201 protein-coding genes, 3 tRNA genes and 7 pseudogenes (1 of these 211 cut by a window edge) are annotated in these 230,686 nt (G+C 59.0%); 116 read left to right on the top strand and 95 right to left on the bottom strand.

Annotated elements, in window-relative coordinates:
- From AACY36_RS17835 to AACY36_RS17825, 3 genes are all read left to right on the top strand, one after another.
- A protein-coding gene (locus AACY36_RS17835) for a YobI family P-loop NTPase (protein WP_339497385.1) crosses the window boundary here: on the top strand, window positions 1-682 show its final stretch. 3,008 nt of this gene lie to the left of the window's left edge; the window shows 682 of its 3,690 coding nt (coding positions 3,009-3,690); the start codon falls outside the window, past its left edge; it ends in the stop codon at window positions 680-682.
- Between the two features lie 400 nt (window positions 683-1,082).
- Window positions 1,083-2,162, top strand: a complete 1,080-nt coding sequence (locus tag AACY36_RS17830) for a metallophosphoesterase (protein ID WP_339497384.1) — start codon at window positions 1,083-1,085, stop codon at window positions 2,160-2,162.
- Window positions 2,163-2,299: 137 nt separating this feature from the next.
- Window positions 2,300-4,393 (top strand): hypothetical protein, encoded by a 2,094-nt coding sequence (locus AACY36_RS17825; protein WP_339497383.1) that lies wholly within the window; start codon window positions 2,300-2,302, stop codon window positions 4,391-4,393.
- 390 nt (window positions 4,394-4,783) lie between these two features.
- On the opposite strand, the gene AACY36_RS17820 is transcribed toward AACY36_RS17825, so the two are convergent.
- From AACY36_RS17820 to AACY36_RS17775, 10 genes are all read right to left on the bottom strand, one after another.
- Window positions 4,784-4,993 carry a hypothetical protein gene (locus AACY36_RS17820; RefSeq protein ID WP_339497382.1) on the bottom strand — a complete coding sequence of 70 codons (210 nt, stop codon included), beginning with the start codon at window positions 4,991-4,993 and terminating at the stop codon, window positions 4,784-4,786.
- Window positions 4,994-5,056: 63 nt separating this feature from the next.
- On the bottom strand, window positions 5,057-5,899 hold the full coding sequence (locus tag AACY36_RS17815; RefSeq protein WP_339497381.1) for a chromosome segregation protein SMC: 843 nt from the start codon (window positions 5,897-5,899) through the stop codon (window positions 5,057-5,059).
- Window positions 5,900-5,997: 98 nt separating this feature from the next.
- Window positions 5,998-8,886, bottom strand: coding sequence for a DUF927 domain-containing protein (locus AACY36_RS17810; protein ID WP_339497380.1), 2,889 nt, complete (start codon window positions 8,884-8,886; stop codon window positions 5,998-6,000).
- A complete protein-coding gene (locus AACY36_RS17805; RefSeq protein WP_003187533.1) occupies window positions 8,883-9,155 on the bottom strand; it encodes a DUF3077 domain-containing protein in 273 nt (90 codons plus the stop codon). The genes AACY36_RS17810 and AACY36_RS17805 overlap by 4 nt, the downstream gene beginning before the upstream one ends.
- Window positions 9,152-9,436 (bottom strand): hypothetical protein, encoded by a 285-nt coding sequence (locus tag AACY36_RS17800; RefSeq protein WP_339497378.1) that lies wholly within the window; start codon window positions 9,434-9,436, stop codon window positions 9,152-9,154. The genes AACY36_RS17805 and AACY36_RS17800 overlap by 4 nt, the downstream gene beginning before the upstream one ends.
- A gap of 530 nt (window positions 9,437-9,966) precedes the next feature.
- Window positions 9,967-10,272, bottom strand: coding sequence for a hypothetical protein (locus AACY36_RS17795; RefSeq protein ID WP_339497377.1), 306 nt, complete (start codon window positions 10,270-10,272; stop codon window positions 9,967-9,969).
- Window positions 10,269-10,502 carry a helix-turn-helix transcriptional regulator gene (locus tag AACY36_RS17790; protein ID WP_047279826.1) on the bottom strand — a complete coding sequence of 78 codons (234 nt, stop codon included), beginning with the start codon at window positions 10,500-10,502 and terminating at the stop codon, window positions 10,269-10,271. Before AACY36_RS17790 ends, AACY36_RS17795 begins: the two co-directional genes overlap by 4 nt.
- Window positions 10,503-10,621: 119 nt before the next feature.
- Window positions 10,622-10,870, bottom strand: coding sequence for a helix-turn-helix domain-containing protein (locus tag AACY36_RS17785; protein ID WP_083207084.1), 249 nt, complete (start codon window positions 10,868-10,870; stop codon window positions 10,622-10,624).
- 490 nt (window positions 10,871-11,360) lie between these two features.
- A complete protein-coding gene (locus AACY36_RS17780) occupies window positions 11,361-12,596 on the bottom strand; it encodes a tyrosine-type recombinase/integrase (protein WP_339497376.1) in 1,236 nt (411 codons plus the stop codon).
- A gap of 167 nt (window positions 12,597-12,763) precedes the next feature.
- Window positions 12,764-12,840: transfer RNA gene (locus tag AACY36_RS17775), tRNA-Arg, on the bottom strand.
- Between the two features lie 371 nt (window positions 12,841-13,211).
- Between AACY36_RS17775 and gabD the strand changes: the two genes are divergently transcribed.
- The 3 genes and pseudogenes from gabD to AACY36_RS17760 all read left to right on the top strand — a co-directional run.
- The gene (gene gabD, locus AACY36_RS17770) at window positions 13,212-14,654 is read left to right on the top strand and encodes an NADP-dependent succinate-semialdehyde dehydrogenase (protein ID WP_339419866.1); all 1,443 of its coding nucleotides are present in this window, start codon (window positions 13,212-13,214) and stop codon (window positions 14,652-14,654) included.
- 185 nt (window positions 14,655-14,839) lie between these two features.
- Window positions 14,840-16,117 (top strand): 4-aminobutyrate--2-oxoglutarate transaminase, encoded by a 1,278-nt coding sequence (gene gabT / locus AACY36_RS17765; RefSeq protein ID WP_049710644.1) that lies wholly within the window; start codon window positions 14,840-14,842, stop codon window positions 16,115-16,117.
- Between the two features lie 140 nt (window positions 16,118-16,257).
- Window positions 16,258-16,383: pseudogene (locus tag AACY36_RS17760) on the top strand (histidine kinase); the annotation flags it as partial.
- Between the two features lie 119 nt (window positions 16,384-16,502).
- On the opposite strand, the gene AACY36_RS17755 reads toward AACY36_RS17760, so the two are convergent.
- Window positions 16,503-17,504 carry a GGDEF domain-containing protein gene (locus AACY36_RS17755; RefSeq protein WP_339419867.1) on the bottom strand — a complete coding sequence of 334 codons (1,002 nt, stop codon included), beginning with the start codon at window positions 17,502-17,504 and terminating at the stop codon, window positions 16,503-16,505.
- A 187-nt stretch (window positions 17,505-17,691) separates the two neighbouring features.
- The gene (desA, locus tag AACY36_RS17750; protein WP_065872791.1) at window positions 17,692-18,876 is read right to left on the bottom strand and encodes a delta-9 fatty acid desaturase DesA; all 1,185 of its coding nucleotides are present in this window, start codon (window positions 18,874-18,876) and stop codon (window positions 17,692-17,694) included.
- A gap of 166 nt (window positions 18,877-19,042) precedes the next feature.
- On the opposite strand from desA, the gene dibA reads away from it, so the two are divergent.
- The 6 genes from dibA to AACY36_RS17720 all read left to right on the top strand — a co-directional run bounded on the left by dibA (window position 19,043) and on the right by AACY36_RS17720 (window position 25,323).
- Entirely contained in the window at window positions 19,043-20,956 is a 1,914-nt protein-coding gene (dibA, locus tag AACY36_RS17745) for a phosphodiesterase DibA (protein WP_339497374.1), read from the top strand.
- A gap of 255 nt (window positions 20,957-21,211) precedes the next feature.
- Window positions 21,212-21,394 (top strand): sulfur starvation response protein OscA, encoded by a 183-nt coding sequence (gene oscA, locus AACY36_RS17740; RefSeq protein WP_003170956.1) that lies wholly within the window; start codon window positions 21,212-21,214, stop codon window positions 21,392-21,394.
- Window positions 21,395-21,459: 65 nt separating this feature from the next.
- Window positions 21,460-22,470 carry a sulfate ABC transporter substrate-binding protein gene (locus AACY36_RS17735; protein WP_339419869.1) on the top strand — a complete coding sequence of 337 codons (1,011 nt, stop codon included), beginning with the start codon at window positions 21,460-21,462 and terminating at the stop codon, window positions 22,468-22,470.
- A gap of 164 nt (window positions 22,471-22,634) precedes the next feature.
- Window positions 22,635-23,453 carry a sulfate ABC transporter permease subunit CysT gene (cysT, locus tag AACY36_RS17730; protein WP_339419870.1) on the top strand — a complete coding sequence of 273 codons (819 nt, stop codon included), beginning with the start codon at window positions 22,635-22,637 and terminating at the stop codon, window positions 23,451-23,453.
- Between the two features lie 13 nt (window positions 23,454-23,466).
- Window positions 23,467-24,339: a sulfate ABC transporter permease subunit CysW gene (gene cysW, locus AACY36_RS17725; RefSeq protein WP_049710637.1), complete on the top strand. Its 873-nt coding sequence runs from the start codon at window positions 23,467-23,469 to the stop codon at window positions 24,337-24,339.
- 3 nt (window positions 24,340-24,342) lie between these two features.
- Window positions 24,343-25,323, top strand: a complete 981-nt coding sequence (locus AACY36_RS17720; RefSeq protein ID WP_339497371.1) for a sulfate/molybdate ABC transporter ATP-binding protein — start codon at window positions 24,343-24,345, stop codon at window positions 25,321-25,323.
- A 107-nt stretch (window positions 25,324-25,430) separates the two neighbouring features.
- On the opposite strand, the gene AACY36_RS17715 is transcribed toward AACY36_RS17720, so the two are convergent.
- Window positions 25,431-25,943: an Mpo1 family 2-hydroxy fatty acid dioxygenase gene (locus tag AACY36_RS17715; RefSeq protein WP_339419877.1), complete on the bottom strand. Its 513-nt coding sequence runs from the start codon at window positions 25,941-25,943 to the stop codon at window positions 25,431-25,433.
- Between the two features lie 83 nt (window positions 25,944-26,026).
- Here AACY36_RS17715 and AACY36_RS17710 point away from each other — a divergent pair, with 83 nt between their 5' ends.
- Window positions 26,027-26,716, top strand: a complete 690-nt coding sequence (locus AACY36_RS17710; RefSeq protein WP_339419879.1) for a Crp/Fnr family transcriptional regulator — start codon at window positions 26,027-26,029, stop codon at window positions 26,714-26,716.
- On the opposite strand, the gene uraH is transcribed toward AACY36_RS17710, so the two are convergent.
- On the bottom strand, window positions 26,713-27,123 hold the full coding sequence (uraH, locus tag AACY36_RS17705) for a hydroxyisourate hydrolase (protein ID WP_339419881.1): 411 nt from the start codon (window positions 27,121-27,123) through the stop codon (window positions 26,713-26,715). The genes AACY36_RS17710 and uraH overlap by 4 nt on opposite strands.
- Window positions 27,124-27,133: 10 nt before the next feature.
- A complete protein-coding gene (locus tag AACY36_RS17700) occupies window positions 27,134-27,607 on the bottom strand; it encodes a GlcG/HbpS family heme-binding protein (protein ID WP_339497370.1) in 474 nt (157 codons plus the stop codon).
- A 98-nt stretch (window positions 27,608-27,705) separates the two neighbouring features.
- Here AACY36_RS17700 and AACY36_RS17695 point away from each other — a divergent pair, with 98 nt between their 5' ends.
- Complete coding sequence (locus AACY36_RS17695; RefSeq protein ID WP_339419883.1) at window positions 27,706-28,071, top strand: response regulator; 366 nt, start codon at window positions 27,706-27,708, stop codon at window positions 28,069-28,071.
- A gap of 64 nt (window positions 28,072-28,135) precedes the next feature.
- Here the strand turns inward: AACY36_RS17695 and AACY36_RS17690 are convergent, their stop codons facing one another.
- Window positions 28,136-29,140: an AraC family transcriptional regulator gene (locus AACY36_RS17690; RefSeq protein WP_339419884.1), complete on the bottom strand. Its 1,005-nt coding sequence runs from the start codon at window positions 29,138-29,140 to the stop codon at window positions 28,136-28,138.
- Between the two features lie 100 nt (window positions 29,141-29,240).
- Here AACY36_RS17690 and AACY36_RS17685 point away from each other — a divergent pair, with 100 nt between their 5' ends.
- Window positions 29,241-30,335: a fatty acid desaturase gene (locus AACY36_RS17685; protein ID WP_339456697.1), complete on the top strand. Its 1,095-nt coding sequence runs from the start codon at window positions 29,241-29,243 to the stop codon at window positions 30,333-30,335.
- A gap of 94 nt (window positions 30,336-30,429) precedes the next feature.
- On the opposite strand, the gene AACY36_RS17680 is transcribed toward AACY36_RS17685, so the two are convergent.
- Entirely contained in the window at window positions 30,430-31,611 is a 1,182-nt protein-coding gene (locus tag AACY36_RS17680) for a CynX/NimT family MFS transporter (RefSeq protein ID WP_339419886.1), read from the bottom strand.
- A gap of 111 nt (window positions 31,612-31,722) precedes the next feature.
- Here AACY36_RS17680 and AACY36_RS17675 point away from each other — a divergent pair, with 111 nt between their 5' ends.
- From AACY36_RS17675 to AACY36_RS28335, 10 genes and pseudogenes are all read left to right on the top strand, one after another.
- Complete coding sequence (locus AACY36_RS17675) at window positions 31,723-32,574, top strand: LysR family transcriptional regulator (RefSeq protein WP_339419887.1); 852 nt, start codon at window positions 31,723-31,725, stop codon at window positions 32,572-32,574.
- Between the two features lie 225 nt (window positions 32,575-32,799).
- Window positions 32,800-32,945 (top strand): annotated as a pseudogene (locus AACY36_RS17670) (energy transducer TonB); the annotation flags it as partial.
- Window positions 32,936-33,010 (top strand): annotated as a pseudogene (locus AACY36_RS28345) (MotA/TolQ/ExbB proton channel family protein); the annotation flags it as partial. The pseudogenes AACY36_RS17670 and AACY36_RS28345, both read left to right, overlap by 10 nt.
- A gap of 161 nt (window positions 33,011-33,171) precedes the next feature.
- Window positions 33,172-33,753, top strand: coding sequence for an alpha/beta hydrolase (locus tag AACY36_RS17665; protein WP_339419889.1), 582 nt, complete (start codon window positions 33,172-33,174; stop codon window positions 33,751-33,753).
- 49 nt (window positions 33,754-33,802) lie between these two features.
- Window positions 33,803-34,729 carry a sigma 54-interacting transcriptional regulator gene (locus tag AACY36_RS17660; RefSeq protein WP_339469093.1) on the top strand — a complete coding sequence of 309 codons (927 nt, stop codon included), beginning with the start codon at window positions 33,803-33,805 and terminating at the stop codon, window positions 34,727-34,729.
- A gap of 126 nt (window positions 34,730-34,855) precedes the next feature.
- The gene (locus AACY36_RS17655; protein ID WP_339419893.1) at window positions 34,856-35,638 is read left to right on the top strand and encodes a MetQ/NlpA family ABC transporter substrate-binding protein; all 783 of its coding nucleotides are present in this window, start codon (window positions 34,856-34,858) and stop codon (window positions 35,636-35,638) included.
- Window positions 35,639-35,940: 302 nt separating this feature from the next.
- The gene (locus AACY36_RS17650; RefSeq protein WP_339497368.1) at window positions 35,941-37,311 is read left to right on the top strand and encodes a TcdA/TcdB catalytic glycosyltransferase domain-containing protein; all 1,371 of its coding nucleotides are present in this window, start codon (window positions 35,941-35,943) and stop codon (window positions 37,309-37,311) included.
- Between the two features lie 355 nt (window positions 37,312-37,666).
- Window positions 37,667-37,867: pseudogene (locus AACY36_RS17645) on the top strand (amino acid ABC transporter permease); the annotation flags it as partial.
- Window positions 37,848-38,078, top strand: a pseudogene (locus AACY36_RS28340) (amino acid ABC transporter permease); the annotation flags it as partial. The pseudogenes AACY36_RS17645 and AACY36_RS28340, both read left to right, overlap by 20 nt.
- A gap of 26 nt (window positions 38,079-38,104) precedes the next feature.
- The gene (locus AACY36_RS28335) at window positions 38,105-38,293 is read left to right on the top strand and encodes a hypothetical protein (protein WP_445261131.1); all 189 of its coding nucleotides are present in this window, start codon (window positions 38,105-38,107) and stop codon (window positions 38,291-38,293) included.
- A gap of 37 nt (window positions 38,294-38,330) precedes the next feature.
- Here AACY36_RS28335 and AACY36_RS17635 read toward each other — a convergent pair whose 3' ends face one another.
- Window positions 38,331-39,491: an AAA family ATPase gene (locus AACY36_RS17635; RefSeq protein WP_339419896.1), complete on the bottom strand. Its 1,161-nt coding sequence runs from the start codon at window positions 39,489-39,491 to the stop codon at window positions 38,331-38,333.
- Window positions 39,492-39,612: 121 nt separating this feature from the next.
- On the opposite strand from AACY36_RS17635, the gene AACY36_RS17630 reads away from it, so the two are divergent.
- From AACY36_RS17630 to AACY36_RS17615, 4 genes are all read left to right on the top strand, one after another.
- On the top strand, window positions 39,613-40,695 hold the full coding sequence (locus tag AACY36_RS17630) for an efflux RND transporter periplasmic adaptor subunit (protein WP_339497366.1): 1,083 nt from the start codon (window positions 39,613-39,615) through the stop codon (window positions 40,693-40,695).
- Window positions 40,692-41,762, top strand: a complete 1,071-nt coding sequence (locus AACY36_RS17625) for an efflux RND transporter periplasmic adaptor subunit (RefSeq protein WP_339419899.1) — start codon at window positions 40,692-40,694, stop codon at window positions 41,760-41,762. Before AACY36_RS17630 ends, AACY36_RS17625 begins: the two co-directional genes overlap by 4 nt.
- Window positions 41,759-44,812, top strand: a complete 3,054-nt coding sequence (locus AACY36_RS17620; RefSeq protein WP_339419901.1) for an efflux RND transporter permease subunit — start codon at window positions 41,759-41,761, stop codon at window positions 44,810-44,812. Before AACY36_RS17625 ends, AACY36_RS17620 begins: the two co-directional genes overlap by 4 nt.
- A gap of 115 nt (window positions 44,813-44,927) precedes the next feature.
- A complete protein-coding gene (locus AACY36_RS17615; RefSeq protein ID WP_339497364.1) occupies window positions 44,928-47,099 on the top strand; it encodes a glycoside hydrolase in 2,172 nt (723 codons plus the stop codon).
- Between the two features lie 104 nt (window positions 47,100-47,203).
- Here the strand turns inward: AACY36_RS17615 and AACY36_RS17610 are convergent, their stop codons facing one another.
- From AACY36_RS17610 to AACY36_RS17555, 12 genes are all read right to left on the bottom strand, one after another.
- Entirely contained in the window at window positions 47,204-47,830 is a 627-nt protein-coding gene (locus tag AACY36_RS17610; protein WP_339497362.1) for a class I SAM-dependent methyltransferase, read from the bottom strand.
- Between the two features lie 39 nt (window positions 47,831-47,869).
- Window positions 47,870-48,514: a methionine ABC transporter permease gene (locus AACY36_RS17605; RefSeq protein ID WP_339419905.1), complete on the bottom strand. Its 645-nt coding sequence runs from the start codon at window positions 48,512-48,514 to the stop codon at window positions 47,870-47,872.
- Entirely contained in the window at window positions 48,504-49,619 is a 1,116-nt protein-coding gene (locus tag AACY36_RS17600; RefSeq protein ID WP_339497360.1) for a methionine ABC transporter ATP-binding protein, read from the bottom strand. The genes AACY36_RS17605 and AACY36_RS17600 overlap by 11 nt, the downstream gene beginning before the upstream one ends.
- Window positions 49,616-50,431 (bottom strand): MetQ/NlpA family ABC transporter substrate-binding protein, encoded by an 816-nt coding sequence (locus tag AACY36_RS17595; RefSeq protein WP_339497358.1) that lies wholly within the window; start codon window positions 50,429-50,431, stop codon window positions 49,616-49,618. The genes AACY36_RS17600 and AACY36_RS17595 overlap by 4 nt, the downstream gene beginning before the upstream one ends.
- Before the next feature lie 143 nt (window positions 50,432-50,574).
- Window positions 50,575-51,927 carry an LLM class flavin-dependent oxidoreductase gene (locus AACY36_RS17590; protein WP_339497357.1) on the bottom strand — a complete coding sequence of 451 codons (1,353 nt, stop codon included), beginning with the start codon at window positions 51,925-51,927 and terminating at the stop codon, window positions 50,575-50,577.
- The gene (locus AACY36_RS17585) at window positions 51,927-53,120 is read right to left on the bottom strand and encodes an SfnB family sulfur acquisition oxidoreductase (protein WP_339419909.1); all 1,194 of its coding nucleotides are present in this window, start codon (window positions 53,118-53,120) and stop codon (window positions 51,927-51,929) included. The genes AACY36_RS17590 and AACY36_RS17585 overlap by 1 nt, the downstream gene beginning before the upstream one ends.
- Window positions 53,121-53,159: 39 nt before the next feature.
- Window positions 53,160-54,401 (bottom strand): SfnB family sulfur acquisition oxidoreductase, encoded by a 1,242-nt coding sequence (locus tag AACY36_RS17580; RefSeq protein WP_339419910.1) that lies wholly within the window; start codon window positions 54,399-54,401, stop codon window positions 53,160-53,162.
- A gap of 187 nt (window positions 54,402-54,588) precedes the next feature.
- Window positions 54,589-55,353, bottom strand: a complete 765-nt coding sequence (locus tag AACY36_RS17575) for a hypothetical protein (RefSeq protein WP_339419912.1) — start codon at window positions 55,351-55,353, stop codon at window positions 54,589-54,591.
- A gap of 312 nt (window positions 55,354-55,665) precedes the next feature.
- Window positions 55,666-56,412 (bottom strand): L-cystine ABC transporter ATP-binding protein TcyN, encoded by a 747-nt coding sequence (tcyN, locus tag AACY36_RS17570; protein WP_339419914.1) that lies wholly within the window; start codon window positions 56,410-56,412, stop codon window positions 55,666-55,668.
- A 3-nt stretch (window positions 56,413-56,415) separates the two neighbouring features.
- Entirely contained in the window at window positions 56,416-57,081 is a 666-nt protein-coding gene (tcyL, locus tag AACY36_RS17565; RefSeq protein ID WP_339419916.1) for a cystine ABC transporter permease, read from the bottom strand.
- Window positions 57,081-57,881 carry a cystine ABC transporter substrate-binding protein gene (gene tcyJ, locus AACY36_RS17560; RefSeq protein ID WP_339419918.1) on the bottom strand — a complete coding sequence of 267 codons (801 nt, stop codon included), beginning with the start codon at window positions 57,879-57,881 and terminating at the stop codon, window positions 57,081-57,083. Before tcyJ ends, tcyL begins: the two co-directional genes overlap by 1 nt.
- Before the next feature lie 279 nt (window positions 57,882-58,160).
- Complete coding sequence (locus AACY36_RS17555; protein WP_339497355.1) at window positions 58,161-59,156, bottom strand: D-cysteine desulfhydrase; 996 nt, start codon at window positions 59,154-59,156, stop codon at window positions 58,161-58,163.
- Window positions 59,157-59,391: 235 nt separating this feature from the next.
- Here AACY36_RS17555 and AACY36_RS17550 point away from each other — a divergent pair.
- From AACY36_RS17550 to mgrA, 3 genes and pseudogenes are all read left to right on the top strand, one after another.
- A pseudogene (locus AACY36_RS17550) lies at window positions 59,392-59,654 on the top strand (hypothetical protein); the annotation flags it as partial.
- 459 nt (window positions 59,655-60,113) lie between these two features.
- Window positions 60,114-62,075 (top strand): choline transporter BetT, encoded by a 1,962-nt coding sequence (betT, locus tag AACY36_RS17545; RefSeq protein ID WP_339427384.1) that lies wholly within the window; start codon window positions 60,114-60,116, stop codon window positions 62,073-62,075.
- 155 nt (window positions 62,076-62,230) lie between these two features.
- Window positions 62,231-63,268, top strand: a complete 1,038-nt coding sequence (gene mgrA / locus AACY36_RS17540; protein ID WP_314566791.1) for an L-glyceraldehyde 3-phosphate reductase — start codon at window positions 62,231-62,233, stop codon at window positions 63,266-63,268.
- Window positions 63,269-63,395: 127 nt separating this feature from the next.
- Here mgrA and gshA read toward each other — a convergent pair whose 3' ends face one another.
- The 3 genes from gshA to AACY36_RS17525 all read right to left on the bottom strand — a co-directional run bounded on the left by gshA (window position 63,396) and on the right by AACY36_RS17525 (window position 67,901).
- Window positions 63,396-64,979 carry a glutamate--cysteine ligase gene (gshA, locus tag AACY36_RS17535; protein ID WP_339419923.1) on the bottom strand — a complete coding sequence of 528 codons (1,584 nt, stop codon included), beginning with the start codon at window positions 64,977-64,979 and terminating at the stop codon, window positions 63,396-63,398.
- Window positions 64,980-65,193: 214 nt separating this feature from the next.
- A complete protein-coding gene (locus tag AACY36_RS17530) occupies window positions 65,194-65,577 on the bottom strand; it encodes a PaaI family thioesterase (protein WP_339419924.1) in 384 nt (127 codons plus the stop codon).
- Window positions 65,577-67,901: a Tex family protein gene (locus AACY36_RS17525; RefSeq protein ID WP_339438765.1), complete on the bottom strand. Its 2,325-nt coding sequence runs from the start codon at window positions 67,899-67,901 to the stop codon at window positions 65,577-65,579. The genes AACY36_RS17530 and AACY36_RS17525 overlap by 1 nt, the downstream gene beginning before the upstream one ends.
- 356 nt (window positions 67,902-68,257) lie before the next feature.
- Here AACY36_RS17525 and ompR point away from each other — a divergent pair, with 356 nt between their 5' ends.
- Window positions 68,258-68,998, top strand: coding sequence for an osmolarity response regulator transcription factor OmpR (gene ompR, locus AACY36_RS17520; RefSeq protein ID WP_010214095.1), 741 nt, complete (start codon window positions 68,258-68,260; stop codon window positions 68,996-68,998).
- 116 nt (window positions 68,999-69,114) lie between these two features.
- Window positions 69,115-70,428, top strand: coding sequence for an ATP-binding protein (locus tag AACY36_RS17515; RefSeq protein ID WP_339419926.1), 1,314 nt, complete (start codon window positions 69,115-69,117; stop codon window positions 70,426-70,428).
- 92 nt (window positions 70,429-70,520) lie between these two features.
- Here AACY36_RS17515 and rimK read toward each other — a convergent pair whose 3' ends face one another.
- The 3 genes from rimK to rimA are packed head-to-tail and all read right to left on the bottom strand — an operon-like array spanning window position 70,521 to window position 72,698.
- Window positions 70,521-71,426, bottom strand: a complete 906-nt coding sequence (rimK, locus tag AACY36_RS17510) for a 30S ribosomal protein S6--L-glutamate ligase (protein ID WP_049710586.1) — start codon at window positions 71,424-71,426, stop codon at window positions 70,521-70,523.
- Entirely contained in the window at window positions 71,423-71,905 is a 483-nt protein-coding gene (gene rimB, locus AACY36_RS17505) for a retropepsin-like aspartic endopeptidase RimB (protein ID WP_445261722.1), read from the bottom strand. The genes rimK and rimB overlap by 4 nt, the downstream gene beginning before the upstream one ends.
- Window positions 71,892-72,698 (bottom strand): S6 modification regulatory phosphodiesterase RimA, encoded by an 807-nt coding sequence (rimA, locus tag AACY36_RS17500; RefSeq protein WP_339419927.1) that lies wholly within the window; start codon window positions 72,696-72,698, stop codon window positions 71,892-71,894. Before rimA ends, rimB begins: the two co-directional genes overlap by 14 nt.
- Window positions 72,699-72,814: 116 nt before the next feature.
- On the opposite strand from rimA, the gene AACY36_RS17495 reads away from it, so the two are divergent.
- Entirely contained in the window at window positions 72,815-73,222 is a 408-nt protein-coding gene (locus AACY36_RS17495) for an RNA-binding S4 domain-containing protein (RefSeq protein ID WP_339497354.1), read from the top strand.
- Between the two features lie 24 nt (window positions 73,223-73,246).
- Here the strand turns inward: AACY36_RS17495 and AACY36_RS17490 are convergent, their stop codons facing one another.
- A complete protein-coding gene (locus AACY36_RS17490) occupies window positions 73,247-74,044 on the bottom strand; it encodes a phosphatase PAP2 family protein (RefSeq protein ID WP_339419928.1) in 798 nt (265 codons plus the stop codon).
- 104 nt (window positions 74,045-74,148) lie between these two features.
- On the opposite strand from AACY36_RS17490, the gene hslO reads away from it, so the two are divergent.
- Complete coding sequence (gene hslO / locus AACY36_RS17485; RefSeq protein WP_339419930.1) at window positions 74,149-75,051, top strand: Hsp33 family molecular chaperone HslO; 903 nt, start codon at window positions 74,149-74,151, stop codon at window positions 75,049-75,051.
- A gap of 179 nt (window positions 75,052-75,230) precedes the next feature.
- On the top strand, window positions 75,231-76,772 hold the full coding sequence (locus AACY36_RS17480) for a phosphoenolpyruvate carboxykinase (RefSeq protein WP_339419932.1): 1,542 nt from the start codon (window positions 75,231-75,233) through the stop codon (window positions 76,770-76,772).
- A gap of 57 nt (window positions 76,773-76,829) precedes the next feature.
- On the opposite strand, the gene AACY36_RS17475 is transcribed toward AACY36_RS17480, so the two are convergent.
- A complete protein-coding gene (locus tag AACY36_RS17475) occupies window positions 76,830-77,693 on the bottom strand; it encodes a DMT family transporter (protein WP_339419933.1) in 864 nt (287 codons plus the stop codon).
- A gap of 175 nt (window positions 77,694-77,868) precedes the next feature.
- On the bottom strand, window positions 77,869-78,225 hold the full coding sequence (locus tag AACY36_RS17470) for a DUF1493 family protein (RefSeq protein WP_065875831.1): 357 nt from the start codon (window positions 78,223-78,225) through the stop codon (window positions 77,869-77,871).
- 734 nt (window positions 78,226-78,959) lie between these two features.
- On the opposite strand from AACY36_RS17470, the gene AACY36_RS17465 reads away from it, so the two are divergent.
- Both AACY36_RS17465 and AACY36_RS17460 read left to right on the top strand, forming a co-directional pair.
- A complete protein-coding gene (locus tag AACY36_RS17465; protein WP_339419935.1) occupies window positions 78,960-80,897 on the top strand; it encodes a RecQ family ATP-dependent DNA helicase in 1,938 nt (645 codons plus the stop codon).
- A gap of 23 nt (window positions 80,898-80,920) precedes the next feature.
- Complete coding sequence (locus AACY36_RS17460) at window positions 80,921-81,352, top strand: acyl-CoA thioesterase (RefSeq protein WP_339419937.1); 432 nt, start codon at window positions 80,921-80,923, stop codon at window positions 81,350-81,352.
- A gap of 141 nt (window positions 81,353-81,493) precedes the next feature.
- Here the strand turns inward: AACY36_RS17460 and AACY36_RS17455 are convergent, their stop codons facing one another.
- The 4 genes from AACY36_RS17455 to AACY36_RS17440 all read right to left on the bottom strand — a co-directional run bounded on the left by AACY36_RS17455 (window position 81,494) and on the right by AACY36_RS17440 (window position 86,350).
- Entirely contained in the window at window positions 81,494-81,973 is a 480-nt protein-coding gene (locus AACY36_RS17455; protein WP_339419938.1) for a YMGG-like glycine zipper-containing protein, read from the bottom strand.
- A gap of 207 nt (window positions 81,974-82,180) precedes the next feature.
- Window positions 82,181-84,529 (bottom strand): FdhF/YdeP family oxidoreductase, encoded by a 2,349-nt coding sequence (locus AACY36_RS17450; RefSeq protein WP_339419940.1) that lies wholly within the window; start codon window positions 84,527-84,529, stop codon window positions 82,181-82,183.
- Window positions 84,526-85,365, bottom strand: coding sequence for a formate dehydrogenase accessory sulfurtransferase FdhD (gene fdhD / locus AACY36_RS17445; protein WP_339497352.1), 840 nt, complete (start codon window positions 85,363-85,365; stop codon window positions 84,526-84,528). The genes AACY36_RS17450 and fdhD overlap by 4 nt, the downstream gene beginning before the upstream one ends.
- A 103-nt stretch (window positions 85,366-85,468) precedes the next feature.
- A complete protein-coding gene (locus AACY36_RS17440; protein WP_339419944.1) occupies window positions 85,469-86,350 on the bottom strand; it encodes a LysR family transcriptional regulator in 882 nt (293 codons plus the stop codon).
- A 132-nt stretch (window positions 86,351-86,482) separates the two neighbouring features.
- On the opposite strand from AACY36_RS17440, the gene lysM reads away from it, so the two are divergent.
- Complete coding sequence (gene lysM, locus AACY36_RS17435; protein ID WP_339419946.1) at window positions 86,483-86,923, top strand: peptidoglycan-binding protein LysM; 441 nt, start codon at window positions 86,483-86,485, stop codon at window positions 86,921-86,923.
- A 109-nt stretch (window positions 86,924-87,032) separates the two neighbouring features.
- Here lysM and yrfG read toward each other — a convergent pair whose 3' ends face one another.
- Window positions 87,033-87,695, bottom strand: a complete 663-nt coding sequence (gene yrfG / locus AACY36_RS17430) for a GMP/IMP nucleotidase (protein ID WP_339427349.1) — start codon at window positions 87,693-87,695, stop codon at window positions 87,033-87,035.
- Between the two features lie 87 nt (window positions 87,696-87,782).
- Between yrfG and nudE the strand changes: the two genes are divergently transcribed.
- The gene (gene nudE / locus AACY36_RS17425) at window positions 87,783-88,349 is read left to right on the top strand and encodes an ADP compounds hydrolase NudE (RefSeq protein ID WP_065875823.1); all 567 of its coding nucleotides are present in this window, start codon (window positions 87,783-87,785) and stop codon (window positions 88,347-88,349) included.
- Window positions 88,346-89,182 (top strand): 3'(2'),5'-bisphosphate nucleotidase CysQ, encoded by an 837-nt coding sequence (gene cysQ, locus AACY36_RS17420; protein WP_339419951.1) that lies wholly within the window; start codon window positions 88,346-88,348, stop codon window positions 89,180-89,182. The genes nudE and cysQ overlap by 4 nt, the downstream gene beginning before the upstream one ends.
- A 63-nt stretch (window positions 89,183-89,245) precedes the next feature.
- On the opposite strand, the gene AACY36_RS17415 is transcribed toward cysQ, so the two are convergent.
- From AACY36_RS17415 to rfbB, 7 genes are read right to left on the bottom strand one after another with little or no spacing between them, the layout of a single operon-like run.
- Window positions 89,246-89,701 carry a YiiD C-terminal domain-containing protein gene (locus AACY36_RS17415; RefSeq protein WP_339419953.1) on the bottom strand — a complete coding sequence of 152 codons (456 nt, stop codon included), beginning with the start codon at window positions 89,699-89,701 and terminating at the stop codon, window positions 89,246-89,248.
- A 26-nt stretch (window positions 89,702-89,727) separates the two neighbouring features.
- Window positions 89,728-91,104 (bottom strand): sigma-54-dependent transcriptional regulator, encoded by a 1,377-nt coding sequence (locus AACY36_RS17410; RefSeq protein ID WP_339419955.1) that lies wholly within the window; start codon window positions 91,102-91,104, stop codon window positions 89,728-89,730.
- Window positions 91,101-92,909, bottom strand: a complete 1,809-nt coding sequence (locus tag AACY36_RS17405) for a sensor histidine kinase (RefSeq protein ID WP_339419957.1) — start codon at window positions 92,907-92,909, stop codon at window positions 91,101-91,103. The genes AACY36_RS17410 and AACY36_RS17405 overlap by 4 nt, the downstream gene beginning before the upstream one ends.
- 36 nt (window positions 92,910-92,945) lie before the next feature.
- A complete protein-coding gene (rfbD, locus tag AACY36_RS17400) occupies window positions 92,946-93,815 on the bottom strand; it encodes a dTDP-4-dehydrorhamnose reductase (protein WP_339419959.1) in 870 nt (289 codons plus the stop codon).
- Window positions 93,812-94,357, bottom strand: a complete 546-nt coding sequence (gene rfbC / locus AACY36_RS17395; protein ID WP_339419961.1) for a dTDP-4-dehydrorhamnose 3,5-epimerase — start codon at window positions 94,355-94,357, stop codon at window positions 93,812-93,814. The genes rfbD and rfbC overlap by 4 nt, the downstream gene beginning before the upstream one ends.
- Complete coding sequence (gene rfbA / locus AACY36_RS17390; RefSeq protein WP_339419963.1) at window positions 94,354-95,229, bottom strand: glucose-1-phosphate thymidylyltransferase RfbA; 876 nt, start codon at window positions 95,227-95,229, stop codon at window positions 94,354-94,356. The genes rfbC and rfbA overlap by 4 nt, the downstream gene beginning before the upstream one ends.
- The gene (gene rfbB / locus AACY36_RS17385; RefSeq protein WP_339497350.1) at window positions 95,226-96,308 is read right to left on the bottom strand and encodes a dTDP-glucose 4,6-dehydratase; all 1,083 of its coding nucleotides are present in this window, start codon (window positions 96,306-96,308) and stop codon (window positions 95,226-95,228) included. Before rfbB ends, rfbA begins: the two co-directional genes overlap by 4 nt.
- A gap of 151 nt (window positions 96,309-96,459) precedes the next feature.
- Between rfbB and AACY36_RS17380 the strand changes: the two genes are divergently transcribed.
- The 3 genes from AACY36_RS17380 to AACY36_RS17370 all read left to right on the top strand — a co-directional run bounded on the left by AACY36_RS17380 (window position 96,460) and on the right by AACY36_RS17370 (window position 101,047).
- Complete coding sequence (locus tag AACY36_RS17380) at window positions 96,460-99,372, top strand: aminotransferase (protein ID WP_339497348.1); 2,913 nt, start codon at window positions 96,460-96,462, stop codon at window positions 99,370-99,372.
- Window positions 99,373-99,490: 118 nt separating this feature from the next.
- A complete protein-coding gene (gene aguA / locus AACY36_RS17375) occupies window positions 99,491-100,597 on the top strand; it encodes an agmatine deiminase (RefSeq protein ID WP_339427345.1) in 1,107 nt (368 codons plus the stop codon).
- Window positions 100,598-100,831: 234 nt separating this feature from the next.
- On the top strand, window positions 100,832-101,047 hold the full coding sequence (locus tag AACY36_RS17370) for a hypothetical protein (protein WP_339427344.1): 216 nt from the start codon (window positions 100,832-100,834) through the stop codon (window positions 101,045-101,047).
- A gap of 61 nt (window positions 101,048-101,108) precedes the next feature.
- On the opposite strand, the gene AACY36_RS17365 is transcribed toward AACY36_RS17370, so the two are convergent.
- Window positions 101,109-103,196 carry a TonB-dependent receptor gene (locus tag AACY36_RS17365; RefSeq protein ID WP_339497347.1) on the bottom strand — a complete coding sequence of 696 codons (2,088 nt, stop codon included), beginning with the start codon at window positions 103,194-103,196 and terminating at the stop codon, window positions 101,109-101,111.
- A 411-nt stretch (window positions 103,197-103,607) separates the two neighbouring features.
- Between AACY36_RS17365 and AACY36_RS17360 the strand changes: the two genes are divergently transcribed.
- From AACY36_RS17360 to pelG, 9 genes are all read left to right on the top strand, one after another.
- Window positions 103,608-104,924 carry an OprD family porin gene (locus AACY36_RS17360; RefSeq protein WP_339456718.1) on the top strand — a complete coding sequence of 439 codons (1,317 nt, stop codon included), beginning with the start codon at window positions 103,608-103,610 and terminating at the stop codon, window positions 104,922-104,924.
- 500 nt (window positions 104,925-105,424) lie between these two features.
- Window positions 105,425-106,357: an NAD-dependent epimerase/dehydratase family protein gene (locus tag AACY36_RS17355; RefSeq protein ID WP_339497345.1), complete on the top strand. Its 933-nt coding sequence runs from the start codon at window positions 105,425-105,427 to the stop codon at window positions 106,355-106,357.
- Window positions 106,358-106,419: 62 nt separating this feature from the next.
- Complete coding sequence (locus tag AACY36_RS17350; RefSeq protein ID WP_339497344.1) at window positions 106,420-109,233, top strand: bifunctional glycoside hydrolase 114/ polysaccharide deacetylase family protein; 2,814 nt, start codon at window positions 106,420-106,422, stop codon at window positions 109,231-109,233.
- Window positions 109,211-112,819, top strand: a complete 3,609-nt coding sequence (locus AACY36_RS17345) for a tetratricopeptide repeat protein (RefSeq protein ID WP_339497342.1) — start codon at window positions 109,211-109,213, stop codon at window positions 112,817-112,819. The genes AACY36_RS17350 and AACY36_RS17345 overlap by 23 nt, the downstream gene beginning before the upstream one ends.
- Window positions 112,820-112,846: 27 nt before the next feature.
- A complete protein-coding gene (locus tag AACY36_RS17340) occupies window positions 112,847-113,365 on the top strand; it encodes a hypothetical protein (RefSeq protein ID WP_049710551.1) in 519 nt (172 codons plus the stop codon).
- A gap of 5 nt (window positions 113,366-113,370) precedes the next feature.
- Window positions 113,371-114,738, top strand: coding sequence for a PelD GGDEF domain-containing protein (locus AACY36_RS17335; protein ID WP_339497340.1), 1,368 nt, complete (start codon window positions 113,371-113,373; stop codon window positions 114,736-114,738).
- Entirely contained in the window at window positions 114,716-115,708 is a 993-nt protein-coding gene (locus AACY36_RS17330) for a HEAT repeat domain-containing protein (RefSeq protein WP_339427338.1), read from the top strand. Before AACY36_RS17335 ends, AACY36_RS17330 begins: the two co-directional genes overlap by 23 nt.
- Window positions 115,701-117,215, top strand: coding sequence for a GT4 family glycosyltransferase PelF (gene pelF / locus AACY36_RS17325; protein WP_339421210.1), 1,515 nt, complete (start codon window positions 115,701-115,703; stop codon window positions 117,213-117,215). The genes AACY36_RS17330 and pelF overlap by 8 nt, the downstream gene beginning before the upstream one ends.
- A complete protein-coding gene (gene pelG / locus AACY36_RS17320) occupies window positions 117,216-118,586 on the top strand; it encodes an exopolysaccharide Pel transporter PelG (RefSeq protein ID WP_339456725.1) in 1,371 nt (456 codons plus the stop codon).
- A gap of 66 nt (window positions 118,587-118,652) precedes the next feature.
- Here pelG and AACY36_RS17315 read toward each other — a convergent pair whose 3' ends face one another.
- Window positions 118,653-118,937 carry a DUF3077 domain-containing protein gene (locus AACY36_RS17315; protein WP_339421214.1) on the bottom strand — a complete coding sequence of 95 codons (285 nt, stop codon included), beginning with the start codon at window positions 118,935-118,937 and terminating at the stop codon, window positions 118,653-118,655.
- Window positions 118,938-119,761: 824 nt separating this feature from the next.
- Between AACY36_RS17315 and AACY36_RS17310 the strand changes: the two genes are divergently transcribed.
- From AACY36_RS17310 to AACY36_RS17290, 5 genes are all read left to right on the top strand, one after another.
- Complete coding sequence (locus tag AACY36_RS17310; RefSeq protein WP_339497339.1) at window positions 119,762-122,842, top strand: TrlF family AAA-like ATPase; 3,081 nt, start codon at window positions 119,762-119,764, stop codon at window positions 122,840-122,842.
- 110 nt (window positions 122,843-122,952) lie between these two features.
- Complete coding sequence (locus AACY36_RS17305) at window positions 122,953-123,612, top strand: hypothetical protein (RefSeq protein ID WP_339497338.1); 660 nt, start codon at window positions 122,953-122,955, stop codon at window positions 123,610-123,612.
- Window positions 123,613-123,693: 81 nt separating this feature from the next.
- Window positions 123,694-124,455, top strand: coding sequence for a hypothetical protein (locus AACY36_RS17300; protein WP_233893356.1), 762 nt, complete (start codon window positions 123,694-123,696; stop codon window positions 124,453-124,455).
- Window positions 124,427-124,993 (top strand): hypothetical protein, encoded by a 567-nt coding sequence (locus tag AACY36_RS17295; RefSeq protein ID WP_339497335.1) that lies wholly within the window; start codon window positions 124,427-124,429, stop codon window positions 124,991-124,993. The genes AACY36_RS17300 and AACY36_RS17295 overlap by 29 nt, the downstream gene beginning before the upstream one ends.
- Window positions 124,994-125,364: 371 nt before the next feature.
- Entirely contained in the window at window positions 125,365-126,216 is an 852-nt protein-coding gene (locus AACY36_RS17290; protein WP_223018042.1) for a hypothetical protein, read from the top strand.
- 262 nt (window positions 126,217-126,478) lie between these two features.
- Here AACY36_RS17290 and AACY36_RS17285 read toward each other — a convergent pair whose 3' ends face one another.
- A complete protein-coding gene (locus tag AACY36_RS17285) occupies window positions 126,479-127,084 on the bottom strand; it encodes a hypothetical protein (protein WP_339497333.1) in 606 nt (201 codons plus the stop codon).
- 450 nt (window positions 127,085-127,534) lie between these two features.
- Here AACY36_RS17285 and AACY36_RS17280 point away from each other — a divergent pair, with 450 nt between their 5' ends.
- The 6 genes from AACY36_RS17280 to AACY36_RS17255 all read left to right on the top strand — a co-directional run bounded on the left by AACY36_RS17280 (window position 127,535) and on the right by AACY36_RS17255 (window position 133,723).
- On the top strand, window positions 127,535-128,146 hold the full coding sequence (locus tag AACY36_RS17280) for a hypothetical protein (protein WP_223018044.1): 612 nt from the start codon (window positions 127,535-127,537) through the stop codon (window positions 128,144-128,146).
- A gap of 187 nt (window positions 128,147-128,333) precedes the next feature.
- Window positions 128,334-128,831 (top strand): hypothetical protein, encoded by a 498-nt coding sequence (locus AACY36_RS17275; RefSeq protein ID WP_223018045.1) that lies wholly within the window; start codon window positions 128,334-128,336, stop codon window positions 128,829-128,831.
- A 577-nt stretch (window positions 128,832-129,408) separates the two neighbouring features.
- The gene (locus AACY36_RS17270; protein WP_223018046.1) at window positions 129,409-130,398 is read left to right on the top strand and encodes a hypothetical protein; all 990 of its coding nucleotides are present in this window, start codon (window positions 129,409-129,411) and stop codon (window positions 130,396-130,398) included.
- The gene (locus AACY36_RS17265) at window positions 130,395-131,075 is read left to right on the top strand and encodes a hypothetical protein (protein WP_223018047.1); all 681 of its coding nucleotides are present in this window, start codon (window positions 130,395-130,397) and stop codon (window positions 131,073-131,075) included. The genes AACY36_RS17270 and AACY36_RS17265 overlap by 4 nt, the downstream gene beginning before the upstream one ends.
- 814 nt (window positions 131,076-131,889) lie before the next feature.
- Entirely contained in the window at window positions 131,890-132,540 is a 651-nt protein-coding gene (locus tag AACY36_RS17260) for a hypothetical protein (protein WP_223018048.1), read from the top strand.
- A 982-nt stretch (window positions 132,541-133,522) separates the two neighbouring features.
- Window positions 133,523-133,723, top strand: a complete 201-nt coding sequence (locus AACY36_RS17255; RefSeq protein ID WP_339497330.1) for a hypothetical protein — start codon at window positions 133,523-133,525, stop codon at window positions 133,721-133,723.
- 305 nt (window positions 133,724-134,028) lie between these two features.
- Here AACY36_RS17255 and AACY36_RS17250 read toward each other — a convergent pair.
- Window positions 134,029-134,104: transfer RNA gene (locus tag AACY36_RS17250), tRNA-Thr, on the bottom strand.
- 199 nt (window positions 134,105-134,303) lie between these two features.
- Between AACY36_RS17250 and AACY36_RS17245 the strand changes: the two genes are divergently transcribed.
- The gene (locus AACY36_RS17245) at window positions 134,304-134,714 is read left to right on the top strand and encodes a hypothetical protein (protein ID WP_339438089.1); all 411 of its coding nucleotides are present in this window, start codon (window positions 134,304-134,306) and stop codon (window positions 134,712-134,714) included.
- 264 nt (window positions 134,715-134,978) lie between these two features.
- On the top strand, window positions 134,979-135,914 hold the full coding sequence (gene bcsQ / locus AACY36_RS17240; protein ID WP_339438088.1) for a cellulose biosynthesis protein BcsQ: 936 nt from the start codon (window positions 134,979-134,981) through the stop codon (window positions 135,912-135,914).
- A 241-nt stretch (window positions 135,915-136,155) separates the two neighbouring features.
- On the opposite strand, the gene AACY36_RS17235 is transcribed toward bcsQ, so the two are convergent.
- The 5 genes from AACY36_RS17235 to AACY36_RS17215 all read right to left on the bottom strand — a co-directional run bounded on the left by AACY36_RS17235 (window position 136,156) and on the right by AACY36_RS17215 (window position 140,320).
- Window positions 136,156-137,343 (bottom strand): methyltransferase, encoded by a 1,188-nt coding sequence (locus tag AACY36_RS17235; RefSeq protein WP_339427311.1) that lies wholly within the window; start codon window positions 137,341-137,343, stop codon window positions 136,156-136,158.
- Entirely contained in the window at window positions 137,324-138,013 is a 690-nt protein-coding gene (locus AACY36_RS17230) for an ABC transporter permease (protein WP_339415471.1), read from the bottom strand. Before AACY36_RS17230 ends, AACY36_RS17235 begins: the two co-directional genes overlap by 20 nt.
- A complete protein-coding gene (locus tag AACY36_RS17225) occupies window positions 138,013-138,705 on the bottom strand; it encodes an ABC transporter permease (RefSeq protein ID WP_339415472.1) in 693 nt (230 codons plus the stop codon). The genes AACY36_RS17230 and AACY36_RS17225 overlap by 1 nt, the downstream gene beginning before the upstream one ends.
- A 75-nt stretch (window positions 138,706-138,780) precedes the next feature.
- A complete protein-coding gene (locus AACY36_RS17220) occupies window positions 138,781-139,533 on the bottom strand; it encodes an ABC transporter substrate-binding protein (protein ID WP_339415473.1) in 753 nt (250 codons plus the stop codon).
- A 13-nt stretch (window positions 139,534-139,546) separates the two neighbouring features.
- The gene (locus AACY36_RS17215) at window positions 139,547-140,320 is read right to left on the bottom strand and encodes an ABC transporter ATP-binding protein (protein WP_339415474.1); all 774 of its coding nucleotides are present in this window, start codon (window positions 140,318-140,320) and stop codon (window positions 139,547-139,549) included.
- A 555-nt stretch (window positions 140,321-140,875) separates the two neighbouring features.
- Here AACY36_RS17215 and gabP point away from each other — a divergent pair.
- Window positions 140,876-142,267, top strand: a complete 1,392-nt coding sequence (gene gabP / locus AACY36_RS17210) for a GABA permease (protein WP_339415475.1) — start codon at window positions 140,876-140,878, stop codon at window positions 142,265-142,267.
- Window positions 142,268-142,322: 55 nt separating this feature from the next.
- Here gabP and AACY36_RS17205 read toward each other — a convergent pair whose 3' ends face one another.
- Window positions 142,323-142,736, bottom strand: coding sequence for a hypothetical protein (locus tag AACY36_RS17205; protein WP_339427310.1), 414 nt, complete (start codon window positions 142,734-142,736; stop codon window positions 142,323-142,325).
- A 4-nt stretch (window positions 142,737-142,740) separates the two neighbouring features.
- Window positions 142,741-143,317, bottom strand: a pseudogene (locus AACY36_RS17200) (hypothetical protein).
- Window positions 143,318-143,499: 182 nt separating this feature from the next.
- Between AACY36_RS17200 and relB the strand changes: the two are divergent.
- The 4 genes from relB to AACY36_RS17180 all read left to right on the top strand — a co-directional run bounded on the left by relB (window position 143,500) and on the right by AACY36_RS17180 (window position 146,676).
- Window positions 143,500-143,691, top strand: a complete 192-nt coding sequence (relB, locus tag AACY36_RS17195) for a type II toxin-antitoxin system RelB family antitoxin (RefSeq protein WP_339415477.1) — start codon at window positions 143,500-143,502, stop codon at window positions 143,689-143,691.
- Window positions 143,681-143,950, top strand: a complete 270-nt coding sequence (locus AACY36_RS17190) for a type II toxin-antitoxin system RelE/ParE family toxin (RefSeq protein ID WP_339415478.1) — start codon at window positions 143,681-143,683, stop codon at window positions 143,948-143,950. Before relB ends, AACY36_RS17190 begins: the two co-directional genes overlap by 11 nt.
- An 80-nt stretch (window positions 143,951-144,030) precedes the next feature.
- Window positions 144,031-144,996 carry an arsenic resistance protein gene (locus AACY36_RS17185; protein ID WP_339497329.1) on the top strand — a complete coding sequence of 322 codons (966 nt, stop codon included), beginning with the start codon at window positions 144,031-144,033 and terminating at the stop codon, window positions 144,994-144,996.
- 87 nt (window positions 144,997-145,083) lie between these two features.
- Window positions 145,084-146,676, top strand: coding sequence for an ArnT family glycosyltransferase (locus AACY36_RS17180; RefSeq protein WP_339415480.1), 1,593 nt, complete (start codon window positions 145,084-145,086; stop codon window positions 146,674-146,676).
- 120 nt (window positions 146,677-146,796) lie between these two features.
- Here AACY36_RS17180 and AACY36_RS17175 read toward each other — a convergent pair.
- From AACY36_RS17175 to AACY36_RS17160, 4 genes are all read right to left on the bottom strand, one after another.
- Window positions 146,797-146,872, bottom strand: a tRNA-Phe gene (locus tag AACY36_RS17175).
- Window positions 146,873-146,975: 103 nt separating this feature from the next.
- A complete protein-coding gene (locus tag AACY36_RS17170; protein ID WP_339415481.1) occupies window positions 146,976-147,248 on the bottom strand; it encodes an oxidative damage protection protein in 273 nt (90 codons plus the stop codon).
- On the bottom strand, window positions 147,245-148,312 hold the full coding sequence (mutY, locus tag AACY36_RS17165; protein ID WP_339415482.1) for an A/G-specific adenine glycosylase: 1,068 nt from the start codon (window positions 148,310-148,312) through the stop codon (window positions 147,245-147,247). Before mutY ends, AACY36_RS17170 begins: the two co-directional genes overlap by 4 nt.
- A complete protein-coding gene (locus AACY36_RS17160) occupies window positions 148,309-150,519 on the bottom strand; it encodes an AsmA family protein (RefSeq protein ID WP_339415483.1) in 2,211 nt (736 codons plus the stop codon). The genes mutY and AACY36_RS17160 overlap by 4 nt, the downstream gene beginning before the upstream one ends.
- 324 nt (window positions 150,520-150,843) lie before the next feature.
- Between AACY36_RS17160 and AACY36_RS17155 the strand changes: the two genes are divergently transcribed.
- From AACY36_RS17155 to AACY36_RS17125, 7 genes are all read left to right on the top strand, one after another.
- On the top strand, window positions 150,844-152,505 hold the full coding sequence (locus AACY36_RS17155; protein ID WP_339415484.1) for an OFA family MFS transporter: 1,662 nt from the start codon (window positions 150,844-150,846) through the stop codon (window positions 152,503-152,505).
- 184 nt (window positions 152,506-152,689) lie between these two features.
- The gene (gene hisB, locus AACY36_RS17150; RefSeq protein ID WP_003218037.1) at window positions 152,690-153,283 is read left to right on the top strand and encodes an imidazoleglycerol-phosphate dehydratase HisB; all 594 of its coding nucleotides are present in this window, start codon (window positions 152,690-152,692) and stop codon (window positions 153,281-153,283) included.
- Window positions 153,283-153,921 (top strand): imidazole glycerol phosphate synthase subunit HisH, encoded by a 639-nt coding sequence (hisH, locus tag AACY36_RS17145; RefSeq protein WP_339415485.1) that lies wholly within the window; start codon window positions 153,283-153,285, stop codon window positions 153,919-153,921. Before hisB ends, hisH begins: the two co-directional genes overlap by 1 nt.
- Window positions 153,921-154,181, top strand: a complete 261-nt coding sequence (locus AACY36_RS17140; RefSeq protein WP_339415487.1) for a DUF2164 domain-containing protein — start codon at window positions 153,921-153,923, stop codon at window positions 154,179-154,181. The genes hisH and AACY36_RS17140 overlap by 1 nt, the downstream gene beginning before the upstream one ends.
- 90 nt (window positions 154,182-154,271) lie before the next feature.
- Entirely contained in the window at window positions 154,272-155,021 is a 750-nt protein-coding gene (hisA, locus tag AACY36_RS17135) for a 1-(5-phosphoribosyl)-5-[(5-phosphoribosylamino)methylideneamino]imidazole-4-carboxamide isomerase (protein ID WP_339497328.1), read from the top strand.
- Window positions 155,022-155,100: 79 nt separating this feature from the next.
- Window positions 155,101-155,871, top strand: a complete 771-nt coding sequence (hisF, locus tag AACY36_RS17130) for an imidazole glycerol phosphate synthase subunit HisF (RefSeq protein WP_065950077.1) — start codon at window positions 155,101-155,103, stop codon at window positions 155,869-155,871.
- A gap of 66 nt (window positions 155,872-155,937) precedes the next feature.
- Window positions 155,938-156,693: a substrate-binding periplasmic protein gene (locus AACY36_RS17125; RefSeq protein WP_339415490.1), complete on the top strand. Its 756-nt coding sequence runs from the start codon at window positions 155,938-155,940 to the stop codon at window positions 156,691-156,693.
- A 176-nt stretch (window positions 156,694-156,869) separates the two neighbouring features.
- On the opposite strand, the gene AACY36_RS17120 is transcribed toward AACY36_RS17125, so the two are convergent.
- The 3 genes from AACY36_RS17120 to AACY36_RS17110 are packed head-to-tail and all read right to left on the bottom strand — an operon-like array spanning window position 156,870 to window position 160,288.
- On the bottom strand, window positions 156,870-157,643 hold the full coding sequence (locus tag AACY36_RS17120; RefSeq protein ID WP_339415491.1) for a divergent polysaccharide deacetylase family protein: 774 nt from the start codon (window positions 157,641-157,643) through the stop codon (window positions 156,870-156,872).
- Between the two features lies 1 nt (window position 157,644).
- A complete protein-coding gene (locus AACY36_RS17115) occupies window positions 157,645-158,961 on the bottom strand; it encodes a S41 family peptidase (RefSeq protein WP_339497327.1) in 1,317 nt (438 codons plus the stop codon).
- A 31-nt stretch (window positions 158,962-158,992) separates the two neighbouring features.
- The gene (locus AACY36_RS17110; protein WP_339415493.1) at window positions 158,993-160,288 is read right to left on the bottom strand and encodes a murein hydrolase activator EnvC family protein; all 1,296 of its coding nucleotides are present in this window, start codon (window positions 160,286-160,288) and stop codon (window positions 158,993-158,995) included.
- A 36-nt stretch (window positions 160,289-160,324) separates the two neighbouring features.
- Between AACY36_RS17110 and AACY36_RS17105 the strand changes: the two genes are divergently transcribed.
- The gene (locus tag AACY36_RS17105; RefSeq protein WP_339415494.1) at window positions 160,325-160,477 is read left to right on the top strand and encodes a hypothetical protein; all 153 of its coding nucleotides are present in this window, start codon (window positions 160,325-160,327) and stop codon (window positions 160,475-160,477) included.
- An 8-nt stretch (window positions 160,478-160,485) separates the two neighbouring features.
- Here AACY36_RS17105 and gpmI read toward each other — a convergent pair whose 3' ends face one another.
- Entirely contained in the window at window positions 160,486-162,012 is a 1,527-nt protein-coding gene (gpmI, locus tag AACY36_RS17100) for a 2,3-bisphosphoglycerate-independent phosphoglycerate mutase (protein WP_339415495.1), read from the bottom strand.
- Window positions 162,013-162,163: 151 nt separating this feature from the next.
- Between gpmI and AACY36_RS17095 the strand changes: the two genes are divergently transcribed.
- From AACY36_RS17095 to secB, 3 genes are read left to right on the top strand one after another with little or no spacing between them, the layout of a single operon-like run.
- Window positions 162,164-162,577, top strand: a complete 414-nt coding sequence (locus AACY36_RS17095; protein ID WP_049710466.1) for a rhodanese-like domain-containing protein — start codon at window positions 162,164-162,166, stop codon at window positions 162,575-162,577.
- Between the two features lies 1 nt (window position 162,578).
- Complete coding sequence (grxC, locus tag AACY36_RS17090; RefSeq protein ID WP_010213876.1) at window positions 162,579-162,833, top strand: glutaredoxin 3; 255 nt, start codon at window positions 162,579-162,581, stop codon at window positions 162,831-162,833.
- A gap of 42 nt (window positions 162,834-162,875) precedes the next feature.
- The gene (gene secB / locus AACY36_RS17085; protein ID WP_024072893.1) at window positions 162,876-163,355 is read left to right on the top strand and encodes a protein-export chaperone SecB; all 480 of its coding nucleotides are present in this window, start codon (window positions 162,876-162,878) and stop codon (window positions 163,353-163,355) included.
- A 124-nt stretch (window positions 163,356-163,479) separates the two neighbouring features.
- Here the strand turns inward: secB and AACY36_RS17080 are convergent, their stop codons facing one another.
- Window positions 163,480-163,935, bottom strand: a complete 456-nt coding sequence (locus tag AACY36_RS17080; protein ID WP_339415497.1) for a tRNA (cytidine(34)-2'-O)-methyltransferase — start codon at window positions 163,933-163,935, stop codon at window positions 163,480-163,482.
- Here AACY36_RS17080 and AACY36_RS17075 point away from each other — a divergent pair.
- Entirely contained in the window at window positions 163,934-164,374 is a 441-nt protein-coding gene (locus AACY36_RS17075; RefSeq protein ID WP_339415498.1) for a hypothetical protein, read from the top strand. The two genes, AACY36_RS17080 and AACY36_RS17075, sit on opposite strands and share 2 nt — an antisense overlap.
- A 472-nt stretch (window positions 164,375-164,846) precedes the next feature.
- Here AACY36_RS17075 and ntrC read toward each other — a convergent pair whose 3' ends face one another.
- The 4 genes from ntrC to glnA form a co-directional block, all read right to left on the bottom strand.
- Window positions 164,847-166,283 carry a nitrogen regulation protein NR(I) gene (gene ntrC / locus AACY36_RS17070; RefSeq protein WP_339415499.1) on the bottom strand — a complete coding sequence of 479 codons (1,437 nt, stop codon included), beginning with the start codon at window positions 166,281-166,283 and terminating at the stop codon, window positions 164,847-164,849.
- Entirely contained in the window at window positions 166,280-167,365 is a 1,086-nt protein-coding gene (gene glnL, locus AACY36_RS17065; RefSeq protein WP_339427302.1) for a nitrogen regulation protein NR(II), read from the bottom strand. The genes ntrC and glnL overlap by 4 nt, the downstream gene beginning before the upstream one ends.
- Before the next feature lie 325 nt (window positions 167,366-167,690).
- Window positions 167,691-168,227, bottom strand: coding sequence for a chorismate mutase (locus tag AACY36_RS17060; RefSeq protein ID WP_339427301.1), 537 nt, complete (start codon window positions 168,225-168,227; stop codon window positions 167,691-167,693).
- Between the two features lie 182 nt (window positions 168,228-168,409).
- The gene (glnA, locus tag AACY36_RS17055; protein WP_339415502.1) at window positions 168,410-169,816 is read right to left on the bottom strand and encodes a type I glutamate--ammonia ligase; all 1,407 of its coding nucleotides are present in this window, start codon (window positions 169,814-169,816) and stop codon (window positions 168,410-168,412) included.
- 332 nt (window positions 169,817-170,148) lie between these two features.
- Between glnA and thiI the strand changes: the two genes are divergently transcribed.
- A complete protein-coding gene (thiI, locus tag AACY36_RS17050; protein WP_339497325.1) occupies window positions 170,149-171,603 on the top strand; it encodes a tRNA uracil 4-sulfurtransferase ThiI in 1,455 nt (484 codons plus the stop codon).
- Between the two features lie 139 nt (window positions 171,604-171,742).
- On the top strand, window positions 171,743-173,563 hold the full coding sequence (gene typA / locus AACY36_RS17045; protein WP_307420828.1) for a translational GTPase TypA: 1,821 nt from the start codon (window positions 171,743-171,745) through the stop codon (window positions 173,561-173,563).
- 200 nt (window positions 173,564-173,763) lie between these two features.
- On the opposite strand, the gene AACY36_RS17040 is transcribed toward typA, so the two are convergent.
- On the bottom strand, window positions 173,764-174,198 hold the full coding sequence (locus AACY36_RS17040; protein WP_049710458.1) for a YkgJ family cysteine cluster protein: 435 nt from the start codon (window positions 174,196-174,198) through the stop codon (window positions 173,764-173,766).
- A 240-nt stretch (window positions 174,199-174,438) separates the two neighbouring features.
- Here AACY36_RS17040 and AACY36_RS17035 point away from each other — a divergent pair, with 240 nt between their 5' ends.
- The 6 genes from AACY36_RS17035 to AACY36_RS17010 all read left to right on the top strand — a co-directional run bounded on the left by AACY36_RS17035 (window position 174,439) and on the right by AACY36_RS17010 (window position 184,083).
- Window positions 174,439-176,889: a glycogen/starch/alpha-glucan phosphorylase gene (locus tag AACY36_RS17035; RefSeq protein WP_339457309.1), complete on the top strand. Its 2,451-nt coding sequence runs from the start codon at window positions 174,439-174,441 to the stop codon at window positions 176,887-176,889.
- 169 nt (window positions 176,890-177,058) lie between these two features.
- A complete protein-coding gene (locus tag AACY36_RS17030) occupies window positions 177,059-180,577 on the top strand; it encodes a DUF2339 domain-containing protein (RefSeq protein ID WP_339497324.1) in 3,519 nt (1,172 codons plus the stop codon).
- On the top strand, window positions 180,577-181,932 hold the full coding sequence (locus AACY36_RS17025; protein ID WP_339415506.1) for a DUF3999 domain-containing protein: 1,356 nt from the start codon (window positions 180,577-180,579) through the stop codon (window positions 181,930-181,932). Before AACY36_RS17030 ends, AACY36_RS17025 begins: the two co-directional genes overlap by 1 nt.
- 109 nt (window positions 181,933-182,041) lie before the next feature.
- Window positions 182,042-183,052: a class 1 fructose-bisphosphatase gene (locus tag AACY36_RS17020; protein WP_057008551.1), complete on the top strand. Its 1,011-nt coding sequence runs from the start codon at window positions 182,042-182,044 to the stop codon at window positions 183,050-183,052.
- A 176-nt stretch (window positions 183,053-183,228) separates the two neighbouring features.
- Complete coding sequence (locus AACY36_RS17015; protein WP_049710452.1) at window positions 183,229-183,483, top strand: lipoprotein; 255 nt, start codon at window positions 183,229-183,231, stop codon at window positions 183,481-183,483.
- Window positions 183,484-183,513: 30 nt separating this feature from the next.
- A complete protein-coding gene (locus AACY36_RS17010) occupies window positions 183,514-184,083 on the top strand; it encodes a lipocalin family protein (protein WP_339427297.1) in 570 nt (189 codons plus the stop codon).
- Between the two features lie 67 nt (window positions 184,084-184,150).
- On the opposite strand, the gene AACY36_RS17005 is transcribed toward AACY36_RS17010, so the two are convergent.
- Entirely contained in the window at window positions 184,151-185,515 is a 1,365-nt protein-coding gene (locus AACY36_RS17005; RefSeq protein ID WP_339415509.1) for a formimidoylglutamate deiminase, read from the bottom strand.
- 147 nt (window positions 185,516-185,662) lie between these two features.
- On the opposite strand from AACY36_RS17005, the gene hutC reads away from it, so the two are divergent.
- The 21 genes from hutC (at window position 185,663) to AACY36_RS16900 (ending at window position 210,693) form a co-directional block, all read left to right on the top strand.
- Window positions 185,663-186,373: a histidine utilization repressor gene (gene hutC / locus AACY36_RS17000; RefSeq protein ID WP_339427383.1), complete on the top strand. Its 711-nt coding sequence runs from the start codon at window positions 185,663-185,665 to the stop codon at window positions 186,371-186,373.
- Window positions 186,370-186,930, top strand: a complete 561-nt coding sequence (locus AACY36_RS16995) for a HutD/Ves family protein (protein WP_339415511.1) — start codon at window positions 186,370-186,372, stop codon at window positions 186,928-186,930. The genes hutC and AACY36_RS16995 overlap by 4 nt, the downstream gene beginning before the upstream one ends.
- A gap of 342 nt (window positions 186,931-187,272) precedes the next feature.
- Window positions 187,273-188,943, top strand: coding sequence for a urocanate hydratase (gene hutU, locus AACY36_RS16990; protein WP_339427295.1), 1,671 nt, complete (start codon window positions 187,273-187,275; stop codon window positions 188,941-188,943).
- A gap of 85 nt (window positions 188,944-189,028) precedes the next feature.
- Complete coding sequence (locus AACY36_RS16985; RefSeq protein WP_339427294.1) at window positions 189,029-190,486, top strand: purine-cytosine permease family protein; 1,458 nt, start codon at window positions 189,029-189,031, stop codon at window positions 190,484-190,486.
- A 69-nt stretch (window positions 190,487-190,555) separates the two neighbouring features.
- The gene (locus AACY36_RS16980; protein ID WP_339427293.1) at window positions 190,556-191,521 is read left to right on the top strand and encodes an ABC transporter substrate-binding protein; all 966 of its coding nucleotides are present in this window, start codon (window positions 190,556-190,558) and stop codon (window positions 191,519-191,521) included.
- Window positions 191,522-191,593: 72 nt separating this feature from the next.
- A complete protein-coding gene (locus AACY36_RS16975; RefSeq protein ID WP_339415515.1) occupies window positions 191,594-192,445 on the top strand; it encodes an ABC transporter permease in 852 nt (283 codons plus the stop codon).
- Window positions 192,442-193,266 (top strand): quaternary amine ABC transporter ATP-binding protein, encoded by an 825-nt coding sequence (locus AACY36_RS16970; RefSeq protein ID WP_339415516.1) that lies wholly within the window; start codon window positions 192,442-192,444, stop codon window positions 193,264-193,266. Before AACY36_RS16975 ends, AACY36_RS16970 begins: the two co-directional genes overlap by 4 nt.
- A 136-nt stretch (window positions 193,267-193,402) precedes the next feature.
- Entirely contained in the window at window positions 193,403-194,911 is a 1,509-nt protein-coding gene (locus tag AACY36_RS16965; protein ID WP_339427382.1) for an HAL/PAL/TAL family ammonia-lyase, read from the top strand.
- Between the two features lie 33 nt (window positions 194,912-194,944).
- A complete protein-coding gene (gene hutH / locus AACY36_RS16960) occupies window positions 194,945-196,483 on the top strand; it encodes a histidine ammonia-lyase (RefSeq protein WP_339415517.1) in 1,539 nt (512 codons plus the stop codon).
- Window positions 196,484-196,633: 150 nt separating this feature from the next.
- Window positions 196,634-197,839 carry an imidazolonepropionase gene (gene hutI, locus AACY36_RS16955; RefSeq protein WP_339438077.1) on the top strand — a complete coding sequence of 402 codons (1,206 nt, stop codon included), beginning with the start codon at window positions 196,634-196,636 and terminating at the stop codon, window positions 197,837-197,839.
- 11 nt (window positions 197,840-197,850) lie between these two features.
- A complete protein-coding gene (hutG, locus tag AACY36_RS16950; protein WP_339497323.1) occupies window positions 197,851-198,651 on the top strand; it encodes an N-formylglutamate deformylase in 801 nt (266 codons plus the stop codon).
- 211 nt (window positions 198,652-198,862) lie between these two features.
- Complete coding sequence (choX, locus tag AACY36_RS16945) at window positions 198,863-199,798, top strand: choline ABC transporter substrate-binding protein (protein ID WP_339415520.1); 936 nt, start codon at window positions 198,863-198,865, stop codon at window positions 199,796-199,798.
- 38 nt (window positions 199,799-199,836) lie between these two features.
- Window positions 199,837-200,766, top strand: coding sequence for an alpha/beta hydrolase (locus tag AACY36_RS16940; RefSeq protein WP_339497321.1), 930 nt, complete (start codon window positions 199,837-199,839; stop codon window positions 200,764-200,766).
- A gap of 103 nt (window positions 200,767-200,869) precedes the next feature.
- Entirely contained in the window at window positions 200,870-201,841 is a 972-nt protein-coding gene (gene pip / locus AACY36_RS16935; protein WP_339415522.1) for a prolyl aminopeptidase, read from the top strand.
- A complete protein-coding gene (gene dtd / locus AACY36_RS16930; protein ID WP_339415523.1) occupies window positions 201,838-202,275 on the top strand; it encodes a D-aminoacyl-tRNA deacylase in 438 nt (145 codons plus the stop codon). The genes pip and dtd overlap by 4 nt, the downstream gene beginning before the upstream one ends.
- Window positions 202,276-202,542: 267 nt before the next feature.
- Window positions 202,543-204,279: a glucan biosynthesis protein G gene (locus tag AACY36_RS16925; RefSeq protein WP_339415524.1), complete on the top strand. Its 1,737-nt coding sequence runs from the start codon at window positions 202,543-202,545 to the stop codon at window positions 204,277-204,279.
- Window positions 204,272-206,842 carry a glucans biosynthesis glucosyltransferase MdoH gene (mdoH, locus tag AACY36_RS16920; protein WP_339435780.1) on the top strand — a complete coding sequence of 857 codons (2,571 nt, stop codon included), beginning with the start codon at window positions 204,272-204,274 and terminating at the stop codon, window positions 206,840-206,842. Before AACY36_RS16925 ends, mdoH begins: the two co-directional genes overlap by 8 nt.
- Window positions 206,843-207,028: 186 nt before the next feature.
- Window positions 207,029-207,829: a transporter substrate-binding domain-containing protein gene (locus AACY36_RS16915; protein ID WP_339497319.1), complete on the top strand. Its 801-nt coding sequence runs from the start codon at window positions 207,029-207,031 to the stop codon at window positions 207,827-207,829.
- Window positions 207,830-208,048: 219 nt separating this feature from the next.
- Window positions 208,049-208,846: a transporter substrate-binding domain-containing protein gene (locus tag AACY36_RS16910; RefSeq protein WP_339415527.1), complete on the top strand. Its 798-nt coding sequence runs from the start codon at window positions 208,049-208,051 to the stop codon at window positions 208,844-208,846.
- A gap of 160 nt (window positions 208,847-209,006) precedes the next feature.
- Complete coding sequence (locus tag AACY36_RS16905; RefSeq protein ID WP_339435781.1) at window positions 209,007-209,966, top strand: amino acid ABC transporter permease; 960 nt, start codon at window positions 209,007-209,009, stop codon at window positions 209,964-209,966.
- The gene (locus AACY36_RS16900; RefSeq protein WP_339457297.1) at window positions 209,959-210,693 is read left to right on the top strand and encodes an amino acid ABC transporter ATP-binding protein; all 735 of its coding nucleotides are present in this window, start codon (window positions 209,959-209,961) and stop codon (window positions 210,691-210,693) included. Before AACY36_RS16905 ends, AACY36_RS16900 begins: the two co-directional genes overlap by 8 nt.
- A 16-nt stretch (window positions 210,694-210,709) precedes the next feature.
- Here the strand turns inward: AACY36_RS16900 and AACY36_RS16895 are convergent, their stop codons facing one another.
- The 11 genes from AACY36_RS16895 to ubiE all read right to left on the bottom strand — a co-directional run bounded on the left by AACY36_RS16895 (window position 210,710) and on the right by ubiE (window position 220,748).
- Window positions 210,710-212,617, bottom strand: coding sequence for a methyl-accepting chemotaxis protein (locus tag AACY36_RS16895; protein WP_339415530.1), 1,908 nt, complete (start codon window positions 212,615-212,617; stop codon window positions 210,710-210,712).
- 128 nt (window positions 212,618-212,745) lie between these two features.
- Complete coding sequence (locus tag AACY36_RS16890; RefSeq protein ID WP_339427290.1) at window positions 212,746-214,662, bottom strand: methyl-accepting chemotaxis protein; 1,917 nt, start codon at window positions 214,660-214,662, stop codon at window positions 212,746-212,748.
- A gap of 111 nt (window positions 214,663-214,773) precedes the next feature.
- Window positions 214,774-215,481 carry a 16S rRNA (uracil(1498)-N(3))-methyltransferase gene (locus AACY36_RS16885; protein ID WP_339415532.1) on the bottom strand — a complete coding sequence of 236 codons (708 nt, stop codon included), beginning with the start codon at window positions 215,479-215,481 and terminating at the stop codon, window positions 214,774-214,776.
- Window positions 215,478-216,269 carry a twin-arginine translocase subunit TatC gene (gene tatC, locus AACY36_RS16880; protein ID WP_339415533.1) on the bottom strand — a complete coding sequence of 264 codons (792 nt, stop codon included), beginning with the start codon at window positions 216,267-216,269 and terminating at the stop codon, window positions 215,478-215,480. Before tatC ends, AACY36_RS16885 begins: the two co-directional genes overlap by 4 nt.
- Window positions 216,266-216,670 carry a Sec-independent protein translocase protein TatB gene (gene tatB, locus AACY36_RS16875; protein WP_339415534.1) on the bottom strand — a complete coding sequence of 135 codons (405 nt, stop codon included), beginning with the start codon at window positions 216,668-216,670 and terminating at the stop codon, window positions 216,266-216,268. The genes tatC and tatB overlap by 4 nt, the downstream gene beginning before the upstream one ends.
- A gap of 10 nt (window positions 216,671-216,680) precedes the next feature.
- Window positions 216,681-216,959: a twin-arginine translocase TatA/TatE family subunit gene (locus AACY36_RS16870; protein ID WP_105695034.1), complete on the bottom strand. Its 279-nt coding sequence runs from the start codon at window positions 216,957-216,959 to the stop codon at window positions 216,681-216,683.
- Window positions 216,960-216,984: 25 nt separating this feature from the next.
- Entirely contained in the window at window positions 216,985-217,317 is a 333-nt protein-coding gene (locus AACY36_RS16865) for a phosphoribosyl-ATP diphosphatase (protein ID WP_049710425.1), read from the bottom strand.
- Window positions 217,318-217,319: 2 nt separating this feature from the next.
- Window positions 217,320-217,712 (bottom strand): phosphoribosyl-AMP cyclohydrolase, encoded by a 393-nt coding sequence (gene hisI / locus AACY36_RS16860; RefSeq protein ID WP_314561632.1) that lies wholly within the window; start codon window positions 217,710-217,712, stop codon window positions 217,320-217,322.
- A gap of 41 nt (window positions 217,713-217,753) precedes the next feature.
- Window positions 217,754-219,358, bottom strand: coding sequence for a ubiquinone biosynthesis regulatory protein kinase UbiB (gene ubiB / locus AACY36_RS16855; protein WP_339493316.1), 1,605 nt, complete (start codon window positions 219,356-219,358; stop codon window positions 217,754-217,756).
- Window positions 219,355-219,978, bottom strand: a complete 624-nt coding sequence (locus tag AACY36_RS16850; RefSeq protein ID WP_339415536.1) for a ubiquinone biosynthesis accessory factor UbiJ — start codon at window positions 219,976-219,978, stop codon at window positions 219,355-219,357. Before AACY36_RS16850 ends, ubiB begins: the two co-directional genes overlap by 4 nt.
- Window positions 219,978-220,748: a bifunctional demethylmenaquinone methyltransferase/2-methoxy-6-polyprenyl-1,4-benzoquinol methylase UbiE gene (gene ubiE / locus AACY36_RS16845; protein ID WP_339415537.1), complete on the bottom strand. Its 771-nt coding sequence runs from the start codon at window positions 220,746-220,748 to the stop codon at window positions 219,978-219,980. The genes AACY36_RS16850 and ubiE overlap by 1 nt, the downstream gene beginning before the upstream one ends.
- A gap of 145 nt (window positions 220,749-220,893) precedes the next feature.
- Here ubiE and AACY36_RS16840 point away from each other — a divergent pair, with 145 nt between their 5' ends.
- The 3 genes from AACY36_RS16840 (at window position 220,894) to AACY36_RS16830 (ending at window position 222,561) form a co-directional block, all read left to right on the top strand.
- A complete protein-coding gene (locus tag AACY36_RS16840) occupies window positions 220,894-221,169 on the top strand; it encodes a polyhydroxyalkanoic acid system family protein (protein WP_339415538.1) in 276 nt (91 codons plus the stop codon).
- A 105-nt stretch (window positions 221,170-221,274) separates the two neighbouring features.
- Window positions 221,275-221,697, top strand: coding sequence for a phasin family protein (locus AACY36_RS16835; RefSeq protein WP_065875741.1), 423 nt, complete (start codon window positions 221,275-221,277; stop codon window positions 221,695-221,697).
- Between the two features lie 12 nt (window positions 221,698-221,709).
- Window positions 221,710-222,561, top strand: a complete 852-nt coding sequence (locus tag AACY36_RS16830; RefSeq protein WP_339497317.1) for a phasin family protein — start codon at window positions 221,710-221,712, stop codon at window positions 222,559-222,561.
- A gap of 146 nt (window positions 222,562-222,707) precedes the next feature.
- Here AACY36_RS16830 and AACY36_RS16825 read toward each other — a convergent pair whose 3' ends face one another.
- From AACY36_RS16825 to hslV, 7 genes are all read right to left on the bottom strand, one after another.
- Window positions 222,708-223,328, bottom strand: coding sequence for a TetR/AcrR family transcriptional regulator (locus tag AACY36_RS16825; protein WP_339415540.1), 621 nt, complete (start codon window positions 223,326-223,328; stop codon window positions 222,708-222,710).
- A gap of 27 nt (window positions 223,329-223,355) precedes the next feature.
- Complete coding sequence (gene phaC, locus AACY36_RS16820) at window positions 223,356-225,038, bottom strand: class II poly(R)-hydroxyalkanoic acid synthase (protein ID WP_339497315.1); 1,683 nt, start codon at window positions 225,036-225,038, stop codon at window positions 223,356-223,358.
- An 88-nt stretch (window positions 225,039-225,126) separates the two neighbouring features.
- On the bottom strand, window positions 225,127-225,972 hold the full coding sequence (gene phaZ / locus AACY36_RS16815; protein WP_016979176.1) for a poly(3-hydroxyalkanoate) depolymerase: 846 nt from the start codon (window positions 225,970-225,972) through the stop codon (window positions 225,127-225,129).
- A gap of 85 nt (window positions 225,973-226,057) precedes the next feature.
- Complete coding sequence (gene phaC, locus AACY36_RS16810) at window positions 226,058-227,737, bottom strand: class II poly(R)-hydroxyalkanoic acid synthase (protein WP_339415542.1); 1,680 nt, start codon at window positions 227,735-227,737, stop codon at window positions 226,058-226,060.
- Between the two features lie 252 nt (window positions 227,738-227,989).
- Window positions 227,990-228,367: a DUF971 domain-containing protein gene (locus AACY36_RS16805; RefSeq protein ID WP_314561598.1), complete on the bottom strand. Its 378-nt coding sequence runs from the start codon at window positions 228,365-228,367 to the stop codon at window positions 227,990-227,992.
- Window positions 228,368-228,449: 82 nt separating this feature from the next.
- A complete protein-coding gene (gene hslU, locus AACY36_RS16800) occupies window positions 228,450-229,787 on the bottom strand; it encodes an ATP-dependent protease ATPase subunit HslU (protein ID WP_339427284.1) in 1,338 nt (445 codons plus the stop codon).
- Window positions 229,788-229,824: 37 nt separating this feature from the next.
- Complete coding sequence (gene hslV, locus AACY36_RS16795; protein ID WP_339427283.1) at window positions 229,825-230,355, bottom strand: ATP-dependent protease subunit HslV; 531 nt, start codon at window positions 230,353-230,355, stop codon at window positions 229,825-229,827.
- Between the last annotated feature and the right edge of the window lie 331 nt (window positions 230,356-230,686).

The following is a 230,686-nucleotide window of genomic DNA, read 5'->3' as shown; positions in this document are numbered from 1 at the left end:
AGATCAGCTCCCATCCGCAGTGCTCCGCACTAAGCTGGTCGCGAGCTTGAGCCTGCGCTATTACCTCGGGGTCGGCGAAGTCGCGCCGGAAGTTGGCGACCTCTTCGCGCAGTTGCTCAAGTACGAAATCATTGCGGATGACGCAGCGTCCTATGAGCACCTTGCAGCAACTGATTGGTCGACGCGCAAAGGGTTTATCCGAGAGTCGCGTGAGTTTTCGAGCTACATGACCCCGGTATTGGTAGGCGCGGATCTGGCAGAGCTTCTGAAAAGCGATGAGATCAATTCGGCAATCAAGGATGTTGTTGTCAAGCAAGCGTCGGAATATGCGGAGATGGCGGACCGTCGAGGGCTGGATGCCCTTGCACAATTCGCTATCCGATTTGGATACGAACTATCGCCCAATGTTGTTCAGAAGATGGCGCAAGAAGATGTCTCAGCGCAGCAGATAGTACTGCTGCTAAAGCCAAAACTAGGTGTGATTAGTCGTGACCAGCTCTTCACCATCCTGCAATCACTTGACGGTGATTATCCTAACCTCACTGAGGTGGGCCGCAGTAAATTGCGAGTGCCGGATACTCTTGCTGACCGTGAGCTCTTGGAACGTCTTCAGCGGGAAAAGACTGTAAGTAGCTACGACGGTAATAATGGAAAGATTGAGGTAAATAGGAAGCGTAAGTGAGATTGTTCTATCTGAATTACCCAAGTTCGAAGATGGCTAGCGCTGGAGCCGTTCGCCCCGGCTATGTCAATGGCAATGACTATCATTGGATGGGACGTCTTAGTTCGATCATGGATTGTGCACTCTTGGCTTGGAGTCCTAGGTCCGGAAAGGCAGCAGTCAGCCAATGTATAAAAAATCGGGTGCTTCAGTCAGATATGAAGGCGACCCTTGACAAGCGAAAATGATGAAAAAGCAGAGTCCCGTGAGCTAGTTAGCAGCTAAAACCGACCGGCAAGGCCCACATGTACCAAATTCAAAGGCCACTGTCGGGAGATTTTCAGAAGTGCACCACACTATGAACAAGGTTCTGTTAATATCATGATCATAAGATTATTACCTACACGGCGAACCGCGCACGATGAATAGGTCAAATACATTACATTGGATGCACATAAGTGATTTGCACAAAGGGCAGGATGGCACAAGTCAGTCATGGCCGTTAGTTCGTCAACAAATTGTGCAGGACATCACTAGCCAAATCAGTCGCAATGGACCTCTTGACCTCGTCATTTTCTCTGGCGACCTTGCTTTTAAAGGCTCGACCACCGAGTTTAATGAAGTAAAAGCAGACTTGGTAAGGCTTTGGGATACATTTGGTACGCTGGGGAGTAAGCCGGTTCTTTTTGCGGTACCAGGCAATCATGATCTTGTTCGCCCAGGTGAGGACTCGGTTTTCTTACATGTGGCAAACGACCTTCGAAACAACGACGGTGCCCGTCGGGCACTTTTAGAAAAGCCAAACTTTATTTATCGAACAGAACTGAATGCGTGTTTTGAAAATTATACTAGTTTTATGGCTTCTCTTACTGACGCAGACATTCCGACTGCTAATGTTCAGGCAGGTCTATTTCCGGGTGACACTTCTACGATTTTAGAGGTCAATGGGTTGAGCGTGGGGCTGATAGGTCTCAACTCGTCATGGACGCATCTATCCAACAAGATTCCAAAGTCGCACTTAGATATTGCCATTGAACAACTTAGCTCCGTAACTAGAGATGATTTTCCCGCATGGGCTATGCAGAATGATGTAAATTTTCTAGTTACGCACCATCCAGAAGATTGGTTCAGTCCCGATGCGCGGGAGGAATTTCAGAGCTCCGTGTTTGTTTCAGAGTATTTTGATGCGCATTTTTTTGGCCACATGCACGACAATTTACCCAGTGAACAAACTATTGGTGCCCATAAAAGTCGAATTTTTCAAGCTGCATCATTATTTGGCCTAGAAAAAATTCGAGGGGAGACTGACCGGAGGCATGGGTATACATTTGCTAAGTTAGATGCCGGTAACGAAATTTGCGAGGTCTGGCCTCGTCGTATCGTTCAAAAGGTAAGTAGAGTTTGGGAAGTAGAAGCTGATGGGCGTGTACTCAAAGGTGATGAGAGATCATTCACTTTTCACTGGCCATTGAGGTCTCTTGCACCTATAAAAAAGCATTAACCCCACGCCTGATTGATGCACCAACAAGCGATGGGGCGATTCGACCGACTGAGAAGCTGGCGCGTTTGCGGTATGAGCTACCCCGCCTTCAGCCCTATATGGATTGCCGTCCTCTGGAGGTGTTAAAGGCTTTTGAAATGCTGACCCGTGAAAGAGTTGTATGGGTCCTCTCTGAATTCGACATGGGCGGAGATGATTTTTTTTCTTCACTCAAGCATCGAGATGGCGGTGATGAGCTTCCCGTTTTTCGCCTCGATTTATGTGATTTCAATGGATTGGATGAGATAGCCGCACTTCAGAGTATTGCTATTGATGGCGACATCAATAGCCTTTGTGAAAGTTTAAGCGCTATCGGTAATTCATATTTGATCCTCGACAATGTTAACTTGCACTCTAACTCCGCAAAGTCCTTGGCTGTGTTACAAGGGGTCAAAGAGTTGGTCAGTGTATTAACTGAGTATTGCAGAGGAATAAAGATTTTTGTTCGACTGCATATCCGGCCTGATATCGTTGGGATAAACCCATTGGTGTTACGCCCGCTGGATGAGGCTGAATGCAGAACCTACGTTGAACTTCATCCCGACGGCCAGAATGTTTCTGAAATTGATCTAAACTTCGGAGCTTTTTATAGTCATACATTTGGAGTGCCTGGCCGGATAGATCGAGCTTTAAAGCTGCTTAGCTACGATACGTTTGAAAATGTGGTCAACGGCAGTTCACGCCAATCTATCGACGATTGTCTGATCTTATCTCCGATGCTAACCAGCGCGATTGAAATGCTTCAGCAAGAGGAAGGTCTGGAAGCACGTACCTACGACTTGTTGACTGCGCTAACGTTTTTCCCCCATGGAGAACGAATTAAAACTGTTAGATACTTCAAGGGGAATCAAAGAATTAGGCCGGGCATGGCGGATCGACTGGTATCGTTGGGTCTGGCAGATACAGCTGAAAGCTTCGAGCTCGGTACATTGAGAGGTGAGCAAGAGCGATTTGTTGTTTTGAAGCCTGCCGTTTTACAATTTATGTATCGCAAACTCGAAAGCGAACTACCTGCACTTTATGAGGAGGCTGCAGATGTTTATTTTGGGCGAGATTGGCGCTTGGATAAACCAAAGTTCACCATTGTGCCTCGAAATACCGAAACAAAAATAGGCGCAATCGTTGAGCAAAATGCCAGCGTCATTTTGTTACGCTTATTCTCTGATGCATTGGAAGACAAGGACTGCACGCGCAAAGAGCTGCATAATAGAATTAGTGTGCTCAACCGTTACGTTGCCAGACTGGATAAAGATGACAAATACCTCTTTATCGTAAAGCTCTGCCGGTCTGTGCTGCAGAAGCTAGATGGCGAAGATTACTATCATTTAGTGAAAGACATGCGCTACAAGTATGCGCGTGCTATCCGTATGCTTGGCAGATACACAGAATCAATAAGCGAATTTGAATCATTATTGCTTGATCAAAACACAGCAGAGAGGGTCGCTTCAATTTATGTGAATTTAGCATTTTCGCACGAACGCTTACACGATATTCCAGCTGCAAAAAAATGCGCAGAAAATGCTATAGCTACGAGAGTTAAAGGAGAGCAACTTTATAGTGCTCGTAGTATTTTGCTTGATATTTCAAGTGAGGCCGATAAATACAAAAGGCTTCAGCGACTTGCTGATCAGGCAAGAAGACAGCATTGTTTCGTTGCCGCTCATAGTATGCAGCTAACTTTGATAAGCCAGATTTCTGATCCAATCCATAGGATGCACGCATACAGAAAGGTCAGTGAAACAGCTAGTAGAGAGTCGGATACTTATAATGGTTATAGAGCGTTGATTAGCTTCGCTGAGCTGGCGGTCAACACTGATGAAGGCCTCTCGGAAAGCCAGTTCCGCCAATTGCTGAATGCCTACAAATTCGCGTGCAGTCAGCGCCAAGGGCCGCTTTTCACTCGCGCCCATAAAGCACTCTGGATTTGGCTTAGCCGCCTCAAACAACTCACAGCGTTGCATCAGCTATTCCGGCATAGCTCTTTAGTCCAACGCCTGACTAACAAGTTGGCAGATGAAAAAAAGTATCTTATTGAGCTCACCGATTACTGCCGAGCCGAGGGTTTTTCTAACGTGCGTGGGAGCACACCAGAGGAGCTCTATCGGTACTTCATCGTACGTGCAATGAGCTACAGGCTAGTGAGTGTTCAGGAGTTGGACCGTCAAGATGCAGCGCTCCCTGCCATATCCTAAGCAGAGTCGTAGCTGATGCGCCGGAAAAGGCAAATCCAGTCAGGTCAAAGGTGAAACTTCTCCAGGCTCGTACACATCTGAGCCTGACCGGCATTGCTGATTCTGATGAACAAGTCGGCTCTGAATTCCATGCCAAAACAGCACGTGCCTGAAATTGAAAACTTTACTTTTTCGGAAGATTCCGAGCTCAGATTTTCGCATAGCTGGGCGAAAAAGACGTCTTAGCAGCCAGTATACGTGTGGTCTGGAAGGATCGACTTTTTAAACACAATCGGCCGAAAGCGCTAATATGCCTTCGGTTGAATAGACAAAAAGCCGAGAAGATCTAAGCCCTAGGCGCGAGGATAGACCCTAGTGAAAGCGGCAGTTGCTCAGTCTTCAGCGCCCTCATCACCCGCTCTTTCTTTTGAGCTGGAGGTCAATGAAATCAAGCTCTGCCTTGATTGCATCAATTGTGAGAGTCTCGACTGTCTTGTCTTTGATTGCTCTAGCATTGAGCTTTTTCATGCCAGCCATGCAGACAATTATCCCGTTCAAATGGAGCTTTCGGGTTCTAAGGTAATCAGGCATCTGGGCGCTGTTCTGTGGTGGTTTGTTCATGATCGGACCTATGGTAGACCCGAAGCAATTTGCCTTCGTCGGTTGCTTCGGGGCAGGTTTGGGTTAGGCTGCCAATAAATCAAACAGGCTGTGTTGGCGAGAGCGATCTGCGAGTTCTTGCCAGGTCCAGCTTCCGAAACGCTCGCCCTGTTCCGGTATATCCAGTTTCATCAAGGCTACCGGATCCCTGTTAATCAGATTACGTGCGGCCCAAAGCTGACCGCCCGTCTCTAGCAGCGCTTTGGCGGCCTCGTTCCACTTTTCTTCTAACACTGTGTTCGCCAGATGAGCCGCTTTGTTCTCGATCTTGGCGCGTTCTTTTTGTGCCTCTGCGATGTGCAGATCAATCGTCACCAGCTCCTGCTCTAGCGCCGTGATGAGCAAGTGTTGGCGGCGGTGATGCTCAACCGCAGCCGTAAGGTTTTTTGCAGCCTTTTGGGCTTCTGCGTTAGCGGCTTTCTCGCCCTCTACATCGCCCCAGGCGACAGCCTGCGCATAAGCTGTGGCTGCGTCTGTCTCAGCTTGTCGAGCTTTTGCCATGTCTTCCTGATCGCTCTGGCGGACCTGCTGCAACCGGGTCTCGATGCTGCTGCGCTTTTCGTTGAGTTCCACCTCGTCGGCTTTCCAGGTCGCCATAGCGCTGATGTAGCCCGCAGCCAAGGTCTCACGGTTCGCCAGTGCCTCAAGGCGATCGATCTTTTGATTCATACGGTGGATCTCAAAACTTCGCGAGTCGATGCGTCTTTTGTGATCGTTGATTTCATCCTGCACAGCCCGTTGACGGCCTTGCTGGATAACCTCTGGGGTTTCCAGCGCTGCTTCGAAGGGTGCCAGGTCACGCTGAATGCTCTCCATTTCGAGGGTCAGTGTGTCGCGGCGGTCTTTCAGTTCTTGGATAGTGTTCATCTGTATTGTCTCTGTGCGTTGCGGTTGATAAGGATGGTTGTCGAACGGCTGGCGAGGCCGAGAATGAGCCGGCGTTACCTGTATCAGCAGGCATGCCCTCAGGCGGCCCTAGCCTCGCTCTCATCCGTTCCTGGAACGGTCTTCACCACATAGCAGCGTTGAGGTCCTAACCCGGGCAGACGAATCAAGCTGTACGCCTTACCGTCACTTCCCGGCTCAAGCACGCCCCGTTGCAGCAACTCCTTGTTCACCGCACTGATGTTCATGCCCTTGAAAATCTCGGCCCTCCAGGCTTCAGGCAGCACGTAGTAGGTGTTGGTGGTGTGCAGGGCATCGCCCATGCCGTGTTCCAACGTCTTGCGAAAGCCAAGCCGATCAATCGTGCGTGGGCCGTGTTCATCGATCTTGGCGGCGGCAGATTCCCAGCGGGTGAAGCGGCTTTCTCCGAATCGCTCGATGACCTGGCGCAGTCGCGCCAAGATCGCATCGCCCTCGAAGTTACCGGCGCCGCCGCGTTCGGCGAGCCATGCATGCAGACACACCCGTGCGGCGATCGTGGCCGTGCCATCCGGCCAGCCGGTTACGCCAAAGGCGGTGGCCAACTCTCCGGCCGCTGCCGCGAGGCCGAAGCGAAGGGCGGCACGTTGCGCCTGACCACTGGCCGACGCGGGCAGGTTTTGGGTGATGAACTGCTCCACCGTGCGGCGAACGATCACCGACCATCTGAGCATTTCTCCAGGCGCGCACAGCGCGTGGAGGAAGGCGGTGAGGGGTGTGCCGTAGTATTTGGCGACACGGGCCTTGAGCGCATCAGAGAGGGCGGCAGCATCCTCAAAACCATTCAGCACATCGAACATGCCGAGGCCTTTGCTGGCATCCGCAGGTACGGCGAGCATGCGGACTTCCATACCCGCTTTCAGCTCCTTGTTGGCATCCGCCATGTGCTGCGCCAACGTCTTCTCGCCGGTCGAGAGAAACAGCAAGCGCCACTCCTGCACCTGCCGGCCCGCTTGTCCTCGATCATTCGCCCGGGCCTTGCCAGTGCCATTGCCGAGCATGTACACCGTCTCGCCAATGATGCGTGGGTCACACATTCCGATTTCATCTAGCACCAGGAGGCCGTCTGAGTGAGCGGCTGCGATGGACTCCAGGGCGTTGTCTGTCGAGCGCCAGGAACGCACTAGGCGCGGCCCGCCATAAACCGAGGCGGCGACTTGTAGGTGAGTGGTCTTGCCACCGGAGCTGTCGCCATACAGGTGGAAACCGCCCGACTCATGCCCGAGCAGGTTGAGCAAAGGGCCTGCAAACGCCACAGAGACGACAAATGCTAAGCGGTGGTTGCCAACGCACAGTGCGCCGATTTGCTGCTGCCATTGCTCCAGAGAGCCCGCCTCGCTGATCGGTGGCAGCTGGGCACCTGCCTCATAAAAATGCAGATGTTCGGCGTGTGAGCCGATTTGCTGTTCGGGCAAAAGGAACGCGTTGTCGTGCCAACCCAGGCGCGTCACCAAACGTGCGCGCTGGGCGCTGTCGAAGCCGCCGAGATAGCTTTGTAGGTCGTTGCGGGCATTGCGTCCTGATCGGCTTCCAGCAAGGCGCAGGCCCATGTCTACCAGTGGACCGAGAACATCCTTGCCGAAGTCGCCGGTCATGGTTCGTGCCGGAATGTTCCAGCGTTTTTTAGCGCCGTCCGGGTCATCGAACTCGACCAGCAAGCCCCAGTTGTGGCCCTTGTCGTCGCGAGTGCGGGCGATGATTTCGAGAGGCGAACACACAGGACGCGCTTCGCCATCATCGCCGGAATAAAACACCCCTTCAGGCGTCAGGCGAAAGCCGCCCGGTAACAGATCATTTTTCGATTTCGCGGGGCGTTTGGCGGGCGCCTTGGCCATCTGTTTTTGGGGATCAGTTGACTCAGCGGCACCGAGGAAAAAATCACCGCTGCGCACCAGTTCGGCTACGTGGCCAGCGGTCCAGCCTTTGGCTACTGCATCCGCTGCATCGTCGCCGTCTGCACATTTTCCACCTTTGACGAATGTCGGCTTTCTGCCTTTGCTGCTGGGCTTGAGCTTGAACACGTCGAGCGAGATTCGTTGCACTGAATCGGCGCCCAGCTCAATCAGCTTGAGCTCGATGGAGTCCATGCAAGTCTTGCCGCTGGCATCGTTATCCGGCCACAGCACCACTGTGCGCCCTTTGAGTGGCGTCAGGTCGGCCTTGTGCCAAGAATTGGAGCCGTTCGGCCAGCAGGTGGCAACGTAGTCGGGCATCAGTTCAGCGGCAGCGTCAGCTGCTTTCTCGCCCTCACACAGCACCACGGGTGCGTCGGCGCGCTGTGCCAGTTCATCCAGGCGTAGCAGAGGCCGAGGCTCCGGCAATCCTTGCCAACGCCATTGGTTGGTTTGCCCATCGGAACGCTTGCACCAGGTAAGCGGTGCAAAGACCTTCCTCGGTTTGCCGTCTTCATCTGGGCCCAGGTCGAAGCGATACAGCGCCATGACTGGCTGGCCCTGCGCGTCGCGATAGATCCACACCTTTGACGGAACACCGTGTTGCCGGTGTTTAGCTGGGCACTTGTTCATGGCCTCGGCCGGGATCGGTCGAATCGCGATCCACTCCGGCGTTGCGTTCTTGGCCGGTGCGCTTTTGGTTGTCGCTGAACCAGCGGAAACGCTGAGAAAATCCGCCAGTTTTTTGTAGGCCTCAACGTCCGTGCCGCCGTCGATGTAGCGGACCAGGTCGATCAGGTCTCCGCCCTTATCGCCGGTGGCAAAATCCGCCCAGGTGCCTTTGCTCAAATTGATCTTGAGTGAGCCAGCGCGTTTGTCTGTACGCGTGGGGTTCGGTGCGGTGTATTCCTTGCCGCCGTCGACGCGTTTGCCGTTTGGCAGCCAGTGAGCAAGCACACGGTCTATGTTCTTCAGGGCAACACTTTTTACGTCGGCAAAGCTCGGGCGTTTTGAGGTGTTGCCGGTGCGCTGAGTCATGGTGCGATCCTCGACTCAAGCAACGCCTCGTTCACGTCGTCGATCAGCGCTTTGGCCATCTCGCCGAGATAGAACGCAGGCCAACTAAAACGCTCGCCCGCATCGCTGATGGCTGCGTCGAGGATCAGTTGATTGGCGTGGTGCAGAATCTGGGAGACGGCTTCAAGTGCGTCCTCTAGTGGGATACCGGCATTCACCCGAAACAGGTTTTGGCCGTTACCGTTGGCAGGGGAAAACTCAGAGCGTCCACGAGTGCTGGAGTGGGTCACAGTGCACCGCCTTTCTGGCTCATCGGCACAGAAGAAGCATCACCGTACATGGTGAGTGTTTTGATCAGGCCTAAGGTGCCGCGAACATCCCAAATAACTGACGACAGCACGCGGTTGGAAAGCAGGGGTTTATCTCCCTCTAAGTGATCTTCCAACAGCATGAGAACGGAGTCGGCACGGTCGAGCGCACAGGTGATGGCGTCGATAGGCAGACCGGCTTCGGCGTTTTGGCTGACGCAGAGCAGATCCTCGGGAAGTGCAAAGCCTGGGAGCATGCTCATTGGGCACCCCCTGCGGCTTCCAGGGCTCGCGCTTTGGACATATGGGCGTTGTAACGGGAAAGGCGTGTAGCGAGGCTGGAGTTGGCGTGTAAAGCGGCGAGAGCCATTGCTCGATGAGCGGCGGCGCGAATTTTGGACGGATTGAGGGCGTGCATCTGGTGAAGCTCCTGTATGTGAGGAGCTGCCACGGTTCGCCGCTAAACGAATTAGGGTGGCAGCTGTGCGCGGGTTAGCGGACCGGGCATACAGGACCCCGGCAGACCCGAAGGTCTCCCACGCACAGCCACCATAAACGAGAGTCGCAGGCACAAAAAAAGCGCATGCAATCGAGTCGGAAGCGCTTGTGCGCCTGTATGTGCTCGGGCCGCTAAACCCGGTCGCTGAATTTGCAGCGACGGCCAGAGAGTAACGTCCGTTTTTTGAAAGCGCAACTGTGTGGATCGCTTGCGGATTTTTTCGGTGGGGAATAAATTGCTCAGGCATGTAGATTTACCTCAACGCCTCCGGTTGCCGCCGGGGGCGTTTTCGTTTCAGGCATTTGCTTCCCAGCGCAGGGAGAGCAGTGGGAGAAAGTCGCCGTCGAGGCAAGATCGTGCATCTTCGTAAGCGTCGATTTGCTGCCCTTCATCCAAGACCACTGCGCGCGGGGCTCCGCTGGGTAATGACAATGCACACCAGGTGCCGTCTGCCCATCGCATGACGACAACTACTCGGTTCAGGCGTTTTTGCTCTGAGCGGTGACGTTCAAAACGTTGCATCCCTCGTGACGAGAAACCGACTTTTCTGAGTACAGAGAAGGGCTGCAAAATGGCCTTATCAGCGACACGGTTCCTCATGCAGCCACCCGGTCGCGGGCCGCGATACGCGCGCGCGTCCAATTCAAAATTTCGGCTAATACCCAAGCGACCGGAGCCCCACGCGCATTGCTGTCGGTGAGCTTCACCGCTTGCGGAAAGCCGCTCTCGGGCTGGCTCATAAGTTTGTAAACCGTTGCGCGGCCGATACCTGTTAGGGCTATGACTTGATTGATGCGTATCAGCGTGGCGGCCGGATCGAACTGTCCCATTTCCGTATGAGGCGCGCTGATCGGCAAGCATGCGGATCCGCTAGGGGCCTTTTGGTGACTTTCTCGTGGAGTGGAGGGGGCGAGCCCCACAACTTTTGCAGATTGCTTTGGGGCGCTCATCAGGTCCTGTCTCCAGCGGTTTTTGCAGGTGAGCGCAGTTGGGTTTCAAGCCACGCGACCACGTCTTGGGAGCGATAACGAACCCGAGACCCGGTTTTGATATAGGGAAGTGAGTTGCTGCGAGAACTTCTCCAGGCGGCAAGCGTTCGGCTGGACAGACCTAGTGCATTAGCGACTTGGTCGGTAGTGAGCAAACAAGCAGGGGTGAGAGAGGTAGTGGAGTGGTCTGAAGTGTCGTGAGGCTGCATGGCGCGTTACCTGTCGTAGTTCGTACAGGCCCCAGCTATGTAAACGATTTTCTATTTTTTAAAAGTTTTATTTTTATAATTTTCGGCGCAGGTTTTATGGATAAGACAATTTAATTGAGCAAGATCGCAGCAAGGTTTCAGTTTTTTCCGGGGCTGTCCTACCTTGCCCTACTGGTTTTCTATACAGTTGAAAATCGGAAAGTGAGAAATGAAACCCGGTAAAGTCCCGACGAACGGTAGTCCCCTGCGCCCCTTCTGGTAGTCCGATAACAGCGGCCCCTCCTCAGCGTGGGGCGCCCAATAAGAGATGGCCGCCAGAGGTTTTGGGCGCCTTAGGCGTAACACGCTTTTGACGCGTAACACATGGTGTACGGATCTCTTTTAATACGTGTTACGCAAGAAATATTCAATAAAATCAATTGGTTGGTCTGATGCGTAACGTGCGTAACACCAGTAACATCGAGTTTTGATGGGTATGGGGTTGGCGTATTCAACCCGCCTTTCCAAACTGTCCCTGAATAATGTTGCCATCTACTAGCTCATCCAGATGATCTGCGTACCACTGCATCATCACTCTGCGCTGAGGCAGGTAAACCGCCTTGTTGTACACCCCTGCAATTCCTTCCTTTGCGTGAGAGAGCTGGGCCTCAATGTGATTCTCATCGAAACCCTGCTCATTGAGTATGGTGCTCGCGATATGACGAAAGCCGTGGCCTGTTTGCCGACCGGCATATCCCAGTCTGCGGAGCGCCATTAGAAAGACGGTGTTGCTACGGGGTATTGTCCTGTCTTTCCTGCCTGGAAATAGGAGAGGGTACGCACCTGTCAGTGTTCGTAACTCTGTGAGCGCTTCGATTGCCTGTCGAGAGAGAGGCACGACATGTTCGCGACGACGTTTCATTCGCTCGGCTGGGATCGTCCATAGCTTTTTGGAGAGGTCGATTTCTGACCAGCGTGCTTCTCGGATCTCGCTCGGGCGCGATGCTAATAAGGAAAGCAAGCGAAGCCCTATACGAACGTCCTTTGCGTGAGGGTAGGAATTGATTGCTCGAAGTAGCGCAGGCAGTTCTTCAATCGACACGTGTGCATAGTTTTCAGCGCTACGTGATTGCAGGAATTTGCTTAGACCTTCAAGTGGGTTGTGGACAGCTCGTCCTGTTACGCGAGCCAGGTCATAGATCTCTTTGCAAAAGGCACGAACTCGGCCCATTTGTTCAATGATCCCCTTCTGCTCCATGCCGCGTAGAAACTCCATCCATTCCAGGGGCAATATTTCTGTGTACACGCGTTTGCCGAAGATGGGGAACACGTGAAGCTCGAGTGCGCCAAGTACTCGTCGAGACGTACCTGATTCCCAGCTTGTGCGTCTGGCCTCAAACCACTCGCGGCCTAACGATTCAAAGGTGTTGTTGGCAGCAACCTGGTCTGCAACCTTGCGAGCTTGCTTGCTCACCAATGGATTTTTGCCGGTCGATGCGTCTTCCCGCAGTTGAGTTGCTTTCTGTCTCGCCAAAGAGCCACTGATTTCCGGGTAGCCGCCGAGACCCAGCCAAGACCATTTCCCGTCTGGCTTTTTGTAGCGCAGCTCCCACGATTTTTGACCGTTAGGTTTCACCCGGAAGTACAGGCCATTCCCGTCCTGCTCCCGATATGTAGCGTGCTCAGGCTCCAGGCCTGCAAGCGTGGTGTCTGCTAAGGGGCGGCGTTTGATTTCAGAGCGCTTCACTTCCTGTATGCCTCCAGTTCTAGGAATCTCAAAGCATACACGTGGGCATACACGGCGGGAAGTTATAGGGGTGGACAGGGATGGATAGCCAGAAACAAGAAAGCCCGCACAGGGCGGGCTTCTTGGGGTGTTTCGTAGACTGTCAGAGACAGCCCGAGACTGCTATATGGTGCACCCGGCGGGATTCGAACCCACGACCCCTGCCTTCGGAGGGCAGTACTCTATCCAGCTGAGCTACGGATGCTTGTGCGGGCGACATCATACCCATGTCGACCTTGGGCGTCCATGCTGGTCTTTGGGCGTTTGAGTGTAGGACTCTGCGGTATAGAGGCCCTGCGCTGGGCGCCACCGAACGATGCAATGAAATCTGGCCCAGCTACGCTGATCAGAAAAAACCGGCAAATGCGCCGTTTTCGTTCTTTTTTTCGAACATCCTATTGCCCTGTACCCCCATTGATCCTAGGATTCGTTTGAGATTTCAAACGCTCTGTCTCCCGTGCGCTCTTTAACTTCTTCCGCGCGCTGGGGCTGATTTCCCTGACGGCAGCCCACAAGGCGCCTTTCAACAACTCTAATTCGCTCCGCGTGCGCGCGGTGCTGTTAAGGAAAGCCGACATGCAGCTCAAAGATACCCAGTTGTTCCGCCAGCAAGCCTTTATCGATGGCGCTTGGGTCGATGCGGACAACGGTCAAACCATCAAGGTCAACAACCCTGCCACGGGCGAGATTCTCGGTACCGTGCCAAAGATGGGCGCCGCTGAAACCCGCCGCGCCATCGAAGCCGCCGACAAGGCGCTACCGGCCTGGCGTGCACTGACCGCCAAGGACCGCGCGAACAAGCTGCGTCGCTGGTTCGAACTGATCATCGAGAACCAGGAAGACCTGGCCCGCCTGATGACCCTGGAGCAAGGCAAGCCATTGGCCGAAGCCAAGGGCGAAATCGTCTACGCCGCCTCGTTTATCGAATGGTTCGCCGAAGAAGCCAAGCGCGTCTACGGTGACGTGATTCCTGGCCACCAGCCCGACAAGCGCCTGATCGTTATCAAGCAGCCGATTGGCGTGACCGCCGCCATCACTCCTTGGAACTTCCCGGCCGCGATGATCACCCGCAAAGCCGGCCCGGCGCTGGCCGCCGGTTGCACAATGGTCCTCAAGCCGGCGTCGCAAACCCCGTTTTCCGCATTCGCCCTGGCTGAGCTGGCGCAGCGTGCCGGTATCCCAAAGGGTGTTTTCAGCGTGGTGTCGGGCAGTGCGGGTGACATCGGCAGCGAGCTGACCAGCAACCCGATCGTGCGTAAATTGTCCTTCACCGGCTCGACCGAAATCGGTCGCCAGTTGATGGCCGAATGCGCCAAGGACATCAAGAAAGTCTCCCTGGAATTGGGTGGCAATGCGCCGTTCATCGTGTTCGACGATGCGGACTTGGATAAGGCCGTCGAAGGCGCGATCATCTCCAAGTACCGCAACAACGGCCAGACCTGCGTTTGTGCCAACCGCCTGTACATTCAGGATTCGGTGTACGACGCGTTCGCCGAAAAACTGAAAGCGGCCGTGGCCAAGTTGAAGATCGGCAACGGGCTGGAAGAAGGCACCACCACTGGCCCGTTGATCGACGAAAAGGCCGTGGCCAAGGTTCAGGAACACATTGCTGATGCCTTGAGCAAAGGCGCCACATTGCTGGCTGGCGGCAAGGTGATGGAAGGCAACTTCTTCGAGCCGACTATCCTTACCAATGTGCCGAAAAACGCTGCGGTCGCGAAGGAAGAAACCTTCGGCCCACTGGCGCCGCTGTTCCGTTTCAAAGACGAGGCCGAAGTGATCGCGATGTCCAACGACACCGAATTTGGCCTGGCTTCCTACTTCTATGCCCGTGACCTGGGCCGCGTTTTCCGTGTGGCTGAAGCTCTGGAATATGGCATGGTCGGCGTCAACACTGGGTTGATCTCCAATGAAGTGGCGCCGTTCGGCGGCATCAAGGCTTCGGGCCTGGGCCGTGAAGGTTCCAAGTACGGGATCGAGGATTACCTGGAAATCAAATACCTCTGCCTGGGCATCTAACGAGCCCGGCATGGCATTGCTGTAAACGCAGAGGGCACGAGAGCGCTGACCCTTTGCGTGTTTCATACCGTACTTCGTAGTGGCCGGGAAAGCTGTGGCAGTCGATCATCGCATGCTGCCGTAGTTGCCTCCCCGCCACGTATTCCTTGGACCACGCCACCCGATGAGTGGCGAATGAGGACTTTATGAGCAAGACCAACGCATCCCTGATGAAACGCCGCGAAGCCGCTGTACCCCGCGGTGTGGGCCAGATTCACCCGATCTTCGCCGAATCCGCGAAGAACGCCACCGTGACCGACGTTGAAGGTCGCGAGTTCATTGACTTCGCCGGCGGCATCGCCGTGCTGAACACCGGCCATGTGCACCCGAAAATCATCGCCGCTGTGACCGCGCAACTGAACAAGCTGACGCACACCTGTTTCCAGGTGCTGGCCTACGAGCCTTACGTGGAACTGTGCGAAAAAATCAACGCCAAGGTCCCAGGTGATTTCGCCAAGAAAACCCTGCTGGTCACCACCGGTTCCGAAGCCGTCGAAAACGCCGTGAAAATCGCCCGCGCCGCCACTGGCCGTGCTGGTGTGATTGCTTTTACTGGCGCTTACCACGGTCGCACCATGATGACCCTGGGCCTCACCGGTAAAGTCGTGCCTTATTCGGCCGGCATGGGCCTGATGCCAGGCGGTGTGTTCCGTGCGCTGTTCCCGAATGAACTGCACGGTGTGAGCGACGACGATTCGATCGCCAGCATCGAGCGCATTTTCAAGAACGATGCCGAGCCGCGTGATATCGCTGCAATCATCATCGAGCCGGTGCAGGGCGAAGGCGGTTTCTACGTCGCGCCAAAATCCTTCATGAAGCGCCTGCGCGAACTGTGCGACAAGCACGGCATCCTGCTGATCGCCGACGAAGTGCAGACCGGCGCCGGTCGTACCGGTACCTTCTTCGCCATGGAACAGATGGGCGTTGCTGCCGACCTGACCACCTTCGCCAAATCCATCGCCGGCGGCTTCCCGCTGGCGGGTGTGTGCGGCAAGGCCGAGTACATGGACGCCATCGCGCCAGGCGGCCTGGGCGGTACTTACGCCGGTAGCCCGATCGCGTGCGCTGCGGCGCTGGCGGTGATGGAAGTGTTTGAAGAAGAGCACCTGCTGGACCGCTGCAAAGCGGTTGGCGAGCGCTTGGTCACGGGCCTCAAGGCCATCCAGGCCAAGTACCCGGTGATCGGTGAAGTGCGGGCCTTGGGCGCTATGATCGCGGTCGAGCTGTTTGAAGGTGGCGATAGCCACAAACCAAACGCCGCTGCCGTTGCTTCCGTGGTAGCCAAGGCGCGTGACAAGGGCCTGATCCTGCTGTCTTGCGGCACCTATGGCAACGTGTTGCGCGTACTGGTCCCGCTGACCTCGCCGGACGAGCAGTTGGACAAAGGCCTGGCGATCATTGAAGAGTGCTTCTCCGAGCTGTAAGCGGACGCTGACCTGATCGACAGAAAAAAACCCGCTTCGGCGGGTTTTTTTATGCACACTCCAGCGCATTCAGGCCGTGTTCATTGTCAGTGGGCCGCGGCATTGTCTAAGGTCGCAGCATTACCGAGTGAGCGTGCTGGATGAATGTGGCCGCGCAGATGGCGCGATTGACCGAGCATGAAGGGTTGGAAGCGCTTGCCAAGGGCAAGACGGCGTGGCTGCTCAAAGTTGGCTTGTCTGAGCTGATGCGGGTGCGCAAGGCCTAGCGGGCGACACATATCAATGTGGCAGCTGGCTTGCCTGCGATGCAGGTGGCGTGGTGCTTCAGGCAGTTCGAAGTGATGCTATCGCAGGTAAGCCAGCTCCCACAGGGGGATGCGATTGCTTAACCCGCTATTACGCGGTTCTTGCCCAGGCGCTTGGCTTCGTACATGGCGGCGTCGGCGCGGGCGAACAGGCTGTCCAGGGTCGAGTCTGCCTCGGTGAGGCTGGCCAGGCCCTGGCTGATGGTTACCTTGAACGCCTGGCCTTCGTAGCTGAAACTCAGCGCTTGAATCTCCTTGCCCAGGCGTTCGGCCACTTGCAGCGCCATCTCCGGCGCGCAGCCCGGCAGCACGGCGGCGAACTCTTCACCACCAATGCGTCCGAACAGATCGCCACGGCGCAATACCCCTCGACCGCTCTCGGCGATGCGCCGCAGTACCTGGTCGCCCTCCAGATGCCCGTAGGTGTCGTTAACGTCCTTGAAGTCATCGATGTCCAGCAGCAGGAACGCCAGCGGCGCGCCTTGCGCGCAGGCACTGTCGAAGGCTTGATTGGCGCATTCGAAGAAGTGCCGACGGTTGCTGCTTTGAGTCAGCACGTCGGTGGTGGCGAGACGGTGCAGCTCCAGCGCCATCTGTTTCTTTTCGGTGATGTCTTCGGCTATGCCTACCACGATCAAGGGCTCACCAGGTTCGATTTGCTGGTTGATGTAACACTTGTCGCTCAACCAGCGGATTTGCCCGTCGGCGGTGATGATGCGGTACTCGCGGTCTTCCACGGCGCCTTGTCCCAGCACGCGGGCCAGGCTGTGTTCGGCGTAGTCGAGGTCTTCGGGGTGAATGCTGTTGCGCCACTCCCTATGGTCTGCCAGTAGCAGGCCGGCGGAGCGCCCGAACACCCGCTCATAGGCCGGGCTCACATAAAGTACGCGGCGCGTTTCCCAGTCCATGGCCCACAGCACGGCGTTCACGCTCACCAGCATTGAGCTGAGCAACTGCTCGCGCTCACTCAGCCGTTCGACTTCACCCTGGGCGTGCACCAGCGCCAAGAGGGTCGCCGCCGCAGCCGGACGCGGATGTTCAGCGGTGGGCGGATCGGACAAGTAGGGTTTTTCGTGAACCATCGGCACAACTCTCTCTGGGCGCGCCGCACATTGAAACAGCGGTCACTACAAGGGCCACCATGATGGCGAAGTGTTCATTGAGAGAGGCGAATTGCAGTGAAGTTCCGTCAACAGGATCGATTGCCGGTGTCCGAGAAATGACGCCAAAAAGCCGTAAGGTGGGAGGGGAAGCCCTCCCACCTTACGGTCAGACCGCCGCAGGACGCAGCGAATAGGTCTTCAATTGGTGGGCGAAATCCCGCAGGGACTGGATGCCGCTGGCCTCAGCTTCATGCACCCATTCCTTTATAGCTGCCAGCATATCGTGGCCATTTGAACTGGTCTTCAGCCAGATCTGCTGCAGTGCCAGGCGCTTTTCGTAGATCACTTTAAGTGCCTGGCTGTGTTCCAGCATGCTCTGGATACGCAGGTGGTGGCGGTCATCCAACAAGCTGGTTTCTCGCGACAGCAGACGCTTGGCGCGGTGGAATTGGTGGCGAACCGAGTGATCGACTTTTTCCAGCTCCTGCTTGACGAGCGGGGCGATCACCAACTTGCGGTACTGGGCCATGATCTGGAAACGGTTGTTGAGGATCGCCATGGCGGTGTCCATGTCCAGGTGGCCCTTGCCTTCGACGCGGTGGGCGATGGGCGCAACGCGTTGCACCTTCGCCAGGCGCAGGAAACTGAACACTTTGATCCAGGCCCAGCCCATGTCGAATTCCCACTTCTTCACCGACAACTTGGCGGAGTTGGGGTAGGTGTGGTGGTTGTTATGCAGCTCTTCACCACCGACGATGATGCCCCACGGCACCAGGTTGGTCGCCGCGTCACGGCATTCGAAATTGCGATAGCCCACGGCATGGCCCAGGCCGTTGATCACCCCGGCGGCCCAGAACGGAATCCACATCATCTGGATCGCCCAGATGGTGATACCGATCGTGCCAAACAACAGCAGGTCGATCACGCCCATGATCGCCACGCCCAACAATGGGTAAGGGGTGTAGACCTTGCGTTCGATCCAGTCGTCCGGGCAGTTCTTGCCGTAGATGCGCAGGGTCTCAGGGTTTTCGGCCTCGGCGCGGTACAGCTCGGCACCTTTGCGCATAACGGTGGACAAACCCTTGATGACCGGGCTGTGCGGGTCATCGACGGTTTCGCACTTGGCGTGGTGTTTGCGGTGGATGGCAGTCCACTCGCGGGTGTTCTGCGCCGTGGTGAGCCACAGCCAGAAGCGGAAGAAGTGTTTCAGGCCGGCATTGAGCTCCAGGGAGCGATGGGCTGAATAGCGGTGCAGATAGACCGTGACCCCAACGATGGTCACGTGGGTCATCAACAGGGTGACTGCAACCAGTTGCCAGGCTGACAAGTCAAGAAAACCGTTGTACCACATAGGCTGTATGGCCCTCAGATAAAGAAAAGAACAGCTTACGCATTATCACTAAGCCTACACAGAAAACCAGCCGCTCTTTCAGATAGGAGTGACTGGATGTTTCTTATTCTATAATCCCCAGCCTTTGCAGGACGATTCTGTTTTTTGGGTAAGGATTGATGAGCGTATGCTGTTTTCATGCCGAGGTGCTCTGCGTGCGGGGCTGTTTTACCTGCTGGTTTCCACTCTGTGGATAGGCCTCACTCGGCAGGTATTGATCGAGTTTCTCGATGACCCCAGCGAGCTGAACCACTGGTTGCAAGTAAGTGGCTATGTGTGGGTGGCCTTCAGCGCCTTGGCGATTTACCTGATCTACGCCCGGTTTGCCCGTGCCCACGAATTGCAACAACCCCTGAAGGAAAACCGCGAGCGCCTGCGCCAAGCCGCCGCCGTGTTCGATTGTACCCGTGAGGGCGTGCTGGTCACCGACGCCCAGGGGCTGATCGTCCACGTCAATCGCGCCTTTATGGCGATCACTGGTTATCAAGGCGAAGACGTCATGGGCCAGCGTCCCAGCCTGTTCAAGTCCGGTCGCCATTCGTCGAATTTCTACCAGCAGATGTTCCAGAGCCTGGAGAGCACCGGCGAATGGAGCGGAGAAATCTGGAACCGGCGCAAGAGCGGTGAAATTTATCCACAGTGGCAAACCATTCGTGTGATTCACGATGACCAAGGCCACGCCAGTCATTACGTCGCAGTGTTCTCCGATATCAGCGCCATCAAGGATTCCGAGCACGAACTGGCCCACCTCGCGCACCACGACCCCCTGACTGATCTGCCCAACCGCCTGCTGTTCACCGACCGCGCCGAGCAGGCGCTGGCCTCGGCGCAAGTCCACAAGCGCGGTTGCGGCCTGCTGTTGCTGGACCTGGATCACTTCAAAATCATCAACGACAGCCTGGGCCACAATGTTGGAGACCAGTTGCTCAAGCAGGTGGGCGAACGGCTGCAGGGGTTGTTCGGCCCCGGCATGACCCTGGCGCGCCTGGGTGGAGATGAGTTCGCGGTGCTCGCGGAAAGTTGTCCACAGGTGGTTCAGGCTGCCGCCTTGGCGCAACGCATCCTCGATGCGATGAAGCAGCCGTTCATCTTCGACGGCCATCAGCTGTTTATCAGCGCCAGCGTTGGCATCAGCCTCTTTCCCAGCGATGCCCTGAGCGCCGAACAGTTGTTGCGCAACGCCGACTCTGCGCTGTTCAAGGCCAAGAGCGCCGGCCGCGAAGGCTACGCGTTGTACACCGAAGAACTCACCGCCCTTGCGCAGAACCGCGTGGAAATTGCCAATGAGCTGCGTCGTGCCCTCGAGCAGCAAGAGTTGCGCGTTTATTACCAGCCGGTGCATGAGCTGCACGGTAGTCGCCTGATAGGCGTCGAGGCACTGGTGCGCTGGCAGCACCCGGAGCGTGGCCTGGTGCCGCCGGGGGAATTTATCCCGATTGCCGAGCGCACCGGGTTGATTGCCGATATCGACGCTTGGGTCATGGACCAGGCTTGCCGGCAGATGTGCCAATGGCTGGCCGATGGGGTGCCGTTGAGCTTTATCGCCGTCAACGTTTCCAGCCGGTTGTTTGCGCGGCGCGAACTGTACGAGCAGGTCGCCCAAGTGCTGCACGACACGGGCCTCGACCCCGGTTTCCTTGAGCTTGAAGTGACCGAAAGCGCAGTGATGGACGACCCCGAAGTCGCCCTGGAACAACTACACCGCCTGCGCGAACTGGGCTTGCGCCTGGCCATCGATGATTTTGGTACCGGTTACTCGTCGCTTCTGCGGCTCAAGCGCCTGCCTGTGCAGAAGCTCAAGATCGACCAAGGGTTTGTCGCTGGGTTGCCGTGGGATGAGGACGATGCAGCGATTGTGCGGGTGGTGATTGCGCTGGCGAAAAGCATGGGCATGCAGGTGCAGGCCGAAGGGATCGAGCAGGTGGAGCAGGCGCGGTTTTTGTTGGAGCAGGAATGCGATCTGGGGCAGGGGTATTGGTTTGGCAGGCCGATGCCGGCGCAGGAAATTTATTGGTCGAAAGCACCCACCATCCGTGCTTGAAGTACGGTCAAAAGGTGGGAGCGGCGGTGCGACGATTCGACTTGCTCGCTCCCATATTTGACTCTGCTTGCGACTTGATTTCGGCGTTGATCAATGAAATCAACGCGCAACCCCACGCCCCACCAGAAAATTATTTCTGGTTATATAAACATTCTCAAATAGTATTTTTAAGAATATCCGCGCTTATCTACTATCGCCCTCATGCCGCAAGCAGTGCCGCCACTGCGAGGCACTATTCATTTCAGGAGCGAGACCATGAGCGCATCTCTACGTAGCGTCGACGGCCAGGACGAAGCAGCCATTTTGCGTGAGATCCAGAGCGCCCTGCGCGATCTGCGGTTTGGCGCGGTGGAAATCACTGTGCACAACGCGCAAGTGGTACAGATCGAACGCAAAGAAAAATTCCGTCTGCAGAATCCGGGTAACAAACCGAGCTAAGCAAGAACGGCGATAGACCCGCAATTATAAGAAAAAGCCAACACCCCAGAATTTCAGGAGCTTCTATGTCGTCGATTCGCCGTCATGTCCTGGCCGCCCTGGCCAGTGCCGTGTTTGCAGGTTCCGCGGTTGCCAAGGACTACGAGTTGCTCAACGTCTCGTACGACCCTACCCGTGAGCTGTACCAGGACTACAACGCTGAGTTCACCCGTTTCTGGAAACAGTCCCACCCCGGCGACAACGTCAAGATCCAGCAATCCCACGGTGGTTCGGGCAAACAAGGGCGTGCCGTGATCGACGGCCTGCGCGCCGACGTAGTGACCCTGGCCCTGGCCGGTGACATCGACGAAATCGCAAAACTGGGCAAGAGCCTCCCGGAAAACTGGCAGACCCGCCTGCCGGACGCCAGCACCCCGTACACCTCGACCATCGTGTTCCTGGTGCGCAAGGGCAACCCTAAAGGCATCAAGGATTGGGGCGACCTGATCAAGAAAGAGGTGTCCGTGATCACCCCAAACCCGAAAACCTCCGGCGGCGCACGCTGGAACTTCCTCGCCGCCTGGGCCTACGGTCTGAAAACCGGCGGCAGCGAAGCCAAGGCCCAGGAGTACGTGAAAGAGCTGTTCAAACACGTGCCTGTGCTGGACACCGGCGCGCGTGGTTCGACCATCACCTTCGTCAACAACGGTCAGGGTGACGTGTTGCTGGCCTGGGAAAACGAGGCGTTCCTGGCCCTTAAAGAAAACGGCGGCGCTGACACGTTCGATATCGTCGTGCCTTCGCTGTCGATTCTCGCGGAGCCGCCAGTGGCCGTGGTTGACAAGAACACCGAGAAAAAGGGCAACACCGAAATCGCCACTGAATACCTCAAACACCTGTACAGCCCGGCTGGCCAGGAGATTGCGGCCAAGAACTTCTACCGCCCACGCGATGCAAAAGTGGCCGCCAAATACGCCCAGCAGTTCCCGAAACTGGACCTGGTGACGATCGACAAAGACTTCGGTGGCTGGAAAACTGCCCAACCGAAATTCTTTAACGACGGTGGCGTGTTCGACCAGATCTACACGGCGCAGTAAACAAGTCATGTAGAAGCGATCTTGTGTGGGCGCTGGCTTGTAGGACCGCTGCGATAGCGTCACTGCGGCGTCACTGACACACCGAGGTGCCTGCATCGCGGGCAAGCCCGGCTCCCACATAAGCTCGCTTTCTGCTCGATACTACTCGTTAACCAAGGACTCTTATGTCGCGTCGTATCTCCCCCGTCATACCCGGCTTCGGGCTGACGCTGGGCTACACCGTGGTGTACCTCAGCCTGATCGTACTCATTCCCCTCGGGGCGATGTTTGTACACGCTGCACAACTCACCTGGGATCAGTTCTGGGCCATCATCTCCGCACCGCGCGTGCTGGCGGCGTTGCAGCTGAGCTTCAGCACCGCGCTCTACGCTGCGCTGATCAATGGCGTGATCGGCACGCTGCTGGCCTGGGTGCTGGTGCGCTACACCTTCCCGGGCCGCAAGATCATCGATGCGATGATCGACCTGCCGTTCGCCTTGCCCACCGCTGTAGCCGGTATCGCGCTGACCGCGTTGTACACGCCGAACGGCTTCGTCGGCCAGTTCGCCGCCGACCTGGGCTTCAAGATCGCCTATACCCCGTTGGGCATCACCCTGGCGCTGACCTTTGTCACCTTGCCGTTCGTAGTACGCACGGTGCAGCCGGTGCTCGCCGATATCCCCCGGGAAATCGAAGAGGCCGCCGCCTGCCTGGGCGCCAAACCGTTGCAGGTGTTCCGCTACATCCTCGTGCCGGCATTGCTGCCGGCCTGGCTGACCGGTTTTGCCCTGGCGTTCGCGCGTGGCGTGGGTGAGTACGGTTCGGTGATTTTCATCGCTGGCAACATGCCGATGAAAACCGAGATCCTGCCGCTGCTGATCATGGTCAAGCTCGACCAATATGACTACCGCGGCGCCACGTCCATCGGCGTGCTGATGCTGGTGGTTTCCTTTGTATTGCTGCTGCTGATCAACTTGTTGCAGCGGCGCATCGAACGTCCATAAGGAGGCGCCGAACATGTCCCAATCGTCTATTTCCGCGGCGTCCTCGGCCAATGCAGCCCGCCGTGGCAGCGCAACGTCGCGACGTATCTTGATCGGCCTTGGCTGGCTGGTGTTCGTGTTGTTCCTGTTGTTGCCGCTGTTGATCGTGGTGACCCAGGGTTTGAAGAACGGCCTCGGTGCGTTTTTCACCGCGATCCTTGAGCCAGACGCGCTGTCGGCACTGAAGCTCACGGTGATCGCCGTGGCGATCTCGGTGCCGCTCAACCTGGTGTTCGGCGTCAGCGCGGCGTGGTGCGTGAGCAAATACTCGTTCCGTGGCAAGAGCATCCTGGTCACGCTGATCGACTTACCGTTCTCGGTGTCGCCGGTGATCGCGGGTCTGGTCTACGTGCTGATGTTCGGCGCGCAGGGTTTCTTTGGCCCGTGGCTGCAAGAGCATGACATCCAGATCGTGTTCGCCTTGCCCGGCATCGTGCTGGCAACCATCTTTGTCACCGTACCCTTCGTGGCCCGTGAACTGATCCCGCTGATGCAGGAGCAGGGCACCCAGGAAGAAGAGGCCGCGCGCCTGCTGGGCGCCAATGGCTGGCAGATGTTCTGGCATGTGACCGTGCCAAACATCAAATGGGGCCTGATCTACGGCGTGGTGCTGTGTACTGCGCGGGCCATGGGTGAGTTCGGCGCGGTGTCGGTGGTGTCCGGCCACATTCGCGGCGTTACCAACACCCTGCCATTGCATGTCGAGATCCTCTACAACGAATACAACCATGTCGCCGCGTTTGCCGTCGCGAGCCTGTTGCTGATCCTGGCGCTCTTCATCCTGCTGCTCAAGCAGTGGAGCGAGAACCGTATCAACCGCCTGCGCAACAGCGCCGGTGAGGAATAAGTCATGTCGATCAAAGTCCGTAATGTCAGCAAGAACTTCAACGCCTTCAAGGCCCTGAGCCGCATCAATCTGGACATCCAGAGTGGCGAGCTGGTGGCGTTGCTCGGCCCGTCCGGCTGCGGCAAGACCACCTTGCTGCGCATCATCGCAGGGCTCGAAACACCGGATGACGGCAGCATTGTGTTCCACGGTGAAGACGTGTCCGGCCACGACGTACGCGATCGCAACGTCGGCTTTGTGTTCCAGCACTACGCGCTGTTCCGCCACATGACCGTGTTCGACAACGTGGCTTTCGGCCTGCGCATGAAGCCAAAGAACCAGCGCCCGAATGAAAGCCAGATCGCGGTCAAGGTGCATGAACTGCTGAACATGGTGCAGCTGGACTGGCTATCGGATCGCTACCCGGAACAGCTCTCCGGCGGCCAACGCCAGCGTATCGCCCTGGCCCGCGCCCTGGCGGTCGAACCCAAAGTGCTGTTGCTCGACGAACCCTTCGGCGCCCTCGACGCCAAAGTGCGTAAAGAGCTGCGCCGCTGGCTGGCGCGCCTGCACGAAGACATCAACTTGACGTCCGTGTTTGTGACCCACGACCAGGAGGAGGCCATGGAAGTCGCCGACCGCATCGTAGTGATGAACAAGGGTGTGATCGAGCAGATCGGTTCACCGGGGGAAGTCTACGAAAACCCGGCCAGCGATTTCGTCTATCACTTCCTCGGGGATTCCAACCGTCTGCACCTGGGTGAAGACAAGCACGTGCTGTTCCGCCCTCACGAAGTGTCGCTGTCGCGGCATGAGCTGGAAGATCACCATGCGGCTCAAGTGCGCGACATTCGTCCATTGGGCGCCACCACGCGGGTAACCCTGAAGGTCGAAGGCCAGAGCGAACTGATTGAGGCAGAAGTGGTGAAAGACCACGACAGCCTGACCGGGCTGGCGCGGGGTGAGACGCTTTTCTTCAAACCCAAGGTCTGGCAAAAAGCCTGACAACACCGCAATACCAATGTGTGAGCGGGCTTGCTCGCGAATGCAGTCTGTCAGTTGATGATGTATTGACTGACACTGCGCCTTCGCGAGCAAGCCCGCTCACACATTTAGACCGTGCGCAGCAGGACCGGCCCCGAGCGCTGCTCTATCTGTTGCTTGAGGTCATCTCGCAACCCCAGCAAAAACGCCAACTCCGCCACCACAAACAACGGCCCCACGATCAGCCCCGACACATCATCCACAAACGCCGGCTTCTTGCCTTCGTAGTAATGCCCGACGAACTGAATCACCCAGCCCACCACAAACATCCCGATGCCGCCGCTGAGCCACACCATCGTGCTCTGTGCCGCCAGCACATGCCCGGCCCACACCGACAGGCCCATCAGCAGCGTCATCAACACACCCAGCGCCAGTTCCAGGCGCAGGTAAAACCACGCTGACAGCAGTGCGACGATCACTGCCGGCGAAATCCACACCCCACCGATCGCCCATTCCGGGCGTGACAGCAGCACGGCCACCGCGACGACAATCAGTGGAATGCCGATAAAGTGGCTGGCGATATTGCGCGGGTCGCGGTGGTAGGCAGCGTATTGACTGAGGTGGTCGACGAGGCTTTTCATTGTTATTCCTCCTGTAGGATGTTTGATCATCTCCCGTCAGCCGGCGACTGACTGTCAACTGGGCGACAATCTCTGGAGTTCTCATGATTGCGGCAACCTGGCATGCCCGATTGGCCACCGGTCAGTGGTTCAGCCACCTGCCTGTGCAGCTACAGGATAGTGTGCTGGCGGCGGCTCGGCTGCGTCAGCTGACGGCGGGGCAATACCTGTTCAGGCGCGGTGATCCGCCCTGTGGGGTGTATGCGGTATTGGAGGGGGCCGTGCGTGTCAGTGCGGTCAATGCACAGGGCAAGGAAGCGGTGTTGAGCCTGATTGAAACACCTTTCTGGTTTGGCGAGATCTGCCTGTTCGACGGTTTGCCGCGTACCCACGACGCCTTGTCGGTTGGGCCGTGCACGCTGTTGCAGGTGCCGCAATCGGCGATGCTCGAGATGCTTGACCAAAACCCGACGTACTGGCGCGACATGGCGTTGTTGATGAGCCAGAAGTTGCGCCTGTCGCTGATCAATATCGAACAGATGAGCCTGATGCCGGCGTCGACGCGGATCGCTCACCGGCTGCTGATGATTGCCGGCGGGTACGGCGAGATAGAGCACTCCCGTCGCGTCTTGCAGCTGCCTCAGGAAGATTTGGCCGCGATGTTGAGCCTGTCGCGCCAGACCACCAACAGTTTGCTCAAGGCCTTAGAGCAGCAAGGGATCATCAAGCTGAGTTACGGCGCGATTGAAGTCCTCGACCTGCCGCGCTTGCGGCAGGCCGCTGGGGCCGACTAGGAACCGCGATACGTCGAAAAGCCGTAAGGGCTCAGCAGCAGCGGGATGTGGTAGTGCTGGTCGGCCTGCTTGACCTCGAATATCACCGGGACTTGCGGGAAAAACGTCTCGCGATTGGCTTTCTTGTAGTAGTCGCCGGTCTTGAATACCACGCGATACTCGCCCGGTTTCATGGCTTGGTTGGCCGGGAACAGTTCGGCGATGCGCCCCTGCTGGTTGGTGACACCTTCGGACAGCGATTGCCAGTGATCGCCTACGTGCTGCTCCAGGGTGACGCTGACACCGGCAGACGGCAGGCCGTTTTCCAGGTTCAGGACATGCACGCTCAGGGGGTTGCCGGCCGCCAGGGCCAGGCTGCTCAGGCCGCTCAGGCTGAGGGCGGCGAGGGTCTTAGTCAGGGTTTTCATCGAGGTTTCCTCAAGGGGTGATTGTCAGGCCAAGTTGAGTGGCTGCCTTTACCGCGCACGCTTCGTCCTGCTCGGCACCGCCGGCACCGGCAATGCCCAACGCGCCCACCAGTTCAGCGTCGGCAAACAGCGGGATGCCGCCCCCGAGCAACAGCAATTCGGGCAAGCTGTTAAGGTTGGCGGCCTCGGGGTTGTTGCGCGCACGCTCGGCAAACAGGCGGGTGGGGGTTTTCGTCGACAGCGCCGTGTACGCTTTGCGTTGGCTGGCGATGCTGTTGTGCGGACCTACGCCGTCGGCCCGCACGCTGAGCAATGGATTGCCGCCCCGGTCGAGTACGGTAAGTGCCGCCGTGCACTGCGCCAGGCCGGCGTCTGCCAGTTGGCGTGCGGTGTGCAAATCCAGGTCGGCGTGGCGCGGCAGCGGTGGTGCTGCCAGGGCGGTGGCGCTGATGGCGAAGCTCAAGAACAAGGCATTGCGATACATGGGAACGGCTCCAGAAAGCAGGCCGCTACCTTAGCCAGTGATCTCGGTCAAAAGCCGAACAATTCGATTACAGGTTTGTAATGAACCAAGAGGTAGGCATGCAGGTATTGTTAGTGGAAGACCAGCCGAAATTAGCCCAACTCATGGCCCAGGGCTTGAGTGAGGCCGGCTTCGCAGTGGAAGTCGCCGCCAATGGCATGGCGGCTCAGCGGTTCGTGGAAAGCGCTGAATATGACTTGGTGATCCTGGATGTGATGTTGCCGGGTTTGAATGCCTGGAAGTTGCAGCAGGCGATTCGCAAGAAGGGCGAGACGCCGGTGTTGTTCTTGACGACCCCGGAAGGGATTGAGGACCGCCTGCGCGGGTTGGAGCTGCATGAGGATGATTACTTGCTCAAGCCGTTTGAGGCCAAGGCTTTGGTGGCGCGGGTGAAGAAGCTGTTGCGGCGTGATCGCGGGCGTTGATTGATCCGGCATGTCTAGCGCCTGAGCCATCGCGAAGAGGCCTTCAAAAACATAACACACTCACCTACTGCAAGCCGTCCCTGAACTGCCCCGGCGTCATCCCCGTCCAGCGCTTGAACGCCCGGTTGAAGCTGCTGGTATCGGCAAACCCCAGCAAATGGCTGATCTCTGCCAATGAGCACTGCGGATCCCGTAGATGCAGCAACGCCAAATTCTCCCGGCATTCATTGAGCAACGCATCAAACCGACACCCTTCATCCGCCAGGTGCCGCTGCAAACTGCGCAAGCTCAGGTGCAGGGCCTGGGCAATGCGCTCAGCACTTGGCTCGCCGTCCGGCAATTGCGCTTCAATAGCCGCACGCACCTTACGTTCCCAGGTCAGCGGTTGCAGCTGGGCGAGAGTGCGCTTGAGCACGGTTTCGTTGTGCTCGGCCAGTTCAGGGTTGGCGTCGTCCAAGTGGCTGTCGAAGTCGTGGGCGGCAAACTCCAGGCAGTCTTCTTCGGCGCCGAAGAACACGGGCGCACGAAACACGGTGTGCCACGGATTGGGATCGGCAGGCTCTGGCCGTCGCAGGTGCACCGCCAGCGGTGCATACGCACGGCCCAGGCGATTGCGGCAGGTGCGCACATAAATCGCCGCAAACGCATCAATGGCCTCGAATGCCGGCGCCGGGCTGCCCGGGGGTTGCAGCAGGCGAAAGCGGTAGCGCTCGCCGTCTCTGCTAAGCGCCAGCGTCAGCGCATCACTGACCACCTGGTGATAACGCACGATGCGCTCGAACACCTCCCGCAGGCTGCCGCTGGCCACCAGCGCATACCCCAGCGCATGGAAGGTAGTGGGGCTGACAAACCGCGACACCCGCAAGCCAATCGCCGGATCACCGCTGGCTTGCACCGCCAATTCCCATAACCGCGTCGTGGCTGACAGCGGATAACGCGCATTGGGATCGTCCATCTGCTGCGGGTCGAGCCCGGCCTTCAGGCAAAGCGTGGCGCTGTCCAGGCCCAAGGCATCGAGCTGCTTGCGCAGGGCGCGGGTCCAACTGGCGAGGGAGGTGGGCTCGGTCATGACGATTGGCGCTTGCGGTCAACAGGTTGGCGTCCAGGGCTAGCGTCCTGCCAGATCGCGTGGGGCAGGATGAACGCATCGATAACCAGAGGATGTGATCATGGACGGTACTTCTGCAAGCCCCCAGCAGATGAATGCACAACAGCGCGCGGCGCATATCCGTGATGTGGTGCTGGCCGAAGGCGTGCGCTTGCGCCGGCAGCACCCCTGGTTGCTGCATCAAGACGCATTGGGCGCGGGCATTCTGGCGTTTGCGCTGGTCGGCATGCTTGGCTCGGCAGCGCTCTACGTCGCCGGGTATATAGCCTGGTGGGTGTGCCTGCTGCTCAACGCCTTCCTCGCTTCATTGACCCATGAGCTGGAACACGACCTGATCCACAGCATGTATTTTCGCAAGCAGCGCCTGCCCCACAACCTGATGATGGGCCTGGTGTGGCTGGCGCGTCCGAGCACGATCAACCCGTGGATACGCCGCCACTTGCACCTCAACCATCACAAGGTCTCCGGCACTGAGACCGATATGGAAGAGCGCGCCATCACCAACGGTGAGCCTTGGGGTTTTGCGCGGTTGCTGATGGTCGGTGATAACGTCATGTCGGCGTTTATCCGCATGCTGCGGGCCAAGACCTGGAAGCACAAACTGTCGATCCTCAAGCGCTCGCTGCTGGTGTACGCACCGCTGGCGCTGCTGCATTGGGGCGCGTGGTACGTGTTCCTGGGTTTCCATGCCGCCAACGGCCTCGCCAGCCTGGTGGGCGCACCCATCGAATGGTCTGCCGGCACCTTGCAGGTGATGCAGGTGATCGACATCGCCGCCGTGGTGATCATTGGCCCCAACGTACTGCGTACCTTTTGCCTGCACTTCGTCAGCTCCAACATGCACTACTACGGTGATGTGGAACTGGGCAATGTGATCCAGCAAACCCAGGTGTTGAACCCTTGGTGGATGTGGCCGTTGCAGGCGTTCTGCTTCAACTTCGGCAGCACCCACGGCATCCACCATTTTGTGGTGAAAGAGCCGTTTTACATCCGCCAGATGACCGCGAAGGTGGCGCACGAGGTCATGGCGCAAATGGGTGTGCGCTTCAATGATTTCGGGACGTTTGCGCGGGCCAATCGGCTTGGTTTTCCACCGCCTGCAGGGTTTCGATCAGCACCTTCGCCACAGGCGACAAGCGAACCCCAGCGCGGCTGATCACCCCGCTACGGTTGTTCAGGCTGTCCAGGGCATGGGGCTGATTATTCCGTCAATGAAGCATGTTTTTTTTATATAGACCTTAAAGGCATAGCTATAGAGCGGGTGCCGTTCGGTAGGTGGCGGGGCTGAACACGCGGGTCACCACCAGCATTGCCACGGCCGTTACGGTCAGCACCGCCCAGGCGCTGACAAAGCTGCCGGTGAGTTCGCGCAGCCAGCCGGTCAGCCATGGCGAAATCGCATTGATCAAAAAGCCCACGCCCTGCACGAAGGCAGCCAGTTGACCGGCCTGTCGCGGGTCGCGGTGGTGGTCGAGGGTCAGCAACAGGCTCAGGGCAAAACACGCGCCCAGGCCGAAACCGCACAAGGCAACCCACAGGTGGGGACATTGCAGCGGCGCGAGCAACAGGCCGAGGTAGCCGATGGTCTGGGCCAGCAGGCTGACCCACAGCAGTGGCCGACGGTCTATCCCGCGTTGCGCCAGCACCGGCATCAACAGCGCGGCGATCACCTGGAAGATGGTCATGAATGCCAGCAGCGAACCACTGGGCAATACGCCCCAGCCCAGTTGCTGATAATAGGCGGGCAGCCAAGCCACCATGCTCATGTAACCGCAGTTCACCAAGCCGAAATACAGCGCCAGCAGCCACGCGCGACGGTTGCGCAGGCCCTGGAATGCAGGCGTTGCCTGTGGGTTTTTGGCTGTGCCGAGCGGCAACCAGGCCCACAGCAGCAGCGCCGCCAATGCGGGCAACAGCCACACGCCAAGCCCGGCCTGCCAGTGCTGGAAGTAGCTGGCCACCACCGGGCTAAGCAGCGCTGCCAGGCCGCCACCGGCCATCAGCGACGCCGAATACACGCCCATCGCCACCGGCACACGGTGATGAAATTCACGCTTGATCATCGCCGGCACCAACGCCTGGATCAGCGCCACACCGGCACCGCCGAGCAAGGCCGTGACCAGCAGCGCCGAACCCTGGCCCATCAGCCAACGGGCCAGGCACGCCAGCAGGATCATCATCAGGCCCAGGGCAATGCCGCGCCGCTCACCCAACTGCGCTTGAACGCGCACGCCCACCAGCGCCACCAGGCCCATGCACACCACCGGTAGGCTGGTGAGCAAGGCGCTGCTCTGGAAACTCAAGCCGGTGGCCAGGCGTATTTCGCCGAGCAAAGGGCTGATGGAACTGAGGATGGGTCGCAGATTGAGACCCAGGACTACCAACAGTCCCCAGCCGGCGAATTTGCCGGCAGATGAAGGGTTGAGCGTCATGCAGCAGGCGTCCGAAGGGTCAAAAATGAAGCGTGAGTATGGGCAGCACCACGGGTATTCTGAAATTAAATATAACCATGCCAACCAGTGGCAAATGGAATGGTGAGCGCCATGTTTGATCCCGTGTTATTGCGCAGCTTTGTCGCCGTGGTGGATTGCGGCAATTTCACCCGCGCCGCCGAGCGCCTGCACCTGACCCAATCCACCGTGAGCCAGCAGATCCGCCGCCTGGAAGAGGGGGTGGCGTGCCAGTTGCTGGATCGTGACCAACGCCGTGTGGTGGCGACGGCGGAGGGGGAACGCCTGCTCGCTTATGCGCGGCGCATCCTCGCGCTGAATGAGGAAGCCGCTGACGTATTGATCAGCCAGCAAAGCGACGGCGTGCTCCGCCTCGGTGTACCTGAAGACTTTGCCGCCGAACGCCTTATGCCTCTGCTCTCGGCCTTTGTGCAGGCCTATCCTCGAGTGCGTCTGGAGGTCACCAGTGGCCTCGGCCCCGAATTGCAGCGTCAGTACCGCGGCGGTGAGTTCGATGTGTTGTTGGTCAAGCAGATGGGCGACAGCGACGACTGCCTGGCCTCATGGCCAGAGCCTTTGTGCTGGGTGGACAGTCGTCACACACCGTCACTGGGTCGCGATCCCCTGCCGTTGGTGGCATTCCCGGTGGGCGGCCTGTACCGCAATGAAATGCTGCAACACCTGGAAGTGGGCGGCTGGCGCTGGCGTATTGGCTATTCCAGCGCGAGCCTGGCCAGCGTGTGTTCTGCGGTCGTGGCGGGGTTGGGGATCAGTTTGTTGCCCCGTCGAGTGGTGGAGGCCGGGCATGTCGTACTGGGCGCAGACAGCGGTTTGCCCAGGGTGCAGGGCGTTCGGCTTGCGCTGTATGGGCGCGCTGGCCTGGGTGCGGCAGGGCAGAGCTTGCAGCGCCAATTGCTTGATTTGTGCATGAACAACCCTGCCTGACCGATGCCTTTGCTGAATATTTTTATGCCTCAAATGCATTGAAAAGCAGCGACTCGACGCCAGCCCGCGCAGGACGTGGATATCCAGTTTCTGGGTGCTTCGCTTATTCATTTTTTGATCTATTTATAACGTTAAGAGATAAGCGTCTGGCCCCGATGATTCAGCCATCGACGGCCTTCCATGCAGGCCCGTCGGTTTTTGTTCAAGACCGTAGGGAGTGAATCAATGGGCAATGTCCAGACCGCCGCCAGTGCACACGAGGCGCAAGGGCGCCAGGCACCGGCTGGCGATTTGGTCGCCCTTGGCCGGCCGCACCGCGCGCCGTTGGGCACCTGCGAACGCAGAAAACGCCAAAGCGTTTCTCCAGCCGTCACTTGAATCCACTGAAAGCGTGGTGATCTGGCTGCTGGTGGTCTTTTCGGTCGCCACCTGGGGCAGGCCACGACACTGACCCACCGCCTTAGCGAGCAAGCTCCCACATTTTGATTTGTGGGGTTGAGGTTTTGGTTATTAATAAATAGCTTCTTATTCCTTAACGGATATAACCACCGTCCCTATACTGTTCAGCAACGTTAAACGCCGCAGGAGGGCACACCCATGCACAGCGAGTCGACTCGTTATCTGATCGTGCCGGGCTGGCAAGGATCGCCAGTAGATCATTGGCAAAGTCACTGGCAGACCCACCTGCCCAACAGTGCACGGGTGGAACAGGCCGATTGGCTCACCCCGCGTCGCGAAGACTGGGTAGCCGCGCTGGCCGAAGCCATCGCCGCCGACAGCACGCCGGTGATCCTGATCGCGCATAGCCTGGGCTGCATCACCGTAGCGCATTGGGCGGCCACGGCCCCTGTGCAGTTTCTACGGCACGTGCGCGGCGCCTTGCTGGTGGCCCCGGCCGATGTCGAACGTCCTGCCTGCTCGCCTGCCTTGCGCAACTTTGCGCCGATCCCCACCCACCTGCTGCCGTTTCCCAGCCAGGTGGTCAGTTCCGATAACGACAGTGCCGTCAGTGCTCCACGAGCCTTGGCGCTCGCGCGTAACTGGGGGGCCGAAGCCGGGATCTTGTCCGGTGCCGGGCATATCAATGTGAAATCCGGCCACCAACGCTGGGAGCAGGGTTTCGCTTACCTCTATCGCCTGCAGAGCCGCCTAGAGCAACACGCCCGGCGTACCGCCTGAACATTTTTCAACGTCCCGTCCCTGAGTGGATTGGGGGCGGGAGCCTGCCATGAGTCTGCATGAAACCTACGGCCAGCCTTTGCTGACCTTTCCCGATGCCGAGAAAAGCCCGCTGAGTATCCGCGCCAAGGCGTTGGTGTTTGTTGATCCCCGTTCGCGGCAACTGCGCGAAGAGCTGGAAAGCCTCGCACCCCGCGCCTTGCCCGTGTTGATCCGCGGCGAGACCGGTAGCGGTAAAGAGCTGCTGGCGCGGCATATCCACCGTGGCAGCGACCGCACCGGCTTGTTTGTCTGCGTCAACTGCGGCGCCATCAGCCCGACTTACGCCGATGCCGAATTGTTCGGCTATGCCGCTGGAGCCCACAGTGGCGCGGCCAGCAGCCGGGCCGGTTGGTTTGGATCGGCGAATGGCGGCACGTTGTATTTGGATGAGATCGGCGACTTGCCGCTGCCGATCCAGGTGAAACTGCTGGCCGCCCTGGAAAACCACGAAGTCACCCGCGTCGGTGCCCATCAGCCTAGCCCGGTCGATGTGCGCCTGGTCGCCGCCACCAGCATCGACCTGGCCCAGGCCGTGGCTGCCGGCAAGTTCCATGAGCGCTTGTTCCATTACTTGAGCGAAGGCCGGTTGGACTTGCCGGCGTTGCGCGAGCGCGTCGGCGATATCCTGTCCCTGGCCGAGTACTTCCTCGGGATCTACAGTCAGCGCTTGGACCTGCCGGCGCCGCTGATCAGTGATGCCGCCCAGCGTGTGCTGGAACACCACAGCTGGCCGGGAAACACCCGTGAGCTGGAAAACGTTATTCACTTTGCGTTGCTGGTCAGCAGCGGCGACGAGATTTTGCCCGAGCATTTGAACCTGCCAGTGGCGGGCTCGCCGCTGGAGCAAGTACAGCGAATTTTCAACAGTGCCAGCCTTGCCGAGCAGGAAACGCTGCGCAAATTCCTGTATGAACAAAATGGAATATCAACGTGAATAAAAGATATTGTTCGGGAATAAAAAATCTAGGTATTGTCCATCCCATGCCTCGATAGCACTTCGCTGGCACACCATATAAGAACGGTCGTCAGAGACGCCCCGGAATTTCGATAAGGACACTGCATGAAAAAGGTTCTGTTGTTTACTGCACTGGCGGCTGCCCTGACTGCAAGCTTGGCCCAGGCCAACGAGAAGCTGGTGGTTGCTGCCACTCCGATCCCGCACGCTGAGATCCTCGAGCTGATCAAGCCGACCCTGGCCAAAGAAGGCGTGGACCTGGAAATCAAAGTCTTCACCGACTACGTGCAACCCAACACGCAGGTTGCCGAGAAACGCTTGGATGCCAACTACTTCCAGACCCTGCCGTACCTGGAAAACTTCAACAAGGGCAAGGGCACCAACCTCGTCACCGTCGTCGGTGTACACGTTGAACCGATCGGCGGTTACTCGAAAAAGATCAAGAACATTTCTGAACTCAAAGATGGCGCGACCGTTGCCATCCCGAACGAAGGCTCCAACAGCGGCCGTGCCCTGTTGCTGCTGCAAAAGAACGGTCTGATCACGCTGAAAGACCCGACCAATGCCCTGTCCACGCCGAAAGACATCAAGGACAACCCCAAGCACCTGAAATTCAAGGAGCTGGAATCGGCCCTGCTGCCACGCGTGCTGGATCAGGTTGACCTCGACGTCATCAACACCAACTACGCCCTGGAAGCTGGCCTCAACCCAGCGAAAGACGCGCTGATCATTGAAGACGCCAAGTCGCCCTACGTGAACTTCCTGGTGGCGCGCCCGGACAACAAGGACAGCGATGCTATCCAGAAACTGTCCAAGGCCCTGACCAGCCCGGAAGTCAAAGCCTTCATTGAGAAGAAGTACAACGGCGCTGTAGTGCCGGCGTTCTGATGTAAGCCAAAACCCCCTTCAAGGTTTCAACGCCGACGGCTTGTACAGCGTCGGCGTTTTTTTATGCGGTCTTTTTGAGAAAACAGGGTTAGAAAATATAGGCGTATCAACTACTTTATTGGCTTAACCGAATTGTTTGGTTCATTTATTAATTTGAATAATTAATTCTGGGTGTGTTTATAAATTATCTTACAGTTTTAGTTTTGCCCGATTGAATGTGTGAGAGCAACCTTGCACAGGTTGTAGGAGTCATCGCATGGAGGCGCCAGTGAGTTATATAATTTTTTGGAGCCGTTATTATTATGTTGAAAGCCATTTCCCCCAATCATGTGCCGACCTTTATGGCAGCTCCTGCCATTGGAGTTCACCCGCCAGAAAGTGCTGCCGGCTTCGAAACCCAATACCCCAAAGACCAGTGCAAGCCGGTACCCAATAATATCCACATGGTCTGGGTCGGCTCCAAGCCCGGCTCAAACCAGGACGCCTACTTACGCCAGTGGGCCAAGATGAACCCCAACCATAAAATTATGTTGTGGGTGGACGCTACTCAATTCGATGCTTATACAACGAATAAAACTGCACAGGCTAAAGCTGAAAGTATCTATCCAAACTATCAGTCGGAAAGGCCTGTTCGTGGCGTGTTCAGTCAACTTAAAACGGTGATGAGCAGCCCAGGGAACGAGCAGCGTAATAAGGGTGAGCAAGAACAGGTGATCTCAGAACTTAATAAAGAACTGTCGTCCTCAGGTAACAAAGCATTGAGGGCTTCTCTGCTGCCTGAGGGTGGGAAAGTGACGCCGGAGAATGCTTCGCAAGTGCTAAGTGCATTTGCGCGTCATGCTTCACGTACCGATGATAAGTTTAATCAAGCAGAAGCCACCATTCTCGACCAGACCACCAAGTCGTGGGACCGCTATGTCAGCAACCCGCCCCGTGATACGACTGCGCTAGCTGCTTTGCAAGAGCGATTCTCAGACCTGAAAAACGTACAGATACGTGATTTGAGCAATCCGGCCGATATACGTTTGAAAAACCAGGACGTTTATCAACATGAAATCATCGGGCGCAATGGCGGTTATGCCGCAGCCTCTGACGTCGCCCGTTATGAAATCGTCAATCGACATGGCGGCACCTACACAGACATCGATCTGGAAAGCGTACGCCCGCTTGATGGCGCATTGAATGCCCATCCGGACCTGATGCTGGTCGGCATGGCGGCAGGCAAGAGTGAAGCGAGTGGCAACGCCACACCTTATTTTGCCAACGCGTTGTTCGCCAGCCATCCCCAGAGCGCGATGCTGACGACCATGATTGATGACATCGGGGATAAATACCGCTCGATGAAAGGTAATGAGTACGCCGGCGACCGTTATTTCAGCCGCCCGAACAAAAGCACGATCGAAACCACCGGGCCCAACGCATTACGCGGGCATGTCGACAGGGTGATACAAGAGGCCAAGGGGCGACCGGACCTGATACGCAACGACGCCGCATCCTCAGCTGAACGTATATGGGACATGGCAAAACCACAGAATAAGGAATATTGGAACCTGGTGGATTCGCACTTCAAGTTCCCGGACAACTACGTCAATTTTGAAACGGAAGAGCAGCAAAAAAGTGCCACCAAAGCCATGGCAGGGGGGGCTGATTGGCGGCCGTCGACGCAAGGTTGAAAGTCTGAAAAACAGCCTCACCATGGTGAGGCTGTTTTTTGTCACAGTGCCTGGCTATTGATCGCCCTGCGCAACGCCATCAACCATTTCACCAACTCCTGCGGGTCAATCGGTTTCCCTTCGTTCATTGTTCAGTCCCTCGAGTCTCAGACCCCCCAACCATAGCCGTCACCCGGCAAACCCGCGAATCCGTCAGTTATCTTTTTGATCGATATCAATGTGCCGTCCGGGTATTTAAATTTTTGCTTTTATACCTTTAAAGTTCGCGCTACCCGGCGTTACCCACGAAGGATCGTATGGCGCTCGCTGCAGTCATGGACTGAAAATGACCTTCGGTTCCGCTTTTATCCTCAGCACCCTGCCGGCGCTGTTCGCCAATTTCATCTTCCTGCTCAAGGAAACCCCGGTGGTCTCCGCCGTGGCGGTGCCGGAGATTCTCTACACCCCCAAGAGCTACATCGTCCTGTACTACAAGACTTACGAGATGCTCGCCGTGCTGTCGCTGCTGCTCAGCCGTCTGGAAAGGAGGCTCCAGCATGGCCAGTTCGGGTCTTGAGTTGTTGTGCGGGGCGTTGCCGCAACTGAGCAAGGGCGCTGCGCAAACCCTGTCGATTTCATTCTTGAGCATCGCCTTCAGCACCGTCGGAGGCGTGCTGCATGGCGTGCTGCGGGTTTACCTGGGGCTGTTCCGTGCGATCCCGGTGCTGGTGTGGTTGTACCTGCTGTTTTTCGGCCTGCCGATTTTCTTTGGCCTGAGCGTGCAAAGCGACAAGGTCGATCTGATCCTGCCAACATGACGGTGACCCCGGAGCGCAAGGAGGCGGTGGACTTCACCAACCCCAACCTGAAAGTCGCGGTACAGGCCCTGGTGCCGAACAACAGCGCCGTGAAAAGCCTGGATGACCTGGCCACCCGCACCACCATCGTGACCACCGGCAGCCAGCTCCCACATTTGAAGGTATTCACAAATCAAAATGTGTGAGCGGGCTTGCCCGCGATGAGGCCAGTACAGACACCCCCTATTCCGGCCAATGCCAAGCCGGCGCATCCAGGATCCCCTGCCCAACTATCCGCGTCTCCCCCAACACCTTCTCCAGCACAATCGAATTACACCCCTCATCCTGCTGCAACGCCGCAATCAAGCGGCTGGCATGGGACACCACCCACACCTGGCAATGCTGCGAAGCCTGGATAATCAAGCGCGCCAACGCCGGTAACAAATCCGGGTGCAGGCTGGTCTCCGGCTCGTTCAGCACCATCATGGTCGGTGGCCTAGGTGTCAGCAGCGCCGCGATCAGCAGCAAGTATCGCAAGGTGCCGTCGGATAACTCTGCCGCCGACAGTGGCCGCAGCAACCCTTCCTGATAAAACTCAATCGCAAAACGCCCGCCCTGCAGCGGCTCGATATTCAAGCGCGCACCGGGGAACGCATCGCTTACCGCCCGCTGCAAAGCCTCGGGGTCACCGATCTCGCGAATCGTCTGCAACGCCGCCGCCAGATCGCGCCCATCGTGGTGCAAAACCGGTGTGCGCGTACCCAGTTGCGGTTGGCGTACCGGTGCATCCACATCGCTGCGAAAGTGATCATAAAAGCGCCAGCCACGGATGTTTTCCCTTAGCAACAACACCTCCGGCGAGCCGCGCAGGCTGCCGACCTGGTCAAACAAACTGTGGTAGTTGGGTGTGTGCTGGGCGAGGACATCCCAGTTTCGACCGTCGCGTGCGCGCACCATGGGCCCGGACCGTTGCACCAGCAGGCTGGCCGGGCGGTAGAGGTGGCCGGCCCAGATGCATTCCTTCTTTACTTCCGGGTCCAGGGAGAAGTACGACAGAGTCTTTTCCGGCAGCCCCAGGGAAATCGCGTAGCTGAAGTCGTCCCCGGCAAAGCCCAGGCGCAAGCGTTTGACGCCCTGGCGCACGGTGGACTCAATCGGCACCTCACCGTTGCGCATGCGCCGGCTGATGGTTTCCGGCCCGGCCCAGAATGTGGAGTCCAAACCGCCTTCACGGGCCAGCGCATTGATCACCCCGCCTTGGGCGGTTTCCGCCAGCAGGCGCAGGGCGCGGTACAAGTTGGACTTGCCGCTGCCATTGGGCCCGGTGACCAGGTTCAGGCGGTCCAGGGGCACCACCAATGTGTTGATCGAGCGGTAATTGGCCACCGCGAGGGTCTTGAGCATGGGCATTCAGTCGGCTTGGGAACCCTCGGAGTATGAGAGCCTCCATGCAGATAAGGAACCCTGATCTAAGCTCACAGTCGCATACACACTGGCAAGTCGGCATCACGCAAAAGGAGCCTGCATGGGCGCTCGCGTTTCCACCTGTATTTTTGGTCTCTGCCTACTGACGCTGTTGAGCGGCTGTGGCGAGGATAAGGCTGAACCCAAGCCGCATTCACGGGTGTTTGTGCAGACCGTACAGTCGGCGGGCTTCGCCGCGGCTGTCACGCTGACCGGCGACATTCAGGCCCGTGTGCAAACCGACCTGTCGTTCCGCGTCGGCGGCAAGATCATCCAGCGCATGGTGGATGTGGGTGACCGCGTAACCGCCAAGCAAGTGCTGGCCAAGCTCGACCCGAAGGATTTGCAGACCAACGTCGATTCCGCCCAGGCCCAAGTCGTGGCCGAGCAGGCGCGGGTCAAGCAAACCGCCGCCGCCTTTGTCCGCCAGGAAAAACTCTTGCCCAAGGGTTACACCAGCCGCAGCGAATACGATTCCGCCCAGGCCGCGCTGCGCAGCAGCCAAAGCGCACTGGCGGCCGCCCAAGCCCAGTTGGCCAATGCCCGCGAACAACTCAGTTATACCGCGCTGATCGCCGAAGCGCCGGGTGTGATTACGGCGCGTCAGGCCGAGGTCGGCCAGGTGGTACAGGCCACTGTGCCGATTTTCAGCCTGGCCCGCGATGGCGAGCGTGATGCCGTATTCAATGTGTACGAGTCGCTGCTGGTAGAGTCGCCGCCAGATGCGCCGATCACCGTCAGCCTGTTGGATAACCCGAGCATCAAGGCCGTGGGCAAGGTCCGTGAAGTCACACCCGCCGTGGCGGCCAATACCGGCACCGTGCAGGTGAAAATCGCCTTGCAAGCCCTGCCCAAAGGCATGCAACTGGGCTCGGTGGTGAGCGCTACCACCAATGGCCCGGCCAAGGCCAGTATCGAACTACCCTGGTCCGCGCTGACCAAAGATCTCAGCGAACCCGCCGTTTGGTTGATCGACGGCGACGGCAAGGCGCAATTGCATAAAGTCACCGTGGCGCGTTACCTCACTGGCAAAGTCATCATTGGCGACGGCCTCAAAGGCGGCGAAAAAGTGGTGGTGGCCGGTGGGCAATTGCTGCACCCCGGCATGCTGGTCGAGATCGCCCAGCAAGGAGTGCAGCCATGAAGCGCCTGACGGGGATACTCGCCGCCAGCCTGTTGCTGGTTGCCTGTTCGAAAGAAGAGCCGCCGCCGGAGCCCCTGCGGCCGGTGCTGTCCATGGAAGTAAAATCGGAAGATCAGGAAAACCTCGGTCGTTTCGCCGGCACCATCCAGGCCCGCTACGAAACTAACCTGGGCTTCCGCGTGCCTGGCCGTATTGCCCGGCGCGCCGTGGATGTGGGGGCCGAAGTGGAGAAGGGCGCCTTGCTCGCCGTACTCGACCCCACTGACCAACAGAACCAATTGCGTTCCGCCCAGGGCGATCTGGCGCGCGTACAGGCGCAATTCATCAACGCCCAGGCCAACGCCCGCCGTCAGCAGGCGTTGTTCAACCGTGGCGTCGGTGCCCAGGCGCAACTGGATATCGCCCAGACCGACCTGAAAACCACCCAGGCTTCCCTCGACCAAGCGCAGGCCTCAGTCAATCAAGCCAAAGACCAACTTAACTACGCCGAACTGCGCACTGACCACGCCGGCATCGTCACCGCCTGGAATGCCGAGGCCGGCCAGGTGGTCAGCGCTGGCCAGCAAGTGGTGACCCTGGCCCGTCCGGATATCAAGGAAGCAGTGATCGACCTGCCCGCCGGCCTGGCCGAGCGCCTGCCGCAGGACGTGGTGTTCCTGGTCGCCGGGCAACTCGACCCGAGCGTCAACACCACGGCCATCGTGCGCCAGGTTGAGCCCCAGGCGCAAAGCGCCACACGCACCCGTCGCGCGCGGCTGACGCTGGCCGAAACACCACCGGCATTCCGCCTCGGCACGGCGATCAGCGTGACGCTGAGCACCGCCATCGAGCCGCGCATCGAAGTGCCCCTGAGCGCCCTGCAGGATGTCGACGGCAAGACCCGCATCTGGCTGCTCGACACCCAAAGCCAGACCGTGCAACCGCGCGACATCAACGTGATCAGCCGTGATGCCAACAGCGCCTTGCTCAATGGCGGCGTCAAACCCGGCGAGCGCATTGTCACCGCTGGCGTGAACAGCCTGAAGCCTGGGCAGAAGGTCAAAATCGACGAGGACAGCCCGCGATGAAAGGGAGTTTCAACTTATCCGACTGGGCCCTTAAGCATCAGTCTTTCGTCTGGTACTTGATGTTCGTCGCGCTGCTGATGGGTGTGTTCTCCTACATGAACCTGGGCCGCGAGGAAGACCCCTCGTTCACCATCAAGACCATGGTGATCCAGACCCGCTGGCCGGGCGCGACCCAGGAAGAAACCCTTAAGCAGGTCACTGACCGCATCGAGAAAAAACTCGAAGAACTGGACTCACTCGACTACGTGAAAAGCTACACGCGGCCGGGCGAGTCCACGGTGTTCGTGTTCCTCAAGGACACCACCAGCGCCAAGGACATCCCGGGCATCTGGTACCAGGTTCGCAAGAAGATCGACGATATTCGCGGCAACTTCCCTCAAGGTTTGCAGGGGCCGTCATTCAACGATGAGTTCGGTGATGTGTTCGGCTCGGTGTACGCCTTTACCGGCGATGGCCTTTCGATGCGCCAGTTGCGCGACTACGTGGAACAGGTGCGCGCTGAGATTCGTTCGGTGCCGGGGTTGGGCAAGGTCGAGATGATCGGCCAGCAGGACGAAGTGATTTACCTGAATTTTTCCACGCGCAAGCTGGCGGCCCTGGGGATTGATCAGCGCCAGGTCGTGCAGAGCCTGCAATCGCAAAATGCGGTGACGCCGGCCGGAGTGATCGAGGCCGGGCCAGAGCGGATTTCCGTGCGCACGTCGGGGCAATTTTCCTCGGAGAAAGACCTGGCCAACGTCAACCTGCGGCTCAATGACCGCTTCTACCGCCTGGCAGATATCGCAGAGATCACGCGTGGCTACGTCGACCCGGCGCGGCCGATGTTCCGTTTCAACGGGAGGGCGGCGATTGGCTTGGCCATCGCCATGCAGAAGGGCGGCAATATCCAGTCGTTCGGCAAGGCCTTGCATGAACGCATGGACGAATTGACCGCCGACCTGCCGGTGGGCGTCGGCGTGCACAAGGTCTCCGACCAGGCGGAAGTGGTGGAGGAAGCCGTCGGCGGCTTTACCAGCGCCCTGTTTGAAGCGGTGATCATCGTGCTGGTGGTGAGTTTTATCAGCCTGGGCATGCGCGCCGGGCTGGTGGTGGCGTGCTCGATTCCGTTAGTGCTGGCGCTGGTGTTCGTGTTCATGGAGTACAGCGGCATCACCATGCAGCGGGTCTCGCTGGGCGCGTTGATTATCGCCTTAGGCCTGTTGGTGGATGACGCGATGATCACCGTCGAGATGATGATCACGCGCCTGGAAAAAGGCGAAACCAAGGAGCAGGCGGCGACCTACGCCTACACCTCGACGGCGTTTCCGATGCTCACCGGTACTTTGGTGACGGTCGCCGGCTTCGTGCCAATTGGCCTTAACGCCAGCTCGGCGGGCGAGTACACCTTCACCCTGTTCGCGGTCATTGCCGTGGCGATGCTGGTGTCGTGGGTGGTGGCGGTGCTGTTTGCGCCGGTGATCGGCGTGCATATCCTCAGCGCCAACGTGAAGCCGCACAATGGCGAGCCGGGGCGGATTGGCCGCGCTTTCAATGGCGGCATGCTGTGGGCCATGCGTAACCGCTGGTGGGCGATCGGCATCACCGTGGCGCTGTTTGTAGCGTCGGTGTTCTCCATGCAGTTTGTGCAGAACCAGTTCTTCCCCTCGTCGGACCGCCCGGAAATCCTCGTCGACCTCAACCTGCCGCAGAACGCCTCGATCAACGAGACGCGTAAAACCGTCGACCGTCTGGAAGCGATCATCAAGGACGATCCGGACATTTCGCGCTGGAGCACCTACATCGGCCAAGGCGCGATCCGGTTCTACCTGCCGCTCGACCAGCAGTTGGAGAACCCCTACTACGCGCAATTGGTCATCGTGAGTAAGGGCCTGGAGGAGCGCGGCGAGTTGATCCAGCGTCTGCAAAAGCGCCTGCGCGATGACTTTGTCGGCATTGGCAGCTATGTGCAGCCGCTGGAAATGGGCCCGCCGGTGGGGCGCCCGATTCAGTATCGTGTGTCGGGCAAAGACACCGACCAAGTGCGCAAACACGCCATCGAACTGGCGACGTTGTTGGATAAGAACACCCACCTGGGCGAGATCATCTACGACTGGAACGAGCCGGGCAAAGTGCTGCGCATCGACATTGCCCAGGACAAGGCGCGGCAACTGGGGCTGTCGTCGGAAGACGTGGCGCAATTGATGAACAGCGTGGTCAGCGGCGCCTCGGTGACCCAGGTGCACGATGATATCTACCTGATCAACGTGGTTGGCCGCGCCGAAGACGCCGAGCGCGGCACGCCGGAAACCTTGCAGAACCTGCAGATCGTCACGCCCAACGGCACCTCGATTCCGCTGCTGGCCTTTGCCACCGTACGCTATGAGTTGGAGCAGCCGCTGGTGTGGCGTCGCGACCGTAAGCCGACCATCACCATCAAGGCCTCGGTGCGCGATGAGATGCAGCCGACGGACCTGGTGAAGCAGCTCAAGCCGGAAATCGACACGTTCAGCGCCGGTTTGCCGGCGGGTTACAAGGTCGCCACCGGCGGCACCGTGGAGGAAAGCGGCAAGGCCCAGGGCCCGATTGCCAGCGTGGTGCCGCTGATGTTGTTCCTTATGGCGACCTTCCTGATGATCCAGCTGCACAGTGTGCAGAAGATGTTTCTGGTGGCGAGTGTTGCGCCGCTGGGGCTGATCGGCGTGGTGCTGGCGCTGATTCCCACAGGCACGCCCATGGGCTTTGTGGCAATCCTGGGTATTTTGGCGTTGATCGGCATCATCATCCGCAACTCGGTGATCCTGGTGACGCAAATCCATGAATACGAGGTGGCCGGCTATACGCCGTGGGATGCGGTAGTGGAAGCCACCGAGCACCGGCGTCGGCCGATCCTGCTCACGGCGGCGGCGGCGAGCCTGGGCATGATCCCGATTGCGCGGGAAGTATTCTGGGGGCCGATGGCGTACGCGATGATTGGTGGGATTATCATCGCCACGTTGCTGACGCTGTTGTTCCTGCCGGCGCTGTATGTGGCCTGGTACAAGATTCGCGAGCCGAAACAGGAGAACGGCTGACTTTCGTTGCCTTCCTGCATAGGTGTGGGAAGGTTCCTGGAAACACTTTCGAGACATTTGCCTGGCGGTAATTGCATTACTCTCCGGGCCTGGTTTCGATTGGACGGTCTGTGTCATGCGCTGTTTTCTGCTGGTTTGTACCCTCCTGCTTTCGCCCCTGACGCTTGCGGGCACCGTACTGGAAAATAGCCTGTGGCGGGTCGAAATCGACCCCGCCACGCTGGCGTTGCGCGTCACCCCGGTGGGTGAAACCTCGGTGCAGGCCTCCAGCGGCACTCCAGCGCACACCGTCAGCGATGTGCAGGGCAATGCTAAGCAAGCCAGCTGGCAATGGGACGGCGGCGCGTATCGCCTGGTTGCGCGCCTTGAACAGCGTGACCTGACCCTGACCGTCACCGCTCGCGAACCAGGTGAGCTGGCGCTGCTGAACCAACCCGCCGAAGCGATTGGCCAAGGCCTGATCTGGCCCTTGGCCGAAGGGCATTACGTGCCTGCCGGCAACGCCGTTTGGAAGGCCTTTCTACTCGAGCAGGGCGTCATCAACACCACCCAGGATCTGAGCCTGCCGTTGTGGGGTGTCGATCACGGCACGTTTACCCTCAACTGGTTGCTGACCAACCCCTATAACAACCGCCTGCGCTGGCAGGAAGGCATGGCCCTCTCATTGGCCCATGAATTCACTTCGCTCGAGCCGTCTAAGCCGATGACCCTGCTGTTGCACCTAGGCGCTGCCGACCCATTGGCCGGGGCCAAGCGTTATCGCCAATGGCTGGTGGAGCAGGGCCGGTATGAGCCGTTGGCGGACAAACTGCGGCAGACGCCTGAGGCCGACAAGTTGCTGGGCGCCAGCCACGTCTACCTGTGGGGCAACGATCTGCTGGCCCCGGAGGATGTACGCCACTGGCCTTTATTGCTCAAGCGCTTGCGCGGTCATGAACTCAAGGGCTTGTTGGACAAGGAAGCCACGAAGGTCCTGGCCCAGGGCACGGCGTTGAATCGTTACGAGCAGACAGTGCTGCTTCGGGGGCTGAACGCGGCGATCAACAAAAAGGCCCGACAGAGTTGGCAGATTGCAGAGCCCGATATGACACGGCTCGCGGCGCGCTACGGCGAGCTGCGCAGCGAGTTGGCGGTGGACTTTGCCGGGGCCTTGAGTGATACCCCTGCAACCTGGGGCAGCACAGCGATCCAGTCGCTGCGCGACTCAGGGCTCCCACGCTTGCTGCTGACCCTGGGCGAAGGCTGGGAAGGCGGCCTGTGGCACCCTGAGTCGATCCGCGCCGGTGTCGACGCCGGCTACCTGATGGCGCCCTATGACTCCTATGAAACGGCCCTGGCCGCCACGGAAAACCCCGATTGGACCACCGCCCACCTGGGCAGCAAGGCCTATCGCGACTGCGCAATTGTGTTGAAGGGCGGCAAGCTCAAGACCGGCTTCCAGCAATCCGGTCACTACACCGACCCGCGCTGCGTGCGGTCCTTATTGGAAGCACGAGTAAAGGCCGTTCAAACCAAGGCGGGCTTCAACGCATGGTTCCTCGATGCCTACGCTACCAGCATGGTCTTCGACAGCTACCGTGACGGCGCTCCAATGACCCAGGCGCAAAACGCGCAAGGCAACATCGACGCCTCCCGTTGGCTGAATACTGCACTCAAGTTGCCCGCCGGTTCTGAAGACGGCAATGCCATCACCGCCCAGGGCATCCTGTTCGCCCATGGCATGCAGACGCCTGTGATCGGTTGGGGCGACCAGGCCATGACCAAAGACAAGCAATCGCCCTACTACGTGGGCAACTGGTACCCGCCGGAACAACCGACAGTGTTTTTCAAATCGGTGCCGTTGAAAGAACCCTTTCGCACGGTGTATTTCGAGCCGGACATGCGCCTGCCGCTGTACCAGGCGGTGTTCCACGGCTCGGTGATCACCACCCATCATTGGCTGTTTGACAGCCTGAAGCTGAGCAATGTGCGGGCCGAGAATGAGTTGACCCAACTGCTCTACAACGTGCCGCCGCTGTATCACTTGAGCGCTTCGACGGTCAGCCAGCGATTGCCGTTGATCCAGCGCCAGGATCGTTTTTTCCGGCCGCTGCATCAGCGCCTGGCGACCCAGGCAATGACCGGGTTTCGGTGGCTGACAGCGGATCGTTTGGTGCAGGAGACCACGTTTGCCGATGGGACGCGGTTGGTGGCGAATTTTGCTGCTGAACCGAGAGAGGGATATCCGGGGCGTAGTGTGACTGCGCTGGTTGTGGGTGAGAAATCGGTGGTGTATCAGGTCGATTAGCTCACCCTGCCAAACCGCTATCGCGGGCAAGCCCGGCTCCCACAGGGAAATGCATTCCAACTGTGTAGCTTGCCTGCGATGAGGCCAGCGCAGGCAACACAGACCTAGTTCTTTCTCCACACACTCGCCAACCAAGGCTGCTGCTCCCTCGGTAAACCAGCAGGCCGGTAGTAATGCTCCAGCTCCATAAACCCCGCCCCCGCCAACAGCGCCTGCCACGCCGCCAGGTCGTGATAAGACCCATACCGCGGCCCATTCCAGCCTTCCAGGTTCTCACCGCGTGGATTGGAGCTGAACAAGACGCCACCTGGTTTCAACGCCCCATGCAGCTGCTCCAGCACACGCGGCAATTCCTGCTTGGGAATATGAAACAGCACGGCATTGGCAAAAATCCCGTCAAAGCGCTCGGCAGGTAGGTCCAGTTTCAGGAAGTCCTGCTGCAACACTTCACAACCACTGTCTTCGCGCGCCATCTGCGCAAACCGCTCCGAACCATCGAGCCCCACGGCGATATGCCCCATGCGCGTAAACGTCTGCAAATCGCGCCCCGGCCCACAGCCGAAATCCAGCACGGTAAACGGCGCGCAGCCCTGGATATGCCGCAGCAGCGCGTCGATGTTCTGGCTCACATCGTGATCGCGGGTGCCTTCGCGGAAGTCCTCGGCCACTGTGTTGTAGTGGCCGAGGGTGGTGGCGGTGATCTGGTCGAGGTCGTCGGGCTTGAGGGTCATGACGGGGAATACCGGGTACTGAGAGGGCCCGACTATACCTCACCGCTTGTTCAACACCCGCGCCAACCGATCCCCACCCAACTGGATCACTGCCACCAGAATCACCAGCAGCACGATCACCGTCAGCATGATCTGCGTATCAAAGCGCTGATAACCGTAGCGGTAGGCGATGTCACCCAAACCGCCGGCGCCAATCGCCCCGGCCATGGCGGACGAGTTGATCATGGTCACCAAGGTGATGGTGAACCCGCCGACAATCCCCGGCAACGCTTCCGGCAACAGCACGTGCCAGATGATGTGCCAGCGTCGGCAGCCCATGGCTTGCGCGGCTTCGACCAAGCCGTGGTCGACTTCGCGCAAGCTCACCTCGGCAATCCGTGCAAAAAACGGCGTGGCGGCGATGGTCAATGGCACGACCGCCGCCCAGACGCCATAGGTGGTGCCGACGATCAGCCGGGTGAATGGGATCAGCGCCACCATCAGGATTAGAAAGGGTATGGAGCGGAACAGATTGACGAACGCCCCCAGCATGCGGTTGAGCGCAGGCGCCTGGTAAATGCCGCCTTTGTCGCTGGTGACCAGGAACACCGCCAGTGGAATTCCCACCAGCAAGGCGATCAGCGACGACACGCCGACCATCAACAAGGTGTCGATGGCACCCTGTACTAAACGTTCAAACCACATAGCCCAGCACCTCCACCTGTTGTGCCCAATTCCCGGCGCGTTTACGCAGCTCTTCGGCACTGTGGGCCGAGCCACTCACCGCCAGCAGCAGTTGCCCCAGGGCGTGGCCCTGGATACGTTCCACGCCGCCTTGTAGCAGGCGTACACGCGCGCCAAGCGCGCTGAACAACGCGGCTAGGTCCGGCGCGTCGCTATCGCTGCCGGTAAACTGCAAGCGCAGCACCACAGCGGCATCGGTGGATTGCGGTGTGGCCTGCAAACGGCTTTGCAACTCGTCCGGCAGCCCATGTTGCAGCGGTGCCAGCAGGGTTGTGCTGACGTCATGTTGCGGGTTGCCAAACACTTGCCACACCGGGCCTTGTTCGACGATTCGTCCGTGTTCCAACACCACCACGCGGTCGCAGATTTCGCGGATCACTGCCATCTCGTGGGTAATCAACACAATGGTCAGGCCCAGGCGCCGATTGATCTCGCGCAGCAGGCCGAGGATCGACTGGGTGGTCTCCGGGTCGAGGGCCGAGGTGGCTTCGTCGCAGAGCAAAATCTCTGGGTCGTGTACCAGCGAACGAGCGATGCCCACGCGCTGTTTTTGCCCGCCGGAAAGCTGCGCCGGGTAGGCTTTGTGCTTGTCCTGCAAGCCGACCAATTCCAACAGCTCGCACACCTTCTGCTCACGCTGGGGCTTGGGCACTCCGGCGACTTTCAGTGGCAATTCGACGTTTTGCCACACGGTCTTGGCCGACATCAAATTGAAGTGCTGGAAGATCATGCCAATACGCCGACGCAGCGCCACCATGCGGTCTTCGTCAAATTCGCCAATGTCCACCTGATCGATCAGCACCCGTCCGCTGCTCGGTTGCTCCAGGCGGTTGATAGTGCGGATCAGCGACGACTTGCCGGCGCCGCTGCGGCCGATAATGCCGAACACTTCACCACGCTGTATCGCCAGGTCGATGCCTTGCAAGGCGTGCACAGTGCCGTCATAGGTCTTGCCCAGGTTGATAAAACGCACATGAGCGCGGTTCAGGTCCGCATGCAGTTCTGTCTGTTCGGCGTCCCTGGGCGCTGAGCTGAGGTCGCGCAGTTGCGCATCGGCGGCGGTCATTTTTTATCTTCCCAGCCGACTTGGTAGAGCTTGCCGAGGGATTTATCCAACGCAGCGCGCACCACGGGCGAGTGCTGGTAGATATCGACGAACTTGATCACCCGTGGGTCGGCTTTGCTTTTCGGCTGGATCACGAACTGGATCACGTATTCCGGGTGGTCGAGGCCGTCGAACAGCAGCGCCGACTCAGCATCGAAGGTTTTGGACAGGCGGATATAGGCCGGGTAGCCCTGCACCAAGTCTGCATCGTCATAAGCGCGCACCAGTTGTACGGCCTCGACTTGCAGGATCTTGATCTTTTTTGGGTTGGTCACAATGTCTTCTTCGGTGGCCTTGTAGCCCAAGCCCGGCTTGAGGGTGATCAGGCCAGCCTTGGCCAGCAATTGCAGGCCGCGACCGCTGTTGATCGGGTCGTTGGCAATCGCCACGCTGGCGCCCTGGGGCAAGTCGTTGATGCTTTTGTATTTTTTCGAATACAGCCCGACGTTGTTGATGATGCCCGGCGCGTACGGCACGAGGTCAAAGCCGGCGGCGGCCTTGGCGTTTTCCAGGAACGGGATGTGCTGGAAGTAGTTCACGTCGATATCACCGGCGGCCAGGCTGACGTTGGGCGCGATCCAGTCGGTGAACTCCACCAGCTTGACCTTCAGGCCTTGTTTGTCGGCTTCGGCGACCGCGGCTTCCAGGGGAATGGCGAAGGCGGCGGTGGTGCCGATTTTCAACGGCGCATCGGCAGCGAACACTGCAGAGCTGAACAAACCGAAGGCCAGGGCCAGTGCTTTGACTGGGTGGGAGAGCAGTGTTTTTTTCATGGTCGATTTCCAGTCATCAGGTGTATTCATTAACAACTCGGTCAACTGTGGGAGCTGGCTTGCCTGCGATGGCGGTCTTTCAGCCACATTTGTATTCGCTGACCTACCGCTATCGCAGGCAAGCCAGCTCCCACAGTTTTGGTTCAGTGTCGGTAGGTGGAGCCGGCGTGCTGTTCGGGTAACCGGGCGCTGCCATGGAAGATCTTTTCGCGCAGCGTTCCGGTGCCATAAGCAGTCTTGTACGAGCCACGGCGTTGCAACTGCGGCACCACCAGATCAATGAAGTCCACATAGCTTTCCGGCGTAACAATGCGCGTCAGGTTGAAGCCATCCAGGCCGGTCTCGCTGATCCACGACTCCAGCTCATCAGCAACTTGCTCAGACGAGCCCACCAACGTGATATAGCGCCCGCCCAGGGCGTGTTGCTCGAGCAATTTGCGCCGGGTCCAGTCGTTGTTCTGCAGGTTCTTGGTGGCCGATTGGATCGCGTTGCTCTTCACGTACTGGATAGGCTCGTCCAGTTCGTACTGAGCGAAGTCGATCGCGGTGGACGCCGAGAAATGCGCCACGCCGGCCTCCGCGCTGGCGTAGCTCAGGTATTCGGCGTGCTTGGCCCAGGCCAGCGCTTCAGTGGCGCCAACGATCACGTTGAGGCCCATGAACACCTTGATGTCATCCGGGTTGCGCCCGGCTTCCACGGCGCTGGCGCGCACCTTGTCCACCTGGATTTTGGTCGCGGTCTTGTTCTGCCCGCTGATGAACACGCATTCGGCATGACGCCCGGCGAACAGCAGGCCCCGGTCCGAACTGCCCGCCTGAAACAGCACCGGCGTACGTTGCGGCGACGGTTCGCACAGGTGATAACCCTCCACCTGATAGAACTCACCGTGATACTCGACCTTGTGCACCTTGCCCGGCTGCGCATAAACCCGCGCTTGTGGATCGTTGATCACTGCGTCGTCTTCCCAACTGCCTTCCCAGAGTTTGTAGAGCACCTCCAGGTATTCATCGGCTTGGTCATAACGGCGGTCATGCTCGACCTGCTCGGTAAGCCCCATGGCCTTGGCGGCGCTGTCGAGGTAGCCGGTGACGATGTTCCAACCGACCCGGCCACGGCTCAGGTGGTCGAGCGTGGACATGCGCCGCGCAAACAGATACGGCGGCTCATAGGTGAGATTGGCGGTGAGGCCGAAGCCGAGGTTTTTTGTGACGGCGGCCATGGCCGAGACCAGCAGCAACGGGTCATTCACCGGCAGTTGGATCGACTCCTTGAGCGGCACGTCAATCGAGTGCTGGTACACGTCGTACACGCCGACGATATCGGCAATGAACAGGCCGTCGAACAGCCCACGCTCCAGGGTTTGCGCCAGGTCGGTCCAGTACTCGATGGTTTTGTATTGGGTGGACGTGTCCCGTGGATGGGTCCACAGGCCGTGGTTGATGTGCCCGATGCAGTTCATGTTGAAGGCATTGAGCAGGATTTTCTTCTTCGCCATCAAAGGGTCCCCCGCAGTGGCGGGTTTTCATTGTTGAGGTAGTAATTGCCCACCGCGTGGTACTTCCAGCGCACCGGGTCGTGCAGGGTGTGCACGCGGGCGTTGCGCCAGTGGCGGTCAAGGCCGTGCTCGGCCAGGGTGGCCTGGCTGCCGGCCAGTTCAAACAGCGTGCTGGCGGCGGCGAGGGCAATTTCGGTGCTCAAGGCACGCACTTCGGCGATGGCAATCGAGGCGGCAGCAACGGTCTCGGCGTTGCCGTCGGCCTGGGCGCGGTCGAGAAATTCCCCTGCGCGTTCCAACAGCGCCTCGGTGGCGTGCAGGCGGATGCTCAGGTGGCCGAAGCTTTTCAGGGTCAGCGGGTCTTCAGTCGCCTTGTCGCTGCCGGAATCGATCCACGGGCGGGTCTTGGTGCGCACGAAGTGCAGCGCATCTTCAAAGGCTGCGCGGGCAATGCCGGTGTCGATGGCCGCATGGAGGATCTGCGCCAGCGGGCCGACGGTGGTCGGGCGTTCGAAGGCGCTTTGAAACGCGATCACGTCATGAGCGGCAACCCACACCTTGTCGAACACCACCGAACCGCTGCCGGTGGTGCGTTGGCCGAAGCCGCTCCAGTCGTCGATGACCGTCAGGCCGTCGCTGTCGCGCGGGACAAAGGCGAGTTGCTGCACGCCCTGTTCATCCACCACTGACGTGGGGATGCGCTGGGCGTAGATCGCACCGGTGGAATAGAACTTGCGGCCGCTGATACGCAAGCCGTCGCCGTCGCGGGTGATGGCCGTGACGCGGTCATGGGCGGTCTTGGTGCCCAGTTCCGCCAGGGCGTTGCCGAAGCGCTGACCGCAAAGGACTTCGGCGTACAGACGCTTTTGCTGCGCAGGGCTGCCGTTTACGCGCAGCACTTCCAGTGCGTAGAAATGGTTCTGCGGGATCTGGCCCAGCGAGGCGTCAGCCTGGGCGATCAGCCCAATCACCTTGGCCAGGGTGACGTTGGACACGCCTGCGCCGCCGTATGCCTTCGGCACGCTGATACCCCACAGGCCGGAGCGGGAAAACACGTCCAGCTCGGGCAGGGGCAGGCGACGCTCGCGGTCGCGCTGGGCGCTGTCGCGGCGCAAGTCTTCAGCCAGGTCGCTGGCGACAATCAGGGCGTGTTCGTCGCTGGTAATGACCGCGACGTTAGGGGGAAAAGTCATGGGTTTCTCCAGACGCTCGTAAAAAAGTGTTCTGGTCAGTCAGATCCAGGAATGTCGAGCCGGCAACGTGCCGTTCAGTCTATAAGCGCCCACCGCGTGGTACTTCCAGCGCACCGGGTCGTGCAGGGTGTGCACCCGCGCGTTGCGCCAGTGGCGGTCGAGGTTGAACTCGGCAAGGGTGGCGCGGCTGCCGGCCAGTTCGAAGAGCTTTTCGCTGACCAGCAACGACACTTCGGTGGTCAGCACTTTCGCCTCGGCCACGGCAATCGACGCACGCGCGGCTGACTGAGCGGTGATCGGCGCAGCGCTGACCTGGTCCAGCACCTGACCGGCCTTGCGCAGCAGGGCTTCGGCGGCGTGCAGTTCGATCTTGAGCTTGCCGATCTCGGCGATCACATACAGGTCATCACTGGCGCGTTCGACCTTGGCATCGATCCAGGGACGCGAGCGTTCACGAACGAAGGCGATGGTGTCCTCAAGCGCGCCGCGCGCAATGCCGGCGTCGATGGCGGCCTGAATCAGTTGGGAGACGGCGCCCTGGATATTCGGGGTTTCGCCGATGCGCCAGTTTTCCACGACCCGTTCGGCGTCCACCGGCACTTGGTCCAGCAGCACCGTGCCACTGGCGGTAGTGCGTTGGCCGAAGCCCGACCAGTCATCGACAATGCGTAGCCCTTCAGTGCCACGGCGCACGAACGCCATGACCTGCCTGCCGTCATCGTTCAGCGCTTTGACCGCAACCCAATGCGCAAACAGCGCGCCGGTGGAATAGAACTTCTGGCCGCTGATCACGTAACCGTCACCCTTGGCGGTGATGCGCGTCTTGAGCTCCAGGGTGTTCTTGGTCCCGCGTTCCGGGCCGCCATTGCCGATGCGCCAACCGTCGAGAACGCTTTGGAACAGCTGCTTTTTCTGGCGCTCGGTGGCCGCACCCTGTAACAGGTGCAGGATGCCGAAATGGTTCTGCGGGATCTGCCCGAGGGCCGGGTCTGCCGCGCTGATGATCGCGAACACGTCGGCCAGGGTGACAAAAGACACCTGCGGGCCGCCGTATTCACGGGGAATGGAAATACTGCCCAGCCCACTGCGGGTGAACTGCTCAATCTGCGCCCACGGCAGCTGGCGTTGCCTGTCGCGCTTGGCGGCTTGCGGGCGCGCAGCCTGAGCCAGCTCCTGTGCAGCGTTCAACGCCTCTGCATCGTTGCGCAGCACAGCGGCCGGCAACAGCAGGGGAGCTACGTCCAGATCACTCTGGGGAGTTGTTAGAGCCAAGTTAGACATCAGCGCCGCTCCTTGGCTGCACGTAATGCCCTGACGTTGCGCACCGGGGTAAACCTGACCATACCGACCTCGCATTCAATGAAATAAAAACAGAAAATTCAGAGATGTCCGGTGGTCCGGTGCATATACCCTAAGCGCATTAAATATTTAAATAAACTAACGTTTGGGAATATGTATAGAAGGTCTTTCACCCTGGTTCGCAGGGCGACCCGAGAGGGCGGGGACGATAGATCAGCGCAGTCCCGACCGGGTGGGTTGGCGCCTCGGCGGCAATGCGTAAAGTGCGGGCGGGTGCCCAGCGTGAGTTGTTGCCGACGCGATCCAGAATGCAATAGGTCACCTCCAGCCGGCAGTCGTCGCCGGCTTCGACAATCACCGTCGAAGGCACCCACACCTGCACCGCCTGGCCGATTTCCCTGGCCTGGATCTTCGGCAGGTCCAGGCGCACATCGCCCCAGCGCAGGGTGATGGCATCGCCGGTGGTCATGTTCAGGTACGGCTCGATGGTCAGAGGGATACCGCGCCGTACCTGGCTGGCGTTGACGCCGCAGCGGCGGATGGTCTCGGGCAGGCCCACGGGGGCGAGGTTGTGGTTTTCGTCGTGGTACAGGGGCGAGGGTTCGCCGCCAGGGTAGTGGGTCTTTACGCGCACCCGCGTTTCGGCGGAGCGCGCAGGGCCATGGCCGATCTGCATGACCTGGTAATGGACCTGCGCCGGTCCATCCAGCACGAAACTTTCCGGCACCCGCAGGTGGATGAATGCGCCGACCTTGCACGCGGTCACCCGCCGTGACGCGGCAAAGCAGTTGTTCCAGAACAGCTCGATCAGGTCGCCTTCATCCATGCCGGGATACGGCGCAATGTCGACCTGCAGGTGTGTGGCGGCGAGGGCATTGATGCCATTGCCGATGGCCTGGGGCAGTGTCGGTGCAGTGAGCAGTGGGGGCGTCATAAATAATCTCCTTGATACAGCCAGCAGCAATCGTTCCGGACCTTTGGCGCGGGTGCGCGGGATGACCGAAATGAACGATTCAGAAAACAGCCGGGATAGGATCCAATCCTCTGAGCGCTAGATAAGAGGGTTGGCCAAGGGGCGTCAATGGCGGCAAAAGGCTAAACGGTGGGTTTTGTGATATTCAGAAGGGTCTGACTGGGAGGGGGATTTATAGTCCCGTGTGGCGGGGTGTTTTACGGCGTGGAATGGCGATTTCCTGTAGGAGCGCGCTTATGTGGGAGCTGGCAAGCCAGCACCCACATAAGTGTGTCAGTGAGCCAGGAATTTGCTCAAAAACTGCCGGGTGCGTTCTTCCTTGGGGTTGGCAAACAGTGCCTTGGATTCGCCTTGTTCCACGATCACGCCCTTGTCGAAGAAGATCACCCGGTTGGCCACGTCACGGGCAAAGCTCATCTCGTGGGTGACGATAACCATGGTGCGGTTTTCTTCGGCAAGGCTGCGAATGGTCGCCAGCACTTCGCCCACCAGCTCCGGGTCCAGCGCCGAGGTGGGTTCGTCAAACAGAATCACCTCCGGCTCCATGGCCAGTGCACGGGCAATCGCCACGCGCTGTTGCTGGCCACCGGACAAGCGCCGTGGGTAGACATCTTCCTTACCTGCCAGGCCCACCTTGGCCAGCAGTTTGCGCCCCAGGGCGTCAGCGGCTTCGCGCGGCATCTTCTTGACCACGGTGGGGCCTTCGATGACGTTTTCCAGCGCAGTGCGGTGCGGGAACAGGTTGAAGCTCTGGAATACAAACCCCACGTGCTGGCGCAGGCGCCGCACCAGGCTTTGTTGCTGGTTGATCGGCCTGCTGGTGTCGATTTCGATGTCGCCTACCTTGATGCGGCCACTGGTGGGCTGCTCGAGGAAGTTCAGGCAGCGCAGGAAGGTGGTCTTGCCGGAACCGCTGGGGCCGATAATGGCGATGACTTCGCCTTCCTTGACCTCAAGGTCGATGCCGTTGAGCACCACCTGACTGTTGAATTGTTTGGTCAGTTTTTCAACCACGATCATGCTTCAGGACTCCAGGTCATGCCGGTTGACCCGGGCTTCCAGACGATTTTGGAAATACGCCAGGATGCTGACCAGCACCCAGTAGATCAGGGCGGCCGACAGGTACATCGCGAAAATCTCGAACGTGCGCGCGGACACCAACTGCGCCTGGCGCAGCAGCTCGGGCACTTGGATGGTCGCTGCCAGCGAGGTGTCCTTCACCAGCGATGTAAAGCTGTTACCCAGCGGTGGCAATGCCGTACGCATCGCCTGCGGCAGGATCGCCCGACGCAGGGTTTGCACACGGGTCATGCCGATACTGGCAGCGGCTTCCCACTGGCCACGCTCGATAGAGCTGATGGCGGCGCGCAAGGTTTCACAGATATACGCTGCCATGTTCAATGAGAGGCCGATCAGCGCGGCGGGAATCGGGTCGAGTTCGATACCCACTTGCGGCAAGCCGTAATACATCATGAACAGCTGCACCAGCAACGGCGTACCGCGAAAGAACGACACGTAGATGCGGGCGATCCAACTCAGCGTCTTGAAGCGCGACAAACGCATCAAGGCCAGGCCGAAGCCCAGCACAAAGCCGAAAAACAAACCGCCCAGGCTCAAGATCACGGTGAAGTACACGCCCTGCATCAAGAAGGGCGTGGAATTCAGGATCAATTGAAACTTTTCTTCCATTATTGGGTAACGTCAGCGTTGAAGTACTTCTCGGAGAGTTTTTTCAACGTGCCGTCTGCGCGCAGTTTTTCGATGGCCTTGTTGACCGCGGCCAGCAACTCAGGCTCGCCTTTACGCAGGGCTACGCCTGCTTCTTGACGAGAAAATGCGTCACCGGCAGCGGCGGTGTCCGGGGCTTTTTTGGCGTATTCCAGTGCCGCCAGGCGGTCGATCAGGATGGCGTCGATACGGCCGATGCGCAGGTCCTGGAACTTGGTTGGGTCATCTTCGTAGGTGCGGATATCAGCGTTCTTGACGTTGGCTTTCACCCACTCCTCGTAGTTGGTGCCCAGGCCCACCCCGACCTTTTTACCGGCCAGGTCGGCAGCAGATTTGATATTGAGTTTGTCTTCGTTCTTCTTCAGTACCAACGCCTGAATCCCGGAAACGGTGTAGGGCTCAGAAAAGTCGTACTTCTTTTTGCGCTCTTCGGAAATGGTGACTTGGTTGATCACCGCGTCCAGTCGCTTGGATTCCAGTGCGGCCAGGATACCGTCCCACTTGGTGGCCTGCAGTTTGACCTTCACGCCCAGCTCCTTGGCCAGCGCTTCGGAAAACTCGACTTCAAAACCCGCGAGCTTGCCGTCTTCCCCGACAAAGCTGAAGGGTGGGTAAGTGCCTTCCAGACCGACGTTGATGACGCCGGCTTTCTTGATGTTGTCCAACTGCTCGCCGGCAATTGCCTGGCCCATCAGGCCAGCCCCGAGTGCCAGGCCCAAAGTGCCGACCAGCAACGTGCGACGGAATACAGAAATAGTCATGAAGAGCCCCTGTGTTTTTATGTTGAGCGAAGCAGGTGACGCGGTAGTCGTATCCTGCCTTAAAGCGCGTAGCGCGTCTTCGCCTACGGCGCGACTATAAAGCGGGTTTTTAAGACTTGAAAATAATATTAATTAAATTTTATATGCGTTTTTCGAATACGCCGTAGATCCAATGTGGGAGCGGGCTTGTTCGCGAATGCGGCCTATCTTTCACCAATCCGGTGACTGACACACCGCTTTCGCGAGCAAGCCCGCTCCCCTATTTTGATCCGTGTGCATTCAATTAAATGCGCCACCATAGGCGAACAATGCCGGTGCCCCGCCGGTATGCAGGAAAATGATCGGCCCGTCCTCAAAGCGCTGACGCCCGATGCCATCCAGCAAACCGGCCATGGCCTTGCCAGTGTAGACCGGGTCCAGCAACAGGCCTTCCTGACTCGCCAATAGCTTGACCGCAGAAAGGGTGCCGGCGTTCGGTTCGCCATAGCGCGGCCCGAAGTATTCGTCCCACAGGATCACCTTGAACGCTTGCGGGATATCCACACCCAGCAACTGCGCGGTACGTTCGGCCAGGTCCTGCACTTTCGGGCGCTGGGCTTCGTCGGTACGCGACACGGTGACGCCAATTACGGGCAGGTCTGGCAGCACTTCGCTCAAGGCCAGGGCGAGGCCGCTGTGGGTCCCCGCACTGCCGGAGGCCAGCACCACGGCGGCAAATTCGATGCCGCTGTCTTCGATCTGCGCGGCCAGCTCAAGCCCGGCGCGTACATAACCCAGGGCGCCCAGGGCATTGGAGCCGCCGATAGGCACCAGGTACGGCTTCTTGCCGCTGCTGCGCAGGCGGTCGGCGAGGGCATTGAGCTGGTCGTCGACGTTGTCGAGGTTTTCCACCAACTCTACTTTGGTGTCGAACAGGTCCAGCAGCAGGCGGTTGCCGTTGCCCAGGTAGTTGGGGTCGTCGTTACCGGTAGGGTTTTCCAGCAAGGCCACGCAGCCCAGGCCCAGCTTGGCGGCCAGCGCAGCGGTCTGGCGTACGTGGTTGGACTGGATAGCGCCGGCGGTCACCAGGGTATCGGCGCCTTGGGCGATGGCATCGGCGGCCAGGTATTCAAGTTTGCGCAGCTTGTTGCCGCCCATGGCCAGCGGCGTGGTGTCGTCGCGCTTGACGTACACATCCCTGCCCAGCCAGGCCGACAGCCGCTCGAGTTTTTCCAGGGCAGTGGCGCCGCCCAGCAATTCCAGGCGGTTAAAACGGTCGAGCTGTTGTTTGATCATGGCTACGCACGGTTGATGAGTATGGGGCGACTATAGGCAGGCACTTTTCATCGGGCAACCGGTTTGGTTATTTGCTCGGCATAATTGGTTATTAAGGTGCTGCTCCGCATGACGTAGAGTGGTGGCCCCTTCAGCGGCAAGTCATCAGCGACAAGCTGCAAGTTGATCGCGCTCAACTTGCAGCTTGTCGCTTGAAGCTTGTTACTTCGCCTCCCCATTTTCAGGCGTGACGACGTTGAGCGAGCGCGCCAGTCATTGGCAATTACAGACCATCGTCAGTCAACTGCGCGGCGCCCGTGACCAGTGGCGAACCCGCAATGGCCGCTTGAGTGGCAAACATGGCGGGGCGAATTGCCGTCCCTGCGCAGCCTGTTGGACACTAATGTGCTCGCCGCCTACCACGTCTACCCGGCCGCCCGCAGCGTCGATGAAGTGCTGCTGTGCTACCCCGGCATCCTGGCGGTGATTCACCATCGTCTGGCCCACCACCTGTACCGCAACCAGGCAGTTGGTGTTTGACGAGGTCAAAATGGGTCGGCGTGTGTTCGGTGATCGCCAGTAATCGGCTTGTCGGCGTTGCAGGCATAGTTGAATGACCTTTCGGGGGCGTCAGGAATCATTCGATTGTGTTGAGCTTGCGCGCTGACAGGCGGCACATATTGCTTGGAGTTTTCTGTTTTTTCCTCGGGCTATGTGCTGAACGTTTTGTCATCTCAGCCCGTCATACCTTTCCCTGAGCTAGTGTAGGAGTTGTCTGCCGCTCGGCCCTGCAATTAGTCCCAGACCGCCTATCCATGTTTAACTTGAATGCTCGTTCAAGTTAAACCCGGTGGTTCGCTGCCCGCTCACAACAGGAGGCTTACCTTTGCTGAGTCCGTTATTTACAGCCACATCGCTCATCGTCGGGGTGCATCGTTCATGAGTGCATCGTCCACCCCCGCAAGCGGCCTGGTGCGCATGAATGCGCCGGTCTTCTACTTTGCCGCCAGCTTCATCCTGCTGTTTGGCATCACGGTCATTGCTATCCCGCAACAGGCCGGCGCTTGGCTGCTGGCCGCGCAAAACTGGGCGGCCAACACGGTCGGCTGGTACTACATGCTGGCGATGACCCTGTATCTGCTCTTCGTGGTGGTCACCGCATTATCGGGCTACGGCAAGATAAAACTCGGTGCCGACCACGACGAGCCCGAATTCAGTTACCTGTCCTGGGCCGGCATGCTGTTCGCCGCCGGGATCAGCATCACGTTGTTTTTCTTCTGCGTGTCCGAGCCGCTGACGCACTTGGTGCAACCGCCCCAGGGCGAGCCGATGAGCGCCGATGCCGCGCGCCAGGCCATGCAGGTGCTGTTTCTGCACTGGGGCCTGCACGGCTGGGGCGTGTTCGCCTTTGTTGGTATGGCCTTGGCGTATTTCGCCTACCGGCATAACTTGCCGCTGGCGTTGCGTTCGGCGTTGTATCCGCTGATAGGCAAGCGCATCAACGGCCCTATCGGTTACGCGGTGGATGGTTTTGGCATCATCGCCACGGTGTTTGGTCTCGGTGCTGACATGGGCTTTGGGGTGTTGCACCTCAATTCCGGGCTCGATTACTTGTTTGGCCTTGCCCATACCCAGTGGATCCAGGTTGGTTTGATCACCCTGATGATGGGCGCCGCGATCTTGGTCGCCGTAGCCGGCGTCGACAAGGGCGTGCGAGTGATGTCCGACATCAACATGCTGCTGGCCTGTGCGCTGCTGCTGTTCGTGTTGTTCGCCGGGCCCACCCAGCATTTGCTCAATACCTTGATCCAGAACATCGGTGACTATTTGGGCGCCTTGCCGAGCAAGAGTTTCGACGTGTATGCCTACGACAAACCCAGCGACTGGCTGGGCGGTTGGACGGTGTTCTACTGGGCTTGGTGGATTGCATGGTCGCCGTTCGTGGGCCTGTTTATCGCGCGGATTTCCCGTGGCCGGACCATTCGTGAGTTCGTATTCGGCGTGCTGCTGATCCCGCTGGGGTTCACCCTGGCGTGGATGTCGATCTTTGGCAACAGCGCCATTGACCAGGTGCTCAACCACGGCATGGCCGCGCTCGGTCAGTCGGCCATCGATGATCCGTCGATGAGCCTCTACCTGCTGCTGGAAACCTACCCGTGGAGCAAAACGGTTATTGCGGTCACGGTGTTTATCAGCTTTGTGTTCTTCGTCACCTCGGCCGACTCCGGCACTGTGGTGCTGTCCACACTGTCGTCCAAGGGCGGCAACGCTGACGAAGACGGGCCGAAATGGCTGCGGGTGTTCTGGGGCGTGATGACCGGGCTGGTCACCAGTGCCTTGCTGTTTGCCGGCAGCATCGACTCGCTTAAATCCGCGGTGGTGCTGACCTCGTTACCGTTCTCGATGATTCTGCTGCTGATGATGTGGGGGCTGCACAAGGCGTTCTACCTGGAGTCGCAAAAGCAGATCGCCCAATTGCATTCGTTGGCGCCGGTGTCGGGTTCACGCAAGGGCACAGGCGGCTGGCGCCAGCGCTTGAGTCAGGCCGTGCATTTCCCGTCAAGGGATGAGGTGTATCGGTTCCTTGAGACCACGGTGCGCCCGGCGATTGAAGAGGTGACGGCGGTGTTCGTCGAAAAAGGCCTCAGGATCGTCACCCAGCCTGATCCATCCAACGACAGCGTCAGCCTGGAAATCGGCCACGGCGAGGAGCATCCGTTCGTTTATCAGGTGCAGATGCGTGGCTATTTCACGCCGTCATTTGCACGCGGTGGAATGGGTTCCAAGCAGCTCAACAACCGTCGCTACTACCGGGCGGAAGTGCACTTGAGCGAGGGCAGCCAGGACTACGATCTGGTCGGCTACACCAAGGAGCAGATCATCAACGACATTCTCGACCAGTACGAGCGGCACCTGCAGTTCCTGCATTTGGTGCGCTGAGGCGACAGACCGCGCATTTACGCCATTGGAACGTACCCCTCTCACAGGACTTTGCTGTAAAACGAAAGGGCAGACTTAAGCGATTCAGCTGGTTAAAAGACCTGGGAATATCGTTATTCCCAGGCCTTATTTGCCTACGTCCAAGAGAGGATTCGATGACTTACATTGCTGCCGAAAACCGCTATGAATCTATTCCGTACCGCCGCGTAGGCCGCAGTGGATTGGTGCTGCCTGCACTGTCCCTGGGGCTGTGGCACAACTTTGGCGACAGCACCCCGATCGATACCCAGCGCGCCCTGCTGCGCACCGCGTTCGACCTGGGGATCAACCACTTCGACCTGGCCAACAACTATGGCCCGCCCTACGGCAGCGCCGAGATCAACTTCGGCCGTTTGCTGCGCGAAGACTTTAAGCACTACCGCGATGAACTGATCATTTCCAGCAAAGCCGGCTGGGACATGTGGCCTGGCCCCTACGGCCAGGGCGGCGGTTCGCGCAAATACGTGCTGGCCAGCCTCGACCAGAGCCTGCAACGTCTGGGCGTCGACTACGTGGATATCTTCTACTCCCACCGTTTTGACGCCGACACCCCATTGGAAGAAACCGCCAGCGCCCTCGCCACCGCCGTGCAACAAGGCAAGGCGTTGTACATCGGTATTTCCTCCTACTCCGGGGTAAAAACCCGCGAAATGGCGGCCCTGCTCAAAGAGTGGAAAGTGCCGCTGCTGATCCACCAGCCAGCCTACAACCTGCTTAACCGCTGGGTCGAAAAAGACCTGCTGGACACCACCGAAGAACTCGGCGCCGGGGTGATCGCGTTCACGCCGTTGGCCCAGGGTTTGCTGACTGACAAGTACCTCAACGGCGTGCCGGCCGATGCGCGGGTCAATCGCCCGGGCGGTGGTTCGTTGCAGGCCAAGCACCTGTCCGAAGAAAACATCGCTCATGTGCGGGCGCTTAATGAAATCGCCCAGCGTCGTGGTCAGAGCCTTGCGCAATTGGCGTTGGCTTGGACGTTGCGTGATCCACGGGTGACTAGCGCGCTGATCGGTGCGAGCCGGCCGGAGCAGATCATTGAAAACGTCGGTGCGTTGAAGAACTTGAGCTTCAGTGCGCAGGAGCTGGCGGAGATAGATCGGTTTGCGCAGGAAGGTGGGATTAACCTGTGGGAAAAGCCATCTACTGCTGAGTAACCGGACACACCTCGGTAAAATTGTGGCAGCGGGCTTGCGCGCGAAGGCGGGGTGTCAGTCGATACATGTTTGACTGATACACCGCCTTCGCGAGCAAGCCCGTTCCCACAGGGGGCTGCGTAAGGATTTAGTTGCTGATGGCCAGAATGCTCGCCTGGTACGACCCGACAAACACATCAAAGTCGCCCACTTCGTTCTGCTCCAGCTCTGCCTGTTGCGCCAGCGATGTACGTGCCAGCTGTTCAAAGCGCGCCTGCTCGTCCGCCGGCAACGGCTCTTTGCGAAAGTGCTCAGCGTGCAACTGGCTCTGGTGCAGGGAGAACTGCGCAAAACTCTCTTTACGCTCGGCCATCGCCGCCAGCACCTGGGCCGACGGCGTCAGGGACGGGTCCTTGACCTTGGCCAACTGAGCATCCAGCGCCTGGCTGTGCTCGGTGATGCCGTGGCTCTCATCCAGCAACGCGGCCAACGGTGCAATCTGCTCCAGCAGCTCGGCAGCCCATTCCTTCATGTCCACCGGTTGCCCCTGACGTTGCAATTGCAGGCCCGGACGGCGACCTTCCTTGACCACGCTGAGGAAGTTGGAGGTTGCGTTGCCACATTCGTTGTTGGCGAACAGCGGGCTGTCGTTCAGCGCGCAATACAGCAGGAATGCGTCGAGGAAACGCGACTCCGGCAGGTCGATGCCCATCGGCAGGAACGGGTTGATGTCCAGGCAGCGCACTTCGATGTATTGGATGCCACGTGCCATCAGCGCCTGGATCGGCCGCTCGCCGGTGTAGGTCACACGCTTGGGGCGGATGTTGGAGTAGTACTCGTTTTCGATTTGCAGGATGTTGGTGTTGAGCTGTACCCATTCACCGTCCTTGTGCGTGCCGACTTCTACGTACGGCGCGTAGGGCGTTGCCACCGCTTCACGCAGGCTGTCGGTGTAGCTGACCAGGTCGTTGTAGCACGGCGTGAGGCCGGCCTGGGCGTTGCTCTGGTAACCCAGGTCGCTCATGCGCAGGCTGGTGGCGTAGGGCAGGTACAGGGTGTCAGCGTCGAGCACTTCCAACTGGTGCGAGCGACCGCGCAGGAAGCCCGCGTCCAGCGCCGGCGAGGCCCCGAACAGGTACATCAGCAGCCAGCTGTAGCGACGGAAATTGCGGATCAGCGCGATATAGGCGTTGGACTGATAGTCGCGGTCAGTGCCGACAAATCCTTCAGTTTCCTTGAGCAACGGCCATAGCTGTTCCGGCAGGGAAAAGTTGTAGTGGATGCCCGCGATGCATTGCATGGTCTTGCCGTAACGCAGGGCCAGCCCCTTGCGGTACACGTACTTGAGCTGTCCGATATTGGACGTGCCGTAGTAGGCAATCGGAATGTCTTCCTCGGCCGGCAACGGGCACGGCATCGAGGGGCTCCACAGGTATTCGCTGCCGAGCTTGGTGTAGGCAAACCGGTGGATCTTGTCCAGGCTGCTCAGGGTATCGGCCGGGTTGGGCAGGGCGGGAGTGATGAACTCAAGCAGCGATTCCGAGTAGTCAGTGGTGATCAGTTCGTTGGTCAACGCGGCGCCCAGGGCTTCGGGGTGCGGCGTGTGTGCCAGGCGGCCATCACCCGTAACGCGCAGGCATTCGCGCTCGATGCCGTGCAAGCACTGCTCTAGCAGGGAGAGGTGTTCGCGCTTGCCGAGCAAAGCCAGGCGGCGGTTGAGAAGTTCGCTCAAGTTGGATTCCTTCACGCGTCAGTCGCCCCAATATGGGGGTGGGCAGGACGGTCTACAAGGGTGAAGTTAAAACTGGCGTGATCGCCTGGTTCAGAGTCGATTTGACCCGCTGTGAAAAAGCCTACTTCACTCCATGAATTTGGCTACAGCACGGCAAGAAAATTCCGACGCTGTGATTGCAGCGCCGAAATTAACTCAAATCGGGGGTAGGGGGCTATAGGACAGCGAAGGTACCCTGCGCTTTTGCGATAAGTCTTTCGTCTTGGTACACATCCGCCTCGACCACCAGCGTGCGGCGCCCGGCATGAATCACCCGGCTGGTGCACAGCACGTCACCGCCTTCCACCGCACGGATATAGTTGATTTTGCACTCGATGGTCGCGCTCTGCTGGTCGAAACCATGTGAGCTGGAACAGGCCAGCCCCATCGTAATGTCCACCAGGCTGAAAATCGCCCCGCCATGGAGCTTGCCCGCGCGGTTGCGCAAGTGCGGCTCCAGGGTCAGGGCCACCTCGGCAACGCCTTCCTCAAGGCGTTGCAGACGGCAGCCGATCAGTTCGCTGAACGCGCTCTGGGTCAAGCCGGCCGGAATTTCCATCAACGCTTCTTCAACTGTTTAGCGTTGGCGAACAGCGAGGCCATGGCGTTGTTGCTCGGCGCTGCGGTGGCGGTGTCCTTGCGCGGAGCGCTGTTTTGCGACTGGCGCGGTGCGGAGCCTGGACGTGCGCCACGGGCACCGTCGATTTTCTCACCGGGGGTGTCGCTCATGCGCATCGACAGGCCGACACGTTTGCGCGGGATGTCAATTTCCATGACCTTGACCTTGACCACGTCACCGGCTTTCACCGCTTCGCGTGGATCCTTGATGAATTTCTCCGAAAGCGCGGAGATATGTACCAAACCGTCCTGATGCACGCCGATATCCACAAAGGCGCCGAAGTTGGTCACGTTGGTGACGACGCCTTCGAGGATCATGCCCAGTTGCAGGTCCTTGAGGTCTTCGACACCGTCCTGGAACTCGGCGGTCTTGAACTCGGGGCGGGGGTCGCGGCCCGGCTTTTCCAGCTCTTGCAGGATGTCGGTGATGGTCGGCACACCGAATGTTTCGTCGGTGTACTTCTTTGGATCCAGACGCTTGAGGAATGCAGCGTCACCGATCAGCGAACGGATGTCGCGGTCGGTTTCGGCGGCGATGCGTTGCACCAGCGGGTAGGCTTCCGGGTGAACCGCGGAAGAATCCAACGGGTTATCGCCGTTCATTACGCGTAGGAAACCGGCGGCCTGTTCGAAGGTTTTTTCACCCAGGCGTGCGACTTTTTTCAGCGCTGCACGGGTTTTGAACGCGCCGTTTTCGTCACGGTGAGTCACGATGTTTTGCGCCAACGTGGCGTTGAGGCCGGAAATACGTGCAAGCAGCGCGACGGAAGCGGTGTTCACGTCTACGCCGACGGCGTTTACGCAATCTTCCACCACTGCATCCAGGCCGCGCGCCAGTTTCAGCTGCGACACGTCATGCTGATACTGGCCCACGCCGATGGATTTAGGGTCGATTTTCACCAGTTCGGCCAGTGGATCCTGCAGGCGACGAGCAATCGACACCGCGCCACGGATCGACACGTCGAGGTCCGGGAATTCCTTGGATGCCAACTCCGACGCCGAATACACCGAGGCGCCAGCCTCGGAGACCATGACTTTGGTCATCTTCATGGCTGGGTATTTCTTGATCAGTTCGGCGGCCAGCTTGTCGGTCTCACGGCTGGCAGTGCCGTTGCCGATAGCGATCAAGTCGACCGAGTGTTTGGCGCACAAGGCGGCCAGGATCGCGAGGGTCTGGTCCCATTTGTTGTGCGGTACATGCGGATACACAGTCGCGTGGTCCAGCAGCTTGCCGGTGGAATCGACCACGGCCACTTTGCAGCCAGTGCGCAGGCCTGGGTCGAGGCCCAAAGTGGCACGTGGCCCGGCCGGGGCAGCCAGTAGCAGGTCGTGCAGGTTGTGGGCGAACACGTTGATCGCCTCGGTTTCGGCGCCGTCGCGCAGTTCGCCCAGCAGGTCGGTTTCCAGGTGGGTGTAGAGCTTGACCTTCCAGGTCCAGCGCACCACTTCACCGAGCCACTTGTCCGCAGGACGGTTCTGATTCTGGATGCCGAATTGTTGACCGATCATGCCTTCGCACGGGTGCATGGTGCCCGGCAACTCGTCGCCGACCTTCAGTGCGGAGCTGAGAATGCCTTCGTTGCGGCCACGGAAAATGGCGAGTGCACGGTGGGACGGCATGCTCTTGAGCGGCTCGTCGTGTTCGAAGTAATCGCGGAACTTGGCGCCTTCTTCCTCTTTGCCGGCGATGACGCGGGCACTGAGGATGGCTTCCTGCTTAAGGTAGGTACGCAGTTTTTCCAGCAGGCTGGCGTCTTCGGCGAAGCGCTCCATGAGGATGTACTTGGCGCCTTCGAGGGCGGCCTTGACATCGGCGACGCCTTTTTCGGCGTCGATGAAGCGCGCGGCTTCGGTTTCCGGGGTCAGCGACGGGTCGTTGAACAGGCCGTCGGCCAACTCGCCCAGGCCCGCTTCCAGGGCGATCTGGCCCTTGGTGCGGCGCTTTTGCTTGTACGGCAGGTAAAGGTCTTCGAGGCGGGTCTTGGTGTCGGCGAGCTTGATGTCGCGCTCGAGTTGGGGGGTCAACTTGCCTTGTTCCTCGATGCTGGCGAGGATGCTGATGCGCCGTTCGTCGAGTTCTCGCAGGTAGCGCAGGCGCTCTTCCAGGTGACGTAGTTGGATGTCGTCGAGGCTGCCGGTCACTTCTTTACGGTAACGGGCGATGAAGGGCACCGTGGAGCCTTCATCCAGTAGAGCGACGGCCGCTTCGACCTGTTGTGGGCGTACACCGAGTTCCTCGGCGATGCGGCTGTTGATGCTGTCCATAAAACCACCTGAAATTCTTAAAAGCAGCTCGCAAGCCCGGAAAACAAGGCGTTGGGAGGCTGGTTGAGCGGCCCGACTGGCGCCGCTGCCTGGGTCAAGAGGCAGCCTATTGACCCTCGAAATCGAAAAAATCACGACAAGCGGTGAAAAAAGCCTCGGCATCAAACGGTAACTATCTGACGTTGCCCTGCACGACGGCGCCGCATTATAACCAGCGTTCTGCCCTTGGGGGGGATTGCGCCAACGGTTGTAGGGCGCGGGTTCGCTGGCAGTAGAGGAAAAATCTGCTAACAATGCACACGGTGCGTATAACGGCAGCTAGGCCATAATGCGCGCCGAGATAAGAGGAGCATCTAATGAGCAGCACTGCACAAACTGCTGAAGGCGAGAAAATTCTCATCGTTGACGACGATCCGGGGCTGAGCAGCCTGCTGGAGCGTTTCTTCAACTCCAAGGGCTACCGCGCCCGCGCGGTGCCGAACACTGAGCAGATGGACCGCCTGTTGGGGCGTGAAGTGTTCAACTTGGTCGTGCTCGACCTGATGCTGCCCGGCGAAGACGGCCTCACCGCCTGCAAACGCCTGCGCGGCGCGAACAACCAGATTCCAATCATCATGCTTACCGCCAAGGGCGATGAGCTGAGCCGCATCAAGGGCCTGGAGCTGGGCGCGGATGACTATTTGGCCAAGCCGTTCAACCCGGATGAGCTGATGGCTCGAGTCAAGGCCGTGTTGCGTCGCCAGGCAGCCCCGGTACCGGGCGCACCCGGCAGCGAAGACGAAAGCGTCACTTTTGGCGACTACGAACTATCGCTGGCGACCCGTGAGCTCAAGCGTGGCGATGAAGTGCACATGCTGACCACTGGCGAATTCGCCGTGCTCAAGGCCCTGGTGATGAACGCTCGCCAGCCGCTGACCCGCGACAAACTGATGAACCTGGCCCGTGGCCGGGAATGGGACGCCCTGGAGCGCTCCATTGACGTGCAAATTTCCCGTCTGCGCCGGATGATCGAGCCGGACCCCTCCAAGCCTAGGTATATCCAGACGGTGTGGGGTGTGGGTTATGTGTTTGTGCCGGATGGCAATAAAACCAGTTGACCGATGATTTGCAGGGCGGGCCTCCCGGCGTTTGATTCCATGAGGGTCGACGGGAGGTCCGGCGTCTGCAATTCTGCGAGCGCCGCTCGTTTCTGCAAGGTATCTAGCTGTCTTCTATGAAAACCCCGCTGTGGTTCCCCCAAAGCTTCTTCTCTCGCACCCTTTGGCTGGTGCTGATCGTCGTTCTGTTTTCCAAAGCACTCACGCTGGTTTATCTGTTGATGAACGAGGACGTGCTGGTGGATCGACAATACAGCCACGGTGTCGCCTTGACGCTGCGCGCCTATTGGGCGGCTGACCCCGAGAACCGCGAGAAAATTGCCAAGGCCGCCACGCTGGTCCGTGTCGCGGGCGCGGGGGTGCCTGAGGGTGAGCAACATTGGCCCTACAGTGAAATTTACCAGCGCCAGATGCAGGCTGAACTCGGTGAAGACACTGAGGTGCGGCTGCGCATGCATGTATCGCCGGCGTTGTGGGTGCGCGCGCCAAGCCTGGGTGAGGATTGGCTGAAAGTGCCGCTGTACCCGCATCCGCTGCGTGGGCAGAAGATCTGGAACGTGCTGGGCTGGTTCCTGGCGATCGGGCTGCTTTCAACGGCTTCGGCGTGGATCTTTGTCCGGCAGCTCAACCAACCACTCAAACGTCTGGTGTTTGCTGCCCGTCAATTGGGCCAGGGGCGCAGCGTGCGCCTGCCGGTCAGCGATACGCCCAGCGAGATGACTGAGGTGTACGGCGCGTTCAACCAGATGGCGGAAGACGTCGAGCAGGCCGGGCGCGAACGCGAGTTGATGCTGGCGGGAGTTTCCCACGACTTGCGCACACCCTTGACGCGGCTGCGCCTGTCTCTGGAGTTGATGGGCAGCCATAGCGATCTGACCGATGACATGGTCCGTGACATTGAGGACATGGACGCTATTCTCGACCAGTTCCTCGCGTTCATCCGCGATGGCCGGGATGAGGTGGTGGAAGAGGTCGACCTGACTGACCTGGTGCGTGAGGTGGTCGCGCCCTACAACCAGAACGGTGAGCAAGTGCGCATGCGCCTTGAGCCGATCCAGCCTTTTGCGTTACGGCGGGTCTCGATGAAGCGCCTGTTGAACAACCTGATCGGTAACGCTTTGCATCACGCCGGTTCCGATGTGGAAGTGGCCGCGTATGTATCCGGCGACAGTGCTGCGCCTTATGTGGTGCTGAGCGTCATGGACCGGGGCGCGGGCATCGACCCGGACGAGCTGGAGGGTATCTTCAACCCTTTCACCCGCGGCGACCGTGCTCGGGGTGGTAAGGGTACTGGTCTGGGGTTGGCAATTGTGCGGCGGATTGCCTCGATGCATGGCGGCAATGTTGAGTTGCGTAACCGCGAAGAGGGAGGGTTAGAGGCGCGAGTGCGTTTGCCGCTGGGCTTGATGTTGCCCAGAGATGCGGTATAGGAGCAGCGACAAGCTTCAAGCTATCAGCTGCAAGAAAGAGCAAAAGCATCTGTCTTCTCTTGCAGCTTTTAGCTTGAAGCTTGTCGCTGCTCTTACCCTTTACCCTTGGTCCGAGTCATATTCGCCCCGCCACTCTTCTCCAAATGCTGAATGATGATCCCTGCCACATCCTTGCCCGTGGTGGTCTCGATCCCTTCCAGCCCCGGCGATGAATTCACCTCCATCACCAGTGGTCCATGGTTGGAGCGCAAGATATCTACACCCGCCACGCTCAAACCCATCACCTTCGCCGCCCGCAGCGCGGTCATGCGTTCCTCGGGGGTGATCTTGATCAGGCTGGCACTACCACCGCGGTGCAAATTGGAGCGGAACTCTCCCGGCTTGGCCTGACGCTTCATCGCCGCAATCACCTTGTCGCCCACCACGAAGCAGCGGATATCGGCGCCGCCGGCTTCCTTGATGTATTCCTGCACCATGATGTTCTGCTTGAGGCCCATGAATGCCTCGATCACGGATTCCGCTGCCGTCGCGGTTTCACACAGCACCACACCTATGCCCTGGGTGCCTTCCAGTACCTTGATCACCAGCGGCGCGCCATTGACCATCTCGATCAGGTCGGGAATGTCGTCGGGAGAGTGGGCAAAACCGGTCACTGGCAGGCCGATGCCCCGGCGTGAAAGCAGCTGCAGCGAGCGCAACTTGTCCCGAGAGCGGGCAATGGCGACCGATTCGTTGAGGGGCGATACCCCCATCATTTCAAACTGGCGCAATACCGCGCAGCCATAAAACGTCACCGAAGCTCCGATGCGAGGGATCACTGCATCAAACCCCTCCAGCGGTTTACCCCGGTAATGGATCTGCGGCTTATGGCTGGCAATGTTCATATAGGCACGCAACGTGTCGATCACCACCATTTCGTGGCCACGTTCAGTGCCGGCCTCAACCAGGCGGCGGGTGGAATACAGACGCGGGTTTCGCGACAGCACAGCAATCTTCATGCAGCACCTGGGGCAGAAATAGTAGAGACCGGGAACACCGGCTTGTCTTGAACGTACTTGACGCCTGGATTGACCACCAATTGGCCGTCAATCAGCGCCTTGGAACCCAGTAACAGGCGATAACGCATGGCCTTGCGGCACGCGAGGGTGAATTCCACCCGCCATACCCGATCACCCAGCGCGAGGGTTGTGCTGATTACGTAGCGCACCTGCGCGTGGCCGTTGGAGCTTTTGATGGTTTTCATCGTCACCAGCAGCGCCTCGCAGCGGCGGTGGCGCAGTTGCACAATGCTGCCCAGATGCGCGGTGAAGCGCACCCATTTCTCGCCGTCGCGCTCAAAAGGCTCGATATCGGTGGCGTGCAGGCTGGAGGTACTGGCACCGGTGTCGATCTTCGCGCGCAGGCCTGCCACTCCCAGGTCGGGAAGTGCCACCCACTCACGCAGACCCACAACGGTCAAATGGTCAAATGTCTTCAATATGGGTAACCGATCGATTTGCCCAGGCCTGGGGTGAAATCTCAGCCAGGGCTTTGAATGCAGGCTTGGCGAACCAATAACCCTGCATCAGGAATATTCCGCAGTCGGAAAGGAAGTTACGCTCACCAGCACTTTCGATGCCTTCGGCGATGACACTAACCCCTAACTGCTCACAGATTGTGACAATCCCCCGGACGATGATCTGTCGGACACGATCCTGATCGACATCGCGAATCAGCGACATGTCGAGTTTGATCAAGTCAGGTTGAAAATCGGCCAGCAAACTCAGCCCTGAATAACCCGCACCGAAATCGTCGATGGCGGTCTTGAAGCCGAATTCGCGGTATTCACGCAGAATATTCGTCAAATGGCGATTGTTATCTACGTGCTCGCTTTCGATTGTCTCGAAAATCAGCCGGTCCAGCGGAAAATCATGCGCGCGGGCTGCCTCCAGGGTGCTGCGGATACACAACTCCGGGCGGTACACGGCGTTAGGCATAAAGTTGATAGAGAGATGGGTTTGCATACCCAGGGCCGCCGCCCCGGCGATCGCTTGGGTTCGGCAGCGTTGGTCGAAACGGTAGCGGTTGCTTTCGTCGACCTGGTCCAGCACAGACAGCGCCCCTTCGCCTTGTGTACCACGGACCAGGGCTTCGTGGGCGAAGATCGAATGGTCCCGAAGGTCTACGATAGGCTGATAGGCGAACGCAAAATCGAACCCCAAGGGTTCGCTTTGCTGGCAGCCCACGCAGCGCTGGTCAGGCGAGGTGAGTGAAGTGGGAAAGTCGGTCACAGCGTATCCTCGCGAAAACAGAGTGCTACCTGGCGTATCTTAGGTGAGCCTTAGGGTTTATGCGTCGAAGGGTTTCAACGTTAAAGTTGCGACATTTTTCAGAGCGAGGAATTCAAGTGGCTCAAAAGCAGGAAGAGGAAGAAAAAGTCCGTCTGGACAAGTGGCTGTGGGCTGCGCGCTTCTATAAAACCCGTGCCCTGGCGAAGGCTGCCATCGAGACTGGCAAGGTGCATCATCGTGGCGAGCGCTGCAAGCCAGGCAAGGAACCGCGCGTCGGGGATGAATTTCAGATTCGTACCGGGTTTGATGAAAAAACGGTCGTGGTCCAGGCGCTTTCCATCGTGCGCCGTGGGGCGCCTGAAGCGCAGGCGCTGTACACCGAGACCGAAGCCAGTATTGCTAAGCGTGAAAATGCGGCGGCGATGCGAAAGGCCGGCGGTATCGGCATGACCACCGATGGCAAGCCGAGCAAGAAGCAGCGCCGCGACTTGTTCAAGTTTCGCGGCAGTGGCAATGATGGCTGACCCTGCGCGGGGCAAGCCCGCTCACTACAAGCGTATGACGCTTAGCCGACTAATCAGTGGCACTCGTTGAAACAGCCGGAAGACGGGTGCCGTCACCCGCAACAACCCACCCGACACCTTCGCCGCAAACGGTGTGTAATATCCCCACCCCAGCGCCAACAGTGCCAGCAACACACCACCGATGTAGTCGTCCTGCCCCCAGTGCGCCCCCGCCACCAGGCGCGGCATCATGAACAACAGTGCCAGGCCCCAAATCACCAGCACCTGGCCGGTGCGCTTGGCGAACACCGTCATGAACATCCCCCAGATCAACAGCACCGAAGCGTGATCCCCCGGGAAACTCTGGCTCGAACGGTCCTTCAGTTCCCACGTCTTTTCCAGCCCAGGGAAATAGTCGCTCATCCGGATCGCCCCGCTGATGACCATCGACGGGCTACTGTGTTGCCAGCCCATGTGTGCCGCGAATTTGGAAAACAGCATGCGAATAAACAGCAACAGCAGCAGAATTCCGACAAAACCGAACAGTGCCTGGCGCACCTGCACGGCCTTGAATACCCAATCACCGCGAATCAACAGCAGCAGCAGAATCACGCCGACCACTGCGTCGAACGGTCGCAAACTGGCCACGGCCCACACGTGCAGCCATGTGGAGTTGCTCGCGAGCGGTTCATTGAGCAGATGAAACAGCCACTCGTCGAAAACCACACACAGCATCTGGCCCGTGGGCCACAGCCAAAAACACAGCAGCCCGATCGCGAGTAGATTGCACCAGGCCCACCCCCCGAGGCTCCACTTGGCTTGGAACAAACTCGGATTGTTCATAAACTGTCCCCCACGGCTCTAGAAAACAGCACCAAAACGGTGCTAAAGCGTTTAATTCTATAAACTTTGTAATCAATTTGTCATCAATTCAGATACCCAGACCTATGACTGATCTACCGGATACCGACTTCACCCAACGCTTCATCTTCGACGAGAACGATGCCCGCGGCGAACTGGTCTCGCTGGAGCGCAGCTATGCTGAAGTCCTTGCCAAGCACCCTTATCCGGAGCCGGTTGCGCAACTGCTCGGCGAGCTGATGGCGGCCGCCTCGCTGCTGGTGGGCACGATGAAATTCGACGGTCTGCTTATTTTGCAGGCGCGGTCTGAAGGTCCGGTTCCGATGCTGATGATCGAGTGTTCCAGCGAACGCGAAATCCGTGGCCTGGCCCGTTACGACGCCGACCAGATTGCCCCGGACGCCACTTTGTCCGACCTGATGGCCAACGGCGTGCTGGCGATCACCGTCGACCCAACCGAAGGCCAACGCTACCAAGGCATCGTCGACCTCGACGGCGAAACCCTGTCGGACTGCTTCACCAACTACTTCGTGATGTCCCAGCAAGTCGGCACCAAGTTCTGGCTCAACGCCGACGGCAAGCGTGCTCGCGGCCTGTTGTTGCAACAGTTGCCGGCTGACCGCATCAAGGACGACGATGAGCGCACCGATAGCTGGCGCAAGCTGACCGCCCTTGCCGGTACGCTGACGGCTGAAGAGCTGCTGGGCTTGGACAACGAAACCATCCTGCATCGCCTGTACCACGAAGAGGCCGTGCGCTTGTTTGACGCACAGGGCCTGCGCTTCCGTTGCAGCTGCTCCCGTGAACGCTCAGCCAATGCCTTGGTCAGCCTGGGCCTGGAAGATGCCCAGGATCTGGTGGTCGAGCACGGTGGCAACATCGAGATCGACTGCCAGTTCTGCAACCAGCGCTACCTGTTCGATGCGGCCGATGTCGCCCAATTGTTCGCCGGCGCAGGCATCGATACCCCTTCCAACACCCGCCACTAAAACGTTTAAGCACAGGTGAATCACCTGACAATTGCCGGTTTAGCGCTGTTCTGACGGGAGGGCCCTACTTTTTTTGGGCTTTTCTGGCATAATCCGGCCCACTTTTTTCGCGGTAGTAGTGCGCAACTTTCTACTACAAAACGTTTGGAGCACTCGGCCATAGGCCGACGGGGAACCTCATGACGCAAGCCAACAACGCCGTATACACCGATCTGAGTGTTGATGATCTGGTTAAAGAAGCCCTGCAGCGCGGTGAAGGCGTGCTTGCCGATACTGGCGCACTGGTCGTAGAAACGGGTCACCGTACCGGTCGTTCGCCGGTCGACCGTTTCATCGTTGAAGAGCCTTCCACCCAGGACGCCATTGCCTGGGGCCCGATCAACCGCAAGTTCCCGGCCGACAAGTTCGATGCCCTGTGGGCTCGTGTCGAGGCATTCAACAACGCGCAAGAACATTTCGTTTCCCACGTCCATGTAGGTGCTTCCGAAGACCACTACCTGGCCGTGAAGATGACCACCCAGACTGCCTGGCAGAACCTGTTCGGTCGTTGCCTGTTCATCAACCCGGCCCAGTACAACCCGGCCGGTCGTGACGAGTGGCAGGTGCTCAACGTGGCCAACTTTGAATGCGTGCCTGAGCGTGACGGCACTAACTCCGACGGTTGCGTGATCCTCAACTTCGCCCAGAAGAAAGTGCTGATCGCCGGTATGCGTTACGCCGGTGAAATGAAGAAAGCCATGTTCTCGGTACAGAACTTCCTGCTGCCGGCTTGCGACGTACTGCCGATGCACTGCGCCGCCAACATTGGCGAAGCAGGCGACGTGACCTTGTTCTTCGGCCTGTCGGGCACCGGTAAAACCACCCTGTCGGCCGACGAAAGCCGTTACCTGATCGGTGACGACGAACACGGCTGGGGCGAAGGCGTGGTGTTCAACATCGAAGGCGGTTGCTATGCCAAGTGCATCGACCTCTCCGAGAAGAACGAGCCAGTCATCTGGAAAGCCATCAAGCATGGCGCTGTGTTGGAAAACGTGGTTATCGACGATGCCAGGCACGCCGACTACACCAACGTCAGCCTGACCCAGAACAGCCGCGCCGCTTACCCGCTGGAGCACGTTGCCAAGCGTTCCGAGAAGAACCTGGGCGGCGAGCCAAACGCGGTGATCTTCCTGACCTGCGACCTGACTGGCGTGCTGCCACCCGTGTCGATCCTCAGCGAAGAACAAGCGGCCTACCACTTCCTGTCCGGCTACACCGCACTGGTGGGCTCGACCGAAATGGGTTCCGGCAGCGGCATCAAGTCGACCTTCTCCACGTGCTTCGGCGCGCCGTTCTTCCCGCGTCCGGCCGGCGAATATGCTGAGTTGCTGATCAAACGCATCCGCGGCTTCGGCTCCAAGGTCTACCTGGTCAACACCGGCTGGACCGGCGGCGGCTACGGCGTCGGCAACCGCTTCAACATCCCGACTACTCGCGGCGTCATCGCAGCGATCCAGAGCGGCGCGTTGATCGGTGCTGAAACCGAACACCTGGACACCATCAACCTCGACGTGCCATTGGCCGTACCGGGCGTTGAGACTGGCCTGTTGAACCCACGTAACACCTGGGCTGACAAGGCTGCTTATGATGACGCGGCGAAGGCGCTGGCTGCGTTGTTCATCGAGAACTTCAAGAAGTTTGAAGTGAGCGATGCGATCAAGGCTGCGGGTCCTAAGTTGTAAGATTCGATCGGTGTGAAAAAGCCGCCTCTCGTAGGCGGCTTTTTTGTGTGCGAGAGTTTAATCGGCGATGTGCAGAACCACTGCGCCGACCAGTACCAGCACAACCCCCAGCACCTGCACCGCCGACAACCGCTCCTTGAAAAACACAAACCCCAACATCGCCGCAATCCCGCCCGACAACGTACTGATCACCGTCACCACCGAAACCGACCCCGCCATCGCCCCCCACGAAAACGCCGAGAACCCACCGAGGTTCATCAGGCTAGCCCCGGTCAAGGTCGCGCAGTTTTTCAGTGGCGGGATCTTCAGGCCGTCCTTGATCTTCAGCACCATCACCACCAGCACGCACAGGCCTACCAGGTAACCCAGCCACAACATCGAGACCGGCCCCAGCGCCGGTAAGGTGTACCGGCCTTGCAGCCAGAAACTGGTGCCGTACAGCAACGCGGCAAGCATGGCGTAGGCAATGGACAGGCGTGGGTTGTTGTGGGGTACACCGTTGTCCTTGTGGATGCTGGAGAGGATCACGCCGATCACGCACAGGGCGATGCAGCCCAGCTGGATCAGGCTGATGTGCTCACCGCTGGCCCAGGACAGCAATGTGGTGACCACGCCGTAGGACGTCACCAGTGGCGCGACGATGGCCGCTTTACCCAGGGCAAAAGCCTTGGACAGCGCAAGGGCGCCGGAGACGGTAAGCAGTGCAGCAGCGATGCCCAGCAGCCAGACGCTCAGCGGCGCATCGAGAGATTTGGACAAGAAGGTGGGGAAGATGACCAGCAGCAGCGTCATGATCAGGAAACCGAGCGCTTGGCCGAAATAGACCGCGCGTTTAACGCCCACGGCTCTGGCGTTGAGGCCCACGAGAAAGTCCGTACCACCCCAGAGCACGGCGGCCAGCAGGCCCATTATTACGTCCATGTAAAGTCCTTGTTGTTCAGTGCGCGGTTGAGCAGATTAGTGCAGATCCAGTGTGGGAGCGGGCTTGCTCGCGAAAGCGATGTATCAGTCAACATATTCGGCGACTGACCCTCCGCTTTCGCGAGCAAGCCCGCTCCCACATTTGACTTTCAGTGTGTTCGAAATCTGTATTCGCTCAGCTCAGATTCTCCAGCGTCTGCGTATCCCAGCTATGGGTCTTGATAGCCAGGTAGAGCATGCCGATGGTCAACGGCACCTTCTCGCCTCGCCCTTTGGCCCGGCGCTTGAGAAACACATCAAACACCGGTGGGTTGAAGTAACGATAAGTGTCGTAGTCGCCGAGGTCGAGCGCGAATTCCTGCTCCAGTGCTTCCATAAGTTGCTTGGCCTCACTGCCGTCACAGCCCAGGTCGAAGTTGAGTGAGGTTTGCAGGCGGATCGTCTTGTGTTTCGGCAGGCCGATTTCTTCGTGCAGCAGTTGCAGGAGTTGCTGCATCACGGGGTCTTCGGGGAGGTCAGGGGCCAGGTTCATGGTGGGGGCACGCAGGAGTGGGTGAGGGGGATGGTTGTGTGGGTGTCGGTATTTAGTTTGGCGGATCAGCAAAGCAACGCCCGTAACAAAAGCAATGACAAGCAGGCTCTCGATCTGTGACGCCCTTATCCAAGAGGTCGCGCAGAATAGAAGTGTAGGACCGATTACCACAAGGATCAGCCCACACCATTTTCTAAGGGCAGGACGCTTGAGTGTTTTTTCAACTAAGGCGGCAACGGCAAAGAGTAGGGTCAGGCTGATCCAGTCGAGGTAGTCGGTCATTGTATTAGCCACCCTGGCGATTGGCAGCCAAGAGGACAAGGCGAATCACCGTCAAGATGACGCCGCAGTGAACTATGGGTTGAGTCCTTTCCATATTCACGGGTCTTAGCCGAAACGGTTGAGAGGACGCTATTTTCCGTCAGCGGTGGGTAACATCTACAGAGGGGCGAGCGACTGTTTGAAGCAGTTTGGGAAAAGTACAGCGCGAGGGCTAGAGGTTTCTTACAGCAGTTTCCGGCATTTGTAGCTTGAAAGTGATTTAACAGAAAGCGCTCCCACATTTGGTTTGAGGTGTTCCTACAATCGCTATCGAATCTGTCTGATTTGGCCCAAGGCCATCGCCGCACCCTGTGTATCATCCTGTCTCTTTTTTCCTTGCGACCTTTCTCGATTCGCTGAGATTCCCAGGCTATGTTTTTAAGCCAACTCAGCGGTCAATGGAGTGACAGCCTATGCACGACACCCTCCAGCAGGTCTTTGGTTATCCACAGTTTCGTTTGGGCCAGGAGCAAACGGTCAACGCCGTACTGGCCGGTCGTTCTGCAGCGGCAATTTTTCCTACCGGGTCGGGCAAGTCCCTGTGTTACCAGCTGTCGGCGGTGTTGCTGCCGCACCTGACGCTGGTGGTGTCGCCGCTGTTGGCGTTGATGCAGGACCAGCTTGGCTTTTTGCAGCGTCACGGTATTTCGGCAGGCAGTATCGATTCGGCCCAGAGCCGCGATGAGGCCAATGACGTGATGGCCCGTGCGCGCTCGGGTGAGTTGAAAATCCTGATGGTTTCGGTGGAGCGCTTGAAGAACGAGCGCTTCCGTAACTTCCTGCAAAGCGTGCAAATCTCGCTGCTGGTGGTGGACGAGGCGCACTGTATTTCCGAGTGGGGCCACAACTTCCGGCCGGATTATCTGAAGCTGCCGGACTACCAGCGCCAGTTCAATATCCCACAAGCGCTGTTGCTGACAGCTACAGCGACGCCCAAGGTGATTGCCGACATGCAGGCGAAGTTCGCCATTGCGCCGGACGATGTGGTCACCACGGGCTTCTACCGGCCCAACCTCAATCTGTTGGTGGAACCCGTCAGCGGTGCGGACAAGCGTCGTCGTTTGGTCCAGTGGATGAGTGAGCGCGCCAATCAACCCAGCATCGTCTACGTCACACTGCAGAAAACCGCCGAGCAGATTGCCGAGCACTTGAACCGCAACGGTATCCAGGCCGAGGCGTATCACGCTGGTCTGCCCCACGATAAGCGCGAGGGCATCCAGCGCCGCTTCATGGGCGGGCGCTCCAATTGCATCGTCGCCACCATCGCGTTTGGCATGGGCATCGACAAGAGTGACATCCGCAACGTGGTGCACTTCGACCTGCCCAAGTCCATCGAGAACTACAGTCAGGAAATCGGTCGCGCGGGGCGTGATGGGCAGCCGTCTGACTGCCTGGTGTTGGCCAACCGTGACAGCCTCAACGTGCTGGAAAACTTCGTGTACGGCGATACGCCGGAGCAGGACGGTATCCGTCGGGTGTTGGAAGAGTTGCAGGCCGCGCGGGGCGATGGGCAGTGGGAGTTTTTGCTCAGGTCTTTGTCGGACCACAGCAATATCCGCGAACTGCCGTTGAAGACCCTGCTGGTGCAGCTGGAGCTCAAGGGCGTGATTGCGCCGCGCTACGCGTTTTATGCCGAGTACCGCTTCAAGTACCTGATCGAGCCAGAGGCTTTGCTGGCGCGATTCTCCGGCGAGCGGCAGCAGTTCGTGGCGGCGATCATCCAGGTATGTAAACGAGCGAAAACCTGGGCGACGGTGGATTTCGACGCGCTTTATCAACAGCACAATGCCGAACGCAGCCGGGTGGTGAAGGCGCTGGATTACTTCCAGGAGCAGGGCCTGATCGAGCTGGAAAGCAAGCAGATGACGGAGGTCTACAGCCTGCTGGATACCGATTTTGATCCGCAGGTGCTGAGCGCGGAGTTATACACAGGCTTCAAGCAGCATGAGGTGGGCGAGGTCGCACGCATTCATGCGATGCTCGATCTGTTCGCCACCGAGCGCTGTCTCGGGCAGCGCCTAGCGCAGTACTTTGGCGATGAAAATGCACCGCAGCGTTGTGGGCATTGCTCCGTGTGCCACGGCCACGTTGCGCACCTGCCGCCACCGCCAGGCTTGCCGCCGCTTGTGGATAAAAACTTCATGGGGCTGTGCGGTGATTTTATCCACAGGCATCATGAGCACACCGGGGAACTACCGGGCGCGGAACGACTGACACGGTTCCTCGGCGGGATCAGTGTGCCGTTGTTTACCAAGTTGAAGGCGCGGGGTATTCCAGGTTCCGCTGCGTTGGAAGACTACCCTTACGCTGAAGTACGCGAGTGGGCGCAGGCCCATTTGAATGACCTGTAAACCCACCTTCGCGAGACTTACCGATGCCTGACTCAGTGCCACAACGTGCAGACTACGCTCACTTCCAGCCCATCATCACGCGCTGGCACGACAACGATGTGTATGGCCATGTAAACAACGTGACTTACTACAGCTTCTTCGACACAGCGGTGAATACCTACCTGATCGAACAAGGTGGCCTGGATATTCATGACGGTGAAGTAGTGGGGTTTGTGGTGAGTTCGGCGTGTGATTATTTTGCGTCGATCGCCTTTCCGGAGCGCATCGAAATCGGTCTGCGGGTGGGCAAGTTGGGTAATAGCTCAGTGCAGTACGAATTGGCGGTGTTCAAGGCAGGCGAGGAAGAGGCCTGTGCGGCGGGGCGCTTTGTGCATGTGTTTGTAGATCGAGGGTCGAACCAGCCGGTGACGATTCCGGGTTCGCTGCGCGAGGCGTTGCAGCGGTTGTTGGTCTAGCCCAATCCCACTAACACCACGGAGCCAAATGTGTCAGCGGGCTTGCTCGCGAAAGCGGTGGGTCAGCTTAAAATGCGTTGGCTGACACTCCGCATTCGCGAGCAAGCCCGCTCCCACAGTGGATGCGGTGTTCTTTAGAGCTTACCGGTGACGGTAGTGATGCTTGTTCTTGCGATGCCCATAGGCATGCCCGCGTCCACGGTGATCGTCGCGGTCATACCGACGCTTATCACGGCTACGCGAACGACGGTCGTCGTCATCGCTCTTGTTACCCATGTAGTTACCCAGTGCACCACCCGCACCGCCGCCGGCGGCTGCGCCGATCAGGCTGCCGGTGTTGCCGCCCATGCTACGGCCAACCACGTTGCCGCCCGCTGCACCCAAGGCGCCACCGATGGCGGCTTCGCCACGGCTGCGTTTGTCGGCACCGACCGCACTGCCGCCCGCGCCGCCCAGGGCTGCGCCGATGGCCGAGCCCGTGTTGCCGCCAATCGACTGGCCGACAACCGAACCGAGTACCCCGCCCAATGCGCCGCCCACACCGGCTTCGGTGGTGCCACCGGCCATGGCTGCGCCACTGACCAGGCCAAGGGACAACAAGAGAATCGAGGAGAACTTCATAGAGAGACCTCAAGAGGATGACGGCGCGATCCTGAGGCTGTGTCGACATTGTGACAATAGAAATCCGACCAGTAACACGAGTTGTACACAATTCGCTAAGTTGCTGTTTTAGCTGGGGAACTTAAGTCAAATTAGTGAGTCTTTTGCTACTTGGGAATGGCCGCTTTTATGCAAAAGCGGCCTTTTTTTGCCCGGAATTCATGGCATTTACGCCGAGCGGGCCATGATCAAGCCATTGTCACTTGCCGCTTCCAAGCGGATCGCCACGAACTTCGACGTCGGCGTATGGCTGCCATCCCCGGTGCTTTCCAGCGGCACCAGTGGATTAACTTCCGGGTAATAAGCCGCAGCCTGCCCCGCCGGAATATCAAACGCCAACAAGGTAAAGCCTTTCACGCGGCGCTCACGCCCGTCTTCCCACAGCGACACGATGTCGGCCTTCTGCCCAGGTTTGAAGCCCAGGCGGATGATGTCGGCTTCGTTGACGAACAGTACGTCACGCTGGCCCTTGACCCCGCGATAACGGTCGTCCAGGCCGTAAATAGTGGTGTTGTACTGATCGTGGGAGCGCATCGACTGCATGATCAGGTCCGGCACGCGGCCGGTGGCGTGGGTGCGTTCATGGATCAGGTCTTTGGGCAGGATGTTCGGGCGGAAGTTGGCGCGGCCCGACGGCGTGTTCCAGCGGCGCGCACCTGCGGAATTACCCAAGTAGAAACCGCCCGGATTTTTGATCTTCTCGTTGAAGTCCTTGAAGCCAGGAATGGTGTCGGCGATCAGGTCGCGGATACGCCCGTAGTCCGCCACAAGCCAATTCCAATCCACGGGTTTGCTACCCAAGGTGGCGGCCGCAATGCCCGCGAGGATTGCCGGCTCCGATTTCATCAGCTTCGACAGCGGCTGCAGTTGGCCGTTGGAACCGTGCACCATGCTGAACGAGTCCTCTACCGTTACCGCTTGCGGGCCATCGGCCTGGATATCAATGTCGGTACGGCCCAGGCACGGCAGGATCAGCGCGTCTTTGCCGTGCATCAGATGGCTGCGGTTGAGCTTGGTGCTGATCTGTACGGTCAGGTCGCAATTGCGCAAGGCTTCGAAGGTGCGTGGGCTGTCCGGCGTCGCTTGGGCGAAGTTGCCGCCCAGGCCGATAAACACCTTGGAGCGGCCTTCGAGCATGGCGTGAATCGCCTCGACCACGTTGTGGCCGTTGTCACGCGGCACCTGGAACTGGAAACGTCGCTCCAGGGAATCGAGAAACGCCACCGGTGGGCGTTCGTTGATGCCCATGGTGCGGTCGCCTTGCACGTTACTGTGCCCACGCACCGGGCACAGGCCGGCGCCAGGGCGGCCAATGTTGCCGCGCAGCAGCATCAGGTTGGCGATTTCCTGGATGGTCGGCACCGAGTGGCGGTGCTGGGTGATGCCCATCGCCCAGCACATGATCACGTTCTTGCCTTTGGCGTACATGCGCGCCGCTTGCTCAATCTCGACCAGGGTCAGGCCGGACTGCTCGACGATTTCTTCCCAAGAGGTGTCGTCGATCTTGCCCAGGTAATCCAGCACATTAGCGGTGTGTTCGTTGAGGAAGTTGTGGTCGAACACCGCTTCCTTGCCTTCGGCCTGGGCCTGGCGTTCCCACAGCAGCAGGAACTTGGCCATGCCGCGCAAAATTGCCATGTCACCACCCAGCGCCGGGCGGAAGTACGCGGTATTAGTCGGTTTGTCGCCGTTGGTGAGCATTTCCAGCGGGTGTTGCGGGTGTTGGAAGCGTTCCAGGCCGCGCTCTTTCAGCGGGTTGATGCACACCACCTGGGCGCCGCGTTTAACCGCTTCGCGCAGCGGTTCGAGCATGCGCGGGTGGTTGGTGCCGGGGTTCTGGCCCCAGACAAAAATCGCGTCGGCATGTTCGAAGTCATCAAAGGTCACGGTGCCTTTGCCCACGCCCACGCTCTGCGCCAGGGCCACGCCGCTGGCTTCGTGGCACATGTTCGAGCAATCCGGAAAGTTGTTGGTGCCGTAGGCGCGCACAAACAGCTGGTACAGGTACGCCGCTTCATTGCTGGCGCGGCCCGAGGTGTAAAACTCGGCCATGTCCGGGCTAGGGAGGGCGTTGAGGTGTTTGCCGACCAAGTCGAAGGCCGCTTCCCAACTGATGGGCAGGTAGCGATCGGTTTCGGCGTCGTAGCGCATCGGCTCGGTCAGGCGGCCCTGGTATTCCAGCCAATAGTCGCTCTGTTCAATCAAGGCGCTGACGCTGTGCTTGGCGAAGAACGCAGCATCCACGCGACGTTTGGTGGCTTCCCAGTTCACCGCCTTGGCGCCGTTTTCGCAGAACTTGACCATGCCGCTTTCCGGCGAGTCGCCCCAGGCGCAGCCCGGGCAGTCGAAACCGCCGTTCTGGTTGGTCTTGAGCATCATGCGCAGGTTTTTCAGCGCGTTGTCGCTGGTCAGCCACGCCTGGGCCACGCTGATCAGTGCGCCCCAGCCGCCAGCCGGGCCTTTATAGGGCTTGTAGCGTGGGGTTGGGGTTTGGTCGGCTTGGTGATGATTGCTCATGGCTGGTACTCCATCGCAGGGCTGTAGACCCGCGGCGCGCTTTTCTGCGGCAGGTGGATGAGATTGAGGTTGTGCCGGCGCGCCCATTGCAGGGCCAGGCCGGTGGGTGACGACAGGCTTACCAGGGTCTGGATGCCCGCGCGCAGGACTTTCTGTATCAATTCGAGGCTGCAACGGCTGGTGACAATCGCCAAGCCGCTGTCAGTCGGGATCTTTTGACGGATGAGTGCGCCAATCAACTTGTCCAGGGCGTTATGCCGGCCGATGTCTTCGCGGCCCAGCAGCAATTCTCCCTGGCCGTTCATAAATACCGCCGCATGCACCGCGCCACTGTATTGGCCCAAGGGCTGGAACGCGCTGATGCGCTGGCGCAGGCCGTCGAGCCATTCGGCAGGCGGCAAGGGTGCGCCGCGCAGCACTTGCAGGTCTGGCAAGGCTTGCTCCACCGCCTCCACGCCGCACAGGCCACAGCCGCTGGTGCCGGCCAACTGGCGGCGCTGCTGCTTGAGGTTCCAGAAGGCACGGCTGGAGATCTGCACCTGAGCGTATTGGGTCGAGCCCGAACCGCTGAGTTTAAGATCATATATGTCGCTAACGTCGGTGATAATGCCGCTTCCTAGGCTGAAGCCGATGATGAAGTCTTCCAGGTCGGTGGGCGTTACCAGCATGACCGCCTGGCTGATGTCGTTGTAGGCAATCGCCAACGCCACTTCTTCCGCCAATGCAGTACTGGCGACTTCTGTGTGTTCGAGGTTGCAAAACTGGTAGCTCTGGCTGGCGGCGGGCGCGGGCGTTTCAACAGCGGGCGCCGCGCAGACTGGACGCTTGGCGTTCATGGGGCAGTACCACCGACGGATTGATCAGTGCTCAGACTAGGCGCGACAAAGCGTCACGTCTAATTGCCAGTACTGATCTATCGATAGATGACGTCGATCAAGATTAGATTTGCGATTTCTGATACAGCGCGAAACACGCCTCCGCCAACGCTGAACGCGGCGCGCTGCGGCGCATGATGAACCCCAGGCGGGCCAGTGTATGAGCGTCTTCGATCGGCTGCAGGCGCAGATGTTCGGTGAGCGCATCCAACCCCCCATCCAGCGGCATCACCGCGCAGCAGAGGCCGCCGTGCACAGCTTGTAACAACTGATGGACGGCATCGGTCTGCAGCAAGGGTTGCGGGTTGAGCCCACGGCTGTGGAAGTTGTGGTCAATGGATTGGCGAAAGTGCATGCCACTGGTCAGCATGCCCAGCGGCAGCTCGATCAGCGCTTCCCAGCTCAACGGCGTGTCACCAAAACTAAAGAAGCGCTGGTCGTAAAGCAGGCCCATACGGGTTTCGCCCAACGCCAGCGAGTCGAAGCGTTCGTTGTCCAGGCGTTCGAGGTAAGACACGCCCAGGTCCAGCCGATTGCTCGCCAATTGTTCAAGGATCTGTTCGGAGCTGAGCGCCGACAGCTCGAAGCGCAGGCTCGGATGTTCTCTATGCAGTTGCTGCATCAACGCCAAGGGATCGAAGCTCGACAACGGCACTACGCCCAGGCGCAACGTACCCACCAGGTTACCGCGACAAGCTGCCGCTTCGGCCTGCAAACCGTCATATGCCGCCAGCACCGTGCGAGCCCAGGCCAGCACCCGTTCACCGGGGGCGGTAAAACCTTCGAAGCGCTGGCCACGGTTGACCAACGATAGATCAAGCTCTTCTTCAAGGTTGCGCAGGCGCATCGACAGAGTCGGTTGGGTGATGTGGCAGCGCGCCGCCGCCTGGCCGAAGTGACGGGTTTCGTCGAGGGCGATGAGGAATTTCAGCTGTTTGATGTCCATCTTCGCTCCAGGGCATATTCCAATGGCGGTGGGATTCTAGCGCGTTTGGGTCTTGGGCCGGGCTGGAACCCAAATCCACAGGACTGGTCTAGTCTTGGGCATCTGGAAATCAAAAACCAAGGAGAGCGCACTATGAGCATTTTTAGCTTTATCAAGGAAGCTGGCGAAAAGATTGTGGACCTGTTGACGCCGGGTAATGCAAACGCCAGTGAGCAGTTGAAGGACCACGTGTCCAAAGTGGGTCTGGGTAATCCGAACGTGCAGACCACGGTAGAGGGCGACAAGGTGACGGTGACCGGTGAAGTCGCCACCCAGGAAGAGAAAGAGAAGATTCTGCTGGCGCTGGGCAATATTGCCGGTGTGGCCAGTGTGGATGACCAGATCACTGTCACGGGGCCGGCTGTCGAGGCTGCCACTTTTGTCGTAGTGAAAAAGGGCGACACGCTGAGTGCTATTTCTCTCTCGGTGTACGGTAACGCCAATTTGTATAACAAGATTTTCGAGGCGAACAAGCCGCTGTTGTCCCATCCGGACAAGATCTATCCAGGCCAGACGCTGCGTATTCCCAAGTAATACGAAGGCCTGAATGTGGGAGCGGGCTTGCTCGCGAAAGCGGTGGATCAGTCACCCAATATATTGACTGACACACTGCCTTCGCGAGCAAGCCCGCTCCCACATTGGGTTAGAGTCCGGCAATGAGATCTCGGTAATCACCAACCGCTGCGAATTCAGCGGTGTCCTTGGGCCCTTTCTTACTGTCCGGCTCTTTCACCGCCAGCAAATGCCCCACGCCAAACGCCTGGGCGCTGCGCAGGATCGGCAACGTGTCATCGATAAACAGGCTGCGGGCGGGGTCGAAGTTGATGTCGGCTTGCAGGGCATCCCAGAATTGCGGGTTTTCCTTGGCGAAACCGTAGTCGTGGGAGCTGATCAACCGTTCGAAATACGGCGCCAGTTCAATGCGTTCCAGCTTCAATGACAGTGAATCACGATGCGCGTTGGTGATCAGGATCACACGCTTGCCGGCCATTTTGATTGCCGCCAGGAACGTGTCGGCATCCGGGCGCAGGGCGATCAAGTGGGCAGTCTCCAGCTTGAGTTCGCGCACCGGGATCTTCAGCTCCGCGCTCCAGAAATCCAGGCAATACCATTGCAACTGTCCGGCGTTATGCTCGAACAGGGGCTGCAACTCCATCTCGGCCATGGCACGGCTTACGCCGTGCAACTCGGCGTAACGCTGGGGCAGGTGCTCCATCCAGAAGTGGTTGTCGTAATGCAGGTCGAGCAGGGTGCCGTCCATGTCCAGCAGGACGGTGTCGATGGCGTGCCAGGGCAAAGAGGGCATGGGGCGTTCTCATGTAAGTAAAGATATCCGACACAGACAATCGGAAAAGCCACGGTATAGTAACCCGATCACGCCAAGGAGCCGCTTATGCGCCAGAAACCCACCGTCCTCGCCCGCGAAATAGTCGCCAGTAGCCGTTTGTTCCGCGTGGAGGAAGTGCAATTGCGCTTTTCCAATGGCGTTGAACGAACCTACGAACGCCTTGTGGGCCGCGGTGCCGGCTACGGTGCGGTGATGATCGTGGCGATGATCGATGAGGATCATGCATTGCTGATTGAAGAGTATTGCGGTGGCACCGACGAGTATGAGCTGTCCTTGCCCAAGGGCCTGATCGAACCCGGTGAAGATGTGCTGGCGGCAGCCGATCGCGAACTCAAGGAGGAAGCCGGCTACGGCGCGCGGCAGTTGGAACACATTACCGAGTTGTCGTTGTCGCCCGGTTACATGAGTCAGAAAATCCAGGTGGTGCTGGCCACCGACCTCTACGAAGAACGCCTTGAAGGCGATGAACCTGAGCCGATGCGTGTGGACCGGGTGAACCTGCGCGAGCTGTCGATGCTTGCGCAAAACGAACAATTCAGCGAAGGCCGCGCCCTGGCCGCGCTGTACCTGGTACGAGACCTGTTGACCCAGCGTGGAGCGTTTACTGCATGAGCGAACTGTTTTTAGGCCACGCGTTTATTGCCCCTGTGATCGAACTGGCACGCCAGGCGGGTGAAGTGATAATGCCGTACTGGCGCGCTGATGTGGCGGTGACTTCCAAGGCCGACGATTCGCCGGTGACGGCGGCGGACCTGGCCGCGCACCATCTGATTCTGGCAGGCCTGACCGCGCTGGACCCGAGCATTCCGGTGCTGTCCGAGGAAGACGCCGACATCGACCAGAGCGTGCGTGCCGGCTGGCAGCGCTGGTGGTTGGTTGACCCGTTGGACGGTACCAAGGAGTTTATCGCCGGCACCGAAGAGTTCACCGTCAATATCGCCCTGATTGAACGAGGCCGCGTGGTGTTTGGCGTGGTGTCGATGCCCACCAACGGGCGTTGTTACTTCGGTGGCGCGGGCCTGGGCGCTTGGCGTTCGGACGTCAATGAAGCGCCCAAACAGATTCAGGTGCGCGCCGCGCCGGCGGCGGGTGAGTCATTTACTGTGGTCGCCAGCCGTCGCCATACAAGTCCTGAGCAGGAACGTTTGCTGGACGGTTTGAGCGAAAGCTTGGGTGAGCTGAAACTGGCGAATATCGGCAGTTCGTTGAAGTTTTGCCTGTTGGCCGAAGGCAGCGCCGATTGTTATCCGCGTTTGGCACCCACTTCCCAATGGGACACGGCAGCAGCCCAAGGCGTGCTGGAAGGTGCGGGAGGCGAGGTGCTGGAGTTGAGCGGCGCGCCGTTCAGTTATCCGGCGCGGGAATCATTATTGAATCCATTCTTCTTGGCCTTGCCGGCAAAAGCGGCGTGGCGTGAGCGGTTGCTGACCCTGGCCCGGTCATGAGGCTACAGTAGATCAAACTGTGGGAGCGGGCTTGCTCCCACATGTGGTTTTGCGTGATGGCGGCTAGCGGTGCAAGACGTACTGCCCGGTAAAGGCCACTGCCCTCTGCTCACTGCCCTCATTCACAACCCACGTCTCCAACGCCAACCGCGCACGAGCATAACGCTTATACGTCGCCACAAAGCGTTTCCACACTTTCTCCTCCGGCGCCTGGCACACCACCGTCGCATCCCGCGTAACCGGCAGCGGATAACTGATCTGCCCCTCCTGAATCACGATATGTCCGTCTTCAATCCCTTCTTCGCGCAGCTGCAAGTGCAGCCAGCCCCAGCCCGCCAGGACTGCGCCGCAATACAGGCTGCCGCCGAACATCGTGCTCTTATGGTTGATATTGGCTTGCAAGGGCAGGTGCAGTTCCAACTGCCCGTGCTGCCAATCGAGCACTTTGAGGCCCATTTCCCGCGTGAGGGGGATGTCGTGGTGAAGGATGGATTCCAGGTAACGGCTGTCGCGGCTCATGGGGGCCTCTTGGCAGGTGGGGGCGTTCATTCGTCGTCGCCACTTTGGTTGGCGAAGTTCAGGCCGTGCTTGCGCAGTTTGTCGTGCAAGGTTTTGCGCGGTACGCCCAAGGCTTCGGCCAGGCTTCGCATGGAGCTGTGCGGGCGGGTCAGTTCGGCGGCAATCAGGCTTTTTTCGAACTGCTCGACTTGCTCGCTGAGGCCGCCGGGCGTGGAGGTCAGGGCACCGGCTGATGGATTGTCCGGTGTGTTATCCAGCGCCAGTTCCAGGCCAAGCGCGAAGCGTTCGGCAGCGTTTTGTAGCTCGCGCACGTTGCCCGGCCAGCTATGACGCAGCAGCAGCGCGCGCTGGCCCGGTTGCAGCTCGTGCAGCGGCAGGCCGTGGCGGCTGCTGGCTTCATCGGCAAAATGTTGGAACAGCATCAGCGCATCTTCACCGCGCTCACGCAGCGGTGGAATACGCAGCGGCGCGACGTTGAGGCGGTAATACAAGTCGGCACGGAAACGGCCCTGGTCGGCGGACTGGCGCAGGTCTTCCTTGGTCGCGGCGATGATGCGGATATCCAGCGGTATCAGCTGATTGCCGCCCAGGCGCTCGACTACACGCTCTTGCAACAGGCGCAAGAGTTTGACCTGTACATCCAGGCTCATGCTTTCGATTTCATCGAGGAATAAAGTACCGCCGTTGGCAAATTCGAATTTACCGATCCGGCGTTTCTGCGCGCCGGTAAACGCGCCGGGTTCATGGCCGAACAGTTCGCTTTCCACCACGGACTCGGCCAAAGCGCCTGCGTTGATTGCCACAAACGGACCGCTGCGGCGGCTCGACAGGTCATGCAGCGCGCGCGCCACCACTTCTTTGCCGGCGCCGGTTTCGCCGAGGATCAGCACATCGGCTCTGGTCGCCGCCAGTGCACCGATCTGTTCGCGCAGGCGCAGCATTTGTGGCGAGTGCCCCACCAGGCGTGTGCTTAATTGCTGGCGGTCGCTGAGGGCCAGGCGCAGACTGCGGTTGTCCAGCACCAGGCGGCGCAAGGCCAGGGCGCGGCGCACGCTGTCGAGCAGGGCATCGCTGGCGAAGGGTTTTTCGAGGAAGTCATACGCCCCGGCGCGCATGGCTTGCACCGCCAGCGGCACATCGCCGTGGCCGGTGATCAGCAGCACCGGCAGGTCCGGGTCCTGGCCGTGCAGTTCGGCGAGCAACTCCAGGCCGTCCATGCCGGGCATGCGGATGTCGCTGACCACCACGCCCGGCCAATCCCGCGACAGGCGCGCGGTAAGGCCGGTGGCTTCGCCCAGGGTCAGGACTTTCAGCCCGGCCAGGTCCAGGGTCTGGCACAGGGCCTGACGCAGGTGTGGATCGTCGTCGATCAACACCACCTGAATCTGGTTATCGATACTCATACACTGCGGTCCTCGGACGGTTGCAGACTGACGCCCGGCGAGCCGGCACGCAATTTCAAGGTTAACAGCGCGCCGCCTTCCTTGTGGTTGGCAAACAGCAGTTCACCGCCAAAGGCGCGCATCAGGGTTTCACAGATCGCCAGCCCCAACCCCAGGCCCTGGGTGCGGGTCTTGGTGGTGTAGAACGGCTCGCTGGCGCGGCCCAGGGCCTCCATGCAAAAGCCTGGGCCGTTGTCGCGAATGTAAAGGTTGACGCCCTGTTCGGTGGTTTCGGCACTCAGCCAGAGTTTGCGCGGCGGGCCTTTTTCGGTGAGGGCGTCGAGGGCATTGGCCAGCAGGTTGCCGAGCACCTGGCGTAATCGGGTTTCACCGGCCTGTACCCACAATGTTGCCTCCGGCAAATCGCGGATCAGCTCCACTTCCATTGACCGACGCCGCTTGGCCAGCAAGGCCAGCGCATCGTCCAATGCCGGTTGCAGGGCCACGCTTTCGGGCGCATGCCGGTCGCGACGGGCAAAGGCGCGCAAGTGGGCGATGATCGAGGCCATGCGCCCGGTCAGTTCGCTGATCAGCTTGAGGTTGCCGCGCGCGTCGCTGGTGCGCTCGTGGTCGAGCAAGATTTCGGCATTTTCCGCATAGCTGCGAATCGCTGCCAGAGGCTGGTTGAGTTCGTGGCTGATGCTCGCCGACATGGTGCCCAGCGCCGACAGTTTGCCGGCCTGCACCAGGTCGTCCTGGGCACGCACCAGCTCCTGCTGAGCGTGCTCGCGCTCCAGCACTTCCTGTTTCAGGCGCCGGTTGAGGCCTTCAAGGTCACTGGTCCGTTCGACCACCCGCGCTTCCAGCTCGCGCCGGGCCTTGGCTTCAAAGGCGATGCGTTCCAGGTAATGGCGGCGACGTTGCATCATCAAGCCCAGTAACAGCATCAACACCAACAGCGTGGCGCCGCCCACGGCAACGACTGTGCGTACCGGGCGGTTGATCAACGAACGTGGCGCGAGGATTTCCACGTTCCAGCCGGTCTCGGCGAGGGCTGTGGATTGGCGAAGCCAGGCGGTGCTGCTCAGGCTCAGAGGCTGTGGATCGCGTGTGGGGTAGGGCTGGATGGCGATGATGGCCTGGCGCTCTTCAGCCGTCAGCGGTCGGGTGGCGCGGAATCGCCACTGTGGTCGCGACGTGAGAATCACCACGCCGTTATGGTCGGTGACCAGCAGTTGTTCCGGGGTGTTGCCCCACAGGCTTTCGGTGTGGTCCAGGTCGACCTTGACCACCAGCACACCGGTGATTTTATCGCCATCGCGCACGGCGGCGGCGAAGAAGTAGCCGCGCTTGGCCGACGTGGTGCCCAACCCGAAAAAACGCCCCAGGCGCCCGGCCATGGCTTCGCTGAAGTAGGGGCGGAACGAGAAATTGCGCCCGACAAAGCTGTCTTGCTTATCCCAATTGGAGGCGGCGAGGGTCTTGCCGGTGGCGTCCATCAGGTACATCACCTCCACCCCGGCCTGGGCGGCGACGTCCTTGAGCAGCAGGTTGGCGTTGACCAGGTTGGTGCTGACCTGGGGTGCGCCAAGTGCGGTGCGCAAGGCCGGCAGGTCGCCAAGAATTTGTGGCAGTACTTCGTAGCGGTGCAGGGTGCCCAGCAGGTTGGCCACGTACAGGTCAAGGGTTTGGCGATTCTGGCCGGCCAACTCACTGCGGTAATAACGCTCGGCCAGGCGCTCCAGCGGCCACAGCAGCGGTGCCAGGCACAACGCCAACAGGGCGAGGCTGCGCCAGCGAGGTCTACGCGGGAGGGGTGGAGTCATGGGGTTCGTGCGCCTGTGGGTACAGGCGCATTATGCCTAGTGCTGCTCTGCAAGACACTCGCGCAATGCGTCTTGCCACGGCGGTTGGCTGACGTGCCATTGCTGCTGCAGGCGACTGCAATCGAGACGCGAGTTCAATGGGCGCCTGGCTGGCGTCGGGTAGGCGCTGGCAGGGATCGGCTCCAGTTCAGCGCAGGCGTTGCCTTGCTTGCGCAGATGCTCGCCAATCGCCTCGGCAAACCCGAACCACGACGTTTCGCCTCTGGCAGTCAAGTGATAGACACCCCATTCACCCGGCTCGCCCGCCTGCCAGCGCTCGATCAACCTACGCGTGCTGTGGGCGATGCTGCCGGCCCAGGTTGGCGCGCCGATTTGGTCGGCGACGATGCGCATCTGCGGCTTTTCCTGTAACAGGCGCTGCATGGTCAGCAGGAAGTTCTTGCCGTGGCTGGAGTAGACCCAGCTGGTGCGCAGGATCAAGTATTTGCCGCCAACGGCCGTAATCGCCTGCTCGCCCGCCAGTTTGCTCTGGCCATAGACCCCCAGCGGGTTCGGCGTGTCGGCTTCGGTGTAGGGGGCGGGTTTGCTGCCGTCGAACACGTAGTCGGTGGAGTAGTGGATCAACGGGATGCCCAGGGTTTTGGCTTCCTGCGCGAGAACGCCGGGGGCGATGGCGTTGATCGCGAACGCCACGTCTGGCTCGCTTTCAGCTTGATCGACAGCCGTGTGGGCGGCGGCGTTGATGATCAGGTCAGGGCGATGGGCGCGGACCTGCTGGCGGATCTGGTCTGGGTTGGCCAGGTCGAGGTGGTCGCGGCCGAGAACGATGAGATCGCCGAGGTCCTGGAGCCGAAGTTGCAGTTCGCGGGAGACTTGGCCGTGTTGGCCGGTGATCAGGATTTTCATGGGAATAGATCGGCATCTTTCAGGCTTTTGCCATTTTGATCCTTGGCGGACATATTCGGGATGCCGGCAAACTGCCAATCAATATTGAGATCAGAATCGTTCCAGCGAATGCAGCGTTCAGCAGAGGGTGTGTAGTAATCAGTTGTTTTATAGAGGAATTCAGCATAATCACTGAGCACCACAAAACCATGTGCAAATCCTGGCGGAATCCACAGCTGCCGGCTATTTTCGGCAGACAACCGTACGCCCGCCCATTTGCCAAAGTGAGAAGAGCTGCGGCGGATATCCACAGCTATGTCCAATACTTCCCCAGCTATCACGCGCACCAACTTCCCTTGGGCATGTTCGATCTGGTAGTGCAAGCCGCGCAACACACCTTTTTGCGAGCGCGAGTGGTTGTCCTGCACGAAGTGCTGTTGCAACCCGGTGGCATGGGCAAAGTCCCGGGCGTTGTAGCTCTCATAAAAGAAGCCGCGCTCATCGCCAAAAACCTTCGGCTCGATGATTAGTACACCGGGCAGCTCAGTGGCGGTTACGTTCATGAAGTCTCTCCTGCGAGAGTGAACAGATATTGACCATAACCGGTCTTGCCAAAGTATTTGGCACGCTCCAGCAGATAGTCGCGGTCGATCCAACCATTTTCGTAGGCGATCTCTTCAAGGCAAGCTACCTTCAGGCCTTGGCGGTGCTCAATGGTTTGTACATAGGTGGAGGCTTCGAGCAAGCTGTCATGGGTGCCGGTATCCAACCAGGCAAAACCGCGTCCGAAGCGCTCTACATGGAGTTCACCACGCTTGAGATAGGCGTTGTTTACGTCAGTAATCTCCAATTCGCCGCGAGGTGAAGGCTTGACCGCTTTGGCAATTTTGATTACTTCGTTGTCGTAGAAATACAAACCGGTAACGGCATAGGAAGATTTGGGCTTGGTCGGTTTTTCTTCGATAGAAAGGGCGCGTCCTTCTTTGTCGAAGTCGATCACTCCGAAGCGTTCCGGATCTTTGACCCAGTAGCCGAACACGGTGGCGCCAGAAGGGCGTTCGGCCGCAGTACGCAGCTGATCACCGAAGTGTTGGCCGTGAAAGATATTGTCGCCCAGAATCAGGCAAACCGGATCTTGCCCAATGAACTCTTCGCCAATGATAAACGCCTGGGCCAAACCATCCGGCGAAGGCTGCTCGGCATAGCTTAAACGCACGCCAAATTGACTGCCATCCCCGAGCAAGTTGCGGTACTGAGGTAAGTCCACAGGGGTGGAAATCACCAGGATGTCCTTGATCCCCGCCAGCATCAGCACCGAGATCGGGTAATAGATCATCGGTTTGTCATACACCGGCAGCAGTTGCTTGGACACGCCCAAGGTAATGGGGTGCAAACGGGTACCTGAGCCACCCGCCAATACGATTCCCTTCATCATGCAATCAAATCCTTCATGTCGGTGTTGCCCAAACGTTCGCCTTGATAACTGCCGTCCTGGACCCCGCGGCACCAATCCAGGTTTTCGAGGTACCACTGCACCGTCTTGCGCAGGCCGCTCTCAAACGTTTCTTCGGGAACCCAGCCTAATTCGCGTTCGATCTTGCTCGCATCGATCGCATAACGCTGATCGTGACCAGGGCGATCTTGGACGAATGTGATCAGATCGGTGAATTGCTCTACACCAGAGGGGCGTTGCGGTGCCAGCTCTTCCAGCAGCGCACAGATACCACGCACCACATCGATGTTTTTTTGCTCATTGTGACCTCCAATATTATAGGTCTCGCCCACCACACCTTCGGTTACAACTTTCAACAATGCTCGGGCATGATCATCCACGAACAGCCAATCACGAACTTGTAAACCGTCCCCATAAACCGGCAATGATTTGCCTGCGAGAGCGTTCAGAATCACCAGCGGAATGAGCTTCTCTGGAAAGTGGAAGGGCCCGTAGTTGTTCGAGCAGTTAGTCAACAGTACTGGCAGGCCGTAAGTGCGTTGCCAAGCACGCACCAGATGGTCGGACGCTGCCTTGCTCGCAGAGTACGGTGAGCTTGGCGCGTACGGCGTGGTTTCGGTGAACAGGTCGTCCACGCCGTGCAAGTCGCCGTACACTTCGTCGGTAGAAATGTGGTGAAAACGGAAGGCACTCTTGGCAGGCTCTGCCAGCTTATGCCAATAAGCCCGGGTAGCTTCCAGCAGGCTATAGGTACCCACAATGTTTGTTTGAATAAAATCAGACGGACCATCGATCGAACGGTCGACATGAGACTCGGCCGCCAGGTGCATGATCGCCTGGGGCTCAAAACGTGCCAACACTGCGCTGACAGTAGCCTGGTCGACAATATCGGCCTGGACGAACTCATACCGGCTATTGCCCGCGATGCTGCTCAGCGATTCCAGGTTGCCGGCATAAGTGAGCTTGTCCAGATTGAGCACTTCGTGCTCGGTGTGTTGAATCAGGTGGCGAATCAGGGCGGAGCCGATAAAACCAGCACCGCCGGTGATGAGAATGCGCATGTCGGAGGGCCTTTTTCTTAAACGGACAGTAAGCGAATGGAGCATAGCTTGAGTTGTGCGGCGGGGTGGTGCAAGCGCCGGATGCGTAGGGGGTTGCCTAACCCCCTGAACAATGGCGATATACACCCCTAAAAAACCGAGGCTTCCCTCCATGTTGCTCGCCACCCTGATCCATCGCGCCAGTCTACCCTGCCCGCAAGTTGGCCCCGATCAGGCGGCTCGGCTGCTCGAGGAGCATTACGGCCTGACGGGCTCCCTGTACTCGTTGGGGAGCCAGCAGGACCTCAACTACAGAGTCGACAGCCCGCGCGGCCGGTTTGTTCTGAAAATCTGCCGCGGTGACTACGCTGCCGTTGAGCTGCAGGCCCAGCACGCGGCGCTCAATGCTCTACAGGCCCAAGCCGATGTGCACGTGCCCAAGGTCATCAAAGCCGTGAGCGGTGAAGAATTGCTGACCCTGACCCTCGACAGCCAAACCCTGCACGTGCGGGTGCTGGGCTATATCGATGGCCAGCCGTTGACCCATCAGCCTCACTTGGGCCGTGAGGTCATTGCACGTTTCGGTGATCTGTGTGGGCGGATGAGCCAAGTGCTGGCCTCGTTCGAACACCCGGGCCTGGAACGTACCCTGCAATGGGACCCGCGCCATGCCCCGGAGCTGATCGCCCATCTGCTGGCAACCCTGGAAAACCTGCCCCACCGCGAAGCACTGGAGCACGTGGTCGGGCAGGTCGAAGACCACCTCCGTCCCCTGGCTGATCATCTACCGTGGCAAGCGGTGCACATGGACATCACCGATGACAACGTCGTGTGGCAGCGTGATGCGCAACGTCACTGGCAACTTCAGGGCGTTATCGATTTCGGCGATCTGGTGCACACCTGGCGCATCGCCGATCTGTCAGTGACCTGCGCCGCGTTGCTGCACCACGCCGAGGGCGATCCCTTTGCCATCTTGCCTGCGATCCAGGCCTGTCATGCGGTGACACCGTTGCAACACGAAGAATTGCAGGCGCTGTGGCCGCTGATCGTTGCGCGGGCGGCGGTGCTGGTGTTGAGCAGCGAGCAGCAGCAACGCCTGGATCCAGATAACAGCTACCTGCTGAAAAACGCCGAACATGAGTGGGAAATTTTCCACGTGGCGACGTCAGTGCCGTTTGAGTTGATGGAGGCGGCGATCCTGGATTGTGTCGGGCAGGCGTTGGCGCCGATTGCCGGCCAAGGCTTCGCGCCCTTGCTACCGGGCCTGGTAGGACGTGAGTTTGCGTTGATCGACCTGGGCGTGCTCAGCCCGCATTTCGAGGCAGGCAACTGGGAACAGGCGGGAATTGACCAGCGCTTGTTGCAGGATGCAGCCGCAGTGCACGGCTTGGCCGCCAGTCGATACGGGCAGTACCGCTTGTCGCGTACGCAGCCCGACAGTGCTTATGAACCTGAGACGTTCGCGTTGCACGTCGAGCTGCACGTGCCCAAGGGCACCTCTATCGAGGCGCCGTTTGCGGGCATCGTCCGCCCTGGCGTGAATGGCGAACTGCGTGTGCACTGCAGCGAAGCCAATGTGCGGTTGTGGGGTGCCAACGCGCTGTTGCAGCCTGGCACCGCCGTACTCAAGGGCCAGGTGATCGGTGAGGTCGAAGGCCCGCTGACCGTGCAACTGTGCCGTGTTGGCTTTCCGGCGCCGCTGTTCTGCACGCCGTCCCGGGCGCAGGCGTGGCAGGCGCTGTGCCCCTCGCCGGCGGCACTGCTGGGGCTGGCGTGCGACGCAGAGCCCGAGTTGGACCCTGAGGCCCTGCTCGCTCGCCGCGACGCCAGTTTCGCCCGTTCGCAAAAGCACTATTACGTAGACCCACCGCGCATCGAACGCGGCTGGCGCAACCACCTCATCGACATGCAGGGCCGTTCGTACCTCGACATGCTCAACAACGTGGCAGTGCTGGGCCATGGCCACCCGCGCATGGCGGCAGTGGCGGCGCGCCAGTGGTCGCTGCTCAATACCAACTCACGTTTTCACTACGCGGCGATTGCCGAGTTCTCCGAGCGCTTGCTGGCGCTGGCGCCGCAAGGCATGGACCGCGTGTTCCTGGTCAACAGCGGCACCGAGGCCAATGACCTGGCGATCCGCCTGGCCTGGGCCTACAGCGGCGGCCGCGACATGCTCAGCGTGCTCGAGGCTTACCACGGTTGGTCGGTGGCGGCAGATGCGGTGTCCACCTCGATTGCCGACAACCCCCAGGCGCTGAGCAGTCGCCCGGACTGGGTGCACCCGGTGACCGCACCCAATACTTATCGAGGTGAGTTCCGCGGGCAGGACAGTGCGCCTGATTACGTACGAAGCGTGGAACACAACCTGGCGAAAATCGCCGCGAGCAAACGCCAACTGGCAGGGTTCATCTGCGAGCCGGTGTACGGTAACGCCGGCGGCATCTCCCTGCCGCCGGGCTATTTGCAGCAGGTGTATGCACTTGTCCGCGCCAGGGGCGGCGTGTGCATCGCCGATGAAGTGCAAGTGGGTTACGGCCGTATGGGGCATTTTTTCTGGGGCTTTGAAGAGCAGGGCGTGGTGCCCGATATCATCACCATGGCCAAGGGAATGGGGAACGGCCAGCCGTTGGGGGCGGTGATCACCCGTCGCGAAATCGCCGAGGCGCTGGAGGCTGAGGGGTACTTCTTCTCATCGTCCGGGGGGAGCCCGGTGAGTTGCCGGATCGGCATGGCCGTATTGGATGTGATGGAGGAAGAAAAGCTGTGGGAAAACGCCCAGGTGGTCGGTGGGCATTTCAAGGCGCGGCTGGAAGAATTGATCGATCGACATCCATTAGTGGGCGCTGTCCATGGCTCCGGGTTTTATCTCGGCCTGGAATTGGTGCGCGACCGGCGCACCCTGGATCCGGCCACTGAGGAGACCGCCTTGCTATGCGACCGCCTGCGGGAGCTGGGGATCTTCATGCAGCCCACGGGTGATTATTTGAACATTCTCAAGATCAAGCCGCCGATGGTCACGTCCAAACGCAGCGTGGATTTCTTTGTCGACATGCTGTCGAAGGTGCTGGAGGAACACGCGCAATAATCGATTGTTATCGGCTATGTTCTGTCATGTTCATCTACTATGATCTTATGTTGCTTTTAAAGCCGATTTATATCCGTTATAAAGTCGGCCTTTACCCCCATTCGGAGTCCTGATCGCCATGACCACCCTGCACAGCACCCCCCGCGCCGATGGCTTCCACATGCCTGCCGAATGGGCGCCACAGACTCAAACCTGGATGATCTGGCCAGAGCGCCCGGACAACTGGCGCCTGGGCGCTAAGCCAGCGCAGGCCGCTCACGTGGCGGTGGCCAAGGCCATCGCACGGTTTGAGCCGGTGACCGTAGCGGTTTCCGCCGGCCAGTACGAAAATGCCCGCGCGCGCCTGGATGTGCCGAATATCCGGGTGGTGGAGATGTCCAGCGATGACGCCTGGGTGCGCGACACCGGGCCGACCTTCGTGATCAACAACAGCGGCGAAGTGCGCGGTGTGAACTGGGACTTCAACGCCTGGGGCGGTTTTGATGGCGGCCTGTATTCGCCGTGGAACCGCGATTCGCAGGTCGGCGGCAAGATCCTCGAGATCGAACGGGCCCCGCGCTATCGCACCGAAGGCTTTGTGCTGGAGGGCGGTTCGATCCATGTTGACGGCGAAGGCACCCTGATCACTACCGAAGAATGCCTGCTCAACCGCAATCGCAACCCGCACTTGGGCCGTGCCGAGATTGAAGCGGTGCTGAGTGCCAACCTGGCTGTGGATAAAATTATCTGGTTACCAGACGGCCTGTTCAACGACGAGACCGACGGCCATGTGGATAACTTCTGCTGCTACGTGCGCCCTGGCGAAGTGCTGCTGGCCTGGACCGATGACCCGCAAGACCCGAACTACGCACGCTGCCATGCCGCCATGGACGTGCTGCAAAGCAGCACCGATGCCCAGGGTCGCTCGTTCACAGTGCATAAAATGCCGATCCCGGGACCGCTTTACGCGACGGAGGAAGAATGCGCCGGTGTCGATCCGGTTGACGGGACCCAGGAGCGTAATCCGACCGTGCGGTTGGCCGGTTCCTACGTCAACTTTTTGATCGTCAATGGCGGCATCATTGCGCCGAGCTTCGATGACCCGCTGGACAGCGTGGCCAAGACAATCCTGCAGGACCTGTTCGCGCAGCACGAAGTGGTGATGGTGCCGGGCCGCGAACTGTTACTGGGTGGCGGTAATATCCATTGCCTGACCCAACAACAGCCAGCCCCGCACAAAAACTGAGTGCACTTGTAACAGTGTCATGGCGCTAGCCGGGTGCTCCCCGGTTTCAGCGCCAACAGCAAGCCCGCAGCCCTGCAAGGTTGCGGGCTTTTTTGTGTCGGCATACCTATAAACACGAGACATTGGCATAGCTCTTGTATCGCTGTTGTCACAGTGGCCCAGGGCGATGACTGCGCAGTTCTGTCATAAACCTTGAGTAAGTTAGCCGCTCACGCAGTAGGAGAGAGCGCAGAAATGAACGCCGATATTAACCCGATGTACACGCGCACGTTTCACCCCTTGCGGGTCAATGGTGACGCGATCCATGCGCTGGCGCTCTGGTTGAAGGAAAACGGTTCGCGACAGATCAGGCAACAGCCTGACTTGCACAGTGTGATGCGTGAACGCTACCCGGCGGGGTTGTTCAGTGAGGACGAAGTGCATGCGTTTTGTGACGTGTTGAGTAGCTAAAGCACCACCGAAATCAACTGTGGGAGCAGGCAAGCCAGCTCCCTCACTGACCGCGTTTTCCTCAAAAGCTATAGGTGCCGGTCACGACGAGACTGCGCGGCTCCCCTGGCTGGATCTGCGCCACACTGGTCGCCGACGCGTAGTAGGTTTTATCCGCGATGTTGTTCAGCGCCGCCCTTACATCCCACGCCTTCTGACGGAACCCCGCCAACGCATCCCAGCGGCCATAACCCGGTAACACCACGGTGTTGAGGCTGTCGGCATAACGGTCGCCGACCAGCGTCAGGCCGGTTTCCGCGTACCAGCCCATCTCCGGTTTCCAGGTAATGAACAGGCTGCCATTACGCTTGGCCACATCGCTGACGCGCTTGCCTTCAAAGCCGTTGTTGTCCTTCTCGACCGTGGCATTCTGCAAGCCCACACCACCGCGTACATACCAGTTTCCGACGATTTTTCCGGTGGCGGTCAGCTCCACGCCGCGTGAGCGCTGCAAGCCGCTGAGCAGGGTGATGGTGCGGTCCAGCGGGTCGCTGGTGCGGCGGTTGTAGAGTTCCAGTTCGTACACGGCGAGAGTGGTGCTCAGGCGGTCGTCGAACCAGTTGCTCTTGACCCCGATTTCCTTCTGCTTGGTCAGCTCAGGGCTCAGGTCGTTGACGCTGCCGGCGGCGTTCGGGGTGATGCCGATCAAGCCGCCGCCCGCTGGGGAGAACGTCTTGCTCCATGAGGCATAGAACGAGTGATGTTCCAGCGGCGTCCACACCAGGCCAAAACGCGGGCTGGTGCTGTGGCTTTTGACGGCCTGCTGGGTGTTGAGCAGCTTGTTCTTGGTGTCTACCTCGAAGCGGTCGTAACGCAGGCCGGCCAGGATTTGCCACTGGTCATTCAGGCGCAGTTGATCCTGTACATAGATGGCGCGACTGCCGACTTCGGTGTGGTTGTTGCTTTGCAGGCTCATCCGCCCGGTGTGGCTGAGGTTGCGATTGGGCTGGTTGAGATCCAGGGGCGGCACGACGCGGCCGCCTTGTGCGACGGCAGTGGCGGTATACAGCTTCGGGTCGCGGCGCTGGCTGCCCAGTTCAAGGCCGGTGAGCAAGCGGTGCTCCAGGCCGAAGGTGCTGAAGCCGCCTTCCAGCTCGACGTTGTTGAAGATGTTGAGAGTGGTCAGGTCCTGCTGCCAGCGCTGGCGCGTGACACGGTTGGTCGACGGGGTATAGGCGGTGACGTAGGTATTGTCGAAATCGCTGTCGAGCTTGAACACACCCAGGGTCTGGCGCAGTTGCCAGTTGGCGTTGAGCTCATAGGCCAGCTTGGAGCGCAGCGACTGGGTTTTGTCGTCGATGTAGTCCCGGCTGTCGCCGTAGGTGGTGCTTCGGCTCACGTCAGCCGGGCGCCCGTTCACCCCAGGAATGCCACGGTCGGGCGTGCGGTTGTAGCGACTGTATTCGTATTGCACCAGCCAGTTCAGGTCTGGGGTCAGTTGCCAGCTCAAGGACGGCGCGAAGAGCTGGCGGTTGCCGCTCACACCGTCGCGAAAGCTGTTGTTGTCCTGGTTACCCATGTTCAGGCGCAGGCTCATGTTATCGGTGGGGTCGGTGCTGAGGTCGGCGTACACGCTGCGCAAATCATTGCTGGCGCCTTGGGCCTCAATGCTCGACGTGTGTCCGGCAATAGGCAGCTTGCTCACACGGTTGACGATTCCTCCCTGACCGCCTCGCCCGTAAAGTACTGCCGCAGGCCCCTTGAGCACTTCGATGCGCTCGATGTTATGCAGGTCGCGAATGTATTGGCTGTCGTCACGAATGCCATCAAGGTAGAAGTCATTGCTCGCGTCGAAACCGCGGATGCGCAAACTGTCGAAACGTGTGTCGGCGCCGCTGCTGACGTTCGGGATGCCGCTTAACGCCTGGCCAAGGTCATTGGTGCCGTAGGCGCGCAGGCTTTCGGTCTTCACTGAATCGATGGCCTGGGGCACATAGCGCACGGGTGTGGCGGTGCGGGTGGCCGTGCTGGTTTCCTTGACCCGCGGGTCGTCTTCGTCAGCTTCGGCACTGATCGAGGTTTCAGGCAAGGTGGTGGCCGCACAGGCAAAACCGGCAGACAGCAGAACGCAAAGCCCAAGGGTGATGGGCGTCAGGCGAAGAGCAGGCATGAAGGCATGTATCCGAATTGTTTGGGAGGAAAACTGCGCGTTAATGGTAATGCTTTGCATTTGCGCGCGTTATCTATTACCAAACGTATTGACTTCGAAATATGTTACGAGATGTGTTTCAAAGGCATTTGAAGGGGGTTTTTTGTCGTTTTCAGAACAGCAATAGGCCCTTTTTTAGAATTATTTCGCCTAAATACAGACGATTCACGAAATTGACACATAGTTCAACGCGCGACTAGGATTGCGCCCAACGCCTTTGGCTAACAGCCATGACTCATCCAATAAAAAAGGCCCGCGGCCTGTTAAGTCGTCCGCGGGCCTTCTTTTTTCCGGAAGCAGTCGACACCAGAAAAGCGACACGGGGCCTGGTGTCATCGCGCGTACTCAACCAGAAACAAGGAATACAAAAAAATGTTGAAGCAACGGATGAGTCTGATCGCTCTGGGGATTTTGAGCGCATCGACAGCAATGGCCAACGACCAGGACCAATCCAAGGGTTTTGTTGAAGACAGCCACCTGAATATCGCCGCCCGTAACGCCTACATCAGCCGTGACTACAAAAACGGCAAGCAAGACAAAGCCGAATGGGGCCAAGGCTTCATCGGCAAGTTCGAGTCCGGTTTCACCCAAGGTACCGTGGGTGTGGGTGTGGACGTGATCGGCCAGTACGCTATCCGTCTGGACGGTGGTCAAGGTCGCGCTGGCGCGGGCGGCATCGACTTCTTCAAACAGGGCAATGGCACTACCAACCCTGATGGCTCGAACAACCCTGGCTCGGCACCCCATGACCTGGCCAAGGGCGGCGCTGCCGTGAAGTTCCGCGTTTCCAACACGGTGCTCAAGTACGGTGATCAGTTCCCGGCCGTGCCTGTGCTGCAGTACGACAACTCCCGTCTGTTGTCGGAAACCTACACCGGTACTTCGATTGTTTCCAAAGAGATCGCCGGTCTGCAACTGGACGCGGGTCACTTCACCAAAGAAGCGCGCAAGAGCATGGAAGGCACCGACAGCGGTCGCCTGAAAAGCATCGACTATATCGGTGGTAGCTACAAATTCACCGAAAGCCTGTCGGCCGCGCTGTATGCCTCCCACATGCAGGACGTGCTGAAGAAGCAATACGTCAACGTCAACTACGTGCTGGCCCTGCCAGAGAAGCAGTCGCTGACGTTTGACTTCAACGGCTACAAAACCAAGCTGGACCGCAGCTTCGCCCTGGAAAACCAGAAAGATGCTGACGCCCGTGACAACAAAATCTGGAGCCTGGGCGCCACGTGGGCTGTTGGCCCGCACAGCTTCACCGTCGCTCACCAGCGCAGCACCGGCGACACCGGCTACCTGTATGGCGGCTACCGCAACGCTGGCGGCATCGGCGACGGTGGCAACACCATCCTGCTGGCCAACTCCTACTGGTCTGACTTCAACGGCAAGGACGAGCGTTCGTGGCAACTTGGCTACGGCATCGATTTCGCCACCTTCGGCGTACCGGGCCTGACCTACAACGTGGCCTACGTGCGCGGTACCAACATCGACGACGGCACCAACCGTGGCGATGGCACCGAGCGCGAAATCTGGAACCAGTTCAAGTACGTGGTCCAGAGCGGCCCAGCCAAAGACCTGAGCCTGCGTGCTCGCGCCTCGTGGCTGCGCGTTTCCAACAACGCTGACCAGTACAACGTAGGCGGTAACGAAATCCGTCTGTTCGCCGACTACCCGATCAACGTTTTCTAATTGATCCGGGGTCGCGCCTGATGCCAGGCGATAAAAACCCCGACCCGTTCGGGGTTTTTTATGTGCGCCCGGCAGTCCTTTTGCGCCTCAGCACACGCTTTATGCCCACAAATGTTGCGCGGATCCCTTTTCAGGAGCGCTGTAAAAAATTTTTAAAAAGCACTGACAAGGCGGGATTTCTGAAACAACTTATCACAGATAAGTGGCGAAAATTTCGCCTAATCCAATCGACGTTAACCGCGTTTAAACACCCGATGCGAGTCAATTAAATGGCGATGATTTAAAGTCACCTACCGTCTGGCGGCATAAAAGACGATATGTTGACAGTTTCTCCCGGATCTAACATGATCGGCGGCGTTTTGATGGCTTCAAGCCACTAAACTGACATCATTGCACCAAGCGGGCTGAGGTATTTTTCAGCCTGTGCTGGGCCTTAATCGTGCCACCGTTAGCGGACTGCCTATATGAAATCTCCGCTTGAGTCGTCAGGAAGAACCTCCATGGATGTTAAGCGAGTTTTGATTACCGGTGGTGCAGGCTTTATTGGCTCGCATTTGGTAGATGCCTTGCTGGGCAAGGGCTACAGCATTCGTGTGCTGGATAATCTGTCGACCGGCAAGACGAGCAATTTGCCTATCGGGAATCCGCATCTGGATGTCGCCGTGGGTGATGTTGCAGACACCGCGGTGGTCGAGCAAGCCATGCAGGGGTGTCATGCTGTGGTTCACCTGGCAGCAGTGGCATCGGTGCAGGCGTCGGTGGATGATCCTGTCGCTACCCACCAGAGCAATTTCGTCGGCACGCTCAATGTGTGCCAAGCCATGCTGAAGGCGGGTGTCAAACGTGTGGTATTCGCTTCCAGCGCTGCAGTCTATGGCAACAACGGCGAAGGCACGGCCATTGAAGAAGACACCCCCAAGTCTCCCCTGACGCCTTACGCGTGCGACAAGCTGGCCAGTGAGTATTACCTGGACTTCTATCGTCGCGAACATGGCTTGGAACCTGTGATTTTTCGCTTCTTCAATATCTTTGGCCCACGCCAGGACCCGTCCTCTCCGTACTCGGGTGTGATCAGTATCTTCAGCCAGCGGGCAATCGCCAAGCAGCCGATTACCGTATTCGGTGACGGTGGGCAGACGCGCGATTTTGTCTACGTGCAAGATCTGGTGAGCATTCTCGTGCAGGCCGTGGAGGCCCGCGAGGCTGCCCCTGGTGCGGTCAATGTCGGGTTCAGCCGCGCGACCAGTTTGAACGACCTGATCAGCGAGCTGGGTGGTGCGACCGGTACGGCGCTGACGGTGACGCACCAGGCGCAACGCCAAGGCGATATTCGTCATTCCCGCGCGGACAACACGCGCTTGCTGCAACGCTACGTGCTCTCGGAACCGACGTCCGTGGGCCAGGGTTTAACGCAGCTACTTCGCAGTTTGTAACCCGCCGGTCACCCTGTTCGACCTTAGCGCCGTCTCAGTTTCAATCATTTCAAGAGTGCATTATGGAAATCGTTTTTCGCAGGACGCGTGTCCGCGCAATAGCTGAGCGGCTACTGACCGCTTTTGCGTTGTTCGTTGGCGGGTCTATTGCGCAGGCCGCGACGTCGCCGCAGCCGGCCAGCGTGGCCTTCTGGTACGCCGAGCAGCCGCCCCTGGCGGAGTTGTCGCAGTTTGACTGGGCTGTGGTCGAGCCCGGCCACATGACGGCCGCCGACGTCAAAACCTTGCGTACGCTGGGCAGCGAACCCTTTGCTTATTTGTCCGTGGGCGAATTCGACGGCAATAAGGCGGCGCTCGAAAAAGCCGGCTTGAGCAAAGCGGTTTCCCCGGTGCGTAACGATGCCTGGGACAGCCAGGTCATGGACCTCACTTCGCAAGCCTGGCGTGAGCATTTATTTGCTCGCGCCAAAGCCTTGGAAGCCCAAGGTTATGGCGGTGTATTTCTCGACACCCTCGACAGTTTCCAGTTGCTGCCTCAAGCCCAGCGTGAAGCTCAGCGCGTGGGCCTGGCCAACCTGCTGCGTGAAATGCACAAGCGTCAGCCAAAATTGAAGTTGTTCTTCAATCGCGGTTTCGAAGTATTGCCTGAGCTGGATGGCGTCGCCGCCGCCGTGGCAGTCGAGTCGATTCACGCGGGGTGGGACGCCTCCGCCAAGCGTTATCGCCCGGTCTCGGAGTCCGACCGCGAATGGCTTGAAACGCATTTGAAACCGCTGCGTGCCAAAGGCATCCCGCTGGTAGCGATTGATTACTTGCCGCCTGAGCGCCGTGAAGAAGCGCGCAAACTGGCAAAGCGTCTGCGCGAAGAAGGCTACATCCCGTATATCAGCACGCCTGACCTCAATACCCTGGGCATCAGCAGCATCGAGGTTCAGCCACGCCGAATCGCGCTGATTTTCGACCCGCGCGAAGGTGCGCTGGAAGATGCTGCCGGCCATAGCGACCTCGGCGGCTTGCTGGAATACCTGGGCTATCGCGTCGATTATTTTCCGGCCGACAGCAACCTTCCGCTGTACAGCTTCAGTGGCCTGTACGCCGGCGTTGTTACCTGGATGACCAGCGGCCCGCCGCAGGACCCGGCTGCGTTTAGGCGCTTCATCAATGCGCGCCTGGACGAACAGGTGCCCGTGGCGTTTTTCAGTGGGTTGCCGGTTGAAGACAAGCTGCTGCTCAAGCGCCTTGGCCTCAAGCGTGATGCGCCGCCCGCCACGCAGGTGCTGACCGTTACTCATCAGGACAAGGCCCTGGTGGGCGCATTTGAAGCGCCGGTGGTGCCGCGCTCGCGTGACCTCACCGCCGTTTCCGTGATGCCCAATGGCCCGACAGCTGCGTTGTCGTTGAAGGGTGCCGGCGGTGAGGTGTTCACGCCGGTGGTGGTCGGCAAATGGGGTGGCTTGGCACTTGCGCCCTATCTGCTTGAAACCAACAACGAGCGCAGCCGTTGGATCCTCGATCCCTTTGCGTTTCTCCAGGCCAGCCTGCACCTGCCAAGCCAGCCGCGCCCGGACAGCACCACCGAAAATGGCCGGCGCATTGCGACCGTGCACATTGATGGCGATGGCTTCCCTTCCCGCGCCGAAGTGCGTGGCACACCTTACGCCGGGCGCCACACGCTGGACGACTACATCAAGCCCAACCCGTTTCTGACTTCGGTGTCGATCATCGAAGCCGAGATTTCGCCCCGCGGCGCGTTCCCCTTCCTGGCCCGTGAGCTGGAGCCGATTGCACGCGAGATCTTTGCCAACCCTAAGGTTGAAGTTGCCACGCATACCTACAGCCACCCATTTTTCATGCAGCCGGAAAAAGCCAAGAAACGCGAGAACTTCAATCCGGAATACGGCATGAACATGAAGGTGCCTGGCTACGACAAAATTGATTTTCGCCGCGAAATCTTTGGCTCGCGCGACTACATCAACCAGAACCTGACCACCCCGCAGAAACCGGTGAAATTGGTGTTCTGGCCAGGTGATGCGCTGCCATCGGCGAGCACCATCAAATTGGCGTATGACGCTGGCCTGAAAAACGTCAACGGTGCCGAAACCATCATGACCAAGGCCAATCCGTCGCTGACCGGCCTTAACCCGCTGCTGCGCCCGACCGCAGGCGGCTTGCAGTACTACGCGCCGATCATCAACGAGAACTTGTACACCAACTTGTGGAAGGGCCCGTATTACGGTTTCCGCGAGTTGATCGAGACGTTCCAGCTCACCGACAGCCCTCGCCGTCTGCGTGGCCTGCACCTCTATTACCACTTCTATTCCAGCACCAAGCAGGCGTCGATCAAGGCCATGCACGAGATCTATGGCTACATGCGCGAGCAGCAGCCGATGTCGTTGTGGATGAGCGACTACCTCGACCGTCTGCACGGTTTGTATCAGGCGAGCCTGGCACGCACCGCGGATGGCGCCTGGCAGATTCGCGGGATGGACGCACTGCGTACCGTGCGCCTGGACGCGCAAATGGGCTGGCCGGACCTGTTGAAATCGCAAGGCATCGCCGGCGTGCGCGATTTGCCGCAAGGGCGCTACGTGGCCCTGAGCAGCGACAAGGCGTTGCTGGTGCTGCGCCCGGATCGAGACCCGAGACCGGCGCTGGAAGAGGCCAATTTGCCTCTGCTGGACTGGCGTTACCTGGATGAGCGCCGCGTGAGCTTTGCGTTCGCCGGCCAATTCGACCTGACCTTCTCCGTACGTTCGGCCACTGCCTGCCGCGTGGAAGTGGATGGCCAACGATTTGCGGGCAAGGCTTCGGCCGGCCTGTGGACTTTTCAATTACCTATGAAGCAGGTGAGTAATGGTCAGCTCCTCTGCAACTAAAAACAGCCGCCTGCTCAACCCTTGGGCATTGGCGGTGGTGGCGGTTGCCGTAGGTGGCCTGTTGTGGGCGACCTTCCAGCGCGAAGAAGTGTTCCAGCCCGACGGTCGCCAGCCGGATGCTGTCTCGGCCAACTATGCCGAGCTGCTGCTGACGGCTCACCCGGACGACGATCACCTGCGTCTGCAACTGGTCGATTTGTTGATTCGCCTCGGTGACTACACCAAAGCGCGCCAGCACTTGGATGCCTGGCCCAAGCCACAGCCTGAAATCCAGGCTTACTATCGTCTTGAACTGGACGCGCTGGTCGCCACCAGCAGCAACGACTTGATCGCGCAGCAAGCGCTCGTCGAGCGCCTGGGTAGTTTCGATTACCACAAATTGCCATTGCCCCAGTTGCAAAACCTGGCGGCGCGGGCGTTGACCTTGCAGGCGCCTGAATTCGCGGCGGGTGTGTACGAAGAAATCGCCGCTCGCGATCCCGCACAGCGTGCCGAAGCGCTCAAATCGGCGGCTCAGTGGTACATGGCCAGCGAAAAACCTGAGCGTGCTGCCGATATTTACCTGCAGCTCAGGCGCGACGCCCAGCTACCGGCAGAGCGTCGTGATTACGCGCAGTTGGCGTTCAACAGCTTGCTGTCGGCGGGTCGCGACAAACAGGCTGCGCAGGTGCTGTCCGACGAATTGCCCCAACTGACTAACCCCCAGACCGATGTGGCATGGCTGGAGCAGGGCGTCGACGTCGCCGTGGCAACCAAGCAATTTGACCTGGCGCAGCGCGTGCTCAAGCAGTGGCGCGAAGTGCAGCCGGACAATCCGAAAATTGCGCTGAAAGAATTCCACGTGCGTCTGGCCATTAATGACCTGGCGGGCGCCTGGGAAACCGGTCAGCAATTGACGGTCGATTATCCGGACGACACCGAGCTGCTCAATCAAATGGCGTTGCTCGGGGAGTGGCGCGGTGATAACGCAGCGGCCTTGGGTTATTGGATTCGCTTGCTCAAGCTCAAAGAAGACCCGCAAACCCGCGAACACGCCTGGCGCCTGGCCAGCCAGCAGTTCGATTTCGACCGCTCGATCCCGCTGCTAGCCGAGATCATGCAACAGCGCGCGCTCACCGATATCGAGCTGGACGCGTTGATCTATGGCCACGAATCGCGCGGCACGCCTGCTGAGGCCGAGGCCTGGTTGCGCCCCTATCTGCGCAAATACCCAGGGCACCGCCTGGCGTGGACACGTTTGCTGCAAAACCTGGACAACACCGGGCAGTTCGCCGCAAGAAGCAAGGTTTACAACGACTACGCCAAACGCTTCACCCTGACCTCGGCCGAGCGGGTGGACTGGGTTGGCACCGAGATGAAGCTGTTTGACGAGCAAGCGGCATGGGACGTCGTGAAGGTGGATGACCCTTCGATCGAGGATCCTGAGTATTGGCACGCCCGCGCTAGCCTGGCGTGGGACCTGGAGCGTGATGAAGACCTGCGCGTTTCGTTGGAACGCCTGCTGGCCATCAACGGCAAGCTGATCAGCGGCGACGAGAGCCAGCTCATCACCCTTTATCGCACCCCAGACCCACAGCGCGCCCTGGCCCTGATGGTCGCCAGTTGGAAACGCGCCCAAGACCCGCAACGCTTGGTCGAGGCCTTGCAGCTCGCCCAGGAATTGCAGGAGTGGGACCAAGTGGTCGCGTTGCTCGAAGACGCTAAACAGTACCCAGAGGCCTACGAGCAAGCCCAGGTTCTGGCCGTGCGGGGTGCATTGGCGATTGAGCAGGGCAACAGCGCCGAAGCCGAGCGTTTGTACCTGCTGGGCCTGTCGCGTTATCCCAACGACAACCTGTTCCGCGAACGCATGATCTGGATGTATGTCGACCAGGGCAACACCGAGAAACTCAAGCCATTGCTGGCCAAATGGCGCGTCTATGCGCGTCAGGACCGTCTGCTCTGGCTGCCATTTGCCAGCGCCAGTCAGTTGTTGAATCGTGATACCGACGCCTTGGCCTGGTACCGCATGTACCTCAAGCTCACCCCGAACGACTGGCTGGTGCAGGCGGCATACGCCGATGCACTCGACACCGCCGGTTACCAGGATGCGGCGCAACGGCTGCGTTTGAAACTGCTGCGCAACCCCGAGGCTGAAGGGCTGCAACCTTCGTCCCAGCGCTACGCGATCTGGTTGCGGCTGATGTCCAGCAGCTACTCGCCACGCAAGGCGCAGCAGGAACTGTTGAAGTGGAAAGACGGTTCGCCGTCGATGAAGCAGATGTGGTTCGAGCGCTTGCTGGCACGGCTGGATGCGAGCAATCAGGAGTCGCAGAAAGACCAATGGCTGGAGTGGGCGCGTAGCCAAGGCCTCAAGGTCGACCGTTACGAGCAGATTCAGGAAGCGCTGCGCAGTCGCAACAAGGCCCAGGTTGAAACCCTGTTGGCCAGCAGCGACCTGAACCCGGCGCAACGTGCGCAGGCACTCAGCCGCCTGGGTCGCACTAACGAAGCGCTGGACGTCAGCTTGACCGCATTGGGTGACGACCAGCCGGAGTCGGTGCGCGAACAACTGCGCCGCCAAGCCGTGGAGATCCACGAAAGCACCCCGCAAGGCGCGCTACTGTCCTACCAGAAGCAAGACTTCGGTGGCCTCTCGTTTGATGCGCCGCGCTTGGAAATCGCCCACAACCTGGGTGACAACTGGTACGCCGACCTCGAGATGGAGCACGGCAACTACAAGGGCGACGACGTCATCTCATCGAGGATCGGTGACGAAAGCAACGCGGCCCTGACCTTGATTCGTTCGGTGGAAAACGGCAGCTGGAAGGTGTTCGCTGACACCAGCCAGCGCAAGGACGACGATCGCAACGGCCTGGGCCTGTCGCGCCTGTGGCAGCTGGGTTCCAGCCACCAACTCGAGACCGGCCTGGACTGGCATCGCAAGAGTGACGACAGCGGCTTGATGCGCGCCTTCGGCCAGCAGGACCGAGCCTGGGTCGGCGGGCGTCATGGCCTGACCGCACGGGACCAGCTGAGCTGGGAAGTGGCGCAGCGTTCGTTCTCTACCCGTGCCGGCGACTCGCTGGGTACCGGGCATGCGCTGAAGGTTGAGCTTAACCATACGCTGGAATTCGCCGGGCCTAACTGGACGGTGCGCGGCGGTGCGGATTATCAGAAGAACAGCGTGAAGGACCGGGAGCTGGAATATCTGTCGAGCCGCAACGGCGGCGCCGTCAAGGTTACGCCTCAGTCGATAGATGCCGATACGGGTCTGCCTGATCCTCTTGATGTAGACCCGGTCACCGCCGACAACCTGCTGCAAAGCCGCTACGGCCAACTCTACGTCGGTACCACCTGGCGTCGCGGCATCCCTGGCGCGCTGGTGCGCACCAAGCCCCAATACACCTGGCTGGTGGACGTGACGGCAGGCTGGCAGTGGACGGACCAAACCTTCAACTACGGCATGAACACCGGCATCGGCTTTGAAGTGCTGGGTGACGACGAACTGGCCCTGACCGTCGGTTACCAATCTGCGCCACAAGGCGGGGATGGCAAATCCGGCGGAACACTGGGCATGAGCTACGGCGTGCGTTTCGGGCGCTGATTACAGAATCTCTACGGGAGAAAACCTATGCAAGTAATTCGTAACCTGAGCCTGGCGCTGACAGTCCTGTTCGTTGCCGGCTGCTCAAGCTTCACCAGTGAGACCAGCCCGAACCTGCCACGCAATGCGCAGTGGGGCATCGTGCCGATGGTCAACTATTCGCAGACCCCGCAAGCCGGTGAGCGCAGCGAGCAGATCCTGCTCAGTGTGCTCAGCAGCCATGGTCTGCAACCACGGGTTTACCCTGTCACCACCCAGGGCGAACAAGCCTTGATGGACGACAATGAGCGTCTGGCCGGTGCCCTCGATTGGGCCCGTGAGCAGAAACTCGATTACGTGGTCGCGGGCAGCGTGGAAGAGTGGCAGTACAAGAACGGCCTGGACGGCGAACCGGCGGTGGGCATCAGCCTGCGCGTGCTGGAAGCCAGCAGCGGCCGCGTGCTGTGGAGCAAAAGTGGCGCCCGCGCCGGCTGGTCCCGTGAAAGCCTTGCGGGCAATGCTCAAACAGTCATCGACAAACTTGTTGGCGCCCTTCGGTTCGAGTGAACGCAATGAATTCTCCACACATGGATTACAGCCTGGCGCCTCGCGCCAGCGGGCCGGTGTCTTGGCTGGAAACGATACTGGTGACGGGCCTGGCGATCGGCCTCGGCTTCTGGCTCACGCCTGAAGACCCGTTGCAGATGCATGCCGGTTTCCCCTGGCCGATCCTGGCACCGCTGCTGTTAGGTGTACGTTATGGCTTTGTGCGCGGCTTGTTCAGCGCGGTTCTGGTGGTGGCGGCGCTGTTTGCGCTGCGCAGCAGCGGGCACGAAGGTTATACCCAGATTGATCCGTCGTTTATCGTCGGCGTGCTGGTGTGCGGGATGCTCGTCGGTGAAGTGCGGGACCTGTGGGTGCGTCGCCTTGAGCGTCTGCAGATGGCCAACGAATACCGTCAGTACCGTCTCGACGAATTCACCCGCGCCCACCAGATTCTGCGGGTCTCCCATGACCTGCTCGAGCAGCGTGTGGCGGGCAGCGACCAGAGCCTGCGCAGTTCCTTGCTGGGCTTGCGGGAAAAGCTGCGTGGCATGCCGGTCGAAGGCGATGCCATGATCGCGCTGGCTGAGCCCATCGTAGCGATGCTCGGCCAGTACGGCGCCTTGCGCGTGGCCGGGTTGTACCGCGTCGATGACAGCGAACAAAACATACTGCCTCAAGCCTTGGCGATGATCGGTGTGATGGGCCCGTTGGACGTGGGTGATGACCTGATCAAGCTGTGCCTTGAGCGCGGTGAACTGGTCAGCGTGCGCCAGGAATTGATTGATTCCGGCAAATCCTCGCAGTTTTCGTCGCTGCAAGCGTGCATCCCGCTGATCGACGCCGAAGGCAACCTGTTGGCCATCCTGGCGGTTCGGCAGATGCCGTTCTTTGCGTTCCAGGACCGCACCTTGAGCCTGTTGTCGCTGCTGGCCGGCCACATCGCCGACCTGCTGCGTCGCGACCCGCAAGTGCTGCAACTGCCGGACGCCGGCGCCCAGCAGTTCACGTTGCAACTCAAGCGCTCGCTGGTGGACATAGAGCAGCACACCTTGCCGGCCGGGCTGTTTGCGTTTGAGATGACACGCCCCAACGACGAGCTGACGCGCCTGATGGCGCGCAGCCAGCGCGGCCTGGACCTGCACTTGCCGGTGCGCAACAACCGCGACCACGCGCTGCTGTTGGTGTTATTGCCGTTGACCAGCCCGCAAGGCACCGAGGGCTACCTGGCCCGTATCAGCCTGATGTTGCATGAGCATTTTGGTATCGACAGCGACTTCGAGAGCCTGGGCGTACGGGTGATGCCTTTCAACCTGGAGCCTGGCTGTGACCGCAACGGGCTGCGTAACTTCCTTTACAACGAGTGTGGCTTGAATGATCAGCAAGTGGCTGTTTAGCGGAGCCTTGGTGCTAGAGGCGGGCAGTTGGGCAAGTTTGTGGCTCGACGCGCCTCAAGCGCACCAACTGCTGGTCTTCACCTTCAGCCATGGCTTCGCCTGCCTGATGCTGTGCGCGGCCGTGTGGCTGTTGCTGCCGGCGCGCTACCGCAAGCCGTTGCCCTGGAGCCCGCTGTTCATTTTCAGCCTGGCGTTCTTTGTGCCGGTCATCGGCACCCTGGGTGTGGTGGCTGCGATCTTCCCGGCGCTGTACTTGCCGCGCAAGCGCGACAAACAAGCCTGGCAGGCCGTTGGTATTCCAAGCTTGCCGTACCGCGCGCAAGCGCAGTTGCACAAGCCGGTGTTCGCCGATGGCGGCTTACAGGATGTGCTGCGTCACGCGCCCGATCCGGACCAGCGTTTGTCGGCCTTGTTGGCCACACGACGGATGCCCGGCAAGGAAGCGGTGCCCATTCTCAAGTTGGCGCTGGCAGACCCCAGCGACGACGTGCGCCTGCTCGCCTACTCGATGCTCGACAAGCAGGAAAGCGATATCAACCTGCATATCCAGATGGCCCTTGAGCAACTGGTGGATGTCAGTTCGCGCACCGCAGGCCCGGTCCACAGCATGCTGGCGCGCTGGTACTGGGAACTGGCCTACCTCGGCCTGGCGCAAGGCAGCGTACTGGAGCACGTACTCAACCAGGCCAGCGAGCATGCCGAGCAGGGCTTGGCAGCGGGCGAGGGCGGTGAACTGTTCCTGCTGGCTGGCCGTATCGCCCTGGAGCGCGGCGAGAACGAGCGCGCCGAAGTCCTGCTGCGCCTGGCGGAAGAAAACGGCATGGGCTCGGCCCAGGTCTTGCCGTTTCGCGCAGAGCTGGCGTTCGAGGCCGGTCGTTATCACGAAATTCCCGGGTTGCTCGCCAGCCTTCCCGAGAAAACCCGCCAGCGGCCACCGTTCGCTGAGTTGGTGAGGAGCTGGAATGAGTAACAAGCAAGAGGCACCGATTGCAGACATCTGCCTGCTGCTCGAAGGCACCTGGCCTTACGTGCGCGGCGGCGTTTCGAGCTGGATTCACCAGATGATCCTCGGCCTGCCGGAGTTGACCTTTTCGGTGATGTTCATCGGCGGCCAGCGCTCAGCGTATGAGAAACGCCGTTACGAAGTGCCGGCCAACGTGCTGCACATCGAAGAGATGTTTCTCGAGGACGCGACCCATCCCACGAATCTGCACGGCACACCGCGCGAAGCCAACCCACAGCACCTGGCCGACCTGTATCGCTTTTTGCATCACCCGGACCAACCTGAACGTGAGCTGGGCGAGAAGCTGCTCGACTGCATCGCCAGCGGCGACATGACCCTCGACGACGTCCTGCGCAGCCGCGCCAGTTGGGAGACGCTCAGCGAGGGTTATCGCCTGCATTGCGCCGACCCGTCCTTTGTCAATTATTTCTGGACCCTGCGCTCGCTGCAGTCGCCTTTGCTGATGCTGGCCGAAGCCTCGCGCAAAATGCCGCGCGCGCGCGTGCTGCATTCGATTTCCACCGGTTACGCCGGGCTTTTGGGCTGCATTCTCAAGCAACGCTGGAACTGCGCCTACTTGCTCAGCGAGCACGGCATTTACACCAAAGAACGCAAGATCGACCTGGCCCAGGCCTCGTGGATCGCCGAGACCTCCGGCCAGGCGCTGAACCGCAGCCTCGACGGCGGCTCGGGTTACATCCGTACGCTGTGGGTGCGCTACTTCGAGCGGATCGGCCAATTGGCCTACAACAGCGCCGACAACATCATCGCCTTGTATGACGGTAACCGTCAGCGCCAGATCAAGGACGGCGCCGAGCCTGCGCGCACGCAATTGATTGCCAACGGTATCGACCTGGCGCAGTGGAATCGTGTGCTTGAAACACGCGCGCCGGGCATTGCCCCGAGGGTGGGCCTGATCGGGCGTGTGGTGCCGATCAAGGACGTGAAAACCTTCCTGCGGGCCATGCGCGGCGTGATCAGTGCCATGCCTGAGGTTGAAGGCTGGATCGTCGGGCCGGAAGAGGAAGACCCGGAGTACGTCAGCGAATGCCGCAGCCTGATGGCCAGCCTGGGCCTGGAAGGCAAGGTGCACTTCCTCGGCTTCCAGCGCATTCAGGACATCCTGCCTCAGCTCGGCTTGATGGTGTTGACCTCGATCAGTGAGGCGCAACCCCTGGTGATCCTCGAAGCCTGGGCCGCCGGCACGCCGGTGGTCAGCAGCGACGTAGGCTCGTGCCGCGAACTGATCGAAGGTGGCAGCGCCGAAGACCGTGACCTTGGCATTGCGGGCAAGGTGGTCGCGATCGCCGACCCACAGGCCACCTCCGTCGCCATCCTGGAACTGCTGCGCAGCCCGGAACGCTGGCAAGCCGCACAGGCCAGCGGCCTGGCGCGGGTCAACCGTTATTACACCGAAGCCTTGATGTTGCAGCGCTACCGCGACCTGTACCAGGCAGCCATGGAGAACAGCTAAATGGCCGGTATTGGCTTTGAACTGCGCAAGATCCTTTCGCGCGACTCTTACACCGCCACCCTGCATGCCTACGTCTATGCCGGGCTGATCAGCTCCGGGCCGTGGGTGCTGTCGATCATCAGCGTGATGTTGGTGGGCATCATCAGCCTGGGCTTGATGTTGCCCAACTCGCTGGTCGGGCAGTTTCTGGTGACGGTGACGTACCTGATGGCCAGCTCGTTGATCCTGACGGGCGGCCTGCAACTGTTCTTTACCCGGTTTGTGTCCGACCAACTGTTCCAGCGCAACTACGAGCAAATCCTGCCCAACCTGCTGGGCATATTGCTGATGGTGACCGTGGGCGCCGGCTTACTCGGCATCATCCTGCTGGCGGTGCTGTTCGATCAGCCGCTGATCTACCGCGTGCTGGTGCTTTCGAACTTCGTGGTGCTGTGCAACCTGTGGCTGGTGATCATTTTCCTGTCGGGGATGAAAAAATATAACCGCATCCTGCTGGTGATGCTGGTGGGCTACTCGCTGATGGTTGCGAGCGCCTACCTGCTGAGCTTCCTGGAGATGCCAGGCTTGCTGCTGGCGCTGTTGATCGGGCACAGCACGCTGCTGTTCCTGTACCTCTACGACATCCTGCGCGAATACCGGGCTGAAAAACTCATCGCCTTCGACTTCCTCGATCGCCGCAACGTGTTCCTCAGCCTGCTGGTGACCGGGTTCTTCTACAACTTCGGCATCTGGGTGGACAAGATCATGTTCTGGTTCAACCCGGCCACCTCCAACACCGTCATCGGCCCGCTGCGCGCCTCGATCCTCTACGACATGCCGATCTTCATCGCTTACCTCGCGATCATCCCCGGCATGGCCGTGTTCCTGGTGCGCATCGAAACCGACTTTGCCGAATGGTACGACCGCCTGTTCCGGGCCATCCGCGACGGCGAAACCCTGCAGCACATCGGCTCGCTGAAGACCGAAATGACCCTGTCCATCCGCCAGGGGCTGCTCGAAATCTGCAAAGTCCAAGGCCTCACCGTGGTGCTGCTGTTCCTCTTCGCACCACGCCTGCTGGACTGGCTGGGCATCTCCAGTTACTACCTGCCACTGTTCTACATCGACCTGATCGGCGTGAGCATCCAGGTTGTCTTTATGGCGCTGCTCAACGTGTTCTTCTACCTCGACAAACGCCGCGTGGTGCTGGAACTGTGCGTCCTGTTCGCCGTCCTCAACGCCGGCCTGACACTGCTCAGCATGCACCTGGGCCCGAGCTTCTTCGGGTACGGGTTTACGCTGTCGTTGCTGGTGTGTGTACTGCTGGGGCTGGCGCGCTTGTCATCGGCGCTGGAGGATCTGGAGTACGAGACGTTTATGTTGTCGCGTTGATCGCGGTTGCTGGCGAATAAAAAAGGCACTTGTCGGTGAGCGGCAAGTGCCTTTTTTGTTGCTGCGTTATTGCTCGGTGTTGCAGGGTGATTCCAGTACCTTCACCACATCATCGATCACCGCCTTGCTCATCTCCTGCAGATAATGCGATGCCCAGGCATAACGATCTGTGTCTCGCGTCATTGCTGCGTCTTCTGCGAGCAACTGGGCGACATGGAGCAGATCGGAAACGTGGTGCAAGGCTTCATGCAGGGACACACCGCTGTTGACGCGGAACAGAGGGTGGTCGGAGTGAAAGGAGAAGGGGGTGACGCCGAGGGTGGTTAGTGCGGATGGACTTGGAGCGGTCATTGGTAAAACTCCCATATCGGGTGAGCGCTACCACGTTCGTTATCAGGCGAATGGGTGGCAGCTGTGCGCAGGCTGATAAACCGGAGATACAGGAACCCGGCAGACCCGAAGGTCTCCCACGCACAGCCGCCATTGCACGAATTGTGAGGCGAAAAAAAACGCCTGCAAATCGGGTTTTGGGGGCGCTTGGTGCGCCTGCATCTTGCCGGGTTATCAGGCCCGATCGCTGAATTGGCAGCGACGCAGGGAGAGTAGCGTGGTGGGGGCGGGGGAGCAATCGAGAAAGTTGATGGGAGGGTTTTTTGCGGCGGTTCGCGTTGCCGTGTGGTGAGCCTAAGTCGTTGTTCTATATGGTGCGGCACCAGACGAACGGTAGCTTTCGGCGAGGCTAGGTTTTCTGCGGGTCTGGATTTCGCTGGAAAACTCGGCGTACCCCAACTAGTAACTATAAATAAATCAGCTAGTTATGGATTTCTGTGGAATCGAATCCGGGACTCTTGAGATGTCACCATGGAATAGTAAATCTGCTGAATTCGAACGTTGTCGACCATCACCTCCGTAGAGAATAGGCAGGAGTTCGCCAAAAGCTGTCGTGGCGACAGACAGCAGACAGCAGAAGGCTAGACGCGGACGCTTACCACCTTTCGCACATAAGCTTAGGGCGGCAAGCTAGGTCTCGGTTGACTCAACGCAGGCCGTCGAGCAGAAGATAGGCTCGTCTAAGGAATGATTGTTTTTTAACCCCCTTCTTGCTAAGACTGAGCGCAAAGGTGGTAAAAAGCCACTCGTCTAATTTTTGCCGTTGACCAGTGGGGGAAAGGAGCATGGACGCAGCGAGCTATGAGCGCGGCTCAGAGTGGCGCCAGTGGGATCTTCATATTCACACGCCGGCATCATTCCACTGGCAAGGCCAACGATTTGATGCAAAAAATCCGGACTCAGCGGAAAACCGTGCACTGGTAGACGAAATGATCAAGGCTCTCAATGAAGCAGAGCCCGCTGTGTTTGCTTTGATGGATTACTGGACATTCGATGGATGGTTCGCCCTTAAGAGAAGACTAAGTGAACCAAATGCTCCTAAGTTGGAGAAGACAGTATTTCCTGGAATTGAACTACGGCTAATGTCCCCTATGAAGGGGCGGCTAAATGCGCACGTGGTCTTTTCGGACAAAATCGATAACCAAACGCTGAATGACTTCAAGGCTGCGCTAACCGTTGAATTGGTCAACAGACCTTTGTCGGATACGGCACTACGCAGTCTTGCAGGAATTGTCACTGCTGAGAAGTTAAAGGCCCATGGATTTTCAAAGTCTGATGTCGACTCGGCTGATGCTACTGCATTAAAGGCTGGTAGCACTATTGCGGAAATTAATTGCGATAGCTACAAGGAAGCAATTGCAGCAGTTCCAGAAGGAATGGCAATTGGCTTCATGCCTTATGACACTCACGATGGACTCGCTGAGGTGGATTGGGTTGAGCACTACGCCTTCTTTATTGGGTTAGCGAAAAACTCACCTATATTCGAGTCTCGAAATCTGACAATGCGTGATGCATTGGTCGGGGTTAGAACCTCTGAAAATGAGCGATTCATTGATAGTGTTCAGCGATCTTTGAAAGACTTACCCAGATTAGTTGTGGCTGGCAGCGATGCGCATAGGCTTGTGGGCACCCCTGGCGATCCAGACAAAAGAGGCTACGGAGATTTCCCGTCTGGGAAGATTACTTGGATAAAGGCTGATCCTACGTTTCTAGGCTTGCAGCAGGCCATCAGAGAACCGGCTAAGCGATCATTTATTGGCGCCAAGCCACCAAAAGTAGATGAAGTTGAAAGGAATAAAACTTTCTTCATTGATAAGGTAGAGGTTAGTAAGATTGGGGGGGGGACTACCTCTGGGGATTGGCTGGCTGAGACGGAACTTCCTCTGAGTCAAGACTTAGTTGCAATTATCGGTAACAAAGGTAGTGGAAAAAGTGCTCTGGCAGACATTTTGGCCTTGCTGGGTAACTCTAAGCAGAAAGCTCATTTTTCTTTTTTAAAGAAAGATAGATTCAGAGGAAAATCCGGTGACCCAGCGAAGAACTTTGAGGGCAGGCTTACATGGGTTAGCGGTGCGTCTGAAAGCCGTAACTTGAATGATGATCCGCCTGAGTCAAAGGTCGAGTTGGTTCGCTACATTCCTCAGGGGCATTTCGAAGAGCTTTGTAACGCACATATCAGTGGAAAATCCGACTCTTTCGAAAATGAGCTACGAGCAGTCATCTTTTCTCACGCAAGTGAGTCGGTCCGACTGGGAGCACTTGATTTCAATCAATTGATTGAGCAGCAGGAAGGAGAGTACCGAGATCGTCTTGGTGATTACCGTAATGATCTTAGAAAACTTAATGAAGAAATTGCATACATTGAAGATCAGGTTAGGCCTGAAGTAAAAAAAGAAGTGACTGAATTACTTATTCAAAAAAATAAGGAAATTGAAGAGCATGAGAAATTAAAGCCTGAAGTTTTGCCGCTTCCCGATACTCAACTAACGCCTGAGCAAAATGCTGCGTCTCAAGAGCTAGATTCTATAGCTGTGGCTCTGAAGGAGAAGGCAGAGGCGATTGAAAGAATCGTCAGTGAAGAAGTTAGTCTCGCTAGCAAATTGAAGGCTGCCCTGAATGTACGTGGTCGCATGCTGTTGTTAGACAAAAATTACAAACAATTCATCGCTGACTCCCAATCTGACTTTGAGTCTTTAGGAGTTGATCATGCGGATTTGGTGAAGATTGAATTTAATTTTGGCAAGCTAAGTGAGGTCATCACCTCATCACCGGACAAGCAACTCGAGTGTTCACAAAGGGTTGCCGATGTCGAGGCCGAGAAACAGAAAATACAAACTAGGCAGTCAGAATTGGAAGCTAAGCTGGCTGAGCCCCAGCTGCTTCACCAGCAAAGCTTGCAGGCTTTGCAGCAGTGGAATGAAAAATTTGATGAGCTTATTGGTACGTCAGTAGAGCCAGAATCGCGAACTGGGCTTCAGACCAGGGTTGCTCAAATTGAACTCCTACCTCAGCGACTTAATGAATGTAAGACTCGGCGCGAAGAGATGGCCGAGCAGATATATGAGGTTCTCGACTCCCAGCGTAAAGCGCGTGAGACTTTATTTGCACCAGTTCAAGAGTTGATCAAAAGCAATAGTCTCATAAGAGAAGAATATAAGCTCCAGTTCCAAGCAACGCTTGGGGCTTCAGCAGACTCAATTGCGGCGTCTTTATTCAACCTCATAAAGCAAAACGCTGGTGAATTTCGAGGAGAGGACGAAAGTTTCAATGTGGTGCGACGCCTCGCCGAGCAGTTCGACCTTAATCAGAAATCGCAGGCATTAGATTTTGTTCGAGATTTGAATTCAAAAATTGAAGCAGCATCCAATAGTAAGAGCCTTGGCGCAAGCTCCATGTTGCGCAAAGAGATTGTGGCGAATCAGGTTTACGATTTCTTGTTTGGGTTAAGTTTCTTGGAACCCAAATACTCTCTACTTTTTCAAGATGCTCAGATTGAGCAACTCTCTCCCGGTCAGAGAGGGGCGCTACTTCTAATTTTCTATCTCCTTGTCGATAAAGGACGAACGCCTATTATTCTTGATCAGCCAGAGGAAAATCTGGACAACGAAACCGTGGTAAGCCTGCTAGTTCCAGTCTTAACTGAGGCCAAGAAGAGGCGCCAAATAATCATGGTAACGCACAACCCAAATTTGGCAGTGGTTTGCGATGCAGAGCAAGTTATTTGGTCGGTTTTTGAACGAAAGAATAAATCAAAAATTTCATATCATGCGGGCTCGATCGAAAACCCATTAATTAATCAACAGGTAGTGAATGTGCTTGAAGGCACGATGCCTGCATTCAGCAATCGAAGAATCAAATACCATTAATGCCTAGAGGCAAGGGAATGCTTGTAAATCCATATCATACTGAAGTTTTGATGGCATGCGCTCATTGGGCTGATCGACTAGCCAGGTCGGATCTCATCAATGGTTACATAGTGGATGAAAATGACTATACTTCAAATTTTTTGGCTAATTTTCGTCGAGAAATTAACTCTCGGAACGTAGTTGGTCTGAAGGCAGTCGCTTATCGGTTAGCTCCAAGAATTGAACGAAGATTCGGTGCTGATGGTTGCATTATTATTGATAACGGATCGAGCTATAAGGTTGGTATTTTTGAAGCTAAATGGCCCGGGGTACAAATAGAAAGAGGTCCGTGGGATTATATTCAGAAATCGGCTGGAGTCTCGCATTTCGATACTCAAGTTAAGCGGCAGTCACAATGCAGTCGAGATTTCGCTATCTGGGAAATGTTTTATTGCGATAGTCATTTTGAGCAGCAGCCTGGTGGTTACTCTGACTACGGGTCGGCGTGTGTAGAACATAAAAATGCTGTTCATCACGTGAATAATCGGAACAATAATTTTCCTTGGAGTGATCGGGAGTTGGAGTCTATGTTAGCTTCTTCCACTTCCATTGAGTTTGTAATCAAAGATATCTGTGAGTGCCTTCGTGGAAGGCCACTAAATATTAGGCCCTATGAAAAGGCTTTCGATGGAATGAACCTTCCACAAGAGATTCTGTTAATAAAGTCTGCCAATCAAGACGAAAAGCCCTATTCGCCTGAGTTTTCATATACGGATCACCCGGAAATATAATGCAGTACGCAGTTGTCGGGGGGCAGCGACTTGAGCCGTTTCGGGGGGGGTAGGGGAAAATGCCCTATCTGTGGATCGGTGATGATTGCCAAATGTGGCCCGCGCATACTTCACCACTGGTCCCATTTTGGGCGAAGAAATTGCGATGCATGGTGGGAGAGTGAAACGATCTGGCATCGTGATTGGAAGTCTCAGTTCCCCGCCAATTGGGCAGAGGTACGCCATCAAGCTCCGGATGGTGAGATCCATAGAGCTGATATAAAAACTCCCAAAGGAATCGTTGTGGAGATCCAGCATTCTCCAATGAGTGATGCAGAAAGGATATCTCGCGAGCAGTTCTATAAAAACATGGTGTGGGTAATCGACGGCAGAGATTTTAAGCGAAACTTCGATATCTATCACATGTTACCTAGTCCAAACTCAAAACTCGCTGATGATATCGTCTGGATTAAAGCATCTCGACCTATGCAGGGAGCAGCTAGAGGAATTTTTTTCAAATTAACAGAGGCGCTTGAATGCACTCCAGAGGCTAATAAGAAAACTTTAAATAGCGGCATAATGCATTTTTTCAATGAAATAGAACGCGATGTTAAGCTAGAGTTTCGAGGCCACCATCAGTACGACTGGGTTCGTCCGAGAAGAACATGGCTCGATTCTTCATGTCCCGTCTTTATTGATTTTGGATGGGATTGCCTAGTTAAACTTTCTTTATATGATGAGTATGCACTGCCTTGTGTCGTGCTGGTTTCGAAATTTCAATTTATTCATGACGCAATGACAGTAAGTCATGCTTCTGAAATTTGCGGAGTACTCGATGATCTCTGGACCATTGGAAGGCATTAAGCTTTCTAGCAAATGCACTATTTCCCAATATATGGATATGGTGGCTGCTCAAGATAGAGTTGCAATAGCTGATTTTATTGAGCAAAGATTTTTGGAGAGATATCTAGATCCAGTGACAGTGGGGTGCAATAGTAAGAACGGTTTTTCTATCATGGCAATATCTTGCTTAATGATTGAAGCGCTAGAGTGTTTTGCGCAGGGGCGTAAAGACTCAAACCAATTGTCGAGGCGTATGTTTCATGATTTTTTTGATTGTCATCAACAGTTCTCGTCCTTTCGGGCTGTTGCCAATGACTTTTATGTCCACGTTCGATGCGGCATTCTCCACCAAGCAGAGACAACGGGTGGTTGGCGTATTGTTAGGAAGGGCCCCTTGATTGAGGGAAAAGTAATTAACGCGACCCAGTTTGAAGGAAGGCTGCGGAAAGCACTTAGCGACTACTGTGCTCGATTGAAAGCTGAGGATTGGAACTCTTCCGTATGGGAAGCCTTCAAGCGAAAAATGGACTCTGTCTGTGCGAATGCGTCCGCACCATGACTCATCGCAATTTATTAAAAACTCGTCTGCAAAAACTATATTTAGTTAATGACATCATCAGGCGTTGCGGAATTTATTGACTCAGTGTCAAGTTTGTTTCTGGTATATTTTATCGCTACCGCAATACTCACTTGAAAATAATCTAATGGATGAGGAGTAACGGCCATATTTGCACCTACACAGTTGACTGATCGCAAGGTGCAAAATTTTCGATGACTTTATGTCTACCCGGAACTCTATCCAATATTTTTAATGAAATCGTATACATCTTTTGACGCTTGTCGCCAGCATCGTATACGTATCTAAAAGCTATCGCTTGAGGGGGCTGAACCGGTTTGTCCCCCTAAATTAACGAAATTGAGTCAACACCAATGGATTTCGAAGGCTTTATGTATCTCGACATTGAGCACCCTGTAGTAGCGTGGAATGCATATCGTGGAGTGCTTTTGAGCCAAAGCTTGATAGCGAAATGCAATCCCTCGGGATCGTTTCTTTCCATGACCCTTGCAAGGGTTCTGATCGATAAAGATTGGCAAAGACTTAGATTTGAGCAAATTCTTGAAGAGCACCGCCAGAGTGACTTTCCAAGCCACGCATCTCGACTAACAGGCCTTTTCATATTTGATACACCAGAGAGTGCGCTCGCCGTTGCAAACAACGAGGCGTGGGGAGGAAAGGACGGGCACATTAGAGATGAAAATCTTACTGATGTTGGGGTATCTGCTGAGTCAAACCGCACCCGCCTAGATGCGAATTGGATAAGCTGGATGCTAAGGCTTAAAGAAAGCGACGATAATCTATGGCTAACTGGTGTTCACCCTTATTGGTCCGGCACTCCATGTCCTCATTATGATGCCCCTATCTGGGAGGTTCTGGTTGATGGTGCGGTTACAATTTGGGGGACCGAGCTTAGAAACCGAGCGTACCAACTGATTACACGTCGGACGCCGCTGTCGGCCAGCCTCTTAGAGATATCAAGAATAGCGGCTGGCTTGGGCTCTGATCTGGGTCATATAACAGCTCTTGTCAGCGCGGAGGGTGAGCATCAGTTGGTATCATTTTATATCGATATGCGAGACGCGGACGATCCTTCATTTTTAACCTCCCTACAGGAGTACGTCGAGGCCAATCCCAGCCAGATAAACAGACGAGATCTCAAGGTAGGTGGGGATATGTTCGAGCTACCAAATTTCATTGCTTACACATACGTTGTCGGTTCATAAGTATAGTTTTTTCAAACTTAGTAACCACGCCGGCAACCGCCAAAAGTAACCACCTCGCCTGGTTACCATCCGTCATAGGGATCTCCGTCACAGAGTCGCCCGGCTCCGGCCAACCTTGACAATTGTTAACAGGGCGGCGGGTTGGCCAACCTCCCCCAAGGGCTAACTTTTACTAACAAGCGGCGAACGTGGCCACCGGCTCCAAGTCGATCTGATCTCAACATTTCTCAACATCGCGCCAGGCCGAGCACTCGATCCGATGTTAGGTTTTGTCAGGTTCTGGTGCGCGCTCGATAACAGGTTTTGCTAGGTCGCTGGGACCAGTACGTGAGTTCGCGCAACGCTGGCGACGCTTCGGAATGTCCGGACCACGCGGTGTTCCCGTAGCACCGAAGGCCAGCTCAGCATCACGATCAAACCCAGCGCAGGCGCTGTCGAACCATTCATACAGAGTATGGTCTCGACAGTGCATGCCTAATTCCCGTTTCGCACACTGGATCTGATGGTAGTAAAACGCCATGGACTGGATAGCTTTGTTCATGGCGGGAATCATAGAAATGTTGCGAAGCTCCAAGTGCGCGAGATCCTTGTCGCGGTAAACCTTCATCTGCTCGCGGAATTGCTTGAACTCATCGAAGGAAACTTCCATTGAGGTGAGCATGCTTTCTCGAAATGTGTCTTCGTCATCTGTAAACACCTTCTTCCAATGCAACGCATCATTTTGCTGGCCGAAGGCGTGGCACCAGTCCAAAACTGCTAAGTCCAGCGCATTACGGGAGATTTGGCTCCAAAAATTACTAAGAACCCTCCCTCGGCCGAGCTGCTCCCGCGTAGCGCCAGACAGTGCCAAATTATTCACGAAGCTCAAGCAGTTCATTTCAGCGCAAGCTAGCAGCTTAGTTCGGTCCATTGTGATCCTGATTTTGGGCGTGTCGGGGACGGGGGGCGCGCCAGCGTAGCGCTCTGCCTACGCTCTTTACAACCTAGGAGGTCGCGGTTCTCTATGAATATCCATGTGGTTGGTTGGTAGGATTCAACGCTATTTTATGGCTGCAGGGGGTAACCGTCATGGGTCAAAAGCTGCCAGTATCCACCCAGGTATCCACGGGTTGGCGTTGAATCCGCACCTGAGTGGTGACTAAGCGCAGTGACCACCATCAGTGACCACTACTTGGCTGGTCAACTGCTCGTCCAGTTCCTCTCGAAGAAACACACCATGGAGGCCAGCCAAATGCTGGCCGAGCCACGCGGTATAGCATTCCCGCCTGCTATATTGCCGGCCACCTGAATAGGCTAATCCAGTACAAGGAATGTGAATGTGAAGCTCGCCCCTGTCTTATTGCTCGCCCTACTGACGTCTGGTTGTGCTACCGGCCCCGCGGTCGAATGGGTGACTGTCCGCAACACTGACAAATTCACTGATAAATCCAGCTGCGCAGTCACGGTGGGCACCTATTACACAAGGGGCGGGATATACACCGTCAGCAATCAATACTACCCATACATTGAGGTGGTAAACGGCGACCTACGAGTGGGCGTGAAAAGCGGCGGCCGCTTCCTGATCCCGGTTGGCGACGTCCAGCTCAGAGTCGATCAAAACAAGGCATGGACGATCAGCACCAGCGAAACCCCGCTGGACTATGTGCCCGAGGGCCAGCTCAAAGCTATGCAAGCCTACGCACCGAAAGATCCCCAGCAGCAACAAATAGTGGAAAATGCCTACAAGACTGCGATGGAGGCTACAGCACGATCCATGTCGCCGTTTACCGCGTCAACAGGCGAGAAGGCTCAGTCCATTCTCAAAGAGATGCGATCCGGCAAGACGCTTATCTATCGCACTGTTGGACTGAATCAGGCAGCGTCTACGACCGGAGAATACGTACTGGACCAATCGCTGGAGGTCGCATTGAGCCAATGCGGTATCCAATAGCTGCGGGCATCAGTGTTTAATGCACGTCCATCGCGCACCTGGTCTGCGCGAGGCGCTACCTGCCAACGTGTCACCTGGGCCTTCACACGCGCGGGTCATTGCGTTCATGGTTAAAAGAGCCGGACTGGGCTAGATGGTGGGCTTTTCTCGCTGATGATAAAGTCGCGATACATTCGGGAGGGGTACCATGAAACTCAAGCAAATTGGACTGGTTCTACTTGCTGCTTCTGCACTCGGAGGCTGCGCATTACCTCAGCAGCAAATTGTTCCACGAGTTCCATTTCCAATCGCAGAATACGAGTCTCTCCCTACCAGTGGCAGCGGAATTCTCACTGGACAGGTGTTTATGCGAACAGTGGGCGGCGATGTGAAGTACGGAGCAGGCAGCGACGTATACATCCTTCCAGTCACGAGTTACTCCACTCAGTGGTACACGGAAAGCTATTTAGGCGGGCAAGTCTTGGGCGCGCCAGATCCCCGCGCCGAGAAGGGAATGAAATTGACGCAAGCTGATGGAACGGGCTACTTCAAGTTCACCGACGTTCCACCGGGGAAATATTATCTCAGCTCGAAAGTCACCTGGCAGGCGCCTACCCAGTACGGGCTTTCTCTGCAGGGAGGCGTGATCGCTAAAGTTGTAGTGATTGAAAACGGTAAAGAGGTCAGAGAGATGCTGACCAAGTAGCGCAGATACGTCGCATGCCCTTAGGTCTGCGTCTAGTCCGGAGAGGGCAACTTGCGCAGTGCTTCGCGCACGCCCGTCGCGCACTTGGCCTTTGCGCGAAGACCTCCCCCGTCAAGGTTTCACGCACCCTTCACGCAGCATGTTCACGCACTGGGCCGCGTGAAGCCCTGGCGGCCCGCAGATGTTTAAGCCTCAGCACTGCGCAGTAACTGCGCAAATTGCGCACAGGAAGTACGCAGCTCAGTACGCACTGTTGGTACGCATTCGAGCGCGTTCCGCGCAGCAGGTTCGCACTTCTGGTTCGCACCCTCTTACGCGAACCTGGTGCGAACTCGGCCAGTGGTTACCACGCTGGTTACCACCCGAAGTTACCAATGCGAGCGGTTGCCAGGCGCTGGTTTCCGCTGTGGTTTCCACCAGAATCAGGTGTTTCGACCGGATGCATGGTTATCGGCAAATGAATCGCCATGGACAGGACACCACCAGCGGCGCCGATCGTGTCTCTCGACGGAACAAAGCCCCAATCGCATAATGCGTCGCTCACCACGAGCTCATTACAATATGGAAGGACAAAAATATGGATGTGATGGATTTTGTCGAAGCGAAGTTCGGAGCTCCGCATGCGAAAAAACTCCGCAATATTGGTGTGGGAGGCAATAATAATAAAAAAGGTGGTGACTTTGAAAACTACTACGCTACCGCCAAAATTTGCACCATAGCATCCCAGGTCGCGCTTTCAGATCTAGATGATTATCAAATTTCCTCTCAAGAAGTTGCCTATGTCGATGACATTTGTGTCCGTAGATTATCGACCGCGGAAAAGACGAATTACCAAGCGAAAAACTCCAGCGGAGCGGCAGCCAATTGGGATGACGAAATGCAGGATAGGTTTGACCTTCAGAGGCAGATTGATGTCGAGTTCCATCAAAGCAAGGGTTCAACCCAAATCTTGCTGGTGAGCTGCCCCGACAAAGCTGCCGCGAATGAGGCGAAAATCCCCCGCGAAATGAAGACGTATTGCATTTCTGAGTACTTCCCCTATTTCCCCTCCGTGCCCAAGCTTATGGATGGGCATGCTCCACTCAGAGAAGTGATGGAGACCCTATGCAGAACAAAAAGCTGGTCCAATATTGACGCAGCATTCAGATTGGTGTTAGGTGAGTGGTGTGGGGAAAACGATGAAGGTAGGACGGTAGGGAACGTAATGGCCCGAGCCAAAGCGAATTCAAGGCCTGATCTATTCGCAGGTCTTCTCAACGGTCGCCTTATGATGACGGTCGAGCTGGAGGACTTTTCAATCGCCAGTCCCGTAGCTAAAGAGATAGAGGTTCCGGCTTGGCTGGTCGAAAAGCTAGCAGCTTTTCAAAGGGCAACGATAACTGTAGAATCTGGCGCTTTTATAGTCGACTACAATGGGATGCAGGCGCGAGTTGCTTCCGACACGCCGACCCCAGCGCCCGAGATTCTTGAGAATCTCAAAACGCCAGGTGACATCATCCTATTTTTGATGTCACTAGCAGAAGACGGTTTAGACGACCAATCGCCCATAGGGGATGACCAACAATGAGCATTGTGAACAGGGAATACAGTGCCTTTGCCAGCGGTGTTGCCAGAAAAGCGCTGGATAACCTTCTGTTATCGACCGAAAACCCAAAGGCCTACTCAGAGACGATGAACGAGATCGGATTGATCTTGGGCAAGCTGCTGAGCGACAAAATTTCGGAACACGAATCGTGCTTGCTTGCATCGACGGCAGAAGACGCTGACTTTTTGTCAAAAGGCGTCTACGACAGTCTGCGAGAGAAACATGATACAAAAGCAGCCGTATTTTGGAATAACCACTACGCTATTCCCGGCGGAAGTATCGCACCGATTGTTCACAAGTTCATCGAGCCTGGCTATGAAAAGTCTGATGTTCTAGTGATTGTGAAGTCTGTAATTTCGGGGAGCTGTGTTGTCAGAACAAACATTCTTGAGCTTATTCAAAGCTTGAATGTCCGAAAAATACACATCGTTTCGCCTGTTATGCATGAAAAATCGGAAGCTGCTCTACGCAATGAGTTCCCTGATGAAATCGCAGACATGTTTGAGTTTCTATACTTTGCTATAGACAAAGATAAGGGGGACGATGGCGAAGTGAGACCTGGCATCGGCGGGCAGATCTACGAACTGCTAGGGTTAAAAGGTCAGCCAGCACGTGTGAGCTTCATGCCTCAACTTGTCAAGAATCTAGCTTTCCTCTGAACACAAAAAGGCCCTATCAAATAGGGCCTTTTTCGTCTCGTCATTGATGGTTACGACTACAAAACACACACCCCATGCACTACCCACAGCAAATGTCACACACAGATCTCGCCTACCCCCTACCGAGGATTTCGTTTCTTAATAGAAGCTGAAATGTCTTGGGCAGCTCTATAGAAATCACTTTTATCTCTATCTGCTGCGGAACAAAAAACCTCCACTTTAACCATACTTTGACAGAACGCGAGACATGCACGAGACAAAACCCACGTCCGGTGGGCGTCTGAGGCTTATCGCCGGACCTGCCTGTCAAACAAGCGCACTGTGGCCCCTGATACCCCTGACAGACCCCAGACGGATACCGCCCTTTCGGACAGCCTACTTTTACCGGGCCTTTACCTTATCGCCAGTGCATGTGAGACAGGCATGAGACGGATTAGCTGAGCGTGACTGTCTGAAAGCAGGCTGCGACCCCGGTGGGCGGGGCTCATGCGTTAGTTGCGAGGAAATCCCGTATTACATCGCCAGACCACTTTGCCGCCGGCATACACATACCACGTAAAAGTAATTCCGGGAATTCACGGCGCCGGCGCTACGCTTTTTCGAAAACAGCAGGGAGTTCGCACTGAGGCTCGCCTCTCCAAAGGGCGGACCTAGGCAGCCCCCCCCTGCCTTCAAAAATCTTGGTCGCCAAATGCCTTTTTCTTCATAGAACGCCACTGCTCTATAGCCAATACAGATAGATTCCTGATCGAAGTAGAATGGTAGCGGGGATAAAGGCAATATTACCGTTTCCGTTATCTGAAAAGTGGCAACTATGCTTGAGCAAATTCAAAGCTTTTCCAATAGCAGTTCTGCAATCGTTACAGCACTTGCAGGAGTCGTCGTAATTCTCATGACTGCCTTGGTCAAGGCGCTGGAATTTTACGATAGCCACTTCGTACACAAGCGATACAAGCGTTTGAAAGAACTACGCAGTGATCGGGTGGTGGAGAGCCCATTTACTATGTATCTCGATGATGCAATCCAGCTTGAAGGGTTTCACATCGCTTCGGGTATTCGTGCCAGCTCCGTGAAGGCAGCTGCGTTGCTGAAGCTCGCCCAGTTGGGGCTGTGGGATAGGAAGCAGATCCGCCAAGTCGCCAAATACTTGGTCATTACTCCAGAGAACCCCACACCTTTTATCAGAATCCGGCGCTCAGACGTAATTGGCGCTTGGGTCGGAATGCTCGTAGCTATGATCTTCATGGCTGTTGGAGCTATCCTGGGCATCGCAGTCATGTTGAAAGCGGGGCCGCCTTATGGATTTTTCATTGGGCTTTGTCTCGTCTTTACGTTTACCTGCGGTAGCGCTTTATTCGCTACCGGATACAACGAATACAAGAATGCAAAACGTTTTGAACAGTATCTGAGCGCCCATCCTGAAACGCTCCTTCCGCCGCAAAATCGAGAATCAACAGCAGAGTAATAGGATCTTCCAAATAACTCTGGGTGACCATTGGAGCCACAGCATGATCATGTGGTTTGTACCCTGGAGACCTGCGGCACTTTGACCACACTTTGACGGAATTTGAGACAGGCATGAGACGAAACCGGCGCTGGGTGGCCGTCTGAGGCTTATCCCGTGCGGAGGCCGTCAAAGTTAAGGGCTTTTCCGTCTCAGACCCCTGACTGATTCTGGACAGGCTCTGGACAGATGTGGAGGCCGCGGATCATCCAAGTCCGCCCAGCAACCATTGCCTGCGCCGGCTGGCGGCAGATCCGGTAGGCGACCGGATGGCTACCTCGTCCAGAATCGGGGAGAGCCGCGACGGTAATTTGCGTGACCAGTGGCCCAGAATCGCACCAGGTAAACACCTCTAGAATCCTTGACCAGCCTTGACGCAAACTTGACGAAATTCTTGACAGGTCTTGACGGATTTATCTGGTGCCACCAGCAGTTGGGTCGCTGAAAGCCAGGCAGGACAAAGCTTTGCGGGCATTCGCGCAGATTGGCCAATGCTAGCCTCGTCAAGAATTCTAGAGGTACCCGTCAAGGTAATTGCTCGATCAATATCAAGGCTCTGCTGGCGGGATGGTGTGGTGAAATACCGGGCCACACAAATGCTTAGCGCGCCAGGCAATACTAGACAGGCCCTAGACAGATTTTTGCCGACAGACCACGACCAAGTTGCCCGCAGCCCAAGCAATACGACGCTGACAGCCTGATAGGTGGTGTGCTGGTGCTTGATGCTCGTCAAGTATTTTCCGGGGCTTCCAGCGACCTGACAGCAGGTCGGAGCAGGTGGTGAACGAGTTGTTCACCCTGGAGCGGAAGCTGGTCGACTTGTCAGCTTGGCCAGCCCCGGTTTCCAGGTAGTTGCTCACGTTCCGCTGGTAACATCCGCAGGTCATCTGCTGGCCCCGCTTCATTCCGGCGCCAGCATCAACCGCGCACCGAGGATAGAGCCGTGTCCGTTATTGACTGTGATTATCTACCCGCCGACAAGGTGGCGTTTCCGCCGGAACTGGCGCTGCTGATTGTCAGGAAGGCCAGCGCAATGGCGGCGGCATTCGAGGAGCAAGCCCTCGATCAGCTCACCAAGGACGCCCGACGCGCACTTTCGCAGGGAACTGAGCCTAGGCGCGTAATCAGGGAAATGCGCTTGTAGGCGGGAAAGTGAACTACCGGGACCTCGGTAGTTTTTCCAGTACCTGCCATACCGGAATGGGAGCCCAGCTAATCGCGGATAATCCCCTACATCCGCCTTTCGTGAAACACCCCATGAATGGCCACTACCCTGATCCGGGGTGGTGATGTTGCGAGGTAATGGGATGGCTTGCTGTGCTGATGACTGACGAGGGTGGAGTCACCAGTCTTTTAAAGAAACGGGGAACGAACGGGGAAAATTTCTATTAGAAGAAGCCCAAAACGAAAAAGGCCCACCGTGAGGTGAGCCTAAGTCGTTGTTCTATATGGTGCCGGCACCAGGAGTCGAACCCGGGACCTACTGATTACAAGTCAGTTGCTCTACCAACTGAGCTATACCGGCGTGTTAGGGCGACGATTATAGCGATTGCCAAGCTTCTGTAAACCCCTGAATTCTGACTATTTTTGCAGAAGCCAAGGTTTTCTCGCAGCGAACCCTTTTTCCTCGCAACGAGGTAGGATTCATCCTTTGTCATCCAGCGGTCTACCCGGTCTTGATCAAGGCAATTTCCGCACTCGTTTCGACCCAAGGAAGCCTTTACATGAAACGGATTTTTTCACTGTCCCTGATCCTTCTCGTCACAGCCCTCAGCGCGTGTTCCACCCATAAGCCTGGCAACGATCCGGCGTTGGTCGGTACCTGGAAGGGCTTGCGCACGCAGACCAGCAAGTGCCAGTTCCTGTCGTGGACCAATAACCTCAAGCCGGACGGCCGTTTCACTATTACCTTCTTCCGTGATGCGCAGCAGACTCAGGTGATTCAGACCGAGCAGGGCACGTGGGCCGCGGCCAACGGCAAGAATGAATTGCGCACGGATGGCGTGCCTTCGCCGGATATCTACACGTATAAACTGGTCGACCCGGATACCGTGCATTACGTCAGTGTGGCGGCGGATCCTTCCAGTGATTGCCAGGGTGATTACGCGTTCACCGAGTACCGCATTCGCCGTTAAGTCGATTGGTGGGCCAGAACCGGGGACTCGGGTGCCCGGTTCGCTCATAGGTTCAGAGACGTTGGATCGGATGCTGGCGGGGTCATTAATTTGACTACTTGCCGTCGGTCTAAAAATTTAGCGTTAACTTCATCAAAATAATGACACTTTGTTTTCGCTGTCAGAGAATGCGGCAACAGAGCGCCCTATATAAAAAGACCTGCGGTAAGCCTTCTTCTTGCCGGCCCTTCACGTCTTTAGGCAGCGTCGTGTGGGAGTTTGGTCATGAGCCTTACTGACAAGATTTTTGTGTTGCTCGGCAAACATGTCACGCGAGATGTGCGCGGGCTGAACGCGCGGTTGCATTTCTTCGGCAGTGTTCCGGTCGACGATGGCGCCCCCTTTCCTTCTTCAGGCCCGAGGGCCAATGAACCACCTCAACAGGAAAAGGTTGCCGTGGCACGGCCCACTGTCGTCGCGTTGGTCTCGGCCAATGGAGGCGTGGGCCGCAGCACGCTGGTCACGGCCTTGAGCAGCGGCATGCAGCGGTTGGGTGAGTCGGTGGTGGCTTTGGATCTGGACCCGCAGAACGCCTTGCGTCATCACTTCGGCGTCAGCGCGAGCTTGCCTGGCATCGGTCGCGCCAGTTTGTTGAATACGCCCTGGGTTCAGATCCTGCAACCGGGCTTCGCCGGGTGCCGGGTCATCCCCTTTGGCGATATCGATACCCAGCAGCAGGAAAACCTTCAGGGTTGGCTCAAGCGCGAACCGGGTTGGCTGGCGCAGCAGTTGTCGGGGTTGCGCCTGAGCGAGCGGCAAACGGTGATCATCGATACCCCCGCCGGTAATAATGTCTACTTTGATCAAGCCTTGAGCGTGGCCGATGTGGTGTTGGTGATTGCCAAAGCTGACGCCGCGTCCTTGGCCACCCTGGACCAACTCGATAGGCTGCTGGCCCCGCATCTTGCGCGCGAGGGCCCACCGCAGGTTCGCTATGTGCTTAACCAACTGGATGAGGACGATGCCTTCACCCTGGACATGCTTGAGGCGTTCAAGCAGCGCCTGGGTGCAAAGCCGCCGCTGGAGGTGCACCGCGACAGGGCAATCAATGAAGCGCTGGCGTTTGGCGTCGACCCCTTGGACAGCCAGGCATTGACCTTGGCCGGAGACGATATCGACGCGCTTTGCCGGTTATTGATTGCGCGCAAAAAATCGCTATAAGTCGCGGTTTATATGCTTAACGCCAGATGCTTATGCACAATCGGTTGGTTGAGGATGTCACGTAACAGCCATTTTTTGGAGCGGTTCTCATTCCGCCGCAACTGCCTGTTTTGCGGATGTTTTATTGGGTGAACAAAAAATGATCAGCTTGTTTTTCGACCTGTAGCGCAGAGGGCTACAGGCTCTGTAAAGAATCTATCAACAGAGTTATCCACAGGCTGTGGTGCGACAATTCTGCCCCCTAATCGCGCTCGGCAAGCACCATCAAGTTGCGCGGCGTCAATGCGGTTTCGCAGAAGCTGCCTACTTCGATCTTGTAGCCGGCTTCGCTTAGAAACAATGCCCGATCCAGTACCAGCCATAACTCCAGCGGGCGCCGAAATAGGCCACGCACCAATTCCAGGTTTCTGACCTCGGCCAAACGGCTCCAGCCGTACGCCTCTAATACTGCCCACTCTTGTTCAGCTGTGGATAACCCCTTAAGACGTGCCAGTTCCCGGCAGTAGTCGGCGAAAGGCTTGTCCAGCCAGCGCGTGGGCAGCGAAGGCGCGGGCAGGTATTCGTCGCAGCCACGCAGCTCGCGTTGCAGTTGATCGAAACCCAGGCGCCGCGCCATGGACGTGTCGCGCTGCAAGCGCACCCGCTTGCCGGCGGTAACGGTTTCGCTCAGGGGCAGGCCAAGGTCATCGATCGACAGGTGCAAGGTTGAGGCGCGGCCTGCGGTGGACAGTGCCTGGTAGGTGTCGGCGGTGATGCGGTTATAGCAGCAGGGCGCCAGCGCGAGCTGTTGGCACCCGACCGCGCTGGCCAGTTTTAGCAGGCGCACGTGCAGGTCGCCACAGGCGTGCAGGGCGACGGGCGTGTGTTCACGGCTGAGCGCCACATCGGCCATCACGTCTTGCAGGCGATGGATAACGGGCAGGCCATGGTGATCGCTCAAGGCCTGGCCTGCCGCGATCAGCGCCGGGTCGTACTCCAGGCAGGTCAGCTGTTGGCCTGTGTGCAACAGGCGGCGGCCGAGGTGGCCCTTGCCGGCGCACCAATCCAGCCAATGCCGGGGTGTTTGCGCAAACTGCAGCGCGGCGCCGAACGCTTCGATTTGCTGCCATTTGCGCCCGGGTACGTCGACATTCAGGCGGTGCGCAGCGGGTTGCAGGAGCCGCGTCGGTAACTTATCCACAGCACTGAGATGCAAGGCTTCGCAGGCTAGTGTGGGAAACGGTGCGGGCGCCGGCAGTGTGTGGGGGTGGTTATGGCTGGTTTCTGCGTCGGACAACGAGCGTTGACGCAGCCACCGGGCCAGTTCCGGATGCTCGGGTTCCCAAGGCAATTGCCGATGAATAAAGGGCCGTGGTCGCCACAGCCCTTGGTGCTTGATCAGAAACGCATCCAGCGCCTCAAAGCGTGCTTCAACGTCCCTGGCATTCATCGACGCGCAGCCAGCGTTCCAGCAGTTTGAAGCCGCGCACCAGCAGGAAGGAGATCAGCAGGTAGAACACGCCGGCGGTGAAGAACATCTCCACGGTGAGGTAGTTGCGCGCGATGATCGTCCTGGCCATGCCGGTCAGCTCCAGCAGGGTCACGGTGCTCGCCAGCGAGCTGGCCTTGAGCATCAGGATGACTTCGTTGCTGTAGGCCGGCAGCCCGATGCGCGCGGCCCGGGGCAGGATGATGTAGAACAGCGTCTTGGGCTTGGACATGCCCAACGCACGGGCTGCTTCGATTTCCCCAGGCGGAATGGCCTGGATGGCGCCCCGCAGAATCTCGGCGATATACGCTGCGGTGTGCAGCGTCATGGTGGCGGTGGCACACCAGAACGGGTCGCGCAGGTACGTCCACATAAAGCTTGAACGGATGGCGTCGAATTGGGCCAGGCCGTAGTAGACCAGGAACAACTGCACCAGCAGCGGCGTGCCGCGAAAGAAAAAGATGTAGGCATAGGGCAGGGCACGCACAGACAGGTGCCTGGACGAGCGCGCGATACCCAGCGGGATGGCCAGGATCAGGCCGAGGATCACAGCGATGCTCACCAGTTCCAGGGTCAGGATGGCGCCCTGGATAAACTTCGGCAGCCACTTGATGATGACTTCCCATTCCATTACGTCGTCCTCACGAAGCCGCGGGCGGCGCGTTTTTCCAGGAAGTGCATAGCTACCATCGACAGAGACGTCAGGGCCAGATAGATGAACGCGGCGACCATATAGAAGGTGAAAGGCTGTTTAGTGACGGTTACGGCGATTTGCGCATGGCGCATGATTTCTTCGAGGCCGATGACCGTAACCAGCGCGGTATCTTTCATCAGGATCAGGAACAGATTGCCCAGCCCCGGCAGGGCGATGCGCCACATCTGCGGCATGATCAACCGGGTAAAGATACGAAACTTCGACAGGCCCAGCGCCACACCCGCTTCGCGGTGGCCTTTGGGAATGGAGATGATCGCCCCACGCAGCACTTCCGTGGCGTAGGCGCCGAAACACATGCCCAGCGCGATCACGCCAGCGGCAAAGGCGCTGAGGGACAGGTCGGGAATGTCGAGCAACTCACCCAGTGAGCGCATGGCGTTGATCGTGCCGAAGTAAATCAGCAGCACCCACAGCAGTTCCGGCACACCGCGAACGATTGTCGAGTAAGCACCGCCAAGCCATTGCAGCGGCTTGTACGGCGAAGTTTTGGCCAAGGCGCCGGCAAGGCCGAGCACCAGCCCCAGGCACAGGGCCGTGAGCGCGAGTTTGACGGTCATCAGCGCGCCAGCGGCGAGCGCCGGGCCGAATCCGTAGAGATCGAAATTCATGGTGTTTTCATATCGCGGCAGGCATTGCAAAAAGCCGACGCGCTCACGTGAGCGCGTCGGGCATACCGTTCAGCATCATTCGATGCTGAAAGGGAAGTACTTGTCGTTGATCTTCTTGTAGGTGCCGTCTGCCTTGATCTCCGCCAGGGCTTTGTTCAGGCGCTCGCGCAGTGGGTCGCCTTTACGTACGGCGATACCGATCTTGTCGCTTTCTACCACCGGGTCGCCTTTGAACTCGTAGGCGGAACCGTCTTTGCTCTTGAGCCATTCGTATTGCACGTACTTGTCGGCCAGGATGCCATCCAGGCGGCCGGACGTCAGGTCGAGGTAGGCGTTTTCCTGGGTGTCGTAGAGCTTGGTTTCGGTATCCGGCAGCTTGTCTTCCAGGTACATACCGGCCAACGTCGCGCGTTGTGCACCGATGACTTTTCCTTTCAGGTAAGCGGCGTCGGTCTTGAAGTCGGCGGTGGCTTTAGGGGCGATGAACTGCAGTTTGTTGGAGTAGTACGGGTCGGTGAAGTCGACGGCCTGCTTGCGTTCATCGGTGATGGACAGCGAGGAGACCAGGAAGTCGAACTTCTTGGCGTTCAGGGCCGGGATGATGCCGTCCCAGTCGGACACATACACTTCGCACTTCTCGACTTTCATCTTGGCGCACAGGGCGTCACCGATGTCTTTGTCGAAGCCGACGACGTTGCCGCTGGCGTCTTTGTTGTTGAACGGCGGATAGGCCGCTTCGATCCCCATTTTCAAGGTTTCTGCCATGGCCGTGGCGCTGAATGCCATCGAGACGGCCGCGGCCAGGAGGATTTTTTTATAGTTCTGCATGCATGTTGCTCCGTTAGCGGTTGCTGGACATGAATTGTTTGCAGCGCGCCGAAAGCGGGTTTTCAAACACCTGCTGTGGCGATCCTTGCTCTTCGACCAGGCCCTGATGGAGGAACACCACTTCACTGGACACTTGGCGGGCGAAGCCCATTTCATGGGTGACCAGCAGCATGGTGCGACCTTCTTCGGCCAGCGCGCGGATCACATTAAGTACTTCCTGAACCATTTCCGGGTCAAGCGCCGAAGTGGGCTCGTCGAACAGGATGACCTTGGGTTGCATCGCCAGGGTGCGCGCGATGGCCGCTCGCTGTTGCTGGCCGCCGGACAATTGCGCGGGGTAGGCGTGGCGCTTGTCGGCAATCCCGACCTTTGCCAGCAGGGCTTCAGCCACTTCAATGGCTTCGGCTTTACTTTGGCCGAGCACTCGGCGAGGGGCCTCGATGATGTTGTCGAGGATGCTCATGTGCGGCCACAGGTTAAAGTTTTGAAACACAAAACCGATTTCGCTGCGCAGGCGGTTGATCTGCTTGCCGTCGGCGGCCATCAGCTCGCCGTTTTTCGCGGCCTTGAGCTTGAGTTCTTCGCCGGCCACCAGGATCTGGCCCTGGTTCGGGTTTTCCAGCAGGTTGATGCAGCGCAGGAAGGTGGACTTGCCGGAACCGGAGGAACCCAGGATCGAGATCACATCGCCGTCGCGAGCGGTCAGCGAAATACCTTTAAGTACCTCCAGCTCACCATAGCGTTTATGCAAGTTGCGGATTTCAAGCGCGGGCGTGGCCTCGGCCATGTGCGGTCCTCGTTGTGTTCGTTGCGATCTTCGCTGTTGGTCCGCCTTCCTGGCGAGGCGCCAAGCTAGCATAGCGTCTTGATGGCAGCCAACAGCGCGGCCGGCGGTAAACAGGTGGTGTGCGGCAGGGTGTCGCATCGGCACAGCAGGGTGTCGCGCCATCAACAACCGAACAACCGTTTGAACCCGAAAAGCCGCAGGCTTCGCGTAAAAAAGGGCGCGATGGTGCCAGCTTTGGCCGGGGGTTGGAAGGGTTAACCGGGCAAACGGTGCTTATCAGCCCTTTTGTGGGGCGTCACGTACTTTTTGTGTGTGTTTATGGTGCGTTTTTTCGTATTGAAAGTGAGTCGCACGGTAACGCTATAGCGGAATGCCATTGTTCTCAATGACTTGCGAGGACTGCTCAATCCTCCTACAGCCCGCGTCAATCGCGACGCTGTAACATTTTGGCGCAAATCTTGCGTAAAAAATAAAGAACGCCCTGTTGGTTTCTTTTCACGATAAAGATCACAGGCCGGGCGGACCGTTTTCGCAATTCCTCGTAAAGGTGTGTCAATGAGTAGTACGCAAAGCTCCAATGACCTCGAACAGGGGCTCAAACCGCGTCACGTCACCATGCTGTCGATTGCCGGCGTTATCGGCGCCGGTTTGTTTGTTGGCTCCGGCCACGCGATTGCTGCCGCCGGCCCGGCCGTACTGTTGGCTTACGCCGCTGCGGGTACGCTGGTGGTGTTGGTGATGCGCATGCTGGCCGAAATGGCCGTCGCCTCGCCAGACACGGGTTCGTTCTCCACCTATGCCGACCGGGCGATCGGCCACTGGGCCGGTTTTACCATCGGCTGGCTCTATTGGTGGTTCTGGGTGCTGGTGATTCCGCTGGAGGCCAACGCCGCCGCGACCATCCTGCATGCCTGGTTCCCGGATGTGGCCATCTGGGCCTTTACGCTGATCATCACCTTGCTGCTGACCGTGACCAACCTGTTCAGCGTGAAGAACTACGGCGAGTTCGAGTTCTGGTTTGCGCTGATCAAGGTCGTGGCGATTGTTGGCTTCGTGATCCTCGGCCTGGCGGCGATTTTCGGTTTCCTGCCGACCAGCCAGGTCAGCGGCGTTTCGCACTTGTTCGACACCCAAGGCTTCATGCCGAACGGCATGGGCGCGGTAATGGCGGCGATCCTGACCACCATGTTCTCCTTCATGGGCACCGAGATTGTCACCATCGCGGCGGCTGAATCGAAGAACCCAGGCCAGCAAATCACCAAGGCCACCAACTCGGTGATCTGGCGGATCGGTTTGTTCTACCTGCTGTCGATCTTCATCGTGGTGTCCCTGGTGCCATGGAACGATCCGACCCTGGCGGCGGTGGGTTCGTATCAGACCGTACTGGAACGCATGGGCATCCCGAATGCCAAGCTGATTGTCGACTTGGTGGTACTGGTAGCCGTGACCAGCTGCCTGAACTCGGCGCTTTACACCGCCTCACGCATGCTGTTCTCCCTGGGCCGTCGCGGTGATGCACCGGCCGTGGCCAAGCGCACCAACAAGAGTGGCACGCCTTACTGGGCTGTGCTGCTGTCTACTGGCGCAGCCTTCCTGGCAGTGTTCGCCAACTACGTGGCCCCGGCGGCAGTGTTCGAATTCCTGCTCGCCAGCTCGGGTGCCATTGCATTGCTGGTCTATCTGGTGATCGCGGTGTCGCAACTGCGCATGCGTCAGAAACGTATGGCGGCGGGCGAGAAAATTGTCTTCAAGATGTGGCTGTTCCCGGGCCTGACCTACGCGGTGATGGTGTTCATCGTGGGCACGCTGACCATCATGCTGTTCCAGGAAGCGCATCGGGTCGAGATTATCGCGACTGGGGTGCTGAGCTTGCTGGTCGTGGCGGCAGGGCTGTTTGTATCCAGCCGGCGCAAGGCGCAGAGCGCGGGTGCTGCCGTACTGAACTGACGGAATGCGGTAAATAATGTGGGAGTGCACCGCCGCTCCCACATTTAGTTGTGCGTCATTCTTGCGAGCTGACCAGCGCCTGGGACGCCGCCACGTAATCCGCCTGGAACTCCGGCGACTCGATCCACGCCAGTGCCGCTGCCTCATCATCAGTGTCCGTGGTCCACTGCCGATACTCGATCAGCGCCGCCAGGATAAAGTCGGTGGCTTCTTCTTCGCCTTCTTGCTCAAGCACCAGCGCCAGCAACGGGTGGGCCAGGAACACGGCGCAGAGGGTTTGCTGGCTGGTTTCGCCTGCCGTGCGCATTTCTACGAACAGCTCGGTCAAATCCACTGACTCAAGGTCAATGCGGCTGTCATCACCGGCGAACGCATCCAGCTTGGCCGCGACGGCGCGCTGGGTACGGTTTTGCTTGGCCTTGGCCTTTGCCCGTTGGGCACGTTTTTGCTGCTTGTCTGGCGAGGCCATGGGCTTAGCGTCCTAGGGGTCTGGATCTGGGGGGAGTATTGAAGCGCAGGTTGGGGGAAATCCCAAGGGTATCCGCAGCTAATTGGCCGTTTTGCAGCCATACCAATGCAATCGGCCACAGCCTCTGCTGATGCTCGCTGCGAAAAAATGCGAAATGTCCGACTGCCTTTTCGCCAATATCAGCAGGCGCGATCCGCAGATGAGTGCGTTCACTGCCGTCGAAGTAACCCAGTAGTCGCTCGCTGCAGCATCGCCTCGAAATCCAGCACGCCCCAACCCGACCACGAGGCTTTGAAGCCACGCAGTGAGCCGCTGCGGGATTCGCCGATGCCACGGTAGCGGTAGGTGATGACGTCAAGGCCGTTGGCGAACAGGTAGTCGGCGAAGCGGGCGTAGTGGCGACAGCGTACGGAGGTGGCGGCGTTGATGATGACGAGGGGGCGTTCGAGGTCGGTGCGCAGGTGGCGCCAGGTGAAGCCGCCCAAGACGTAGCCGTCGATGGCAGGCTCCTTGAAAGGAATACGGTGATCGTGCATACGTGAGGCCGCAGGTATTTGCGAGCAGACGTCGGTCAAATTCATCGTTTCACGGCCTCTGTCAGTTTCTTATTTTTTTAGTAACAGTTGTTCAGTTTGCCATTACTTGTGTTCCCTATGGCAGGCTCACTAAGCTCCGACATCCCTTGATAAAGCCATACATCCGAGAGGAACGACAGCACATCATGGACCGATTAGACTGGCAGGCATCATTTAAGGAGGTCTCTATGAGCATTCCACTTTCTCCCATCGTTTCAGCGTTTGAAACTGAAGAGCAGGCCGCCAGCTATGACCGTTGGTTTCGTGCCAAGGTGCAGGCTTCAATTGATGATCCCCGTCCAAACATTCCGCATGATCAGGTTATGGCAGAGATGCGCGCTCTGATTGAATCGAAGCGAAAAGCGCAAGATGAGGGTTGAGTGGCGGCCGGAAGCACGCGCCGAGCTGAGAGCAATTTTAGAATACATTCTTGAGCGCAATGCTGCGGCAGCCAGTGATTTCAACGAGTCCATCGAGCTAGCGACAACGGCTCTTCCAGATCATCCGTATCTCTACCGCATGGGTCGAATCCCTGGTACTCGAGAAGTTGTCGTGCACCCGAACTATCTGGTGGTGTATCGAATAGAGGATTGGATCGAGATACTGACAGTGCTACATGCCCGTCAGGAGTACCCCTGATAACCAAACTGGTTGTATCGCTCGACCTTAAGTCGGTAGATGCATAACCTTGCGCTCTTGCGATCCGATAGAGCCGCCTCATGACCCGCGACACCCTCGAACACAACCAGATCCCGGTTTACTTCGTAGCCGTTCTTCTGGCGGCCGCTTGTGGCTTGCTCGCACCCTCATTTGCCCACGGCCTCGGCGCGCTGGTCACGCCCACCATTGCGATGCTGATGTACGCAATGTTCCTCCAAATTCCTTTTTTGGATCTGCGCCAGAGCTTGAGTAACAAGCGTTTCCTGTCGGCACTACTGCTCGCCAACTTTATCCTGGTGCCCCTGCTGGTGTGGGCATTGACCCAGAGCCTGGTTGGGCGTCCGGCATTGCTGGTCGGGGCGTTGCTGGTGTTGCTGACCCCGTGCATCGACTACGTGGTGGTGTTTACCCATATCGGCAAGGGCGATTCGCGGTTGATGCTGGCGGCTACGCCGGTGCTGTTGCTGCTGCAATTGGCGCTGTTACCGATCTATCTGAGTGTGATGCTAGGCGCCCAATCCGAGGTAGTGGTGGAGGCAAGGCCGTTTATCGAGGCGTTCCTCTTGTTGATCGTGGTGCCGATGATTCTGGCGGTGGTTACGACTTCCCTGGCACAGCGATCGCCGGTCGTCAGTGTTTGGAACAGTGGCTGGGCGTGGTTGCCGGTGCCGGCGATGGCGGTGGTGTTGTTTGTGGTGATCGGCTCGCAAATCACATCGGTGGTACGGGATATCAACCTGTTGCTGCCGGTGATCCCGGTGTATGTGGGTTTTCTGGTGCTGGCGCCGCTGATGGGCGTGTTGGCCTCGCGGTTGTTTGCACTCCCGGCGACGGCGGCCAGGGCGGTGACATTCAGCGCGTCGACGCGCAACTCGCTGGTGGTATTGCCTCTGGCGCTGGCCTTGCCCGAGGATGTGCGTGGGTTGGCGGCGACGGTGGTGATCCTGCAAACCCTGATAGAACTGGTGGGCGAGTTGATTTACGTTCGGTTGATCCCTAAGTGGGTGTGGCCCGCAGGTCGGTAAGCGCGGGAATGTTCAGGTCTGTTCAGGCGTTATTCAGCAGGGCAGCCGGCACCATAAGTCGGCGCCTCTTACCTGACAGGTCAACCGATGGATCACCGCAACCGTTTTCGCCTGGAATCCCTGGGCATTTTCCTGTTTGCCCTGTTGCTGTTCACTCTGGGTATCTGGGATCAGCAACCCCAAGGGTTTGACGGACGCTGGGCGCTGTTCCTACAAGAAATGTTTCGCCATGGCGCGAGCCTTTTCCCGACTACCTATGGCCAGCCCTACGCGGATTACCCCGGCACCGCGACCTTTTTCAGCGTTGTGTTCGCACGACTGTTTGGTGCGCCCAACCATCTGGCGAATGTGCTGCCCACCGCCCTGGCGTCCGCCGGGGTGGTTGCCTTGATCTATCGCTTGCTCGTCCCGGCGAATCGCCAGTGGGCGCTGCTCGCCGTGCTGCTGACGTTGCTCACCACCCAACTGCTCGAAAAATCCCGCTCGGTCTGCCTGGACCAGATGGTAGCGTTGCTCTGTATAGGCAGTTTTTACCTGCTGCACAGTGGTGGGCGCTGGAGGCGGCTGGCGGTGTTTGCGTTGTTCATCCTGGGCTTTGCCATACGCGGACCGCTGGGGTTGATCGAAGTCTGTGGCGTGGTGTGCGTGTATTGGGCGCTGGGCAAGCCTGGCGAGCGCGTGAAGCAAGTGCTCATTCATGGCCTCGTCGGCCTGGTGTTGTTAGCAGCCTGTTGGTGGCTGCTGGTGAAACTGGCGCGTCTCAGCGGTGGTGACGCATTTGCCGATGAAGTGTTCAAGATGCAGGTGGGCGGACGCCTCGATGAAGCCGGTGAGCCGTTCTATTTTTACTTCCAACTGAGCTTGTATCGCTACTTCCCGGTGGTGCCGTTGGCGCTGGCCACCATGATTGCGCTGCGTCATCGCTGGGCCGAGCGGTTTGAGGGCGATATGCAATTGGTGGTGCGGCTCGGTGCCTGCGGCTTGATGATCTTGCTCGGGCTGTCGGTGCCGCACTTCAAGCGCGCTTACTACATCCTGCCCCTGGTGCCGATGTTTGCGGCTGTCGCGGCCTATGGGCTGCTCCATGCGCAAGGTTGGCTCGCTGGCGTGCGCCGCTGCTACGAAGGGCTTGTCGTGGCGCTACCGGCGTTGTGCGTGGTTGCAGTGTTTGTCTGTCGGCATGGGTGGCACAAGCATGGTTACTGGCCAGATGTTTCGTTGCCGCTGCTGATCGGTGTGCTGATGGTGTTCCAAGTGGCGGCGTTGATTGCCTGGCGGCGGGTGGGGCGGTTGGTTTGGCTCAGCCTGATTGCATTGTCGGCGCAATGGTTGTTGTTGGTGATGGTGGTAGAGCCGGCCAAGGACCTGCAGTTTGACACCCGGCAGTTTGTCGGCCAGGTGGAAGCGCTGCGCGTCACGCAGCCGGGGCCGTTGGTGTTTATCAACCTCGGCCGGGATACCTGGGCAGTGCGCTACATGATGAACCTGGATCACGATGAGCGGCCGGTGTTTGTGGGGGCTCATGAGCTTGACCGATTAGGTACGTTGCCACGGCCGGCGTGGGTGATTGTGGCGCGCAAGGAAGTGGCGTTGCTGCAAGGGACATCCCTGGCGGACGTCGCTCCAAGCTTTGAAGGGCGGTTGAACGATAATCCGCTGATGGTGTTTTTGCTGAAGTGAGCGAAGCGCGAGATCAAAATCGCCACTGGGTTAAGTCAAATCCCAGGCAACAAAAAACCCGCACTAGGCGGGTTTCTTGTGTGCTTTCAGGTGTGCTTGGCATCACCTGAAAACGAAAGGTGGTGCCCAGAGACGGAATCGAACCGCCGACACGGGGATTTTCAATCCCCTGCTCTACCGACTGAGCTATCTGGGCAACGGGGCGCATTAAACGGGTTTTTCAGGGGGTCGTCAAGCAAGTTTTCAAAAAATATTTAATTATTACCGTCGCTTACGTGCCGACCCCGGTTTTTGATCAATTATTGAGCAGGTGGCACGTAGCCGTCGGCCTTGGCGTAATCCTCGCCGGAAAAGAACTTGTCCATCTCGCCTGCCAGGTATTTACGGTCTTCGGCGTTCATCATGTTCAGGCGTTTTTCGTTGATCAGCAGAGTCTGGTGTTTCAGCCAGTCGCCCCAGGCTTTGGCGCAGACGTGCTCGAAAATGTCTTGGCCCTTGGCACCTGGGTACGGAGGGCGTTCGAGGCCTGGCAATTCTTCTTTGTACTTGCGGCACATGATGGTGCGGGTCATGACGAAACTCCTGCATTCAATACGTCGGCCGCGCGCTTCAGCAGTTTTTTCACCGGGGCGGCAAGGCCCAGGCGCGGCGGGGTGGCGAGGTTATACCAGAGCCAGTCGGCCTCGGCCACGTGGTTGGCGGATTCCTCGACCTGGACCAACCAGGGTTCGATAGCCAACTGAAAGTGGCTGAAGGTGTGAATCAGGCTCGGCAGTTCCTGTTGCTTGCCCAGTGCCAGCGCGTGCTGGTTGGCCAAGTGTTCCAGGTCTTGCAGGTCATCCAGCTCCGGCAAGCTCCACAGGCCGCCCCACAGGCCCGTCGAGGGGCGACGGTAAAGCAGGATCGCGCCCTCGGCATTCGCCAGCAGTGGCATCAGCGTGCGTTTTTGCGGGATGGTCTTGCGCGGCTTGGGGATCGGGTAGCGCGTCTCCAGGCCGAGCATGTGGGCTTCGCAGGTTTTTTCCAGTGGGCACAATAGGCAGCTGGGTTTGCTGCGGGTGCAGAGGGTGGCGCCCATGTCCATCATCGCCTGGGTGTAGGCGTTGACGCGATCATGCGGCGTGAAGCGTTCTGCGGTGGCCCACAGCTGCTTTGCCACCTTGGGTTCGCCGGGATAGCCTTCCTGCGCCGTGAAGCGTGCCAGTACGCGCTTGACGTTGCCGTCGAGGATCGGCGCACGCAGGCCCATGCTCAGGCTGGCGATCGCACCGGCGGTGGACAAGCCTATGCCGGGCAACTCGGTGAGCTTCTCGACATCCTTGGGAAACTCGCCGCCGTATTCGGCCACGACAATCTTCGCCGTCTTTTGCAGGTTGCGGGCCCGCGTGTAGTACCCCAGCCCGGTCCATAAGTGCAGCACTTCATCTTCCGGGGCTGCCGCCAGGGCCTCGACCGTCGGCAGCGACGCCATGAAGCGGTCGAAGTAATTGAGCACGGTACTCACCTGGGTCTGCTGCAGCATGATTTCCGAGACCCACACCCGATAAGGCGTGATGCCCTGTTGCCAGGGCAGGTCGTGGCGACCGTGACGGTCGTACCAGTTGAGCACCGCCTCTGAAAATTGCTCGTTTCTCATCGATTGAACAGGCCTTTCAGTGCGTCTTTGAGCTTCGGGTTGACCTTGTCGAGCTTCTCTTCAAGCTTTTCGTTGAGGCGGTTGCCCGCCGCCTTGATCGCGACTTGGCCAAGGCCATCCTTATCCAGGCGGCACGCCTTGGCGCCCAGTTCCAGCGGGCCACGGCAGCGCAGTGGCACTTCGATGCCCTGGAAGTTGGAGCCCACCTGGCAGGCCGGGTCCGGCGTTTCACGCTGGTCACCTTCGACAATGATGCCGATGCGGTAGTCCATGCCCAGGACGCGCAGGTCGACATCGCCATTACCGTTGACCGTCAGGCCCGGGATGCGCACTTTCAGGTCCGGGTTGCTGGCGACACCGTTACGGAAGGTCAGGTTACCCTTCAGTTCCTGGAACGGCGTGTCTTTGCCTTGCGGTGTGCTGCTCAAGGTTTTGCGGTTGAGCAAGGCGATGCCGGTGCACAGTTGCTGTTCAAGGTTGGCGTTGAGCAGCACGCCGTTGTTGATCACGAAACTGGCGGTGCCGTTGAGGCTGTCGATCAGCGCTTTCTGGCTATTGCCACGGCCAGTGAGGTTGCTGTCGAGGGTGATCTGGCCCTTCACCGGCGGAGTTTGCCCCTGGGCTTGCAGGATGCGTTCGACCGGTACCTGCTTGATCCGGCTTTGCAGCGCGAGCACCGGGGTATCCTGGCGCACATCGAGGTTGCCGTTGGCCTGGAAGGTGCCGTTGTAGAGGCCGCCGCTCAGGGTGTCGAGCTTGAGTTGGCCATTGATGCCGGACGCTTTTAGCACGGCATTCTGGATCGGCAACTTGCTCAGGGTCAGTTGGCCAAACGCCAGGTCGGCGTCCACATCCAGCGTGCGCAGGCGGGTCAATGGCAACAGTTTGTCGGTGCTCCAGGCGCCTTTGGTCGGCGCGTCGGGCAGCGGTGTGGTGCCGCCAGCAGCCATGGCACCGGCTTCGCTGTTCTGCACTTCGGCCTGGCGGGCAGCGGCTGCGCCCTTGGCGGATTCGGACTTGGCCGGCAGATAGTTGTCGGCATTGAACGTGTCGCCCTTGAGCTGCACGCGCAGGGACTGCTTGGCAAAATCGTCCACGGCCACGCGACCGGTGAAGGTGCTGCCGTCGAGTTTCAGGTTGAGGTCTTCCAGGGCGATGCTGCTTGGCGTGCCCTTGAGGCGGCTGACCAGTTCGACTTTGCTCAGGCTGCCCTCGGCCATTGGCGGCAGCGGGTGGCCGACGCTGTCGAGGAACTTGGCCAAGTCGAATTGGGCGATGGACAGGGCGCCGCTGAGCTGCGGGGTCTTGTCCAGGTCGTTGACCTTCAGCTCGCCCAAGGCGCGCAATTGGTTGGCCGAGAGCTTAATGTTGGTCCATTCGGCGATATTCGCCGCCTGGTCCACCAACAGTTGGCCCTGGGTCGAGAAGGTCACGGTCTTGCCTTGCAGTGGCTCGCCCGTGGCTTCGCCGGTGATCTTCATGTCTTCAAGCTGGTAGCGCTTGAGCGCACGCTGGATGCGCAGGTTGCCGTTGAGTTCGGTCTTGACGCGCATCACCGGCTGATTGCTGCCGAAGAAGGCGGTGAGTTTCACCGGGATGCTGGCGCCTTCATGCACGGCGCCAGCGCTCAATTGGATGCTTTCGGCGCTGAACTGCTTGCCGGTCTGCTCATCGTTATATTCGATGCGGGCGTTGTTGACCGTCAGGCTGTCGATGTCCAGGCGGATGGGTTTTGCCGGCTTGTCCGATTCGGGTTCGGCCGGTTGTTCAACCGAACCAGGGCTGCCGACGCTCGCCTCTGTCACGTTCTTGCCGATGTCTTCCCAGTTGCCGTGCCCTTCCTTGTTGCGGTTGAGGCGCAGGTTCAGGCCTTCGACACGTACGTCACTCATCTGCACTTCGCGGCGCAGCAGCGGCAGCACGCGTACCGACAGGCCGAGCATCTGCAGGTCGGCGAAGGGCTGGGTCGGTGCGGTCAGGGTTGCCACGCTGGCTTCGTGCAGTTCCAGGCCAAGCCAGGGGAACAGGCTCCAGCCGATGTCGCCATTGAGCGTCAGCTCGATGTGGGCCTTGTCGCGGGCAATCTGGCGAATCTCGTCTTTATAGTCGTTGGGATCGAAGAGATGGGTCAGGGCAAAGCCTAGAGCCACAATGATCAGCAACAGCCCGAGAAGTACCAGACCCAGGATTTTGCCGAACGCTTTCATGGGCGAGTCCTTGTATGTCGATTTCAAAATTTAGCCGCAGAGTATAACGCCCGACGGCCTGCGGCAGTGCTCCGATCGTTACATTGTATCCAGGGGCGAGGGAACGGGTTTTTGGCGTCAAACAAACAGATTTCTTGAAAAAGGTGATATCAGTTTGGTTTTTCTGTCATCGACAGGTGCTAATCTCTGCACGTTCGTCCGCCTTCTGCGACTTAAGGTCGCGCCTAAAATGGAGCTTCACTCAACAAAACGGCCACGCTTTGCGTGCAAGGCCGAGGGAGAGAGCGCCTGACGGACACATACTAACAACTGGGGGAAACACCAATGAGCACTAGCACTGCGGCCGCTTCAACTGCCGCACAGCCTGCGTTCCTGTCCAAGGAACGCATTATCGCCAAGCCCGGCTTCAACCGCTGGCTGGTTCCGCCGGCCGCCCTGGCTATCCACCTTTGCATCGGCATGGCCTACGGCTTCTCGGTGTTCTGGTTGCCATTGTCCAAGGCGCTGGGTATCACCAAGCCGGTTGCTTGTGCGCCGGATATGAGCTTCATCGCCCAAGTCTTCTCGTCCCAATGCGACTGGCCCATCTCCATGCTGGGCTGGATCTACACCTTGTTCTTCATCTTCCTGGGCTGCTCGGCAGCCATCTGGGGCGGCTGGCTGGAACATGCCGGGCCACGTAAGGCCGGTGTTGTGTCGGCGTTGTGCTGGTGTGGCGGCCTGCTGATCTCGGCGTTGGGTATCTATACCCACCAGATCTGGCTGATGTGGATCGGCTCCGGGGTCATCGGCGGTATCGGCCTGGGCCTGGGCTATATCTCGCCGGTATCGACCCTGATCAAGTGGTTCCCGGACAAGCGTGGCATGGCCACCGGTATGGCGATCATGGGCTTCGGCGGTGGTGCGATGGTTGGCGCCCCGTTGGCAGCCGCATTGATGGGTCACTTCGCAACGCCAGACAGTGTGGGTGTATGGCAGTGCTTCCTGGTGATGGCTGCGATCTATTTCGTGTTCATGATCGGCGGCGCCTTGTCCTACCGCGTTCCACCCACCGGCTGGAAACCTGAGGGCTGGACCGCACCGGCGAAAAAAGCCAGCAACGCGATGATCACCCACCGCCACGTGCACGTGAACGTGGCGTGGAAAACCCCGCAATTCCGCCTGGTTTGGCTGGTGCTGTGCCTGAACGTATCCGCCGGTATCGGCATCCTCGGCATGGCTTCGCCACTGCTGCAGGAAGTGTTCGGCGGCAAGCTGCTGGGTGTGGATGTACCGTTTGGTCAGCTGGATGCCGGTCAATTGGCGTCCATTGCCGCCATCGCAGCAGGTTTCACGGGGCTGTTGAGCCTGTTCAACATCGGTGGCCGATTCTTCTGGGCGTCGTTCTCCGACTACCTGGGGCGTAAAAACACCTACTTCGTGTTCTTCGCCCTGGGCTTTGCCCTGTACGCGTTGATCCCGAACCTGGGGCATTTGGGTAACGTGGCGCTGTTTGTGGCGGCGTTCTGCATCATCCTGTCGATGTACGGCGGTGGTTTTGCGACCGTTCCGGCCTACTTGGCTGACCTGTTCGGTACGCAAATGGTCGGCGCGATCCACGGTCGCCTGCTGACCGCCTGGGCCGCTGCGGGCGTATTGGGCCCGGTGTTGGTGAACTACCTGCGTGAGTATCAGCTGAGCATTGGCGTTGAACGCGCTGCGGCCTACGACATCACCTTGTACATCCTGGCCGGCCTGCTGGTGCTGGGTTTCATCTGCAACCTGCTGGTTCGTCCGGTGGCCGACAAGTATTTCATGACCGATGCCGAATTGGCCGCCGAACAGGCGCTGGGCCATGACAAAGGCGCGGATGCGACCACTTCCCTGGAGTGGAAAGCGGCGTCCGGCACTGTGCCTTTGGCCATTGCTGCCTGGCTGGTGGTGGGTATTCCGTTGGCGTGGGGTGTGTGGGTGACCCTGCAGAAGACGGCGGTACTGTTCCGCTAACACCAAGTGTGTAGTGAGCGGGGCAGCCCGCTCACTGCACGACTGGCGCTCACATGTATACACATGTCTATCCCCGACATCTCTCGCTTCAACTCGTCAGTCTTATCCCCTCCGATGTTTCTGTTTAGCGCCCGCGCCCCTATAATGGCTGCCTTTTTCGCCCAATGATTTTGCGGAGCTGGTGATGGCCGAACGTAAGGCGTCTGTCGAGCGCGACACTCTGGAAACCCAGATCAAAGCCTCGATCAACCTGGATGGCACCGGAAAGGCCCGATTTGATATCGGTGTCCCTTTTCTTGAGCACATGCTGGACCAGATCGCCCGTCACGGGCTGATCGACCTGGATATCGTCAGCAAGGGCGACCTGCATATCGACGACCACCACACGGTGGAAGACGTTGGCATCACCCTTGGCCAGGCGTTTGCCAAAGCCATCGGCGACAAAAAAGGCATCCGTCGCTACGGCCACGCCTATGTCCCGCTGGACGAAGCGCTGTCGCGCGTAGTCATCGACTTCTCCGGCCGCCCAGGCCTGCAGATGCACGTGCCCTACACCCGCGCCACCGTGGGCGGCTTCGACGTCGACCTGTTCCAGGAGTTTTTCCAGGGTTTCGTCAACCACGCACTGGTCAGCCTGCACATCGACAACCTGCGCGGCACCAACACCCACCACCAGATCGAAACCGTGTTCAAGGCTTTCGGCCGCGCGCTGCGCATGGCCGTCGAGCTGGATGACCGCATGGCCGGGCAAATGCCTTCGACCAAGGGCGTCCTGTAATGCAGACGGTCGCGGTTATCGATTACGGCATGGGTAACCTGCACTCGGTGGCCAAGGCCCTCGAGCACGTCGGTGCCGGCAAGGTGCTGATCACCAGCGATGCCAACGTGATTCGCGAAGCCGATCGCGTGGTGTTCCCCGGTGTTGGCGCGATTCGCGATTGCATGGCCGAGATCCGCCGCCTGGGCTTTGACAGCCTGGTGCGCGAAGTCAGCCAGGACCGTCCGTTCCTCGGCATCTGCGTGGGCATGCAAGCCTTGCTCGACAGCAGTGAAGAGAACGACGGCGTCGACTGCATCGGTTTGTTCCCGGGCCAGGTGAAGTTCTTCGGCAAAGGCCTGCATGAAGACGGCGAACACCTGAAAGTCCCGCACATGGGCTGGAACGAGGTCCGCCAGGCCATGGATCACCCGCTGTGGCACGAAGTGCCGGACATGGCGCGCTTCTACTTCGTGCACAGCTACTACATCGCCGCCGGTCAACCGGGCCAGGTGGTGGGTGGCGGACACTACGGCGTCGACTTCGCCGCAGCGCTGGCCGAAGGTTCGCGCTTTGCCGTGCAGTTCCATCCTGAGAAGAGCCATACCCACGGCCTGCAATTGCTGCAGAACTTCGCCGGCTGGGATGGTCGCTGGTAATGGCCAGGAAGCCGAAGCAGCCGATCTTGAACCTCACCCCCGAGCAGGAGAGTGAGGCTACCCTCAAGATCAAGCGCTTCATGGAAGACCGCTTCGAGCTCAAGTTGGGCTCGTTCGAGGTCGCCGAGATTCTTGAGCTGTTCACCACCGAAGTGGCTCCGCACTATTACAACAGGGCGATTTTCGATACGCAGACGCTCCTTAAAGAAAGGTTCGAAAGCATCGAAATCGACCTGTGGTCGCTTGAAAAGAGCAGCTGAAAGCTTCAAGCCATAAGCTGCAAGAATTGATACGCGTGCTTGCTTGCAGCTAATAGCTTGCAGCTTGCAGCTCTTTGACGAAGGAAAAGCATGCTAATTATCCCCGCTATCGATCTCAAGGACGGCGCCTGCGTCCGTCTGCGCCAAGGCCGCATGGAAGACTCCACCGTATTCTCCGACGACCCGGTGAGCATGGCCGCCAAATGGGTCGAAGGGGGCTGCCGTCGCCTGCATCTGGTGGACTTGAACGGCGCTTTCGAAGGCCAGCCGGTCAATGGCGAAGTGGTTACTGCCATCGCCAAGCGCTACCCGAACCTGCCGATTCAGATCGGCGGCGGTATCCGCTCTTTGGAAACCATCGAGCACTACGTCAAGGCTGGCGTGAGCTACGTGATCATTGGCACCAAGGCCGTGAAAGACCCAGCCTTCGTTGCCGAAGCCTGCCGTGCGTTCCCAGGCAAAGTGATCGTGGGCCTGGATGCCAAGGATGGTTTCGTCGCCACCGACGGCTGGGCTGAAATCAGCACCGTGCAGGTGATCGACCTGGCCAGGCAGTTCGAAGCCGACGGTGTGTCCGCCATCGTTTATACCGACATCGCCAAAGACGGCATGATGCAAGGTTGCAACGTGCCGTTCACCGCTGCGTTGGCTGCCGCCACGAAGATCCCGGTGATCGCTTCCGGCGGCATCCACAACCTGGGCGACATCAAGTCGCTGCTGGATGCCAAGGCGCCCGGCATCATCGGCGCCATCACCGGCCGCGCGATTTATGAGGGCACGCTGGATGTGGCCGAAGCACAAGCCCTTTGTGATGGCTACGCGGCCAGCTCCAAGCCATAAGCTGTAAGCTGCAAGTAAAAGCAGATCCGCTTCTACTTGCAGCTAGTAGCTTGAAGCTTCTTAATCGGAGATTAAGTCTATGGCTTTAGCCAGACGCATCATCCCTTGCCTGGACGTCGACAACGGTCGCGTGGTCAAGGGCGTCAAGTTCGAGAACATCCGTGACGCCGGCGACCCGGTTGAAATCGCGCGTCGCTACGATGAGCAAGGTGCCGACGAGATTACCTTTCTCGACATCACTGCCAGCGTCGACGGCCGCGACACCACGTTGCATACCGTCGAACGCATGGCCAGCCAGGTATTCATCCCGCTGACCGTGGGCGGTGGTGTGCGCACCGTGCAAGACATCCGCAACTTGCTCAATGCCGGTGCGGACAAGGTTTCGATCAACACGGCAGCAGTGTTCAACCCGGAGTTCGTCGGCGAAGCGGCGCAGCACTTCGGCTCGCAATGCATTGTCGTTGCCATCGACGCCAAAAAAGTCTCCGGCCCTGGCGAAACCCCGCGATGGGAGATCTTCACCCACGGCGGTCGCAAGCCGACCGGCCTGGACGCGGTGGAGTGGGCAATGAAGATGGAAGCCCTCGGCGCCGGTGAAATCCTGCTGACCAGCATGGACCAGGACGGCATGAAAAACGGCTTCGACCTGGGCGTGACCCGCGCCATCAGTGATGCGCTGGGCATTCCAGTGATTGCTTCCGGCGGCGTCGGCAACCTGCAGCATTTAGCCGATGGTGTGATCGAAGGCCACGCCAGCGCAGTGCTGGCGGCGAGTATTTTCCACTTTGGCGAATACACCGTTCCCGAGGCCAAGGCCTACATGGCGGCGCGCGGTATCGTCGTTCGCTAAACGCTGCTGGACACCATGGCAAGTGCGCGGCACTCTCTGCGCTTGCCATGGACTCCGGTAGCCTTCATGTTCAAGACCCTGCTGCTCGCCCTCGCCAGTACTTCCCTCCTGTTGGCAGGTTCGGCCAACGCCGAAGAACCGTCTGACGCCTCCCTGGTGTTGCTGACGGAAAACTTCCCGCCCTACAACATGGCGAAAAACGGCAAGAACTTCGCCAAGGACGAGAACATCGAAGGCATCGCCGTGGACATCGTGCGGGAAACCTTCAAGCGTGCCGGCATTTCCTACAACCTCACCCTGCGTTTTCCTTGGGAGCGCATCTACAAGCTCGCCTTGGAAAAACCTGGCTATGGCGTATTCGTGATGGCCCGTTTGCCGGATCGAGAGGCACTGTTCAAATGGGTCGGCCCTATCGGTCCGGATGATTGGGTGCTGCTGGCCAAGGCCGATAGCAAGATCCAGCTCGACGACCTCAAGCAGGCGCACCGCTATAAGATCGGCGCCTACAAGGGCGACGCCATCGCCGAGACCCTGGAAAAGCAGGGCCTCAACCCGATTGTGGTGCTTCGCGATCAAGACAACGCGCAAAAGCTGCTGGATGGCCAGATCGACCTGTGGGCCACTGGCGATCCCGCGGGCCGCTACCTGGCGCGCCAGGTGGGCGTGAGCGGGCTCAAGACCGTGCTGCGGTTCAACAGTGCGCAGCTCTATCTTGCTTTGAACAAGGACGTGCCGGACGAACTGGTGGCCAGGCTTCAGGCCGCACTGGATCAGTTGCGTAAAGACGGCGCCGTCGACGAGATCATGTCTAAGTATCTGTAATTTATAGGAAGCCTGGAGCTGACTTGCCAGCGATACACCATCAAATGTAATCGTGGCTCGCTCGAGATGTGTAGAGACCTGTGCAGCAATAGCGGTCTTTCAGTCACGCGTCAGGTTGCTGATGCACCAGCTATCGCTGGCAAGCCAGCTCCAACAGTGGATCGTCGCTGTCTTCCCTAGCGATAAACCCCGTCCTTCCCGTGTCCGGCCATCGCCCGGTTACTGCGCACGCTGATCATCAACTTGATGTCGATCCAATCGACGCCCTGGGCCTTGAGTTTGGGCAGCTCGCGCTCCAGCACGGCCAGGGTTTGCGGGTAAGGGTGACCGATCATCACGGCCGAACCCTGCTTGTGGGCCAGCTTGATTGCGGTCTGCAATTGTGTGGTGATCGCCGCTTCAGTGCGCTCGTCATCGAGGAATACGTCCCGCGAGACGCTGGCCAGGCCGATCTTCTGAGCCTCGGCGGCGGCGACTGTCTTGGCGCTGGTGCGGCTGTCGACAAAGAATTTGTTGCGCCGTTGCAACTCGCCCATCAACCAGGCCATGGCCTCGGGCTGGGCGGTCATGCGACTGCCCATGTGGTTGTTGATGCCGGCAGTGTAGGGCACTGCCTGAAAGGCGGCGTCCAGGCGCTTGCCGAGCTCCTCGATGGACAGTTCCGGGTGCCAGGCGAACGGGCCGGTGGCCGGGTCCATGGGCATGTGCAGGATCACGATCTTGCCGGCCTTGTGCGCCTCGCGGGCGAATTCGGCGGCGTGGGGCGTGTCGGGCATGATCGCCGTGGTCACCGGCCCGGGCAGGGCCAGCACGCGACGATCCCTGGGCAGGTTTTGCCCGAGGTCGTCGATGATGAGGGTCAGGTAGGCTTTGTGAGGCTCGCTGGCAGGCGTCGCCTGGGCGACCCCTGCCAGGCTGCACAGCACGGCGATGATCAGGGCAAAACGCATATCAACGGCTGCGCGTGATGCTCAAGCCTTTGAGCAGGCTCAGCGCCTGGGCCAACTGGTAGTCGTCGTCCTGTGGCATCGGCTTGGCTTTGGCGCGGCTGCCGGTGGGTTGGTCAGCGCCGCCGTTGCCATTGCCCAAGTGACCTTGCAGGTCCGCTTCTTTGTAGTACTCGCTGTCGATCTCGTTGGTGATCTTGGCCTTGCGCACCTCAATGTCCGGCACGATGCCCTGAGCCTGGATCGAGCGACCGTTCGGCGTGTAGTACAGCGCTGTGGTGATCTTCAGCGCACGCTCGTTGTTCAGCGGCAGCACGGTTTGTACCGAGCCTTTGCCGAAGCTGGTGGTGCCCATCAGTACGCCGCGTTTATGGTCTTGCAGGGCGCCGGCGACGATTTCCGACGCCGAGGCGCTGCCGCCGTTGATCAGCACGGCCAGTGGCACGTTTTCGCTGAGGTCGTTGCCGGTGGCCGAGAAGCGCAGTTCGGAGTTGGCGATGCGGCCTTTGGTGTACACGATCAGGCCTTTGGTGATGAAGTGATCGACCACTTCCACTGCCGACTGCAGCACCCCGCCGGGGTTGTTGCGCAGGTCGAGCACGATGCCGTTGAGTTTCTTGCCGTTATCCTTGCGCAGCTTGGCCAGGGCCTTGGCCACTTCGTCACCGGTCTTGACCTGGAACTGAGTGATGCGGATGTAGCCGTAGCCCGACTCCAGCAGTTGGCTCTTCACGCTCTTGACCACAATGGTCGCGCGGGTCAGCGTCACGTCGAACGGGTTGCCGCCGTCGCGTACCAGGGTCAGGGTGATTTTCTGGCCGATCTTGCCGCGCATCTTGTCGACGGCTTCGGTCATGGTCTGGCCGCGGGTCGGCTGGCCGTTGATCTTGACGATGAAGTCACCGGCCTGGATGCCGGCCTTGGATGCCGGGGTGTCGTCGATCGGCGAGACCACCTTGATGTTGCCGTCTTCGGAGCCGACTTCGATACCCAGGCCGCCGAACTCACCGCTGGTGCTTTCCTGCAACTCGGCAAAATCTTCCGGGCCCAGGTAGGCGGAGTGTGGGTCGAGGTTGCTGAGCATGCCCTTGATGGCATTCTCCAGCAGGCTCTTGTCGTCTACGGGTTCGACATAGGCTGCCTTGATCCGGTCCATGACCTCGGCAAAGGTGCGCAGTTCGTCCAGCGGCAATGGCGCCTTGGTGGTGGCGGCTGTGGTGGCAGGCGCAGCCGGGGCGGCCTGGTCGGCGAAAGCCAGGGGCGCGCCGATCACTAGGACGATCGTCAGGGCCAGCGAAGTGAGGCGGGACAAATGCAGCATGTCGAACGAACTCCTAATGTAGATGCGACCCTTATCCTTGGGTTCTGCACCATTGTGCAGGATCGCTCGGGCGACCCTGCTGACGAATAGCGAAGTACAGCGCCGGGGTTTCCTGGCCGCCACTGTTACCCACAGTGGAGATGGATTCACCGGCTTTTACAACATCACCTGCCGACTTGAGTAAAGTCTGATTGTGGCCGTAAAGGCTCAAATAGCCATTACCGTGGTCGAGAATTACCAATAAACCGGCGCCGCGCAGCCAATCGGCAAATACCACGCGCCCACCGTGAACAGCGTGGACCTGGCTGCCGGCAGAGGCGCTGATCATCACTCCGTCCCACTTGGCGCGGGTGTCATCGCCACGGGTTTCACCGAAGCGTGCCAGTAATCGACCATCAACTGGCCATGGAAGTTTGCCGCGGGCCGAAGCAAAAGGCCCACCGAACGACTCGCCGGCGCTGGAAACCAGTGGGCCAGGCGCGGCATGCGCCGGTTTGCGCGGTGCCGGCGCATCCGTAGTGGTGGCCAGCTCGGCTTCACGCTGGCGCTTTTTTTCGGCTTCCTGCTGGGCGATCAGCGCTTTCTGCCGCGCTTCTTCGGCCTCACGTGCCTGGCGAGCCAGGGTTTCCTCGATAGTCTTGAGGACCTTGGCCAAGTCGGCCTGGTCCTGCTCGCGGGCCTGCAGCTTGGCGTCGCGGGCCTTTACGTCGTCATTGAGCTTGGCCAGGGCCAGCTGGCGCTCCTTGCGGACCTTGTCCAGCTCGTTGCGCTGGGTGTCGAGCGCGCTTTTCTGGTCCTGCAGCTGCGATTGCTGGTTGGCGATTTCCTGTTCGACATTGACCAACTGACGCAGGGTCTCGTTGAAGCTTTTCAATTGCTCCATGCGGGCCTTGCTCAGGTAATCGTAGTAGGTGAGGGTGCGCGCGAACTTCTCCGGGTTTTGCTGGTTGAGCAGCAGCTTGAGGTATTCCTGGCGGCCGTTCTGGTAGGCGGCGCGGGCCTGGATCGCGATCAGGCGTTGCTGTTCAACGCGTGCGCTCTGGAGTTTTTTTTTCTCAGCGTCGAGTCGCTCCAGTTCCGACTCGCTCTTCTTTAATTCTTTTTGTAGCTCCTGGACCTGCTTCTCCAGCTTGCCCATCTCGGTTTCCGTGCCGCGCAGGTCTTTCTGCACCCCGGATTTTTCTTCCTGGAGCTTGCCGAGCAGTTTCTTCAGCTCGGTAATGTCCTGACGCGTAGCGTCCAACTGTTGTTGGGTTTGTGCGCGCTCATCGGCAAACGCCGGTTGGAGCAGGCAGATAAGAGCAAGGGTAATCAAGGCGCGAAGCATAGAGGCGGGCGACACCAGGGAAATGGACGGCCTAGTATGCCCGCCAAGCGCGGCAAAAAAAACGCCCAATTCGGGATGGAAGGCAAGATAGGTGCCGAGTGGCACTGGTATGGCGAAAAGATATCTTCCAAACAGCGCAAAACCAGTGTGGGAGCGGGCAAGCCCGCTCCCACACTGGTTTTGTGGTGAGGTTGGAATTAAACCAGAATCGAAGTCCCCGTCATCTCCGCCGGTTTCTCCAGCCCCATCAACATCAACATCGTCGGTGCTACATCCGCCAGTACGCCGCCTCCACGCACTTTAAAATCGCGCTTGCCGACATAGATGAACGGTACCGGTTCAGTCGTGTGGGCGGTGTGGGCCTGGCCGGTAGATTCGTCGGACATTTGCTCGCAGTTGCCGTGGTCGGCAGTGATCAGCGCTTCGCCGCCGACTTTTTCCAGGGCATCGACGATGCGGCCGACGCACAGGTCCAGGCATTCCACGGCTTTGGTGGCGGCTTCCAGGTTGCCGCTGTGGCCGACCATGTCGCCGTTGGCGTAGTTGACCACGATCACGTCGTAACGCTGGTGTTCGATGGCGTCGACGATCTTGTCGGTGACTTGCGGCGCGCTCATTTCCGGCTGCAGGTCGTAAGTGGCGACTTTTGGCGACGGGATCAGGATGCGCTCTTCGCCCGGGAACGGCTCTTCACGGCCACCGGAGAAGAAAAAGGTCACGTGGGCGTATTTTTCGGTTTCGGCGATGCGCAGTTGGGTCTTGCCGTTTTTTGCCAGGTAGTCGCCCAGCACGTTATCCAACGTGCCTGCTGCAAAAGCGGCGGGAGCCGGGATGCTGGCGGCGTATTGGGTCAGGCCCACGTACTGCACGTTTGGCTGACGCGCGCGCTCGAACTCCTTGAAACCGTCTTCGACAAACACGCGGCTCAGTTCGCGGGCGCGGTCGGCGCGGAAGTTCATGAACACCACGGCGTCGCCGTCTTCGACTGTCACCGGCTCACCGATGGTGGTGGCTTTGACGAATTCATCGCTCTCGCCACGGGCGTAGGCAGCTTCGAGGCCTTCCTGTGCGGTGGCGGCGTGGAATTCGGCCTGGCCGTCGACGATCAGGTTGTAGGCCTGGGCTACGCGGTCCCAGCGGTTGTCGCGGTCCATGGCGAAGTAACGGCCGACCAGGCTGGCGATACGGCCTTTGCCCAAGGCCGCGAAAGTCGTGTCGAGCAGTTCGATGGACGATTGCGCGCTTTTCGGCGGGGTATCACGGCCGTCGAGGAAGGCGTGCAGGTAAATCTTGTCGGCGCCGCGCTTGAACGCCAGTTCGGCCATGGCCACCAAGTGGTCCTGGTGGCTGTGGACGCCACCCTCCGACAACAAACCCATGAAATGCACGGCTTTACCGGCAGCCACTGCTTTATCGACCGCCGCGCAGATGGTCGGGTTCTCGAAGAACTCGCCATCGCGGATCGCTTTGGTCACACGAGTGAAGTCTTGATAGACCACTCGTCCGGCGCCGAGATTCATATGGCCGACTTCCGAGTTGCCCATCTGGCCGTCCGGCAGGCCCACGTCCATGCCCGAGCCGGAGATCAGGCCGTTCGGCACGGTGGCAGTCAAACGATCGAGTACCGGCTTCTTGGCCGCGTACACCGCGTTGTCGTGGTGGCTTTCACTGTGTCCGAAGCCATCGAGAATTATCAGGACCAAAGGTTTGGGCGTAGTAGTCATAGATCCTCTCGCGGCGTTAATAAAGGAAGACAATTGAAAAGGGAGTGGCAGTTTAAAGCGAAGTTCCGAACACGTCACCGCTTTACGGGGGTTGGCCCCCCCTGACGGCTGTGTATACTTACCGCCATTTTAACGCTCTGGAACCTCCTTGATGGTTGATCACCTGATTGCATTTGCCACTGCCCATTACCTGCTTGTGGGTGCCTTCGTCATCCTGCTGGCGCTGCTGATCGCTCACGAATTGAGCCGCGGTGGCCGCAGCCTGAGCACGGCGGAGCTGACCGCACTGGTCAACAAGGATGAGGCCGTTGTCGTGGATATCCGCCCGGCCAAGGATTTCGCCGCTGGCCATATCGTCGGCGCCCTGAACATTCCTCAGGACAAGCTGATCGCGCGCCTGGCCGAGCTGGAAAAACACAAGGCCAAGACCATCATCCTGGTCGACGCCCAAGGCCAGCACTCCGGTACCCACGCCCGCGAGATGCTCAAGTCCGGTTTCACCGCCGCCAAACTGTCCGGTGGTATTGGCAGCTGGAAGGCCGATAACCTGCCGCTGGTGAAGTGATATGAGCCAGGTTGTCGTGTATTCCAGCGATTGGTGCCCTTACTGCATGCGGGCCAAGGCCTTGCTGGAGAAAAAGGGCGTTGCCTTCGAAGAGATCAAGGTCGACGGCAAACCCCAGGTGCGTGCCGAAATGGCCCAGAAGGCGGGGCGCACGTCCGTGCCGCAGATCTGGATCGGCGCCAAGCACATCGGTGGCTGCGATGACCTGTTCGCCCTGGAGCGCGCCGGTAAACTCGATGCGCTGCTGCTCGTCTGACTTCTAAACCCTTAAAGACCCCAAGATAGAGAAGGATCTGCGATGACTGATCAACAGAACACCGAAGCAGCAGAAGCCCAAGGCCCACAGTTCTCGCTGCAGCGGATCTACGTGCGTGACCTGTCGTTCGAAGCGCCGAAAAGCCCGGCGATCTTCCGCCAGGAATGGACCCCAAGCGTTGCGCTGGACCTGAACACCCGTCAAAAAGCACTGGAAGGCGACTTCCATGAAGTCGTGCTGACTCTGTCGGTTACCGTCAAGAACGGCGAAGAAGTTGCCTTCATCGCTGAAGTGCAACAGGCCGGTATCTTCCTGATCCAGGGCCTGGACGAAGCGTCCATGAGCCACACCCTGGGTGCGTTCTGCCCTAACATCCTGTTCCCGTATGCCCGTGAGACCCTGGACAGCCTGGTCACTCGGGGCTCGTTCCCGGCGCTGATGCTGGCACCGGTGAACTTCGATGCCCTGTACGCGCAAGAGCTGCAGCGCATGCAACAGGAAGGTGCGTCGACGGTTCAGTAATTTCGAACCCGACACAGAACTAAATGTGGGAGCGGGGTTGCCTGCGATAGCATCACCGCGGTGTGACTGACACACCGAGGTGCCTGCATCGCGGGCAAGCCCGCTCCCACATTTGTTATGTGTGCTACTTGAAGCCCAGCTGGCGCCAGCCTTCGTAGACGGCAACGGCGACGGTGTTTGATAAATTCAAACTGCGGCACCCCTCGCGCATCGGCAAACGCAGGCGATGGCCGTCCGGCAGTGCGTCCAGCACCTCCGGTGGCAGACCCCGGCTTTCCGGGCCGAACAGGAACGCGTCGCCTTCGGCAAAGCTGGCATCGTGGAACCGTCGCGAACCCTTGGTGGTGAACGCGAACAGCCGTGGGTGCCCCAGGCTTTCCAGGCAACTCGCCAGGTCGGCATGGCGCTGGAGGGTGGCGTACTCGTGATAGTCCAGCCCGGCGCGGCGCAGGCGCTTGTCGTCCATGTCGAAGCCCAGGGGCTCGATCAAATGCAGGTGGCAGCCACTGTTGGCGCACAGCCTGATAACGTTGCCGGTATTCGGCGGAATTTCTGGTTGAAAAAGGATGACGTGAAACATGCACGGCTCCGAAGGCAAAGATGCGCTGCATTCTACCCCCGAAGAGGACCCAAGGCCGAAGCTTATGCCGCGGGTCATGGGCTCTTTGGCGATTGTCGGCTTGCTGACCGGCTTGATGATTGGCCGACTGACCACGCCGGACCCGGTCGAACTGCAACAGGTTGAGGCCGCAAAAGACGGCGTGGTGGTGTGGTTCAACCGCGAACCCAAGCTGCACGGCGAGCCTATCGACGGTACGGTGGCGCTGCTGTTCGACGCGCAAGGCAAGGCTGCCAGTGGGCAACTCAAGATCAATGAAAGAGGCGTGAATTGGCGCGTGCGCAAGACCGACGGCGGCCTGCTGCTGAACCTGGTGGCGGCTCGGCCTTTGCGTGGGGAGTGGAAAGGTGAAAAGGCCGATGGTCGCTGGCGGCTGGAGATCCATCTCCAAGAGCAATAAAAGAGGGAATCCCCGGCCTGCCTGTACCAAGGTCCCCAAAACGGGCTGGAGCTATGGGCGCTGCGCCACATAAGCCCCGGGTGTAAAGAAGGGAGTTCCCGGCCTGCCTGTACCAGGGCTCCCAAAACGGGGTGAAGCCTTGAGGGCTTCGGTGTTAAAGAGGGGATTCTCGGCCTGCCTGTACCAAGGTCCCCGAAACTGGGTAGTACAAGGGTTATTGCAGGGCGCGTGCCAGAGTGGCCAAGGTGTGCCAAAAAATCTCTTCAAAAAGCGCAAAGCCCCGGAATACGGGGCTTTGCGCTTTTTTGTTTTCAGATTTTTCTCAGCGAGGCCGCAGGTTCGGGTTTTGGATTCGTGCCCGATGCCGGTTCAGGGTGCATTGAAGCGGTGCACGTTCCCGACACCCTGCGCAGATCCAGCTATGGGAGCGGGCTTGCTCCCACACTGGATCTTCAGTGGATTTTAGAGGGTGTCAGCCCTCGTCACCCTCATCGTCATCCCCACCATCCACCTTCATCCCCAACTCCTTGATCTTGCGAGTCAGCGTATTACGGCCCCAGCCCAGCAACACGGCGGCATCACGCCGGCGGCCGGCGGTGTGCTTGAGGGCCGTCTCGATCATGATCCGCTCAAACGCCGGTACGGCGCTGTCCAGCAGGCTGGACTGGCCGCGAGCCAGGGCCTGATCCGCCCATTGGCGCAGCGCCTGTTCCCAGTTGGTCACCGGCGCAGAGTCCTGCGGCAGGCTGAGCAGCTCCGGTGGCAGGTCGCTGACATGCACTTCGCGCCCGGACGCCATCACCGTGATCCAGCGGCAGGTGTTCTCCAGCTGGCGCACGTTGCCCGGCCACGGCAGGTTCTTCAGGTATTCCTCGGTCTCGCTTTTGAGCAGCTTCGGCTCAACCGCCAGCTCTTGCGCGGCGCGGGCAAGGAAGTGGCGGGCGAGCGTCGGGATGTCTTCGCGACGGTCCGACATCCGCGGAATGTGGATGCGGATCACATTGAGGCGGTGGAACAAGTCCTCACGGAATTTGCCCGCATGCACCAGGGTTTCCAGGTTCTGGTGGGTCGCCGCGATGATACGCACGTCGACCTTGACCGGCGTGTGCCCGCCAACCCGGTAGAACTCGCCGTCCGCCAGCACGCGCAGCAGGCGGGTCTGGGTGTCGGCCGGCATATCACCGATTTCATCGAGGAACAGCGTGCCGCCGTCCGCCTGTTCAAAACGTCCGCGACGCAGGTTGGCGGCGCCGGTAAACGCGCCTTTTTCATGGCCGAACAACTCGGACTCCATCAAGTCCTTCGGGATAGCCGCCATGTTCAACGCAATAAATGGCGAAGCCGCCCGTGGGCTGTGACGGTGCAGGGCGTGGGCTACCAGCTCTTTACCAGTCCCCGATTCGCCATTGATCAGCACGGTGATGTTGGAGTGGCTCAAACGCCCGATGGCGCGAAACACTTCCTGCATCGCCGGCGCTTCGCCGATGATTTCCGGGGTGCGGGTCAAGGCCGGTGGGGCTTCCTGGTTCTGCTGTTCCTGGGCGTGTTGGTTGGCGCGTTTGACCAGCGCGACTGCCTCGTCCACGTCGAACGGCTTGGGCAGGTATTCAAAGGCACCGCCTTGATAGGACGCCACAGCGCTGTCCAGGTCCGAGTGCGCGGTCATGATGATCACCGGCAAACGCGGGTGCTGCTCGCGAATCCGCGCCAACAGGTCCAAGCCACTGGCGCCGGGCATGCGGATGTCAGAAATGATCACGTCGGGCTGCTGGCGAGCCAGGCGGCTCATCACTCCGTCGGCGCTGTCGAAGCTCTGGGTGGTCATGCCTTCCTGTTGCAAGGCTTTCTCGAGGACCCAGCGGATAGAACGGTCGTCATCGACGATCCAGACAGTTTCACTACGGCTCATGTCGATGGGGCTCCTTTTTCCAGAGGCAGAAAGATCGAGAACGTGGTGTGGCCAGGATGGCTCTCACATTCGATCAGACCCTGGTGCTGGCTGATGATGTTCTGGGTAATGGCCAGGCCCAACCCGGTACCGTCCGGGCGGCCGCTGACCATGGGAAAGAAAATGGTTTCCTGCAGTTCCGCAGGAATGCCCGGGCCGTTGTCGATGATCTCGACCTTGGTCACCAGGCGATGGCGCACATGGCCGATGGTGAACTGGCGCAGGGCGCGGGTGCGCAGGCTGATGCGGCCCAGGCGCAGCTCGTTATGGCTGCTGATGGCCTGCATGGCGTTGCGCACGATATTGAGCACCGCCTGGATCATCTGCTCGCGGTCGATCAATACGTCGGGAATGCTCGGGTCGTAATCGCGCACCAAGGTGATGCAGCCCTGGCTTTCGGCCTCGACCAGATGACAGACGCGCTCAAGTACTTCGTGCACGTTGGTCATCGCAAGGGACGGCAGCTTGTTGGAGCCGAGCATGCGGTCCACCAGGTTACGCAGGCGGTCGGCTTCTTCGATGATGACGTTGGTGTAGTCCTTGAGGTGTTCCTCCGGCAGCTCGCGGGCCAGCAGTTGCGCTGCACCGCGAATGCCGCCGAGGGGGTTCTTGATCTCATGGGCCAGGCCGCGCACCAGCATCTTGCTGGTTTCCTGTTTGGACAGCTGCGCTTCTTCCTTGGTAATGCGCAGCAGGCGATCGCGAGGATGCACTTCAAGCAACAGCAGGGTGGCGCCGTTGCTCAGGATCGGGGTCACCGCGTAGTCGACAGTCAGCGTCTGGCCGGTGAGGGCGGTGAGCATCGCTTCACGCTTGGTGAATGGATGTGCCTGCTCCACCGCCTGGCGCAGCGAGCTCAAGGCTTCGGCCGACTCGGTGAACAGCTCGCTGATGAACTGCCCATGGCTGCGCTGGCCGCTGATGGCCAGGAGCATTTCCGCCGCCGGGTTCATGTACTCAAGACGCAAGTCGCCATTGAGCAGGATGGTCGCGGTGGTCAGGTTGTCGAGTAACAAACGGTGCAGTGCATCACTGATGGTCATCAGGACCTCTTTTGGAGCAAGGCGCGGGCTTGAGGCACACGCTGATACAAGGAAAATGCAAAAACCAAACCAAGGCTCCGAAAAGAAGCGTGCAAGCCCTGAAATGGCGGGTTAAGGCGCGAAACTGTGGCGTTCTGCCAGCTTGCTCGGGTAGTTTCGAACCAAAATGGGCTGAACAGGTGGGAAGGGTGCAGCGTATCGCACCAATATAGTGCGGATCTGTGAAGGTTGTTCAGGAGGCGCCCGATATAGTTCTTGAATGCACCCAATCAAAAATGTGGGAGCGAGCAAGCCCGCCCCACCTTTTTGATTGGGTTTGCAGGCTTTAGCCTTTGAAGATGCACAGCTCGGCGGTGGCACGGATCATTGCCAGTTGGCGCAGAGGGTCGTTCAGCGGCTCGTGTACCGCCTGGGCCAGCCATTGCGGGCACTGCGGGTCAGTGCGCTGGGGAGTGAAATCGGCTAGTTGCTGCAGCAGGTGTTTTTGCAGTTCATCCAGCTGCGGGCGAATCTGCTTGACCAAGTCCGGGCGTGGATCGTCAGGCGCCTTGCCTTGGAACTGCCAATCGGACAGGTGGGTGTACTGCACCAGTTTGTTCGCTTCGATCTGCGCCGAGAAAAACTGCTCGGCGGCGCCAGGGTCCAGCTTGTAGCTCGGTGCCTGGGCGACCACGCTGGCGATTACCTCTTGCTCGCGCTTTTTGTCTTCTACGGGCTTTTTGCTGTCCCATTTGCTTAACGCCACTTGGTCGGCAATCTCCAGTCGCTCGGCGATGCTGTTGAGCAGCGGATCAAGGGTAGGCGGCGCGGCGTTCGCACCGGCACTGACGAATAGCAGAGCGAACAAAAGTCGGTATTTCAAAGGTGATCTCCTGCGGGAGCGGGCTTGCCCGCGATGGCGGTGGGTCAGTCATACATCAGGTGGCGGGCAGTACGCTATCGCGGGCAAGCCCGCTTCCACATTTTTCACCTATTGCGGGCAAAAAAAAGACCTCCGCGAAGGAGGTCTTTTTTCATCACGCCACCTTAAGCAGCGCTACCGGATCAGCAGCTGTAGTACAGCTCGTATTCCAGTGGGTGTACGAAGGTGCGAACCTTGATTTCTTCTTCGCTTTTCAGGCCGATGTAAGCGTCGATGAAGTCGTCGCTGAACACGCCGCCTTTGGTCAGGAACGCGCGGCCCTTGTCCAGCTCTTCCAGGGCTTCTTTCAGGCTGCCACACACTTGTGGGATCTCTTTGGCCTCTTCAGGCGGCAGGTCGTACAAGTTTTTGTCGGCGGCGTCGCCTGGGTGGATCTTGTTCTGGATACCGTCCAGGCCAGCCATTACCAAGGCAGCGAAGGCCAGGTATGGGTTAGCTGCTGGATCCGGGAAGCGCGCTTCGATACGGCGAGCACGAGGGCTGGAGACGTAAGGAATACGGATCGAGGCGGAACGGTTACGTGCCGAGTAAGCCAGCATTACCGGTGCTTCGAAACCTGGGACCAGACGCTTGTAGGAGTTGGTCGATGGGTTGGTGAAGCCATTCAGGGCCTTACCGTGCTTGATGATGCCGCCGATGAAGTACAGGGCGGTGTCGGACAGGCCGGCATAACCTTCGCCAGCGAAAGTGTTCTTGCCCTCTTTGGCGATGGACAAGTGAACGTGCATACCCGAACCGTTATCGCCGTACAGCGGCTTAGGCATGAAGGTCGCGGTACGGCCGTAAGCCACGGCAGTGTTGTGTACGCAGTACTTCAGGGTTTGAACTTCGTCAGCCTTGGCCACCAGGGTGTTGAACTTCACACCGATTTCGTTCTGACCGGCAGTGGCCACTTCGTGGTGGTGCACTTCGATGACCAGGCCCATGTCTTCCATGGCGTTGCACATGGAGGTACGGATTTCGTGGTCATGGTCGAATGGCGGAACCGGGAAGTAGCCACCTTTGATACCTGGACGGTGGCCATGGTTGCCGCCTTCGACGTCCTGGTCGGACATCCACGAACCTTGTTCGGAGTAGATCTTGAACATCGAACCGGAGATGTCGGACTTGAACTTGACCTGGTCGAAGATGAAGAATTCTGGCTCCGGGCCTACGAATACGGTGTCGCCGATACCGGTGGACTTCAGGTATTCCTCGGCACGCTTGGCGATCGCACGTGGGTCGCGGTCGTAGCCTTGCATGGTCGAAGGCTCGATCACGTCGCAAACCAGGATCAGGGTTGGCTCTTCGGTGAACGGGTCCAGCACGGCAGTGCTGTCGTCCGGCATCAGGATCATGTCGGAGGCTTCGATGCCTTTCCAGCCAGCGATGGAGGAGCCGTCGAACATTTTGCCTTCTTCAAAGAAAGCATCATCCAGCGCGTCGCGAGCCGGCATGGTCACGTGGTGCTGAGTGCCTTTGGTGTCCGTGAAGCGCAGATCAATCCATTTAACGTCATGATCTTTGATGAGTTGAACCGACTTCGACATAGTGTCCTCCGGGTGGCTTCGGGCTGGATAGTGGAGTAGCCCTTAGAATGTGGGTGATGCCGGCGCGGATACTCCGCCATGGCAACCTGCCTCACAAGAGAGCAAATTGCATGCCAGTGCGCCAACATGGGTTTTTTGATCTAAAAACGCCCCTATAAAGGTGCATTGCGACAAAAGCGTAAAATCTGCGCACTGAAATGTGGCGCAGCGGAGGGTTGGCGCACCTATTTAGTGCGCTGTCTGTGCTTTGCATATTAACTGGTTAAACCGTGAGCGATTTCCGCTATAATCCGCGCCCCCCTTTTTCAGCAGGCCCGGCGCGCGCTGTTTCCATGAAATTAATCGTTAAAGTCTTCCCCGAAATCACCATCAAAAGCCGACCGGTACGGATGCGTTTCATCCGTCAATTGGCCAAGAACATCCGTGCCGTGCTCCGCGATCTGGACCCGGCTGTGGTGGTGAATGGTGTGTGGGACAACCTCGAGCTGGAAACCCGTATTACCGAGCCCAAAGCCTTGAAAGACATGACCGAGCGCCTGAGCTGCATGCCGGGCATCGCGCATTTCCTGCAGGTGGACGAGTACCCGCTGGGCGACTTCGACGACATCACCGAGAAGTGCAAACAGCACTTCGGCAGCGAGCTTGAAGGCAAGATTTTTTCGGTGCGTTGTAAGCGTGCCGGCAAGCACACCTTCAGCTCCATGGACGTCGAAAAATACGTTGGCAGCAAGCTGCGTCGCGAGTGCGGCGCCGCTGGAATTTCCCTCAAAGCGCCGCAAATTGAAGTGCGCATGGAAATTCGCGACCAACGGTTGTTTGTGATCCACAGCCAGCACAACAGCATCGGTGGCTACCCGCTGGGCGCCCTGGAACAGACCCTGGTATTGATGTCCGGCGGTTTCGATTCCACGGTGGCGGCTTACCAGATCATGCGCCGCGGCCTGATGAGCCACTTCTGCTTCTTTAACCTGGGCGGGCGTGCACACGAATTGGGCGTGATGGAAGTTGCGCACTTTATCTGGAAGAAATACGGCAGCTCCCAACGCGTGCTATTTGTAAGCGTGCCGTTTGAGGAAGTGTTGGGCGAAATTCTCGGTAAAGTCGATAACAGTCATATGGGCGTAGTTTTGAAGCGTATGATGTTGAGCGCTGCGTCGCGAATCGCCGATCAGTTGCAGATCGACGCGCTGGTGACCGGTGAGGCGATCTCCCAAGTGTCCAGCCAGACGCTGCCGAACCTGTCGCTGATCGATTGCGTGACCGAAAAGCTGGTGCTACGCCCGCTGATCGCCAGTCACAAGCAGGACATCATCGACCTGGCCGAAGAAATCGGTACCGCTGATTTCGCCAAGCATATGCCGGAATATTGCGGGGTCATCTCGGTGAACCCCAAGACCCACGCCAAGCGCAACCGCGTGGAGTACGAAGAACAACAGTTCGACATGGCGATTCTTGAGCGTGCGCTTGAGAACGCCAAAATGGTCCCGATCGATCGCGTAATCGACGAACTGGGCCAGGACGTGAAGATCGAAGAAGTCAGCGAAGCCCTGGCTGGCCAGATCGTCGTCGACATCCGTCACCCGGATGCCGCCGAGGATGAGCCGCTGGAAATCGCCGGCATCGACGTACAAACGCTGCCGTTTTATGCATTGAACGCGCGTTTCAAGGAACTGGATAACAGCCGTCAGTACCTGTTGTATTGCGACAAAGGCGTGATGAGTCGCCTGCATGCCCACCATTTGCTCAGTGAGGGGTATGCCAATGTGCGCGTTTATCGACCGAGCTAAGAGCCCGGGGCTGTTTGCCTGTGGCCTGCGTCACCGGCCCCCCGACTCTGCCGTCAAGCTGTAACGGCAAGGCCTGACTCTACTGTAAATCGCTGCCACGACCTGTCAGCACACCGAATCCTCTGATCGAGATACACAAGTGATCGAAAATCTACGTAACATCGCCATCATTGCTCACGTTGACCATGGTAAAACCACCCTGGTAGACAAACTCTTGCGTCAATCCGGCACCCTGGAGCGCAACGAGCTCAACGACGAGCGCGTGATGGACTCCAACGACCAGGAAAAAGAGCGCGGTATTACCATCCTGGCTAAAAACACCGCTATCAACTGGAACGGCTACCACATCAACATCGTGGATACCCCGGGCCACGCCGACTTCGGCGGCGAAGTAGAACGCGTAATGTCGATGGTTGACTCCGTTCTGCTGCTGGTTGACGCTCAAGACGGCCCTATGCCGCAAACCCGTTTCGTGACCAAGAAGGCTTTCGAAGCCGGCCTGCGTCCGATCGTGTGCATCAACAAGGTTGACCGTCCAGGCGCACGTCCGGACTGGGTTCTGGACCAGATTTTCGACCTGTTCGACAACCTGGGTGCTACCGAAGAGCAACTGGACTTCCAGGTTATCTACGCCTCGGCCCTGAACGGTATTGCCGGTCTGGAACACACCGCCATGGCGGAAGACATGACCCCGCTGTACCAGGCGATTGTTGACCACGTTCCACCACCGAAGGTTGACCGTGAAGGCCCGTTCCAGATGCAAATCTCGGCACTGGACTACAACAGCTTCCTGGGTGTTATCGGCGTTGGCCGTATCGCTCGTGGTAGCGTCAAGCCGAACACCCCGGTTGTCGCCATCGGCGCCGACGGCAAGAAGCGTAACGGCCGTATCCTGAAGCTCATGGGTCACCACGGTCTTCACCGTATCGACGTTGAAGAAGCTTTCGCAGGCGACATCGTTTGCGTGAGCGGTATGGACTCGCTGTTCATCTCCGACACCCTGTGCCAGCCGGACAACGTCGAGGCGATGAAGCCTCTGACCGTTGACGAGCCAACCGTTTCCATGACCTTCCAGGTAAACGACTCGCCTTTCTGCGGTAAAGAAGGCAAGTTCGTGACTTCCCGTAACATCAAGGAACGTCTGGACAAAGAGCTGCTGTACAACGTTGCTTTGCGCGTTGAAGAAGGCGACTCGGCTGACAAGTTCAAGGTTTCCGGCCGTGGTGAACTGCACCTCTCGGTACTGATCGAAACCATGCGTCGCGAAGGCTTCGAAATGGGCGTTGGTCGTCCAGAAGTGATCATCCGTCAGGTTGACGGCGTGAAGCAGGAACCGTTCGAAAACGTCACCATCGACACCCCGGAAGAATCCCAGGGCAAGGTGATGGAAGAGATGGGTCTGCGTAAGGGCGACCTGACCAACATGGTGCCGGATGGCAAAGGCCGTGTACGTCTGGAATACAACATCCCTGCGCGTGGTCTGATCGGTTTCCGTAACCAGTTCCTGACCCTGACCAACGGTGCTGGCATCCTGACCTCGATCTTCGATCGCTACGACACCATGAAGTCCGGCGATATGTCTGGCCGTCAGAACGGTGTTCTGGTCTCGGTTGAAACAGGTAAGGCACTGACCTACTCCCTGGAAACCCTCCAGGCGCGTGGCAAGCTGTTCGTTGAACACGGTCAAGAGATCTACAACGGCCAGATCGTTGGTCTGAACAGCCGTGACAACGACATGGGCGTCAACCCAACCAAAGGCAAGAAGCTCGACAACATGCGTGCTTCGGGTAAAGACGAAACCATCGCTCTGGTTCCACCTGTTCGCTTCACCCTGGAACAGGCCCTGGAATTCATCCAGGACGACGAGCTGTGCGAAGTTACGCCTAAGTCGATCCGCCTGCGTAAGAAGATCCTGGACGAAGGCGAGCGTACCCGCGCTGCCAAGAAAGCCAAGAACTGAGTTAACTCAGGCTGAATGAAAAACGCCCCCGGTCGAAAGGCCGGGGGCGTTTTTTTATGTCTGCAGTTTGTGTGGTGTTTGTGCCGACCCTTTCGCGAGCAAGCCCCCACACATTCGACCGCGTTGTTTCAGGATGAGCGCGGTCAAGTGTGTGCGGGCTTGCTCGCGAAGAGGCCCGTCAGAACACCACAAAATCCAGATCAGAATTTGTCGAGGGTCTTGAACTTAGTCTCGCGCACTACTTCTTTCGGCTTATACGCGCAATACCCAGGCCGCGGCCCGATCTTCGGGTGATTGCGGCAAGTATCCGGGCGTTTGTCATAAATAGTGCAGAAGCGCGTCTTACGATCCAGGTACAGGCAATCGTTGTTGCTCATGCGCTGCAGGGTGAAAATTTCTGACTTGGAATTGAAACGCTCGACGATGCCTTCCTTCTGCAAGCGCTTGGCGATGTTCTTCGCCGGGTCGCCCAGTTCGAACTCATCGACGATGCCGATGCGGATCAGGTCTTTGATCTTCACTTCGACCGGCAGCGTGCAGCAGCTGGACACGCAACCACCGCACATGTGCGCGGAATATTTCTGCCACGTTTCAAGGCGGTCGAGTTCCGCGGCGGCGATCAGTTGAGGCTTCATCAGGGTTCCAAAAAGGTGGGGCTGTGTCCGGGCGCGCGATGATACCGGGATTGGTGATTTTTTGAACAATATTTTCCGGGTTTCTGCTCGAAGGTGGGTAGGGGTAAAAGCAGGCACGGCCCCTGCATTAAAATCCTGTATAGGTGAATGCGTTAAAAAACTGACGAACCAGAGCGTCTACCTTCTGTCAGACCGTCTAGGCTCTAGCAACTCCTTCTATCTCGCCCGAGGTCGCAATTGATGTCTCAGGAACCACTTGCACGAGAAGCAGAGGTAGCCGCATTTCGCGATGCCGTCTTGACCAAACTCACCTACGCGGTGGGCAAGGACCCGGATCACGCCTTCGACCACGACTGGTTCGAAGCCATTGCCCTGGCCGCACGCGACCAGATGGTCGACCACTGGATGGACCATACGCGGCGCATTTACCGCAAAGGTCAAAAGCGCGTTTATTACCTTTCCCTGGAATTCCTCATCGGTCGTTTGCTCTACGACAGCCTGAGCAACCTTGGCGTGCTGGAGATCGCGCGCGACGCACTCTCGGAGCTGGGCGTCGATCTTGAGCGCATCCGCCTGCTGGAGCCCGATGCGGCGCTTGGCAACGGTGGTCTGGGCCGCCTGGCCGCGTGCTTTATGGAAAGCATGTCGACGTTGGGCATTGCGGGTCACGGTTATGGCATTCGTTATGAGCACGGCCTGTTCCGCCAGGCGATTGTCGATGGCTGGCAACAGGAGCAAACCGAACGCTGGCTGGATTTCGGCAACCCATGGGAATTCGAACGGGCCGAAGTGATTTACCCGATCGGTTTTGGCGGCAGCGTCGAAACCCTGCCGGATGCTTCCGGCAAGCTGATCCAAGTGTGGACGCCGAGCGAAACCGTACGCGCGGTTGCCTACGACACCCCGGTGGTCGGCTGGCGCGGCGCGAGTGTCAATACCTTGCGCCTGTGGCGTGCTCGCGCAGTGGAAGACCTGCACCTGGAGCGTTTCAACGCCGGTGACCACTTGGGCGCCGTCGCCGAAGTGGCCCGCGCTGAAAGCATCTCCCGGGTGCTTTACCCTGCGGACAGCACCGAAGCGGGGCAGGAACTGCGCCTGCGCCAGGAATACTTCTTCGTCTCGGCCTCGCTGCAGGATCTGCTGCGTCGTCACAAGAACATGCACGGCTCGGTGCTGAGCCTGGGCGAACACGCCGCGATCCAGCTCAACGATACCCACCCGTCCATCGCCGTGGCCGAGTTGATGCGCCAATTGGTCGACTTGCACGACATTCCGTGGGAAGCGGCGTGGGACGTCACCGTCGAAACCCTTTCCTACACCAACCACACCCTGTTGCCCGAGGCATTGGAAACCTGGCCTGTCGGCTTGATGGAACGCATGCTGCCCCGGCACATGCAGATCATCTACCTGATCAACGCCCAGCACATCGACTCGCTGCGCGCCAAGGGCGTCCACGATTTCGACGTATTGCGCGCCGTATCGCTGATTGAAGAAGACAACGGCCGCCGCGTGCGCATGGGCAACTTGGCATTCCTCGGCTCCCACAGCGTCAACGGTGTGTCGGGTTTGCACACCCAGTTGATGCGCAACACGGTGTTCTCCGAGCTGCACAAGCTGTACCCGGAGCGCATCAACAACAAAACCAACGGCATCACCTTCCGCCGCTGGCTGTACCAGGCCAACCCGAAACTCACGTCGATGCTCGTGGGCGCATTGGGCCCGGACATTCTCGACAACATGGAAACGCGCCTGGGCGAGCTGGAAACCTTCGCCGAGAAGCAGACCTTCCGCAAAGCCTTCGCCGATCAGCGCCTGCACAGTAAGCGCGCACTGGCGGACCTCATTCACGAACGGCTGGGGATCGCGATCAACCCGGCGGCGATGTTCGACGTGCAGGTCAAGCGGATTCACGAATACAAGCGCCAACTGCTGAACCTGCTGCACACGGTGGCGCTCTACCAGGCTATCCGTGCCGAACCGGGCACCGACTGGGTGCCGCGTGTGAAGATCTTCGCGGGTAAAGCGGCGGCGAGTTATCACCAGGCCAAGTTGATCATCAAGTTGACCAACGACATCGCGCGAACCGTTAACAACGACCCGACCGTGCGCGGTTTGCTCAAGGTGGTGTTCCTGCCCAACTACAACGTCAGCCTGGCGGAAAGCATCATCCCGGCAGCGGATTTGTCGGAGCAGATTTCCACCGCCGGCTTTGAAGCCTCGGGCACCAGCAACATGAAGTTCGGTCTCAACGGTGCGTTGACCATCGGCACCATGGACGGCGCGAACGTGGAAATGCATGAGCGCGTCGGCGCCGAGCATATGTTTATCTTCGGCCTCAGCGCGCAGGAGGTGGAAGCGCGTAAACACGCCGGTGAATTCAACGCCGGGCAGGACATTGCAGCGTCCAATCGCCTCAGCGATGTGCTGCAAGCGATTCGCGGCGGGGTGTTCTCGCCGGATGATCCGGGCCGGTATGTCGGGCTGATCGACGGGTTGATCGACTACGACCGCTTCCTGGTGTGTGCCGACTTCGACTCGTACTGGGACGCCCAGGCGCGGGTCGAAGCGCATTGGCATGATTCCAAGGCGTGGTGGCGTTCGGCGGTGCTCAATACCGCGCGGATGGGGTGGTTCTCTTCGGACCGGACGATCCGCGAGTACGCCACAGAGATCTGGAAAGCGCTCGACTAAACGCTGCAATACAAAATGTGTGCGGGCTTGCTCGCGAATACGCTGTATCAGTTAACGAGTATGTCGGCTGATACACCGCTTGCGCGAGCAAGTCGAATCTTCGCACCGCCGCTCCCACATTGAGTCCGCGTCGATATACTAGGCCACGGTTTGCTTAGGGATATCGACCATGCAATGGATTTTCATGCTGATTGGCCTTGCGCTCGGCTGGACGCTCGATGAGTCGTTCAGTGACGCGGGCATCGGTGCGCTGTTGGGGCTCGGCATCGGCCAGGCAATTCGCCTGGCTAAGCTGTCGGCCCAAGCGGACCAGCAGGCGCGTCAGTTGGAAACCACGCAAAAGTCGCTGATAGCGCTGGGCGAACGCTTGCGGCAACTGGAAGTGCCCGCGCCGACGAGCAGTGTCATCGCCGAAACACCCATCCCCGAGCCGACACCTATTACCCAAGCCCCAGAGCTTGTTTGGGAGCTGCCTGCCGACATCACACCTGTCGCCACGGTCGCCAAACCGAGCCAGCCGCTGCCGGCCGACGCCTGGACGCCTGCCCCAACTCCGCGCCCTCAAGCACCTGCCATTCCTCGTGGCCCCAACTTGATCGAACGCGCCATCAGTGGCGCACGCAATTGGCTGTTTGGCGGCAATACCGTGCTGCGGGTTGGCGTGGTGCTGCTGTTTCTCGGCCTGGCCTTCCTGCTGCGTTACGCCACCGAAGGCATGGTGGTGCCGATCGAGGTGCGTTACGCCGGGGTTGCCGCTGCGGCGTTAGGCCTACTCGGCCTGGGCTGGTGGCTGCGGCGGCGTAACAGCAGCTACGGCTTGATGTTGCAAGGCACCGGGATCGCAGTGTTGTACCTGACGGTGTTTGCTGCGATGCGTTTGCATCCGTTGATAGACCCGAGTGCGGCGCTGGGTTTGCTGGTGGCCGTCACGGTGTTTTCGGCGATCCTGGCAATCACCCAGGATGCCTTGGGGCTGGCCTCTGCGGCGGCGCTCGGCGGCTTTGCGGCGCCCATCCTCACGTCTACCGGTGCCGGTAACCATGTCGCGCTATTCAGTTACTTCGCCCTGCTGAATGCCGGCATCCTCGCCATCGCCTGGTTCAAGGCCTGGCGTTTGCTCAACCTGATCGGCTTTGTCGGCACCTTTGGTATCGGCTTCGCCTGGGGGCTGCGCTCCTACACGCCGCAATTGCTGTGGAGCACCGAACCGTTCCTGATTCTGTTTTTCCTGATGTACCTGACCATCGGCCTATTGTTCGCCCGGCGAAAATTGCTGGAGATGAGCGACGCGCCCGAGGATGACAGCCGTGGCGCGCTGCTGCGCTGGTCGGCGGCCAAGGGTGATTATGTCGACGGCAGCATGTTGTTCGGTCCGCCGCTGGTAGGTTTTGGCTTGCAGTTCGCGCTGGTGCAGCACGTGGAATTCGCCGCCGCCTTCAGCGCGCTGGGCTTGGGCGTCATCTACATGGGGTTGGCTCGGCTGCTGAGCGGCGGGCGCGCCTTGCTCTTGGCGGAGACCTGCCTGGCCCTGGGTGTGATCTTCGCCAGCCTGGCGATTCCCCTCGGGCTGGATGCGCGCTGGACGGCTGCGGCCTGGGCGGTGGAGGGCGCTGGGATTTTCTGGCTCGGCTTGCGTCAACAGCGGCCACTGGCGCGAGCATTTGGCGTGTTACTGCAATTGGGTTCGGCGCTGGCTTTTCTCCGTGAACTGCACCTCGGCGAACATAGCTTGCTCGCCGGCGCGCCATTAGGCGCGGTGCTGCTGGGCGCGGCGTTGCTGTTCAGCTTTGATCAGTTGCGCAAGGCATCCTCCGAACAGGCGACAGATTGGGAGCGCAAAGGCCTGGCCGTGCTGGCGGGCCTTGGCTTGAGCTTTTTGTACCTGCTCGCACCCTTGCTGCTGAATACTCAAAGCACGGCCGTCAGTTGGGCAATCGCCGGCCTGGCGACGCTGTTTGTCGGCCTGCGCATTGGTTCGCGGACCTTCCTGTTCAGCGCATTCGCCGTGCAGTTGCTGGGCGGCGCGTTGTTCCTGCTGCGCTTGCAGGGCGGTGACGGGGCGGCGGTATTTAATGCGGGTTGGAGTGGCTTGCTCACGGCCTCGCTGATCGGCCTGGCGTTGATTGGCGGCATGCTCCTGGCTGCGCGCGATGACATGGTTCGCAGCGACGTGCGGCTGCTGCGTGGCTTGTCGGTGGTTCTGCTGGCGGGTCTTGTACTGATCAATCTCGCGGTGCTGTTCGTCTTGCCTTGGGAACGCGCGAGCGGCGTGTGGGCGGCCAGCGGTTTGTTGATCATCTGGCTGAGCCTGTACCTGCAACAACGCGTCAGCTTTGTGTTCGGCTTGCTGCTGCAAGTGATCGGCGGCGGCTCGTTCCTATTGGCGGTGCCGGAGTTGCTTGGCCCGTTGACCCGTGAGGGTCTGCGTCCGTTGGCCCACAGCGGTTTCTGGACGCCGATGGTGCTGGGCCTGGCGGCACTGGTCGGTGCCTGGCGCTTGCAGCGCAAACCCCACGCGCCGGTGTTTGCCGTGTTGAAACTGCAGCGCCTGTCCGACGTGCTGCTGGTGTGGGGCGCGGCCTGGTGGACGCTGGCATTGGTCGGTGAAGTGTTGCGGTTTATCCCGCAAGCACTGCAGGGCTCGTTTTTGCTGGGCATCGCAGCGGTAAGCGTGGCGATCTGGGCGTTTCTGTCCGAGCGACTGCGCTGGGCGTCGTTGGGCATGCTCTGCACTTTGTTGATGCCGGCGGCCGGTGCGGTGTTGCTGGTGTCTGCGCATAACTATTACCACCCGGCGGCGCAGTACGGTTGGCTGGCTTGGTTAGCGGTGTTCGTGGTGCATTTCATCTCGCTGCGGCGTTTGGCGGCGGTGGTTCCTTCCAAGGTACTGAGCGCGGCGCACGTAGTGGGCTGCTGGATGCTGATCGGCGTGCTGGCGCTGGAGGTGCGTTACGGCCTGCTGGTGCTGTCGAGCGAGTACAACGCCTGGCGCTGGCTGGGCTGGGCGATTCTGCCAAGCCTGTACCTGGTGCTGGCCGCCGCGCCACGCCGTTGGCCATGGCCGGTGTCGGCGTACCCAAGGGAATACCGTGTGCTGGCCGCGCTACCGCTGGCAGTGCTGATGTTGGGGTGGTTCTGGCTGGCGAACAGCTTCAGCGACGGCACGGCCGAGCCGTTGCCTTATGTTCCGCTGCTCAACCCGTTGGATCTGGGCTTGTTGTTCGCGCTGCTGGGCATTTACCTGTGGTCGCGCAGTGCGGCGCCTGAGCGTGGGCCGCGTATTGAATTGATCGCCCAGGGCGTGGCGGGTGTCTCGCTGTTCGCCTTCTTTACGGCGTTGGTGATGCGCACCGCTCATCATTGGGGCGGCGTGCCGTTTCAATTGGATGCGTTGCTGGCGTCGATGCTGGTGCAGGCCGGCCTATCGATCGTCTGGACCTTGATCGCCCTTGGCCTGATGATCGGCGGTCACCTGCGCCATCGTCGCGAAGTGTGGCTGATCGGCGCGGCGCTGATTGCGGTGGTGGTGGCCAAACTGTTCTTTGTCGAACTGAGCAACCGTGGCGGCCTGGCGCGGATTGTGTCGTTTATCGGTGTGGGCGGGTTGTTGCTGGTGGTGGGCTACTTTGCGCCGCTGCCGCCAAAACGCGTTGAACCTGTGACTGAAACCGAGGGAGCGTCTTCTTGATGGGCAAGCTGAAACTGAGTGGGTTGGCGGTATGGATGGCGTGTTCGGCAGCCTTTGCACAGGAAGGTCCGTCCGACTTCACCACCCAGGTGCCGCTGGCCGTGAGCGGCAGCGGGCCCTGGTATCGCCTGGAACTGCCACTGGCCGTGCAATTGAGCGCGCGCCAGGCTGATCTCAGCGATGTGCGGGTGTTCAACGCCGCCGGCGAGCCGCAGGCCTATGCGTTGTCGCGCCAATCTTCGCAGCGCACCGAAAGCCGCAACGTCACCGACGTTAAGTGGTTCCCGCTGTACGCCGCCGACACCCAGCAAGCCCTGCCCGACGTGGTGATGAAAGCCACCACCACAGGCACCTTGGTGGAAATAAAACCGTCTACCGCGCCAAAACCCGGCAAGCAAGTGCTGCGCGGCTGGGTATTGGACGCCAGTGCGATCAAGGCACCGTTGCAGCGATTGAGCCTGGACTGGAGCCGCGAGCAAGAGGGCTTCCAGCGTTTCAGCATTGAGGCCAGTGATGACTTGCAGCACTGGCAAGCCTGGGGCGATGGGCAGGTGGCGCGCTTGTCATTCGCCGACGAACGGGTCGAGCAGCATGACGTGAACTTGCCTGGGCAATCGGCGCGTTACCTGCGTCTTGTCTGGCAAGGCCAGGCGGCGCCGCTGCTGACCTCGGCAAAGCTGGTGAGCGCGACCAGCAGCAGCCTGCCGATGCCGTTGGTGTGGTCGCAACCCTTGGCGGGTACACGGTTAAAGGCTGGGGAATACAGCTGGCAGTTGCCCGCGGGGCTGAGCATCGAGCGGCTGCGCATCGAATTGAAGCAAGCCAACACGCTGGCGCCCGTTACGCTGGCGGGGCGTAGGGACAGCAAACAGGCGTGGCAGCCCCTGAGCAATGGCGTGCTGTATCGCCTGACCCAGAATGGCCGGGACGTGGTGCAGGATGAATTGCAGCTGCCGGGCCAAACGGTCGCCGAACTCAAGTTGGCAGTGGATGAACGCGGCGGCGGCCTGGGCATTGAAGCGCCAGCGCTGCGTTTTGCGGTGCGCGCCACGCAGTTGGTGTTCCTGGCCCGGGGCGAGCCGCCGTTTACACTGGCGCTGGGGAATGCGTCGGTCAAGGGGGCGAACCTTGCGCTTTCGACCCTGATCCCTGACTACAGCGCCGAGCGTCTCAAGACATTGGGACAAGCGAAAGTCGCCGGGGAAGTCGCCGTGACGTCGCCGCCGATCGTAGCGGCTGCCGATGCCGGCACGAACTGGAGAAAACTCGGGCTTTGGGCCGTGTTACTGCTCGGCGTGGCGGCACTGGGCGCCATGGCCTACAGTTTGCTGCGCAAGCCGCCGGTGGCACGTTAAATAAAGTCCATGAACTCTATTGGGTTTAAATCCTCTGATAGGAGGAAATACGCCCCGACTCGCGCTAAACTGCGCGGGTTTTCAAGCCCCCCATTCTCCGGAGCCTTACATGTCCCGCGTTACCTTGAGTCGCTATTTGATCGAGCAGACCCGCAGCAACAACACGCCTGCCGATCTGCGCTTCCTTATCGAAGTGGTGGCGCGTGCTTGCAAGGAAATCAGCCACGCCGTGTCCAAAGGCGCACTGGGTGGTGTCCTGGGCAGCATGGGCACTGAAAACGTGCAGGGCGAAGTGCAGAAGAAGCTCGACGTCATCTCCAACGAGATCCTGCTCGAAGCCAATGAATGGGGCGGTCACCTGGCCGGCATGGCGTCCGAAGAAATGGACAATGCCTACCAGATCCCGGGCAAGTACCCGAAAGGCGCGTACCTGCTGGTGTTCGACCCACTGGACGGCTCGTCCAACATCGATATCAACGCTCCCGTCGGCACCATCTTCTCGGTATTGCGTTGCCCTAACGAGTACTTGAGCCAGAACGAGGCCCTGAACGAAAAGGCCTTCCTGCAGCCTGGCACCGAACAGGTCGCGGCGGGTTACGCGATCTACGGCCCGCAGACCATGCTGGTACTGACCCTGGGCGACGGCGTCAAAGGCTTCACCCTGGACCGAGAAATGGGCAGTTTCGTACTGACCCACGAAGACATCACCATTCCTGCGTCCACCCAGGAATTCGCGATCAACATGTCCAACCAGCGCCACTGGGAAGAACCTGTGACCCGCTACGTGGGCGAGTTGATGGCCGGCGAAGAAGGCCCGTTGAAGAAAAACTTCAACATGCGTTGGGTCGCCGCGATGGTGGCCGACGTGCACCGCATCCTGACCCGTGGTGGCTTGTTCATGTACCCACGCGACAGCCGCGAGCCGTCCAAGCCAGGCAAACTGCGCCTGATGTACGAAGCCAACCCGATGTCCTTCCTGGTTGAGCAGGCAGGCGGCGCGTCCACCGACGGCCACCAGCGTATCCTCGACATTCAGCCTGAAGGCCTGCACCAGCGTGTGGCGGTATTCCTGGGTTCGAAAGAAGAAGTTGAGCGTGTGACGGCTTACCACAAGCAGTAAGTTGCGGCGATAAGTGATCGGCGTTTTTGGGCGCCGGTTCACCCTTAAAGAAGCCCCGAAACGTTTCAGCGTTTTCGGGGCTTTTTTGTTTTCGTTCGTCGGGAACCAGAAACCCCTTTTCCCTTCTAAGCTTCTGGCAGACCCCCATTCTGCTTAGTCCCTCCAGGAGTTTTTCCATGTCGTTACGTCGTCTCGCCTTGCTGACCTTTTGCGTGCTGTTGGCCGCTTGCAGCAAGGTCAACCAAGAAAATTACGCGAAGCTTTCCGCTGGCATGCCTAAGGCTGAAGTGGAATCACTGCTGGGTCAGCCGACTGACTGTTCCGGCGCACTGGGCATGTCCAGCTGCACCTGGGGCGATAAAAACAGCTTTATCAGCGTGCAATATGCCGGTGACAAGGTTCTGATGTTTTCCGGGCAAGGCCTGAAGTAAACCGGGGCGAAAGCCTGCGGGAGAAGAAGAATGATCCGTTTTGTTTTGTTCCTTTGCGCCAGCCTGTTTTTGGCGGGCTGCGCCAGCCATTCTGGCGATGATCTGCAACCCAAGACTGCGAACAACGTCAACCTCAAGCGTTATCAGGGCACTTGGTATGAGTTGGCCCGATTGCCGATGTACTTCCAGCGCAACTGCGCGCAGTCCGAAGCCCGCTACACATTGCTGCCTGATGGCGACATGTCGGTGTTCAACCGCTGCCTGACGACCGAGTGGAAGTGGGAAGAAGCCAAGGGCACGGCTACGCCGCAAGTGCCGGGCAAGACTGACAAGCTTTGGGTGGAATTCAATAACTGGTTTACCGCACTGTTGCCGGGCGTTGCCAAGGGCGATTACTGGGTGCTGTATGTCAGCGATGACTACAAGACCGCGATTGTTGGCAGCCCGAGCCGGCGGTACATGTGGATTTTGTCGCGCACGCCTACGGTGAGCGCCGACACTCGCGAAGACCTGTTGAGCAGGGCGCGGCAGCAGGGTTATGACACCACGCGGTTGATCTGGCGCATGTCGGACAAGCAGATGGCGAAGACTTCGCAGTAACCCGAAAACACCGTTTTTCAAATGTGGGAGCTGGCAAGCCAGCTCCCACATGTGTTTTAGGGGGTTATTAACTCAGCAAATCTCTCAAGACTTGGGTGAACGCCCGGCTACTTTCTTCCTCGCCGGCATGCCGCCCATCCCGCACCACCCACTTCCCGTTCACCAGCACATCACGCACCTGCCGATCCCCACCGGCAAACAACCAGCGATTCAAAATCCCGTCTTCGCTTGCCGTCGCCAGGTACGGATCATTGCCATCCAGTACCAGCCAATCCGCACGTTTACCCACTTCCAATCGGCCAATCGGCTGTCCCAATGCCTGGCCGCCGCCGTCCAGCGCCGCGTCAAACAGCGTGCGACCCACCATCGGTTGATCACTGCGATACAGGCGGTTACGCCTTTGATCGCGCAGGCGCTGGCCATATTCGAGCCAGCGCAATTCCTCCACCACGCTCAGTGACACATGGCTATCGGAACCGATGCCCAAGCGTCCGCCTTGGGCGAGAAAATCCACGGCCGGGAAAATCCCGTCACCCAGGTTAGCCTCGGTAGTCAGGCACAAACCGGCAATTGCGCGGCTCTTGGCCATGCGCGTGACCTCTTCAAGATCTGCATGCGTGGCATGCACCAGGCACCAGCGTTCATCCACCTCGACATTGTCATACAGCCATTGCAGCGGGCGCTTTCCGCTCCAGGCCAGGCAGTCGTCGACTTCTTTCTGCTGTTCGGCAATGTGGATGTGCACCGGGCACGCCTTGTCGCTGGCGGCCAGCACTGCATGGATTTGCTCGGGCGTGACGGCGCGCAGCGAGTGGAAACACAACCCTAACTGCTGCGCCGGCTGTGCCGCCAGGATCGGTTTCAGCCGCGCCTGCAGGTCCAGATAGTTTTCAGTGCTGTTGATAAACCGCCGCTGGCCTTCATTCGGTGCCTGGCCGCCAAACCCGGAGTGGGTGTAAAGCACAGGCACCAATGTCAGGCCAATGCCACTGCTGGTCGCTGCCTGGCTGATCTGCCGCGACAGCTCCGTGCGGTCGGCATACGGCTGGCCGTTGACATCGTGGTGCACATAGTGAAATTCGGCCACCGAGGTGTAACCGGCCTTGAGCATCTCGATGTACAGCTGGCGCGCGATGACGTGCAATTGCTCCGGACTGATCTTGCCGACCATGCGGTACATCAAATCGCGCCAGGTCCAGAAACTGTCATTCGGGTTTCCGGCCACTTCTGCCAAACCTGCCATTGCGCGCTGGAAAGCGTGGGAGTGCAGGTTCGGCATGCCCGCCAACACCGGGCCTCTCAGCCGTTCCGCAGCGTCTGCGCTGGCATTGGCCTCAACTCTTGTCAGCACCCCATCTGCGCTGATTTCAAGACGTACATCGTTGGCCCATCCATTAGGCAGCAGCGCGCGTTCGGCAAAGAAAGCGGACATGATCAAGGCACCCCAGTCGTGTGTTTATTTGTATATACATATACAGACGTTTGCCTGCTCGGTAAACTCCGGCAATCTATGCATCTTTTTCCCCTGCAAGGATTCCCTGTGCCGACTCCGCCTGCCAAGTCTTCGCTGGCTGCCCACATGGACGAAAGTCCGGCGCCCTTGTATGCCCGCGTCAAACAAATGATCAGCCAGCAGATCCTCCACGGCAACTGGCCGCCTCACTACCGTGTGCCGTCGGAGAGCGAACTGGTCAGCCAGTTGGGTTTCAGCCGCATGACTATCAACCGCGCCCTGCGCGAGCTCACCGCCGAGGGCTTGTTGGTGCGCATGCAGGGCGTCGGTACCTTCGTCGCTGAGCCCAAGAGCCAGTCCGCGCTGTTTGAAGTGCACAATATTGCCGATGAGATCGCTTCTCGCGGTCATCGACACACCTGCCAAGTCATCACCTTGGGCGAAGAAGCTGCCGGTTCCGAGCGCGCCGTCGCGCTGGAAATGCGCGAAGGCGGGCGGGTGTTCCACTCGTTGATCGTGCACTTCGAGAATGATATTCCCGTGCAAATCGAAGACCGTTTCGTCAATGCACTGGTCGCCCCGGAATACCTGCAACAGGATTTCACCCAGCAAACGCCCTACGCCTACTTGAACCAGGTTGCACCGTTGACCGAAGGCGAGCACGTGGTCGAAGCGATCCTCGCTGACGCCGCCGAATGCAAGTTGCTGCAGATCGAGCCCAGCGAACCGTGCCTGTTGATCCGTCGACGCACCTGGTCGGGCCGCCAGCCGGTGACGGCCGCACGTTTGATCCACCCCGGCTCGCGTCACAGCCTGGAAGGACGTTTCAGTAAATGAGTTCCGTAAAAGTCTGGCGCGCTGCCGATTATGTGCGCATGCCCTGGAAAAACGGCGGCGGCAGTACCGAAGAAATTGCCCGTGATGCCGGCGTAGACCTGGATGGCTTTGGCTGGCGCCTGTCGATTGCGGATATTGCGCAATCGGGCGGTTTTTCCATCTTCGCCGGCTACCATCGGGTGATCACCGTGATCAAAGGCGCCGGCATGGTGCTGACCGTGGATGGCGAAGAACAGCGCGGGTTGTTACCGCTGCAACCTTTTGCGTTCAAGGGTGACAGCCAGGTGGAGTGCCGATTGATCACAGGGCCCATCCGCGATTTCAACCTGATCTATTCGCCGCAGCGTTACCACGCGCGGCTGCAATGGACCGACGGTGTGCAGCGTTTCTTCAGTACGGCGCAGACGGTGTTGGTGTTCAGCGTTGCCGATGAGGTGAAGGTGCTGGACGAGAAATTGGGGCATCACGATTGCCTGCAAATCGACGGTAACACTGGCCTATTGGATATTTCCGTCGCCGGCCGTAGCTGCATCATCGAACTGACCGCACGCGGTTAAAAAATGTGGGGGCTGGCTTGCCAGCTCCCACAATTGTTTTGTGGGGAACATTAAATCTGTTTCCAGTCTCTGCACCAGTTTGTTACTGAATGCCCCAGCGTGGCGCAGAACTACATTGTCGTGACAAACCTCCCTCGCAGCAAAAGCCTTCCGTAAGAAATTTCATCAAGCCTATAAGGCTTAATTTCCAAGGCTCGAGCACGCATCACCAAAAATTCTCGACAGCTCTCTTAGAAAGTTGGCCGCTTGATTGCATATGCTTGTATGTACAAGTAAAGGTGTGTGCGTAAGAGCCCACTTCGCACCAACAAAGTATGCGCATCAATCGCCGAGGAGTTTTTTGTGACTAAGCCAACCAAGTACCGTGACGTAGAAATCCGCGCCGCCCACGGTAACAAGCTCACCGCCAAAAGCTGGCTGACTGAAGCGCCGCTGCGCATGCTGATGAACAACCTCGACCCACAAGTGGCCGAGAACCCTAAAGAACTGGTGGTATACGGCGGTATCGGCCGTGCGGCGCGTAACTGGGAGTGCTATGACCAGATCGTCGAGAGCCTCACCAACCTGAATGATGACGAAACCCTGCTGGTGCAATCCGGCAAGCCGGTTGGCGTGTTCAAGACCCACAGCAACGCCCCGCGCGTGCTGATCGCCAACTCCAACCTGGTGCCGCACTGGGCCAGTTGGGAACACTTCAACGAGTTGGATGCCAAGGGCCTGGCCATGTACGGCCAGATGACCGCCGGCAGCTGGATCTACATCGGTAGCCAGGGCATCGTCCAAGGCACCTACGAAACCTTCGTCGAAGCCGGTCGCCAGCATTACAACAGCGACCTGACCGGCCGTTGGGTCCTCACCGCCGGCCTCGGCGGCATGGGCGGCGCGCAACCACTGGCTGCAACCCTGGCCGGCGCGTGCTCGCTGAACATCGAGTGCCAGCAGGTCAGCATCGATTTCCGCCTCAGCAGCCGCTATGTCGACGAGCAAGCCACAGACCTCGACGACGCCCTGGCGCGCATCGCCAAATACACCCAGGAAGGCAAGGCTATCTCCATCGCCCTGTTGGGTAACGCCGCAGAGATCCTGCCTGAACTGGTCAAGCGTGGCGTGCGCCCGGACATGGTCACCGACCAGACCAGCGCCCACGACCCACTCAACGGCTACCTGCCGGCCGGCTGGACCTGGGACGAATACCGCGCCCGCGCCAAGACCGAACCGGCTGCCGTAATCAAGGCCGCCAAGCAGTCGATGGCCGTGCACGTCAAAGCCATGCTGGAATTCCAGAAACAAGGCATCCCGACCTTCGACTACGGCAACAACATCCGCCAGATGGCCCAGGAAGAAGGCGTAGAAAATGCCTTCGATTTCCCAGGTTTTGTACCGGCGTACATCCGCCCACTGTTCTGCCGTGGTATCGGCCCGTTCCGTTGGGCTGCACTGTCCGGCGACCCGCAAGACATCTACAAGACCGACGCCAAAGTCAAAGAGCTGATCCCCGACGACGCGCACCTGCACAACTGGCTGGACATGGCCCGCGAGCGCATCAGCTTCCAGGGCCTGCCGGCGCGTATCTGCTGGGTTGGGCTGGGCCAGCGCGCCAAGCTCGGCCTGGCGTTCAACGAAATGGTACGCAGCGGCGAGCTGTCGGCACCGGTGGTGATTGGTCGTGACCACCTCGATTCCGGCTCGGTCGCCAGCCCGAACCGCGAAACTGAAGCCATGCAGGACGGTTCCGACGCCGTATCCGACTGGCCGCTGCTCAACGCCTTGCTCAACACTGCCAGTGGCGCGACCTGGGTTTCGCTGCACCACGGCGGCGGCGTGGGCATGGGCTTCTCCCAGCACTCCGGCATGGTCATCGTCTGCGACGGTACCGACGAAGCGGCTGAGCGGATCGCCCGCGTGCTGCATAACGACCCGGCCACCGGGGTGATGCGTCATGCGGATGCGGGTTACCAGATCGCGATCGACTGCGCCAAGGAGCAGGGCCTCAATCTCCCGATGATCAAATAACCCATGTGGGAGCGGGCAAGCCAGCTCCCACAAAAAAGCGGTTTTACACAGGCTTTATGAACAATCCATCAGAGGTTGAACATCCATGGTTGCAAATGACGCACGTGCAAGCACCACCCCGTTGATCGAAAGGCGTTCGATCGACTACATCCCGGAAGCGGAAAGACACGGTCGTCTATTGAGCCAGTTCACCCTGTGGATGGGTGCCAACCTGCAAATCACCGCCATTGTCACCGGGGCCCTGGCCGTGGTGCTGGGCGGTGATGTGTTCTGGTCGTTGATCGGTTTGCTGATCGGCCAACTGATTGGCGGCGGCGTGATGGCGCTGCATGCGGCGCAAGGGCCCAAGCTGGGCCTGCCGCAGATGATCTCCAGCCGGGTGCAGTTCGGTGTGTATGGCGCGGCTATTCCGATTGTGCTGGTCTGTTTGATGTACCTCGGTTTTACCGCCACCGGCACCGTGCTGTCCGGTCAGGCGCTGGGCCAGTTGTTCGGTGTCAGCGACAGCGTCGGGATCCTGATCTTCGCCAGTGTCATCGTGCTGGTCACGGTGCTGGGTTACCGGGTGATCCATTTCATTGGGCGTGTCGCCAGCGTCATTGGGGTGATTGCCTTTATCTACCTGTTCAGCCGTCTGATAGGCCAGACCGACGTTGGCGCGCTCCTGCAAATCCGCCACTTCAGCTGGAGCAGCTTCCTGCTGGCGGTGTCGCTCGCGGCCTCCTGGCAGATCGCCTTCGGCCCTTATGTGGCTGACTATTCACGCTATCTGCCGAGCAAGACGTCTTCGGTGAAGACATTTTTCGCGGCTGGCGCGGGGTCGGTGATTGGGGCACAGGTGGCGATGACCCTTGGCGTGTTTGCCGCGGCCATGTCCAATGGGCAATTTGCCGGTCACGAAGTGGCCTACATCGTGGGGTTGAGCGGTACCGGCGCCACCGCTGCGCTGCTGTATTTCAGCATCGCGTTCGGCAAGGTCACCATCTCCACGCTGAACTCCTACGGCAGCTTCATGTGCATCGCGACCATCATCAGCGGCTTGCGTGGCCGCCTGGAGGTCACGCGCCTGCAGCGTCTGGTGTTTGTGCTGGTGATTGTCGGTACGGCGACCCTGATCGCGTTGCTCGGTCAGCACTCATTCCTCGGCGCGTTCAAGTCTTTCATCCTGTTCCTGCTGGCGTTCTTTACGCCATGGAGCGCGATCAACCTGGTCGACTACTACTGCATTACCCGCGAGCGCTATGACGTGCCGGCGCTGGCCGACCCTAACGGTCGCTACGGCCGTTGGAACCTGCTCGGTATCAGCGTGTATGTGTTCGGCGTGCTGGTGCAGTTGCCATTTATCTCCACCCAGTTCTTCACAGGTCCGCTGGTGGCTGCGCTGGGTGATGTGGATATCTCTTGGATCATCGGGCTGGTGCTTCCCGCAGCCTTGTACTACGTGTGTGCGAAAAAATGGCACGGCACGGTGCCCAATCAATTGATCCTGCCAGTAGAGCAGGGCGCCATACCAACAACAAACGGGCTGGCTGCACAAGCCTGATGGGACGTGGACAGGGCAGGACGCCTACTGACTGCCGTAATCCATTTCAAAATTGGGAGCGTCACAACAATGAAAATGCATAAGACCTTGTTGGCCACACTGTTCTCTGCGGGCGTGCTGGCGAGCGTTGGCGCCCAGGCGGCGGGCTGGTGCGAATCCGGCAAACCGGTGAAATTCGCCGGCCTGAACTGGGAAAGCGGCATGTTGCTTACTGACATCCTGCAAACCGTGTTGGAAAAAGGCTACGACTGCAAAACCGACAGCCTGCCAGGCAACTCCATCACCATGGAAAACGCCCTGAGCAGCAATGATATCCAAGTGTTTGCCGAAGAGTGGGTCGGCCGCAGCGAGGTCTGGAACAAGGCCGAGAAGGCCGGCAAAGTCGTCGGTGTCGGCGCGCCTGTTGTCGGTGCTATCGAAGGCTGGTACGTGCCGCGCTATGTGATCGAAGGCGACGCCAAGCGCAAGCTGGAAGCCAAGGCCCCGGGCTTGAAAACCATCGCCGACCTGGCCAAGTACGCCTCGGTGTTCAAGGACCAGGAAGAACCGTCCAAGGGTCGCTTCTACAACTGCCCGGCTGGCTGGACCTGCGAGCTGGACAACAGCGAAATGCTCAAGAGCTATGGCCTGGAAAGCACCTACACCAACTTCCGCCCAGGCACCGGCCCGGCGCTGGATGCGGCGGTGCTGTCGAGCTACAAGCGTGGCGAACCGATCCTGTTTTACTACTGGTCGCCGACCCCGCTGATGGGCCAGGTCGACCTGGTCAAGCTGGAAGAAAAACCCGGCGTGGATAAGAGCGTGAGCATCAAGGTCGGCCTGTCCAAGGCTTTCCACGAGCAAGCGCCGGAACTGGTGGCCGTGCTGGAAAAGGTCAACCTGCCGATCGACCTGCTGAACCAGAACCTGGGTCGTATGGCCAAGGAGCGAATTGAGTCGCCGAAACTGGCGAAAATATTCCTCAAGGAACATCCTGAAGTCTGGCATGCGTGGGTGAGCGAAGACGCAGCCAAGAAAATCGACGCGGCCTTGTAGGTCAAGCCTGTCCGGCTACCCTAAGGGGCTGGTCGGACAGCCGGCCACAACCCATTGGATCGAGAGCACGCTATGTTTCCTGAGAGTTTTACGTTTTCCATCGCCGACTGGGTCAACGGTTGGGTGGATTCATTGGTCACCAACTACGGTGATGTGTTCCGGCACATTTCCGATACCCTGCTGTGGGCCATCGTCAACCTGGAAGGGATGCTGCGTGCGGCGCCCTGGTGGTTGATGCTGACGATCGTCGGTGCGCTGGCCTGGCACGCCACGCGCAAGGTGGTGACCACGGCGGTTATCGTCGGTTTGCTGTTCCTGGTGGGCGCGGTTGGCCTGTGGGACAAGCTGATGCAAACCCTCGCATTGATGATGGTCGCCACCGTGATCTCGGTGTTGATCGGCATTCCGCTGGGCATTCTGTCGGCGCGCAGCAATCGCCTGCGTTCGGTGCTGATGCCGCTGCTCGACATCATGCAAACCATGCCGAGTTTCGTGTACTTGATCCCGGTGCTGATGCTGTTCGGCCTGGGCAAGGTCCCGGCGATTTTCGCCACGGTGATCTACGCCGTGCCGCCGTTGATTCGCCTGACCGACTTAGGCATTCGCCAGGTCGACGGCGAAGTCATGGAAGCCATCAACGCCTTTGGTGCCAACCGCTGGCAGCAACTGTTCGGCGTGCAACTGCCGCTGGCATTGCCCAGCATCATGGCCGGGATCAACCAGACCACGATGATGGCGTTGTCGATGGTGGTCATCGCCTCGATGATCGGCGCCCGTGGCTTGGGTGAAGACGTGCTCGTCGGCATCCAGACCCTCAACGTTGGCCGTGGTCTTGAAGCCGGGCTGGCGATCGTGATTCTCGCAGTGGTCATCGACCGCATTACCCAGGCCTATGGTCGTCCACGGCATGAGGCGAGCAAATGACTACTGTCAGCAAAATCGAAGTTAAAAACGTCTTCAAGATCTTCGGCAACCGATCCAAGGAGGCCTTGGCGATGGTTGGGCAGGGCAAGACCAAGGATCAGGTCCTGGCTGAGACCGGCTGCGTGGTCGGCGTGAATGACCTGTCGCTGAGCATCGGCACTGGCGAGATCTTCGTGATCATGGGCCTGTCGGGTTCCGGCAAATCCACGTTGGTGCGCCACTTCAACCGCCTGATCGACCCTACCAGCGGCGCGATCCTGGTGGACGGCGAAGACATTCTGAAACTGGACATGGAAGCCCTGCGCCAATTCCGTCGGCACAAGATCAGCATGGTGTTCCAGAGCTTCGGCCTGCTGCCGCACAAGAGCGTGCTCGACAACGTTGCCTACGGCCTGAAAGTGCGTGGCGAAACCAAGCAGGTGTGCGCCGAGCGCGCCTTGCACTGGATCGAAACCGTGGGCCTCAAAGGCTACGAAAATAAATACCCGCACCAGCTTTCCGGCGGCATGCGCCAGCGCGTCGGCCTGGCCCGTGCATTGGCGGCTGACACCGACATCATCCTGATGGATGAAGCCTTCAGCGCTCTCGACCCGCTTATCCGCGCCGAGATGCAAGACCAACTGCTGGAACTGCAAAAGACCTTGCACAAGACCATCGTGTTCATCACCCACGACCTCGACGAAGCCGTGCGCATAGGCAACCGCATTGCGATCCTCAAGGACGGCAAGCTGATCCAGGTCGGCACCCCGCGCGAGATTTTGCATTCGCCGGCGGATGAGTATGTGGATCGGTTTGTTCAGCGGCGGGCGGCGGTGGTCTGACCCGGGTTTTGTGGTGAGTTGGCCGGCCTCTTCGCGAGCAAGCCCGCTCCCACAGGGGGAACGCATTCCAAATGTGGGAGCGGGCTTGCTCGCGAAGAGGCCGGCAAAGCTGCACAAGAATGAAGAAGGTATGAAGATGTCCCAGGCAACAAAAATCACCATCGCCGATACGCCATTGCGCTGGCAAGACATAGTCGCCGTTGCCCGCCACGGCGCTATGCTTGAGCTGTCGGGCCAAGCCTGGGCGCGCATCGACAATGCCCAGGCCATCGTGCAGCGCATCGTTACCAGCGGCGAGCGCGCCTATGGGGTGAGCACCGGCCTGGGCGCACTGTGCAATGTGTCGCTCAAGGGCGAACAACTCAGCCAACTGTCGCGCAATACCCTGCTCAGCCATGCCTGTGGCGTCGGACCGGTGCTCAGCGATGAACAGACGCGCGCGATCATCTGTGCCGCCCTCATCAACTACAGCCACGGCAAGTCCGGCCTGCATCCGCAGGTGGTGCATTCGCTGCTGGCGTTGCTCAACCACGGCATCACACCGCAAGTGCCGTCCCAGGGTTCGGTGGGTTACCTGACCCATATGGCCCACGTCGGTGTGGCCTTGCTGGGTGTTGGCACGGTGAGTTATCGCGGCCAGATCGTCTCGGCGCAAGAAGCCCTGGCGGCTGAACGTTTGCAGCCGGTGGTGCTTGGCGCCAAGGATGGCCTGTGCCTGGTCAACGGCACGCCATGCATGACCGGGCTGAGCTGCCTGACCCTGGCCGACGCGCATCACTTGCTGCAATGGGCCGACGTGATCGGTGCCATGAGCTTCGAAGCCCAGCGCGGTCAGATCGATGCCTTCGATGAAGAAATCATCGCGCTCAAGCCGCACCCTGGCATGCAACACGTGGGTATCAACCTGCGCGCCTTGCTCGATGGCAGTGAAGTGATTGCCAGCAGCCAAGGCATTCGCACCCAGGACGCGCTGAGCATCCGCTCAATCCCGCAAATCCACGGCGCGGCGCGCGACCAGGTGGAGCACGCCACGCGGCAGATTGAGACTGAACTCAACAGCGCCACCGACAACCCGCTGCTGCTCGGCACGCCGGACCACTACCGCGTGGTGTCCCAGGCCAATCCTCACGGCCAATCCGTCGCATTGGCGGCAGACATGCTCGCCATCGCCATGGCCGAAATCGGTTCGGTGGCCGAACGCCGCCTGGATCGCCTTATTAACCCGCACGTCAGTGGCTTGCCGGCGTTCCTGGTCAGCAACCCGGGAGTCAACTCCGGGATGATGATCGTGCAGTACGTCGCCGCCTCGCTGTGCGGGCAAAACCGCCAACTGGCGCAACCGGCGGTGCTCGACAACTTCGTCACCTCGGGCCTGCAGGAAGACCACCTGAGCATGGGCACCAACGCCGCGCTCAAGCTGCACCAAGTGTTGGCCAACGTGACGCAGATCCTCGCCATCGAGTACTTGCTGGCGGCCCAGGCGTTTGAGTTCCTCAAAGACCAGCGTTTCGGTGCAGGCACTGACCGCGCCTGGCGCCTGCTGCGTGACGTTGTACCTGCTTATGAGCAGGACCGTTGGCTGGCGCCGGATATTGCGAGCGCTGCCCAGCTGATCAAAGACACCGCTTTCCCTAATTTGCACTGAACACGTTATTCAAAAGAACAATTCACAAGGAGTATGAATGTGACTGCGCTAAATCTGATTCCAGGCCAACTGAGCCTTGCCCAACTGCGGGCCATCTACCAGCAGCCGGTAACCCTCAGCCTGGATGACAGCGCCTCGGCCCAGATCGAAGCCAGCGTTGCCTGCGTGGAGCAGATTCTCGCCGAGAACCGCACCGCCTATGGCATCAACACCGGCTTCGGCCTGCTCGCCTCGACCCGCATCGCCAGCGAAGACTTGGAAAACCTCCAGCGCTCCCTGGTGCTGTCCCATGCCGCCGGTGTGGGTGAGCCGATCAGCGATGCGCTGGTGCGGCTGGTCATGGTGCTCAAGGTCAACAGCCTGAGCCGTGGGTTCTCTGGCATTCGTCGCCAGGTGATCGACGCGCTGATCGCGCTGATCAACGCCGAGGTGTACCCGCATATTCCGTTGAAAGGCTCGGTCGGTGCTTCCGGTGACCTGGCGCCGTTGGCGCACATGTCCCTGGTGCTGCTGGGCGAAGGCAAGGCGCGCTACAAAGGCGAATGGCTGGAAGCCACCGACGCGCTGAAAGTCGCCGGCCTCACGCCGTTGACCCTCGCCGCCAAAGAAGGCCTGGCGTTGCTCAACGGCACTCAGGTGTCCACCGCCTATGCCTTGCGTGGTCTGTTCGAAGGCGAAGACCTGTTCGCCGGCGCCCTCGCGTGCGGCGCCCTCACGGTGGAAGCGGTACTCGGTTCGCGCTCGCCGTTCGACGCACGTATTCATGCCGCACGTGGCCAGCGTGGGCAGATCGATTCAGCAGCGGCCTACCGTGACCTGCTGGGCGAAAACAGCCAGGTCTCTCAGTCGCACCAGAACTGCGACAAGGTGCAGGACCCGTACTCCCTGCGCTGCCAGCCACAAGTCATGGGCGCCTGCCTGACCCAGTTCCGCCAGGCCGCCGAAGTGCTGGTGGTGGAAGCCAACGCGGTGTCGGATAACCCGCTGGTGTTTGCCGCTGAAGGCGATGTGATTTCCGGCGGTAACTTCCACGCCGAACCCGTGGCCATGGCCGCTGACAACATGGCGCTGGCGATCGCTGAAATCGGTTCCCTGAGCGAGCGCCGTATCTCGCTGATGATGGACAAGCACATGTCGCAATTGCCGCCGTTCCTGGTGGGCAATGGTGGGGTCAACTCGGGCTTCATGATCGCTCAAGTCACTGCCGCCGCACTCGCCAGCGAGAACAAGGCGCTGGCTCACCCGCACAGTGTCGACAGCCTGCCGACTTCAGCCAACCAGGAAGACCATGTGTCAATGGCGCCTGCTGCCGGCAAGCGTCTGTGGGAAATGGCCGAGAACACCCGTGGCGTTCTGGCGGTTGAGTGGCTGGCGGCGTGCCAGGGGCTGGACCTGCGCGAAGGCCTGAAAACTTCGCCGAAGTTAGAAAAGGCGCGCGGCATTCTGCGCGAGAAAGTGGCGTTTTATGAAAAAGACCGCTTCTTTGCCCCGGACATCAATGCCGCCAGCGAACTGCTCGCCAGCCGTTGCCTGAATGAGTTGGTACCGGCCAACCTGCTGCCGAGCCTTTAAGCGCGACACCGGCCCCTTGTGGGCGCTGGCTTGCCTGCGATAGCAATCTGTCAGTTGATACATGTGTGACTGATACACCGCCAGCAAGGGCAGGCGCCCAAGGTCCATTACGACGCGGCTTTGTCTCATCGATAACTTAGGGAGGCGTTGATGAAAACGCTCTGGCAACACTGCCACGTCGCAACCATGGCCCAGGGCAAGTACTCGATCATCGAGGATGCCGCCATGGTGACTGCCGGTTCGCTCATCCAGTGGATCGGCCCCCGCAGCCAGGTACCCACGGCGGATTACGCCCAGGTGCATGACTTGCAAGGCGCGTGGGTCACCCCCGGGCTGATCGACTGCCATACCCACACGGTGTTTGGCGGTAACCGTAGCGGCGAATTCGAGCAGCGCCTCGAAGGCGTGAGCTACGCCGAAATCGCGGCCAAGGGCGGTGGCATTGCCAGCACCGTGCGCGCTACCCGTGCCGCGACCGAGGATGAACTGTTTGCCAGCGCCCACAAGCGCTTGCGCAGTTTGCTGCGCGACGGCGTCACTACGGTAGAGATCAAGTCCGGCTATGGCCTGGACTTGGTCAACGAACGCAAAATGCTGCGGGTCGCCCGTCGCCTTGGCGAAGCGCTGCCGGTCAGCGTGCGTGCCACGTGCCTGGCGGCTCATGCGTTGCCGCCGGAGTACAAGGACCGCGCCGACGACTACATCGACCACATCTGCGCCGAGATGCTGCCGGCCTTGGCGGCAGAAGGGCTGGTGGATGCGGTGGATGCGTTCTGCGAATACCTGGCGTTTTCCACCGAGCAGGTGGAGCGCGTGTTCAAAGTCGCCCAGCAACTGGGCCTGCCGGTGAAGCTGCACGCCGAGCAACTCTCGTCGCTGCACGGCTCCAGCCTGGCTGCGCGTTACCACGCGTTGTCGGCGGACCACCTGGAGTTCATGACCGAAGAAGACGCCATCGCCATGGCCGCCTCTGGCACCGTCGCGGTATTGCTGCCAGGCGCGTTCTACTTCCTGCGTGAAACCCAATTGCCGCCCATGGAGGCCCTGCGCAAGCACGGTGTGAAAATGGCCATCGCCAGCGACCTCAACCCCGGCACCTCGCCGGCGCTGTCGGTGCGCTTGATGCTGAATATGGCCTGCACGCTGTTTCGCATGACCCCTGAAGAAGCGTTGGCCGGCGCCACGCAACACGCGGCCACCGCATTGGGCATGGGTGACACCCATGGTTCCCTGGAAGCGGGCAAGGTCGCGGATTTTGTTGCCTGGCAGATTGATCGTCCCGCCGACCTGGCTTACTGGCTGGGCGGCGAGCTGGATAAACGCGTCGTGCGCCATGGCGTCGATGTCACTGTCTGAGGAGTGTTGCTGTGGATAAGGTTCTGAACTTCAAACAAGGCCGCGTGCCGCTGCTGATCAGCATGCCCCACGCCGGCCTGCGCCTGACGCCCGCCGTGGAGGCCGGATTGATCCCCGAGGCGCAAAGCCTGCCGGATACCGATTGGCACATCCCCACGCTTTATGACTTTGCCGAAGAGCTGGGCGCCAGCACCCTGGCGGCGGAGTACTCGCGGTTTGTCATCGATTTGAACCGGCCGTCCGACGACAAGCCGTTGTACGTGGGCGCCACCACCGGCCTGTACCCGGCGACGCTGTTTGATGGCGTGTCATTGTTCCGCGAAGGGTTGGAACCGAGCGAGGCGGAGCGCGCCAGTTACCTGCAAAAGGTCTGGGGCCCGTATCACCGCACGCTGCAAGAGGAGCTGGCGCGACTCAAGGCCAAGTTCGGCTACGCCTTGCTGTTTGATGCGCACTCGATTCGCTCGGTCATCCCGCACCTGTTCGATGGCAAGCTGCCGGACTTCAACCTCGGCACGTTCAACGGTGCTGCCTGTGATCCCGAGCTGGCCAGCCAGTTGGAAGCCATCTGCGCCCAACATCCGCAATACACCCATCTACTCAATGGGCGTTTCAAGGGCGGGCATATCACTCGGCATTACGGGGATCCGGCGCAGGATATTCATGCGGTGCAGTTGGAGTTGTGCCAGAGCACCTATATGGAGGAGTTCGAACCGTTCCGCTATCGCCCGGATCTGGCCGAGCCGACGCGCGTTGTACTGAAGCAATTGCTGGAAGGGTTCCTGGCTTGGGGGCCAGCGCATTACCGGTAAATTTTCGGTGCTGCAGCGATAGCCTTCGCGAGCAAGCCCGCTCCCACATTTTGACCGCATTTTTATGCTGCAACTCGGTCAACCTGCGGGCTTGCTCGCGAAGGCGGCCTTACAGTCGCCGCAGTGCAATTGCCGGTCGCCACAGGTCGTGTCAACCAAGGCTTCACTGGGTAGGGTTGTGCATTAAAAACAGCCGAGTGAGCCCTTATCCATGAAAAGACTGTTGTTGACCCTCACCAGCGCCCTATTGATTGGTGCCAACGCCATGGCCGCCGAACCGGCCTCCTGCAAAAACATCCGCATGGGCGTGGTCAGTTGGACCGACGTGGTCGCCACTTCCGGCATGGCTGACGTGCTGCTCAATGGTCTGGGCTACGACAGCAAACAAACCAGCGCCGTGCAGCAGATCATTTTTGCCGGCATCCGCGACAAGCGCCTGGATATCTTCCTCGGCTACTGGAAGCCGGCGATGGACAACAACATCGCGCCGTTCCTGGCGGCCAAGCAGGTCAAAGTCTTCGACAAACCCAGCCTCACCGACGCCCAGGCCACCCTGGCCGTGCCGCAATACGTAGCGGATGCCGGCCTGAAGACCTTTGCCGACATTGCTCGCTTCAAGGACAAACTGGGCGGCAAGCTCTATGGCATCGAACCCGGCAGTGGCGCGAATACCGATATCCAGAAAATGATCGACACCAACCGCTTCGGCCTGGGCGGCTTCAAGCTGATTGCCTCTGGCGAAGCGGGGATGCTGGCGGCGGTGCAGCGCGCGGTGAATCGCAAGGAGTTCGTGGTCTTTGTCGGTTGGACGCCGCACCCGATGAACATCAACATGAAAATGGCTTACCTCACTGGCAGTGAAGATGTGTTCGGCCCCAGCGAAGGCCGCGCCACCGTCTCTACCGTCACTGCGCCAGACTTTGCCGAACGTTGCCCCAACGCCAACCGTTTGTTGGTAAACCTCACCTTCACTGCCGCCCAGGAAAGCCAGTTGATGGTGCCGATCATGGCGCGCGAATCGCCCCAGGACGTGGCCCGGCAATGGTTGCGCGATCATCCCGAGGACCTGCAGCGCTGGCTGGTCGGGGTCACGGCGTTTGATGGCACGGACGCAGTGGCAGCTGTACAAGCCAGCCTGGAGCTCTGAGAACCTGCACCGATCAACTGTGTCAGGGATATTGGCGCATGTATCCGATTTCTCCACAGCTTGCCGCGTTCGTCGCAAAAACCGAGTCCTTCGCCAGCGATGACTCATCGCTTGCTGGATTGCGCCAGGCCTACGACCGTATGTGCCAGGCATTCACCCCGCCGGCGCCCGACAACTTATCCATCACGGACTTTTCTCTGGCCGGCGTGGGCGTGCGCAGTTACATGCCCTTCACGCCGGCCCCAGCGGGTGGTTGGTCATGTCTTCTCTATATACACGGTGGCGGCTGGGTCGTCGGCGGCCTGGATTCCCATGACTTCATCTGTTTCGAACTCGCCAGCGCTCTGCAGGTGCTGGTGATCGCCATCGATTACCGGCTGGCGCCTGAGCATCCGTTCCCGGCCGCGTACGAAGATTGTCGTGCGGTGTGGCAGGCGATCCAGTCGGGGCAAGGGCCGCACGTTATCAATCAGCAACAACTGGTGGTGATCGGTGACAGCGCGGGCGGCAATCTGGCAGCGGCGTTATGCCTGGGGCTGCGTGATGATCGGCAACCGCTGCCCCGCGCCCAAGTGTTGATCTATCCGGGCCTGGGTGGCCCATCCGACCTGCCGTCGCGCCGCGACTGCATGGACGCGCCGCTGCTCAGCAGCGCCGACACCGAGAGCTATCTGGCGCTGTACCTGCGGGGCAGTGGCAACCCGTCGCCCTACGCCATGCCGCTGTTGGCCGAAGATCTCAGCGGTTTGCCCAAGGCATTCATTGCTGTGGCCCAGTTCGACCCACTGCGTGACGACGGCCTGCTCTACGCCGAACGCCTGCAAGCGGCGGGCGTGGTCAGCGTACTTTATCCAGGGAAGGGCCTTGTCCACGGCTGCCTGCGGGCGCGGCGGCAGGCGCCGGAGGTGGATCAGCTCTACGATTGCCTGTTGCAGTACCTGGGGAGAGAAGGGCTGACACAGGTCTAAGCGCGCAAGGACATGCTCATTGCACAATTCGGGTTTATAGTGCCAGACGGCAGAATAAAAGACGTCCCCCCAGGGATGAACCCGACCCCTTACGGAGCGCGCAATGCAGACTTGGTACCCGCAGATCAAACCCTACGCCCGGCACGATCTGGCAGTCGATGACACCCACACGCTGTACGTCGATGAAAGTGGCTCCCCCGAAGGCTTGCCCGTCGTCTTCATCCATGGTGGCCCAGGTTCCGGTTGCGACGCCCAGAGCCGCTGTTATTTCGATCCGAACCTTTACCATATTGTGACCTTCGACCAGCGGGGCTGCGGTCGCTCCACGCCTCGCGCCAGTCTGGAAAACAACACCACCTGGGATCTAGTCGCCGACCTCGAGCGTATCCGCGAACATTTGGGGATCGACAAATGGGTGCTGTTCGGCGGTTCCTGGGGCTCTACCCTGGCCCTGGCCTACGCGCAAACCCACCCGGAGCGCGTGCTTGGTCTGATCGTGCGTGGCATATTCCTGGCCCGTCCGCAGGATATCGAATGGTTCTACCAGGACGGTGCGAGCCGGCTGTTCCCGGATTACTGGCAGGATTACATCGCGCCGATCCCACCGGAAGAGCGCCACGACATGATCGCCGCTTACCACAAGCGCCTCACCGGCAACGACCAGATCGCCCAGATGCACGCGGCCAAGGCCTGGTCCGGCTGGGAAGGGCGCATGCTGGGCCTGTGCCCGAGCCCGCAGCACGTGGAGCGGTTTTCCGAACCGCAACGCGCCCTGTCCATCGCGCGGATCGAGTGCCACTACTTCACCAACAACTCCTTCCTGGAGCCCAATCAGCTGATCCGTGATATGCACAAGATCGCTCATCTGCCTGGCGTCATCATTCATGGACGCTACGATATGATCTGCCCATTGGATAACGCCTGGGAGCTGCACCAGGCCTGGCCGAACAGTGAACTGCAGGTGATTCGCGAGGCCGGTCATGCGGCGTCCGAACCCGGGATCACCGATGCGTTGGTGCGTGCGACCAGCGAAATGGCACGGCGCTTGCTCGACCTGCCGCCAGAAGAAGCATGAAGGGCCTGTTGCAACGGGTGCGTAGCGCCCGCGTAGAGGTGGCGGGCGAAGTCGTCGGCGCAATCGATCAGGGTTTGCTGGTGCTGGTGGCCGTCGAACCTTCAGATACCCCCGAGAGCGCCGACAAATTGCTGCACAAGCTGTTGAACTACCGGGTGTTCAGCGATGACGAGGGCAAGATGAACCTGTCGTTGAAGGACATCGGCGGTGGGTTGTTGCTGGTGTCGCAGTTCACGCTGGCGGCGGATACCAAGAGCGGGCTGCGACCGAGCTTCTCCACAGCGGCCCCACCGGCACTGGGAGCGGCGCTTTTTGATCACTTGCTGTTACAAGCGAAACAATTGCATGGCAAGGTGGCGTCGGGGCGTTTTGGCGCCGATATGCAGGTGCATTTGGTCAATGACGGGCCTGTCACCTTCCTCTTGCAGACGTGAATGTATTAAAAACGACTTTTAATGCCTAAAAACGCAGGGTTTCGCTACAAATACTTCGTTGTCCCTGATGCGTTGTCTCGCGGGCTACTAGATAATCGCGCGCTACGGGGATCAGCGTTGTTTGGTCCATTTTTGATTTAGGTAGAGACTTGTCCGACAACCCATGGGGAATCATTTTGTCCCAGGGGAGTCGGAACAATGCTCGCCAACCTGGCATATAGATAGCTGGCCGTTGGTTTTATGATCTGTTTTCGGCGAGGGTTGCTCGTGATTGTTAGTCCCTGTAATGCACCAAAATTGTCTGCCAAACGGTTACGAAACGCACTGGTGACGGGCTCCGCCCTGTTTTGCCTGTTCGGCGCGGGTCAACTGTGGGCATTCAGTCTGGATGATGTGTCGGCCAAGGCAAAAGAGCTGGCCGGGCAGAAATACGAAGCTCCGCGCAGCAATCTGCCGAACGAATTCCGCGAAATGAAATTCGCCGACTATCAAAAGATTCGTTTCCGTAACGAAAAGGCCGAGTGGGCCGATCAGAACACCCCGTTCAAGTTGTCCTTCTATCACCAGGGTATGCACTTCGATACGCCGGTGAAAATCAACGAAGTCACCGCCGACAGCGTCAATGAAATCAAGTACGACCCGACGCGTTTCGATTTCGGTGACGTGAAATTTGATCCTAAAGCCACCGATCAGCTGGGTTATGCCGGTTTCCGTGTGCTTTACCCGATCAACAAGAACGACAAGCAAGACGAAATCATGACCATGCTGGGCGCCAGCTACTTCCGCGTGGTCGGCAAAGGTCAGGTCTATGGCCTGTCTGCCCGCGGCATGGCGATCGACACTGCATTGCCTTCCGGCGAAGAATTCCCGCGTTTCACCGAGTTCTGGATCGAGCGTCCGAAGCCGGGTGAAAAACACCTGGTGATCTTTGCCTTGCTGGACTCGCCACGCGCAACCGGCGCTTACCGCCTGATCCTGCGTCCGGGCACCGACACCATTGTCGATGTGAAATCCCAGATGTTCCTGCGCGACAAGGTCACCAAACTGGGCGTTGCCCCGTTGACCAGCATGTACCTGTTCGGCGCGAACCAGCCGTCCAAAGTGCTCAACTACCGTCGTGAGCTCCACGATTCCAGCGGTCTTTCGATCCATGCCGGCAACGGCGAGTGGATCTGGCGCCCACTGAACAACCCTAAACACCTGTCGGTCAGCAACTTCACCGTCGAGAACCCGAAAGGTTTCGGCCTGCTGCAACGTGGTCGCGACTTCAGCCACTACGAAGACCTTGACGATAACTACGACAAGCGCCCAAGCGCCTGGATCGAGCCTGAGGGCGACTGGGGCAAAGGCACCGTCAACCTGGTAGAGATTCCGACTGCCGATGAAACCAACGACAACATCGTTGCTTTCTGGAGCCCGGAAAAACTGCCGGAAGTGGGCCAGCCGCTGGACGTTTCCTACCGCATGCACTGGACCATGGACGAGAAAGCCTTGCACCCGGCCGACAGCGCCTGGGTCAAGCAGACCCTGCGTTCCACCGGTGACGTGAAGCAGTCCAACCTGATCCGCCAGCCGGATGGCAGCGTGGCCTACCTGGTCGACTTCGAGGGCCCGTCCCTCAAGGCTCTGCCGTCGGACGCCGCGGTTCGCAGCCAGGTCAGTGTCAGCGACAACGCCGAACTGGTTGAAAACAGCGTGCGCTACAACGAGCACACCAAAGGGTGGCGCCTGACCCTGCGCATGAAGATCAAGGACGCAGGCAAGCCGACCGAAATGCGTGCGGCACTGGTGCAGGACGTTGCCCCGCCTGCCCCAGAGCAGGACTCGAGCCACGTGCTCAAGGCCGACAAGGTTCTGGCCAAGCAACACGAGAAACAGGCCAAGAAAGACGCAAAAAACAAGGACGCCAAGCAGCCAGAAGCTGCCCCAGCCACACCGGAGCCGATCAAGACCGAGCAAGTCCTGACCGAAACCTGGAGCTATCAGTTGCCTGCCGATGAGTAATTCTCAAGCCATGCCCGAGACTCTGTCCGAGTACCTGGCGCATCTACCGATGACCGCTGAGCAGCGCGCCGAACTGGCGGGCTGCACATCCTTCACCGAGTTGCACGAGCGCTTGTCATCGTCGACGTTCGACGCGCCCGTCGAAGCCGCCCAGGCGTCGGTTGGCCGCCGGTTGACCCTCAACACTGCCGAAGAGCTGCAAGACGCCGAAATGCTGGTGCTCGACGCCAGCGGTCGCGTGTGCCTCAAGGCCACGCCGCCGATTCGTCGTACCCGTGTGGTTCCGGAGCCGTGGCGCACCAATATCCTGGTGCGCGGCTGGCGCCGTATCACCGGCCGCAGCAATCCGCCGGCACCGCCGAAGGATGAACGCGTACTGCCGGCCGCCCGCTGGCGTACCGTCGGCTCGATCCGCCGTTACATCCTACTGGTGCTGATGCTCGGCCAGACCATCGTGGCCGGCTGGTACATGAAAGGCATCATGCCGTACCAGGGCTGGTCGCTCGTTGACTTCGACGAGATCCGCAACCAGACCCTGCTGCAAACCGCTACCCAGGTACTGCCTTACGCCCTGCAAACCAGCATCCTGATCATGTTCGGGATCTTGTTCTGCTGGGTGTCGGCCGGTTTCTGGACCGCGTTGATGGGCTTCCTGGAACTGCTCACTGGCCACGATAAATACCGCATCTCCGGTAAAAGTGCCGGTGATGAGCCGATCCCGAAAGACGCCCGCACTGCGCTGGTGATGCCGATCTGCAACGAAGACGTGCCCCGGGTATTTGCCGGCCTGCGCGCTACGTTCGAGTCGGTCGCCGCCACCGGTGACTTGGATCGCTTCGACTTCTTCGTGCTCAGCGACAGCAATGACGCCGACATCTGCATCGCCGAACAGCAAGCCTGGCTCGACGTGTGCCGCGAAGCCGGTGGTTTCGGCAAGCTCTTCTATCGCCGTCGTCGCCGTCGGGTAAAGCGCAAGAGCGGCAACCTCGACGACTTCTGCCGTCGTTGGGGCGGTGACTACAAATACATGGTCGTGCTTGACGCTGACAGCGTGATGAGCGGCGAATGCCTGACCAGCCTGGTGCGCCTGATGGAAGCCACGCCGGATGCGGGGATTATCCAGACCGCGCCACGCGCGTCGGGCATGGACACCCTGTATGCGCGCATGCAGCAGTTCGCCACGCGTGTTTATGGCCCGCTGTTCACGGCCGGCCTGCACTTCTGGCAGCTGGGTGAATCCCACTATTGGGGTCACAACGCGATCATCCGCATGAAGCCGTTTATCGAGCACTGCGCCTTGGCGCCATTGCCAGGTAAGGGCGCGTTCGCCGGTTCGATTCTGTCCCATGACTTCGTTGAAGCAGCGCTGATGCGCCGTGCCGGCTGGGGCGTGTGGATTGCCTACGACCTGCCGGGCAGTTACGAAGAACTGCCGCCGAACCTGCTGGACGAACTCAAGCGTGACCGTCGCTGGTGCCACGGTAACCTGATGAACTTCCGCCTGTTCCTGGTTAAAGGCATGCACCCGGTGCACCGCGCGGTGTTCCTGACCGGCGTGATGTCCTACCTGTCGGCGCCGTTATGGTTCCTGTTCCTGGTGTTGTCCACGGCGCTGCTGGCGGTGAACACGCTGATGGAGCCGCAGTACTTCATGGCGCCACGCCAGTTGTACCCGCTGTGGCCGCAATGGCATCCGGACAAGGCGGTGGCGCTGTTCTCCACCACCATCGTGCTGCTGTTCCTGCCCAAGCTGCTGAGCATCATTTTGATCTGGGCCAAGGGCGCGAAAGAGTTCGGTGGCAAGTTCAAGGTGACGATGTCGATGCTGCTGGAGATGCTGTTCTCTATGCTGCTGGCGCCGGTGCGGATGATTTTTCACACGCGTTTCGTGCTTGCCGCGTTCCTCGGCTGGGCCGCGACATGGAACTCGCCCAAGCGTGATGACGACTCGACTACCTGGGGTGAAGCCTTCAAACGCCACGGTACGCAAACCTTGCTCGGCTTCCTCTGGGCCTTGCTGGTGGTGTGGTTGAATCCAAGCTTCCTGTGGTGGCTGGTGCCGATTGTCGGCTCGTTGATGCTGTCGATTCCGGTGTCGGTGATTTCCAGTCGGGTCAACCTGGGCCTCAAGTCCCGCGACGAGAGCCTGTTCCTGATCCCTGAGGAATACAATCCACCGCAGGCGTTGCTGTCGACCGAGCAGTACACTCACGAAAACCGTTGGCACGCGCTGAACGACGGCTTTGTGCGCTCGGTGGTTGATCCACAGCAAAACGCCCTGGCGTGTGCCCTGGCGACCTCACGGCACCGTGAGTCCGAGCCGATCGAGCACCTGCGTACAGAGCGTGTGCGTCATGCGTTGAAAGTCGGCCCAGCCGGCCTTAACAACGGCGAACGCGTGGCATTGCTCAGCGACCCGGTAGCCCTGGCTCGCCTGCACGAGCAGGTGTGGAGCGAAGGCCATGCCGAGTGGCTCGCCGCCTGGCGGGACTCGATCAAGGCCGATCCGCACGCGCCGTTGCTACCCCTGCAACCGCTGACATCCCAGGCCCAACCGGCCTGATTCAGACGCCCCCGAGGGCTCACCTCGGGGGCGTTCGAAACGCTGATCCTACAGCGTTTCCAAGCTTTTCCCTCTCTCGTTAACCTTCTGTTATTTCGAAACAAAAGACCCTCGTCCAAGGCGTATTGCCGTGCCCGTGGCTGAGTTAGCATCGCCCCCGAATTTGACTCGGCCACTGGGGTATTCATGAGCAAAGGCTATTGTTCGGCGCTGTTGATAGGCGCTGTCGCATTGATTCACATAGGCCTGGCACAGGCAGGCGCGATTGACGACGCGGTTCGACGCGGTGTGCTGAAAGTCGGCACCACGCCCACTTACATGCCCTTTGAAATGACCGATAAACAAGGGCGCATCGTCGGCTTTGAAATCGACCTGCTCAAGGTCATGAGCCAGGCCTTGGGGGTTGATCTTGAATTGGTTGCAGTGCCTTACAACGAGTTGGTGGAGGGGCTGCAGGCGAAAAATTTCGACCTGATCGGCAGCGGTATGACCGTCACCCAGGAACGCAACATTAAGCTGAACTTCAGCGATTCGTTCATCGTGGTCGGTCAGTCAGTGTTGTTGCATCCACGTCTCATGGGCAAGGTCGCCAGTGTCGAAGACCTGGACGACGCCAGCTACCGAATCGCTACCGCCGAAGGCACCACCGGCGAGTCAGCGGCGCGACGGTTTCTGGGGGCGGCCCGGCTCAGCAGTTTTGCAACGCCGGAAGAGGGCGTGCGCGAAGTGGTGCAAGGCGAGGCCGATGCCTTTATTCATGACGCACCCTACAACCTCATCGCCTTGAGTCGCCCGGAAAACAGCGCGCTGCTGGCGCTTGAGCAACCCTTCACCTTTGAACCCCTGGCGTTTGGCTTGAAGAAAGGCGATTTCGACAGCCTCAACTGGATCAACCACTTCCTCAACCAGGTTGCCCTGGATGGGACCTACGATCGCTTGCACGACAAGTGGTTTAAGGACACGGCCTGGATGGCGGAAATCGACTGAAAGTCATAACTCTATACACATCAATCCGTTACTGCTGCGCTCTGCCCAAATGTCTATGCGTGCGCTTTGCCGTAGCGTTGCTGGGCTTTTGCGAGATACGCCGATAACAAATAGCCGTGAAACCTTTGTAGCGGGAGGCGAGTGGGTTAGGATCGCACCCCGAAATGGTGCAGCCCTTTTGCGCGCCGACCTTACAAGAATCGTTCAGGGGACTTGATGATGAAGAAGTATCTTTCGATGCTGCTGCTTGGCGTCACCGCGCTGGTCGCGGCCAACGCGGCCCAGGCCGGCGCAATCGATGATGCGGTCAAGCGTGGCACGCTGAAAGTCGGCATGGACCCGACCTACATGCCGTTTGAAATGACCGACAAGCGCGGTGAAATCATCGGCTTCGAAGTCGACATCCTCAAGGCCATGGCCAAGTCCATGGGCGTCAAGCTGGAGCTGGTATCCACTGGCTATGACGGCATCATCCCTGCCTTCCTGACCGGCAAGTTCGACATGATCGGCAGCGGCATGACCCTGACCCAGGAACGCAACCTGCGCCTGAACTTCAGCGAGCCCTTCATCGTGGTCGGCCAGACCCTGCTGATTCGCAAGGAGCTGGAAGGCACCATCAAGTCTTACAAAGACCTGAACGACGAGAAATACCGCCTGACCTCCAAGCTGGGTACCACGGGCGAGATGGTCGCCAAGAAGCTGATCTCCAAGGCCAAGTACCACGGCTACGATAACGAGCAGGAAGGCGTGCTGGACGTGGTCAACGGCAAGGCCGATGCCTTTGTGTATGACGCACCGTACAACGTGGTTGCCCAGAAGAAAGTCGGTAGCGGCAAGCTGGTGTTCCTCGAAGAACCGTTCACCTTCGAACCCCTGGCGTTTGGCCTGAAAAAAGGCGACTACGACAGCATCAACTTCATCAACAACTTCCTGCACCAGATCCGCAACGACGGCACCTACGATCGTATCCATGACAAGTGGTTCAAGCGCTCCGAGTGGCTCAAGGATATGGAATAAGCCAGGCTGAATACCGAGTCGCGTCCTTCGCGAGCAAGCCCGCTCCCACATTTGACCGAGTTCCAACATGAGAATGCGGTCGAAAGTGGGAGCGGTGGTTCGACGTTTCGACTTGCTCGCGAAGGCGGCCTCACAGGCGACACAAAACCCGGAAAGTAAAATGAAACAGAAAAAAGCCCAATGGCCCTGGCACCTGCTGACCGTGGTCGTGCTGGTCGGCCTGGCTGGCGCCTTGTACTACGCCACCTCGCTGATGTCCTACGAGTGGCGTTGGAACCGCGTGCCGCAATACTTCGTCTACCAGGCTGAGACGTCCCAGCGTGCCGCCGACATCTCCACGGTTGTCGAACTGGTGCGCAAAGGCGATGTGGCTGAAGTGACCCTGCGCAACGACGCGGGTGCCGAGCAAAGGCTGACCGTTGCCGACAACAGCCTGCAAGTGGCGCGTGGCGACGATGTGGCCGAAGGCGACGTGGTGGGCGTGACCCGGCATTGGGCGTTGGGCCCTTTGATGTGGGGGGTGTGGACCACGCTGTGGCTGTCGGTGGTATCCGGCATCCTCGGGCTGGCGATCGGGCTGGCGACCGGCTTGTGCCGACTGTCCAATAACCCGACCCTGCGCGATCTGTCGACGATCTACGTCGAGCTGGTGCGCGGCACGCCGCTGTTGGTGCAAATCTTCATTTTCTATTTCTTTATCGGCACGGTACTCAACCTGTCCCGGGAATTTGCCGGTATCGCCGCGCTGTCGCTGTTTACTGGCGCGTATGTGGCGGAAATCGTGCGCGCTGGCGTGCAGTCCATCACCCGTGGCCAGAACGAAGCCGCTCGCTCCTTAGGCCTGAGCGCGAGCCAGTCGATGCGCCATGTGGTATTGCCGCAGGCCTTCAAGCGCGTGCTGCCGCCGTTGGCCGGGCAATTTATCAGCCTGGTAAAGGACACTTCCCTGGTGTCGGTGATCGCGATTACCGAACTGCTCAAGAGCGGCCGCGAGGTGATCACCACTTCGTTCTCGCCGTTTGAAATCCTGTTCTGCGTCGCAGGCTTGTACCTGCTGATCAACCTGCCGCTGTCGAAAATCGCCAGTCGGCTTGAGCGGAGGCTCGCGCAAAGTGATTGAAGTCCGCGATCTGGTAAAAGTCTTCGACACGCGTGGCCAAGTAGTGCGCGCGGTGGACCACGTCACCACCCAGGTGGCCAAGGGCGAAGTGCTGGTGGTGATCGGCCCGTCGGGCTCCGGCAAGTCGACCTTCCTGCGTTGCCTTAATGGCCTTGAGGCGTTCGACTCCGGCTCGGTGAGCATCGACGGCCTGCAACTGGCTGATCCGAAAACCGACGTCAACGCCTACCGCCGTGAAGTTGGCATGGTGTTCCAGCACTTCAACCTGTTCCCTCACATGACTGTGCTGGAAAACCTGTGCCTGGCGCAGAAAGTCGTGCGCAAGCGCGGCAAGCAGGAGCGTGAGGCCAAGGCCCTGGCGCTGCTGGAGAAGGTCGGTATCGCGCAAAAGGCCAATGAATTTCCATCCCGCTTGTCCGGCGGCCAGCAACAACGGGTCGCGATTGCCCGAGCCCTGGCGATGGAGCCCAAGGTGATGCTCTTTGATGAGCCCACTTCGGCGCTCGACCCGGAAATGGTCGGCGAGGTGCTGGATGTGATGAAGACCCTGGCCCTGGAAGGCATGACCATGGTCTGCGTCACCCACGAAATGGGCTTTGCCCGTGAAGTGGCCGACCGCGTGCTGTTTTTCGACCATGGCAAGTTGCTGGAAGACGCGGCCCCGGCCGAGTTCTTCGCTGCGCCCAAAGACCCAAGGGCCCAGGCGTTCCTGCGCCAAGTCCTCTGATGTCGCAAACCACAGGTCAAAGCCGGAACTTGTCGACCAGTGTCTGCAGGTCCAGGCTCAGCCGCGTCAACTGAACACTGGCCGCCGCCGTTTCCTCGCTGGCGGCCGCTGTTTGCTCCGACACGTCCCGCACTTTCATCACGCTGCAATTTATTTCCTCGGCCACGGCACTTTGTTGTTCGGCGGCAGCGGCAATCTGCGGGTTCATTTCCTGGATGATCGAGACTGTACGGATAATGGCTACCAATGCATCGCCTGCGTCGCGGCTCCGGTCGACACTGTTGTCGGTCAGCGCGCGGCTGCCGTCCAAAATGTCTGCCACCTGTTGGGTGCCGGTGTGCAGGCCGCAGATCAGTCCTTCGATTTCTTCAGCGGATGCCTGCGTGCGCAAGGCCAGGCTGCGGACTTCATCGGCGACCACAGCAAACCCTTCGCCTGCCGTGCCCGCACGCGCCGCTTCAATGGCCGCGTTCAGGGCCAGCAGGTTGGTTTGTTGAGACACTGATTTTATGACGTCCAACACACCTCCGATTTTTTGGCTTTCGCGTTGCAATGCAATCATCGCCTGGCTGGAGCGCGCCATTTCGTGGGCCAGATGGCCAATTTGCTCCACCGCCTGCCCGACGACCTTGTCCCCGGTGCTGGCTTGTTGATCGGCCTCATTGGCCGCCGCCGATGCTTGTTCGGCATGTCGTGCGACTTCTTGGGCGGTGGCGAGCATTTCATTCATCGCTGTGGCCATCTGGTCTGTTTCGTCTTTCTGATCATTGATCCCGGCGCGAGTCTGCTCGGTGACGGCTGAGAGCTGCGTGGCGGCGCTGGCGATCTGCCGGGCGCTGTCGCCAATGCTGCTGATCAGGCTGCGCAGGTTGCGGGTCATTTGTCCGATGCTTTGCTGCAACTGGCCCAGTTCGTCGCGACGTTCCACCTGGATGTCGTGGCTCAAGTCGCCGTCGGCGACACGGTGAGCGGCAGTGAGGATTTCGCGCAGCGGCACGGCAATCTGCCGGGCGATCCACCAGGCGGCAAATGAACCCAGCAACAAGGCGGCCACCGTGACACTCGAAAGCAAGGTGCGGGTATGGTCAGCCTCACTGTCGCGCTTGATGGTCTGGCTTTGGCTCAGCAATTCATTGTGTTCCAGTAACTGGTTGAGTTGTTGTTCAAAGCGGTTCTGTACGGTCTCAGTGGTGAGCTGGGCTTCCTTGAGCGTGAGGAGCTGCGCACGGTAGTTCGCCAGGTCTGTTTTGAGCAGGGCCGAATCGACAGGCAGGCGGGTCACGGCGGCCTGGGCAACGTCCAGCGCGTCGAGGGTGTTGCTGACGGCGTCGGCGTAAGCTTGCAACGTTTCGGCCGCCCAGGCGGGGCTCTGGGCGCGATCCGCGGCCTGCTCCATGACGTGGCGCAGGTTTTCAATCGCATCCAGTGCTTGCTGGTCTTGCTGGTCAGGCAGTTCGCTGGCCAGCTGCGCGAGGGTGTCGCTGGCCTGCAGCGCCATCGCGTGGAGCGGCGGGCGAGTATTGTCGCGCCGTTCGATCAAGGGCGGCAGTTCTACGAGCGTGGCTTTGAAACTGGCCACCAGGCGTTCCGCTTCCTGGATGCGCCGCAGTTCTGCTGGGTCCTCAAGGTGGTTTGCCAGGTCGCGCAGATGCTGGTCGATGGTTTCAATCTGTTGCGCCATCTTGCCCAGGCTGGCGGTGTCAGTGAGGGTGCGGTAAACGATACGGTCGGCGCGCATCGCCTCCGCGACAGCCGCCAGTTGGCCCAGTGTCGACAAGTTGCTTGAGCGCAGAAGTACGTCATTCAGGGCCTGCCAGCCGGTCACGGCGATGACGAGGCTGAGGACCAGCACCTGGCCAAATCCCAGGGCGAGTTTGATACGGACGCTGGCGTTGACCAGCAAGCGGGTCAGCCGAGGAAACATGGTGAACCTCCAAATCTGAAAAAGCGCGTAGACCAACGCTAAATCGATTCGGGGTGATGGCGGGCTGATAACTACGTAGGAAGTTTCACAACTTGCGGCGGCCTCGACTGGCCGCCGCGTAGGACCGATCAGATACGGAAACGTCCGACCAGCGTCTGCAAGTAGATGCCCAGACGTGCCAGTTCAGCACTGGACGCGGCGGTTTCTTCGCTGGCCGAAGAGGTTTGTTCCGACACATCGCGCACGTTCAGTACGCTGCGATTGATCTCTTCAGCCACGGCGCTTTGTTGCTCGGCGGCGGTGGCGATCTGCGAGTTCATTGCCTGGATGGTCGAGACCGTGCGGGTGATGTTCGCCAAGGCGCTGCCGGCACGGCGGGTCAGTTCAACGCTGCTGTCGGTCAGGCCACGGCTGTTATCCATGATGGTCGCCACCTGTTGGGTGCCGTTTTGCAGGCCGACAATCAGCTCTTCGATCTCTTCGGTGGACTTCTGCGTACGCTGGGCCAGGCTGCGCACTTCATCGGCCACCACCGCAAAGCCACGCCCGGCTTCACCGGCACGCGCGGCTTCAATCGCGGCGTTGAGGGCCAGCAGGTTGGTTTGCTGGGCCACGGACTTGATCACGTCGAGCACGCTGCCGATCTTGTCGCTTTCGCGCTTCAAGTCGCCCATGGCAGCGGTGGAGTTGCCGACTTCGGTGGCCAGGCGTTCGATCTGAGCGATGGCTTCACCGACCACTTTATCGCCCTCACGGGCTTGCTGGTCTGCGGCCACGGCGGCTTCGGACGCTTCCTCGGCGTTGCGCGCGACTTCCTGCACGGTGGCGGCCATTTCGTTCATGGCAGTGGCGACCTGGTCGGTCTCGATCTTCTGGCTGTTGACCCCGGCGCTGGTCTGCTCGGTAACGGCAGACAGTTGCTCGGCGGCGCTGGCGATCTGGGTGACGCCGTCGCTGATCCCGCCAATCAGCTCACGCAGGCCGACGGTCATACTTTGCATGGCGCGTTGCAGTTGGCCCAGTTCGTCCTGGCGCAGGGAGGTCAGGTTGTGGCTCAGGTCACCCAAGGCCACGCGCTCGGCCACCTGGAGGGTCTCGTTCAGCGGGAGGATGATCTGACGGGTGATGGCCCATGCGGCGACCAGGCCAAAGATCAGCGCGAGTGTCGCGGCCAACAGCAACAACTGTTTGGCGCGTGCGGCGTCTGTATCACGCACAACCGTTTGCGAGGCGGTCAGTTTGTTGCTGCGGTCCAGCAGTAGTTCGCCCTGGTTGACCATGATTTTCAAGGCCTCGGCGCTGGAGACTTGAGAGTCACGGTATTGGCTCACCGCTGCACGGTAAGCTTGCAGCGAAACGCTGGCCTGTTGCAGGTTTTTTGTATATTGCTCGGGTAGCTGGCTATCGAGGGCGGTGATTTTCTTCAAGGCGTTGTCGATGGCGTCCAGCGCTGGTTGCTCGGCCTCGACCCTGCCGCTATAGGTGTAGCCACGCACCTGGAAGCGGGCTTGCTGGATCAGCTTGCTCAAATCGACAACGCTGTTGAACTGGCTGACGCTGTCGCCTTGCAGCAGAGCTTTTTCAACCTCACTCACGTTGGCCACTGCGTTGTCGGCCGTGTCGCCCAGTTTGCTGCGGGCGTTTTCCCGGTTGGCGCCGGCCTGCACCATGGCCTCGAATGCGCGCTTGTACTGGTCGACCGCCGCGAGTTGATCATCGATCAAGGCAATCTCAGCGGGCTGCTCAATGAGTGTACGTGCGGTTTTCAGGCCGCTTTCCAGTTGGCCGAGAAAACCATTGACCGTCGTCGGACCCTGCTCGCCACGGCGCATTTCAAAATCCAGGCGCGCGATGCGCAATTCCTTGCTCAGGTCGTTGAGGCTGGCGATATACCCCAGTTTGTCGCCGCGGCTGATCACGCCGGAGAGCCCGGTCCAGCCGGTGAACGTGATCATCAGCGTCAGCAGCAATACCAGCCCGAAGCCTACGCCCAGCTTGGTTTTGACACTCACATTCCCCAGCCTTTCGGCTAACCATCGATACATGCTGTAAACTCCCCTGGAACAAGGCTTGGACTTATTCGAAGGGTATCGGCACGCACGCAGTATTCTGTAGCGACACAGCTCCAATGTGGGAGCGTCTGTTGGACCGAGTAGTTAGAAAAGTCGGGCGAGGAGGGCGGTGACGGCGGTTTCGACGCGCAGGATGCGCGCGCCGAGCTGCACGGGCTGCATGCCGGCCTTGGCCAGCAAGTCCACTTCGTAGGGGATCCAGCCGCCTTCCGGGCCAATCGCCAGCGTCACCGGCTCATCCAGCCCACGCGGGCAGGCCGGGTAATCGCCGGGGTGACCGATCAGGCCCAGGGTGCCTTCAGTCATGGCCGGCAGGCGGTCTTCGACGAACGGTTTGAAGCGCTTTTCGATAACGATCTCGGGCAGCACTGTATCCCGCGCCTGTTCCAGGCCCAGGATCAATTGCTCGCGAATCGCCTCGGGCTCCAGGAATGGGGTTTGCCAGAAGCTCTTTTCGACCCGGTAGCTGTTCAGCAGCACTACCTTGGGCACGCCCATGGCGGCCACGGTCTGCAGCACCCGGCGCAGCATTTTCGGGCGCGGCAGGGCCAGCAACAGGGTCAGCGGCAGTTTGGCCGGTGGCGGCTGATCGACACTCACTTGCAGCTCGGCTTCACCGGCGTCCAGGCGCAGCAACTGCGCATTGCCCATCAGCCCGCCGATACGGCCGACCCGCAGGCTGTCGCCGACGGCGGCGCGGTGGACTTCCTGCATATGCACCAGGCGCCGATCGCGCAGCACCACTCGCTCGGCCGTAATAAAATCGGCCTCTTCCAGCAGCAGCAGGTTCACGGCTGGGTCGCTGGCGGCTGGTCGTCGTCGGCGGGTTGATCATCCCGGTGTTCGCCGCGCTTGCTGATCAAGGCACTGAACAGGATGCCAATTTCGAACAGCATCCACATCGGCACGGCCAGCAGCGTCTGGGAGAAGATATCCGGCGGCGTGAGGATCATGCCGACCACGAAGCAGCCGATGATCACGTAGGGGCGGATCTTTTTCAGGTACGACACGTTGACCACGCCGATCCACACCAGCAGCACCACGGCCACCGGGATTTCGAAGGCCACGCCAAAGGCGAAGAACAACGTCATCACGAAGTCGAGGTAGCTGGTGATGTCGGTCATCATCTCCACGCCGGCCGGAGTGGCTGCGGCGAAGAACTTGAAGATCAACGGGAACACCAGGAAGTACGCGAACGCCATGCCGGTGTAGAACAGCAGGATGCTCGACACCAGCAACGGCACCGCGATGCGCTTCTCATGCTTGTACAGGCCTGGCGCGATAAAGCCCCAGATCTGGTGCAGGATCACCGGGATCGCCAGGAACAGCGAAACCATCATGGTCAGCTTCAACGGCGTGAGGAACGGCGAGGACACATCGGTGGCGATCATCGTCGCGCCGGCCGGCAGGTACTGGCGCAGTGGCGTCGAAACAAAGGTGTAGATCTGCTGGGTAAAGGCGAACAACCCGGCAAAAATGATGAAGATGGCCGCTACGCAACGCAGCAGGCGGGTACGCAGCTCAGTGAGGTGCGAGACCAGCGGCATATGCTGGTCGTTTTCCGGTTTATCAGCGCTCATGGGGCTCGCGGCGGCAATGTAGGGTCATGGGGCGCGGGCGACGCAACGGGCGTCGGCGCAGGCTCGGTTGGCGCGGTCGGTGCCACGGGGGCGGTTTCAGCGACGGGCGCGATGCTGTGTTCGGCCACAGGCTGCGCCGGTTTGGCGGGCTCCTGCACGGGCGACAGAATCTTTCGCGTTTCCTGTTCCAACGACAGAATGTGCTCGTTGTGCAGTTGCCGACGAATCTCGTCGGCGCCGATTTCCCGTTCAACTTCCTGTTTGATGGCGTTGAAACTGCGTTTCAGGCGCCCGATCCACAGGCCGGCCGTGCGCGCTGCACCGGGCAGGCGTTCCGGCCCCAATACCAGCAAGGCCACGAGGCCGACGAGCAGCAGTTCAGAGAAGCTGATACCAAACATTAGTCAGTGCTCACGAGTCTTTGCGGGTCGGCTCTTCGACTTTCTCAGCCTGCACGTCGAAGGTACGACGTTCGGTGATCGGCTGGGCGGCCTGCGGGTGCACAGGCTGGGCCGGCGGTACCGGGTTGGCGACCGGGTCGGCCGGTTTTTCATCATCGTTCATGGCTTTGCGAAAGCCCTTGATCGACTCGCCCACGTCGGTACCGAGGTTTTTGAGTTTCTTGGTGCCGAACACCAGTACCACGACCACCAGAATGACGATCCAGTGTTTCCAGTCAAAAATGCCCATGCTGCAAATCCTCAGTCAACGTTATTCAAGTGGACGGACGCGAAGCCTTTTCGGCATGCCCGGACAAGCCAAAGCGACGGTCCAGTTCATCCAGTACAGCCTGCGGATGCTGCCCCAGTTGGGCGAGCATGACCAGGCTGTGGAACCAAAGGTCGGCGGTTTCGTAGATCACATCGCTGCAGTCGCCGCTGATTTGCGCGTCTTTGGCCGCGATGATGGTCTCGACGGATTCTTCGCCGAGTTTTTCCAGAATCTTGTTCAGGCCCTTGTGATACAGGCTGGCGACATAGGAGCTGTCGGCATCCGCACCTTTGCGGTCCTCCAGCACCTGGGCCACACGGTTCAGGGTATCGCTCATGTCTAGTGTCCTGCCGGGTAGATGGCGTGCGGGTCTTTGAGTACCGGCTCGACGATCTTCCATTCGCCATGCTCGAACACGCGATAGAAGCAGCTGTGACGGCCGGTATGGCAAGCGATGCCGCCGATCTGCTCGACCTTGAGGATCACCACGTCGGCGTCGCAGTCCAGGCGTAGCTCGTGCAAGGTTTGCACATGCCCGGACTCTTCGCCCTTGCGCCACAGTTTGCCACGCGAGCGTGACCAGTAGATGGCGCGCTGCTCAGCGGCAGTGAGGCTCAGGGCCTCGCGGTTCATCCAGGCCATCATCAGCACGCGCCCGGTCTTGTAGTCCTGGGCAATGGCCGGCACCAGGCCGTCACTGTCCCACTTGATCTCGTCCAGCCAGTCTTTCATGTTCGGCTCCGGCAATTTGCGACAGTGTATAACCGGATTGGCTATCGACGCACGATCAGATAAACACCCACGGCGACCATGATGCCAGCCGGCCAGTGCCCCAGTGGGTTCAGCGGGGCCCCAATCGCCAGCATTACGCCGCCGACCAGATGGGCTGCACCCAGCAGGCGCAGGAACCAGTCGTCCTTGCGTTTCTGCCACGGCGGCGCCGGGTCCTTGGCGTGGGGCTGGGACATGCGCTCCAACAAGTCGCGGGTCATGTTGGCCAGATGCGGCAGTTGTTCCATCTGGCTGTGCAGGTTGCCCAGCATGGTCTTCGGGCTCATCCGCTCGCGCATCCAGCGCTCCAGGAACGGTTGGGCGGTGTTCCACAGGTCGAGGTCCGGGTACAGCTGACGGCCCAGGCCTTCGATGTTCAGCAGGGTCTTTTGCAACAGCACCAGTTGCGGCTGCACTTCCATATTGAAGCGCCGAGCGGTCTGGAACAGGCGCATCAGCACCTGGCCGAATGAAATATCTTTTAACGGTTTTTCAAAGATCGGCTCGCACACGGTGCGGATCGCCGCTTCGAATTCGTTGAGTTTGGTTTCTGCCGGTACCCAGCCCGAGTCGATGTGCAACTGCGCCACGCGGCGATAGTCGCGCTTGAAGAAGGCAAACAGGTTACGCGCCAGGTAGTCCTGGTCCTCGGGGGTCAGGCTGCCGACGATACCGCAGTCGATCGCAATGTATTGCGGGCTCCACGGGTTGACGGTGCTGACGAAGATGTTGCCCGGGTGCATGTCGGCGTGGAAGAAACTGTCACGGAACACCTGGGTGAAGAAAATCTCCACACCACGCTCGGCGAGCATCTTCATGTCGGTACGCTGGTCGGCCAGGGTCGCAAGGTCGGTGACCTGCACGCCGTAGATGCGCTCCATCACCAGCACTTTGGGTCGGCACCAGTCCCAATACACTTGCGGCACGTACAGCAACGGCGAGCCTTCGAAGTTGCGCTTGAGCTGGCTGGCGTTGGCCGCTTCGCGCAGCAGGTCGAGTTCGTCGTAGATGGTTTTTTCGTAGTCGGCGACCACGTCCACTGGGTGCAACAGGCGCGCATCGGCGCTGAAGCGCTCGGCGGCGCGGGCGAGGATGAACAACCACGCCAGGTCCTGTCCGATGATTGGCTTGAGGCCTGGACGGATCACCTTCACCACCACTTCTTCGCCGGTCTTGAGCCGCGCTGCGTGCACTTGCGCGACCGAGGCCGAGGCCAGTGGCTCGACGTCGAAGCGGCTGAAGACTTCGCTGATCTTCTTGCCAAGCTGCTCTTCGATCAGCTTCATCGATTGCTGGGAATCGAAGGGTGGCACGCGGTCCTGCAGCAGCATCAGCTCGTCGGCGATGTCTTCCGGTAACAAATCGCGACGGGTCGAGAGGATCTGCCCGAACTTGATAAAGATCGGCCCCAGGTCCTGCAAGGCCAGGCGCAGGCGTGCGCCCCTGCTCAGCTCCAGCTGTTTACGCGGGAACCAACGCCATGGCAGCACATAGCGCACGGCAAGCAGGAACCACGGCAGGGGCAGGGCGAACAGCAGGTCATCAAGGCGGTAGCGGATTACGACGCGCTGGATACGAAACAAACGGCGGACGGCAAGCAGCTTCATGCGTTATCGCTTGGATCAAGGGAACGGCTCAGGCGCTCGAAGCGTGCCTCAAGGCGTTCCAGGTCGATTTTGGCCTTGTCGAGTTCACGAAAGCGCGCTTGCGCTTCCCGTTCTCCGACCAGGGTGCGCGATTCTTCGCTCAGGTATTCGGCAAGGTTCTGGTTGAGGCTGGCGAACCCTTGCTGGTACCAACGCGACCTGCTGCGCAGGTGTCCGCTGATCAACTGGGTAGCCACGGGGCCGATCCAGCGGGACAGCTCGTATTCCCAGTCCAGTTCCAGGTCTTGCAACACGGCGGCCAGGTCCATCAGCGCCGCGCTGTCGCCTTCCAGCTCCACTTCGGCACTGTGCAGGATGGCGGTCTTGTTGCGACTCAGGGCCAGGTGCAACAGGCTCGATGCCGGCGCACGCAAGGTGCAATCGGCCTCGGCGGCCCATTGGCTCGCAAGCATCAGGCCTTCATCGCTGGGCAGGATAAACAGCTGCAAGGCGGGGCTGCGGCAATCGACGGCAATGACTTTGCCGTTGAGGTGCGCAAGCCGCGCCAGGGCGGTGCTGTCCAGGCGCAGTACACGATTGAGGCCGTGTTCGACGCTGGCGAGAAGTCCGGCGAACACCATCAGGGCTTGATGCCGCGGTGCAGCGCGACGACGCCCGAGGTCATGTTGTGGTAAGTCACGCGGTCGAAACCGGCCTCTACCATCATCGACTTGAGGGTTTCCTGGTCAGGGTGCATGCGGATCGATTCGGCCAGGTAGCGGTAGCTCTCGGCGTCATTGGTGATCAGCTTGCCCATCAACGGCATGAAGGCGAACGAGTAGGTGTCGTAGACCTTGGACATCAGCGCGTTGGTCGGCTTGGAGAATTCCAGCACCAACAGGCGGCCGCCCGGCTTGAGCACGCGCAGCATCGAGCGGATCGCGTCTTCCTTGTGGGTCACGTTGCGCAGGCCGAAAGCGATGGTCACGCAGTCGAAATGGTTGTCGGGGAACGGCAGCTTTTCAGCGTCGGCCTGGACGAATTCGATATTGCCGGCCACGCCTTTGTCGAGCAGGCGGTCGCGACCGACCTTGAGCATCGAACCGTTGATGTCCGCCAACACCACCTGGCCGGTCGGGCCAACGAGCTTGGAGAACTTCGCTGCCAGGTCGCCCGTGCCGCCGGCGATATCCAACACACGGTTGCCGGTGCGTACACCCGACAGCTCGATGGTGAAGCGCTTCCACAGGCGGTGCATACCGCCCGACAGCACGTCGTTCATCAGGTCGTACTTGGCGGCTACAGAGTGGAACACCTCAGCGACTTTTTCCGCTTTTTGGCTTTCCGGGACGTTCTTGAAGCCGAAGTGAGTGGTGGGTTCGGCATCGCTGCCTTTGCGCTGATCAGTCATATCGCTGTCACCAAAAGAGAATGCGGCACATGATAATCCCCAAGGCCTGCTTTGTCTTGGCAAGGCTGCAGGTAAGATAGGTCATCACAGAGACCTTTTGCCGCATGGAAGGTTTACAACGTCGCTATAAAGAGGAGTCATTGCAATGGCCCGTATAACCGTTGAGCGTGCACATTCCCTGGGTAAAGAAGGCGCACGGGCAAAGGCCGACAAGTTGGCGCAAAAACTCAAGGAGCAATACGGCCTCGAGCCGTCGTGGTCCGGGGACACCTTGAACCTCAAGCGTTCAGGGGTGAAAGGCACGGTAGTAGTGGCCGACGATTCTTTACGCATTGATGTGGAGCTGGGCCTGTTGATGTCGGCCATGAGCGGCTCCATCAAGTCTGAAATTGAAAAGGCGCTGGATAAGGCGCTGGCGTGATCCGCTCGTTCTTAGGGTGCCGATTCTAATTTTTCACCCTACTTTGTGCCCAAGCCCTCAACTCCTGCGGGCCGTTCCTCCACCCTATTCTGCGTGAGGTGCACCATGGCCAAAGTTATCCTGAAGAAAAAAATCGACGTCGAGACCACTACGCTGAGCGACGTTAAATCCTACGCCCGCAAGATCTGGCTGGCAGGACTTGGTGCCTATGCCAAGGTTGGAAGTGAGGGCGGCGAGTATTTCAAAGAGCTGGTTAAAACTGGTCAACATGTTGAAAGTAAAGGCAAAAAAGTTGCAGTTGAACAACTTGAGGCCGCCAACAGTCAGATTGATCAAGTCAAGAGTAATGTCTCCTCCGTCAAAGGCCTGGTAGAAGTTCAGCTGGATAAAGTTGAAAAAGCTTTTGATACTCGTGTTGCAAGTGCCTTGAATCGAATCGGCATTGCATCTAAACATGACGTTGAGACACTCTCTGCTAAGCTCGAAGAGCTGACGACATTGCTAGAACGTGTCGCGCGTAAACACTAAGGAGACATCGGGATGGCTGTTAAAAAGACTACTCAGAAAGAAGGCAGCTCGTGGGTCGGGGAAGTTGAAAAATATTCCCGTAAGATCTGGCTTGCTGGTTTAGGCGTGTACTCGAAGGTTAGCAGTGACGGTGGCAAGTACTTCGAGACTTTGGTCAAGGACGGCGAGAAGGCCGAGAAGTTGACCAAAACCACGGTTGGTAAAAAAGTTGATGCGGCCAAGGCAACTGCCGGTTCCGCCAAATCGAGCATTTCTGACACTTGGGGCAAGTTGGAAGAAACTTTCGACAAGCGCCTTAACAGTGCCATTTCGCGACTGGGCGTGCCTAGCAAAGCAGAACTGAAGACGCTGCACAGTAAGGTCGATACCCTGACCAAGCAAATTGAAAAGCTGACGGGTGCCAAAGTAGCTCCGGCGAAAACTGCCGCCGCTAAACCCGCTGCCAAGCCGGCTGCTAAAACCGCTGCTGCCAAACCTGCCGTGAAAGCTGCCGCCAAACCGGCTGCCAAAGCTGCGACCAAGGCACCAGCCAAAGCTGTTGCTAAACCAGCCGCCAAGCCTGCGGCAAAAACGGCAGCTGCCAAGCCCGCCGCCAAGGCAGCAGCAAAACCAGCCGCCAAGCCTGCGGCTAAAACCGCAGCTGCAAAGCCTGCTGCCAAACCAGCATCCAAGCCCGCCGCCGCGAAGCCGGTCGCGAAACCTGCTGCCGCGAAGAAGCCAGCAGTAGCGAAAAAACCAGCCGCACCCAAGCCTGCTACTCCGGCACCAACCGCTTCCACAGCCAACCCGGTGTCCGCACCGACGCCTGCTGCTGTGACCCCGACTGCAACGCCGGCAACCCCGACGCCATCCAGTCAGTCCTGATTTTCCCCAGGACACAAAAAATGCCCGGCCTGCAAAGGTCGGGCATTTTTATGGGTGGGAGCTGGCTTGCCTGCGATTGCGGGGTGTCAGGCCCCACGTGAGCTGACGGGTCAAGTGCTCTCGCAGGCAAGCCAGCTCTCACATTTTCAGATGGGGTCATCCAGGTATTTCAGCGCGAACGTCTCGGTTGCGAGTCGCGCCGGCAATAACAGATGCGGCGCCACCAACATCATGATTTGGTACACCACCACCCGCACCTCGCCTTCACGGTCGAGAATCCGCTGGTAATCCAGGGAAAACAACAAGGTCATGGTGATCTGCTCCACCAGTTGCCCCAAGGCTTGAGTGCCACTCACCAACTGCCCCGCCGCCTTCAGCCTCGCCAGCAACGAAGCCAGGGTGCGCTTGAGCGCCGTGAGCAGGTTGCGAATACCTTTGGCCAGCTTCGGCAGGCGCCCGGCCAGGTTCGACAGGTCCTGGAACAGGAACCGGTAATGGGCCATACGCTCGACGATCAGGTGCAGGAACAGCCAGTAATCCTCGGCTTCCAGCTGTGCGTCGGCGGGTGGGTTGAGCAGCGGCGCCAGCTCATTCTGAAAGCGCTCGAACAGGCCGAGGACCAGCGGCTCCTTGCCATGGAAGTGGTAGTAAAGGTTGCCGGGGCTGATCCCCATTTCATTGGCCACCTCCATGGTCGACACGTTTGGCTCGCCCTTCTGGTTGAACAACTGCAGGGCACATTCAAGGATACGGTCGCGCGTCTTCATCCAGTCTTCTTAATGTGATCGTTGAGCTCAACGCACCCGAACATAGGTGCCAGGCGCTGCTTCCATCGGTGGGTAATTCTGGTTGCCCAGGGCGGTGAGGGTTTCGCGTTGCACGCCTGAGCGTTGCTGGATCCACTCCAGCCATTGCGGCCACCAGCTACCCTCGACGTGGTGGGCGTCGTAGTACCAGGCGCGCGGGTCGCTGCTCATCTTAGGGTTTTCGACGTAATTGGCCTTTGGGTTGCCGGGCGGGTTGAGGATGCTCTGGATATGCCCGCTGTTGGAGAGCACGAAGCGTCGCTCACCGCCCAGCAGTTGGGTCGAACGGTACACCGCGTCCCACGGCGTGATGTGGTCGTTGATCCCGGCCACACTGAAACTGTCCACCGTGACCTTTTGCAGATCGATAGGCGTGCCGCACACCTCCAGGCCGCCGGAATGGCTGAGTGGGTTGTGCTTGAAGAAGTCCAGCAGGTCGCCGTGCAGCGCGGCGGGCAGGCGCGTGTTGTCGTTGTTCCAGTACAGGATGTCGAAGGCCGGCGGTTCCTTGCCCAGCAGGTAGTTGTTGATCCAATAGTTCCAGATCAGGTCATTGGGGCGCATCCAGGCAAAGACTTTGGCCATGTCGCGGCCATCCAGCACGCCTTGCTGGTAAGAGCGGCGCTTGGCGGCTTCCAGGGTTTGCTCGTCGGCGAACAGTGTGGCGGGGCTGTCGATCTGGCTGTCCAGCAGGCTGACCAGGTAGCTGGCGCTGGAGACGCGCCGCAACTGACGCTTGGCTTGCAGGTGGCCTTGCAGTGCGGCGATGGTCAGGCCGCCGGCGCAGGCGCCCATCAGGTTGACCTCGCGGGCGCCGGTGATCGCCCGGCACACGTTGAGCGCTTCTTCTGCGGCGGCGACGTAGGTCGAAAGGCCCCATTCGCGGTGCCGCACGTCCGGGTTTCGCCAACTGATCATGAAGGTCTGCAGGCCGTTTTTCAGGGCGTATTGCACAAAGCTGTTGGCCGGGCTCAGGTCGAAAATGTAGTACTTGTTGATTTGCGGCGGCACCACCAGCAGGGGCTTGGCATATTGTTTTTCGCTCATGGGCTTGTACTGGATCAGCTCCAGCAGCTCATTGCGAAACACCACTGAGCCGGGTGTAGTGGCGACCGTCTTACCCACTTCGAACGCGTGCTTGCTCACCTGGCGTGGCAGGCCATTGTTGTGCAGCAGGTCCTCGAGCAGGTTACTCACGCCGCGCACCACACTGTTGCCACCGGAGTTGAGCAGTTCCTTGATGGCCAGCGGGTTGAGCAGGCTGTTGGAGGGCGAGACGGCATCGTTGAACAGGGAGAACGCAAAATGCGCCCGTGCCCGATCATCGTCGCTCAGGGTGCTGTCGTCAATCCACTGGCGTGATTGCTTCTGCCAGCTCAAATAGGCTTGCAGGCTGCGCCGGTACAGGGGGTTGAGTTTCCAGGTGGGGTCGGTGAAGCGGCTGTCATTGGGGTTGGGCGCATGCACGGTTTCGCCCAGCAATACACGGCCCAATTGCCCGCCCAGCGCCACGGCGTGGCGCGCGGTATGCACCGGGTTGCGCAAGCCGTGGGCGGCGACGCTGCGCAGGGTTGACAGTAAATCCCGGCCACGCAGGCCGGTGATCGCATTTTGCGCATTGATGAACGCGGCAGGGGTGGGCGCCGGGTTCGTCACGGGTCTTTCTCGCATGAGCCAACACTCCTTCGTCAAGCCATCAACAGGCACGCCAATTCAGAACCATAGTCGGTTCCTGGCAAGTTGCGCGGCGGTGTGGTCCTTACACCGCCGGTCGCGGATGAATCACCGCGCGCATGCGCTCCTCTTCGAGAAATTTCATGATGATCGGCGCCACGGCTTCGGCCCGGGTGATCAGGAATAGGTGGCCATCATCAATGATGTGCAACTGCGCATTGGGAATGCGCCAGGCGAGCATGCGCATGTTGATCAGCGGGATCAGCGGGTCGTCGTCCCCGGCCAGCACCAGGGTGGGTTGGCGGATTTTGTGCAGCCAATGGATGCTGGTCCAACCCAGCCCGGCAAACAGCTGCCAGTAGTAACCCAGCTTGCCGGCCGAGCGCACTTTGCTCGCGTGTTCGGCGGCCAGTTTCGAATCGCGGCGGAACGAGCCGCCGTAAATCATCGGCGCAATGCGCACCACGTGGGACGGTTGGATGTAACGGCGTGGGCTGGCCATCAGCCACAGCACTTTGGGCTTGCCCGGCACCATCACCGCACCCGCTGCCGTGGCCGCGAGGATCAGCTTTTTACAACGCTCCGGGTAGTCGTAGGCGAATTGCTGCGCTAGCGCGCCACCCCACGACACACCCACTGCGTTGACCTGGCCGTAGTCCAGGTAATCGAGCATGCGCGCGGTAAGTTTGGCCAGGCCGGGAAAACGGTAGGGCCGGTTGGGCGTCGACGAACCGCCCACGCCGGGCACATCGAAGGCGATCACTTCCAGGTCCGGGTCCAACGCCTGGACGAACGGAAACACCAGCTCAAGGTTGGCGCCGATGCCATTGAAGATCAGCAAAGGCGTCAAGTGAGGCTTGCCCGGGCGCACCGCCGTGCGGATGGTCTGGCCATCCAGGTCGATGGTACGGAAGATGAACGGTTGAGGCATGGGGGAACCCTTCGGGTTAGGGGGGGCAGTTGCGAGCTTCAAGCTACAAGCTGAACTCAATCAGCTTGAGGCTTGTAGCTTGCAGCTATCGTTCATGCACATATGTTCCCGGCGCCGCTTCGGCTGCGGCGTACTTTTTATTACCTAATGCCGTCGGTGCTTTCTTCAACTTCCCCGCCCGCTCCGCCTGCCATACCTGCCAATGCAGCCACCAGGAATCGGTGTGCTTGGTTGCATTCTCCTGCCATTCCAGCGGTTTCGCCGTGAGGCTGTCACTGGTCTGGTAACGCGCCTTGGGATTGCCCGGTGGATTAAGAATGCTCTGGATGTGACCGCTGCTGGACAACACGAATTCAACCTTCCCACCAAACAGCTGCGCCGACTTGTAGCAAGACTGCCACGGCGTGATGTGGTCGTTGGTGCCGGCCAGTGAATAGATATCGGCGGTGACCTGCTTGAGGTCAATCGGCGTACCGCACACTTCCAGGGCGTTGGCGCGGACCAGTGGATTATTTTTGAACAGTTCGATGAGGTCGCCGTGGAAGGCGGCCGGCAAGCGCGTGGTGTCGTTGTTCCAGAACAGGATGTCGAACACCGGCGGCTCGTTGCCGAGCAGGTAGTTGTTGACCCAGTAGTTCCAGATCAGGTCGTTGGGGCGCATCCAGGCGAACACTTTGGCCATGTCGCGGCCTTCCAGCACGCCGGCTTGATAGGAATGGCGCTTGGCCGCTTCCAGGGTCTGTTCGTCGACAAACAGCGCCACCTGGGTGTCCAACGTGGTGTCCAGCACGCTCACCAGCAGGGTCAGTGCGTTGACTTTCTTCTCGCCCAGCGCCGCGTAGTGGCCCAGCAGCGCGGTGCAGGTAATGCCACCGGAGCAGGCGCCGAGCATGTTGATGTCTTTGCTGCCCGTGATCGCGGTGACCACGTCGACCGCTTCCTTGAGCGCTTCGATATAGGTCGACAGGCCCCATTCACGCTGGGCCTTGGTCGGGTTGCGCCAGCTGACGATAAACGTCTGCTGGCCATTGCGCAGGCAAAAACGCGCCAAGCTCTTATCCGGGCTCAAGTCGAACACATAGAATTTGTTGATCTGCGGCGGCACCACCAACAGCGGGCGCTCGTGCACCTGTTCGGTGATCGGCTTGTACTGGATCAACTCCAGCACGTCGTTGCGAAACACTACGGCACCTTCGGTGGTGCCCAGGCTCTTGCCCACTTCAAAGGCGCCCATGTTGACCTGGCTCGGCATGCCGCCGTTGTGCACCATGTCCTTGGCCAGGTGGGAAAGGCCATCAAGCAGGCTTTTGCCGCCGGTTTCAAAAAAACGTTTGACCGCCGCCGGGTTGGCCGCGCTGTTGGTCGGGGCCATGGCTTCGGTCATCAGGTTGATCACGAAGTGGCCGCGGCTGACGTCCTGTTCCGACAGGTTGCTGTCGCCGATCCAGTCGTGCAGTTCCTTGCGCCACGCCAGGTAGGTCTGCAAATAACGTTTGTAGAGCGGGTTCTGGCTCCAGGCAGGGTCATGGAAACGACGGTCGTCGCTTTCGGGTACCAGCTGCGATTTGCCGAACATCACATTCTTCAATTCCACGCCAAAATGCGCGACGTGTTTGACGCTGTGCAACGGTTGCTTGATGGCTTGGGTCAGCACCATCTTCGCCGAGGCGAGTAAATCCTTTTTACGTAACGCGATGATCGGGTTCAGCCCCAGGGTGTTTTCCGAGGCCTGGCGTTTCAAGTCATCGTTATTCTTGTTACTCATCTACGACGCTCCATTGTCCGAAAGACGAGTACCCGTTACTGCCGCTGTGCACCCAGTTTCGATACACAACACAAGCCAGGTACTGCGACTCGGGTGACCGTTGATACCGCATCGTCAAATGCAGGGAACTTGCCAGCTCCATTGGTTACCCGAGTTTAATTTTTTTCGCAAGCGGACCAATCGTTGGTCACGCGACAGGGCATTCAAGCAGATGAAATTAGAAAATGCCCTCTAAAGAGCAAGACGCCTGGGCTAGAGCATCAGCCGCACGACCGACTGACTTGGATCGCGGGTTTTGCCGGCCGCTTTGAGTTCGGCAAGGTAGTCGGCCCACAGCGCGTCCTGGCGCACGGCCAATTGGTAGAGGTAGTCCCAGGTGAACAGTCCGCTGTCATGACCGTCGTCGAAGGTCAATTTCAGTGCGTACTGACCGGCCGGTTCTATTTTGACCAAACGCACGTTGAGTTTGCCGAATTGCAGGATGGGTTTGCCGTGACCCTGGACTTCTGCGGAAGGCGAGTGGGTGCGCAGCAGTTCGGCGGGGAGTTGGTACACCTCGTCGGGCCCGTAGGTAAGGCCGAGGGTGTTGGAGGTTTTGTGCAGGTTTACAGCTGTAGGGAATTTGGACATGGGAGCCTCCAGCGGCCAGCCTTAAGCTACAAGCGGCAAGTTGAATGGGCTCAACTTGAAGCTTGTAGCTTACAGCTTGAGCTCACAGAATGTAGCGCGACAGATCTTCGTTCTGCGCCAATTCGCCCAAGTGGCTATTGACGTAATCCGCATCAATTTTGATCACTTCGCCATTCTGCGCACCGGCCAGGTCGCCGGCGCTGAAGGACACTTCCTCCAGCAAACGCTCAAGCAGGGTATGCAGTCGACGCGCACCAATGTTCTCGGTCTTCTCGTTGACCTGCCAGGCGATCTCCGCCAGACGCTTGATGCCGTCCGCTTGGAACTCGATACCCAAGCCTTCGGTTTTCAGCAACTCACGGTATTGCTCGGTCAGCGAAGCATGCGGCTCGCTGAGGATGCGCTCGAAGTCGCCCGGGGTCAGTGCCTTGAGCTCGACGCGAATCGGCAGGCGGCCTTGCAGCTCCGGCACCAGGTCGCTTGGCTTGCTCAGGTGGAAGGCACCGGAGGCGATAAACAGGATGTGGTCGGTCTTGACCATGCCCAGCTTGGTGTTCACGGTGCAGCCTTCGATCAGCGGCAGCAGGTCGCGCTGCACGCCTTCGCGGGACACGTCGACGCCACCGGAGTTACCGCGCTTGGCGACTTTGTCGATCTCATCGATAAACACAATGCCGTGTTGCTCGACCGCTTCCAGGGCCTTGGCCTTGAGCTCTTCCTCATTCACCAGGCGCCCGGCTTCTTCGTCGCGCACCAGTTTCAGCGCTTCCTTCACCTTGAGCTTGCGGCTTTTCTTTTTGCCCTTGCCCATGTTGGCGAACAGGTTCTGCAACTGGCTGGTCATTTCTTCCATGCCTGGCGGGGCGGAGATGTCGACACCGGAGACTTCGGCGACTTCGATCTCGATTTCCTTGTCGTCCAACTGGCCTTCACGCAGGCGCTTGCGGAACAGCTGGCGGGTGTTGGAATCCGAGGCCGTTGCGGCGTCTTCGTTGAAACCCGCGCGTGCCGGTGGCAGCAGGGCATCAAGGATGCGTTCTTCCGCGGCGTCTTCGGCGCGATGGCTGACCTTGGTCATTTCCTGCTCGCGCAGCAGCTTCAGCGCTGCATCGGCCAAGTCACGAATGATCGACTCGACGTCGCGGCCCACGTAGCCCACTTCGGTGAACTTGGTGGCTTCGACCTTGATGAACGGTGCATTGGCCAGTTTGGCCAAGCGACGGGCGATTTCGGTTTTACCGACGCCGGTAGGGCCGATCATCAGGATGTTTTTCGGCGTTACTTCAACACGCAGCTCTTCGGGCAGTTGCATGCGGCGCCAGCGGTTACGCAGCGCGATGGCAACGGCGCGCTTGGCATCGTCCTGGCCGATGATATGGCGGTTGAGTTCATGGACGATTTCGCGGGGAGTCATGGACATAGTGTTTGGCGGCCTCAAGCGAGAATAAGCCTACGGCTTATTCGGCGAGGTCCTGCTCCTCAATGGTCTGATTGTGGTTGGTGAACACGCAGATATCGCCGGCAATGCCCAAGGCCGTCTCGACGATTTCGCGGGCCGACAGTTCGGTTTTTTTCAACAGTGCGCTGGCTGCCGCTTGGGCGTAACCACCGCCGGAACCCATAGCGATCAGGCCATGTTCGGGCTCAACCACATCGCCGTTACCGGTGATGATCAGGGAGGCATCTTTGTTGGCGACGGCCAACATGGCTTCCAGGCGGCTGAGCGTACGGTCGGTGCGCCATTCTTTGGCGAGCTCGACGGCGGCGCGCACGAGGTGGCCCTGGTGTTTTTCCAGCTGGCCTTCGAAGCGCTCGAAGAGGGTGAAGGCGTCGGCGGTAGCGCCGGCAAAGCCCGCGAGAACCTGGCCGTGGTAAAGGCGACGCACTTTCTTGGCGTTACCTTTCATCACGGTATTGCCAAGGGAAACCTGGCCGTCGCCGCCCATGACGACTTTGCCGTGGCGACGTACTGAAACGATGGTGGTCAAGGGGAGAGTCTCCACGCAGCGGGGCGAAAATGCCCTGATGGAAACTGATATGGGGGTGGCGAGGGGGATTTCAACTGTAGGACGGGAGGGAGGACGAGTTGTGTTTATGTGTCGGACTCGGTCCTGAGACCGCTGAAAATAAATGTGGGAGCTGGCTTGCCTGCGATGGCGGTGTGTCAGTTACTGAAAATATTGACTGTTACACCGCCATCGCAGGCAAGCCAGCTCTTATCAAACAAAAAATAACTCATTGTTTTTGCTCTTAAAATTTAAGCCGCTTTAACCAGCTGCAATCCAAGTTTGCGTGCCTTGCGTTCCAAGGCGCGCATCT

It is taken from the genome of Pseudomonas sp. EA_15y_Pfl1_P101, from assembly GCF_963970835.1.
Lineage (GTDB): Bacteria > Pseudomonadota > Gammaproteobacteria > Pseudomonadales > Pseudomonadaceae > Aquipseudomonas > Aquipseudomonas tritici.
This window is presented reverse-complemented; position numbering and strand designations above follow the sequence as displayed.

Bases quoted from the DNA above. Each gene is read 5' to 3' on its own strand.
- choX (WP_339415520.1), top strand. From the start codon at position 198,863: ATGAAAAGACTGTTGTTGACCCTCACCAGCGCCCTATTGATTGGTGCC.
- AACY36_RS17555 (WP_339497355.1), bottom strand. From the start codon at position 59,156: ATGATCAAACAACAGCTCGACCGTTTTAACCGCCTGGAATTGCTGGGC.
- AACY36_RS17415 (WP_339419953.1), bottom strand. From the start codon at position 89,701: ATGAGCCGCGACAGCCGTTACCTGGAATCCATCCTTCACCACGACATC.
- cysQ (WP_339419951.1), top strand. From the start codon at position 88,346: ATGAGCGAACTGTTTTTAGGCCACGCGTTTATTGCCCCTGTGATCGAA.
- AACY36_RS17650 (WP_339497368.1), top strand. From the start codon at position 35,941: ATGTTGAAAGCCATTTCCCCCAATCATGTGCCGACCTTTATGGCAGCT.
- AACY36_RS17585 (WP_339419909.1), bottom strand. From the start codon at position 53,120: ATGACTTTTCCCCCTAACGTCGCGGTCATTACCAGCGACGAACACGCC.
- dibA (WP_339497374.1), top strand. From the start codon at position 19,043: ATGCTGTTTTCATGCCGAGGTGCTCTGCGTGCGGGGCTGTTTTACCTG.
- AACY36_RS17440 (WP_339419944.1), bottom strand. From the start codon at position 86,350: ATGGACATCAAACAGCTGAAATTCCTCATCGCCCTCGACGAAACCCGT.
- rimK (WP_049710586.1), bottom strand. From the start codon at position 71,426: ATGAAGATTGCTGTGCTGTCGCGAAACCCGCGTCTGTATTCCACCCGC.
- AACY36_RS17270 (WP_223018046.1), top strand. From the start codon at position 129,409: ATGGATGTGATGGATTTTGTCGAAGCGAAGTTCGGAGCTCCGCATGCG.
- AACY36_RS17655 (WP_339419893.1), top strand. From the start codon at position 34,856: ATGAAAAAGGTTCTGTTGTTTACTGCACTGGCGGCTGCCCTGACTGCA.
- ompR (WP_010214095.1), top strand. From the start codon at position 68,258: ATGAGCAGCACTGCACAAACTGCTGAAGGCGAGAAAATTCTCATCGTT.
- AACY36_RS17735 (WP_339419869.1), top strand. From the start codon at position 21,460: ATGTCGTCGATTCGCCGTCATGTCCTGGCCGCCCTGGCCAGTGCCGTG.
- fdhD (WP_339497352.1), bottom strand. From the start codon at position 85,365: ATGAACGCCAAGCGTCCAGTCTGCGCGGCGCCCGCTGTTGAAACGCCC.
- AACY36_RS17755 (WP_339419867.1), bottom strand. From the start codon at position 17,504: ATGGTTCACGAAAAACCCTACTTGTCCGATCCGCCCACCGCTGAACAT.
- AACY36_RS17220 (WP_339415473.1), bottom strand. From the start codon at position 139,533: ATGCAGAACTATAAAAAAATCCTCCTGGCCGCGGCCGTCTCGATGGCA.
- AACY36_RS17800 (WP_339497378.1), bottom strand. From the start codon at position 9,436: ATGAGCATGCTCCCAGGCTTTGCACTTCCCGAGGATCTGCTCTGCGTC.
- AACY36_RS17660 (WP_339469093.1), top strand. From the start codon at position 33,803: ATGAGTCTGCATGAAACCTACGGCCAGCCTTTGCTGACCTTTCCCGAT.
- pelG (WP_339456725.1), top strand. From the start codon at position 117,216: ATGGCCGGTATTGGCTTTGAACTGCGCAAGATCCTTTCGCGCGACTCT.
- gpmI (WP_339415495.1), bottom strand. From the start codon at position 162,012: ATGACTACTACGCCCAAACCTTTGGTCCTGATAATTCTCGATGGCTTC.
- AACY36_RS17575 (WP_339419912.1), bottom strand. From the start codon at position 55,353: ATGACGCCCCCACTGCTCACTGCACCGACACTGCCCCAGGCCATCGGC.
- AACY36_RS17665 (WP_339419889.1), top strand. From the start codon at position 33,172: ATGCACAGCGAGTCGACTCGTTATCTGATCGTGCCGGGCTGGCAAGGA.
- AACY36_RS17480 (WP_339419932.1), top strand. From the start codon at position 75,231: ATGACGCAAGCCAACAACGCCGTATACACCGATCTGAGTGTTGATGAT.
- mutY (WP_339415482.1), bottom strand. From the start codon at position 148,312: ATGAGAAACGAGCAATTTTCAGAGGCGGTGCTCAACTGGTACGACCGT.
- AACY36_RS17300 (WP_233893356.1), top strand. From the start codon at position 123,694: ATGATTGCCAAATGTGGCCCGCGCATACTTCACCACTGGTCCCATTTT.
- AACY36_RS17720 (WP_339497371.1), top strand. From the start codon at position 24,343: ATGTCGATCAAAGTCCGTAATGTCAGCAAGAACTTCAACGCCTTCAAG.
- AACY36_RS17330 (WP_339427338.1), top strand. From the start codon at position 114,716: ATGATCAGCAAGTGGCTGTTTAGCGGAGCCTTGGTGCTAGAGGCGGGC.
- AACY36_RS16865 (WP_049710425.1), bottom strand. From the start codon at position 217,317: ATGAGCGATACCCTGAACCGTGTGGCCCAGGTGCTGGAGGACCGCAAA.
- AACY36_RS17095 (WP_049710466.1), top strand. From the start codon at position 162,164: ATGGTTGATCACCTGATTGCATTTGCCACTGCCCATTACCTGCTTGTG.
- AACY36_RS17490 (WP_339419928.1), bottom strand. From the start codon at position 74,044: ATGAACAATCCGAGTTTGTTCCAAGCCAAGTGGAGCCTCGGGGGGTGG.
- glnA (WP_339415502.1), bottom strand. From the start codon at position 169,816: ATGTCGAAGTCGGTTCAACTCATCAAAGATCATGACGTTAAATGGATT.
- AACY36_RS17825 (WP_339497383.1), top strand. From the start codon at position 2,300: ATGCTGACCCGTGAAAGAGTTGTATGGGTCCTCTCTGAATTCGACATG.
- uraH (WP_339419881.1), bottom strand. From the start codon at position 27,123: ATGAAAACCCTGACTAAGACCCTCGCCGCCCTCAGCCTGAGCGGCCTG.
- rfbD (WP_339419959.1), bottom strand. From the start codon at position 93,815: ATGAAAATCCTGATCACCGGCCAACACGGCCAAGTCTCCCGCGAACTG.
- mgrA (WP_314566791.1), top strand. From the start codon at position 62,231: ATGACTTACATTGCTGCCGAAAACCGCTATGAATCTATTCCGTACCGC.
- tatC (WP_339415533.1), bottom strand. From the start codon at position 216,269: ATGAGCGCTGATAAACCGGAAAACGACCAGCATATGCCGCTGGTCTCG.
- hisA (WP_339497328.1), top strand. From the start codon at position 154,272: ATGCTAATTATCCCCGCTATCGATCTCAAGGACGGCGCCTGCGTCCGT.
- AACY36_RS16940 (WP_339497321.1), top strand. From the start codon at position 199,837: ATGTATCCGATTTCTCCACAGCTTGCCGCGTTCGTCGCAAAAACCGAG.
- AACY36_RS17005 (WP_339415509.1), bottom strand. From the start codon at position 185,515: ATGTCCGCTTTCTTTGCCGAACGCGCGCTGCTGCCTAATGGATGGGCC.
- AACY36_RS17525 (WP_339438765.1), bottom strand. From the start codon at position 67,901: ATGGACAGCATCAACAGCCGCATCGCCGAGGAACTCGGTGTACGCCCA.
- bcsQ (WP_339438088.1), top strand. From the start codon at position 134,979: ATGAGCCTTACTGACAAGATTTTTGTGTTGCTCGGCAAACATGTCACG.
- glnL (WP_339427302.1), bottom strand. From the start codon at position 167,365: ATGACCATCAGTGATGCACTGCACCGTTTGTTACTCGACAACCTGACC.
- pelF (WP_339421210.1), top strand. From the start codon at position 115,701: ATGAGTAACAAGCAAGAGGCACCGATTGCAGACATCTGCCTGCTGCTC.
- AACY36_RS17515 (WP_339419926.1), top strand. From the start codon at position 69,115: ATGAAAACCCCGCTGTGGTTCCCCCAAAGCTTCTTCTCTCGCACCCTT.
- betT (WP_339427384.1), top strand. From the start codon at position 60,114: ATGAATGCGCCGGTCTTCTACTTTGCCGCCAGCTTCATCCTGCTGTTT.
- AACY36_RS17700 (WP_339497370.1), bottom strand. From the start codon at position 27,607: ATGTATCGCAATGCCTTGTTCTTGAGCTTCGCCATCAGCGCCACCGCC.
- AACY36_RS17140 (WP_339415487.1), top strand. From the start codon at position 153,921: ATGGCCAGGAAGCCGAAGCAGCCGATCTTGAACCTCACCCCCGAGCAG.
- thiI (WP_339497325.1), top strand. From the start codon at position 170,149: ATGAAATTAATCGTTAAAGTCTTCCCCGAAATCACCATCAAAAGCCGA.
- relB (WP_339415477.1), top strand. From the start codon at position 143,500: ATGAGCATTCCACTTTCTCCCATCGTTTCAGCGTTTGAAACTGAAGAG.
- AACY36_RS17310 (WP_339497339.1), top strand. From the start codon at position 119,762: ATGGACGCAGCGAGCTATGAGCGCGGCTCAGAGTGGCGCCAGTGGGAT.
- rfbC (WP_339419961.1), bottom strand. From the start codon at position 94,357: ATGAACGTAACCGCCACTGAGCTGCCCGGTGTACTAATCATCGAGCCG.
- tcyL (WP_339419916.1), bottom strand. From the start codon at position 57,081: ATGGAAGAAAAGTTTCAATTGATCCTGAATTCCACGCCCTTCTTGATG.
- AACY36_RS16910 (WP_339415527.1), top strand. From the start codon at position 208,049: ATGAAGAAGTATCTTTCGATGCTGCTGCTTGGCGTCACCGCGCTGGTC.
- yrfG (WP_339427349.1), bottom strand. From the start codon at position 87,695: ATGCCCTCTTTGCCCTGGCACGCCATCGACACCGTCCTGCTGGACATG.
- hisI (WP_314561632.1), bottom strand. From the start codon at position 217,712: ATGAAAGACTGGCTGGACGAGATCAAGTGGGACAGTGACGGCCTGGTG.
- hisF (WP_065950077.1), top strand. From the start codon at position 155,101: ATGGCTTTAGCCAGACGCATCATCCCTTGCCTGGACGTCGACAACGGT.
- AACY36_RS17635 (WP_339419896.1), bottom strand. From the start codon at position 39,491: ATGCTCAAGACCCTCGCGGTGGCCAATTACCGCTCGATCAACACATTG.
- AACY36_RS17630 (WP_339497366.1), top strand. From the start codon at position 39,613: ATGGGCGCTCGCGTTTCCACCTGTATTTTTGGTCTCTGCCTACTGACG.
- AACY36_RS16870 (WP_105695034.1), bottom strand. From the start codon at position 216,959: ATGGGCATTTTTGACTGGAAACACTGGATCGTCATTCTGGTGGTCGTG.
- hutC (WP_339427383.1), top strand. From the start codon at position 185,663: ATGGACGAAAGTCCGGCGCCCTTGTATGCCCGCGTCAAACAAATGATC.
- hslU (WP_339427284.1), bottom strand. From the start codon at position 229,787: ATGTCCATGACTCCCCGCGAAATCGTCCATGAACTCAACCGCCATATC.
- AACY36_RS16995 (WP_339415511.1), top strand. From the start codon at position 186,370: ATGAGTTCCGTAAAAGTCTGGCGCGCTGCCGATTATGTGCGCATGCCC.
- AACY36_RS17710 (WP_339419879.1), top strand. From the start codon at position 26,027: ATGATTGCGGCAACCTGGCATGCCCGATTGGCCACCGGTCAGTGGTTC.
- hisB (WP_003218037.1), top strand. From the start codon at position 152,690: ATGGCCGAACGTAAGGCGTCTGTCGAGCGCGACACTCTGGAAACCCAG.
- AACY36_RS17215 (WP_339415474.1), bottom strand. From the start codon at position 140,320: ATGGCCGAGGCCACGCCCGCGCTTGAAATCCGCAACTTGCATAAACGC.
- AACY36_RS17040 (WP_049710458.1), bottom strand. From the start codon at position 174,198: ATGAAGCCTCAACTGATCGCCGCCGCGGAACTCGACCGCCTTGAAACG.
- AACY36_RS17355 (WP_339497345.1), top strand. From the start codon at position 105,425: ATGGATGTTAAGCGAGTTTTGATTACCGGTGGTGCAGGCTTTATTGGC.
- AACY36_RS16905 (WP_339435781.1), top strand. From the start codon at position 209,007: ATGAAACAGAAAAAAGCCCAATGGCCCTGGCACCTGCTGACCGTGGTC.
- AACY36_RS17610 (WP_339497362.1), bottom strand. From the start codon at position 47,830: ATGACCCTCAAGCCCGACGACCTCGACCAGATCACCGCCACCACCCTC.
- AACY36_RS17370 (WP_339427344.1), top strand. From the start codon at position 100,832: ATGAACGCCGATATTAACCCGATGTACACGCGCACGTTTCACCCCTTG.
- AACY36_RS17265 (WP_223018047.1), top strand. From the start codon at position 130,395: ATGAGCATTGTGAACAGGGAATACAGTGCCTTTGCCAGCGGTGTTGCC.
- tatB (WP_339415534.1), bottom strand. From the start codon at position 216,670: ATGTTTGGTATCAGCTTCTCTGAACTGCTGCTCGTCGGCCTCGTGGCC.
- AACY36_RS16980 (WP_339427293.1), top strand. From the start codon at position 190,556: ATGAAAATGCATAAGACCTTGTTGGCCACACTGTTCTCTGCGGGCGTG.
- AACY36_RS17030 (WP_339497324.1), top strand. From the start codon at position 177,059: ATGCAATGGATTTTCATGCTGATTGGCCTTGCGCTCGGCTGGACGCTC.
- AACY36_RS16915 (WP_339497319.1), top strand. From the start codon at position 207,029: ATGAGCAAAGGCTATTGTTCGGCGCTGTTGATAGGCGCTGTCGCATTG.
- AACY36_RS17815 (WP_339497381.1), bottom strand. From the start codon at position 5,899: ATGAACACTATCCAAGAACTGAAAGACCGCCGCGACACACTGACCCTC.
- hutH (WP_339415517.1), top strand. From the start codon at position 194,945: ATGAATGTGACTGCGCTAAATCTGATTCCAGGCCAACTGAGCCTTGCC.
- AACY36_RS17235 (WP_339427311.1), bottom strand. From the start codon at position 137,343: ATGAATGCCAGGGACGTTGAAGCACGCTTTGAGGCGCTGGATGCGTTT.
- rfbA (WP_339419963.1), bottom strand. From the start codon at position 95,229: ATGATGAAGGGAATCGTATTGGCGGGTGGCTCAGGTACCCGTTTGCAC.
- secB (WP_024072893.1), top strand. From the start codon at position 162,876: ATGACTGATCAACAGAACACCGAAGCAGCAGAAGCCCAAGGCCCACAG.
- rfbB (WP_339497350.1), bottom strand. From the start codon at position 96,308: ATGCGCATTCTCATCACCGGCGGTGCTGGTTTTATCGGCTCCGCCCTG.
- AACY36_RS17035 (WP_339457309.1), top strand. From the start codon at position 174,439: ATGTCTCAGGAACCACTTGCACGAGAAGCAGAGGTAGCCGCATTTCGC.
- oscA (WP_003170956.1), top strand. From the start codon at position 21,212: ATGAGCGCATCTCTACGTAGCGTCGACGGCCAGGACGAAGCAGCCATT.
- AACY36_RS17595 (WP_339497358.1), bottom strand. From the start codon at position 50,431: ATGAAAAAAACACTGCTCTCCCACCCAGTCAAAGCACTGGCCCTGGCC.
- AACY36_RS17620 (WP_339419901.1), top strand. From the start codon at position 41,759: ATGAAAGGGAGTTTCAACTTATCCGACTGGGCCCTTAAGCATCAGTCT.
- AACY36_RS17120 (WP_339415491.1), bottom strand. From the start codon at position 157,643: ATGCGTTTTGCCCTGATCATCGCCGTGCTGTGCAGCCTGGCAGGGGTC.
- AACY36_RS17245 (WP_339438089.1), top strand. From the start codon at position 134,304: ATGAAACGGATTTTTTCACTGTCCCTGATCCTTCTCGTCACAGCCCTC.
- nudE (WP_065875823.1), top strand. From the start codon at position 87,783: ATGCGCCAGAAACCCACCGTCCTCGCCCGCGAAATAGTCGCCAGTAGC.
- AACY36_RS17115 (WP_339497327.1), bottom strand. From the start codon at position 158,961: ATGCTGCATTTGTCCCGCCTCACTTCGCTGGCCCTGACGATCGTCCTA.
- AACY36_RS16970 (WP_339415516.1), top strand. From the start codon at position 192,442: ATGACTACTGTCAGCAAAATCGAAGTTAAAAACGTCTTCAAGATCTTC.
- AACY36_RS16965 (WP_339427382.1), top strand. From the start codon at position 193,403: ATGTCCCAGGCAACAAAAATCACCATCGCCGATACGCCATTGCGCTGG.
- AACY36_RS17365 (WP_339497347.1), bottom strand. From the start codon at position 103,196: ATGCCTGCTCTTCGCCTGACGCCCATCACCCTTGGGCTTTGCGTTCTG.
- AACY36_RS17025 (WP_339415506.1), top strand. From the start codon at position 180,577: ATGGGCAAGCTGAAACTGAGTGGGTTGGCGGTATGGATGGCGTGTTCG.
- AACY36_RS17340 (WP_049710551.1), top strand. From the start codon at position 112,847: ATGCAAGTAATTCGTAACCTGAGCCTGGCGCTGACAGTCCTGTTCGTT.
- AACY36_RS17205 (WP_339427310.1), bottom strand. From the start codon at position 142,736: ATGGCCTCGCCAGACAAGCAGCAAAAACGTGCCCAACGGGCAAAGGCC.
- AACY36_RS17695 (WP_339419883.1), top strand. From the start codon at position 27,706: ATGCAGGTATTGTTAGTGGAAGACCAGCCGAAATTAGCCCAACTCATG.
- AACY36_RS17295 (WP_339497335.1), top strand. From the start codon at position 124,427: ATGATCTCTGGACCATTGGAAGGCATTAAGCTTTCTAGCAAATGCACT.
- AACY36_RS17675 (WP_339419887.1), top strand. From the start codon at position 31,723: ATGTTTGATCCCGTGTTATTGCGCAGCTTTGTCGCCGTGGTGGATTGC.
- AACY36_RS17160 (WP_339415483.1), bottom strand. From the start codon at position 150,519: ATGAAAGCGTTCGGCAAAATCCTGGGTCTGGTACTTCTCGGGCTGTTG.
- AACY36_RS17345 (WP_339497342.1), top strand. From the start codon at position 109,211: ATGGTCAGCTCCTCTGCAACTAAAAACAGCCGCCTGCTCAACCCTTGG.
- AACY36_RS17715 (WP_339419877.1), bottom strand. From the start codon at position 25,943: ATGAAAAGCCTCGTCGACCACCTCAGTCAATACGCTGCCTACCACCGC.
- gabD (WP_339419866.1), top strand. From the start codon at position 13,212: ATGCAGCTCAAAGATACCCAGTTGTTCCGCCAGCAAGCCTTTATCGAT.
- AACY36_RS17625 (WP_339419899.1), top strand. From the start codon at position 40,692: ATGAAGCGCCTGACGGGGATACTCGCCGCCAGCCTGTTGCTGGTTGCC.
- desA (WP_065872791.1), bottom strand. From the start codon at position 18,876: ATGTGGTACAACGGTTTTCTTGACTTGTCAGCCTGGCAACTGGTTGCA.
- phaC (WP_339415542.1), bottom strand. From the start codon at position 227,737: ATGAGTAACAAGAATAACGATGACTTGAAACGCCAGGCCTCGGAAAAC.
- phaZ (WP_016979176.1), bottom strand. From the start codon at position 225,972: ATGCCTCAACCGTTCATCTTCCGTACCATCGACCTGGATGGCCAGACC.
- gabT (WP_049710644.1), top strand. From the start codon at position 14,840: ATGAGCAAGACCAACGCATCCCTGATGAAACGCCGCGAAGCCGCTGTA.
- AACY36_RS17450 (WP_339419940.1), bottom strand. From the start codon at position 84,529: ATGAGCAATCATCACCAAGCCGACCAAACCCCAACCCCACGCTACAAG.
- AACY36_RS17590 (WP_339497357.1), bottom strand. From the start codon at position 51,927: ATGGCGAAGAAGAAAATCCTGCTCAATGCCTTCAACATGAACTGCATC.
- lysM (WP_339419946.1), top strand. From the start codon at position 86,483: ATGAGCATTTTTAGCTTTATCAAGGAAGCTGGCGAAAAGATTGTGGAC.
- AACY36_RS16895 (WP_339415530.1), bottom strand. From the start codon at position 212,617: ATGTTTCCTCGGCTGACCCGCTTGCTGGTCAACGCCAGCGTCCGTATC.
- AACY36_RS17820 (WP_339497382.1), bottom strand. From the start codon at position 4,993: ATGAACAAACCACCACAGAACAGCGCCCAGATGCCTGATTACCTTAGA.
- AACY36_RS17680 (WP_339419886.1), bottom strand. From the start codon at position 31,611: ATGACGCTCAACCCTTCATCTGCCGGCAAATTCGCCGGCTGGGGACTG.
- AACY36_RS16825 (WP_339415540.1), bottom strand. From the start codon at position 223,328: ATGAAGACGCGCGACCGTATCCTTGAATGTGCCCTGCAGTTGTTCAAC.
- mdoH (WP_339435780.1), top strand. From the start codon at position 204,272: ATGAGTAATTCTCAAGCCATGCCCGAGACTCTGTCCGAGTACCTGGCG.
- AACY36_RS17810 (WP_339497380.1), bottom strand. From the start codon at position 8,886: ATGACTCAGCGCACCGGCAACACCTCAAAACGCCCGAGCTTTGCCGAC.
- AACY36_RS28335 (WP_445261131.1), top strand. From the start codon at position 38,105: ATGACGGTGACCCCGGAGCGCAAGGAGGCGGTGGACTTCACCAACCCC.
- AACY36_RS17580 (WP_339419910.1), bottom strand. From the start codon at position 54,401: ATGTCTAACTTGGCTCTAACAACTCCCCAGAGTGATCTGGACGTAGCT.
- AACY36_RS17785 (WP_083207084.1), bottom strand. From the start codon at position 10,870: ATGCAGCCTCACGACACTTCAGACCACTCCACTACCTCTCTCACCCCT.
- AACY36_RS16805 (WP_314561598.1), bottom strand. From the start codon at position 228,367: ATGTCCAAATTCCCTACAGCTGTAAACCTGCACAAAACCTCCAACACC.
- AACY36_RS16850 (WP_339415536.1), bottom strand. From the start codon at position 219,978: ATGGTGTTCGCCGGACTTCTCGCCAGCGTCGAACACGGCCTCAATCGT.
- hslO (WP_339419930.1), top strand. From the start codon at position 74,149: ATGACTGATCTACCGGATACCGACTTCACCCAACGCTTCATCTTCGAC.
- AACY36_RS17290 (WP_223018042.1), top strand. From the start codon at position 125,365: ATGGATTTCGAAGGCTTTATGTATCTCGACATTGAGCACCCTGTAGTA.
- ubiE (WP_339415537.1), bottom strand. From the start codon at position 220,748: ATGACTGATCAGCGCAAAGGCAGCGATGCCGAACCCACCACTCACTTC.
- AACY36_RS17790 (WP_047279826.1), bottom strand. From the start codon at position 10,502: ATGGGACAGTTCGATCCGGCCGCCACGCTGATACGCATCAATCAAGTC.
- grxC (WP_010213876.1), top strand. From the start codon at position 162,579: ATGAGCCAGGTTGTCGTGTATTCCAGCGATTGGTGCCCTTACTGCATG.
- ubiB (WP_339493316.1), bottom strand. From the start codon at position 219,358: ATGAAGCTGCTTGCCGTCCGCCGTTTGTTTCGTATCCAGCGCGTCGTA.
- AACY36_RS16975 (WP_339415515.1), top strand. From the start codon at position 191,594: ATGTTTCCTGAGAGTTTTACGTTTTCCATCGCCGACTGGGTCAACGGT.
- AACY36_RS17530 (WP_339419924.1), bottom strand. From the start codon at position 65,577: ATGGAAATTCCGGCCGGCTTGACCCAGAGCGCGTTCAGCGAACTGATC.
- AACY36_RS17465 (WP_339419935.1), top strand. From the start codon at position 78,960: ATGCACGACACCCTCCAGCAGGTCTTTGGTTATCCACAGTTTCGTTTG.
- AACY36_RS17020 (WP_057008551.1), top strand. From the start codon at position 182,042: ATGTCCCGCGTTACCTTGAGTCGCTATTTGATCGAGCAGACCCGCAGC.
- AACY36_RS17180 (WP_339415480.1), top strand. From the start codon at position 145,084: ATGGATCACCGCAACCGTTTTCGCCTGGAATCCCTGGGCATTTTCCTG.
- AACY36_RS17260 (WP_223018048.1), top strand. From the start codon at position 131,890: ATGCTTGAGCAAATTCAAAGCTTTTCCAATAGCAGTTCTGCAATCGTT.
- cysW (WP_049710637.1), top strand. From the start codon at position 23,467: ATGTCCCAATCGTCTATTTCCGCGGCGTCCTCGGCCAATGCAGCCCGC.
- AACY36_RS17350 (WP_339497344.1), top strand. From the start codon at position 106,420: ATGGAAATCGTTTTTCGCAGGACGCGTGTCCGCGCAATAGCTGAGCGG.
- AACY36_RS17315 (WP_339421214.1), bottom strand. From the start codon at position 118,937: ATGACCGCTCCAAGTCCATCCGCACTAACCACCCTCGGCGTCACCCCC.
- dtd (WP_339415523.1), top strand. From the start codon at position 201,838: ATGAAGGGCCTGTTGCAACGGGTGCGTAGCGCCCGCGTAGAGGTGGCG.
- AACY36_RS17410 (WP_339419955.1), bottom strand. From the start codon at position 91,104: ATGAGTATCGATAACCAGATTCAGGTGGTGTTGATCGACGACGATCCA.
- AACY36_RS17685 (WP_339456697.1), top strand. From the start codon at position 29,241: ATGGACGGTACTTCTGCAAGCCCCCAGCAGATGAATGCACAACAGCGC.
- AACY36_RS17075 (WP_339415498.1), top strand. From the start codon at position 163,934: ATGCACGGCTCCGAAGGCAAAGATGCGCTGCATTCTACCCCCGAAGAG.
- AACY36_RS17225 (WP_339415472.1), bottom strand. From the start codon at position 138,705: ATGAATTTCGATCTCTACGGATTCGGCCCGGCGCTCGCCGCTGGCGCG.
- hisH (WP_339415485.1), top strand. From the start codon at position 153,283: ATGCAGACGGTCGCGGTTATCGATTACGGCATGGGTAACCTGCACTCG.
- hutI (WP_339438077.1), top strand. From the start codon at position 196,634: ATGAAAACGCTCTGGCAACACTGCCACGTCGCAACCATGGCCCAGGGC.
- ntrC (WP_339415499.1), bottom strand. From the start codon at position 166,283: ATGAGCCGTAGTGAAACTGTCTGGATCGTCGATGACGACCGTTCTATC.
- AACY36_RS17335 (WP_339497340.1), top strand. From the start codon at position 113,371: ATGAATTCTCCACACATGGATTACAGCCTGGCGCCTCGCGCCAGCGGG.
- AACY36_RS17105 (WP_339415494.1), top strand. From the start codon at position 160,325: ATGCCCGCCAAGCGCGGCAAAAAAAACGCCCAATTCGGGATGGAAGGC.
- AACY36_RS17380 (WP_339497348.1), top strand. From the start codon at position 96,460: ATGTTGCTCGCCACCCTGATCCATCGCGCCAGTCTACCCTGCCCGCAA.
- AACY36_RS16835 (WP_065875741.1), top strand. From the start codon at position 221,275: ATGGCCAAAGTTATCCTGAAGAAAAAAATCGACGTCGAGACCACTACG.
- AACY36_RS17600 (WP_339497360.1), bottom strand. From the start codon at position 49,619: ATGACCGCCGCCGATGCGCAACTGCGCGACCTCAGCTCAGCGCCCAGG.
- AACY36_RS17155 (WP_339415484.1), top strand. From the start codon at position 150,844: ATGAGCACTAGCACTGCGGCCGCTTCAACTGCCGCACAGCCTGCGTTC.
- AACY36_RS17605 (WP_339419905.1), bottom strand. From the start codon at position 48,514: ATGTGGTTTGAACGTTTAGTACAGGGTGCCATCGACACCTTGTTGATG.
- AACY36_RS16830 (WP_339497317.1), top strand. From the start codon at position 221,710: ATGGCTGTTAAAAAGACTACTCAGAAAGAAGGCAGCTCGTGGGTCGGG.
- pip (WP_339415522.1), top strand. From the start codon at position 200,870: ATGCAGACTTGGTACCCGCAGATCAAACCCTACGCCCGGCACGATCTG.
- AACY36_RS17615 (WP_339497364.1), top strand. From the start codon at position 44,928: ATGCGCTGTTTTCTGCTGGTTTGTACCCTCCTGCTTTCGCCCCTGACG.
- AACY36_RS17010 (WP_339427297.1), top strand. From the start codon at position 183,514: ATGATCCGTTTTGTTTTGTTCCTTTGCGCCAGCCTGTTTTTGGCGGGC.
- gabP (WP_339415475.1), top strand. From the start codon at position 140,876: ATGAGTAGTACGCAAAGCTCCAATGACCTCGAACAGGGGCTCAAACCG.
- AACY36_RS17190 (WP_339415478.1), top strand. From the start codon at position 143,681: ATGAGGGTTGAGTGGCGGCCGGAAGCACGCGCCGAGCTGAGAGCAATT.
- AACY36_RS16840 (WP_339415538.1), top strand. From the start codon at position 220,894: ATGGCCCGTATAACCGTTGAGCGTGCACATTCCCTGGGTAAAGAAGGC.
- AACY36_RS17080 (WP_339415497.1), bottom strand. From the start codon at position 163,935: ATGTTTCACGTCATCCTTTTTCAACCAGAAATTCCGCCGAATACCGGC.
- AACY36_RS17125 (WP_339415490.1), top strand. From the start codon at position 155,938: ATGTTCAAGACCCTGCTGCTCGCCCTCGCCAGTACTTCCCTCCTGTTG.
- AACY36_RS17795 (WP_339497377.1), bottom strand. From the start codon at position 10,272: ATGAGGAACCGTGTCGCTGATAAGGCCATTTTGCAGCCCTTCTCTGTA.
- tcyJ (WP_339419918.1), bottom strand. From the start codon at position 57,881: ATGACTATTTCTGTATTCCGTCGCACGTTGCTGGTCGGCACTTTGGGC.
- AACY36_RS17230 (WP_339415471.1), bottom strand. From the start codon at position 138,013: ATGGAATGGGAAGTCATCATCAAGTGGCTGCCGAAGTTTATCCAGGGC.
- AACY36_RS17455 (WP_339419938.1), bottom strand. From the start codon at position 81,973: ATGAAGTTCTCCTCGATTCTCTTGTTGTCCCTTGGCCTGGTCAGTGGC.
- AACY36_RS17015 (WP_049710452.1), top strand. From the start codon at position 183,229: ATGTCGTTACGTCGTCTCGCCTTGCTGACCTTTTGCGTGCTGTTGGCC.
- AACY36_RS17275 (WP_223018045.1), top strand. From the start codon at position 128,334: ATGAAACTCAAGCAAATTGGACTGGTTCTACTTGCTGCTTCTGCACTC.
- AACY36_RS17470 (WP_065875831.1), bottom strand. From the start codon at position 78,225: ATGAACCTGGCCCCTGACCTCCCCGAAGACCCCGTGATGCAGCAACTC.
- AACY36_RS17475 (WP_339419933.1), bottom strand. From the start codon at position 77,693: ATGGACGTAATAATGGGCCTGCTGGCCGCCGTGCTCTGGGGTGGTACG.
- AACY36_RS17460 (WP_339419937.1), top strand. From the start codon at position 80,921: ATGCCTGACTCAGTGCCACAACGTGCAGACTACGCTCACTTCCAGCCC.
- AACY36_RS17405 (WP_339419957.1), bottom strand. From the start codon at position 92,909: ATGACTCCACCCCTCCCGCGTAGACCTCGCTGGCGCAGCCTCGCCCTG.
- AACY36_RS17830 (WP_339497384.1), top strand. From the start codon at position 1,083: ATGAATAGGTCAAATACATTACATTGGATGCACATAAGTGATTTGCAC.
- cysT (WP_339419870.1), top strand. From the start codon at position 22,635: ATGTCGCGTCGTATCTCCCCCGTCATACCCGGCTTCGGGCTGACGCTG.
- AACY36_RS17110 (WP_339415493.1), bottom strand. From the start codon at position 160,288: ATGCTTCGCGCCTTGATTACCCTTGCTCTTATCTGCCTGCTCCAACCG.
- AACY36_RS17185 (WP_339497329.1), top strand. From the start codon at position 144,031: ATGACCCGCGACACCCTCGAACACAACCAGATCCCGGTTTACTTCGTA.
- phaC (WP_339497315.1), bottom strand. From the start codon at position 225,038: ATGCGAGAAAGACCCGTGACGAACCCGGCGCCCACCCCTGCCGCGTTC.
- AACY36_RS17360 (WP_339456718.1), top strand. From the start codon at position 103,608: ATGTTGAAGCAACGGATGAGTCTGATCGCTCTGGGGATTTTGAGCGCA.
- AACY36_RS17690 (WP_339419884.1), bottom strand. From the start codon at position 29,140: ATGACCGAGCCCACCTCCCTCGCCAGTTGGACCCGCGCCCTGCGCAAG.
- AACY36_RS17170 (WP_339415481.1), bottom strand. From the start codon at position 147,248: ATGACCCGCACCATCATGTGCCGCAAGTACAAAGAAGAATTGCCAGGC.
- tcyN (WP_339419914.1), bottom strand. From the start codon at position 56,412: ATGATCGTGGTTGAAAAACTGACCAAACAATTCAACAGTCAGGTGGTG.
- AACY36_RS16890 (WP_339427290.1), bottom strand. From the start codon at position 214,662: ATGTATCGATGGTTAGCCGAAAGGCTGGGGAATGTGAGTGTCAAAACC.
- aguA (WP_339427345.1), top strand. From the start codon at position 99,491: ATGACCACCCTGCACAGCACCCCCCGCGCCGATGGCTTCCACATGCCT.
- AACY36_RS16985 (WP_339427294.1), top strand. From the start codon at position 189,029: ATGGTTGCAAATGACGCACGTGCAAGCACCACCCCGTTGATCGAAAGG.